The sequence below is a fragment of the Maricaulis sp. genome (genome assembly GCF_017643475.1).
GTDB lineage: Bacteria > Pseudomonadota > Alphaproteobacteria > Caulobacterales > Maricaulaceae > Maricaulis.
This window is the reverse complement of record NZ_JAEPNI010000002.1, coordinates 502,726-727,644: the sequence shown is the minus strand read 5'-3', so window position 1 is coordinate 727,644 and position 224,919 is coordinate 502,726. Positions and strand designations below refer to the sequence as shown.

At 61.1% G+C, this 224,919-nt stretch carries 226 protein-coding genes, 2 pseudogenes and 2 riboswitches (2 of these 230 cut by a window edge); of the genes and pseudogenes, 116 read left to right on the top strand and 112 right to left on the bottom strand.

Features of this window, described 5'->3' with window-relative positions:
* Positions 1-683: the 3' end of an ATP-binding protein gene (locus tag JJ889_RS10865; RefSeq protein ID WP_291894963.1), read on the top strand. Its footprint begins 976 nt before the window's first position; only the last 683 of its 1,659 coding nucleotides appear in the window; its start codon lies off the left edge, out of view; the stop codon is at positions 681-683.
* A 30-nt stretch (positions 684-713) separates the two neighbouring features.
* Complete coding sequence (locus tag JJ889_RS10860; protein WP_291894961.1) at positions 714-1,808, top strand: PQQ-dependent sugar dehydrogenase; 1,095 nt, start codon at positions 714-716, stop codon at positions 1,806-1,808.
* On the opposite strand, the gene JJ889_RS10855 is transcribed toward JJ889_RS10860, so the two are convergent.
* The 5 genes from JJ889_RS10855 to JJ889_RS10835 form a co-directional block, all read right to left on the bottom strand.
* Positions 1,805-2,221: a DUF1330 domain-containing protein gene (locus tag JJ889_RS10855; RefSeq protein WP_291894959.1), complete on the bottom strand. Its 417-nt coding sequence runs from the start codon at positions 2,219-2,221 to the stop codon at positions 1,805-1,807. The genes JJ889_RS10860 and JJ889_RS10855 overlap by 4 nt on opposite strands.
* Positions 2,222-2,230: 9 nt before the next feature.
* Positions 2,231-5,473, bottom strand: a complete 3,243-nt coding sequence (locus tag JJ889_RS10850; protein WP_291894957.1) for an efflux RND transporter permease subunit — start codon at positions 5,471-5,473, stop codon at positions 2,231-2,233.
* Positions 5,474-5,485: 12 nt separating this feature from the next.
* On the bottom strand, positions 5,486-6,544 hold the full coding sequence (locus tag JJ889_RS10845) for an efflux RND transporter periplasmic adaptor subunit (RefSeq protein ID WP_291894955.1): 1,059 nt from the start codon (positions 6,542-6,544) through the stop codon (positions 5,486-5,488).
* Positions 6,545-6,679: 135 nt separating this feature from the next.
* Positions 6,680-7,861 carry an NAD(P)/FAD-dependent oxidoreductase gene (locus JJ889_RS10840; protein ID WP_291894953.1) on the bottom strand — a complete coding sequence of 394 codons (1,182 nt, stop codon included), beginning with the start codon at positions 7,859-7,861 and terminating at the stop codon, positions 6,680-6,682.
* Between the two features lie 3 nt (positions 7,862-7,864).
* A complete protein-coding gene (locus JJ889_RS10835; protein ID WP_291894951.1) occupies positions 7,865-8,812 on the bottom strand; it encodes an alpha/beta hydrolase in 948 nt (315 codons plus the stop codon).
* 93 nt (positions 8,813-8,905) lie between these two features.
* Here JJ889_RS10835 and glpK point away from each other — a divergent pair, with 93 nt between their 5' ends.
* The gene (glpK, locus tag JJ889_RS10830) at positions 8,906-10,399 is read left to right on the top strand and encodes a glycerol kinase GlpK (protein WP_291894949.1); all 1,494 of its coding nucleotides are present in this window, start codon (positions 8,906-8,908) and stop codon (positions 10,397-10,399) included.
* 41 nt (positions 10,400-10,440) lie between these two features.
* Here the strand turns inward: glpK and rfaD are convergent, their stop codons facing one another.
* From rfaD to JJ889_RS10805, 5 genes are all read right to left on the bottom strand, one after another.
* A complete protein-coding gene (rfaD, locus tag JJ889_RS10825; protein ID WP_291894948.1) occupies positions 10,441-11,424 on the bottom strand; it encodes an ADP-glyceromanno-heptose 6-epimerase in 984 nt (327 codons plus the stop codon).
* Positions 11,425-11,426: 2 nt separating this feature from the next.
* Positions 11,427-11,957, bottom strand: coding sequence for an HAD family hydrolase (locus JJ889_RS10820; protein WP_291894946.1), 531 nt, complete (start codon positions 11,955-11,957; stop codon positions 11,427-11,429).
* Positions 11,950-13,410, bottom strand: a complete 1,461-nt coding sequence (gene rfaE1 / locus JJ889_RS10815) for a D-glycero-beta-D-manno-heptose-7-phosphate kinase (protein WP_291894945.1) — start codon at positions 13,408-13,410, stop codon at positions 11,950-11,952. The genes JJ889_RS10820 and rfaE1 overlap by 8 nt, the downstream gene beginning before the upstream one ends.
* Positions 13,411-13,479: 69 nt before the next feature.
* Complete coding sequence (locus JJ889_RS10810) at positions 13,480-14,616, bottom strand: aminotransferase class I/II-fold pyridoxal phosphate-dependent enzyme (RefSeq protein WP_291894943.1); 1,137 nt, start codon at positions 14,614-14,616, stop codon at positions 13,480-13,482.
* Positions 14,613-15,575, bottom strand: coding sequence for a homoserine O-succinyltransferase (locus tag JJ889_RS10805; RefSeq protein WP_291894941.1), 963 nt, complete (start codon positions 15,573-15,575; stop codon positions 14,613-14,615). The genes JJ889_RS10810 and JJ889_RS10805 overlap by 4 nt, the downstream gene beginning before the upstream one ends.
* A gap of 357 nt (positions 15,576-15,932) precedes the next feature.
* Here JJ889_RS10805 and JJ889_RS10800 point away from each other — a divergent pair, with 357 nt between their 5' ends.
* Together JJ889_RS10800 and JJ889_RS10795 are read left to right on the top strand one after the other, a co-directional pair.
* On the top strand, positions 15,933-16,370 hold the full coding sequence (locus tag JJ889_RS10800) for a hypothetical protein (protein ID WP_291894940.1): 438 nt from the start codon (positions 15,933-15,935) through the stop codon (positions 16,368-16,370).
* Positions 16,371-16,539: 169 nt separating this feature from the next.
* Entirely contained in the window at positions 16,540-17,232 is a 693-nt protein-coding gene (locus tag JJ889_RS10795) for an SOS response-associated peptidase (RefSeq protein ID WP_291894939.1), read from the top strand.
* On the opposite strand, the gene JJ889_RS10790 is transcribed toward JJ889_RS10795, so the two are convergent.
* The 4 genes from JJ889_RS10790 to hppD all read right to left on the bottom strand — a co-directional run bounded on the left by JJ889_RS10790 (position 17,229) and on the right by hppD (position 20,464).
* Positions 17,229-17,936: a hypothetical protein gene (locus JJ889_RS10790; RefSeq protein ID WP_291894938.1), complete on the bottom strand. Its 708-nt coding sequence runs from the start codon at positions 17,934-17,936 to the stop codon at positions 17,229-17,231. The two genes, JJ889_RS10795 and JJ889_RS10790, sit on opposite strands and share 4 nt — an antisense overlap.
* On the bottom strand, positions 17,933-18,658 hold the full coding sequence (locus JJ889_RS10785; protein ID WP_291894937.1) for a hypothetical protein: 726 nt from the start codon (positions 18,656-18,658) through the stop codon (positions 17,933-17,935). Before JJ889_RS10785 ends, JJ889_RS10790 begins: the two co-directional genes overlap by 4 nt.
* Before the next feature lie 178 nt (positions 18,659-18,836).
* On the bottom strand, positions 18,837-19,370 hold the full coding sequence (locus tag JJ889_RS10780) for a VOC family protein (RefSeq protein WP_291894936.1): 534 nt from the start codon (positions 19,368-19,370) through the stop codon (positions 18,837-18,839).
* An 11-nt stretch (positions 19,371-19,381) separates the two neighbouring features.
* On the bottom strand, positions 19,382-20,464 hold the full coding sequence (hppD, locus tag JJ889_RS10775) for a 4-hydroxyphenylpyruvate dioxygenase (protein ID WP_291894934.1): 1,083 nt from the start codon (positions 20,462-20,464) through the stop codon (positions 19,382-19,384).
* A gap of 112 nt (positions 20,465-20,576) precedes the next feature.
* Here hppD and JJ889_RS10770 point away from each other — a divergent pair, with 112 nt between their 5' ends.
* The 3 genes and pseudogenes from JJ889_RS10770 (at position 20,577) to JJ889_RS10760 (ending at position 24,530) form a co-directional block, all read left to right on the top strand.
* Entirely contained in the window at positions 20,577-21,041 is a 465-nt protein-coding gene (locus JJ889_RS10770) for a MarR family winged helix-turn-helix transcriptional regulator (protein WP_291894932.1), read from the top strand.
* Between the two features lie 81 nt (positions 21,042-21,122).
* Positions 21,123-22,949 carry a translational GTPase TypA gene (typA, locus tag JJ889_RS10765; RefSeq protein ID WP_291894930.1) on the top strand — a complete coding sequence of 609 codons (1,827 nt, stop codon included), beginning with the start codon at positions 21,123-21,125 and terminating at the stop codon, positions 22,947-22,949.
* A 660-nt stretch (positions 22,950-23,609) separates the two neighbouring features.
* Positions 23,610-24,530, top strand: a pseudogene (locus JJ889_RS10760) (Rho family protein).
* Here the strand turns inward: JJ889_RS10760 and JJ889_RS10755 are convergent.
* Complete coding sequence (locus JJ889_RS10755; protein ID WP_291894928.1) at positions 24,527-25,231, bottom strand: glutathione binding-like protein; 705 nt, start codon at positions 25,229-25,231, stop codon at positions 24,527-24,529. The pseudogene JJ889_RS10760 and the gene JJ889_RS10755 sit on opposite strands and share 4 nt — an antisense overlap.
* Entirely contained in the window at positions 25,218-25,835 is a 618-nt protein-coding gene (locus tag JJ889_RS10750; RefSeq protein ID WP_291894926.1) for an NAD(P)H-dependent oxidoreductase, read from the bottom strand. Before JJ889_RS10750 ends, JJ889_RS10755 begins: the two co-directional genes overlap by 14 nt.
* A gap of 108 nt (positions 25,836-25,943) precedes the next feature.
* Here JJ889_RS10750 and JJ889_RS10745 point away from each other — a divergent pair, with 108 nt between their 5' ends.
* Together JJ889_RS10745 and JJ889_RS10740 are read left to right on the top strand one after the other, a co-directional pair.
* On the top strand, positions 25,944-26,342 hold the full coding sequence (locus tag JJ889_RS10745) for a helix-turn-helix domain-containing protein (RefSeq protein WP_291894925.1): 399 nt from the start codon (positions 25,944-25,946) through the stop codon (positions 26,340-26,342).
* The gene (locus tag JJ889_RS10740; protein ID WP_291894923.1) at positions 26,339-26,704 is read left to right on the top strand and encodes a hypothetical protein; all 366 of its coding nucleotides are present in this window, start codon (positions 26,339-26,341) and stop codon (positions 26,702-26,704) included. The genes JJ889_RS10745 and JJ889_RS10740 overlap by 4 nt, the downstream gene beginning before the upstream one ends.
* Here JJ889_RS10740 and JJ889_RS10735 read toward each other — a convergent pair.
* The 4 genes from JJ889_RS10735 to JJ889_RS10720 all read right to left on the bottom strand — a co-directional run bounded on the left by JJ889_RS10735 (position 26,696) and on the right by JJ889_RS10720 (position 30,761).
* Positions 26,696-28,663: a cation:proton antiporter gene (locus JJ889_RS10735; protein WP_291894922.1), complete on the bottom strand. Its 1,968-nt coding sequence runs from the start codon at positions 28,661-28,663 to the stop codon at positions 26,696-26,698. The genes JJ889_RS10740 and JJ889_RS10735 overlap by 9 nt on opposite strands.
* Positions 28,664-28,758: 95 nt before the next feature.
* A complete protein-coding gene (locus JJ889_RS10730) occupies positions 28,759-29,250 on the bottom strand; it encodes a hypothetical protein (protein ID WP_291894920.1) in 492 nt (163 codons plus the stop codon).
* A gap of 106 nt (positions 29,251-29,356) precedes the next feature.
* Positions 29,357-30,388 (bottom strand): helix-turn-helix transcriptional regulator, encoded by a 1,032-nt coding sequence (locus tag JJ889_RS10725; protein WP_291894918.1) that lies wholly within the window; start codon positions 30,386-30,388, stop codon positions 29,357-29,359.
* 67 nt (positions 30,389-30,455) lie between these two features.
* Positions 30,456-30,761 (bottom strand): hypothetical protein, encoded by a 306-nt coding sequence (locus JJ889_RS10720; protein ID WP_291894917.1) that lies wholly within the window; start codon positions 30,759-30,761, stop codon positions 30,456-30,458.
* A gap of 155 nt (positions 30,762-30,916) precedes the next feature.
* Here JJ889_RS10720 and JJ889_RS10715 point away from each other — a divergent pair, with 155 nt between their 5' ends.
* The 3 genes from JJ889_RS10715 to JJ889_RS10705 are packed head-to-tail and all read left to right on the top strand — an operon-like array spanning position 30,917 to position 34,292.
* Positions 30,917-32,383, top strand: coding sequence for an efflux RND transporter periplasmic adaptor subunit (locus JJ889_RS10715; protein WP_291895195.1), 1,467 nt, complete (start codon positions 30,917-30,919; stop codon positions 32,381-32,383).
* Entirely contained in the window at positions 32,380-33,060 is a 681-nt protein-coding gene (locus tag JJ889_RS10710) for an ABC transporter ATP-binding protein (protein WP_291894915.1), read from the top strand. The genes JJ889_RS10715 and JJ889_RS10710 overlap by 4 nt, the downstream gene beginning before the upstream one ends.
* Entirely contained in the window at positions 33,057-34,292 is a 1,236-nt protein-coding gene (locus JJ889_RS10705; RefSeq protein WP_291894914.1) for an ABC transporter permease, read from the top strand. The genes JJ889_RS10710 and JJ889_RS10705 overlap by 4 nt, the downstream gene beginning before the upstream one ends.
* A gap of 131 nt (positions 34,293-34,423) precedes the next feature.
* On the opposite strand, the gene JJ889_RS10700 is transcribed toward JJ889_RS10705, so the two are convergent.
* Positions 34,424-37,852 carry a PAS domain-containing protein gene (locus JJ889_RS10700; RefSeq protein WP_291894912.1) on the bottom strand — a complete coding sequence of 1,143 codons (3,429 nt, stop codon included), beginning with the start codon at positions 37,850-37,852 and terminating at the stop codon, positions 34,424-34,426.
* 196 nt (positions 37,853-38,048) lie between these two features.
* Between JJ889_RS10700 and JJ889_RS10695 the strand changes: the two genes are divergently transcribed.
* From JJ889_RS10695 to JJ889_RS10685, 3 genes are all read left to right on the top strand, one after another.
* Positions 38,049-39,908, top strand: a complete 1,860-nt coding sequence (locus JJ889_RS10695; protein WP_291894910.1) for a dipeptide ABC transporter ATP-binding protein — start codon at positions 38,049-38,051, stop codon at positions 39,906-39,908.
* Positions 39,909-39,989: 81 nt separating this feature from the next.
* Entirely contained in the window at positions 39,990-42,839 is a 2,850-nt protein-coding gene (locus JJ889_RS10690; RefSeq protein WP_291894907.1) for a pitrilysin family protein, read from the top strand.
* 11 nt (positions 42,840-42,850) lie between these two features.
* Complete coding sequence (locus JJ889_RS10685; protein ID WP_291894906.1) at positions 42,851-43,444, top strand: FKBP-type peptidyl-prolyl cis-trans isomerase; 594 nt, start codon at positions 42,851-42,853, stop codon at positions 43,442-43,444.
* Here JJ889_RS10685 and JJ889_RS10680 read toward each other — a convergent pair.
* Positions 43,441-44,925, bottom strand: coding sequence for a pilus assembly protein (locus tag JJ889_RS10680; protein WP_291894904.1), 1,485 nt, complete (start codon positions 44,923-44,925; stop codon positions 43,441-43,443). The genes JJ889_RS10685 and JJ889_RS10680 overlap by 4 nt on opposite strands.
* 103 nt (positions 44,926-45,028) lie before the next feature.
* Here JJ889_RS10680 and argE point away from each other — a divergent pair, with 103 nt between their 5' ends.
* Together argE and JJ889_RS10670 are read left to right on the top strand one after the other, a co-directional pair.
* Positions 45,029-46,195: an acetylornithine deacetylase gene (argE, locus tag JJ889_RS10675; RefSeq protein WP_291894902.1), complete on the top strand. Its 1,167-nt coding sequence runs from the start codon at positions 45,029-45,031 to the stop codon at positions 46,193-46,195.
* A complete protein-coding gene (locus JJ889_RS10670) occupies positions 46,192-46,689 on the top strand; it encodes a GrpB family protein (RefSeq protein ID WP_291894900.1) in 498 nt (165 codons plus the stop codon). The genes argE and JJ889_RS10670 overlap by 4 nt, the downstream gene beginning before the upstream one ends.
* 46 nt (positions 46,690-46,735) lie before the next feature.
* On the opposite strand, the gene JJ889_RS10665 is transcribed toward JJ889_RS10670, so the two are convergent.
* Positions 46,736-47,947, bottom strand: coding sequence for an NAD-dependent epimerase/dehydratase family protein (locus tag JJ889_RS10665; protein ID WP_291894898.1), 1,212 nt, complete (start codon positions 47,945-47,947; stop codon positions 46,736-46,738).
* Between the two features lie 416 nt (positions 47,948-48,363).
* On the opposite strand from JJ889_RS10665, the gene gap reads away from it, so the two are divergent.
* From gap to JJ889_RS10645, 4 genes are all read left to right on the top strand, one after another.
* Positions 48,364-49,377: a type I glyceraldehyde-3-phosphate dehydrogenase gene (gene gap / locus JJ889_RS10660; protein ID WP_291894896.1), complete on the top strand. Its 1,014-nt coding sequence runs from the start codon at positions 48,364-48,366 to the stop codon at positions 49,375-49,377.
* Between the two features lie 23 nt (positions 49,378-49,400).
* Positions 49,401-50,612 carry a phosphoglycerate kinase gene (locus JJ889_RS10655; protein WP_291894895.1) on the top strand — a complete coding sequence of 404 codons (1,212 nt, stop codon included), beginning with the start codon at positions 49,401-49,403 and terminating at the stop codon, positions 50,610-50,612.
* Positions 50,613-50,742: 130 nt separating this feature from the next.
* On the top strand, positions 50,743-51,780 hold the full coding sequence (locus JJ889_RS10650; protein WP_291894894.1) for a class I fructose-bisphosphate aldolase: 1,038 nt from the start codon (positions 50,743-50,745) through the stop codon (positions 51,778-51,780).
* A gap of 122 nt (positions 51,781-51,902) precedes the next feature.
* Positions 51,903-52,601 carry a peptidoglycan-binding domain-containing protein gene (locus JJ889_RS10645; protein ID WP_291894893.1) on the top strand — a complete coding sequence of 233 codons (699 nt, stop codon included), beginning with the start codon at positions 51,903-51,905 and terminating at the stop codon, positions 52,599-52,601.
* A gap of 73 nt (positions 52,602-52,674) precedes the next feature.
* Here JJ889_RS10645 and JJ889_RS10640 read toward each other — a convergent pair whose 3' ends face one another.
* Complete coding sequence (locus tag JJ889_RS10640) at positions 52,675-53,142, bottom strand: peptidase S1 (protein ID WP_291894891.1); 468 nt, start codon at positions 53,140-53,142, stop codon at positions 52,675-52,677.
* 139 nt (positions 53,143-53,281) lie between these two features.
* Here JJ889_RS10640 and thiE point away from each other — a divergent pair, with 139 nt between their 5' ends.
* The 4 genes from thiE to JJ889_RS10620 all read left to right on the top strand — a co-directional run bounded on the left by thiE (position 53,282) and on the right by JJ889_RS10620 (position 56,595).
* Entirely contained in the window at positions 53,282-53,908 is a 627-nt protein-coding gene (gene thiE, locus JJ889_RS10635) for a thiamine phosphate synthase (RefSeq protein ID WP_291894889.1), read from the top strand.
* A gap of 63 nt (positions 53,909-53,971) precedes the next feature.
* Positions 53,972-55,126 carry a tetratricopeptide repeat protein gene (locus JJ889_RS10630; protein WP_291894888.1) on the top strand — a complete coding sequence of 385 codons (1,155 nt, stop codon included), beginning with the start codon at positions 53,972-53,974 and terminating at the stop codon, positions 55,124-55,126.
* Between the two features lie 104 nt (positions 55,127-55,230).
* Positions 55,231-55,797, top strand: coding sequence for an elongation factor P (gene efp / locus JJ889_RS10625; RefSeq protein WP_291894886.1), 567 nt, complete (start codon positions 55,231-55,233; stop codon positions 55,795-55,797).
* A 3-nt stretch (positions 55,798-55,800) separates the two neighbouring features.
* On the top strand, positions 55,801-56,595 hold the full coding sequence (locus JJ889_RS10620; protein ID WP_291894885.1) for an inositol monophosphatase family protein: 795 nt from the start codon (positions 55,801-55,803) through the stop codon (positions 56,593-56,595).
* Positions 56,596-56,771: 176 nt separating this feature from the next.
* Here the strand turns inward: JJ889_RS10620 and JJ889_RS10615 are convergent, their stop codons facing one another.
* On the bottom strand, positions 56,772-57,392 hold the full coding sequence (locus tag JJ889_RS10615) for a class GN sortase (protein WP_291894884.1): 621 nt from the start codon (positions 57,390-57,392) through the stop codon (positions 56,772-56,774).
* Positions 57,386-59,608, bottom strand: a complete 2,223-nt coding sequence (locus tag JJ889_RS10610; RefSeq protein ID WP_291894882.1) for a marine proteobacterial sortase target protein — start codon at positions 59,606-59,608, stop codon at positions 57,386-57,388. Before JJ889_RS10610 ends, JJ889_RS10615 begins: the two co-directional genes overlap by 7 nt.
* Positions 59,609-59,823: 215 nt before the next feature.
* On the opposite strand from JJ889_RS10610, the gene JJ889_RS10605 reads away from it, so the two are divergent.
* From JJ889_RS10605 to JJ889_RS10595, 3 genes are read left to right on the top strand one after another with little or no spacing between them, the layout of a single operon-like run.
* Positions 59,824-60,213: a BlaI/MecI/CopY family transcriptional regulator gene (locus JJ889_RS10605; RefSeq protein WP_291894879.1), complete on the top strand. Its 390-nt coding sequence runs from the start codon at positions 59,824-59,826 to the stop codon at positions 60,211-60,213.
* Positions 60,210-61,847, top strand: a complete 1,638-nt coding sequence (locus JJ889_RS10600) for an ankyrin repeat domain-containing protein (protein ID WP_291894877.1) — start codon at positions 60,210-60,212, stop codon at positions 61,845-61,847. The genes JJ889_RS10605 and JJ889_RS10600 overlap by 4 nt, the downstream gene beginning before the upstream one ends.
* 26 nt (positions 61,848-61,873) lie before the next feature.
* Positions 61,874-63,388 carry a serine hydrolase gene (locus JJ889_RS10595; RefSeq protein WP_291894875.1) on the top strand — a complete coding sequence of 505 codons (1,515 nt, stop codon included), beginning with the start codon at positions 61,874-61,876 and terminating at the stop codon, positions 63,386-63,388.
* A gap of 35 nt (positions 63,389-63,423) precedes the next feature.
* Here the strand turns inward: JJ889_RS10595 and JJ889_RS10590 are convergent, their stop codons facing one another.
* Positions 63,424-63,993 carry a carboxymuconolactone decarboxylase family protein gene (locus JJ889_RS10590; protein ID WP_291894873.1) on the bottom strand — a complete coding sequence of 190 codons (570 nt, stop codon included), beginning with the start codon at positions 63,991-63,993 and terminating at the stop codon, positions 63,424-63,426.
* A gap of 183 nt (positions 63,994-64,176) precedes the next feature.
* On the opposite strand from JJ889_RS10590, the gene JJ889_RS10585 reads away from it, so the two are divergent.
* The 3 genes from JJ889_RS10585 to JJ889_RS10575 all read left to right on the top strand — a co-directional run bounded on the left by JJ889_RS10585 (position 64,177) and on the right by JJ889_RS10575 (position 67,740).
* The gene (locus JJ889_RS10585) at positions 64,177-65,382 is read left to right on the top strand and encodes a pyridoxal phosphate-dependent aminotransferase (RefSeq protein ID WP_291894871.1); all 1,206 of its coding nucleotides are present in this window, start codon (positions 64,177-64,179) and stop codon (positions 65,380-65,382) included.
* A 112-nt stretch (positions 65,383-65,494) separates the two neighbouring features.
* On the top strand, positions 65,495-65,962 hold the full coding sequence (locus JJ889_RS10580) for a DNA starvation/stationary phase protection protein (protein ID WP_291894869.1): 468 nt from the start codon (positions 65,495-65,497) through the stop codon (positions 65,960-65,962).
* Positions 65,963-66,354: 392 nt separating this feature from the next.
* Positions 66,355-67,740: a methyl-accepting chemotaxis protein gene (locus JJ889_RS10575; protein WP_291894867.1), complete on the top strand. Its 1,386-nt coding sequence runs from the start codon at positions 66,355-66,357 to the stop codon at positions 67,738-67,740.
* On the opposite strand, the gene JJ889_RS10570 is transcribed toward JJ889_RS10575, so the two are convergent.
* The 3 genes from JJ889_RS10570 to JJ889_RS10560 all read right to left on the bottom strand — a co-directional run bounded on the left by JJ889_RS10570 (position 67,737) and on the right by JJ889_RS10560 (position 71,893).
* The gene (locus tag JJ889_RS10570; RefSeq protein WP_291894865.1) at positions 67,737-68,630 is read right to left on the bottom strand and encodes a LysR family transcriptional regulator; all 894 of its coding nucleotides are present in this window, start codon (positions 68,628-68,630) and stop codon (positions 67,737-67,739) included. The genes JJ889_RS10575 and JJ889_RS10570 overlap by 4 nt on opposite strands.
* A 120-nt stretch (positions 68,631-68,750) precedes the next feature.
* Positions 68,751-69,737 carry an aldo/keto reductase gene (locus JJ889_RS10565; RefSeq protein WP_291894862.1) on the bottom strand — a complete coding sequence of 329 codons (987 nt, stop codon included), beginning with the start codon at positions 69,735-69,737 and terminating at the stop codon, positions 68,751-68,753.
* A gap of 641 nt (positions 69,738-70,378) precedes the next feature.
* Positions 70,379-71,893: a UbiD family decarboxylase gene (locus tag JJ889_RS10560; protein WP_291894859.1), complete on the bottom strand. Its 1,515-nt coding sequence runs from the start codon at positions 71,891-71,893 to the stop codon at positions 70,379-70,381.
* 401 nt (positions 71,894-72,294) lie between these two features.
* Here JJ889_RS10560 and JJ889_RS10555 point away from each other — a divergent pair, with 401 nt between their 5' ends.
* Positions 72,295-72,735: a BLUF domain-containing protein gene (locus JJ889_RS10555; protein WP_291894858.1), complete on the top strand. Its 441-nt coding sequence runs from the start codon at positions 72,295-72,297 to the stop codon at positions 72,733-72,735.
* On the opposite strand, the gene JJ889_RS10550 is transcribed toward JJ889_RS10555, so the two are convergent.
* From JJ889_RS10550 to ubiA, 7 genes are all read right to left on the bottom strand, one after another.
* Positions 72,736-74,100: a serine hydrolase gene (locus tag JJ889_RS10550; RefSeq protein ID WP_291894855.1), complete on the bottom strand. Its 1,365-nt coding sequence runs from the start codon at positions 74,098-74,100 to the stop codon at positions 72,736-72,738.
* A gap of 20 nt (positions 74,101-74,120) precedes the next feature.
* On the bottom strand, positions 74,121-74,897 hold the full coding sequence (locus JJ889_RS10545; protein WP_291894851.1) for an enoyl-CoA hydratase-related protein: 777 nt from the start codon (positions 74,895-74,897) through the stop codon (positions 74,121-74,123).
* A gap of 40 nt (positions 74,898-74,937) precedes the next feature.
* A complete protein-coding gene (locus tag JJ889_RS10540; RefSeq protein ID WP_291894847.1) occupies positions 74,938-75,369 on the bottom strand; it encodes a MarR family winged helix-turn-helix transcriptional regulator in 432 nt (143 codons plus the stop codon).
* Between the two features lie 115 nt (positions 75,370-75,484).
* Positions 75,485-76,147 carry a methyltransferase gene (locus JJ889_RS10535; protein ID WP_291894844.1) on the bottom strand — a complete coding sequence of 221 codons (663 nt, stop codon included), beginning with the start codon at positions 76,145-76,147 and terminating at the stop codon, positions 75,485-75,487.
* Between the two features lie 123 nt (positions 76,148-76,270).
* Positions 76,271-77,695, bottom strand: coding sequence for a pitrilysin family protein (locus JJ889_RS10530; RefSeq protein ID WP_291894841.1), 1,425 nt, complete (start codon positions 77,693-77,695; stop codon positions 76,271-76,273).
* Positions 77,696-77,714: 19 nt separating this feature from the next.
* Positions 77,715-79,133 carry a pitrilysin family protein gene (locus JJ889_RS10525; RefSeq protein WP_291894838.1) on the bottom strand — a complete coding sequence of 473 codons (1,419 nt, stop codon included), beginning with the start codon at positions 79,131-79,133 and terminating at the stop codon, positions 77,715-77,717.
* Between the two features lie 87 nt (positions 79,134-79,220).
* Positions 79,221-80,147, bottom strand: coding sequence for a 4-hydroxybenzoate octaprenyltransferase (gene ubiA / locus JJ889_RS10520; RefSeq protein WP_291894834.1), 927 nt, complete (start codon positions 80,145-80,147; stop codon positions 79,221-79,223).
* Positions 80,148-80,224: 77 nt separating this feature from the next.
* On the opposite strand from ubiA, the gene JJ889_RS10515 reads away from it, so the two are divergent.
* From JJ889_RS10515 to JJ889_RS10505, 3 genes are all read left to right on the top strand, one after another.
* Positions 80,225-80,989: a 16S rRNA (uracil(1498)-N(3))-methyltransferase gene (locus tag JJ889_RS10515; protein WP_291894831.1), complete on the top strand. Its 765-nt coding sequence runs from the start codon at positions 80,225-80,227 to the stop codon at positions 80,987-80,989.
* Between the two features lie 160 nt (positions 80,990-81,149).
* A complete protein-coding gene (locus JJ889_RS10510; RefSeq protein ID WP_291894828.1) occupies positions 81,150-82,523 on the top strand; it encodes a glutamate--cysteine ligase in 1,374 nt (457 codons plus the stop codon).
* A 228-nt stretch (positions 82,524-82,751) separates the two neighbouring features.
* Positions 82,752-84,461, top strand: a complete 1,710-nt coding sequence (locus JJ889_RS10505; RefSeq protein ID WP_366940095.1) for a peptide MFS transporter — start codon at positions 82,752-82,754, stop codon at positions 84,459-84,461.
* Between the two features lie 77 nt (positions 84,462-84,538).
* Here JJ889_RS10505 and JJ889_RS10500 read toward each other — a convergent pair whose 3' ends face one another.
* The 7 genes from JJ889_RS10500 to tldD all read right to left on the bottom strand — a co-directional run bounded on the left by JJ889_RS10500 (position 84,539) and on the right by tldD (position 92,447).
* Entirely contained in the window at positions 84,539-85,477 is a 939-nt protein-coding gene (locus tag JJ889_RS10500; protein WP_291894822.1) for a retropepsin-like aspartic protease, read from the bottom strand.
* A 17-nt stretch (positions 85,478-85,494) separates the two neighbouring features.
* Positions 85,495-86,454, bottom strand: coding sequence for an aspartyl protease family protein (locus JJ889_RS10495; RefSeq protein ID WP_291894819.1), 960 nt, complete (start codon positions 86,452-86,454; stop codon positions 85,495-85,497).
* Positions 86,455-86,604: 150 nt separating this feature from the next.
* A complete protein-coding gene (locus JJ889_RS10490; RefSeq protein WP_291894818.1) occupies positions 86,605-88,710 on the bottom strand; it encodes a TonB-dependent receptor in 2,106 nt (701 codons plus the stop codon).
* Between the two features lie 231 nt (positions 88,711-88,941).
* Positions 88,942-89,421 (bottom strand): hypothetical protein, encoded by a 480-nt coding sequence (locus tag JJ889_RS10485; protein ID WP_291894814.1) that lies wholly within the window; start codon positions 89,419-89,421, stop codon positions 88,942-88,944.
* Complete coding sequence (locus JJ889_RS10480; protein WP_291894812.1) at positions 89,399-89,545, bottom strand: hypothetical protein; 147 nt, start codon at positions 89,543-89,545, stop codon at positions 89,399-89,401. The genes JJ889_RS10485 and JJ889_RS10480 overlap by 23 nt, the downstream gene beginning before the upstream one ends.
* 282 nt (positions 89,546-89,827) lie before the next feature.
* Entirely contained in the window at positions 89,828-90,910 is a 1,083-nt protein-coding gene (locus tag JJ889_RS10475; RefSeq protein ID WP_291894810.1) for a hypothetical protein, read from the bottom strand.
* A 124-nt stretch (positions 90,911-91,034) separates the two neighbouring features.
* A complete protein-coding gene (tldD, locus tag JJ889_RS10470) occupies positions 91,035-92,447 on the bottom strand; it encodes a metalloprotease TldD (protein ID WP_291894807.1) in 1,413 nt (470 codons plus the stop codon).
* Between the two features lie 402 nt (positions 92,448-92,849).
* On the opposite strand from tldD, the gene coxB reads away from it, so the two are divergent.
* The 11 genes from coxB to JJ889_RS10415 all read left to right on the top strand — a co-directional run bounded on the left by coxB (position 92,850) and on the right by JJ889_RS10415 (position 102,119).
* Positions 92,850-93,725, top strand: a complete 876-nt coding sequence (gene coxB / locus JJ889_RS10465; RefSeq protein WP_291894804.1) for a cytochrome c oxidase subunit II — start codon at positions 92,850-92,852, stop codon at positions 93,723-93,725.
* Between the two features lie 11 nt (positions 93,726-93,736).
* Positions 93,737-95,371 carry a cytochrome c oxidase subunit I gene (gene ctaD / locus JJ889_RS10460; RefSeq protein WP_291894801.1) on the top strand — a complete coding sequence of 545 codons (1,635 nt, stop codon included), beginning with the start codon at positions 93,737-93,739 and terminating at the stop codon, positions 95,369-95,371.
* A gap of 7 nt (positions 95,372-95,378) precedes the next feature.
* On the top strand, positions 95,379-96,371 hold the full coding sequence (locus JJ889_RS10455; protein ID WP_291894798.1) for a heme o synthase: 993 nt from the start codon (positions 95,379-95,381) through the stop codon (positions 96,369-96,371).
* A complete protein-coding gene (locus JJ889_RS10450) occupies positions 96,371-96,643 on the top strand; it encodes a hypothetical protein (RefSeq protein ID WP_291894793.1) in 273 nt (90 codons plus the stop codon). The genes JJ889_RS10455 and JJ889_RS10450 overlap by 1 nt, the downstream gene beginning before the upstream one ends.
* A gap of 39 nt (positions 96,644-96,682) precedes the next feature.
* Positions 96,683-97,756 carry a hypothetical protein gene (locus JJ889_RS10445; RefSeq protein ID WP_291894790.1) on the top strand — a complete coding sequence of 358 codons (1,074 nt, stop codon included), beginning with the start codon at positions 96,683-96,685 and terminating at the stop codon, positions 97,754-97,756.
* Entirely contained in the window at positions 97,753-98,319 is a 567-nt protein-coding gene (locus JJ889_RS10440; RefSeq protein ID WP_291894787.1) for a cytochrome c oxidase assembly protein, read from the top strand. Before JJ889_RS10445 ends, JJ889_RS10440 begins: the two co-directional genes overlap by 4 nt.
* Before the next feature lie 70 nt (positions 98,320-98,389).
* Positions 98,390-99,241 (top strand): cytochrome c oxidase subunit 3, encoded by an 852-nt coding sequence (locus JJ889_RS10435; RefSeq protein ID WP_291894783.1) that lies wholly within the window; start codon positions 98,390-98,392, stop codon positions 99,239-99,241.
* A gap of 77 nt (positions 99,242-99,318) precedes the next feature.
* Complete coding sequence (locus tag JJ889_RS10430; RefSeq protein WP_291894780.1) at positions 99,319-99,615, top strand: DUF983 domain-containing protein; 297 nt, start codon at positions 99,319-99,321, stop codon at positions 99,613-99,615.
* 74 nt (positions 99,616-99,689) lie between these two features.
* The gene (locus tag JJ889_RS10425; protein WP_291894778.1) at positions 99,690-100,349 is read left to right on the top strand and encodes an SURF1 family protein; all 660 of its coding nucleotides are present in this window, start codon (positions 99,690-99,692) and stop codon (positions 100,347-100,349) included.
* 61 nt (positions 100,350-100,410) lie between these two features.
* Positions 100,411-100,989 carry a GNAT family protein gene (locus JJ889_RS10420; protein WP_291894775.1) on the top strand — a complete coding sequence of 193 codons (579 nt, stop codon included), beginning with the start codon at positions 100,411-100,413 and terminating at the stop codon, positions 100,987-100,989.
* Positions 100,986-102,119 carry an EAL domain-containing protein gene (locus tag JJ889_RS10415; protein WP_291894772.1) on the top strand — a complete coding sequence of 378 codons (1,134 nt, stop codon included), beginning with the start codon at positions 100,986-100,988 and terminating at the stop codon, positions 102,117-102,119. The genes JJ889_RS10420 and JJ889_RS10415 overlap by 4 nt, the downstream gene beginning before the upstream one ends.
* On the opposite strand, the gene JJ889_RS10410 is transcribed toward JJ889_RS10415, so the two are convergent.
* Positions 102,116-102,703, bottom strand: a complete 588-nt coding sequence (locus JJ889_RS10410) for a YqgE/AlgH family protein (protein ID WP_291894770.1) — start codon at positions 102,701-102,703, stop codon at positions 102,116-102,118. The two genes, JJ889_RS10415 and JJ889_RS10410, sit on opposite strands and share 4 nt — an antisense overlap.
* 98 nt (positions 102,704-102,801) lie before the next feature.
* Here JJ889_RS10410 and JJ889_RS10405 point away from each other — a divergent pair, with 98 nt between their 5' ends.
* From JJ889_RS10405 to JJ889_RS10385, 5 genes are all read left to right on the top strand, one after another.
* The gene (locus tag JJ889_RS10405) at positions 102,802-103,299 is read left to right on the top strand and encodes a peroxiredoxin (protein ID WP_291894767.1); all 498 of its coding nucleotides are present in this window, start codon (positions 102,802-102,804) and stop codon (positions 103,297-103,299) included.
* Between the two features lie 29 nt (positions 103,300-103,328).
* Complete coding sequence (locus JJ889_RS10400) at positions 103,329-104,267, top strand: SPFH domain-containing protein (protein WP_291894763.1); 939 nt, start codon at positions 103,329-103,331, stop codon at positions 104,265-104,267.
* Between the two features lie 25 nt (positions 104,268-104,292).
* Complete coding sequence (locus tag JJ889_RS10395; RefSeq protein WP_291894760.1) at positions 104,293-104,766, top strand: NfeD family protein; 474 nt, start codon at positions 104,293-104,295, stop codon at positions 104,764-104,766.
* A gap of 111 nt (positions 104,767-104,877) precedes the next feature.
* Entirely contained in the window at positions 104,878-105,219 is a 342-nt protein-coding gene (locus JJ889_RS10390) for an energy transducer TonB (protein WP_291894757.1), read from the top strand.
* Between the two features lie 143 nt (positions 105,220-105,362).
* Positions 105,363-108,749 carry a PAS domain-containing protein gene (locus JJ889_RS10385; RefSeq protein WP_291894754.1) on the top strand — a complete coding sequence of 1,129 codons (3,387 nt, stop codon included), beginning with the start codon at positions 105,363-105,365 and terminating at the stop codon, positions 108,747-108,749.
* Here the strand turns inward: JJ889_RS10385 and rnhA are convergent.
* Genes rnhA through ispH form a run of 3 tightly spaced genes read right to left on the bottom strand, consistent with a single transcriptional unit; the run spans position 108,746 to position 110,557 of the window.
* Positions 108,746-109,192, bottom strand: coding sequence for a ribonuclease HI (gene rnhA / locus JJ889_RS10380; RefSeq protein ID WP_366940094.1), 447 nt, complete (start codon positions 109,190-109,192; stop codon positions 108,746-108,748). The genes JJ889_RS10385 and rnhA overlap by 4 nt on opposite strands.
* Positions 109,180-109,599: a DUF1801 domain-containing protein gene (locus JJ889_RS10375; protein WP_291894748.1), complete on the bottom strand. Its 420-nt coding sequence runs from the start codon at positions 109,597-109,599 to the stop codon at positions 109,180-109,182. Before JJ889_RS10375 ends, rnhA begins: the two co-directional genes overlap by 13 nt.
* Positions 109,592-110,557 carry a 4-hydroxy-3-methylbut-2-enyl diphosphate reductase gene (gene ispH, locus JJ889_RS10370; protein WP_291894746.1) on the bottom strand — a complete coding sequence of 322 codons (966 nt, stop codon included), beginning with the start codon at positions 110,555-110,557 and terminating at the stop codon, positions 109,592-109,594. Before ispH ends, JJ889_RS10375 begins: the two co-directional genes overlap by 8 nt.
* A gap of 122 nt (positions 110,558-110,679) precedes the next feature.
* Here ispH and JJ889_RS10365 point away from each other — a divergent pair, with 122 nt between their 5' ends.
* Together JJ889_RS10365 and argS are read left to right on the top strand one after the other, a co-directional pair.
* Positions 110,680-111,240, top strand: a complete 561-nt coding sequence (locus tag JJ889_RS10365) for a hypothetical protein (RefSeq protein WP_291894743.1) — start codon at positions 110,680-110,682, stop codon at positions 111,238-111,240.
* 5 nt (positions 111,241-111,245) lie between these two features.
* Positions 111,246-113,012: an arginine--tRNA ligase gene (argS, locus tag JJ889_RS10360; RefSeq protein WP_291894740.1), complete on the top strand. Its 1,767-nt coding sequence runs from the start codon at positions 111,246-111,248 to the stop codon at positions 113,010-113,012.
* Between the two features lie 9 nt (positions 113,013-113,021).
* Here the strand turns inward: argS and JJ889_RS10355 are convergent, their stop codons facing one another.
* A complete protein-coding gene (locus JJ889_RS10355; protein ID WP_291894737.1) occupies positions 113,022-114,536 on the bottom strand; it encodes a serine hydrolase in 1,515 nt (504 codons plus the stop codon).
* A 154-nt stretch (positions 114,537-114,690) separates the two neighbouring features.
* On the opposite strand from JJ889_RS10355, the gene JJ889_RS10350 reads away from it, so the two are divergent.
* The 9 genes from JJ889_RS10350 to JJ889_RS10310 all read left to right on the top strand — a co-directional run bounded on the left by JJ889_RS10350 (position 114,691) and on the right by JJ889_RS10310 (position 123,083).
* Positions 114,691-115,059 (top strand): hypothetical protein, encoded by a 369-nt coding sequence (locus JJ889_RS10350; RefSeq protein WP_291894735.1) that lies wholly within the window; start codon positions 114,691-114,693, stop codon positions 115,057-115,059.
* A gap of 104 nt (positions 115,060-115,163) precedes the next feature.
* A riboswitch (glycine riboswitch) is annotated at positions 115,164-115,253 on the top strand.
* 3 nt (positions 115,254-115,256) lie between these two features.
* A riboswitch (glycine riboswitch) is annotated at positions 115,257-115,362 on the top strand.
* Positions 115,363-115,417: 55 nt separating this feature from the next.
* Entirely contained in the window at positions 115,418-116,518 is a 1,101-nt protein-coding gene (gcvT, locus tag JJ889_RS10345) for a glycine cleavage system aminomethyltransferase GcvT (protein ID WP_366524289.1), read from the top strand.
* 24 nt (positions 116,519-116,542) lie between these two features.
* Entirely contained in the window at positions 116,543-116,908 is a 366-nt protein-coding gene (gene gcvH / locus JJ889_RS10340) for a glycine cleavage system protein GcvH (protein WP_291894730.1), read from the top strand.
* 7 nt (positions 116,909-116,915) lie between these two features.
* Complete coding sequence (locus JJ889_RS10335; protein ID WP_291894729.1) at positions 116,916-117,326, top strand: hypothetical protein; 411 nt, start codon at positions 116,916-116,918, stop codon at positions 117,324-117,326.
* Positions 117,326-118,669: an aminomethyl-transferring glycine dehydrogenase subunit GcvPA gene (gcvPA, locus tag JJ889_RS10330; protein WP_291894728.1), complete on the top strand. Its 1,344-nt coding sequence runs from the start codon at positions 117,326-117,328 to the stop codon at positions 118,667-118,669. The genes JJ889_RS10335 and gcvPA overlap by 1 nt, the downstream gene beginning before the upstream one ends.
* Complete coding sequence (gene gcvPB / locus JJ889_RS10325; protein ID WP_291894726.1) at positions 118,669-120,243, top strand: aminomethyl-transferring glycine dehydrogenase subunit GcvPB; 1,575 nt, start codon at positions 118,669-118,671, stop codon at positions 120,241-120,243. The genes gcvPA and gcvPB overlap by 1 nt, the downstream gene beginning before the upstream one ends.
* Before the next feature lie 121 nt (positions 120,244-120,364).
* Complete coding sequence (locus tag JJ889_RS10320; protein WP_291894723.1) at positions 120,365-121,285, top strand: alpha/beta hydrolase; 921 nt, start codon at positions 120,365-120,367, stop codon at positions 121,283-121,285.
* A gap of 269 nt (positions 121,286-121,554) precedes the next feature.
* Positions 121,555-121,860 carry a hypothetical protein gene (locus tag JJ889_RS10315; RefSeq protein ID WP_291894720.1) on the top strand — a complete coding sequence of 102 codons (306 nt, stop codon included), beginning with the start codon at positions 121,555-121,557 and terminating at the stop codon, positions 121,858-121,860.
* A gap of 134 nt (positions 121,861-121,994) precedes the next feature.
* The gene (locus JJ889_RS10310) at positions 121,995-123,083 is read left to right on the top strand and encodes a serine hydrolase (RefSeq protein ID WP_291894718.1); all 1,089 of its coding nucleotides are present in this window, start codon (positions 121,995-121,997) and stop codon (positions 123,081-123,083) included.
* Between the two features lie 85 nt (positions 123,084-123,168).
* On the opposite strand, the gene JJ889_RS10305 is transcribed toward JJ889_RS10310, so the two are convergent.
* From JJ889_RS10305 to JJ889_RS10265, 9 genes are all read right to left on the bottom strand, one after another.
* Complete coding sequence (locus JJ889_RS10305; RefSeq protein WP_291894715.1) at positions 123,169-123,705, bottom strand: F0F1 ATP synthase subunit B; 537 nt, start codon at positions 123,703-123,705, stop codon at positions 123,169-123,171.
* A 2-nt stretch (positions 123,706-123,707) separates the two neighbouring features.
* Positions 123,708-124,262, bottom strand: coding sequence for a F0F1 ATP synthase subunit B' (locus tag JJ889_RS10300; protein ID WP_291894713.1), 555 nt, complete (start codon positions 124,260-124,262; stop codon positions 123,708-123,710).
* A gap of 84 nt (positions 124,263-124,346) precedes the next feature.
* Entirely contained in the window at positions 124,347-124,571 is a 225-nt protein-coding gene (locus tag JJ889_RS10295; protein ID WP_291894710.1) for a F0F1 ATP synthase subunit C, read from the bottom strand.
* Positions 124,572-124,622: 51 nt separating this feature from the next.
* Positions 124,623-125,417: a F0F1 ATP synthase subunit A gene (locus JJ889_RS10290; RefSeq protein WP_291894707.1), complete on the bottom strand. Its 795-nt coding sequence runs from the start codon at positions 125,415-125,417 to the stop codon at positions 124,623-124,625.
* Positions 125,418-125,470: 53 nt separating this feature from the next.
* On the bottom strand, positions 125,471-125,806 hold the full coding sequence (locus JJ889_RS10285; protein ID WP_291894704.1) for an AtpZ/AtpI family protein: 336 nt from the start codon (positions 125,804-125,806) through the stop codon (positions 125,471-125,473).
* A 109-nt stretch (positions 125,807-125,915) separates the two neighbouring features.
* Entirely contained in the window at positions 125,916-129,362 is a 3,447-nt protein-coding gene (gene smc / locus JJ889_RS10280; RefSeq protein ID WP_291894701.1) for a chromosome segregation protein SMC, read from the bottom strand.
* A 66-nt stretch (positions 129,363-129,428) separates the two neighbouring features.
* Complete coding sequence (locus JJ889_RS10275) at positions 129,429-130,142, bottom strand: thioredoxin domain-containing protein (protein WP_291894698.1); 714 nt, start codon at positions 130,140-130,142, stop codon at positions 129,429-129,431.
* 5 nt (positions 130,143-130,147) lie between these two features.
* Positions 130,148-130,870, bottom strand: a complete 723-nt coding sequence (locus tag JJ889_RS10270) for a thioredoxin domain-containing protein (RefSeq protein WP_291894696.1) — start codon at positions 130,868-130,870, stop codon at positions 130,148-130,150.
* 18 nt (positions 130,871-130,888) lie between these two features.
* A complete protein-coding gene (locus JJ889_RS10265) occupies positions 130,889-131,416 on the bottom strand; it encodes a DUF721 domain-containing protein (RefSeq protein ID WP_291894693.1) in 528 nt (175 codons plus the stop codon).
* Positions 131,417-131,463: 47 nt separating this feature from the next.
* Here JJ889_RS10265 and mutY point away from each other — a divergent pair, with 47 nt between their 5' ends.
* Positions 131,464-132,525, top strand: coding sequence for an A/G-specific adenine glycosylase (gene mutY / locus JJ889_RS10260; RefSeq protein WP_291894690.1), 1,062 nt, complete (start codon positions 131,464-131,466; stop codon positions 132,523-132,525).
* Here the strand turns inward: mutY and JJ889_RS10255 are convergent.
* The 3 genes from JJ889_RS10255 to rnhB all read right to left on the bottom strand — a co-directional run bounded on the left by JJ889_RS10255 (position 132,522) and on the right by rnhB (position 136,910).
* On the bottom strand, positions 132,522-135,032 hold the full coding sequence (locus tag JJ889_RS10255) for an ATP-binding protein (protein WP_291894687.1): 2,511 nt from the start codon (positions 135,030-135,032) through the stop codon (positions 132,522-132,524). The two genes, mutY and JJ889_RS10255, sit on opposite strands and share 4 nt — an antisense overlap.
* A gap of 109 nt (positions 135,033-135,141) precedes the next feature.
* The gene (locus tag JJ889_RS10250; RefSeq protein ID WP_291894683.1) at positions 135,142-136,221 is read right to left on the bottom strand and encodes a site-specific DNA-methyltransferase; all 1,080 of its coding nucleotides are present in this window, start codon (positions 136,219-136,221) and stop codon (positions 135,142-135,144) included.
* Between the two features lie 77 nt (positions 136,222-136,298).
* A complete protein-coding gene (gene rnhB, locus JJ889_RS10245) occupies positions 136,299-136,910 on the bottom strand; it encodes a ribonuclease HII (protein WP_291894679.1) in 612 nt (203 codons plus the stop codon).
* Between the two features lie 70 nt (positions 136,911-136,980).
* Between rnhB and JJ889_RS10240 the strand changes: the two genes are divergently transcribed.
* Complete coding sequence (locus JJ889_RS10240) at positions 136,981-139,416, top strand: EAL domain-containing protein (protein WP_291894676.1); 2,436 nt, start codon at positions 136,981-136,983, stop codon at positions 139,414-139,416.
* On the opposite strand, the gene JJ889_RS10235 is transcribed toward JJ889_RS10240, so the two are convergent.
* Together JJ889_RS10235 and JJ889_RS10230 are read right to left on the bottom strand one after the other, a co-directional pair.
* Positions 139,413-140,270 (bottom strand): hypothetical protein, encoded by an 858-nt coding sequence (locus JJ889_RS10235; RefSeq protein ID WP_291894673.1) that lies wholly within the window; start codon positions 140,268-140,270, stop codon positions 139,413-139,415. The genes JJ889_RS10240 and JJ889_RS10235 overlap by 4 nt on opposite strands.
* Positions 140,271-140,338: 68 nt before the next feature.
* Positions 140,339-141,472: a PA0069 family radical SAM protein gene (locus JJ889_RS10230; protein WP_291894670.1), complete on the bottom strand. Its 1,134-nt coding sequence runs from the start codon at positions 141,470-141,472 to the stop codon at positions 140,339-140,341.
* 159 nt (positions 141,473-141,631) lie between these two features.
* Here JJ889_RS10230 and JJ889_RS10225 point away from each other — a divergent pair, with 159 nt between their 5' ends.
* Positions 141,632-142,096 (top strand): MarR family transcriptional regulator, encoded by a 465-nt coding sequence (locus JJ889_RS10225; protein WP_291894669.1) that lies wholly within the window; start codon positions 141,632-141,634, stop codon positions 142,094-142,096.
* Positions 142,097-142,135: 39 nt separating this feature from the next.
* Complete coding sequence (locus JJ889_RS10220) at positions 142,136-143,062, top strand: S41 family peptidase (RefSeq protein WP_291894667.1); 927 nt, start codon at positions 142,136-142,138, stop codon at positions 143,060-143,062.
* Between the two features lie 13 nt (positions 143,063-143,075).
* Here the strand turns inward: JJ889_RS10220 and JJ889_RS10215 are convergent, their stop codons facing one another.
* Positions 143,076-143,915, bottom strand: a complete 840-nt coding sequence (locus tag JJ889_RS10215; protein WP_291894666.1) for a uracil-DNA glycosylase — start codon at positions 143,913-143,915, stop codon at positions 143,076-143,078.
* A gap of 134 nt (positions 143,916-144,049) precedes the next feature.
* On the opposite strand from JJ889_RS10215, the gene JJ889_RS10210 reads away from it, so the two are divergent.
* From JJ889_RS10210 to JJ889_RS10195, 4 genes are read left to right on the top strand one after another with little or no spacing between them, the layout of a single operon-like run.
* Positions 144,050-145,723 (top strand): electron transfer flavoprotein-ubiquinone oxidoreductase, encoded by a 1,674-nt coding sequence (locus tag JJ889_RS10210; protein WP_291894663.1) that lies wholly within the window; start codon positions 144,050-144,052, stop codon positions 145,721-145,723.
* Positions 145,724-145,777: 54 nt separating this feature from the next.
* Entirely contained in the window at positions 145,778-147,508 is a 1,731-nt protein-coding gene (locus tag JJ889_RS10205) for a tetratricopeptide repeat protein (RefSeq protein WP_291894661.1), read from the top strand.
* Positions 147,505-148,374: a 4-(cytidine 5'-diphospho)-2-C-methyl-D-erythritol kinase gene (locus JJ889_RS10200; RefSeq protein WP_291894659.1), complete on the top strand. Its 870-nt coding sequence runs from the start codon at positions 147,505-147,507 to the stop codon at positions 148,372-148,374. Before JJ889_RS10205 ends, JJ889_RS10200 begins: the two co-directional genes overlap by 4 nt.
* Complete coding sequence (locus JJ889_RS10195) at positions 148,368-149,390, top strand: hypothetical protein (protein ID WP_291894657.1); 1,023 nt, start codon at positions 148,368-148,370, stop codon at positions 149,388-149,390. The genes JJ889_RS10200 and JJ889_RS10195 overlap by 7 nt, the downstream gene beginning before the upstream one ends.
* A gap of 6 nt (positions 149,391-149,396) precedes the next feature.
* Here JJ889_RS10195 and JJ889_RS10190 read toward each other — a convergent pair whose 3' ends face one another.
* Positions 149,397-150,530, bottom strand: coding sequence for a S41 family peptidase (locus JJ889_RS10190; protein WP_291894655.1), 1,134 nt, complete (start codon positions 150,528-150,530; stop codon positions 149,397-149,399).
* Positions 150,531-150,558: 28 nt separating this feature from the next.
* Complete coding sequence (locus JJ889_RS10185; RefSeq protein ID WP_291895193.1) at positions 150,559-151,578, bottom strand: polyprenyl synthetase family protein; 1,020 nt, start codon at positions 151,576-151,578, stop codon at positions 150,559-150,561.
* A gap of 118 nt (positions 151,579-151,696) precedes the next feature.
* Between JJ889_RS10185 and JJ889_RS10180 the strand changes: the two genes are divergently transcribed.
* The 9 genes from JJ889_RS10180 to JJ889_RS10140 all read left to right on the top strand — a co-directional run bounded on the left by JJ889_RS10180 (position 151,697) and on the right by JJ889_RS10140 (position 161,968).
* Positions 151,697-151,927 carry a DUF2007 domain-containing protein gene (locus JJ889_RS10180; RefSeq protein WP_291894653.1) on the top strand — a complete coding sequence of 77 codons (231 nt, stop codon included), beginning with the start codon at positions 151,697-151,699 and terminating at the stop codon, positions 151,925-151,927.
* Positions 151,928-151,934: 7 nt separating this feature from the next.
* Entirely contained in the window at positions 151,935-152,666 is a 732-nt protein-coding gene (locus tag JJ889_RS10175; RefSeq protein WP_291894651.1) for a methyltransferase, read from the top strand.
* Between the two features lie 289 nt (positions 152,667-152,955).
* Complete coding sequence (locus tag JJ889_RS10170) at positions 152,956-153,846, top strand: glycine--tRNA ligase subunit alpha (RefSeq protein ID WP_291894649.1); 891 nt, start codon at positions 152,956-152,958, stop codon at positions 153,844-153,846.
* Complete coding sequence (locus JJ889_RS10165; protein WP_291894646.1) at positions 153,843-154,307, top strand: GFA family protein; 465 nt, start codon at positions 153,843-153,845, stop codon at positions 154,305-154,307. Before JJ889_RS10170 ends, JJ889_RS10165 begins: the two co-directional genes overlap by 4 nt.
* Positions 154,307-154,798, top strand: coding sequence for a GFA family protein (locus JJ889_RS10160; RefSeq protein ID WP_291894641.1), 492 nt, complete (start codon positions 154,307-154,309; stop codon positions 154,796-154,798). The genes JJ889_RS10165 and JJ889_RS10160 overlap by 1 nt, the downstream gene beginning before the upstream one ends.
* A 2-nt stretch (positions 154,799-154,800) precedes the next feature.
* Positions 154,801-156,942 carry a glycine--tRNA ligase subunit beta gene (gene glyS, locus JJ889_RS10155; RefSeq protein ID WP_291894638.1) on the top strand — a complete coding sequence of 714 codons (2,142 nt, stop codon included), beginning with the start codon at positions 154,801-154,803 and terminating at the stop codon, positions 156,940-156,942.
* 16 nt (positions 156,943-156,958) lie between these two features.
* Complete coding sequence (ppdK, locus tag JJ889_RS10150; protein WP_291894635.1) at positions 156,959-159,634, top strand: pyruvate, phosphate dikinase; 2,676 nt, start codon at positions 156,959-156,961, stop codon at positions 159,632-159,634.
* Between the two features lie 186 nt (positions 159,635-159,820).
* Positions 159,821-160,603: a cell wall hydrolase gene (locus JJ889_RS10145; protein WP_291894632.1), complete on the top strand. Its 783-nt coding sequence runs from the start codon at positions 159,821-159,823 to the stop codon at positions 160,601-160,603.
* 54 nt (positions 160,604-160,657) lie between these two features.
* Positions 160,658-161,968 (top strand): aminotransferase class I/II-fold pyridoxal phosphate-dependent enzyme, encoded by a 1,311-nt coding sequence (locus tag JJ889_RS10140; protein ID WP_291894629.1) that lies wholly within the window; start codon positions 160,658-160,660, stop codon positions 161,966-161,968.
* On the opposite strand, the gene JJ889_RS10135 is transcribed toward JJ889_RS10140, so the two are convergent.
* Positions 161,959-162,582, bottom strand: coding sequence for a glutathione S-transferase family protein (locus JJ889_RS10135; RefSeq protein WP_291894626.1), 624 nt, complete (start codon positions 162,580-162,582; stop codon positions 161,959-161,961). The genes JJ889_RS10140 and JJ889_RS10135 overlap by 10 nt on opposite strands.
* A gap of 151 nt (positions 162,583-162,733) precedes the next feature.
* Here JJ889_RS10135 and JJ889_RS10130 point away from each other — a divergent pair, with 151 nt between their 5' ends.
* The 4 genes from JJ889_RS10130 (at position 162,734) to JJ889_RS10115 (ending at position 165,652) form a co-directional block, all read left to right on the top strand.
* Positions 162,734-163,630 (top strand): hypothetical protein, encoded by an 897-nt coding sequence (locus tag JJ889_RS10130; RefSeq protein WP_291894624.1) that lies wholly within the window; start codon positions 162,734-162,736, stop codon positions 163,628-163,630.
* 88 nt (positions 163,631-163,718) lie between these two features.
* A complete protein-coding gene (locus JJ889_RS10125) occupies positions 163,719-164,234 on the top strand; it encodes a DUF1993 family protein (protein WP_291894622.1) in 516 nt (171 codons plus the stop codon).
* Between the two features lie 121 nt (positions 164,235-164,355).
* On the top strand, positions 164,356-164,823 hold the full coding sequence (locus tag JJ889_RS10120; RefSeq protein ID WP_291894620.1) for a hypothetical protein: 468 nt from the start codon (positions 164,356-164,358) through the stop codon (positions 164,821-164,823).
* A gap of 193 nt (positions 164,824-165,016) precedes the next feature.
* Positions 165,017-165,652: an LON peptidase substrate-binding domain-containing protein gene (locus JJ889_RS10115; protein WP_291894618.1), complete on the top strand. Its 636-nt coding sequence runs from the start codon at positions 165,017-165,019 to the stop codon at positions 165,650-165,652.
* Between the two features lie 69 nt (positions 165,653-165,721).
* On the opposite strand, the gene JJ889_RS10110 is transcribed toward JJ889_RS10115, so the two are convergent.
* The 3 genes and pseudogenes from JJ889_RS10110 to JJ889_RS10100 form a co-directional block, all read right to left on the bottom strand.
* A complete protein-coding gene (locus JJ889_RS10110; protein ID WP_291894616.1) occupies positions 165,722-166,582 on the bottom strand; it encodes a TraB/GumN family protein in 861 nt (286 codons plus the stop codon).
* A 106-nt stretch (positions 166,583-166,688) separates the two neighbouring features.
* Positions 166,689-167,075: a hypothetical protein gene (locus JJ889_RS10105; protein ID WP_291894615.1), complete on the bottom strand. Its 387-nt coding sequence runs from the start codon at positions 167,073-167,075 to the stop codon at positions 166,689-166,691.
* A gap of 335 nt (positions 167,076-167,410) precedes the next feature.
* Positions 167,411-168,049, bottom strand: a pseudogene (locus tag JJ889_RS10100) (ParA family protein); the annotation flags it as partial.
* A gap of 227 nt (positions 168,050-168,276) precedes the next feature.
* Here JJ889_RS10100 and JJ889_RS10095 point away from each other — a divergent pair.
* A complete protein-coding gene (locus tag JJ889_RS10095) occupies positions 168,277-169,530 on the top strand; it encodes a hypothetical protein (protein WP_291894611.1) in 1,254 nt (417 codons plus the stop codon).
* Between the two features lie 22 nt (positions 169,531-169,552).
* On the opposite strand, the gene JJ889_RS10090 is transcribed toward JJ889_RS10095, so the two are convergent.
* The 3 genes from JJ889_RS10090 to JJ889_RS10080 all read right to left on the bottom strand — a co-directional run bounded on the left by JJ889_RS10090 (position 169,553) and on the right by JJ889_RS10080 (position 171,460).
* On the bottom strand, positions 169,553-169,981 hold the full coding sequence (locus JJ889_RS10090) for a DUF6691 family protein (RefSeq protein WP_291894609.1): 429 nt from the start codon (positions 169,979-169,981) through the stop codon (positions 169,553-169,555).
* 1 nt (position 169,982) lies between these two features.
* Positions 169,983-170,408: a YeeE/YedE family protein gene (locus JJ889_RS10085; protein ID WP_291894607.1), complete on the bottom strand. Its 426-nt coding sequence runs from the start codon at positions 170,406-170,408 to the stop codon at positions 169,983-169,985.
* Positions 170,409-170,476: 68 nt separating this feature from the next.
* Positions 170,477-171,460, bottom strand: coding sequence for a DUF2268 domain-containing putative Zn-dependent protease (locus JJ889_RS10080; protein ID WP_291894605.1), 984 nt, complete (start codon positions 171,458-171,460; stop codon positions 170,477-170,479).
* Between the two features lie 185 nt (positions 171,461-171,645).
* On the opposite strand from JJ889_RS10080, the gene JJ889_RS10075 reads away from it, so the two are divergent.
* Positions 171,646-172,299, top strand: a complete 654-nt coding sequence (locus JJ889_RS10075) for a hypothetical protein (RefSeq protein ID WP_291894603.1) — start codon at positions 171,646-171,648, stop codon at positions 172,297-172,299.
* Here JJ889_RS10075 and JJ889_RS10070 read toward each other — a convergent pair.
* The gene (locus JJ889_RS10070) at positions 172,296-172,613 is read right to left on the bottom strand and encodes a DUF1330 domain-containing protein (protein WP_291894602.1); all 318 of its coding nucleotides are present in this window, start codon (positions 172,611-172,613) and stop codon (positions 172,296-172,298) included. The genes JJ889_RS10075 and JJ889_RS10070 overlap by 4 nt on opposite strands.
* A gap of 288 nt (positions 172,614-172,901) precedes the next feature.
* Here JJ889_RS10070 and JJ889_RS10065 point away from each other — a divergent pair, with 288 nt between their 5' ends.
* Positions 172,902-173,468, top strand: coding sequence for a hypothetical protein (locus JJ889_RS10065; protein WP_291894600.1), 567 nt, complete (start codon positions 172,902-172,904; stop codon positions 173,466-173,468).
* Between the two features lie 20 nt (positions 173,469-173,488).
* On the opposite strand, the gene JJ889_RS10060 is transcribed toward JJ889_RS10065, so the two are convergent.
* The 3 genes from JJ889_RS10060 to JJ889_RS10050 all read right to left on the bottom strand — a co-directional run bounded on the left by JJ889_RS10060 (position 173,489) and on the right by JJ889_RS10050 (position 176,096).
* On the bottom strand, positions 173,489-174,433 hold the full coding sequence (locus JJ889_RS10060; protein WP_291894598.1) for a hypothetical protein: 945 nt from the start codon (positions 174,431-174,433) through the stop codon (positions 173,489-173,491).
* Positions 174,434-174,530: 97 nt separating this feature from the next.
* Complete coding sequence (locus JJ889_RS10055) at positions 174,531-174,962, bottom strand: hypothetical protein (protein ID WP_291894595.1); 432 nt, start codon at positions 174,960-174,962, stop codon at positions 174,531-174,533.
* A 171-nt stretch (positions 174,963-175,133) separates the two neighbouring features.
* Positions 175,134-176,096 (bottom strand): DUF3578 domain-containing protein, encoded by a 963-nt coding sequence (locus JJ889_RS10050; protein ID WP_291894593.1) that lies wholly within the window; start codon positions 176,094-176,096, stop codon positions 175,134-175,136.
* Between the two features lie 320 nt (positions 176,097-176,416).
* Between JJ889_RS10050 and JJ889_RS10045 the strand changes: the two genes are divergently transcribed.
* Positions 176,417-177,418 (top strand): hypothetical protein, encoded by a 1,002-nt coding sequence (locus JJ889_RS10045; protein WP_291894591.1) that lies wholly within the window; start codon positions 176,417-176,419, stop codon positions 177,416-177,418.
* 250 nt (positions 177,419-177,668) lie between these two features.
* Here the strand turns inward: JJ889_RS10045 and uvrB are convergent, their stop codons facing one another.
* Positions 177,669-179,831 (bottom strand): excinuclease ABC subunit UvrB, encoded by a 2,163-nt coding sequence (gene uvrB, locus JJ889_RS10040; protein WP_291894589.1) that lies wholly within the window; start codon positions 179,829-179,831, stop codon positions 177,669-177,671.
* A 186-nt stretch (positions 179,832-180,017) separates the two neighbouring features.
* Here uvrB and JJ889_RS10035 point away from each other — a divergent pair, with 186 nt between their 5' ends.
* Complete coding sequence (locus JJ889_RS10035; RefSeq protein WP_366940093.1) at positions 180,018-180,437, top strand: response regulator; 420 nt, start codon at positions 180,018-180,020, stop codon at positions 180,435-180,437.
* Positions 180,438-180,496: 59 nt separating this feature from the next.
* A complete protein-coding gene (locus tag JJ889_RS10030) occupies positions 180,497-180,949 on the top strand; it encodes a response regulator (protein ID WP_291894587.1) in 453 nt (150 codons plus the stop codon).
* On the opposite strand, the gene JJ889_RS10025 is transcribed toward JJ889_RS10030, so the two are convergent.
* Together JJ889_RS10025 and JJ889_RS10020 are read right to left on the bottom strand one after the other, a co-directional pair.
* Complete coding sequence (locus JJ889_RS10025; protein WP_291894585.1) at positions 180,946-181,524, bottom strand: lipocalin family protein; 579 nt, start codon at positions 181,522-181,524, stop codon at positions 180,946-180,948. The genes JJ889_RS10030 and JJ889_RS10025 overlap by 4 nt on opposite strands.
* A gap of 53 nt (positions 181,525-181,577) precedes the next feature.
* Positions 181,578-182,363, bottom strand: a complete 786-nt coding sequence (locus JJ889_RS10020) for a helix-turn-helix transcriptional regulator (RefSeq protein WP_291894582.1) — start codon at positions 182,361-182,363, stop codon at positions 181,578-181,580.
* 104 nt (positions 182,364-182,467) lie between these two features.
* On the opposite strand from JJ889_RS10020, the gene JJ889_RS10015 reads away from it, so the two are divergent.
* Entirely contained in the window at positions 182,468-182,866 is a 399-nt protein-coding gene (locus JJ889_RS10015; RefSeq protein WP_291894579.1) for a hypothetical protein, read from the top strand.
* Positions 182,867-182,922: 56 nt separating this feature from the next.
* Here JJ889_RS10015 and JJ889_RS10010 read toward each other — a convergent pair whose 3' ends face one another.
* On the bottom strand, positions 182,923-183,294 hold the full coding sequence (locus JJ889_RS10010; RefSeq protein WP_291894576.1) for a DUF3775 domain-containing protein: 372 nt from the start codon (positions 183,292-183,294) through the stop codon (positions 182,923-182,925).
* 476 nt (positions 183,295-183,770) lie between these two features.
* On the opposite strand from JJ889_RS10010, the gene JJ889_RS10005 reads away from it, so the two are divergent.
* The gene (locus JJ889_RS10005; RefSeq protein WP_291894572.1) at positions 183,771-184,280 is read left to right on the top strand and encodes a response regulator; all 510 of its coding nucleotides are present in this window, start codon (positions 183,771-183,773) and stop codon (positions 184,278-184,280) included.
* On the opposite strand, the gene JJ889_RS10000 is transcribed toward JJ889_RS10005, so the two are convergent.
* The 4 genes from JJ889_RS10000 to JJ889_RS09985 all read right to left on the bottom strand — a co-directional run bounded on the left by JJ889_RS10000 (position 184,277) and on the right by JJ889_RS09985 (position 187,180).
* Positions 184,277-184,600: a hypothetical protein gene (locus tag JJ889_RS10000; protein WP_291894569.1), complete on the bottom strand. Its 324-nt coding sequence runs from the start codon at positions 184,598-184,600 to the stop codon at positions 184,277-184,279. The genes JJ889_RS10005 and JJ889_RS10000 overlap by 4 nt on opposite strands.
* A 55-nt stretch (positions 184,601-184,655) precedes the next feature.
* Positions 184,656-185,675, bottom strand: coding sequence for a low specificity L-threonine aldolase (locus JJ889_RS09995; protein ID WP_291894567.1), 1,020 nt, complete (start codon positions 185,673-185,675; stop codon positions 184,656-184,658).
* A 31-nt stretch (positions 185,676-185,706) separates the two neighbouring features.
* Positions 185,707-186,453, bottom strand: coding sequence for a hypothetical protein (locus tag JJ889_RS09990; RefSeq protein WP_291894564.1), 747 nt, complete (start codon positions 186,451-186,453; stop codon positions 185,707-185,709).
* 124 nt (positions 186,454-186,577) lie between these two features.
* On the bottom strand, positions 186,578-187,180 hold the full coding sequence (locus tag JJ889_RS09985) for an NAD(P)H-dependent oxidoreductase (RefSeq protein ID WP_291894561.1): 603 nt from the start codon (positions 187,178-187,180) through the stop codon (positions 186,578-186,580).
* A 217-nt stretch (positions 187,181-187,397) separates the two neighbouring features.
* On the opposite strand from JJ889_RS09985, the gene JJ889_RS09980 reads away from it, so the two are divergent.
* The 4 genes from JJ889_RS09980 (at position 187,398) to JJ889_RS09965 (ending at position 190,425) form a co-directional block, all read left to right on the top strand.
* A complete protein-coding gene (locus JJ889_RS09980; protein ID WP_291894558.1) occupies positions 187,398-188,387 on the top strand; it encodes a hypothetical protein in 990 nt (329 codons plus the stop codon).
* A gap of 3 nt (positions 188,388-188,390) precedes the next feature.
* Positions 188,391-189,401: a peptidoglycan -binding protein gene (locus JJ889_RS09975; RefSeq protein WP_291894555.1), complete on the top strand. Its 1,011-nt coding sequence runs from the start codon at positions 188,391-188,393 to the stop codon at positions 189,399-189,401.
* A gap of 30 nt (positions 189,402-189,431) precedes the next feature.
* Entirely contained in the window at positions 189,432-189,734 is a 303-nt protein-coding gene (locus tag JJ889_RS09970) for a hypothetical protein (RefSeq protein ID WP_291894551.1), read from the top strand.
* Between the two features lie 238 nt (positions 189,735-189,972).
* Positions 189,973-190,425: a hypothetical protein gene (locus tag JJ889_RS09965; RefSeq protein ID WP_291894548.1), complete on the top strand. Its 453-nt coding sequence runs from the start codon at positions 189,973-189,975 to the stop codon at positions 190,423-190,425.
* A 544-nt stretch (positions 190,426-190,969) separates the two neighbouring features.
* Here JJ889_RS09965 and JJ889_RS09960 read toward each other — a convergent pair.
* The 3 genes from JJ889_RS09960 to JJ889_RS09950 all read right to left on the bottom strand — a co-directional run bounded on the left by JJ889_RS09960 (position 190,970) and on the right by JJ889_RS09950 (position 192,980).
* Positions 190,970-192,334 (bottom strand): MFS transporter, encoded by a 1,365-nt coding sequence (locus tag JJ889_RS09960; protein ID WP_291894544.1) that lies wholly within the window; start codon positions 192,332-192,334, stop codon positions 190,970-190,972.
* Between the two features lie 83 nt (positions 192,335-192,417).
* Complete coding sequence (locus JJ889_RS09955) at positions 192,418-192,726, bottom strand: CcdB family protein (protein ID WP_291894541.1); 309 nt, start codon at positions 192,724-192,726, stop codon at positions 192,418-192,420.
* On the bottom strand, positions 192,726-192,980 hold the full coding sequence (locus tag JJ889_RS09950; protein ID WP_291894538.1) for a type II toxin-antitoxin system CcdA family antitoxin: 255 nt from the start codon (positions 192,978-192,980) through the stop codon (positions 192,726-192,728). The genes JJ889_RS09955 and JJ889_RS09950 overlap by 1 nt, the downstream gene beginning before the upstream one ends.
* A 195-nt stretch (positions 192,981-193,175) precedes the next feature.
* Here JJ889_RS09950 and rpmE point away from each other — a divergent pair, with 195 nt between their 5' ends.
* From rpmE to JJ889_RS09935, 3 genes are all read left to right on the top strand, one after another.
* Complete coding sequence (gene rpmE, locus JJ889_RS09945) at positions 193,176-193,394, top strand: 50S ribosomal protein L31 (protein ID WP_291894535.1); 219 nt, start codon at positions 193,176-193,178, stop codon at positions 193,392-193,394.
* Positions 193,395-193,576: 182 nt separating this feature from the next.
* Entirely contained in the window at positions 193,577-194,122 is a 546-nt protein-coding gene (locus JJ889_RS09940) for a hypothetical protein (RefSeq protein WP_291894532.1), read from the top strand.
* Between the two features lie 29 nt (positions 194,123-194,151).
* On the top strand, positions 194,152-195,603 hold the full coding sequence (locus tag JJ889_RS09935; RefSeq protein WP_291894529.1) for a methyl-accepting chemotaxis protein: 1,452 nt from the start codon (positions 194,152-194,154) through the stop codon (positions 195,601-195,603).
* Here JJ889_RS09935 and JJ889_RS09930 read toward each other — a convergent pair.
* Together JJ889_RS09930 and JJ889_RS09925 are read right to left on the bottom strand one after the other, a co-directional pair.
* The gene (locus JJ889_RS09930; RefSeq protein ID WP_291894526.1) at positions 195,600-196,121 is read right to left on the bottom strand and encodes a DUF1465 family protein; all 522 of its coding nucleotides are present in this window, start codon (positions 196,119-196,121) and stop codon (positions 195,600-195,602) included. The genes JJ889_RS09935 and JJ889_RS09930 overlap by 4 nt on opposite strands.
* 73 nt (positions 196,122-196,194) lie before the next feature.
* Positions 196,195-196,392, bottom strand: coding sequence for a DUF1192 domain-containing protein (locus tag JJ889_RS09925; RefSeq protein ID WP_291894523.1), 198 nt, complete (start codon positions 196,390-196,392; stop codon positions 196,195-196,197).
* Between the two features lie 56 nt (positions 196,393-196,448).
* Here JJ889_RS09925 and JJ889_RS09920 point away from each other — a divergent pair, with 56 nt between their 5' ends.
* Both JJ889_RS09920 and JJ889_RS09915 read left to right on the top strand, forming a co-directional pair.
* Positions 196,449-197,435, top strand: coding sequence for an NAD(P)H-quinone oxidoreductase (locus tag JJ889_RS09920; protein WP_291894521.1), 987 nt, complete (start codon positions 196,449-196,451; stop codon positions 197,433-197,435).
* Between the two features lie 152 nt (positions 197,436-197,587).
* On the top strand, positions 197,588-198,262 hold the full coding sequence (locus tag JJ889_RS09915) for a cell cycle transcriptional regulator TrcR (protein WP_291894518.1): 675 nt from the start codon (positions 197,588-197,590) through the stop codon (positions 198,260-198,262).
* Between the two features lie 82 nt (positions 198,263-198,344).
* Here the strand turns inward: JJ889_RS09915 and JJ889_RS09910 are convergent, their stop codons facing one another.
* The 3 genes from JJ889_RS09910 to JJ889_RS09900 form a co-directional block, all read right to left on the bottom strand.
* Positions 198,345-199,151, bottom strand: coding sequence for a glucose 1-dehydrogenase (locus JJ889_RS09910; protein WP_291894515.1), 807 nt, complete (start codon positions 199,149-199,151; stop codon positions 198,345-198,347).
* Positions 199,152-199,239: 88 nt separating this feature from the next.
* Positions 199,240-200,091, bottom strand: coding sequence for a tetratricopeptide repeat protein (locus JJ889_RS09905; RefSeq protein ID WP_291894512.1), 852 nt, complete (start codon positions 200,089-200,091; stop codon positions 199,240-199,242).
* Positions 200,092-200,158: 67 nt separating this feature from the next.
* The gene (locus JJ889_RS09900) at positions 200,159-200,347 is read right to left on the bottom strand and encodes a DUF465 domain-containing protein (protein WP_291894509.1); all 189 of its coding nucleotides are present in this window, start codon (positions 200,345-200,347) and stop codon (positions 200,159-200,161) included.
* Between the two features lie 93 nt (positions 200,348-200,440).
* On the opposite strand from JJ889_RS09900, the gene JJ889_RS09895 reads away from it, so the two are divergent.
* Positions 200,441-201,028, top strand: coding sequence for a UbiX family flavin prenyltransferase (locus JJ889_RS09895; protein ID WP_291894506.1), 588 nt, complete (start codon positions 200,441-200,443; stop codon positions 201,026-201,028).
* Positions 201,029-201,184: 156 nt separating this feature from the next.
* A complete protein-coding gene (locus tag JJ889_RS09890) occupies positions 201,185-201,397 on the top strand; it encodes a DUF465 domain-containing protein (RefSeq protein WP_291894503.1) in 213 nt (70 codons plus the stop codon).
* On the opposite strand, the gene JJ889_RS09885 is transcribed toward JJ889_RS09890, so the two are convergent.
* Entirely contained in the window at positions 201,398-202,141 is a 744-nt protein-coding gene (locus JJ889_RS09885; RefSeq protein ID WP_291894500.1) for a GGDEF domain-containing protein, read from the bottom strand.
* Between the two features lie 166 nt (positions 202,142-202,307).
* Here JJ889_RS09885 and purE point away from each other — a divergent pair, with 166 nt between their 5' ends.
* A complete protein-coding gene (purE, locus tag JJ889_RS09880; protein WP_291894497.1) occupies positions 202,308-202,817 on the top strand; it encodes a 5-(carboxyamino)imidazole ribonucleotide mutase in 510 nt (169 codons plus the stop codon).
* Between the two features lie 6 nt (positions 202,818-202,823).
* The gene (locus tag JJ889_RS09875) at positions 202,824-203,903 is read left to right on the top strand and encodes a 5-(carboxyamino)imidazole ribonucleotide synthase (RefSeq protein ID WP_291894494.1); all 1,080 of its coding nucleotides are present in this window, start codon (positions 202,824-202,826) and stop codon (positions 203,901-203,903) included.
* Positions 203,904-203,906: 3 nt separating this feature from the next.
* Here JJ889_RS09875 and JJ889_RS09870 read toward each other — a convergent pair whose 3' ends face one another.
* A complete protein-coding gene (locus JJ889_RS09870; protein WP_291894491.1) occupies positions 203,907-204,470 on the bottom strand; it encodes a PilZ domain-containing protein in 564 nt (187 codons plus the stop codon).
* A 177-nt stretch (positions 204,471-204,647) separates the two neighbouring features.
* On the opposite strand from JJ889_RS09870, the gene JJ889_RS09865 reads away from it, so the two are divergent.
* Positions 204,648-205,436: a metallophosphoesterase gene (locus JJ889_RS09865; protein WP_291894487.1), complete on the top strand. Its 789-nt coding sequence runs from the start codon at positions 204,648-204,650 to the stop codon at positions 205,434-205,436.
* Here the strand turns inward: JJ889_RS09865 and JJ889_RS09860 are convergent.
* The 3 genes from JJ889_RS09860 to JJ889_RS09850 all read right to left on the bottom strand — a co-directional run bounded on the left by JJ889_RS09860 (position 205,427) and on the right by JJ889_RS09850 (position 207,546).
* On the bottom strand, positions 205,427-206,029 hold the full coding sequence (locus JJ889_RS09860) for a glutathione S-transferase family protein (RefSeq protein ID WP_291894484.1): 603 nt from the start codon (positions 206,027-206,029) through the stop codon (positions 205,427-205,429). The genes JJ889_RS09865 and JJ889_RS09860 overlap by 10 nt on opposite strands.
* Positions 206,030-206,096: 67 nt before the next feature.
* On the bottom strand, positions 206,097-206,750 hold the full coding sequence (locus JJ889_RS09855; protein WP_366940092.1) for an alternative oxidase: 654 nt from the start codon (positions 206,748-206,750) through the stop codon (positions 206,097-206,099).
* A gap of 118 nt (positions 206,751-206,868) precedes the next feature.
* Positions 206,869-207,546 (bottom strand): COQ9 family protein, encoded by a 678-nt coding sequence (locus JJ889_RS09850; protein WP_291894478.1) that lies wholly within the window; start codon positions 207,544-207,546, stop codon positions 206,869-206,871.
* Positions 207,547-207,641: 95 nt separating this feature from the next.
* Here JJ889_RS09850 and rpsU point away from each other — a divergent pair, with 95 nt between their 5' ends.
* Positions 207,642-207,929 carry a 30S ribosomal protein S21 gene (rpsU, locus tag JJ889_RS09845; RefSeq protein ID WP_366524368.1) on the top strand — a complete coding sequence of 96 codons (288 nt, stop codon included), beginning with the start codon at positions 207,642-207,644 and terminating at the stop codon, positions 207,927-207,929.
* Between the two features lie 107 nt (positions 207,930-208,036).
* Positions 208,037-208,600, top strand: a complete 564-nt coding sequence (locus JJ889_RS09840; RefSeq protein WP_291894475.1) for a DUF6368 family protein — start codon at positions 208,037-208,039, stop codon at positions 208,598-208,600.
* A gap of 572 nt (positions 208,601-209,172) precedes the next feature.
* Here the strand turns inward: JJ889_RS09840 and JJ889_RS09835 are convergent.
* Both JJ889_RS09835 and JJ889_RS09830 read right to left on the bottom strand, forming a co-directional pair.
* Positions 209,173-209,769 carry a 2-hydroxychromene-2-carboxylate isomerase gene (locus tag JJ889_RS09835; protein WP_291894472.1) on the bottom strand — a complete coding sequence of 199 codons (597 nt, stop codon included), beginning with the start codon at positions 209,767-209,769 and terminating at the stop codon, positions 209,173-209,175.
* On the bottom strand, positions 209,769-210,512 hold the full coding sequence (locus JJ889_RS09830; protein ID WP_291894469.1) for an SDR family NAD(P)-dependent oxidoreductase: 744 nt from the start codon (positions 210,510-210,512) through the stop codon (positions 209,769-209,771). The genes JJ889_RS09835 and JJ889_RS09830 overlap by 1 nt, the downstream gene beginning before the upstream one ends.
* A 70-nt stretch (positions 210,513-210,582) precedes the next feature.
* On the opposite strand from JJ889_RS09830, the gene JJ889_RS09825 reads away from it, so the two are divergent.
* A complete protein-coding gene (locus JJ889_RS09825) occupies positions 210,583-211,032 on the top strand; it encodes a helix-turn-helix domain-containing protein (protein ID WP_291894467.1) in 450 nt (149 codons plus the stop codon).
* 170 nt (positions 211,033-211,202) lie between these two features.
* On the opposite strand, the gene JJ889_RS09820 is transcribed toward JJ889_RS09825, so the two are convergent.
* From JJ889_RS09820 to JJ889_RS09810, 3 genes are all read right to left on the bottom strand, one after another.
* Positions 211,203-212,594 carry an ABC transporter permease gene (locus JJ889_RS09820; RefSeq protein ID WP_291894464.1) on the bottom strand — a complete coding sequence of 464 codons (1,392 nt, stop codon included), beginning with the start codon at positions 212,592-212,594 and terminating at the stop codon, positions 211,203-211,205.
* A complete protein-coding gene (locus JJ889_RS09815; RefSeq protein WP_291894461.1) occupies positions 212,587-213,537 on the bottom strand; it encodes an ATP-binding cassette domain-containing protein in 951 nt (316 codons plus the stop codon). The genes JJ889_RS09820 and JJ889_RS09815 overlap by 8 nt, the downstream gene beginning before the upstream one ends.
* 94 nt (positions 213,538-213,631) lie before the next feature.
* Complete coding sequence (locus JJ889_RS09810) at positions 213,632-214,123, bottom strand: DinB family protein (protein WP_291894458.1); 492 nt, start codon at positions 214,121-214,123, stop codon at positions 213,632-213,634.
* A gap of 96 nt (positions 214,124-214,219) precedes the next feature.
* Between JJ889_RS09810 and speB the strand changes: the two genes are divergently transcribed.
* From speB to JJ889_RS09790, 4 genes are all read left to right on the top strand, one after another.
* The gene (speB, locus tag JJ889_RS09805; RefSeq protein WP_291894455.1) at positions 214,220-215,161 is read left to right on the top strand and encodes an agmatinase; all 942 of its coding nucleotides are present in this window, start codon (positions 214,220-214,222) and stop codon (positions 215,159-215,161) included.
* A 64-nt stretch (positions 215,162-215,225) separates the two neighbouring features.
* Positions 215,226-216,212, top strand: a complete 987-nt coding sequence (locus JJ889_RS09800) for a DUF1028 domain-containing protein (protein WP_291894452.1) — start codon at positions 215,226-215,228, stop codon at positions 216,210-216,212.
* A complete protein-coding gene (locus JJ889_RS09795) occupies positions 216,209-216,532 on the top strand; it encodes a TraR/DksA C4-type zinc finger protein (protein ID WP_291894448.1) in 324 nt (107 codons plus the stop codon). Before JJ889_RS09800 ends, JJ889_RS09795 begins: the two co-directional genes overlap by 4 nt.
* Before the next feature lie 9 nt (positions 216,533-216,541).
* Entirely contained in the window at positions 216,542-216,919 is a 378-nt protein-coding gene (locus JJ889_RS09790; RefSeq protein ID WP_291894445.1) for a hypothetical protein, read from the top strand.
* Position 216,920: 1 nt separating this feature from the next.
* Here JJ889_RS09790 and JJ889_RS09785 read toward each other — a convergent pair whose 3' ends face one another.
* Entirely contained in the window at positions 216,921-217,502 is a 582-nt protein-coding gene (locus JJ889_RS09785) for a TetR/AcrR family transcriptional regulator (protein ID WP_291894442.1), read from the bottom strand.
* 103 nt (positions 217,503-217,605) lie between these two features.
* Here JJ889_RS09785 and JJ889_RS09780 point away from each other — a divergent pair, with 103 nt between their 5' ends.
* Entirely contained in the window at positions 217,606-218,196 is a 591-nt protein-coding gene (locus JJ889_RS09780) for an NAD(P)H-dependent oxidoreductase (protein WP_291894438.1), read from the top strand.
* Here the strand turns inward: JJ889_RS09780 and JJ889_RS09775 are convergent.
* From JJ889_RS09775 to JJ889_RS09740, 8 genes are all read right to left on the bottom strand, one after another.
* The gene (locus JJ889_RS09775; RefSeq protein ID WP_291894435.1) at positions 218,193-218,747 is read right to left on the bottom strand and encodes a DUF4269 domain-containing protein; all 555 of its coding nucleotides are present in this window, start codon (positions 218,745-218,747) and stop codon (positions 218,193-218,195) included. The two genes, JJ889_RS09780 and JJ889_RS09775, sit on opposite strands and share 4 nt — an antisense overlap.
* 41 nt (positions 218,748-218,788) lie before the next feature.
* A complete protein-coding gene (locus JJ889_RS09770; protein ID WP_291894432.1) occupies positions 218,789-219,070 on the bottom strand; it encodes a hypothetical protein in 282 nt (93 codons plus the stop codon).
* Between the two features lie 130 nt (positions 219,071-219,200).
* Entirely contained in the window at positions 219,201-220,604 is a 1,404-nt protein-coding gene (locus tag JJ889_RS09765) for an NAD(P)(+) transhydrogenase (Re/Si-specific) subunit beta (protein WP_291894429.1), read from the bottom strand.
* 3 nt (positions 220,605-220,607) lie between these two features.
* Positions 220,608-220,934 carry an NAD(P) transhydrogenase subunit alpha gene (locus tag JJ889_RS09760; RefSeq protein WP_291894426.1) on the bottom strand — a complete coding sequence of 109 codons (327 nt, stop codon included), beginning with the start codon at positions 220,932-220,934 and terminating at the stop codon, positions 220,608-220,610.
* A complete protein-coding gene (locus JJ889_RS09755; protein ID WP_291894423.1) occupies positions 220,921-221,175 on the bottom strand; it encodes a hypothetical protein in 255 nt (84 codons plus the stop codon). Before JJ889_RS09755 ends, JJ889_RS09760 begins: the two co-directional genes overlap by 14 nt.
* On the bottom strand, positions 221,175-221,405 hold the full coding sequence (locus JJ889_RS09750; protein ID WP_291894420.1) for a hypothetical protein: 231 nt from the start codon (positions 221,403-221,405) through the stop codon (positions 221,175-221,177). Before JJ889_RS09750 ends, JJ889_RS09755 begins: the two co-directional genes overlap by 1 nt.
* 225 nt (positions 221,406-221,630) lie before the next feature.
* Positions 221,631-222,758 carry a Re/Si-specific NAD(P)(+) transhydrogenase subunit alpha gene (locus tag JJ889_RS09745; RefSeq protein WP_291894417.1) on the bottom strand — a complete coding sequence of 376 codons (1,128 nt, stop codon included), beginning with the start codon at positions 222,756-222,758 and terminating at the stop codon, positions 221,631-221,633.
* Between the two features lie 128 nt (positions 222,759-222,886).
* Positions 222,887-223,192, bottom strand: coding sequence for an aa3-type cytochrome c oxidase subunit IV (locus tag JJ889_RS09740; RefSeq protein WP_291894414.1), 306 nt, complete (start codon positions 223,190-223,192; stop codon positions 222,887-222,889).
* A 179-nt stretch (positions 223,193-223,371) separates the two neighbouring features.
* On the opposite strand from JJ889_RS09740, the gene JJ889_RS09735 reads away from it, so the two are divergent.
* Both JJ889_RS09735 and JJ889_RS09730 read left to right on the top strand, forming a co-directional pair.
* A complete protein-coding gene (locus JJ889_RS09735; protein ID WP_291894411.1) occupies positions 223,372-223,950 on the top strand; it encodes a hypothetical protein in 579 nt (192 codons plus the stop codon).
* A 16-nt stretch (positions 223,951-223,966) separates the two neighbouring features.
* Positions 223,967-224,919: the 5' portion of a sensor histidine kinase gene (locus JJ889_RS09730; protein ID WP_291894408.1), read on the top strand. 118 nt of this gene lie beyond the right edge of the window; the window shows 953 of its 1,071 coding nt (coding positions 1-953); its start codon is at positions 223,967-223,969; the stop codon falls past the right edge of the window.

The window sequence follows — 224,919 nt, the reverse complement described above, 5'->3', positions numbered from 1 at the left end:
GCGATACCGGGATCGGCATGTCCGAGGAGATAGAGGCACGCCTGTTCACACCGTTTGAACAGGGCGAGGCCGATACCACACGGCGGTTTGGCGGCACTGGGTTGGGCCTGACCATCTCGCGCACTCTGGCCAATATGATGGGCGGTGATATCCGCGTTGAGAGCCGGGAGGGCGAAGGCTCAAAGTTCTACCTCACCTTCGAGGTGGGATTGGAGGCGAGTGCCGTTGAAGAGGCTCCCACATCCGGCCGGCCGGATGTAGTGGATCAGCACGCGGAAGATTTGCGTATCCTTCTGGTCGATGATGTCGCTACCAATCGCATTGTTGCGCGCCATCTGCTGGCGACGGTCGGCATGGAGATTGTCGAGGCGGAAAATGGTGCCGAGGCGGTCGAGATCCTGGAATCCGGTGATCGTTTCGACCTGGTACTGATGGACATGCACATGCCGGTTCTGGATGGCGAACAGGCGACGGCGCGCATTCGCGCGAGCTCGGGCCGGCATGTCGATATCCCGATCCTGGCCATGACGGCAGATGTGATGTCGCTCAATGATCTTCGCCTGGCCCAGATCCAGATGGACGGGCTGATTGCCAAGCCGGTGGAGCGCGAACAAATGATCGCGACCATCTTTGAAGTTCTGGAATTGCGAGAGACCACTTCCCAGCTCCGCAAATCCGGCTAGTCTCTTGCCTGAGATTTGGGGTGAGGGACGATGATCTTCACAAGTGTTTTTCTGGCCGCGACCCTGCAGGCCACCAGCCCGGCCGAGCCGGATTTCCAGACCGAAGTGCTGGCCGAGGGGCTGGACTATCCCTGGGCGGTCGCTGAGTTGCCTGATGGCGATATCCTGATCACCGAGAAGACTGGCCAGTTGCGCTGGTATCGAGACGGCAGCCTGCAGGCCGAGCCAGTCGGTGGTGTGCCGGATGTGCTTTATGGTGGACAAGGTGGATTGCTGGACATCGTGGCACATCCCGGATTTGCCGAGAACCGGCTGGTCTATCTGACCTGGTCCGACGGACAGCCGCGCCAGAATGTGCTGGCGCTCGGGCGGGCGCGGTTCGAGGGCGGGCAATTGCTTGACCTGGAAACCCTCTTCACATCCACGCCCCGGACCACTGATGTGCATTATGGCGCGCGCCTCGTCTTCCTCAATGACGGTTCGATCCTGCTTGGCTTGGGGGATGGGTTCGACCTGCGCGAACAGGCGCAGGTGGTCGGAAATCACTACGGATCATTTGTACACCTTGACGCGGATGGTCAGGCCTTGGCCTCACCGTTTGATGAAGCAGCTCCCGGCATATTCACCATCGGCCATCGTAACCCCCAGGCCGTTGTCGTCGATCCGGTTAGCGGTGCGGTCTATGCACATGAACACGGACCGCAAGGCGGCGACGAGATCAATCTCCTGGTCGAGGGCAGCAATTACGGCTGGCCGATTACCTCCTATGGCATCGACTATACGGGTGCGCTGGTCACGCCGTTCGAGACCTATCCCGGCATGACCGAGCCGCTGGTGCACTGGACGCCGTCCATCGCTCCGGCAGGCATGGCGTTCTATAGCGGAGACATGTTCCCGGAATGGCAGGGGGATCTGTTTGTTGCCGCGCTTATCCCAGGCGAGGCACCGATCGCGAGCGGCCATATCCGCTGGGTTGACCTCGAAGACGGGCAGGTGGTCGACCAGGCGGTCCTGCTCAGCGAGTTCGAGGCGCGTTTCCGTGATGTGCGTCTGGCCGCTGACGGCAGCCTTTTGGCCATCACCGACAGCGATAACGGCCAGTTGATCCGCGTTTATCGCGACTAGCCGAAAACGTTGGAGCCATCCAGCACGTGGTGACGAACAAGGCGGCTGTCGAGGACTGCGGCCTGGCGGTGAGGCACGGCGTTGCTCTGATAGACCGGGTCGGTGACCATCTCCAGGAAGGCACCTGCCGTTGGATAGGCCGCGATGAAGGAAATATCCCAGGCCTCGTCGGCCGGGCCAATCAGCGTCACCTGAGGCTCGCCGCGCCACAGGATCGTGCCGCCGACACGCTGGAAGATCGGCCCCGAGAACTTTCCGTAGTTTGCATAGGCCTCTTTGCCCGTCGCCTCGCGGCCGTCGGGGTAGATAGCCCTGTCGCGCAGGCGGATCAGATTGAGCATCTGGATCGGAGAGGACCGGTCCAGATCCTTGAAGATCTGGAAGGCCTCGCGGGTGGGGTCGACATGGCTCATCAGATTTTCCTATTCGGCAGATTGCTGTTTGGGCTGGATCAAGCCGGGAAAATGGCGGCGAAGCCTGGCCATCAAAGTGCTGATGAGCTTGCGTCGGAAGTTACCCAGGCGAGAGGGAACACCCAGCATCACCGGCGTCAGCACCAGGGTCAGCAGGGTCGAGAAACCCAGGCCCCAGACAACGGCCGAGGACAGCTGGACCCACCATTCACTGGCCGGCCCACCCACGAGCAGGCGGGCGTGGGCGAAGTCGGCATTGATCTGGAACACCATTGGCAGCAGGCCGAAAATCGTCGTGATCGTCGTCAGCATGACCGGGCGCAAACGCTGGGCTGCCGTGCGGACGATGGCTTCGTCGACACTCATGCCCAGACCGCGCAGGCGCTGGAACGTGTCGATCAGGACGATATTATTGTTCACGACAATTCCGGCCAGCGTCACGATGCCCGTGCCCAGGAAAAGGACGGAGATGTAGGGGAAGGTCAGGAAGACCCCCAGGAAGACGCCGACCACGGAGAGCACGACTGCCTGGAGTGTCAGTACGACATGCCAGAAATTGTTGAACTGCCAGAGCAGGATCACAGCCATCATGAACAGTGAGGCCATCATGGCGCCGGCAAAGAAGGCACGGGCTTCGGCGTTTTCCTCATCCGCACCGAGATAGCTGACTTCGACCTGGGACGGGATGGTGCCGTCGGCGACACGGGCATTCACCCAGTCCTGGACATCGGCGAGCAGCAGGTTGCCTGCATAGCCCTCGGCGGCGTTGGCGCGCACGACGAAATAACGCTGGCCATCGCGGCGGCTGATGCTGTCGACCCGCGGCCTCGCTTCGCGAGTGACGAAGTTTGATATTGGAACCGCGCCGGCGACCGTATTCACACGCAGATCGTCCAGACGGCTGATATCTCGGTCATCAGCCGGGAAACGCACGCGGATATCGACTTCCTCGTCCGCATCATCAGGACGATAACGACCAACCAGCGTGCCCGAGGTGACCAGCTGGACGGCCGCACCGACCTGGGCCACGTCCGCACCGAAGCGACCGGCTTCCTCGCGGTCCACATCCAGGCGCCATTCAACACCCGGCAAGGGCAAGGTGTCCTCGATATCAGTGAGACCTTCGAACTGGTCGATATAGCCGCGTACCAGACGGGTCGCGGCGACCAGGGCTGCAGCATCGTCTGAGCGCAATTGAACCTGGACGTCCTTGCCCACGGGAGGGCCTTGCTGGAAGCGTCGGACCTCGACGATCACGCCGGGCAGGCCGACAAGGGCCTCGCGGATATTGGCTTCGATCAGGCGGCCATTCGGACGTTGGCCGAAGGGATGGAATTCGACAAATATGCGCGCGATCGTATCGGCGGGCGCGCCTCCCGTGCCATCGAAGGGCGAAGCGCCCGGAGGGGCGCCGGCGACGGTGTAATAACCCTTGATGCCTTCAATGCCATCAATGCGTCGCTCTGCCTGGAGCGCCAGCTGGTATTGCTCTTCCGGTGAGAGATTGCCGCGGGCGCGAACAAATACATAGACCTGTTCCGGCTCGGCATCGATAAAGAATTCGGTGCGCTTGGGGCCGCCGAAGGCCCCGCCGGATTGTGCGATGAACGCGAACATTACACTGAAGACCACCACCACTGTGCCAAGGGCAACCATGCCCGGGCGCCGTGCCAGCGCAGAGATCATGCGGGCATAGAGGCCGGTGAAGCCGGGCAGTTCGGTTGGCTGTCCACCCTCCTGGGCATTGAGGTGCGCCAGCGCGCTGTCCTTGTCAGCTTCGCCACCCTTCTTGCCCAGCACAGAGCCGAGCGTAGGCAGGAATATCAGTGCCATCACCAGTGCGGCAGACAGGACGAATATCAGGGTCAGAGGCAGGAAGGCCATGAACTGGCCCGGGATGGAATCCCAGAACAGGAAGGGCAGGAAAGCCGCCAGTGTGGTCGCTGTGGAGGAGATGATCGGCCAGAACATGCGCTTGCCGGCCTGGCGATAGGCTTCGATCCGGGTCTCGCCCTCGGCCAGTTTCCGGTCGGCATACTCCACCACGACAATGGCGCCATCGACCAGCAGGCCCACGGCCAGGACCATGGCGAACATCACCATCATGTTGATGGTCAGCCCGTAGATATCCAGCAGCAGGAAAGAGAAAAGGAAGCTGGAGGGGATGGCGAGACCGACCAGCAGGGCGGAGCGCAGGCCCAGCGCGGCGACGACCACGATGAGAACCAGGAGAATGGCCAGCATGATCGAGCTGGTCAGAGAGTTCAGGCTGTCACGAACATAGGTCGACAGGTCCAGGCTGAAATCATACCGCACGGTCGACGGCCAGATCTCGGCGATCTGGGCGGTCAGTTCGCGCACACGCGTGGACGTATCCATGATGTTTTCGCCGGAACGGCGCACGACCTGGAGTGTGAAGGCGGTCTGGCCGTTGTAACGGGAGAAACTGTCGGCATCCTTGAAGGTCCGCCGCACGGTGGCGACGTCCTGCAGTGTGACCACTGCATCGCCAGAGCTGGTCAGCGGCAGATTGAGCGCATCCTCGGCCGTCTCGAACAGGCCGGGAACCTTGACCTGGAAACGCGCATCACCACTGTCCAGGGACCCCGCAGCAATGAGCTGGTTGTTGGACTGAACGGCATTGAATAACTGCCCATAGGTGACGCCATAGGTTTCCAGCAGGGCCGGATCCACCACGATCTCCAGCAATTCATCGCGAATGCCCTGGATGTCGACCTGCAGGATTTCCGGCAGGGTTTCCAGCTCTTCCTCGAGATCGCGGGCGATACGATAGATCGTGCGTTCCGGCGCTTCGCCATAGACCTGGACCGCGATGGTCGGGGCAAGGGCGGAGTTGAACTCCTGGATGACCGGTTCACGCGCTTCTTCCGGATATTCCCGGCGCGCCATGTCGACGGCTTCGCGCACATCGAGCACGGCCTGGTCGGAATCAAATGGTACAGAGAATTCGGCGACCAGCACGCCGGCGCCGAGGGTGCCGACACTGTCGAGTTCTTCCATGTCATCGAGCGCGCGCAGTTCCGTCTCGGTCGGGCGCACGATGAGGCGTTCGGCGTCCTCCGGAGAGATTCCGGCCAGCGGCACGGTGATGATCACAAACGGAAAGGGAATGTCCGGGTCCGCTTCGCGGGGCAGGGTCAGGAAAGACAGGAGGCCGGCGAGCAGGGCGCACACGAAAATGGCCAGGATCATCCTGGACCGGTTGATGGCAAAATCGACTATGCCTGTCATGGTCAACTTCCCCTAGTTTTCGCGACGCGAGCGCACGCGGGTGCCTTCGGCGACAAATTCCTGTCCGAGAACAATGACATTGGCTGGCTCGGGCAATCCGGCAACCCAGACTTCCTCGCCGTCATCGCTGAGCAGGGCGACGGGGACGAAACGCACCACATCATCACCCTCGACGATACGGACACCCAGCTCGCCCTCGGAATTGAGCGCGAGGATGGTGGTTGGAACACGATGCGCGGGCTGGGCCTGCAGCGGTATGTTGATGTCGGCGGTCACGCCCGAGCGCAGCAGGCCGTCCGGGTTCGGTGCCTCGACCTCGACACGGAAGGTGCGGGTGGCGGGGTCGGCGCGGCGCTCGACAAACCGGACCTGCGCCTCGATCGTCTCGCCGGTAACCAGTTCAGCCCGGGCCGGCATGCCGATGCTCAGACCGGCGACGTCACGTTCGGCGACTTCGGCGACGACAAGGATCGGGTCCAGCTGGACCACGGCGCCGCAGGCATCACCCGGGCGCAGATAGTCACCGATCTCTGCGGTGCGACCATCGAAAAAGCCGTCAAACGGTGCGCGCAGCAGGATGTTGTCCATCTCCTGGCGGGCGGCTTCCAGCTGGGCGAGGGCGGCATCCCGGGCGGCGGCCATGGCTGCGACCTGGTTGGCCGAGCGGTGACCGCGATTGGAGAGTTCGACCGCGGCATCATATTCCAGCTGGCGTGACCGCAGATCTGCCCGGGCCTGGTCCAGCGCGGCTTCACGCGCATCGACGTCCAGGCGACACATGATATCGCCCTCGGCGATCAGCTCGCCCTCGATCGCCGGCGTCTCGACAACGCGGCCACCGGTTTCGGCGCGGACAAGTACCTCGCGGAAAGCCTCGGTGCGTCCCCGAAGGCCAAGCACAGCCGGGCGCGGCTGGGCGGTGACGCGGCGGACGACGACTTCGAACAGCTCGGGCTCGGAACTGGAGCTGGCTTCAGGTGCTGTCTCGTCACTCGAGGCGAGCGTGCCGATCGTGAAGACGAGAACGACGAAGACAAGGATGCTGATTGCGGTCAGGTGAGAGCGATTCATGGGTGTGCGGCCTGTACTGAAACACGGCCCCTGAGGGGGGATTTGTCTGGAGTTAACAGTGTTCATACTCTCGCCAGACAGGCTTGGCGACGATTATTTGTGCATTCCGGTATCAGAATATGCGAAGTGCGCGGATCAGACGCACTGGCCGGCCACCCAGCCGGATGACCAGGCCCACTGGAAGTTATATCCGCCCAGCCAGCCGGTGACGTCCACTGCCTCACCGATGAAATAGAGATTGCCGTGCGATCGCGCTTGCATCGTCTTGCTGTCGAGGTCGTGGGTGTCGACGCCGCCGAGGGTGACTTCCGCGGTACGATAGCCCTCCGAGCCCGTTGGAGTAAGCGTCCAGGCCGAAAGCGTGTCAGCGATTTCGTGCAGGCGTTTGCTGGAAGTTTCTGCCATCTTGCCGGGCGCGTTGATCTCTTCGCTCATGGCTTGGGCGAGGCGGTCTGGCAAATGCTGGGCAAGGGCCTTGCCAAGTCCCTGGGCACCGTGCGCGGCCTTGAACGTGTCCAGCTCGGTGAACCAGTCGAGCTCCGGTCGCAGGTGGACACGGATGTCCTCGCCTTCGCGCCAATATGACGAGATCTGCAGGATGGCCGGACCGCTTAGACCACGATGGGTAAACAGCATGGCCTCGTCGAAACCCTTGCGCGCGTTGACGATGCGTGTGTCGCAGGCGACGCCGGCAAGGGATTTGAACTGATCGAGACGGTCACCAGAGAAGGTCAGGGGCACAAGTGCCGGGCGGGTCTCGGTGACATTCAGGCCATACTGCCGGGCGATATCATAGGCAAAGCCGGTCGCACCCATCTTCGGGATGGACTTGCCGCCGCTGGCGATTACCAGGGATTGGCAACTCAGACCTGTTCCGTCGTTCAGGGTCAGGCGAAACCCGTCGCCCTCGCGCTCCACCGTGCTCACTGCCGTGTTCAGGTGCAGCTGGCCGCCGGCCGCGTTGAGCTCGCCCACCAGGGCTTCGATGATCAGCTTGGCAGAGACATCACAGAACAACTGGCCCAGAGTTTTTTCATGCCAGGCGATGCCATGGCCATCGACCCAGTCGATGAAGTCGTACTGGGTGTAGCGCTTGAGCGCAGACTTCACGAAGTGCGGGTTGTCCGACAGGTAGTTGCCGGGCTCGGCGTGCAGGTTGGTGAAATTGCACCGCCCGCCGCCGGAGATGCGGATTTTCTCGGCAGGCGCCTTGCTGTGCTCGATGACAGCGACGGAGCGACCGCGCTTGCCCGCCTCGATCGCGCAGAAAAGTCCGGCAGCGCCGGCTCCGATGATGGCAACGTCGACGGGTTGCATGGATTAGCCGGTGACCTTGTCCAGCCAGTCGGCAAAGGCTTCCATCTGATGCTCGCGCCCGATCTCGTTCAGCGTCTCGTGGCGGAAGCCCTTGAGGATCTGGAACTCGACATCCTTGAAACCGGCCTTTTTCAGGCGCTTGTAGAGATGCCGGACGGTCTTGCCGTTATTGGTCGCCGGGTCCTTGGATCCGCCGATCAGGTGGAAGGGCTTGTCCTTGGCGATGTTCGCGAAATTGGCATTGTCCTCGGCGAAGGCCACGCCAGACAGGAAGTCGCGCCAGAGCGAGACCGAGGACGGCCAGCCACAGATCGGATTCTCGTCATACAGGCGTACCTGTTCGAGATCGCGTGACAGCCAGACCGACGTCGAGTCTGGCATCTGTTTGTGGTCCGGGAAGCGTTTGCTCCAGCCGTTGAACGTCATCTTGTCGATGGTCAGGCTGGGCGTGTTGGGCCCGCCCACCAGGGCTTCGAAGAAGAGGATCAGGCGCATCACAGACTTCATGCCGCCAATGGCCATATTACCATTCCAGATCGCGGCAGCGGCGACCGAGTCCGGTTCCCGCATGACATGATTGGTGGTGATGACTGCGCCCATCGAATGGCCGAAAACAACCAGGGGCAGATCCGGCCACATTGACTTGGCATGGTCCTCGACGGCCTTTACGTCGGCCATCAGCTTGTCCCAGCCATCCTTGTCAGCGAACCGGCGCGCGCCGCCATCTTCCGCCGTCGTGTGCCCGTGGCCGCGATGATCCTGTGCGATGGTGTGATATCCGCGACTGGCGAGATAGTCGGCAAAGGGCGCATAGCGGCTCGCACACTCGGCGAGACCGTGATTGACATGCACGATGCCGCGCGCCGGAATGTCGGCGCTGCGGGTATAGATCGCCAGCTTCGCCCCGCTCGGGCTGTCCAGGACTGCTTGGGTGAAACCGGTCTCGGCCATGATCGCTCCTTGATTGGTGAAATGAACTTAGCGCGTTTTTTCTTTGCCCGTCATGGCTATAGTCGCAGTTGAGTGAATTTCGGGGGAGAGAGCATGTTCAATCGCAAACGCAAGGCGATCCTGGCCATTGACCAGGGCACGACGAGTTCCCGCGCCATCGTGTTCTCACCCGATGGTGAAGTCATCGCCCTGGCTCAGGCCGAGTTCGCCCAGATCTACCCGCATCCCGGTTGGGTCGAGCACGATCCTGAAGTGATCTGGGCGACGGTTCTCTCTACGTCCCGTGATGCCATGCGCGCGGCCGAGAAGAAGGGCTGGAAGGTCGAGACAGTTGGCATCACCAACCAGCGTGAGACAACTGTTGTCTGGGACCGGGCCAGCGGAGCGCCCATCCACAATGCCATCGTCTGGCAGGATCGCCGGACCGCTGAGACTTGTGCAGCCCTGCGCGCTGGGGGCGAGGAAGACCGGGTGCGCGAACGCACGGGCCTCGTCCTCGACCCGTATTTCTCGGCCAGCAAGATCGCCTGGATCCTGGACCATGTTGACGGTGCCCGGGCCCGGGCCGAGGCGGGCGAGCTGGCCTTTGGTACCATTGATACCTGGCTGATCTGGAAGCTGACCGGCGGTGTGGCGCACAAGACCGATGCGACCAATGCCAGCCGCACCTCGCTGTACAATATCGTGTTCGGTGCGTGGGATGCCGACCTGCTTGAGCTGTTCAAGGTCCCTGCGGCCCTGTTGCCGGACGTCTGTGATTGTGCCGCCGAGTTCGGTGAGGTCGATGAGAGCCATTTCGGCCGGTCCCTGCCGATCCAGGGCGTGGCGGGCGACCAGCAATCGGCCACGGTCGGCCAGGCCTGTTTCCGTCAAGGCGAGATGAAATCAACCTATGGCACCGGCGCCTTCATGTTGGTCAATACCGGCGACAAGCCGGTCTATTCTTCCAACATGCTGTTGACGACCATCGCCTATTCGCTCGGCGGCAAGCCCGTCTATGCGCTTGAGGGTTCGGTCCTGTCCGCGGGGTCGACAATCCAGTGGCTGCGCGACGGGCTGGGCATTATTTCGCGCGCGTCCGAGGTCGAGGCGCTGGCGCGCGAGGCAGATCCGCAAAGCGGCGTCTATCTGGTGCCGGCCTTTACCGGGCTGGGCGCGCCCTACTGGGATCCTGATGCGCGGGCTGCGATTACCGGCCTGACGCGGGGTGCCGGCCGTGCCGAGATAGCGGCCGCGGCGCTCGATTCAACCGTGCACCAGACCTGTGATCTGCTGGACGCGATGCGCGCAGACGGGGTCGAGGTGACCGAGCTGCGGGTGGATGGCGGCATGGTCCGCAATGACGGCCTGTTGCAGCGCATGTCGGATTTGACCGGCGTTGATGTCGTGCGGCCCAGCAATACCGAAACCACCGCCTGGGGCGCGGCCTTCCTCGCCGGACTGCAGTCCGGCCTGATCGCCAGCCTGGAGGCCGGACGTGATGGCTGGTCCGTGGATGCGGCTTTCAAACCTGGCGCGGACGCTGGCCTGCGGGATACCGCACGCGCGGGCTGGACGGATGCGGTTGGACGTGTCCGGACGAGGTAAGGCCGCGTTCGGGATACTTCGCCTCAAGTGGAAGAGAGGTTCTACCGATACGGATCATCCGTCGCCAGGAAGTCCTGGACATAGCGCCGGACGCCTTCCTCCAGCGGGGTGGCGTTGACCGGGCAGCCGGCGGCCACGAGACGGCTCATGCGGGCCTCGGTGAAATACTGGTACTGGCCTTTGAGCTTTTCGGGCATGTCGAAATAGTCGAGCTCCGGCTGACGGCCCATGGCGTCGAAGACGGCAATGGCCAGATCCTTGAAACTGCGCGCCTTGCCGGAGCCGACATTGTAGATGCCACTCTCTTCCATCTCGGTAGCGCACCAGATGGCGGTGCGGGCGCAATCCTCGACCCAGACAAAATCGCGCAGCTGACCGCCGTCCTCGTAATCGGGATGGTCGGAGGCAAACAGGCGCATCTTGCCGGTCTCCATGACCTGTTCGAACACCTGGATGGCGACCGAGCGCATGGAGCCCTTGTGCATCTCGTTGGGGCCATAGACGTTGAAGAACTTCAAGCCGGCCCAGCGCGGCGGGGCGGCCCGGCCCTTGTCGACCTGGTTGCGCGCCCAGCAATCAAACTGCCACTTGCTCCAGCCATAGGCGTTGAGCGGGCGCAGCTTTGCCATCGACGCCGCGTCGTCATCATCATTGAAGCCCTCATCGCCATCGCCATAGGTCGCAGCGGACGAGGCATAGACGAAGGGCACGCCATTCTCGCAGCACCAGTCCCACAGGTCGCGGGACAGGGTGAAATTGGTGCGGGCGATCAGATCGGCATCGCGTTCGGTCGTCGCCGAGATGGCGCCCATGTGGATGATCGCCTCGACGCGGTCACGATGCCGTTCCAGCGCCTCGAAGGTCTGGTCGGGATGGATGACGTCTTCCAGCACGTGTTTGGCAATATTCTTCCACTTCGCCTCATCACCCAGCTCGTCGATGATAGCGACGTCCTTGCCCTGTTCACACAGGTGAGCAACGATATTGGAGCCGATAAATCCGGCGCCGCCGGTGACGATGAACATGGCTAGCTTGCCCTTGCTTGAAGAATATAGTCCGCAGCCTCGCTGAGCGATGGTGCAGTGAAGACCTGTCCGGCCTGTATATCGGTTTCACCGGAAATGAGAATGCCGCGACCGCCGGTATTGTTCGCCAGTCCGACATCGCTGGCCTTGTCACCGATGACCCAGCTGTCCGCCAGTGCCAGGCCTGTCGCCTGTGCGCACTCCAGCGCCATGCCGGGCGCGGGTTTGCGGCATTCGCACACTTCATCCGGCGCATGCGGGCAAAGTGCGATATGCGCGAAGGTAATCCCATGCGGCTTGAGCATCTCTACCAGGGCATCATTGATGCTGTCCGCCGTCGCGCGATCAAAATAACCGCGGCCGATGCCCGATTGATTGGTGACGATGCACAGGACGGCGCCCGCATCACGCAGCTTGACCAGGCCGTCCACGGCACCGGGCAGGAGTTCCAGCCCTGCCGGATCTGCCAGGTAATGCTTGTCCACATTGATCGTGCCGTCACGATCCAGCATCACCAGGAATGGCTCAGACATTCTCGGGTCCATTGGCGCGGGCGATGGCGGCCGTCGTGCTGTGGCCGTCAACCAGCGGGGCAAGCGCGATACGTCCGCCACGGCCGGTCACAACGTCACCGCCGACCACTTCGCCGGGCTTGTAGTCAGCGCCCTTGACCAGCACGTCCGGCTGGATGGCGGTGATCGCTTCCAGCGGCGTGTCCTCGTCGAAGATCACCACCAGGTCGACAAAGCGCAGGGCTTCCATGACCAAGGCGCGACTGTCTTCGTCCTGGACGGGGCGAGAGGGGCCCTTGAGGCGTTTGACCGAAGCGTCTGAATTGATGGCAACGATCAGCTTGTCACCCTGTTCCCGCGCGAAGCTGAGCAGGCTGACATGGCCGGGGTGCAGCAGGTCGAAACAGCCATTGGTGAACACGACCGACTGGCCCTGGGCCTGCCAGGCGCGGGTCGCGGCCACAGCGCCGTCCAGTGACACCGTGAGGCGACCGTCGGGTGCCGTGCCATGCATGGCGATATGCAGCTCGGCGGCGGAAACAGTCGCGGTGCCAACCTTGGCGACCACCACGCCGGCAGCGCGATTGGCCAGTTCTGCGGCGTCCTCGACGGCGAGCCCTGAACCCAGTCCCAGCGCCAGCGCCGCAACCACCGTGTCGCCCGCACCGGAGACATCGAACACTTCCTGGGCCGCTGTGGGCAGGTGGGTGATGCCGTCATCGGCATTGCGGACGGTCATGCCCTGCGGCCCGCGGGTGACAACAACCATCGGACAGCCCACCTGTTGGGCGATGGCACGCGCTGCGGCCTCGGCGCCGGCATCGCTGACACAGGATAGGCCGGTGGCTTCCTCGGTTTCCTTGGCGTTTGGCGTAACGACTGTGGCGCCGCGATAGCGCGACAGGTCACGCGCCTTGGGGTCGACAACGACCGGAAGGTTGCGGTCGTTCGCGAGCGCACAGGCCCGGGCAATCGCATCCTCGGTCAGCACGCCCTTGGCATAGTCGGAGATGACCAGGGCGCTGGCACCGTCCAGGGCGGTGGCCAGGCTGGACATCATGTCTGCGACGACGCTGTCCGGCTGGTCGCCGACATCTTCCTCGTCGACGCGCAGCATTTGCTGGTTCTTGGCGACATAGCGATTTTTCACCGCCGTGCGCATGTCGGGATTGATGGCCAGGGCTGCGCTCAGCCCGTCCTCGGCCTCGATTGCCGCCTGCAATTCCCGGCCGGCCGCGTCCGCACCGATGGCACCGATCAGCACGGCCTTCCCGCCGAGCGAGACGATATTGCGCGCGACATTGCCCGCGCCGCCAATCATGGCGTCGACACGTTCGGCCTTGAAGACAGGCGCCGGGGCTTCCGGCGAGATGCGCGTTGAGTCGCCAAAGGTATAGCGATCCAGCATGACATCGCCGAAGACGACGAGCTTGCGTCCCCGAAACGCTTCAATCCATTCGCTGCTGCGCGACATGACGCCCCCTGATGGCTGTATGGCCAAGGTATAAGCGTCTGGGCGATTAAGCGAAAGTGTCCTGTGAAGTCAGCGTCCGAGCGCCTGGTCGAGGTCAGCGATCAGATCATCCGCGTCTTCCAGCCCGATGGACAGGCGGATCAGGTGATCCGGTACATCGGCTTCAAGACGTGCCTCGGGGGACATGGAAGCGTGGGTCATCTTTGCGGGGATATTCACCAGGCTTTCCACGCCCCCGAGACTTTGCGCCAGGGAAAACAGGGCGAGACGGTTGACAGTCTCGTCTGCATCACCCCCGACGAGTTCGATTGAGATCAGCTGGCCGAGGCCGGATTGCTGGGTTTTCGCCAGCGCGTGGCCGGGATGGCTTTCCAGGCCGGGATAGTCGACGCGCGCGACCCGGCTGTCCTCTTGCAGCCATTGCGCAATGCGCGCGGCGCTCTTGCCCTGTTCGCGCGCGCGTACCGGCAGAGTGCGCAGGCCGCGCAGGGCCAGATAGGCGTCGAAGGCGCCACCGCCGACACCGACACAATTGGCCCACCAGGCCAGCTGCTCGGCACGTGTCGTAGAACGGCAGGACACAGCACCGCCGACCATATCGGAATGGCCATTGATGATCTTGGTGATGGATTGCACGGAATAGTCCGCACCCAGCTCGATGGGGCGCTGCAGGATGGGCGACAAGACCGTGTTGTCGACAGCGGTCTCGGCGCCGGCCTTGCGGGCCAGGGCGCTGATCGCCCGGATATCGGAAATGCGCAGGCGCGGATTGGACGGGGTCTCTACCAGAACCAGCGCTGTCTGTTCGGTCAGGGCGGCTTCGACCGCGTCCAGATCTGCGGTGTCGACATAGACCGGCAACAGTCGCCCACCTCTGGCGCGGGCATCGAGCAGGCGCCGGGTGCCGCCATAGGCGTCATGGGAACAGATGACGCGGGCGCCAAAGGGCAGGTCATGCAAGAGGAGATCGATCGCGGCCATGCCGGATGCGGTGACGACCGTGCCCTGCGCGCCTTCCAGCTCGCTGATGGCGTGGGCCAGCGTATCGCGGCCCGGATTGCCGGTGCGGGCATAGTCATAGGCCGGTTTGACCCCGGCCTCCTCGCGGCGATAGGCGGTCGACAGGGAGACCGGCGGGATGACCGCATTCCAGGTCTTGTCGCTGTTCAGACCGGCGCGGATGGCACGCGTACGTTCCCCGCTCATCGACCCGCTCCGGTGAAAGCGGCGAGAATACTGGAGATGGCGTCGACCTCTTTCAGGAACGCGTCATGGCCGTAATAGCTGGAGAGCTCGAGGAATCGGGCCTTGGGCGTCTGATCGGCAGCAGATTTGACCTGCTCGATCGGGACAAGGCGATCCTCGCGCACGGCGACATAGGTCACCTCGCATTCGATGGCCGAGAGATCGACCTGATGGCCATCCATGGAGTGTGAAAGCGCCAGGAAGCGTTCCGGGCTCATGCGTGTGGTGAAATCCGCACCGCGGCATTCCAGATAGGCCTCGATACCGTTGGCATCGCGGCTGTCCGGATCCGGCTCGAAGAAGCGGTCCTCGATCTCCTCCGGCGTGCGATAGGTCGTCATGGCCAGGCGGCGCGCCAGGTCCAGACCGGCCTTGCCATCACCATGCCGGATCGCCAGTTCAACCGTCTCGCGCTGGATCGACCGCCAGGCGCGGGCCATGGCCGAAGGTTTGTGGGCGGCCGAGATGACCAGCGCTTTTTCGATGCGCTCGGGGGCGATGGACGCGAGAGCCAGGGCGACCATGCCTCCATACGACGATCCGATCACGCTGAGCCGATCCACGCCCGCCGCATCGGCGAGGGCGAGGATGGCTGCAGCCTGGTCACGGGTGCTCGGGAAATGAGCCGAGGCGTCCGCAACAAAATCGATCGACAGGATACGGCATCCGCTCGGATCCAGCGGGCCATTGCCGCCGGTGAAATCCCTCCACCACCCGGCTCCGCACGCACTGTCAGCAACATGGCGATCAGCGGAAATTCCGCCCAGCACCACGACAACCGGCGTATCTGCTGCGCCCATGATGCGGCCACCTACACAGAGTTCCTCTCCGGTGTCGGCCATGAAGCCGGCTTCCAGATCGATACAGTCGATGTCCAGTTCGGTTTCGAGATTTGGATCGAGTGTGGCGGTGGCAGTCATCTTACTTCCCCGCAAGCGGGAAGAAGTGTGCGCCGACCGATACGGATCATGGCGCGCTTCGGGGGGATGACTGCACCATATCCGTTCCGCTTTAGCCGTACTTCTTCCGCGCCCGCAAGCTGAACATCAAATCGGCGCGTGATTACGTATAAAGATATGTTTATGTGTGTCAAGCGTTGAATCTGGCAGTGGGAGGGACAAATGCAGCCACAAACACCGTCACCCCGATCTTCGTCAGGATGACGGGGGTGTCGGTCCCAACTGTCGATAGTCGCGCTAGCCGCATAAGTGTAGACGTGGTTAGTGGAACCAATGAGAATGTTGATGCCATACTTAGCGCCAGACGGAGGAGAGACTGTGATTAGTCGGCTTGTTTTGTGTAGCTGCACGTTTGTGATTCTTTCCGCATGCGACTGGATTTCGCCTAGCGAGATTCAGCCCGGGGGGATCGGGACAACCGTACTGGATGACGCCGAAAAATATGATGCGATGGTCGGCGCGCCGTTCTTCTTCGAGGGACGATTAAGTGTTACGTCCAGTGGAAACGTGGAAATCACCAGCGAGCGTGGTCTTGGAGCCTTTCACGTCCTAGACATTGATCGATTGTCTTTCATTTGCGTCCAGGCGTTGGATGGCGAAGTTGTGACTGTTTTGGGTTATCTTGGCAACGATCGCCAAATCCTACGTCCTGTGTTTATTCAGACGCAGAGGAACGGGGGCACAGATGTGTATGAATGTATCCACGAAATTGACTACAACGATTGGAACAACGATGGCCGCCTTAGCCGACTGTGAGGCAGAGGTGAGAGCGGCCAGGCCATAACGTGGCAGGTTTCCTCCGAAGCAATTGGGACAGAGACATTTTCCATGTCCGGGCATGGCCCCAAAAGCCGAACACGCTTCCTCCAGCCCCACCCTGAACTCAACAATCCCCCTACCCCCGAAAACCCGCTAACCTGCCCCCATGTGTGGTCGTTATGCGCTTGGCAAGCTGGAATGGTGGATCCTGCAGGAGATGTTCAAGCTCCAGCAGGCGGCTTTGAACATGCAGCCGCGCTGGAATGTGGCCCCGACCCAGTCTGCGCCGATCATCCGTTATGCCGAGGATCATACCGAGGCCGTCATGGCGCGCTGGGGGCTGGTGCCGTTTTTCTGGCAGAAACCCCTGGGCGAGATGAAGTTCTCGACCTTCAATGCCAAGTCGGAAACCGCGGCGACAACGGCGAGTTTCCGGGAGCCTTTCAAAAAGCGTCGATGCATTGTGCCGGCCATCGGCTTTTACGAATGGACAGGCAAGAAGGGCGCGAAACAGCCCTGGTGGATCACGGTGAAGGACCAGGACTGGTTCGGTTTCGCGGGTCTGTGGGACGAGGCTGAGATCGAGGGTGAAACGCTGCAGAGCTTCACCATCCTGACCACGGCACCCAACACGGAAATGTCGGACATCCATACGCGCATGCCGGTCATCCTGCGTCCGGACCAGTATGATCTGTGGATGAGCCCTGACGCCGCCAATGACGAGATCGAACCCATGCTCAAGGGCCTGCCCGATGGCAGTATGCAGATGCACGAGGCCAACAAGTCGGTCGGCAATGTGCGCACCGAGGGCGAGTGGCTGATCGAGCCCGGCGACGGGCCGCAGGCGCGGCTGGTCTAGTCGAGCTCTCCCTGCAGCGCAGCCAGGACCGCCTGGGTCGTTGTCTGGCGTCCCCGGTGCCAGGCGAGGTTCACCTGACTGACATTCTGCATCATCTGGGCGCTGGTGATCAGTTCCGGTGAGCGCCGTGTGGCCTCGATCGCCTCGGCATAGATGCCTGGCTCCGATCCGACGGCACGCAACAGCGACTGGTAGTCCAGGAGCACGCCGGTATTGTCGATCACCAGAGTGGCCAGGGTTTCATAGGCCATCTCGTGGCGGCGCACCTGTTCGTCGAATTCGATCAGGGCGCGGCGAAGCTCCTCGGACCGGATCAGGCGCATGTCACCGCTCTCGAGAAGATCGACATAGGTGGCCGAGCGGCCTGCGGGCACCGGCGTGCCGATTGTATTGGCCAGGCCGAGCTGGAATGCTTCGCTGTTCGCGTCTACCGCGTCATCGCGGATGAGGGTCAGAAAACCGCCCGCCGCCTCGGACCGGCGGTTCAGGTCAGCGATCACGGTCGCGACATCGCTCTCGATCGCAATGAAATCGGCATGAAGCCGGGCAATGATCAGGGCTTCCCGGTCGGCGTCCTGGCGCGTTTCATTCCAGGCCGTGATCTGAAAACCGATCACCACACCGGAGAGTACGATCACGAACTCGATGATGACCGCAGTCCAGTTCTGTTCGCGGACGGCAGTCGTCAGACGTTTGAGGATCATGGGGTCTCTCCACCAGCTACGGGATTGAGTTCTGCATCAATCAGATCCTGAACTTCGCGCACATTCGACTGCAAGACCGCAATGTACAGCCTGGCCGCATTGCTCACATAGACCGAATAGGACAGCGTGTTTGCCAGCGCTTCACTGTCCGTCATCGCGCGATTAAGAAGAATGACATCAGAGAGACTGTATCCTTCAGTTTCGACACGGACATAGGGGCGCAGCTCGGATACCAGATCGACCTGCTGGGCCTTGAGTTGATCAAAGACGCCATGAGCATCAGCCTCCAGCAGCGGAATTCGAGCGAGAGCCGCGCGCAGTTCTTCATTGCGAACCAGGCCCAGCCGGCCGCTGGAAATCAGTTCAACAAGGGCGGCAGACTGGATCTGGACTTCAGAGACCCGGGTAATCACGATCAAGGCAGAGGCATTGGCCTGCATTGTCTCCGTGTCCTGTCGGTCGACGGCGTCAATGAAGCGCAAGGAGTGTTCGCGGGCATCATCGAGATCGCCATGCTGATCGCTCAACTCGACCTGGATGGCTTCGAATTCACTGGCAAGCCGCTCGAGATAGGCCTGCTCCAAAGCCCGGTCCTGGCGCGCGGCGTTCCAGGCGGTGACCTGGAAACCGACCACGACACCCAGGATGACGATGACAAACTCGATGCCGACCGCGAGCCAGTTCTGTTCGCGCAGGGCCTTGGTGATGTTGGTGAGGATCATGTGCGCCCCCGAATATCCCCTGTTGGTTGAGTGGCATGATAGGCAACTTCAACGACAAGGCGACAGGGAAAGGGGGCGCAGGGGTCTCGAGGCCTGACGGTTCAATCGCCAAAGAAAAACGCCCCGGGTGTGGACCGGGGCGTTTCATGGTGGGGAGGACACCAACAGGAGAGGGGGATCAATCCTGTTCGTGCAGCCAGGCGGCGTGCCGTGGGGCGCGCTTAGTCTGGCTCCATTCTTCAATCATCAGCGGCGCAACCTCGTTGAGCTGCTTCATCTGGTCCGGCGTGCCGGTATTGGCGGCCAGTTCCAGGCGGTGACCGTTCGGGTCGAAGAAGTAGATCGACTTGAAGACGCCGTGATTGACCGGACCGAGCACGTCCAGGCCTTCCGCCTCTACATGCGTCTTGGCTTCGTTGAGCTTGTCCAGGTTCTCGACCTCGAAGGCGATGTGCTGGACCCACTGCGGCGTTTGTTCGTCGCGGCCCATCTCCGGCGAGTTGGGCAGTTCGAAAAAGGCCAGGACATTGCCCATGCCGGCATCCAGGAAGATGTGCATGTAGGGATCCGGAGCCTTCGTGGACGGCACCTCGTCCTCGGCAATCGCCAGGACCAGATCCATGTTCATCACCCGCTTGTAGAACTCGACGGTTTCCTTCGCGTCCTTGCAGCGATAGGCGACGTGGTGAATGCGCTTCAGCTCGACGGTCATCGACCTCTCCCTTAAGCGTTTTCGGTGTTCAGTATGCCGCGATTGATCTGGTCGCGCTCGATGCTTTCGAACAGGGCCTTGAAATTGCCTTCGCCGAAACCTTCGTCTTCCTTGCGCTGGATGAACTCGAAGAAGATCGGGCCGATGGCCTTCTCAGAGAAGATCTGCAGCAGGAGGCGCGGGCTGCCGCCTTCGGTGGTGCCATCGAGCAGGATGCCGCGCTTGCGGAATTCCTCGGTCGGCTCGCCATGGCCCGGCAGGCGCTCTTCCAGCATGTCGTAATAGGTTTCCGGCGGCGCAGTCATGAATTTGGTGCCGGCCTTTTCCAGGCGGTCCCAGCATTCAATCAGGTTGTCACAGGAGAAGGCGATGTGCTGGATGCCTTCACCCTTGTACTCGCGAAGATACTCCTCGATCTGGCCGACTTTTTCCGACTTTTCCTCGTTCAGCGGAATACGGATCAGCCCGTCCGGAGCGGTCATCGCGCGGGACAGGAGGGCGGTGTACTCACCCTTGATGTCAAAATAGCGGATCTCACGGAAGTTGAAGAGGTTCTCGTAATACTCCGCCCAATAGTCCATGCGACCCTTGTAGACGTTGTGCGTCAGATGATCGATGACATTGAAACCACAGCCCTTGGGATTGCGGTCGACACCTTCGAGGTATTCGAAATCGATGTCGTAGATGGAGTTTTCCGGACCGAAACGGTCGACCAGGTAGATGGACGCACCACCGATACCCTTGATGGCCGGGATGACCAATTCGGAAATGCCTGCTTCGGTCAGGACCGGCTCGGCACCACGATCAAGGCATTCTTCATAGGCTTCAGCTGCGTTCTTCACGCGGAACGCCATGCCACAGGCCGACGGTCCGTGTTCCTTGGCGAAGAAGGCGGCCTGGGTTTCCGGCTCGTAATTGATGATGAAGTTGATATCGCCCTGGCGCCACAGCTCAACATCCTTGGAGCGGTGATTGGCGATGTGGGTGAAGCCCATGGCTTCGAAGATCGGCTCGATGATGCCACGCTCTTCAGCAGCGAATTCAACGAATTCAAAACCACAAAGCCCAATCGGGTTTTCGAACAGATCGGCCATGCCAAACCTCATTTATCTTGTATGGATCCCGGGCGCTCTAGCCCTCATTGGAACCTAACATATATTTTTTGTTGTTATTGCGTCAAGTTGTAAAAACAACTAAATTGATTTCATGACTGACACGCAAATCACTCCGCCCGCCATTCTTTCGCTGGAAGACTACTGGCCCTATCAGATGGTCGTGCTTGCTGATCGCATCTCGCGCTCGACCGCCGCTGTCGTGAAGGAGCATGCCGATCTCAACCTGTCACAATGGCGGGTGCTGGCAGCGATTGCAGAGAAGCCGGGGCGTACCGCAGTGGAAGTCGTGCAGATGACGCCGATGGACAAGGGCATCGTCTCCCGCGCCACCAAGGCCCTGCTCGATCTTGGCCTGGTCAAGCGACAGGCCTCGCAGGCCGATGGCCGGGTCAGCCATCTCTACATGACCCGCAAGGGTGAGCGCCTGTACCAGGACGTGTTGCCGCGCGTGGAAAGCGTGCCCGCTGAGGCCCAGGCCGAGCTGAGTCCAGAGGACCGCGCAAACCTGCTGGCCATGTTGCGCAAACTCAAGGCCGTGCTGCCGGATCCGCAATAAATCATGCACGACGGAATAAGTACTGGCCAGCGCACCTGTGGCGGCGTAAGAGGGCGCGCCTTCTAACGCAGGAACACGTCCATGAGCGCTTCTCTCGATAAGCTCCGTAACATCGCCATCGTAGCCCACGTCGACCACGGCAAGACCACGCTGGTTGACCAGCTGCTCAAACAATCGGGCACGCTCGACGAGCGCGCGGCGACGCCGGATCGTGTCATGGACTCCAATGATCTGGAAAAAGAGCGCGGCATCACCATCCTGGCCAAGAACACGGCGGTGACCTGGGGTGACTGGTCGATCAATATCGTGGACACGCCCGGACACGCCGATTTCGGCGGCGAGGTCGAGCGCGTCTTGTCGATGGTCGATGGCGTTCTGTTGCTGGTCGATGCGGTCGATGGCCCGATGCCGCAGACCTCCTTCGTCACCAAGAAGGCCCTGGCTCGTGGTCTCAAGCCGATCGTCGTCATCAACAAGGCTGACCGCCCGTCCGCACGCCCGGACTGGGTCGTGGACCAGACCTTTGATCTGTTTGATCGTCTCGGCGCCAATGAAGAACAGCTCGACTTTCCGGTCGTCTATGCCTCTGCCCTGCAGGGCTGGGCCGCGAACGAGGCCGGCGAGATCGGCACCGACATGGAGCCGCTGTTCGAGATGATCACCAAACACACGCCCAAGCCGGATCTGGATCTGGACGGCCCGCTGCAGCTGCAGGTCTCCGCTCTGGACTATTCTTCCTTCACCGGCGTGATCGGTATTGGCCGCGTGCACCGTGGCAAGGTCACCAAGAACCAGCCGGTTGTTGTCGCCAAGCCGGATGGCCGCGAAGTGAAGGGCCGTGTCCTGCAGGTTTTCGGTTTCCACGGACTGGAGCGGGTCGAGCGTGACAGCGCCCAGGCTGGCGATATCATCACCTTTACCGGCATCGAGGATCTCAAGATCTCGGACACGGTGTGTGATCCGGAGCATGTCGAGGCCCTGCCGCCGCTCTCCGTCGACGAGCCGACCCTGTCCATGACCTTCCAGGTCAATGACAGCCCGTTTGCCGGTCGCGAGGGCAAATACGTCACCAGCCGCAATATCAAGGACCGACTCGAGCGCGAGCTGATCCACAATGTGGCGCTGAAGGTCGAGCAGCAGGACGATCCGGACAAGTTCACGGTTTCCGGTCGCGGCGAGTTGCACCTGTCCATCCTCATCGAGACCATGCGTCGCGAGGGATACGAGCTGGCGGTCGGTCGCCCGCGCGTGGTCCTGAAAGAGATCGATGGCGAGATCTGCGAGCCCTATGAAAGCCTCACCATCGACATGGAAGAGGAACACCAGGGCGGCGTCATGGAAAAACTCGGCACCCGCAAGGCCGAGCTGAAGAACATGGTTCCGGACGGGCACGGACGTGTGCGCATCGACTATGTCATCCCGACGCGCGGCTTGATCGGTTTCCGCTCCGAATTCCTGACCCTGACCTCGGGCACGGGCCTGATGTTCCACACTTTCGACCACTACGCGCCGAAAACCGACGGCGTCATCGGACAGCGCCATAACGGTGCCATGGTCTCCATGGTCGACGGCAAGGTTCTGGGTTTTGCCCTCTTCAACCTGCAAGAACGCGGCAAGCTCTTCCTGGGCCATGGCGTGGATATCTATGAAGGCATGTTGATCGGCGTGAATGCGCGCGAGGAAGACATGATCGTCAACCCGACCAAGGGCAAGAAGCTGACCAATATGCGTGCGTCCGGCACTGACGAGAACATCGTCCTGACCCCGCCGATCAAGGTCACGCTGGAATACGCGCTGGAATTCATCGACGATGATGAACTGGTCGAGGTGACACCCGAGAGCATCCGTATCCGCAAGATCTTCCTCAAGGAACACGAGCGCAAAAAGGAAAAGCGCCAGGCGGGGTAAGTCTTTTATCTCACGCCAACTCGCTGCGCTCGCGGCTCCGATGGGGCGGGCTGACCGCCCGACGCGCGGTCGCGCTTGCGACGTGGTTATTTGATCTCACGGCAATTCGCTTCGCTCACGCCTCCGAAGGGGCGGCGCATGGGCGCCGACGCGCAGTCGCGCTTGCGACGCCTTTGGCGTCGGGGGAGCCTCACTCTTTTTCCTCCCCCTCCAGGGGGAGGTGCCCCGAAGGGGCGTAGGGGGAAGCACCAAAATCTCCACGATCTCGCGATCTGGAGTGAGAGGCATGCGGAAGGCCGGTGAAACCGGGATTTATTCTTGAGCAGGGGTTAGGGACCTCCCGCACACGGGTCTGCTGTCTGCCATGCCCTTATGACCCCGAAGGGTCGGCAGCCGCGTCCCGCACATCCACGCCCGAAAAGACTGAGCTCTCGCCTCCCACGACATGGATCACGGGAGAGTATGCCTGAGGTTTGAGCACTAGGGATATCTTCCCCGCACGCGGGGAAGTGGGCTCGCCGTAGCCATCGGCGAAGGCGAGGTCGAAGGGGGTGCGAACGCCAGTGAGCCCTAGACCTCCGCGCTACGCGCTCCGGCCCCTCCGTCCCTTCGGGACACCTCCCCGAGGAAGAGGATAGGCACCGACACACCGTCACCCTGATGACGATCAGGGCCCAGTTCGAAGGGTTAGGTGCTTTTCGAGGAAGCGTTTTCTGGAGCGGAACCCAGCCTTGTAAACTGGGTCCCTGCCGTCGCAGGGATGACGGGGATAAAGGGCGAGGAGCGAAGGAGGCGAAAGGACTTCGCCAAGCATCTCGCTACTGCTCAATGGCCACACATGTTACTCTTCCCCGACACATGATCGGGGAGGCGGGTATGAAACGTCGTGAGTTCCTGAGTGGTGCCCTTGGAGCCGGGGTTGCGGTCAGCCTGTCTGCGCCGGCCCGCGCCGGCATGCAGAACATCAAGTGCGTGATTGTGGGCGATGGTGCTGTTGGCAAGACCTGTGCGGCGATTTCCTACACGACCAACGCTTTTCCGGGGGAGTATATTCCCACGGTGTTCGACAATTATTCGGCGAATGTGATGCGCAAGGGCGGGCCGGTAAATTTCGGGCCCTGGGATACGGCGGGAGATGAGGACTATGACCGGCTTCGCCCGCTGAACTATCCTTAGACCGATGTCTTCATCGTGGCCTATTCGATCATATCCGAATCCAGCCTCGCCGATGTCGAGACGCGCTGGTACCCGGAAATCCAGCACCATGCGCCCAATGTCCCGCGCCTTCTGGTGGGTATGAAGTCCGACCTGCGCGCGTCCAGCAGCCCGCATGTGAACCCGATCAGCCGCCAGATCGGCCAGGAAATGGCCATACGCACGGGCTGCGCAGGGTATCGGGAATGCTCGGCCATGACCCAGGACAATCTGGCGGAAACCTTCGGAACCGCGATGGACCTGGCCATGGGTTTGCCGCCGGAGGAGGACGCGCCGCTGTTCGAGCGACGCCCCATCCCGATCGACCGTGATCGTTTGCGCAATCCTCCGCGCTCCATGACCCGACCGCGCGGAGGCGGTGGCTAGGATCTGAAGCGAGCCGCATTCTCGGCCGCAAATTCAGTGTCGTCGATGTCGCCCCAGAACGCCGGGACCGGTTTGGGAATGGTCAGGGCTTTTTGCACAGCCGGGCGGTCGTCTATGCGCTTCAACCAGGCCTTGAGATGGTCCAGCCCGTCAATATCGACCTGTGCCCACGGCCAGGCGCGCGCCCAGGGGTAGGTGGCGATATCGGCGATGGAATAGGTATCGCCAACCAAAAACTCCCGGCCTTCCAGGCGATTGTCGAGGACTTCCAGCAAACGACGGCTTTCATCGACATAGCGCTGGATTGAGTAGGGCTCCTCATGCCCGTTGGGCGCCGCGATGCGCTGGAAGAACATGGCCTGGCCCATCATCGGTCCGACGCCGGCCATCTGGAACATCAGCCATTGCAGCGTCTCGGATCTTTCCTTCGGGTCCTGCGCGAGGAATTGACCGTATTTCTCTGCCAGATACCACAGGATGGCACCGGATTCGAAGACCGCGAAATCATCATTGGACCGATCGATGAGCGCCGGTATACGCCCATTGGGATTGATCTTGAGATAGTCCGGCGCCTTCTGCTCCTTCCTGGCGAAATCAATCGCCGTCAGCTTGTAGTCCAGGCCGGCTTCTTCGAGGAAGATGACCGGTTTCCAGCCATTCATCGTGGAGGCTGTGAACAGGTGAAGATCAGGCTGCGTCATTGTCCGTCTCCCGCGCAGGAGTGAAGAACTGTTCCAGGTGTGCGTCGAAGCGTTGGAAATCGCGTTCGATGTCCGGGTTTTTCATGACATCGTGTGCGGCAAAACTGGCCAGCGGGCGCATGTCGAAAAAGCGGAAATTCTGGTGGATCGGGTACATCAGATCGTCGACGGACTTGCCCTGGAAGAAGAACTCGCCGGGGTCATCAAACGCTTCTTTCGGGGCATTGAATGTCATCGACAGCATATAGGTCTTGCCGCCAAGGGTGCCGCCCGTGCCGTAGTTGCGCGTGGGTGCGTCGGCCGTGCGGCCATCGCCAGCGCACAGGCGTCCGTCCATGCCTGCAGAATAAACCTCGTCCTGGTATTGCTTGGCGCGCCAGGGCAGGCCCATCCAGTTGACCGGGTATTGCAGGATGATTGTGTCCGCCCAGAGGTGTTTCTCGATCTCTTCGTCGACGTCATAACCCTGGGAAATTGTGGTTGCTCGTATGGTGTGACCTTGTGCGGCCAGTTTATTTTCTGCCTTCTCGACAAAACTGGTATTCAGCCGCCCGGGGGCAAACGGGTAGGGCTCGTGGGCATTGATAATCAGGATATTGCTCATGATGTTTCCTGTCCTGGAACGTGTCTTGCGGAACAGGTGGTCGACGTGGAAACAAAATGCAACTAGTATACTTTTTGTAACCACTAACTTTGTTGCAGCGAGGGTTTCATGGGCGGGCGTGTCGAAACAGCCAGTGACGGGCGCAAGGTCACAGTATCGGAGTGCACCGAACCCTGTGCCATCGAACGCGGAATGCGGGTTCTGGGCGGCAAGTGGACGGGCTCTGTGCTCTGGCATCTCAAGGACGAGCCCGTGCGGTTCAATGATCTTTGCCGGATGATCGGCGGGGCCAGCAAGAAAATGATCTCCGATCGCCTGCGTCATCTCGAGGCTCACGGCCTGGTTTCGCGGACCGTTCTCGAGACCTCTCCGGTAGCGGTGGAATACTTCATCACGGCGCACGGGCGCACCGCACTGGACTTCCTGGGAGCCCTGAAGGACTGGAGTGAAGCGGAGGTGGTTGGGCCGGAGTCGAGCGTGGTTTCATCCCGGGCGCGCGGTTCATGACGGTCGAACCCGGTATACGTCTCGAAGATCGGGTCAGGGAGGTCCTGACCCCTCTACCGGCGGCTGTGAAAGCCGCCGACACTTTCCCGGTCATGAGCATCGGTGAAGCCCTGACGGAATTGGTTACCTGGAAAAACCTTTCCGTACTCTGCGGTCATGTCCTGCATCAATGCGCGCGGGACTATTCCCGGGATGGCGACCTGTTGGTCGGTCTGGTTCTGGAAAATCTGATTATGGATAAGGCCTGCCGATGGCGCGAGATTGAGGCTGAACTCCTCCGTTTCGCGACCAGAAACGCCAACGACGGCGACGAGATGGCGTTCGTCACGGAGATGCTGGAGCATCTTGGTCGGCTACCCTGACGTTTCTTTGTCCTCTCCCCCGTCTTCGCAGTCCACGCCTTCACAGGCTGCACGGATCGCATCCATCTTCGCGCGGAGCTCCTCTTCGCGGGGACCGGAGATTTCCTTGACCGCGTTGATATAGGCCTCGTTCTGGGTGGCCGGGATGGAGCTGTCGTAGAATTCGGCCAGCGTGATCATCGAGGCGCGATCGCTTTCATCAAACGCCTGGGCCATCGCAACTGCGTGTTCGTGATCAATACCCAGTGCCTCAAAGGCTGATCGGCCCATGCGGATCGAACTGTCATAGTAGCTGCGGATAATGTCGCGGCAGCCCGCTTCGTAGAGCTCGTAGACATGGTGGCGATTTTTTGCGCGCGCCATGATGTGGACGTTGGGATGATGCCGTTTCACATAGCGAACGAGATTGGTGATCTTGTCCTGATCATCGATGGCGATGACAAAGAGTTTCGCCTCGGCGATTCCGGCCGCGGCCAACAGGTCCGGCCGGGTCGCATCACCATAATAAACCTTGATCCCGAACATGCGCAGCATGTCCAGCTGGGCCGCGGAATAGTCTACAACCGTGGCGTTGAAACCGGCGGCGCTGAGCATGCGGCTGATGAGGCCGCCCACGCGGCCATGGCCGGCGATGATGATCTTGTTGTCCTCGTCGATCTCGTCACTTTCAGCAGCCTGGTCAGCGGAGAATTTCGGTGAGATCAGGCGCTCGTGGATGATGAAGAGCAGCGGCGTCAGCAACATGGAGATGGCGACGACCAGGGACAGGCGGTCGGTGATCGCCGCCGGAAGGACGTCCGCGCTGGCCGTGAAGGAGAGCAGGACAAAACCGAACTCGCCGGCCTGGGCTAGGCCGAGGGTGAGCAGCCAGAGATTGGAGCCCTTCAGGCCGAAAATCTTGCCCAGGATATAGAGTACGGCCGCCTTGAGCAGGATCAGGCCAAGCACGGCGCCGATGATCATCTGCCATTCTGCCGAGAGCAGGGCGAAATTGATGCTGGCACCGACGGTCATAAAGAACAGGCCCAGCAGGAGGCCGCGGAAGGGATCGATGTCCGATTCCAGCTCGTGGCGGTATTCGCTGTTGGCGAGGACGACACCGGCGATGAAGGTGCCCAGGGCCGGTGAAAGCCCGACCAGGCTCATCAGCAGCGCGATGCCGATCACCATCATCAGGGCGGCGGCGGTGAACAGTTCGCGCATTTGCGAGCGGGCGATGAACCGGAAGAGCGGCCGGGTCAGGAAGCCACCGGCGAACACCACGAACGCCACGGCGCCCAGCGTGACAAGCGCGGCTTGCCATCCGGGCAGGTGCGCGACCAGGCTGAGGGAGGAACCGTGATCCCCGTCATCATGATGGGCATCATCGCCGTGGCCCGCGTCACCATAATGGCCGACCTCGGTGGCGGCATGGGCGGCATCGGCGGCGAACTGCGCCATCAGGTCCGGCACCGCCAGCAACGGGATGAAGGCGAGCATCGGGATAACGGCGATGTCCTGGAACAGGAGGACGGAGAAGCCGGACTGGCCGCCATCAGATTTCATCAGTCCCTTTTCATTCAGGGTCTGCAGGACGATTGCGGTCGAGGAGAGGGCAAGGATGAGACCGATGGCCAGGGCAAATTGCCAGGGTTGGCCGAAGGCCATGGCGATACCGGTGATGGCGGCGGTTGTGCCCGCGACCTGCAGACCGCCCAGGCCTAGCAGCCGGGCGCGCATCTCCCACAGCAGTTTCGGCTCCAGCTCCAGACCGACAAGGAAGAGCATCATGACCACGCCGAATTCGGCAAAGTGCTGGATCGAGACCACATCGACGCCCAGCAAGCCCAGAAGCGGCGATATCGCGATACCCGCGATCAGATAACCGAGGACGGAACCCAGTCCCAGACGGGTGGCAATAGGCACCGCGATGACGCCGGCGATCAGAAATGTAAATGCCAGCAGAAGGAAGTCGGTCATTGAGAGGAGCCCCCGCCCAGGTCTTGTCGGCCAATATGATCCAAGATGCGGACCAGCTGGCGAACGTCAATAGCCGGGCGGGAACTCCACCGGGGTTATTGCGCGGCCATCTGGTCGAACCAGCCGCGATACATAGGTGCGATGGTTTCGGAATAGAAGAGGAACTCCGGAATGTCCCGGCGCAGGGCCGCATTGTCGGCGGCAAAGGCGGTGAACATGGCGGTGTCATGGGTCGGCTCGCCGTAGATGCCGCGCAGGTCGGCAGCAAAGCCGTCCAGCTCGTCCTGTTCGATGAGAACCCAGACGAAGGCCATGCTGTCATCGGCAAAAACGAACTCGGCGAGGCGTGAACCGCCTGCATGCTCGAAACCCTGGCAATTGACCTGGACGTGGGAGGTCTGCGCGATTGGCAGCTCTGCCGGGTCGAGCGTGACCGCCTCCCAGGAAGCGCAGCGCGTGTCGAACACCGGGCGCAATTCGTCCAGGCTGGCGTCGAACCGGATGCTGTTATCGAGTGTCAGATCGCTGGCCGTCGCCGTGGAGCAGGCAGAGGTGGCAATGAGGGCGGCGGCAAGAAGGGTACGCATTGGGCAATCTCCGTTGTTGAAGCGTTGCCCGGTTTGAAGCGCGTTCTTGCCATGGCGTCGTCCCGGATCCTGTTTCAGGGCGTCCCGAAACCTGTTTCAGGACAGATTAGCCGGATTTATGGCCCTGGAAGGCTTGGGTCGGGGTCTGTCCGGTCTCCTCGCGATAGATGCGATTGAAGGCGGACTTGGAGTTGAAACCCGCCTCGTAGGCGAGCTCGATGACTGTTCGGCGATCATTGTCCGGATCCGCCATCAGGCGGTCGACTTCCGCGACCCGGAAGCGATTGACGTAACGCGAGAAGCTCTGGCCGCCGTGCAGGTTTATGGCGCGTGAAGCGTCCCGCTGACTGATGCGTAGCTTGCTGGCGATCTCGGCGAGGCTGAGGCGGGGTTCGCGCCAGAGTTCCTCCCCGACGAGGAGGGTGTTGATGCGCTGGAAAACCGGTCCGAAATCCGTGCTCTCGGGCTCTTCCGCACGGGGCTCGATGTCGAGCACGGGCAGGGCGCCGCTGAGATCGTCATGTGCCCGCGCCCGAACGAACATGGCGGTCATCAAGGTGGTGACCGAGGTGATGACGAGGCTGAGTGCGAGATCATCGGAAAGACCCAGATCGGCCAGGCGTGCGACTTCACGCAGAATGTCCAGCGCGGCGAGAGCGGCGAAGGCAATGAGCGCCTGCAGCACCCAGCCAAGGCTGATCGCAGCGCTGTCGGAGCGGAATTGCGGACTTTGTCGACCATGGCGCAGCAGGAGGCGGCAGGCGAGGGCGATGTAGATTGCCAGGCTGGGCAGGCCAAAAACATAGGGAACAGGCAGTGCAGGCTGCCAGGCGGCGATGATCAGGGCTGGCACCAGGTGGACCAGGTCACGCAGATCGAAGCGCCGGTCCTGTTCCACAATGCCCAGCACGAAGAAATAGAAGGCCGGGCCATAGACCAGCCCGAAGGCGCTGGTGATGTCGAGTTCGGGCCCGAGAAACCCTTCGCTGACACCCAGATTGGTCAGCATGTGAAGGCCGAATGTGCCTGCCAGCACCATCAGCCCGCGCAGGCGTCTGCGCATGGCCAGGGCCAGGCAGAGCAGCAAGCTGTGATAACCTGCCAGAAGCTGGATGATGTCGAGCTGGGAAAGGGTCATATCCATCCTTTGAGCAATGGATCATGACCATAATTCGGACCGATACGACAAGACACGACGTTCGTGACTAGCCGAAAATTTGCGTCCACAGCGTGATGAGAACTGCGAAGTTGAAGCCCAGCCCGACTGTTGTAGCCAGTGATGCGAGCCCGGCAGCAAAGATCAACATCAGTGCCCTCAAAGGGATCATGGCCATGGCACGGGCCCGGTCGGCACCCGTCCAACGAGGCCGGGTCATCTGTTCCCACAGATCGTTGAAACCGCCACGCCATAGGATCAGCGTCAGCAAGAGCCACATGCCTCCGCCGAAAATCGGTGCAAGATCGATCAACACCCCCATGCCGGGTGCGGAAAGCAGGTCTTCGAACTCCACAGGTATAGCCTTTCCCCTCTTCCCGCCTATGTACCGTGGCGACGGGTTGTCGGCCAGAGAAACCTGACTGCAAATAAAACGACAGGATTGCCGGTGGCCGTCGTACAACACTCGAGCTCATCTTGGGGCTGGCTTAGGGGATGTGAGTGACACAGATGAAGTGGATTATCGGAATCGCGGTTGTGGCCGCGCTGGCTGTTGGTGGCTGGTTCTTCACCCGTGGTGGGGAAAGCGCTGGCGAAATTCGCATTGAAACAACAGCTTCGCAGACCGGCAATGTACGCCGTTCCGTGGCGGCGTCCGGCGCTGTTCGTGCGCTCGTGACTGTCGAGGTCGGCTCCCAGCTCTCCGGTCAGCTGGCTGAACTTCATGTCGATTTCAACGACACGGTCGAGGAAGGCCAGGTGATCGCCCAGCTCGATCCGCAAACTTATGAGACGCGCGTGCGTGAGGCAGAAGCGTCGCGCGCCACCGCGGCGGCCTCGCTGGAATTGCAGCGCGCGAGCTATCAACGCGTGCAGGCGAATACACGATCTTCGCGTCTGGATTTCCAGCGCATCGAAACCCTCGCCCAGCGCGGCAATGCTTCCCGGGCCGCCCTCGACAATGCCCAGGCTTCACTGGACGCAGCCGAGGCGGAACTGTCCGTGGCCCGAGCCCAGATCGCCAACGCCGAGGCCGTTCTGCAGCAGCGTGACGCCACGCTGGCAGGCGCCCGGATCGATCTGGATCGCACCACCATTCGCGCGCCGATCAACGGGATTGTTGTCGACCGCGCTGTGGATGAGGGGCAGACCGTCGCGGCGAGCCTTTCCGCACCAACGCTGTTCACCATCGCCCAGGATCTGAGCCAGGTTCAGGTCGACGCCCAGATCGACGAGGCCGATATCGGTCAGATCCGTGAGGGCCAGTCCGTCAGCTTCACGGTAGACGCTTATCCAGGTGTACAGATGAGTGGCGAGGTTGAGCAGATCCGCCTTGCGCCGACGGCCTTGCAGAATGTCGTGACCTACACTGTGGTGGTCTCCGCCGCCAATCCGGGCCAGCGCCTTCTGCCAGGCATGACGGCCAATATGGATATCGTCACCGGTGAACGCCAAGATGTCCTGGTTGTTTCCAACGCGGCCTTGCGTTTTCGGCCATCTCCAGCGCTTGCAGATCGCTCCGACCCGCTGCCGGAAGCCGGTGCGGGTGGCCCTCGTCGTGGCGGCCAGGGTGGCGGTCGTGGCGGTCCGGGTGGTCAGATGGCCCGGATGGCCGAGCAGCTCGGCTTGAGCCAGGACCAGCAGGATCGCGCTCAACAGGCGTTCCGGTCAGCTTTCGGCCGTGCCGCGGCACAAGCGCAATCGGGTGGGGAATTTGACCGGGCTGCGGTTCAGCAGGAAATCGATCGCGAGCTGCAGTCGATTTTCACGCCTGAACAAATGGCGCAGTACCGGGAGCTTGCGCGGCAGGCGCGGGAAACCCGTCCGGGCACGATCTGGGTCGAGACCGCCGAAGGCCGCCTCGAAGAGCGCCGCGTGCGTCTGGGTATCAATGACAGCCAGCAGACGGAAGTCGTGGGCGGTAATCTGGAGCCGGGCGAGGCGGTTATCGTGCGCGCCCGCGAGGTGCGCGAATGAGCACGCTGATTGACTGCCGCAATCTCACCAAGACGTATGAGATGGGCGACACGACGATCAATGCCTTGGCGGGGGTCTCGATCTCGATCGAACAAGGTGAGTATGTTGCTGTGATGGGGGCGTCCGGTTCCGGCAAGTCGACCTTCATGAACTTGCTGGGCGCGCTGGACACGCCAACCTCGGGGCATTTACGGGTCGCGGGCAATGCGTTGTCCGAATTGAATGCAGACCAGCTTGCCGATTTTCGCTCAGGCTCGATTGGCTTTGTCTTCCAGCAATTCAACTTGCTTCCCCGCACCCCGGCGGTGGAAAATGTCGCTTTGCCACTGGTCTATGCGGGCGTGCCCGCAGCTGAGCGCAATCGTCGCGCCCTGGCGCGTCTCGATCAGGTTGGGCTGGCGGATCGAAGCCACCACCACCCCAAGCAATTGTCCGGTGGTCAGCAGCAGCGTGTTGCGATCGCGCGGGCGCTGGTCAATGACCCCGCCATCATCCTGGCTGATGAACCAACCGGGGCGCTGGACAGTCGGACTTCGGAAGAGGTGATGGGAATTTTCGATCAGCTCAATCGTGACGGTATCACCATCATTCTGGTCACTCACGAGCAGGATGTCGCGGACCATGCCAAACGCCAGCTCGTCTTCCGTGACGGACTTGTTGTGGAGGATCGATCATGAACCTGCTCTCATCCATCGGCGTGGCGCTCATCGCGTTGCGGGTTAACTTCCTGCGCAGTGCCCTGGCCATGCTGGGCATAATTATCGGAGTCGCTTCGGTAATTGTTCTTGTGTCGATCAGTGAAGGAACAAAACGCGCTGTTGAGGCGCAGATTGACAGTTTCGGCGCCAATCTCCTGATCATCCGACCCGGTTCCAGCATCTTTGGTGGGCGACGTGGCGGGGCAGGTTCGGCTTCGCCCCTGACCGACCTTGATGTGCAGGCCGTGCGCGATGAGATCGCCGGGCTGTCCGGCGTTTCCGGTGAAGTGCGAACAAGTGTCACCGCTGTTTTCGGTGGTGTGAACTGGACGACCAGCGTGACCGGCGTCAACGCAGACTATTTTGACGCCCGGGGATGGGTGATTGACGAGGGGCGTGCGTTTTCGGCATCGGAGGACGAATCCGGCCGCCGCTATGCGGTTATTGGCCAAACACTGGTCAACGAGCTCTTCGATGGCGCCAGTCCGATCGGACAGTCCCTGCGTGTCAGTGGTCAGCCCGTTGAAGTGATCGGCACTGTTGAGGCCAAGGGCGAGACCAGCTGGGGACAAGATCAGGATGACGTGATCTTCATGCCTCTGGAAACAGCGCGCAGTCGCCTGGGTGCCGGTGTCCGGGGCCCAACCCGCGATCCTGTTCAAACCATGTATGCGGACGTTTCTGCGGGTGAGGATACCGATCGGGTCATTGCCGATATCCAGGACCTGCTTCGGATCCGGCGCGACATTGCCCCCGGTGCCGCGGACGACTTCACAGTTGCGTCGCTCGCCGAGTTCATCCGTGCCCGTAACGAGACCGAAAACCAGCTCGGCCTTCTGCTGGCCGTGGGTGCCGGCATCGTGCTTCTGGTGGGGGGGATCGGCATCATGAATATCATGCTGGTCTCAGTGACCGAACGAACACGGGAGATCGGCCTGCGTCTCGCAGTCGGGGCCAAGCGCCGCGATATCCGCAATCAGTTCCTGATCGAGAGCATCGTGCTCTGCCTGATCGGAGGTGGTCTGGGCCTGGTCGCTGGCATTGGCGGCACCTCGGTTTATGCGAATGTCGGCCAGCTGGATATCGCCGTCAGTCCGCTGATTGTTGGCGTTGCTGTCGGAGCTTCACTGTTTGTGGGCGTTTTCTTTGGTCTCTACCCAGCTCAGAGGGCGTCCCGGCTGAACCCGATCGACGCGCTCCGCTTCGAATAGGCATTCCGGGACCTTCCTCGCGCCTTGCTGCGCGCACCGACGCCATCACTGCTGTCCAATGGTCTCCGTCCTTTTAAAGGGCGGGGATCGGGGGTGGCATTGATGGCGTTCCGGAGCGGTGCCTTGGACCGCTATTCCTCATCAACGCCCTGGAAGCCGATCGGGCGGGGAATTTCGATGTAGAAGGTGGAGCCTTTGTCCGGTTCTGACTCGACCCAGACTTCGCCGCCATGTCGCTGGATCGCCTGGCGGACGATGGCGAGGCCGATGCCGGTCCCCTTGTATTCGGAGCGGGTGTGCAGGCGCTGGAACGGGGCAAAAATCTTGTCGGTAAACTTCGGGTCTAGCCCGATGCCGTTATCCTTGACAGAAATCCGCACCCGATCTTCGAAACGGGCGAACCGGATTTCGATTTTCGGCGTCTCTTCACGGCGGTATTTGATGGCATTGCCGACGAGATTGTAGAGCGCCTGTTTGATCAGGGTCGGGTCGCCGCGCACCACCGGCAAGTCCTCTATGTCCAGCTCTGCGGAATTCTCCTCGATGGCGCCAGCGAGCAGTTCACGCACCTCGCTGACGATCGCGTTGAGCTCGATCCGTTCCAGGCGCAGCGGCTGGCTGGCCATGCGGGAATAGCTCAACAGGTCATCAATCAGCGTTTGCATGCGCTGAGCGGCGTCGACCAGGAAATCCAGGGAACGCACACCTTCCTCGTCCAGTCGGTCGGTGTAGCGACGGCGGATGAGCGAGGCGAAGGCGCTGATCTTGCGCAGGGGTTCCTGCAAGTCGTGGGAGGCGACGGTGGCAAACCGGTCGAGTTCCTTGTTGGAGCGTTCCAACTGTTCATAGGCCGTCCGCAAGGGTGTGACGTCGGTCATCACGGCGAAGCTGCGAAGCGGCGTGCCATCGTCTCCGCGCTCAAGGAAAGAGGACAGCAACACATCTACGGTCCGGCCGTCCTTGCGCTTGAACCGGTAGGGTGTGTTGGCTTGGTGACCGGTTCGGAAAAGCTCCGGCAGCATGTGCTCGATAGCGCGTTCCCGCGATTCATCATCCAGGAAATCGATGGACTTCTTGCCGATGACCTCCTCGCGCTCATAGCCGAAATAGGAGAGCCAGTAGTCAGAGACCTGGATCATGTCTCCATCGGCGTTGATGGTGTGCATCATTGCCGGCGTCGAGCGATAGACCTGTTCGAAACGCAGACGTTCGGTCGAGGCGAGGTCGCGTGCCTTGTGGATCTCGTCGACATCAACGACCACGCCACTCGTGACCCTCGCACTTCCATCTGGATATCGCTCCACCACGCGACCGGACGTGCGGACCCACATCCACTCGCCATCATCGGCGTGTACGCGATAGCTCAGCGCTGCCAGGTCATTTCCCGGTTCGTTCAGTCGTTCGCGGGACGCCTCAAGCTGGGGAATATCATCCGGGTGAACGCGATCCATCCAATCTTCGATCGGTATGACGATCTCCGGATTGTCGTCGAAGAACATCCGCGAGAATGTGCCGCGCATCCACATCTGGTTGGTGCTGCGGTCAAAGCGCCACAGGCTGATTGCGCCGGTCTGGATGGCATCCTCGACCTGGCTTTCCCGTTCCGCCAGCAATTCAGAGGTTTCGAACTGGGCGGTAATGTCAGTCATGGCACCGACAGCGATGGTAGGCCGGCCCTGATCGTCCCATTCGGTTACCCGGCCACGATTGTGCAGGCGGACCCATCCATCGGCGGCCGAATTGTAGCGGACGATGTAGTCGACGGTTTCACGTTCGCCCTTCATGAAGGCGAGGGATGCTGTGTCCGCGGTGCTGCGGTCTTCCGGGTGCACACCCTCGGCCCATTCCTGATAGGTCGTCAGCGCATCACTGTCGCCCAGCCCGATCATGCGGCTGAGAACGCCGGTCACCTCGGTGACCTGGGTTTTCAGATCCAGCCTCCACGCACCTTCATTGGCGGCATCCATGGCGTTCCGCAGCAGGCGTTGTGAGGATTCGACCTGGTGCTCCAGGGATTTTCGCTCGGTGACATCGGTAACCAGGCCAACGGCATGGGTGGGGCGGCCGCTCTCGTCGACCGAGGAGACGGCGCCGCTGACATCTACCCAGACGATTTCGCCATCATCGGTAAGCATTCGGAAAGTCGAGAAATAGCGCGCGTCCTCGCCTTGCATGGAAACGTCGTCAATCTCCCTGCGCACGCGGTCCCGGTCATGTTCGGAGACGTTCCGCAACCATTTCTCGACCGGGTGGGTGTTCGTCGCTCTGGACAGGCCGAAGACAGAGTTGATGCGGCCAGTGATCTCCAGCTCATCGCGGCCGAAATCGATCTCCCAGACGCCGTGAAGGCCGGCATCCACAGCCCGGGAGATGCGCCTCTCACTCTCGGCCAGCTTCTGTTTCAGCTCGATTTCGGAGGTGATGTCGATCAAGACACCGGAGGCCAGCCGACGGTTGCCAGGGGCGTCGATGAGGCCGCCGCGGGAGTGCATCCAGCGCCATTCATCTGTTCGGCTGTCCAGCAGGCGATAGACTGCGTCGAGCTGATCGGTGCGACCATCAGCGAGTTCGCGCAGCTGGTCGGCAACATTCTGGCGTTCGTCTTCATGCGTTGCCTGCAGCCAGATCCGGCCATCAATCGTCTCGGGTTCGTCCGGGATGCCGAGCATTTCGCGGATCTCGCCGATCGGCGTGACCTGTAGCGTCCTGGCGTCAACCTCCCAGGCGCCGCATGAACCGGCATTGATGGCACTGTCGAGTTGTTTTTCGCGCCGGGCCAGTTCGAGTTCCAGGTTTTGCCGGTCGGTGACATCGGAGATGACGCCCGTGATCCGGTGAGCGGATCCGTCCGAGGCGTATTCGCTGACCTTGCCGCGTGTGTGAAGCCAGCGTTCCTGACCGTCGGCCCGCGCTGCCCGATAGGTCAGGTCCAGCGGCAGGCCGGGTGAGGAACGGATCTTGTCTATGGCCGTTCGGAATGAGCCGCGATCATCTTCGTGAATGACCTGGGCCCAGCGGTCCAGGCTGATCGTGGCATCGGCTGATGCAATGCCCAGAAACTCGTTGATGAAGCCGCGGGTCGAGCCCAGCCCGGTGGCCAGGTTGAGGGAAAAGGCGCCTTCATTGGCTGAAGCGAGGGCGGCACGCAGCTGGATGTCGCTGGCCTCGAGCTTGGCCTGCATGGCCAGGCGGCTGGTGACATCCGTGATGATACACAGGAGGCCGATGCGATTGCCGTTGTCATCCTCGATGGGGCAGCCGACGGTCTCGCCATCAAAAATACGGCCATTACGCGTGCGATAACGCACCAGATAGGGTTTCGAGCTTTCCAGGCGATCAGCGTTAGAGCCGTAATGCGAAAGTCCCAGGCGACCATAATCGCGAGGATCAGCGTAGAGCACCTCGCTTTTCTTGCCGAGGATGTCTGCTTCCGCATAGCCGAACATGCGCTCTGCTGCGGCGTTCAGGGCGGTCAGCTCCCGGTCGAGATTGGCCGCGATCACAGCAGACGTCGTGTGGCGGTAAAGCGCACGCATCAGATCAGCATTGGCAGCCGACATACGAGCCTTTCTGTTCGCATCGTCCGGAAGTGGAGATTTGCGAGTCTCCCTATCTTGCAACTCGATAAGCAAAAGTGAAGGGCGCTGGGGCGCTTGCATCATTTATGTGCGTGCAGCTGCTCAATGAAATGTGTGCTGGCCAAACGGTCCTGCGCGGATAGACTGCGCGCCACCTTCATTACTGCGGAGTTGAGTTGTGACGTTATCCCGTGCCGAGGCCTCGAGCGAAGGACCTGTTCTCAAGGTCAGCGATCTCAATGTGACGTTCGATACACCGGACGGTGCAGTCGATGCCGTGCGGGGCGTGTCGCTGGAAATCAACTCCGGTGAATGCCTTGCGGTCGTAGGTGAGTCCGGCTCCGGCAAGAGCCAGACCTTCCTGTCGGCGATGGGGCTTCTGGCCTCCAACGGCAGGGCCAGTGGATCGATCCAGTATCGCGGCAAGGAAATCCTGGGCCTGCCCCCGGGCAAGCTCAACGCGGTGCGCGGCAAGAAGATGACGATGATCTTCCAGGATCCGCTAACCTCGCTGACGCCTCACATGCGTGTGGGCAGCCAGTTGCAGGAAGTCCTCGGCATCCATCTCAATCTCAAGGGCGAGGCGGCCGAGAAACATGCGCTGAACTGGCTGGAGCGTGTTCGTATTCCCGAAGCCAAGCGCCGTCTGCGCCAGTATCCGCACGAATTGTCCGGTGGCATGCGCCAGCGTGTGATGATCGCCATGGCCATGCTCTGTGAACCTGATCTCCTGATCTGCGATGAGCCGACAACAGCGCTGGACGTGACGGTCCAGGCCGAGGTGCTGGACATCATGGACGAGCTGAAGCGTGAAACCGGGGCGGCCCTGGCGCTCATCACCCACGATATGGGTGTTGTGGCGCGCATGGCCGACCGTGTGCAGGTCATGAAGAACGGCGTTTATGTTGAAGGCGGTGACGTCAACCAGATCTTCAAGGCGCCGACCGACGACTATACCAAGATGTTGCTGGACGCGATGCCGCGCATTGACCAGGCCGACCGCCCGGGACACACGCCGCTGGGCCCGCCGCCGGCCAATGATGTCGAGCCGATGCTCGAGGCCGAGGATGTGCGTGTCCAGTTCCCGATCCGCGTGTCAGGCGGTTTCTTCCCGGAACACAAGACGCTGCGTGCCGTGGACGGGATCAGCTTTGACCTCAGACAGGGCGAGACGCTGGGCGTTGTGGGCGAGTCTGGTTGTGGCAAGTCCACCCTGGCGCGCGCAGTCCTGCGCCTCGTACCATCGCACACCGGTACAGTGAGCTGGCTTGGTAAGGATCTGCTGAACATGGGCTCCAGGAAGCTGCGTGAAGCCCGCCAGGGCCTGCAGATCGTCTTCCAGGACCCGCTGGCCTCGCTGGATCCGCGCATGACGATCGGCGCCTCCATCGCCGAGCCGCTGCAGACGCACCGCCCGAACATGAAACGCTCGGAGCGCCAGAAACAGGTGCGCGAGATGATGGAAAAGGTCGGTCTCGACCCGAACATGATCAACCGCTATCCGCACGAGCTTTCCGGTGGCCAGAACCAGCGTGTCGGCATCGCCCGTGCGATGATCCTGAAACCGAAACTGGTTATCTGTGACGAGGCCGTTTCGGCACTGGATGTTTCGATCCAGGCCCAGATCGTCGAGCTTCTTATCAAGCTGCAGCAGGAGATGGGGCTGGCAATGATCTTTATCTCCCACGACCTGTCTGTCGTGCGCGAGATTTCCCACCGTGTGATGGTTCTGTATCTGGGCCGTGTCGTGGAACTGGCCGATCGCGACCAGATCTATACGGACGCCCGTCACCCTTATACCAAGGCTTTGATCTCCGCCGTGCCTGTGCCGGACCCGGAGGTCGAGAAGTCGCGTAAACGTCTGAAGCTGGATGGTGAATTGCCATCGCCAATGGATACGCGTGCGCAATTGCGTTTCATGAAGTCCAAGATCGTCGACGATCCGGATGTGGAGCAGTACCGCCCGCAGCTGATCGAAGTCTCTCCGGGGCACTGGGTTGCCGAACATGACCCGGTCGACGAGGATAATGCAGCCTGAGGCGTCTTGCCTCGAATTCATTCGACACCGGGCAGGGGGACGCCTAGTTGTGACGAAATACTTCCCGGGAGAGGGTGTCTAATGCTCCGTACAATGCAAACCGGCCTCCTGGCCTCGCTGAGCGCTGTTGCGCTCGCGGCATGCCAGCCGGCAGCTGGTCCTGTCGAACCGGTTGCCGAGTTCATTTTCGCGCATGAAACCAGCGACCTTCCGGTCGATCCGGCCGTGCGTTACGGACAGCTCGACAATGGTTTGCGTTTTGCGATCATGCAAAACTCCACGCCAGAGAATGTCGCTGCTGTTCGTCTTGTCTTCAATGTCGGCTCGCTGGCCGAGAGCGAGGACCAGCGCGGCCTGGCGCACTTCATCGAGCACATGGCCTTTAACGGCTCCACCAATGTGGAAGAAGGCGACATGGTTCCACTGCTGGAGCGTTTCGGGCTCCAGTTCGGCCCTGATACCAATGCCTTCACCGGCTTTGAAACTGTCGGGTACCAGCTCGACCTGCCGGAAGCCGATGCCGAGACGCTCGAAACCGCGCTCTTCCTGATGCGGGAAACCGCGAGCGAGCTGACGATGGACATCGAGGCCATCGATCGTGAGCGCGGTGTCATCCTTTCCGAGGAACGTTTCCGCGACACGCCGATCCGTCGCTGGAACAATGCGCTGAACCGTTTCCGCTTCCCAGGCACGTTGGTGGCTGATCGCGATGCTATTGGCACGACGGAAGTGATCGAGACGGCCGGGCGCGAGCAGTTCCTGGATTATTACGAGAATTTCTACATTCCCGGACGGGCCATGCTGGTGGTCACCGGGGATATTGATGTCGGGGATGTCGAGTCGCGCATCCGCGAGCGTTTCTCTGACTGGGAACAACCGGAAAACCCGCGTCCTGATCCGGAGATCGGTGAAGTCGAGGACGGTCGTCCCTTCTCCGTCGGCTACTTTTACGATCCGGAAGTTTTCACCATCCTGACCATCGATGCGATCCGCCCGCATGTGCACCGGCCGGATACGCGCGAGGAGCGTTTCAACAATAACCTGGCAGGCTTGGGTGATGCCATTCTCAGCCGCCGTTTCGATACTATCGTCAGTTCCGGTGTGTCCCCGCTACTGCAGGCGCAGGTTTCGCACGGAACCAGCTATGAGATTGCAGACCGAGCGTCGGTTCTCGCCGTATCCGCTCCGGATCGCTGGGAAGAAGGACTGGCCCTCGTCGAGCAGGAATTGCGCCGCGCTCTGGAACACGGTTTCACCCAGGCCGAGCTGGACGAGCAACTCGCAAACCAGATCACAAGCCTGGAGTCGGCCGCGGATCAGTCCGCCACGCGAGACAGTTCATCGCTGGCAGATAGCATCTGGTCGATGTGGCGAAACGAGATGGTGTTCACGACACCGCAATCAGGCCTGGAGCGTTATCGTGAGAGCCTGCCTGGCATTACGCTGGACGCCGTGAACGAGGCATTCAGTGCCCAGTGGGACGGCGTCGAGCCGCTCGTCTTCATGGCCAGCTCGACCGAAATGCCCGACGCGGATCGCCGTATCCGTGATGCCTGGAAACAGAGCAATGAAATTCCGGTCGAGCCGCCGGTGGAGACTGGCACAGCCGAATTCGCCTACACTGATTTCGGTGCGGCCGGCTCGGTTTCCGAGCGCAGTGAGATCGAGGATCTTGGTGTTGTACGCGCACGTTTCGAGAACGGCGTGTCGGTGACCTACAAATACTCTGAGTTTGAGGATGAGCGGGTCAATGTCCGCATCGATTTCGGTGCCGGATCGCTGGAGCCGCGCGCGCTTCCGGCTGTTGACGTCGTTGCAGGCGCGATCTTCACCCAGTCCGGTCTTGGCGCCCATTCGTTTGACGAGCTGGGACGCGTTCTGGCCGGTCGTGATCTCGGGGTCAATTTTGGCGTCGGCGACCAGTCATTCATCTTTTCCTCGAGCACCACGCCGGGTGATTTCCTGGCCCAGCTGCAGCTGTTTGCGGCCTATATGACGGATCCGGGCTGGCGTCCGGAGGGGCTGGCGCGTTTTCGTGCCGTGGCGCCGGAAGTGCGGCGCAACTTCTACTCCTCGCCGACGGGTGTTCTTCAGGCTGACGTCGCGCGTCTCCTGCGTAGCGGTGACACGCGATACGGCAATCCGACGGAAGCGGAGCTGGCCGATATCGACATGCCGGCGATCCAGGCTTTCCTGAGCGAGGCACTGGCAACTGCACCCATAGATATCACCATTGTGGGCGACCTGCCGGAAGCAGCAGCCATGGACGCCCTGGCTCAGACATTCGGAGCCTTGCCGGCCCGTGCCGACAGCTGGCCGCGTTATGACGAGTCTCGTCAGGTCAGCTTCCCGGCACCCAATGCAGAACCGCTGGTGTTGCGCCACAATGGTCAACCGGACCAGGTGATGGCCAATACCTATTGGGCCACGACGGACAGCAATGATACGCGCCACGACCGCACGATCAGCCTGCTGCGGGCCGTTTTTGACCTGAAGCTGACCGAACGCCTGCGCGAGCAGGACGGCTTGACCTATTCTGCCTTTAATTCGGATGTCTCCTCCGACGTTTATCCCGGTTATGGATATCTGTGGGTCGGTGTTGATGTCAGCGCCGAAAACCTCGCAGCGACCTATGATGCCGTGGATGAGCTGGCGGCCGCCCTGGCCAATGGCGATATCAGCGAGGACGAGATGTTGCGGGCTCGTCGTCCGCTGTTGGAGCAGATCGAGGACGCGTTCCAGAGCAATGGCGCATGGACGTCCTGGCTGTCAGGTTCCTGGCGTGACCCGAACCGTCTTGAGCGTATCCGTTCGCTCGAAAGCGATTATGCAACTGTCACGATCGAGGAAGTGACCGCCGCCGCGCAAACCTATCTGCAGGCCGAGAATGGCTGGCGTGTCTCGATTATTGCCCGCGAGGCAGAGGAATAGGGGAGAGACCCATGAACACTCGTTTCATTTCCGTATCCGCACTGGCGCTGACTCTGGCCGCCTGTTCCGGTGGCACCCGCTTTGAAGGTGACCTGGCCGAGCAACGCAATTGTGAAATCCCCGATGGTGAGGGTTTCATCACCCTGGCCGGTTTTGACCACACCGAGCGCAATCCGCAGACGGCACGTGAGCAATCGACCGCTTATCTGGATGTCGTGCGTGAAGGGACGTGTGTCTTCGAGACCGAGAGCGGGTTGCTGTATCGCATTCGCCGGGCCAGCCAGGACGGGGCTTCCCCGATCTCCGGTGATATGGTCACCGTCCACTATCGCGGCCTGCACCCTAATGGCGAGGCGTTCAATGACAGCTATGCCCTGGGTGACCCGGCGACGTTTGATTCCAGCCGCCTGATCGGTGCGTGGGTGGAGGCCCTGCCGATGATGCGTGTCGGCGAGGAGTGGGAACTCTATGTCGATCCTGCTCTGGGTTATCGCGAGCGTGGCACGCCGGGCGGTCCGATTGGTCCGAACGAGGCGCTGATCTTCACGCTCGAACTGCTGGCGATCCCGAGCCAGGAAGAAGAGACCGAGGAAGAGGCCGGCTAGCGCGACAGGCGCAGATTGGTCAGATCGCCCGCGATCATCTCGAACGCGTCGCGCAGGGCTGAACTGGACGGCGAGTCGAAATAGAGGCTCGGATTGGATGCGCAGTCCTGCATGAGATTGCGCGTGGATGACGAGTTCACCTGGAAAGTGATCGTGTAAACACGAATGCCCAGTCGCTTGGCTTCGTCGCACGCCGCTGTGAGCCGGCTGTTTAGACGGCTTGCCAGCGTCGAGAAGCTGCTCGAGGTCGTGCCGAGTCGCCCGAAGCGAGAAAAACCGTAAGCACCGTAATCGGAGCGGAGATCAGTCGATCGGCCGTACATCACGTTTTCGCCGTCGGTCAGGATCACCATAGCCTTGATGACCTCGCGATCATCCCAGGTCGTGCCTTCCGTAAAAGGTTCTTCCGGAGAGATCACACGGATGCCCCAGCCGACACCCTGGGGGATGTTGGTCGTGCCACTCGCACCCATGCGGTCAATCGCGTTTTCAATAGTATTTTGCGAGGTCGTCAGAGGCGTGATCGGCGTCGTCGTGCAGCGCATATTCGGGCCGTAGTCACGCAGGATCTGGGCATCGTTGTATTTGCCCATCTGACGCAGGCGCTGACGGTAGTTACCGGTACGGCCATCGTTGAGATAATCGTTCCTGTAATCACTGTCATTGTCAGGTTCGTCTGGTGCGAAATACGGGAAGAACAATGTTGACGGATCGCCGGGCGAAGGGGGCGTGTTGTCGATGTCCATCGGAATGGCGCGCGCTTCAACGCAGCCGTCCCAGTCCTCGTAACGCATGCGATCAAACAGATCCCAGTGATTGGCGTCGCGGCCCCCTGACCAATCGCCATGATCGGGGTTGTCGCCATTGGGATCCATCCACCAGACTCGCTCGTAATTGGTGCCCACATTCACCGTCGCCGCAAACGGCACCAGGCCAATGCGTACATCACCGGGTTCCTCGGCGGCTTCGTGCAGGATTTCGGTCAGCAGTTCCGCGCTGTCCCGCAGATCACGAATCTTGGAGCCACCCATCGAACCCGTATTGTCGAGCACCATGACGAGTTCCAGGCGCGAGCGGGCGCGCTGGACCTCTGTCTGCCAGTTCACGGTGAGATAATCGATCCCGATCAGGCCCAGGATAATCGTTTGAACCTTGGCTTGCCCTGTTACAGTGACGGTGTCGGACTGATTGTTCATCGACACCTGGACATTTACGACATCGCCCAGTTCGCGCCCCGGATAGTTCGCTGAAATGAAATCACGCGCGATATCCAGCGCATCCGCGTCGGAAATGCTTGGGTTCACGCCCACGGCCAGAGCCGCAGCGTCGAGGGCTTGGGACAGGCGGGTGCGCGCATTCATGGCCTGGGAGAAGTCGACGGCGCCGCCGGACAATACCGTCACGGGCAACAAGGACAGGGCGAAAATCATCGCGACATTACCGCGACGATCTCTCCAGAAATCGCGTAGCCAGTTCAGCATTTTCACCATCACCCGGGCGCATTTGCGCCTTTTCTACCTGACAGCATAGGGCGGGCGTCTTAAGGATGGGTTCCCGAACACGACTAATTTTAGCGAAAATGCCATGCCGAACAGCGTCTTCCTTGACACCGCCATCGACGAGCTGCGCACGCTCGTCGCCTTTGATACGACCTCCCGAAACTCCAATCTCGAGCTGATCGATTATGTCGAGGGCAAGCTCACAGCGCTGGGGGCCTGGTGTGAACGCATTCCCAGTCCGGACGGGCGCAAGGCCAATCTGCACGCGGTATTTGGCCCCAAGGTGGATGGCGGTATCGTGCTGTCCGGCCATACCGATGTGGTGCCGGTGGATGGTCAGCCCTGGACGACTGACCCTTGGGATCTGACCGAGAAGGACGGCCTGCTCTACGGGCGCGGGACCTGTGACATGAAGGGCTTTTCGGCCTGCATCCTGGCGCTGGCGCCGAAAATCGCCGCTGCTGACCTGAAGCGGCCGGTCCATATCGCCCTGTCCTATGACGAGGAGGTCGGCTGTCTCGGGGCTCCGTCGATGATTGACCAGATCATGAAAGGCGCTTTCAAGCCCGAAACTGTCGTGGTGGGCGAGCCGACGGACATGAGGGTTGTCACCGCCCATAAGGGCCTCTTCTCGATCATCGTCAAACTGCGCGGCAAGGAAGCCCACAGCTCGCTGGTCAATGATGGCGCCTGCGCCGTGACCCATGCCGTGCCGCTGATGAATTACCTGGTTGAACAGGCCGGGGTTATGCGGGAGGCCGCACCGGATGACAGCCCGTTCGACCCGCGGCACGGCACGCTGACCATTGGCGAGGTAAAGGGCGGAACCGCGCTGAACATTCTCGCGCTGGATGCCGAGTTCGGTTCACTGATGCGACCCTGCCCGTGGGATGATGTGCACGCCATCGCAGAGGGGCTGAAAGCACGCGCAGCTCAAGTCGAGGCGCGCATGCGCGAGCATGCGCCCGATGCGTCCGTGACGGTTGAAGTCCGCTCGGACGTCCCGGCCTTCGCCCCAGAGGATGACGGCGCTGCCGAACGCCTGGCGCGCCAGATCACCGGCGACAACTCCACGCGCGTGGTCAGCTATGGCACCGAGGCCGGCCAGTTCCAGGCCGCCGGCCTGTCGGTCGTCGTTTGCGGCCCCGGCTCCATCGAACAGGCCCACCAGCCGGATGAGTTCGTGACGATCAGCCAGCTCGACCAGTGCTGCGTGTTCCTGGACAAGATGACGGGGATGATGGGGGCGTGATCACGCCCTACAACCCGGATTGGCCGAGATCTTTCGCGCTGGAGCGGCAGCGCCTGCAGGGGTTGATCGAGGCTGTTTCCATCGATCACATCGGCAGCACATCCGTCCCCGGTCTCGCTGCCAAGCCGATCATCGACATTCTGGTTGCCGTTGAGGCAGTGGAGCGTCTCGACGAAAAAGCAGGCGTGTTACAGGCAGCGGGTTATGACGTCCTGGGTGAATACGGACTGGTCGGGCGTCGCTATTTGCGTCGGCATGCGCCGGACGGGTCACGTTCCCACCATATCCATGTCTATCAGCAGGGCGATGAGAGCCATCGCCGCCATCTGGTGTTTCGCGATTATCTCAGGATCCACGCCCATGAGCGTGATGCCTATACAGCTGCCAAGCTCGCGCTGGTCGAGGCGGGCGCCGATCGCAAGGCCTACCAGTCCGGGAAAGGCGCATTTGTCGCCGCCTTGGAACACCGAGCCCTCGCCTGGGCCGCGCAATAAAAAGGGCGCCACGACGGGCGCCCTTTCAATTCCTATCCAGCGGATCCTACTCCGCTGCCGTGGTCTCGGCTGGCGCTTCGGCAGCCGCTTCTTCACGGCCCTTGCCCCAGTAGGAGATGCACGGGATCTTCGAGCGGTCGCAGCGATCGGAGAATTTGCGGGCGATCTCGGTGACTTCTTCCATCAGGCCGGCGGCCAGCGTGATGGGCTTGAGGCCCATCTGCAGGAAGGTGTCATTTTCAACGTGCAGGTCGTTCTCGTCCGCTTCGTTGCGGGGGTTCGGAACCAGCTGGATCTCGGCGTTCGTCATGTCAGCGATCATTTTGGCCAGATCGCGCACACGGTGCGTCTCAGTCATCTGGTTCATGATCTGGACCTTGGCGCCTGCCGCTGGCGGGTTCTCGACAGCCAGCTGGATGCAACGAACCGTGTCCTGGATGTGGATGAAGGCGCGGGTCTGGCCGCCGGTGCCGTGCACGGTCAGCGGATAACCGACAGCGGCCTGCATCAGGAAGCGGTTGAGGACCGTGCCATAGTCACCGTCATAGTCGAAACGGTTGATCAGGCGCGCATCGCGCTTGGTGTCTTCCGTCTGGGTGCCCCAGACAATGCCCTGGTGAAGATCGGTGATCTTCACCTTGTCATTCTTGTTGTAGAAGTGGAAGAAGAGCTGATCCTGGGTCTTGGTCATATGGTAGATCGAACCCGGATTGGCCGGATAGAGAATCTCCTGATCCTTCAGGCCTTCGGACGTCTCAACCTTCACCTTGAGATAGCCCTCGGGGATCTTCATTCCCGCCGTGCCGTAGCCGTAAACGCCCATCGTGCCGAGGTGGACGAGGTGGATGTCTTTGCCGCTATCGACAATCGCGGCCAGCACGTCATTGGTGGCGTTGAGGTTATTGTCGACCGTATAGCGCTTGTGGCGCGCGGATTTCATCGAGTAGGGCGCGGCACGCTGTTCGGCGAAGTGGACGATCGTGTCCGGGTTCTCGTCCGCGATCAGATCCAGCAATTCCTGGTAGTCCTTGCCGATATTCATGTCGACAAATTTGATGTCGCGACCGGAAACCTCTTTCCAGGCGGCGAGACGTTCGCTCATCGGCCGGATCGGCGTCAGCGATTCAACCTCGAGCTCGATATCGATCTTGCGACGCGACAGATTGTCGACGATCACAATGTCATGGCCCAGATTGGAAAGGTGCAGGGCGGTCGGCCATCCACAGAAGCCGTCACCACCAAGAATCAGTACTTTCATAAGTCTCACGCCAGCCGAGGCGTCCTTTTGATGTCCCAGCGCATGTTTTTGCAGGCAGGGCTTGGCATTTCAAGCCCTGCATATGCGCAGCGCAGGTGGTGTTGCAGATTGTCGTTCGTGTCTTTGGCGAACCAAGTGCTTCTCGCTGTTCTGTTCTTTAGAACGGCCGCTTTGCAGACGGTCGAAGGCGTGATAGCGCGAACATAAGTTAAATATTGCGCGGTTGGGCGAAGTTTAGATTTCTTGTTCTGCGAATAAACTCATGCGCGGGCGTTCGCCCCGTTATCCCTGTTTCTGCAAAAAAATACTTCCATATAAAGAATCAGGGCCGCCAAAGGTGGACCTGAACCGTAAACGGAGCTAAATGCGCGCCAAAATTCATGCGCAATATTGCGCCTGTCTGAAGGAGAGTGGGTATGGCCCTTCGTGTTGCGATCACCGGTTTTGGACGTATTGGCCGCCTGGCCCTGCGCGCAGTTCTCGAAGAGAAGCGTTGGGGGGAGGTCGAGGTTGTTGCCATCAATGACAGCTCCACGCCGGAAACGAATGCGCACCTTTTGACCTATGACAGCGTGCATGGCCGCTATCCGGGCGAGATCAAGGTCGGTGATGACTGGATTGATGCCGGTTTCGGCAAGATCCAGAAAGTCTCCAACCGTGACCCGTCCAAACTGCCCTGGGACGATCTGGGCATCGACATCGTTCTGGAATGCACCGGCAAGTTCAACTCCAAGGAAGCCTCGATGGCCCACATCGAAGGTTCCGGCGCCAAGCGTGTCCTGTGTTCCGCACCGGCCAAGAACGCCGACAAGACCATCGTCTATGGCGTGAACCACGACCAGCTGACGGCCGACGATATCATCGTCTCCAACGCGTCGTGCACCACCAACGGCCTGGCGCCGGTCGCCAAGGTCCTCAACGACGCCGTTGGCATCGAGCGCGGTCACATGACCACGATCCACGCCTACACCGGTGACCAGCCGACCCTGGACCGCAACCACAAGGACCTGCACCGCGCCCGCGCTGCGGCCATGTCCATGGTTCCGACCTCCACGGGTGCGGCCAAGGCCGTTGGTCTGGTTCTGCCGGAACTGGTGGGCAAGCTGGACGGTGCTGCCGTCCGCGTGCCGACGCCGAACGTCTCCCTGATTGACCTGGTCTTCACGCCGGGCAAGGCCACCACCGCCGAGGAACTGGCGGAAGCGGTCAAGGCCGCAGCGGACGGCCCGATGAAGGGCGTTCTGGGTTATGACAATATCCCGCTCGTCTCCATCGACTACAATCATGACAGCCGCTCGTCTGTTGTTGCCCTGGACAAGATCAAGGTGATCGATGAACGCCTCGCCCGCGTCATGACCTGGTACGATAATGAGTGGGGCTTTGCCTGCCGCATGATCGACACCACGGTCGCGATGGGCAAATACCTCTAAGGCTTGGAAAAGGACGCGCTTTGATGACCCAGATCCGTCGCATTCAGGATGCAGAGGTCGCCGGCAAGCGCGTCCTCGTCCGTGTCGATTTCAATGTGCCGATGAAAGACGGCGCTGTCAGTGATGACACGCGCCTCAAGGCGGCGCTTCCGACGATTGAATACCTGCAGGAGCAGGGTGCCAAGACCATCCTGCTCGCGCATTTCGGTCGCCCAAAGGGGCAGCGTGTTGCCGAGATGAGCCTGGAGCCGGTCGGTCAGCCGCTGGCGGACCTGCTGGGCAGCGAGGTTTGTTTCGTCGATGACACGGTTGGCGATGATGCGCTGTCCGCGATCGCCGACCTCAATGACGGTGATGTCCTGTTGCTGCAGAACACCCGTTACGAGCCCGGCGAAGAGAAGAATGATCCGGACTTCGCACAGGCGCTGGCCGATCTCGGCGATATCTACGTCAATGATGCCTTCTCTGCCGCGCATCGCGCCCACGGCACGACGGACGGTGTCGCGCGCATCCTGCCGGCTTATGCCGGCCTGGCCATGCAGCGCGAGATCGACCACCTGGTCGCCGCCCTGGAAAAGCCGGAGCGTCCGGTTATCGCCCTCGTCGGCGGCGCTAAGGTCTCGACCAAGATCGACTTGCTGCAGAACCTGGTGAAGAAGGTCGACATCCTCTTTGTCGGTGGTGGCATGGCCAATACGCTGTTGTTCGCGCAGGGCGTGGAGATCGGCAAGAGCCTGTGCGAGAAAGACCTGATCGACACCGCGCGCATGATCCTGGCCAATGCCGAGGAAAGTGGCTGCAAGATCATGCTGCCGAGCGATGTGGTCCTGGCCCGGGAATTCGCCCCGAACCCGGAGACCCGCCTGGCGGCTGTTTCCGATGTCCATGACGACGAGATGATCCTGGATTGTGGCCCGGCCACTGTGACGGCGCTGTCGCTGGCCATGGATAGTGCCAAGACACTGATCTGGAACGGCCCACTGGGCGCGTTCGAGACACCGCCTTTCCATGCGGCCACTGTCGCTGCAGCGAACCAGGCTGCTAAACTGGCCAAGGATGATGGGTTGGTTGCGGTTGCCGGTGGCGGTGATACCGTTGCCGCGCTCAACCAGGCCGGGGTCGCAGACGACTTCACCTTCATTTCCACCGCCGGTGGCGCTTTTCTGGAATGGATGGAAGGCAAGGAATTGCCGGGTGTAGGTGTTCTGGTCGAAACCGCCGAAGAGGTGGCTTGACCAATAAGCAGATAGCCTGTCATAGAAGGCATGTTATCGTTAACGCATCGGGTCTCGTTCAGGGACGGTACCTGATGTGTCGAAAGACAGACAAACGCGGTTCGCCGCATAACCACTGCTGGGGATTACAATGGATCTCGACCTTCTCAACGAAACCGCCTGCGCCATGGTCGCACCGGGCAAGGGCATTCTCGCGGCGGACGAGTCCACCGGCACGATCGGCAAGCGTTTCGCTTCCATCGGCCTGGACAACACCCCGGACAATCGCCGTGACTGGCGCGAAATGCTCTTCCGCACCGAAGAAGCGATGAGCGAGCGTATCTCCGGTGTCATCCTGTATGATGAAACCATCCGCCAGAAAGCCGCTGACGGCACGCCGCTGGTCAAGCTGATCCAGGACGCCGGCTCCATCCCGGGCATCAAGGTTGATACGGGCGCGAAAGCGCTGGCCGGTGCCGAAGGCGAGATGATCACCGAGGGTCTCGACGGCCTGCGTGACCGCCTGGCCGACTATTTCGAGCTGGGTGCGCGTTTCGCCAAGTGGCGCGCCGTGATCAATATCGGCCAGGGTGGTGATGATGCCGTGCCGAGCCAGTATTGCATCGCGACCAACATGCATGCCCTGGCGCGCTATGCTGCGCTTTGCCAGGAAGCGTCCATCGTTCCGATCGTCGAGCCGGAAGTCATCATGGATGGCGACCACTCCATCGAGCGTTGTTACGAAGTGACCGAGTTCGCCCTCAAGACGCTCTATCGCGAGCTGTTCGACCAGGGTGTTGTTCTGGAAGGCTCCATCCTCAAGCCGAACATGGTCATCTCCGGCACCACCGGTCCGGACCGTGCGGGCATCGAGGAGGTCGCTGACATGACCGTCCAGTGCCTGGCCAATTGTGTGCCGGCCGCCGTTCCGGGCATCGCCTTCCTGTCCGGTGGCCAGACGGACGAGGAAGCCACTGCACACCTCAACGCCATGAACGCCTCTTACGAACTGCCGTGGCCGCTGACCTTCTCCTATGGTCGCGCCCTGCAGGCTGCTCCGCTGAAAGCCTGGGGCGGCAAGCCGGAGAACATCGCAGCAGGCCAGGCGGCCTTCAACCACCGCGCCAAGATGAACTGCCTCGCCGCTCTGGGTGAGTGGGAAGCCGACATGGAAAAAGAGCTGGCGTAAGGCCGGGGTTTCTTTGCCGATTTCCGAGGGCTCGCCGATTGGCGGGCCCTTTTTTTGTTGGGCTATCTTGAAAATCACCTGTTGCGGGATCATTCTTGGGTCAGCAACCGGAGGGTGTTTTCATGTTCAGGGGCGAAGACGTACTTGAGGTCGCGCGGAAGTATATCGGCGCGAAATATGTGCTGGGCGCGCGGGCGGTGTTGGCCAACAAGGACCACAAGGGGCCCTGGGATTGTGCCGAGCTGGCCTCCTGGTGCTGTTACCAGGCCTACGGCATCGTGTTTGGCACCTATGGACGCGATCCGCGCACAGCGGACGCCTATTCCGGGAAATGGTGGGAGGATGCGCAGAAGGCCGGCACCCTGATCTCGCTGGAGGAGGCGTTTGTGACGCCGGGCGCGGTCCTGTTGCGCAAGCCGGGAGCGAATGCCATCGGGCATGTCGGATTTTCGCGTGGCGATGGCGGCACCGTTGAGGCGCGTGGCCGCGCCTATGGTGTTGTCGAGACCGAGGATGCGCGGGGGCGTGCCTGGGATGGCGGTGCGCTGGTGCCCGGCGTCGAGTACAGCCAGGGCGCGCCGCTTGCGCCGCCGCCAAGGGTCAGCATGCTCTATCGGGTTCGCCACCCCTTCATGCGCGGCGAGGTCGTCGAACGCATCCAGAAAGCCTTGCGCAAGCGCGGTTTCCATCCGGGCCGGGCGGACGGTGTCTACGGCCCGCTGACGGAAGCTTCGGTGTTCAATTTCCAGGCTTTCAAGGGCCTGGCGGCGGACGGCATGGTCGGGCCGGAGACTGCCAGGGCGCTGGGCATCGACCTGTGAAGCCTGCCAAAGGTGCGCGCAAATAAAAACGGGGCCCGTCGGGGCCCCGTTTCGCGTTCAAAGCATGGCGTGATTAGCGGCCGAGCTCGGAGATCGTCAGCGTGGAGTTCGCGAGATCGGAGCCGGATCCGTAGGTGCCGATCCAGATATCATACTGGCCTTGCTGCGGATTGTTGAAAGTGACGCTCGGATTGAGGCCGTCGCCACTGTCATCATCGCAATACCACTGGCCGTCCGGCGCGTTGATCACGATCGTTGTGTCGGTGTTCGACTGTGCGCCAATCGTCAGCGGCAGGCTGCCCGGGTTGAAGTTCAGGCGGAAGTCCGGCGCGTTGGCGATCATGCCGCGGCAACGGTCAAAAACCTGGGTAGCATCGATCGTGCCGCCAGCCGTGATGGCCACGGTGTACGGATCCGGTGTGAAACCGCCGTTCAGCGATACAGAGCCGAAGGTCGGGTTGAGCGACCAGTCCTGGGCAACGGCGATACCGGCGGTAGAAGCAGCAACAAGAGCTGCAGCAGCAATAGTTTTAAACGACATGTCTGTCCCCTTGGGTTGTGAAATGGCGCCAGGCTGCGCCCCTCTCATTCATGACTATGAACGTGCTTGCATGACCTCAATATGAACGCCTGGCGCAAATAGGCTGGAAACCCTCGGCAAAATCGGTCAAAAGCCGCTCATGACGTGCCAACTTTACCTCATTACGCCCCCCCGCCTATCCCCTGAATTGGTGAGTGCGCTGAAAGATGCGCTCGCGGGCGGTGAAGTCGCTGCTGTGCAGATCCGGCTCAAGGAGCATAGCCGCGAGGAGATCCGCGCGGGTGCGCCCGAATTGATCAGGATCATCCAGGACGCCGGCGCGGCCGCCATCCTCAATGATGACCCCGAGCTTGCGCACGAGCTGGGCTGCGATGGTGTGCATATCGGCCAGGATGACGGCCGGGTGAAGGATGCACGCGCGATCATGGGCAAGGAGCGTTCGGTCGGTGTTACCTGTCATGACAGCAAACACCTGGCGATGATCGCGGGTGAGGCGGGAGCCGACTATGTCGCCTTTGGTGCCTTTTATCCGACGACAACGAAACAGGCGCCTACCCAGGCCGAGCCGGACGTGTTGCGCTGGTGGGTGGAGTTGTTCGAGCTTCCCTGTGTCGCCATTGGCGGCATCACAGTCGATAATGCGGCGCCGCTGATCGAGGCCGGGGCGGATTTCCTCGCCGTGTCGTCTGGTGTCTGGGATCATCCGGACGGACCGGGTGCGGCAGTGACGGCTTTCAACTCTGTGATCAACGGCGAGGCTGACTAACTTTTCCGTCACGCCACAGCTGTGGCCTTGACGTTGCCGCATTGCGGCGGCTGAGTGCCCGGCATGAAGATTTTGCTGACCCCGCTTGTTCTCGGTCTTTGTGTTTCCGGCCTCGCTATCGCGCAGGACCCGCCGGAAAACGGGCCGGCTTTCGTTTTCCCGGAAGAGCTCTCCCTGGTTCCCGAGGATGTGCAGCGAGCGGCTGAGGAGGCGTCCAGCGCTGAAGACGCGGCCATCCCGATGGGTATGACGGCGGCGGAAGAGGCGCTTTATCGCGCGCAGATTGCCTGGATTGACGAAGACTGGGTGTCTGCCCGCCAATACGCGGAAACAGCGGCGGCTGGCGGTGATGTGACGGCGGCGGTCATGTCGGGTCTTATCGCCCGAGACGGTCGTGCAACGGGCGAACCGGATTATGCGCTGGCGGCCAGCTGGTTCTCACGCGCGGCCGAACAGGATCATCCACTGGCGCTTTACGAGATGGGCCGTCTGGCCCGCCGGGAAGTGCCGGGGGTTACCGATCCGCGCAGCTGGTTTGAACGTGCCGCCCGCGTGGGCCACGTTCCGGGCATGGTGGCCTATGCGCTGGAGCTGCGGGAATCGCCCATCCCACAGGAGCGGGTCCGGTCGCGCGAATGGGCCGAACGAGCAGCCCAGCAGGGGTTTGCAGAGGCCATGTACCAGTTTGCGCAATTGCTCGATCTGGGGATTGGCGGTGAACAGGACCTGGCCAGCGCACGAACCTGGTATGAAAGCGCGGCCGCGGAGCGTCATGCCGAGGCTGCATTGCAGGCCGGAGTAATGTGGGTTGAAGGTGTTGGCGGTCCGGCCGACGCCGAGCGAGGCTGGGCGTATATTCGTCAGGCGGCTGAGTCCGGTTACGCCCCGGCCCAGGGCCAGTTTGGCCTGTTGATGTTGCAGGGCCGCGGCGGCGAGGCCGATCCCGACATGGCCCGCTACTGGTTCGAACAGGGCGCCATGGGTGGAGATGGCGAAAGCCGTTTCCTGCTGGCGTATGTATTGGCGCGCGAGGCGGTGGATAATCGCGATGTGAACCTGCTGGGCCAGGCCTATCGCTGGTCCTTGCTGGCGCATGAGGATTTCACCGGCCAGCCGGTGGACGAGACCCGCCGGGCGGGGCTTCAGGGCGCGATCGAAGGCGATCTGCCGCCGGACCTGCGCGAACAGATCCGTTACGAGATCAATTCGCTTCGCTAACCCAACCGACCTGCAAACTTGCTGTTTTGCGTGCTCGCTGATAGGAGAGCGCGACTTTCGCGGCTGTTTGCGCCGCATGTATGCATTCCCCGATAGGTGACGCGATGAAGATCAACGGCAATGAGATCAAACCCGGCAACGTGATCATGCACCAGGATACGCTGTGGGTGGCCGTCAAGGCCGAAGCCGTAAAGCCGGGCAAGGGCGGTGCCTTTGCCCAGGTGGAGCTGAAGAACCTGCTCGATGGCCGCAAGCTCAACGAACGTTTCCGCGCCGCGGACAAGGTCGAGCGCGTTCGCCTTGAGCAGAAGGATCACACCTTCCTGTTCGACAGTGGCGAAACCCTGACCTTCATGGATGCCGAGACCTATGAGCAGATCGAGCTCAACAAGGATTTTGTCGGTGAGGATCGCGCGCGCTACCTGCAGGATGGCATGACCATCGTCGTGGAATTCCACGAAGAACGTCCGATCGGTCTGTCCCTGCCGCAGCACGTCACCCTCGAAATCACCGAGACCGAGCCGGTCATCAAGGGCCAGACGGCAGCCAACTCCTTCAAGCCGGCTATTCTGGAAAACGGTGTCCGCACCGCGGTTCCGCCGTTTATCGGCCAGGGCGAGCGCATTGTCGTCGCCACCGAAGACGGTTCATACGTAAAGCGGGCGGACTAGGTCTTGGGCACACTTTCACCACTTCTCACCCTGATGACGGACGTTGCCGGTCGTGCCGGGCGTGCGCTGAACCGCGATTTTCGTGATGTCGAGCATCTGCAGGTCTCCAAGAAGGGACCCTCGGACTTTGTCTCCATTGCGGACAAGAAGGCCGAGTCCATCATTTATGACCGTCTCAACGAGGCGCGTCCGGGATATGGCTTCCTCATGGAAGAAGGCGGTGTTGTTGAAGGCACTGACAAGTCCCACCGCTGGATCGTTGATCCGCTGGACGGCACGCTGAACTTCCTGCACGGCATGCCGCACTTTGCCGTTTCCATCGCGCTGGAGCGTGAGGGCGAGCTGGTTGCGGGTGTTGTCTACAACCCGGCCACCGACGAGATGTTCCACGCCGAGAAGGGCCGTGGTGCCTGGCTGGCGGACCGTCGCCTGCGTGTTGCCAATCGCAAGCATTTCGACGAGAGCGTCGTAGCGACCGGGATGCCGTTCGCCGGCAAGAAGGGCCATGCGCAATTCCTCAAGGAACTGCACCAGGTCATGCCGCACGCCGCCGGTGTTCGTCGCATGGGCTCTGCCGCACTGGATCTCGCCTGGGTCGCAGCAGGTCGTTACGACAGTTTCTGGGAACGCAATCTAAATTCCTGGGACATCGCTGCCGGTATCGTGCTGGTGAAAGAGGCGGGTGGTTTTGTCGCCGAGATCGACGACAAGCCTGACCTGCTCGAAACCGGTTCGATCGTGGCCGGCAATGAAGTCATGCTGGCAGCGCTGAAGGGCAAGCTGGACGCGGCGCGTTAAGCATCCTCCCCGCTTGAACTTGTCATCCCCGCCCCGTGCCTTCGCAGGGACAAACGACTGCCCCGCGAAAGCGGGCGCAGAGTGGGGACCCATGATTGTGACCTGTGGGTCCCGGATCTTCGCCTGGCTCAGGGCTCGGCATGCGTCCGGGATGACAACGCCTGCGCAGGAAGAGGTCAAACCTCCAGCGTCTCCACCATTTTCGCCCACACCACGTACCGTTCCGGCCCGGGTGTGACTGCGCCGAAGGGCCAGCAGGTGACCAGTGCCAGCCTGGCCGGGCCGCCTTCCGGCTGAATGCCCGAGCGGTCCGCGTGCACCACTTCCGTGTGAGTGATGCGGAAGAGAACCCGCTCACCGTCCACCCGTTCCAGCACCACTTCATCCCCGATCTCCACATCCCGCAGGAAAGCGAAATGCGTGTCGCGATGTGCAGCGATTACACTCGTGCCGGCAGCGCCCGGGGGCGGCGTCGCGGCGAGATGTGAGGGGCCGAAGGCCAGGGCTTCACCGCCGGCTTCAGCCAGTACGATGGCGTGTTGTCCCAGTGACGGGACGGAGAGCCGCGCCACGGGCCAGGTATCGGCCCAGGGCCATGGTGTCGGCGCGGTCTCTCCTTCCTGGGCACGGGTCCAGGCTCTTGCGAGCAGGACCTGTGCGATTTCTGCCTTGGCCGAGATCCAGACTCCCTGACCAACAAGGGTGGCGCCGCTGAGGACGAGCGCGATGGCCGCGAGTGGAACCAGCGCTCGCCTCAGACCTGGGCGCGCCCCATTCTGTTTCGAGCGCGTTACCACAGCCGGCGCTCCTGGTGCGTCAGCAGCCAGATCAGACCCAGCAACATCATCAGGGCGCCCAGCCAGGTCAGCAGCTCACGCGGCGTCGCGGTAGCGGGCAGCGGCAGGCCGTTTTCATCCAGCCGGGTCTGGCTGGGGTCGAGACCTGGTCGCAGCTGGTCGATTAGCGCGGTGTCCAGGCTGGCGTGTTGGACGGGCAGGGCCTGGTCATCCATCACGGCCTCGAAATCCCAGCCGTCCGGGATCATGTTTGGTGTCTGACGCGCGACAAGCGTCTCGTCGCTGGGTCGCGCTGGCGTGGCGTCGATCGCCACCAGGCTGGTCAGGCGGGAGACAAGATGGAAGTCGAGCGCGGTCTGCAGAACACCGGCATCGACCTGCTCCATGTTCGCGCCCTGGAAACGGGTTTCCTCGATACCGCGAATGCGGTTGCGACCAAACAGGGTGGCGATGCCGCTGGACTGGGTGGCGTCCGACAGGGAGAGCTGTTCGCGCCAGGTTTCACCTGCCGTCTGGCCTTCCAGGATCATCACGCCCTGCGGATTGTTCAGCCGGGCCGTCATCACCACAGGCTCGCCGTAATAGAGGTCCGGCAGCGGGGCAGGCCAGATCTCGCTGATGGCGTCCTGCGGGAAGATGGCGTCCAGATTGGTCATCACCGGGCGTTCCAGAGCCGTGAACAGGTTTTCCATCTCCTCGGCCACGTCAGACACCTGACCGATATGGGTGAAGGTGCCGCGGCCCAGGCGCGCGGCGCGGCTCATGAAGTAGGTGTTGGGGGCAGAACCGATCCCAACCGGGAAGAGGCGGGACCGTCCCATGCCGCGATGGATAGCTTCAAACAACTGGGCCTCATTACCGATGGCGCCATCGGTCAGGAAGACGATCTGGCGTACCCGGGAGGTGTCGTCAGCATTGCCGTCACGCAGCGCTGCGACCAGTGCCGGCAACATTTCCGTGCCGCCCTCGGCATCCAGGCCACGGGCAAATTCCAGTGCGGTCCCGACATTCTCCCAATTGGCAGGCACGGCCTGCGGGAAGACCTGTTCCATCGTGTTGTCAAAACGGATGACATTGAAATTGTCGGTGGGATGCAGGCGTTCCAGGGCAAAGATCAGCGCTTCCCGGGCCTGCTGCATCGAGGTGCCGGCCATGGAACCGGAATTGTCGATGACGAAGATTGTTTCGCGCGGGCGACGTGGGATGTCCGCACTCAGCTCGGCCGGCGGCAGGATCTGGGCGAGCATATAGGTCTGGCCGTTCCACTCCTCGGTGAAGAGCGCAGCGCTGGGACGCGTGCGGTCTGCGGGCTGCCAGGTCAGCACGAAATCCCGGTCGGCCGGAATGGGTCCATTGGCCAACTCGATGGAGGCCTCGCCCGGGGCGGTGTGACGAACCAGGGTGGCGTGGAAGCGGCCGGCGATCTGGCCCAGTTCGAAACCGGCATCCAGATGAGCGCGGATGGTTACCGGCAGACGCAGACCTTCTTCCGGTTCGCCCTCAGGCAGCATCAGAGGCGGGGTAATCCGGTCTGCGTCAGGTACGGTCGAGTTCTGCATCGAGCCTGTGGACGCGAGCAGGTATCCGACATCCTGCGGGATGTAGCGTGGGGTGATCGCCAGCGGCACTCGGACTTCGAACTGACCGTCGTCCAGGCGGGCAATGTCCTGGTATTCGATCTGCACGATGATGGTCTCGCCCGGCCCGATATTGGCCACGGACGTGGTGAACATGTTGGGGCGTTCCTGTTCGACCAGGCTGGCGCGCTGCCCGGCCTCGCGAGCGCGCTCATAGATCTGGCGGGCCTGCTGGCGCTCATGGATCTCGCCTTCGATGAAACGGTCGCCGATCTGCATGCGCAGCCGGTCCACACCACTGTCTTCCGGCATGGGGAAAACATAGGTGCCCTCAACCCAGGCCTCGGAGGGATTTTCGAAACGCTGCGTGACAATGGCGCGAACGACCGGTCCGGAAATGTCCAGTTCGATATCGGTGGCGATCATGGGGGCGGGGACATAGACGCCGTGATCCATGGTTTTCAGGAGGAGGGCGCCCTCATTGATCTCGCTCAGGCGAACCATGCCATCTGGCGTTTGCGGCCCCTCGTCGGCCCAGGCATCAGACCAGAGCAGCAGGCTGGCGGCAAAGGTGGCTATGGCGATGACGAGGCCGAACCAGGCCTGGCCGCCGGCGGCGTTGCGTGCGTGTGAAGTCATCGACTTCCTCCCCAATCTCAGCGAGCCAAGATGACAACCCGCTTCCCTTCCGCTACGGAAAATGCTCCGGGATCAAGGATGGGAGAGGGCACGTTTGCGGCGATTGCAGGAAGAATTGGGGCAAATCGGGGGCGTTCGGGATTCCCTACTAAAAATTTAGTTGAATGGATTTTACGCTCGTTTATCCCTAGGCTCAGTTACTAAGGAATTCGTAGATGGCGCGTCCGACATCCCCCCAACTGACCGAGGCCGAGCAGCGCATCATGGACCAGCTCTGGACCATGAAGGAGGCGAGTGTTCGCCAGCTTACCGAAGCGCTCGAGCCGACATACGGCCTCGCCTACACCACGGTGCTGACCACAGTCCGGATCATGGCGGACAAGGGATATGTCGATTTCCGCAAGGATGGCCGCGCCCACATCTTCCGCCCGAAACTCTCCCGCGAAGGCGCCCAGCGCAAGGCGATCGGAACAGTGATGCAATCCCTGTTTGGTGGTTCGCCGCGGGAGCTGGCCCAGCATCTTGTCGCCGAGGAACAGCTGACCCTGGATGATATCGAGGCGCTGCGGGCCGAGCTGATCGCCAAACACGGAGACAAGTCATGAACCCGGCTTTGTTCGATGCGGGCCTTGTGGCGCTGATTGCTTCCTGCCTCCTGTTGGTCGCATTGTGGGCATTTGACCGGTTTGCGCCAAGCGGCATGATGCGGGAACGTCATGATCTGACGCTGGCTGCGCTTCTGGTGGTGCCGCTGGTCTTTGCCCTGGCCCTGCAACCAAGGCCCGCCGTGCAGGAAGTGGACTTCCTGCCGACCGGAGTGAACGAAGCCATCACGGTGGCCGACGCCGCGCCCGGACCAAAACCTGAGGCCGGTTCGACCCCGAATCCGCTGACCCGGACTGTCGGTGACCTGATCCCCGTGCAATTGCCCTGGGCCTCGCTGTCCTTTGTGGCGTGGATGACCGGCAGCGCCTTGATGTTGCTGCGCCTGTGCCTGGACCTGGGGGCGCTGTCGCTGCTGCGTCATCGCAGTAAACGCACGGCCCTGCCGTGCGGTTTGTACCTGTCTCGCCCGGTCGAGATCCGTCGGTCCGACCGCGTGCCGTCGCCATTGATGGCGGGCTATCTGCGCCCGGCGATATATCTGCCTGCAGACTTCAAACTGGACGGGTCTGCGCGCCCGATCCTGGAACATGAGATCGCCCATCTAACGCGGGGTGATGCCTGGACCGTGCTGGGTCTGCGCTTCATCACCGCTGTGTTCTGCTGGGTGGTGCCGCTTTATGCACTCCAGCGGATGTTGAGCCGAAGCCGTGAAGCGCTGTGCGATGAGGTCGCCGCCCGTGTCACCGGTGAACCGATCCAGCTTGCCCATGCCCTTCTGGACACCGCCCAGCGTCAGCTGGCGCACCCCTCGCTTGCCCTCGCTGCCGGCTCCAGCCGCACCGCGCTGGCCAGTCGTGTTCATCACCTTTCCTCCATTGATCTGAAAACCCAAAGGACCCCCGTCATGCGTATCGCCCTTATCCTGCCTGCCGTCGCCGCTGTCGCTTTCATTGCCACGCCCAAGGTTGGCGCTGCTGTCGGAAGCGAGCGCTGGGAAGTGTCCTATGATGTTGAAGACGTTTCGCCGCTTTTCCACGCCGCAGCCCGTGGCCGGATCAGCGAGGTCCGTGCCATGCTCGAGGCTGGCGCTGATCCGAACGAGGTGTCCATTGGTGATGGCGCGCCGCTGTTTGCTGCCATCCGAGCCGGACGTCGCGATGTTTTCGACCTGTTGATGCAGTACGGAGCCGATCCGAACCTGCCCGTCAGCGGTGATGGTTCGCCGATGATTGCGGCAGCCCGCAATGGCCAGCTGGAAATGCTGCAGCTGATGCTTTCCAGCGGTGCCTCCCTGGATGCGGGTGTCGAGGGGGACGGCAATCCGCTGATCGCCGCCGTCCAGGCGGGTGACCGCAACATGGTTGAATTCCTGCTGGAGGCGGGCGCCGAGGTTGATGCCTATGTCTGGGGTGACGAGACGCCGATGGTTGCCGCTGCCCAGAAAGGCGATGTGCGCATGGCGGAACTGCTGGTCGAGGCCGGTGCCGACATCTCCCTGACTGTGCGCTCGCCCAACCGTCAAGGACAGGAAGAATACCGCTCGCCGGTGAGCGAAGCGCGCCGCATGGGACATGGCGACATGGAAGACTGGTTGACGCGCCGGGGGGCGCAACATCAGCCGCCTGCTGAGTAGGCTGATAGACTAGAGGGACTTCTACAATGAACACGATCACTGCGCGGGCATGCCTGTCCGCGCTGGCGGGAGCGGCTTGCCTGCTCTCACCGGCAACCTGGGCCCAGAGCCCGTCCGACTTCACCTCGCAATTGCGCCCCCGTTTCCATGTGGGCGAGGGTGGAACCCGCTACAGCCTGGCCGAGCGTATGCAGCACTACAATGTGCCCGGCGTCGCGGTGGCCGTCCTGGCAGATGGCGAGGTCGTTTATGCGCAGGGTTTCGGTGTGCTGCAGACGGGCGGCAGCGAGCCCGTGGACGAACACACGGTCTTCTCGGCCGGCTCTGTCAGCAAGATCGCGACCTCGGCCCTGACCCTGCGCCTGCATGATGCCGGTCTTCTGGACATCAATGCGCCCGTGTCGGGCCAGCTGAGGAGCTGGGAACTGCCACAGAGCGCGTTCGACAACCAGGCAGTGACCCTGCGTACCATTCTCTCGCACACGGCGGGTTTCAATATCCACGGTTTCCCGGATTTCCAGCCGGGCGAGGAGTTGCCGAGCGTCTATCAGACGCTGAACGGGGAGCCACCAGCGCGCCACGGAGCCCTGGAACTGACCTTTGAGCCGGGCTCGACCTATCGCTATTCCGGGGGTGGTTTTACCCTGGCCCAGCTGATTATTACGGATCAGACGGGCACTGCGTTTGAAAGTGCGGCCGAGACACACCTGTTTGAACCGCTTGGCATGAGCCGGTCCAGCTTTGCCAATCCGCTTCCTGCCTCGCATGGCAATATCGCCCGTGCGCATGACCGTGACGGCCAGCCGGCAGCACTACCGCGCGGCTATGAGACCATGCCGGAAATGGCGGCGTCAGGCCTGTGGGTCAGCGCCAGCGATATGGGGCTCCTGGTCGAGGCCCTGATCGATGCGTATCGCGGCGACGGTGAGTATCTGGAACACGCCACGGCGGTCGACATGATGTCGCGCGTCGCGCGGACCCAGCATGGGCTCGGGCCCCGGATCGAACATGCAGGCGACCAGTACTTCTTCCACCATGCCGGCGCGAACAACTCCTATCAGAGCTGGGTGGAGGGGCATCTGGCGACGGGTGACGGGCTGGTCGTGCTGACCAATGGGGCCCGGGGCAATGGCCTGCACATGGAGATCCGCAATGCGGTCGCTGATACGATGGGCTGGCAGATCAATTCAGCCATCCGATATCCGCAGATCGATGTGCCTGTTGAGATGCTGGAGGCGATGACCGGTCGTTATGTCGTCGATGACCGCGTGCCGCTGGATCACCGCCAGCAGATGGTCAGCGGGATTTTCGCCATGGAGCTGGAAGTGGCGCTGGTTGATGGTCAACTCTTTGCCGGTGCGGCCGGCGGAGACATCAATATTCCGCTTGTGCCGGTATCCCCAACTCGCTTTGTGATCGATGGGCTGGGCATGCGTGAGGGTGTTGCGGAGCTGGAATTCCACCGCGATGCGACACGCGAGGTGAATTCGATGAGTTTTCACATCGCCAATGCGAGCTCGCATTATTGGCGAAACGAGTAAGGAAAAGGGGGAGGGTGCTGCCTCCCCCGATTATCCTATTCGGCCGCGACGGGTTCGCGCGGTGTCCAGTCGAATTGCTGGAAACGTTCATCCACCGGCGTGTCCGCGAAATGGTTCACATAGTTCGACAAAACCTTGTGCGAGAGACCCAGAACGACATCGAGAAGATTGGCCCGGGTATAACCCGCTGCCAGAAAGACCTCGACCTCGGCCTTCTCGACAACACCCCGATTGCGCAGGCTTGACAGGGTGAACTGGCGCAAGGCTTCGAGTTTGGCGTCGGGTAGTTCGCGGTTTTCGCGCAGCGCGCTGATCACGTCTTCCGGAACATTTTGCATATGGGCGATGCCGGTATGGGCCGGTACGCAGTAGTGGCAATTGTGCTCCACATTGATGGTCAGCCATACCACATTCTGCTCGACAGCGTTCAGGCTGGATCGAGAAAACAGTCCTCCGATTGTTTGGTAAGCCTCCAGCGTCGCCGGTGATTCAGCCATCACAGCATGAAGGTTGGGGATGAAGCCAAATCCGTTGAGAGAGTTCTCAAGAAAGGGCTGCGACCCTTCCGGGGCGCTTTCGGGTGTGTGCAGCGTGAAGTCAGTCATCGGGAGGATGTCCTGTTTTTGTGCGGCGCCCCGTGGGGCGTTGGCGGACAGGTCGGGATGGTCTTGCAATTTTGCAAGGGTGGTTCGTTCCAGTGATTGTGAAACATCGCCCGTGCAGGGATTGCCTTCATGCCGACACGGAGTACGGTCGCAATCCCAGTCTTCCAGTTCAGGAACACCATCATGACTTTCAAACCGTCCGAAGCGCTTTCGCGTGTGAAACCCTCTGCGACCCTGGCTGTCACGCAGAAGGCGCGTGATCTCCGTGCCAAGGGCGTTGATGTCATCGGTCTGGGTGCCGGTGAGCCGGATTTCGATACGCCGGAGCACATCAAGGATGCGGCGATCGAGGCGATCCGTCGGGGCGAAACGAAATACACGGCTGTTGATGGCATTCCGGAACTGAAAGATGCCATCATCAAGAAGTTCCGACGCGATAATGAGCTGGATTATACCGCAGCACAGATCCATGTCGCGCCGGGCGGTAAGCCGGTCATCTATAATGCCTTTGCTGCGACGCTGAACGAGGGTGACGAGGTCATCATCCCGGCGCCCTACTGGGTCACCTATCCCGAGGTCGTGCGCCTGCAGGCCGGCACGCCAGTCGAGGTGAAGACGAAAATCGAGAATGGCTACAAGATCACGCCGGCCGAACTCGATGCCGCGATCACGCCGCGCACCAAATGGCTGATCCTCAACTCGCCCTCCAATCCGACCGGCATGGGCTATACCGCGGGCGAGCTCAAAGCACTTGCCGAGGTTCTGCTCAAACATCCGCATGTCTGGATCATGACCGACGATATGTATGAGCACATCATCTATGAGGGATATGAATTCGCCACCATCGCCGAGGTCGAGCCGCGTCTTTACGACCGTACGCTGACGATGAACGGGGTCTCCAAGGCCTATTCCATGACCGGCTGGCGCATCGGTTACGCGGCCGGTCCGGAGGCGCTGATCGCCGGCATGCGCAAGGTGATCTCCCAGACCACGTCCAATCCGTGTTCCATCAGCCAGTGGGCGGCCGTTGCTGCGCTGAACGGCGATCACAGCTTCCTCAAACCGCGCAATGACGCCTTCCTGCGTCGCCGCAATCTGGTGCTCGCGGCGGTGGAAGAGGCGGACGGGCTTGTCGCGCCGACACCGGAAGGCGCGTTTTATGTCTTCGCTGATTGTGCCGGCACGATCGGCAAGACCACGCCTGCAGGTCAGGAGATTCGCAATGACACGGATTTCTGCGCGGCTCTGCTGGACGCCGAGGCGGTTGCGGTTGTTCCCGGCATTGCCTTTGGGCTGGAGCCGGGTTTCCGTATCTCTTACGCCACGGACGATGAAAGCCTGGTCGAAGCCGGCAAGCGGATCCAGCGCTTCTGTGCTTCGCTGAGCTGATATTGGAATATTTGATTGCTCGATTAGTTATTACTAATTGGATCTATTGAACGCGTTCCGCCATAACTCTCTTCAACGCAGCAAGCGCTGCATTTGAAACAGGGAGAGCGAAATGAGCTTCAATATGGGTCTGAGCGAGAACCAGCGTCAGGAAATGGCGAAGGCTGTCACCGCAGTGCTGGCGGACACCTATGCGCTCTATTTCAAGACGCATGTCTATCACTGGAATGTCACCGGACCGCGGTTTCACGACCTGCATGCGCTGTTCGAACTGCAGTATAACGAGATGTGGACTGCGACGGACGAAATCGCCGAGCGGATCCGAGCGCTGGGCGTTGCGGCACCCAACTCCTATGGCGCCATGAATGAGGCTGCCAGTCTCGACGCTGACGCCGGTGCCAGCAGTGCCGATGAAATGGTCGCCGACCTGCTCAAGGGCCATGAAGTTGTCGTCGCCACCATCCGCAAGGCGCTGGAACTGGCGGGCGAGCACGGCGATGAAGCCACGGCGGACGTGCTCACCCCGCGCCTGACCGCTCACGAAAAAACCGCCTGGATGTTGCGCTCGACGCTGGGTTAGTTTTCCACATCTAATTCAGAGCAAAAAAGAACCCGGCCAGAGCGGCCGGGTTTTGTTCGTGAGTTAGGCAAAGAAAAAGGCGCCGGTCCAAAAAGGGGAGGAGAAAGGACCGGCGCCAGAAACAGCATACCGATTAAGGGGAGGAGTTCGGTATGCGTCAACTTGGTGAGGCTGCGGGCTCGCCGCTGCGTCTGTGAGGAGATATATGCCCCATGCTGCGTCGCGGCAGAAGACATGATGTCGCAGACTTGCTATGCATAAATGCGGCATCAAGTTCTAAATCCCATGCGCGTGTAGCTGGTTTGATTATATCCCAAAACGGGAACTCTTACCCTTTCTTAACCGTCAGATTGCGATGAGAACGCCTGGGGTAGAGGAATACGGATATTCAGATGATGCTGCTCAAACGCGCGTCCCGGCCAGCGATGACCGAATCCGCCGAGGTGGTCACCGTTCAGCCGGACTGGATTGACGAGCTGGCGATTGTACTTGACCGGATTGCCCAGGGGGAAAAGCCGGCACTTCCTGATTTGCCGGACGCGCTCGCGGGGGCTTTGGCGCGTCTCTATGGATCAATGGAATCGCGTGACCAGGTAACGCTGGAGCGCTCGGTTGGTTTCTCCATGCATGCCAGTGACGCCATGGCCTCTGTGTCGCGTGCCACGGGGGATATTCGAGATGTGGACCAGCAGGCCCAGTCAATGTCCTCCGCTATCGAGGAGCTGAATGCGTCGATCCAGCAGATCTCCAGCTTCACCGGTACCGCTGCTGACAATCTGTCTGATTGTGTGCAAGCGACGTCCCATGGCCTGGAACAGGTCTCCAATTCCGCCGAACAGATGGAATCCATCGAGACGGCCTATGGCAGCATTGTCGGCCGGGTCGAACAGCTCGAAGCGGCGTCTGCCCAGATCACCAATATTGTCGATACGATCTCCGCGATTGCTGGCCAGACGAATCTGCTGGCGCTGAACGCCACCATCGAGGCGGCCCGAGCCGGCGAGGCGGGGCGTGGCTTCTCGGTTGTTGCCGAGGAGGTGAAAGCGCTGTCTGGCCAGACGGAGAAGGCGACCGGGGATATCCGGGAACGCATCGACAATCTGCAAAGCGAGGTCACCGGCATTATTGATGCTGTTCATGGTTCCATGACCGCGATCCAGGATGGCAAGTCTGCCAGTGATGATGCGGCTGCGAGCGTTCGTTCCGGCGTTGATTTGGTGCAAAGCTCGTCCAATCTGGTTTCCGAGATCGCCCGTCTTATGAGTGAGCAGACCGGAGCGGCCCAGGAGCTGTCGCGTGGTGTCTCAGGCGTCGCGACCGCCTCCCGCAGGGCAACCGAACGTGCCGAAGCCGTGATCGAGGCCGTGGCTGCGTCCGAGAAAATCGTCAATGAGAGTTTCGCTGATCTGGAACAGCGTGATGTGCGGGACTATGTCCTCCATCGCGCCAAGTCGGATCACTTCCTGTGGAAGAAGAACCTCTCGGAGAAGTTTGTCGGCCGCAATACGATCCGGGCCTGCGACCTGGCCGATCATCATGAATGTCGTCTCGGCAAATGGTATGACGCTGTCCAGGATCCGGCCTTTGTCGGCGACCCGCTTTTCCAGCGACTGATCGAGCCGCACGCCGAATTCCACCGCCAGGGCAAGCTGGCGGCCGAGTTGCATGAACAGGGTGATCGCGAGGCTGCCGAAGAGGCTGCCGAAGCGATGGAAGCCGCATCAGCCGATGTGATCGGCCTGCTTGAGGCGTTGATCGAGAAACGCCGCCTGGTCTAGGCGTCCCAGCGACGGGCTTGTTCGATCAGGAAGTCGCGGAAGGACGCGATGCGGCGGGAGCCGCGTAGCTCGCTCGGATAGACAAAGAAGATCTCGAAATCGGGTCCGTCGATCTGCGGCAGGACGCGTTTGAGATTCGGATTTTCCCGCGCCACATAGTCCGGCAGAGCAGCAATGCCCATGCCGGATTGCACCGTCTTGGCCACGCCATAGATCGTATTGACCTCGATCACGGCGGGACGCGGATTTTCGTTTTCGTCCCGGCCCAGGCGTGCCGCCCAGTCCAGTCCCGGGATCGGTGCCATCTGCGGCGGGCCGTACTGGATGATGGAATGTTCGTCCAGATCGTCCGGCGTTTTCGGCTCGCCACGCTGGGCGAGGTATTCCGGACTGGCATAGAGGTGTTGGCTGGCGCTCATCAGCTTGCGCTGGACCAGGTCATTCTGGGTCGAGGGCCAGGGGCGGATGCCGACTTCGGCCTCAAGCCCGGCCAGATCCAGCTCATGGTCATCCAGCATCAGGCGGATGTGGATATTGGGAAACTCGTCGTGAAACTCGCTCAGGCGCGGGGCCAGCCACATGGCGCCCAGAGCCGTCGGAGCGGTGACCTTGAGCTCACCGGAGGGTTCGTCGCGTGTGTCGTGAACCTTCGCTTCCGCAATCGCCACCTGGGCAGCAATGTCGTGAGCCGCTTCGTAAAGCACATTTCCCGGCTCTGTCGGGATCAGCCCGCGGGCATGGCGGTGAAACAGGGTCACGCCCAGATCGTCTTCCAGTGCCGCGATCTGGCGGCTGACAGCGGACTGGGACAGACCCAGCATCTCCGCCGCCTTGGTCAGCGAACCCGCCTGTGCGGCGGCGTGAAAGGTTTTCAGCTTGTCCCAATCCATGGGCGCGGTCTCCAGCCACGACTCAAGATGAGACCGCACCATAAACTATTCAGTACAAAGCGCGAGCTGGGCGGCCGCCCCGGACTGTAAAAGTCCGAAGCGGCCATCCGTGACTACGGGTTACCCGTCGATCGAGGCCATGCCCTGTTCGTTGTATCGCGCTCCCTGGACCTTGTCGGCGAGCGCATTGAGGGACGCCATCCGGTCCTCGTTCAACTCGACATCTGCTGCGCCCAGATTGACCTGGAGATTGGCCAGCTTGGTCGTGCCCGGAATCGTGAGGATGTTCTCACCGCGATTGAGCACCCAGCGCAGGGCGATCTGGGCGGCCTCCACCTTGAGACTTTCGGCGATTGCCTTGATCTCTTCCACCAGGGCGAGATTGGCTTCAAACGCCCCGTCGGCAAAACGCGGCTGGTAGGCTGCAGAGCGGAAATCAGCCGGTCGGTTCTCGGCGGTGAAACGACCGGTCAGCATGCCACGGCCCAGCGGGGAATAGGCGACCAGTGACCCGCCGGTCTCTTCCAGCACGGGAAACTGCTCGGCTTCAATGTCGCGCGAGAAGATGGAGTATTCCGACTGCAGGGCTGCAATCGGGTGGACGGCATTGGCGCGTTTGAGTGTCTCGGCAGAGGCTTCCGACAGGCCGATCGCGCGGACCTTGCCTTCCTCGACCAGCTTGGCCATCGCCCCGACCGTTTCCTCGATCGGGCGGCTCTGATCCATGCGGTGCATGTAATACAGGTCGATATAGTCCGTCTTGAGCAGGCTCAGCGACTCTTCAACGGCGCGGCGGGCATTGGCCTCCGAGCCGTCAATGCCAACAAACTCGCCTGTCGACTTGTCGCGCAAGGGTCCGAACTTGGTGGCGATCACCACCTTGTCGCGCCGTCCCGCAAAGGCTTCGCCCAAGAGGGCTTCATTGGCGCCCATGCCGTACATTTCCGCGGTGTCGAAATGGTTCACGCCCAGATCGATCGCCTTGTGCAACAGGCCGATGGCCTCACTCTTCTCCGTGGCCGGCCCATAGAACTCCGACAGGCCCATACAGCCCAGTCCGATGGAGTTCACAAAAATTCCCGTATGTCCGATTTCGCGTGTGATCATGTTCAAATCCCCTGCGTCAGGATGGTTTCCAATGCGCTGCTGTGAGCGCTCACTCGCATATTGTGAGTATGTGCTCACATTGCAAGAGGGTGGGTGAATTTTTTTACGCGGAACCGGGGGAGGGTAGCAGAGATAGGGGGTGGGGCGGGGGAAATTGGGAGAGGTGTCCCGAAGCGGGGGAGGGGCAAGCACCAAAACCCCCACGATCTCGCGATCTGGAGTGAGAGGCATGCGGGAGACCGGTGAAACCGGAATTTAGTCTAGAGCAGGGGTTAAAGGCCTCCCGCACACGGGTTTGCTGTCTGCCATGCCAGAATTAACCCTTAAGGGTCGGCAGACGCTTCCCGTACATCCACGCCCGAAAAGACTGAGCTCTCGCCTCCCACGACATGGATCACCGGAGAGTATGCCCGAGGTTTGAGCGCTGTGGATATCTTCCCCGCTCGCGGGGAAGTGGGCTCGCCGAAGCCTACGGCGAAGGCGAGGTCGAAGGGGGCGCGAACGCGAGTGAGCCCTAATCCTCCGCGCTGCGCCCTCCGGCCCCTCCGTCCTTCTTCGCCAAGGCTACGAAGGACACCTCTCCGAGGGGGAGGATAAGGCCCGTTGTTGCACGACCTGCGCGAGGCCCGCCTTCGGTGCACTTATGGAAGCGTGATCCCCAACGCCCCCCAGATCTCATCAACTCGCGCCTTGGTCGTGTCATCCATGTCCAGCTTCTCACCCCATTCGCGCTGGGTCTCGTTGCCGATCTTGTTGGTGGCGTCCAGGCCGATCTTGGAGCCGAGGCCGGAGACCGGGGAGGCGAAGTCGAGATAGTCGATGGGGGTGTTTTCGACCGTGACGATGTCGCGGGCGGGGTCCATGCGGGTCGAGACGGCCCACATCACGTCTTTCCAGTCGCGCGCATTGATGTCCTCGTCCACGACGATGATCCACTTGGTGTACATGAACTGGCGCAGGAAGGACCAGGCACCCATCATCACGCGCTTGGCGTGACCGGCATAGGCCTTCTTCATCGAGATGACGGCGATGCGGTAGGAACAGCCTTCCGGCGGCAGCCAGAAATCCAGGATCTCCGGGAATTGCTGTTGCAGGAGCGGGATGAAGACCTCGTTCAGAGCCTCGCCGAGTATGGCCGGCTCGTCCGGCGGCCGGCCGGTATAGGTGGTCAGATAGATGGGGTCCTTGCGCATGGTAATGGCACTGACCTTGAAGACCGGGAAATGCTCCACCGAATTGTAATAGCCGGTGTGATCGCCATAGGGGCCTTCCGGGCCATACTCGTCGAGCATGACATGGCCTTCCAGCACGATCTCCGCCTCGGCAGGGACTTTCAGCGGCACCGTCTTGCAATCGACCAGCTCGGCCTTCTTGCCGCGAAGAATGCCGGCGAACTGGTATTCCGACAGTGTGTCCGGGACCGGCGTGACCGCCGCCAGGATCGTACCCGGGTCAGCACCCAGCACGACGGCTGCCGGGAGCGGGTCAGGCTTCTTGTCTTTCCAGCGCTGATAGTGCTGGGCACCACCGCGGTGTTTCAGCCAGCGCATCAGCGTCTTGTCCTTGCCCAGCTTCTGCATGCGGTAGATGCCGAGATTATAGTCGTCCTGGCGATCGCCCTTCACATTGGGTCCCTGGGTGACCACCAGCGGCCAGGTGATCAGCGGGGCAGGCTCACCCGGCCAGCAGGTCTGGATGGGCAGGCGGTCGAGATCAATCTCATCGCCGGTCAGCACCACGTCCTGGCAGGGCGCCCGCGACACATTTTTCGGGCGCATGGACATGACCGTCTTGGCCAGTGGCAGCATCTCCATCGCGTCCTTCACACCGCGCGGCGGTTCCGGCTGCCGCAGGAAGGCCAGCAGTTCGCCCACTTCGCGCAATTCCTCGCCCGTGGTCCGGCTTTCACCGCCCAGCGTGACGGCCTGGGCGACGCGTTTGACCGTACCGAACAGGTTGACGAGACAGGGCATCTCGCTCTTTTCGCCCTTCTCGTTGATGACGTTCTCAAACAGCAGCGCCGGACCGCCTGCATGCAGGGTGCGCTTGTGGATCTCGGTCATCTCCTTGTCGGTGGAGACCGGGTGGGAGATGCGCAAGAGGTCGCCTTCGGCTTCCAGCATGTCGATGAATTCGCGCAGGGATTTATACGCCATGGGGGCTCCGCTTTCGTATGGGCGGAACCTAGGATGATCGGCCTGCTGCGCCAAGTCCGGTGCGGCAAGGTGTGGCAGTCCGGGATGAGGCGTGCGGCGCCGTAAATCTGTCCGGGCGTCTCGGCGAGAACCTCTCGATGAATGGCTGCGCGGCCTGTTCCACCCCGTGTTGTTCTGACGCGTCCGCAGTCTCATATCATATGAGCCGGGATAGCATGGTCATGCCTGCCCGGGCGGGTGCCCTGTGCTGGCAGGTAATCGCCGCTTTTGAATTCAATTTGAGATAAATTTTCCAGGTATTTAAGGCAAATTCATCGCGAATTGTTGAGCCGCTGTTCAATCCTGGCGCCTAGTAGTTTGCCCATCGACACGAACACTCGATCAGGAAACGGGACGGCAGCATGATTTTTCGCGCAGTGATGATGTCACGCGCCAAGGTCGCCTTGGGTTTTGGGGCCCTCAATGGCGAGCTGGGGCGTATCATTTCATGTAGCTTGATGTCATGCGTGGATCTGCGGCTAACAGGCGCGCTGATCTGGGATTCTGGCTACTTCATGCAAGTGCTCGAGGGGGATCCCGATCACCTTCGCGACTTCATGGAGACGGTGGCCCGGGACGGCCGCCATCAGGACTACCGTCAGCTGGAATTCGTGCAGGCCATGCGGCGCGAATACCAGACGTGGGGCGTGGGGGGGGCGCGAACCGGATCCAAGCCCGCTGCCCTGATCAAGAAGGCAAAGACCATCGTCCCGACTGCAGATGAGGTGCGGACCCATGTCCGTCACCTCATCTCATCCGGGGTGGTTGCCGAAACCCCGCCGCTGGTGACAGCGGCGGCGTGACTACTCGGCAGGCGCCCGTTCTGCGGGGCGCAGGGCCGCAGCGATGCTGCGGGCCAGATCATATGACCCCGAGCTGACGTAATTGGTGGCGCCGAAACGCACAACGATCAGCTCTTGCTCCGGCATGATGAAGGCCAGCTGGGACTGGAAACCGTGCATCGTATAGGTGCCGGAAGGCAGATTATTGCTTGCTGGCGGGTTCCAGAAGCCCAGACCATAAGGGTCGGCTGAACCCGGCGTGGCGTCGGTTGCCAGGTCCGGCCAGTTGGCCGGGATCAGGCGCTCGCCATCCACCAGACCGCCGTCCAGATAAAGTTGTGCCAGCCGTGCCCAGTCATGCGCAGTCGCATACATGTAGGAGGAGCCGATCAGCGTGCCAGACGCATCCGGTTCCATCACGGCCGTGTGCATGCCCAGCGGTTCAAACAGACGTTCGCGCATGGCAATGACCTGGTCTTCCAGCGTTCCGCCCATCTGGTCTTGCAGGGCGCGGGTGGCCAGAACGGTATTGCCGCTCATGTACTCCCAGTGCTCGCCCGGCGCGTGCAGGCGTTCACGTGTCGCTGCAAAAGCGGCCATGTCACGCTGGGTGAACAGCATTTGCGAGTTCGGATCCGTACCGTCATTGCCTTCGCGAATGGCCAGACCGGCATTCATCCGCAACAGGTTTTCCAGTGTGATGTCCTGGCGATCTTCCAGTCCTTCAAAACTGGCGGGGACATGATCCAGCGTGATGTCACCATCCTGGACCAGCACGCCGGCCAGGGTAGCGGTGGCGCTTTTGGTCATCGACCAGCCCAGGAAACGCGTGTTGCGGTTGGCTTGCGGAGCATAACGCTCGGCGACCAGGCGTCCCTGGTGCAGGACTGCGACACCGAGCGTGTGCCGCATCGCCGGTGCGCTGTCGGCAAAGGCCTGGTCCAGCGCGGCATTGATGGCCTCGACGTCGAAATTCGCGTCGCGATGGGCTGAATCGAGCTCCAGTGGTGTGAAGTCCTGGTCGAAGGGAATAGCGAGGTCCCGGTCGAACTGGCGCCCACCCCGATCCAGCGTACAGCCCAGGCCTTCGCGATAAATCGCGTGCTGGCGCCAGAACAGGCCGAACACGCTGGCCTTCACGCTCTGGCGATCATGGTTCACCGAGACGCTGAGCAGGTCGGCCGCATCGCCCAGCAGCGGGTCGATATAGGCCTGGCGGGCGAAGTCCTCGTCGAGACGGGAGACAAAGACCATCGAGCAGAGCTGTTTGGCCGTGATGCCGGTACCCGAGGGCAGGTATATACGCCCGACCGTGGACAGGTTCAGATAGGCAATGGCGCCCAGGAACACAGCGGCGACAACGCAGCCGACAATACGCAGGATCATGATTTTCCCCTCAACCCGGTTCAGCCGAAACGCGAAAAGTCCGGCAGGCGTCTTTCCATGAAGGCCGCAGCTGCTTCGGCGAACTCGTCAGAGCGTAACAATTCCGCGAACAGGCCGCCCTCACGCGAGATGCGGTCGGACAGGTCTTCGGGCGGGGTACGCATGAGGGCCTTGGCGGCACGCATGGAGCCGGGTGCCTTGGCCGCCATGACGCTGGCCGCGAAATGGGCGGCGCCGGCAAGATCATCGGCACTGTGCACGCCGGTCACCAGGCCAGCCTGCAGTGCGCGATTGGCATCCCAGGTGGCGCCGAGCATCAGCAGGTCTGCCGCAACGGCATGGCCGAACATCTGTGGCATGACCTGGCTCGATCCGAACTCCGGCGCCAGCGCAAGGTCCACGAACGGGGTCTTGAAGGTCGCCCGATCAGAGCAATAGACGATGTCACAATGCATCAACAGGGTAACGCCGATACCGATGGCCAGGCCGTCCACGGCGGCCACGACCGGTTTCTTGACCTCGAGCAGGGCACGCATGAAGCGCTCCACCGGTGGCATGTCGCCACCGCCGACATGCGGCGGGCGTTCCATGAAATCACCGATATCATTGCCAGCGGTAAAGACACCATCGGTGCCAGTGATGATGAAGACCTTGACGGATTGTTCCGTGTCGCCGCTTTCCAGCGCCTCGGCAGCAGCGGCGTACATCTCGCGTGTCAGCGCGTTTTTCTTGTCCGGGCGATTAAACCGGATTGTGCGGATCCCCTCCGCATCATCGACCAAAACCAGTGAGCTCACTTGGGCCCTCCTTTATTTTATGGAGGGCAAACTAGAGCGTTCAGGCGCTGACCGCCAGACTTGTCAGAACCCGGTGCAGCATATCGCTGTCATCATCGCCCAGCTGGGTTTCCAGCTCCTGGTTCATGTCCTTGAAAACATGATCAGCTGCATCGCCCATGGCGCGGCCTTTTTCGGTCAGGGAGACGATCGCGGAGCGCTTGTCATCGGCTGAAGCGGTCTTGGTAACCAGGTTGAGCGCTGTCATGCGATTGACCAGCCCGGTTACAGCAGGCGGGTTCAAAGACAGCATCTCGCCGATCTCGCCCATGCGGCGCTCGCCGCGGCGAGCCAGCAGGAAGAGTACGGCCGCCTGTGCTGAGGTCACGCCGGCCTCCGCCTTGAGACGGGCATCAGCCTCGCGATTGAGCTTGCGCGCTGCGATTTCGAGCAACAAGAACAGCCGGCGATCCACCGCACGTACGCGGGCCATGACAAGTCTCCACTGGTAGAGGCGCAGCGAGCTCGCGCCGGAAGCGAATTTACCGGCGGGACATTGCCCTAAACGGCTGTGACTGTAAACGAAATTGCGACCGCAAAGGGCGAATTCACGGGGTGTTGAAGGACCAGACCTTGGCGTAGCGAACCTCGCGGTCCTCGAGGTCGCGGGTGACGGGTACTGTATACTCTGCGAGCCGGTCGAGTTTTTCGCGCGGCAGGAAGGATCGGCCCGGGTCTCCGATCAGGACGCGTGTGCCGCGGCGGGCGCTTTCCTCGAGCCAGGCACCGATATGACGGGCGCCTTCATCCTCGTAGAAGACATCTCCGGCGATGATCACGTCCCAGGCGTCGAAACGCCCGACCACATCACCCAGTTCGGTATCCAGCTCGACTGCGTTGAGTGTGGCATTGGCCCGGCAGGCCTCGATCGCAAAGGCGTCGAGCTCGCTGGCGGTCACCTGTTCGGCGCCGGACATTTTCGCGGCGATGCCGGAGACAGCGCCACCAGCCGCAAAATCAAGCACGCGTTTGCCTTTGACGATGTCAGGATTGTCCAGGCAATAGCGCGCCAGCGCTTGCCCGCCCGCCCAGGCAAAGGCCCAGAAGGGGGGCGGCAGGCCCATCTCGCCCAGCGCTTCCTCGGTCTGTTCCCAGATGTCCACGGTCTCGGTGGCCAGGTGCAGCTTGATTTCCGGCACCAGTGGCGGTGTCAGCACGTCGGTGTGCTCACGGATAAAGGCCTGGGGGTCGTCGAGCGATAGCGGCTTCACGGGCGTTCCTGCGGTTTGCCTCTTCGACATAACGCATGCCCGGTGCGGTGCAAGTTCAGCCGGCACAGGACAAAACGGCCGGGCGCTGGGCCCGGCCGTCTCGTTTCGCATCAAGGATACGGCTTACTCTTCAGCGTCTGCCGGGGCCGGCAGGATGAAGCGTGCATTGGCCAGTTCCGGCAGGGCACGCACCTGTTCCTCGATGACGGACAGGTCACCCACGACAACCAGGACAACATTGTCCAGGTCGAGATAGGTCGAGGCCACGCGGGAAATGTCGTCATTGGTGACGGCATTGAGGCTGGGCACGTAGTTTTCCAGATAGTCTTCCGGCAGGTCATAGAGATCGCGGAGGCTGAGCTGACCGATAATCCCGCCCGTGGACGCGTTCTGCAGGATGAAGATGCCGGACATCCAGGTGCGGATACCGTCCGCTTCAACAGCGTCAGGCGCGTTTTCGGACAGGCGCGTGATCTCGCCGAAGGTTTCCATCAGGGCTGCGCCTGTCACCTCGGTGTTCACATCGGCATTGAAGGTCCAGTAACCGCCGCCCATGCCCCAGGTGACACCACTGCCCGGGGAGTAGGTATACCCCTTGTCCTCACGCAGATTGCGGGTCAGACGGGAGGTGAAGCTGCCGCCCAGCAGGGCGTTCATGACGGCCAGGTCTGGCGCATCCGGATGATCGATCCCGACAGCCGGGAAACCGACCCGCAGCGTGGATTGCGGGGCGCCCGGGCGATCGATGAACTGGACAACCGGACCACCGCTCGGAGCGGCCGGGGTCAAGGCATCAGCAGAACCGCTCGCCCAGTCGGCAAACGCTTCACGGATGGCCGCTTCCATGGCGGCTTCGTCGAAACGACCGGCAACATAGATGCGGGTGCGGCCTGCGCCGTAATTGGCGTCATAGAAAGCCTGGACATCGCTCAGCTCGAAAGCGCGGACCTGGTCCTCGGTCGGCAGGGAATTGCCGTAGGGGTGGTCACCGCCGAACAGCAGGCGACGATAGGCTTCCGTGGCAATCGGACCCGGCTGGGCGCGAGAGACGGAGACATCGCGAACCAGGTTCTGGCGGACACGATCAAACTCGCTATCAGCAAAGTCCGGACGCATGACGACATCAGCGATGATGCCCATTGCATCGGTCGCATACTGGGACAGGACATTCACGCCGATATTGGTGGAATGCCAGCCGACACCGACACCCAGCTCGCCACCCATGGCGGCGATCTCGGTGGCGATCTCCTCGGCCGTGCGGCCGTTGGAGCCTTCTTCCATCATGCTGGCGGTCAGGTCGGCGATATAGGTATCGCTGCCATCATCGATATTGCCGGCACGAACGCGCAGGGAAATCTGCGTGGTCGGGGCCAGGCCGTACTGGATAAAGGTGACTTCCAGGCCGTTATCCAGCGTGAAGCTGCGATTGTCCGGCACGTTGAAGGAGACCGGTTCACCCAGAGCCGGTTGCTCGTTGATCTGCGCGATCGCCGGAGCGGCGATCAGGCTGGCGGCCGCGAGGGCGGCACTGAACAGTTTGACTGTCATGGCTTTTTCTCCCCGGGGCTTACTGGCTGTCATCGCCGGCAAGGCGAACTTCCAGCACGGTGCGGTTGGTCGGACGCAGATATTCCTGCGCCGTGCTCATCACCAGTTCCGGCGTGACCTGTTCAAAGCCTTCCGTGATCCGGTTGATGCGGCTGGGATCGTCATCGAACATGGCAAAGGAGGCCAGCAGGTCGACGAGACCGAAACGCGTGGATGTGTCCACGGTGCCGTAGAAATCGGACAAGAGCTTGGTGCGCGCACGCTCCAGCTCTGCCTCGGTCACTGGCGAGGTGCGGATGCCCTCGATCGTGGTGTCCATCGTGCCCATGACTTCAGACACGGTGAACTCGCTGTCGTGGATCAGGCCGACAGTCCACAGCATCGGACCGGAATAGTTGAAGGCATTGCCCAGGAGGTTGATGCCGCCAAACACGCCGGACGCATAACCTTCCTCCGACACCAGGGACTGGGTCAGGCGGCTGTCATCACCCTGGACCAGCAGCTGGTCGATCAGGATCATGGCGTAATATTCCGGCGTGCCACGTTCAGGCATGTGATAGCCGACGGCGAGGGCTGGCTGGTTGGCCAGGTTGTCCTCGATATAGTCGAACTTCTCTTCTTCCTGGCGCGGTTCGGAGGTGTCGATCTCCGGCAGGGGATCGCCCGCCTCGATGTAGGAGAAATACTGCTCGATCCAGCCCAGCGTCTCGTCCTTGTCAATATCGCCGGCGACAACGATGACCGCATTGTTCGGCGCATAGAACTGGTCGAAGAAAGCCTGCGCATCTTCCAGTGATGCCGCGTCGAGATCGGTCAGATCGCCGTAGAAATTGTGCGCATTGTGCCAGTTTTCATTGGCGACCATCGGCAGGTCGATCCAGATCCAGCCGCCATAGGGCTGGTTGATGACATTGACGAAGACCTCGTTGCGAACGACTTCGCGCTGATTGTCCAGCTGGCTTTCGTCCAGGTTCGGCTGACCCATGCGGTCGGCCTCGGCCCAGATGATCGCTTCCAGCGCGTTGGACGGGACGACCTCGAAATAGTTGGTGAAGTCATACCGGGTGGAGCCATTGTTCACGCCGCCCGATCCATAGATCAGCGTATCAAAGGCGCCGTGCGGCAAATTGCGCGAACCCTGGAACATCAGGTGTTCGAACAGGTGCGCAAAACCGGTCCGGCCGCGCGGCTCGTTGCGGAAGCCGACACCGTAATAGACGGCGACAGTCGCGGTCGGCACGGTGTGGTCCTCGGACAGGACAACGCGCAGGCCGTTGTCGAGCGTGTGATAGCTGACATCGACGGTGAAATTGGTGGAAACAGTGGATTGTGTCGCACTGTCCGTGGTGGCGCCTTGATCCCCGCTATCCGTAGCAGGCTGACAGGCCGCCAGCGCGAGGGCTCCAAGGCCCAGCGCCAAGCTCTGTTTGATCGTCATGCTCTCCCCATATCGCTCAAACTCAGGACGGGGCGCATGTGAGCCCAGCACGCGGGCCGGGTCAAACGATCAAATCGCCTTCTGGTATTACAGGATTGTAACAAGCGCGAAGGTCGCACTCAGCAGGAGCCCGGTTTCGCGGTTGGACTTGAAGACTTTCAGGCAAGCGGCATCGTCTTCGATATCGGTCAGGCGGATCTGGTTGAACAGGTGGGCGGAATAAAGCGCGAAGGGGAGAGCGGCAAAGGGCGAGGCGTTGACCAGGTAAAGCGCCACGCCGGCCAGTCCGGCTGTCAGCCCGTAGAAGGCGCCGACCCAGATGGGGGAGTGCTGGCCGAACAGGCGGGCCGTCGAGCGCACCCCGACCAGGGCATCGTCCTCGCTGTCCTGGTGCGCATAGATGGTGTCATATCCCAGCGTCCAGAATATGCAGGAAGCGTAAAGTGCGAGCACGGCGAAATCGAACTGGCCGCTTGCGGTGACATAGGCAACAGGCACACCCCAGTTGAACGTCAGGCCCAGCCAGGCCTGTGGCCACCAGGTGATGCGCTTCATGAAGGGATAGGCCGCGACCAGCACCAGCGAACCGAGGCCGGTGAAAATGGCGATCAGCGGCAATTGCACCAGCACGATCAGTCCGACCAGACTTTGTGCGCCCAGGAAGGCCCAGGCCTGTTTCAGCGATACGGTTCCTGCCGCCAGCGGCCGATCCGCGGTGCGGGCGACCTGGGCATCCAGATCACGATCGATGATGTCATTATAGGTACAGCCGGCACCGCGCATGGCGATCGCACCAATCGCGAACAGGGCCGCGTAATAGAGATCGATCCAGCCAAGGCCGGTATTGGCGCGCGCCAGCAACAGTCCCATCCAGCAGGGCAGGGCGAGCAGCCAGAAGCCGATCGGTCGATCATAACGCGCCAGGCGCAGATAGGGTCTCAGAGCGGTCGGCGCTCGATCCACCCAGGTCTGGGGGATGCTGTCAGCGACTCGTCGGTCGAAATTCAGTTGCATGGCGGTGGTTTCGCAAAGCTCGAAGGCGAGATCAAGGCAGGTTGACGGACAAGGGCAGCACGGGGCAAAGCGAAGGCATGAGCACGGATCCACGCCTTTTCATCGATGCACCCCTGGGCGAGGGGCAGGCTGTGCCGCTCTCGCGGGAGGACAGCCACTATCTGATCAATGTCATGCGCCGGGAAGAGGGTGACCATGTTCGCCTGTTCAACGGCCGCGATGGCGAATGGCAGGCATCGGTGGCCAAGGCACACAAGAAAAACGCGGTGCTGGCCTGTGATACACAGAACCGGCCACAGGCCGCTGTGCCCGATCTCTGGCTGATGTTCGCCCCGGTCAAACGCCAGAAAAACGAGCTGATCGTGGAAAAGGCGACCGAGTTGGGCGTGGCGGATATCCGCCCGGTCATCACCACACGCACCCAGTCTGAACGTATGCGTCTTGATCGTTTCGAGATCATCGCCAAGGAGGCAGCCGAACAGACCGAACGCCTCGACCTGCCGGTGATCCACGAGGCTGTGAAGCTCGACCAGATGCTCGAGGACTGGGATGAGAGCCGGGTGATCATCTATTGCGATGAAGCCGGCGATGACGGCGCCCGTCCCTGGGGCGGCGATAGCGGTCGGGCCAGTCAGGCGCTGGGTCCATTGACCGAGCTGCGCGGCAAACCCGCAGCCCTGTTGATCGGTCCGGAAGGCGGTTTCACCCCGGAAGAACGCGAGCGCCTGCGCAGTCTGGATTTTGTCCACGCCGTCAGTCTGGGCCCGCGCATCCTGCGCGCCGAGACGGCGGTGATCTCGGCGCTGACGCTGTGGCAGAGCGTTTGCGGGGATTGGGAGTAGGTCGGCCTTGCCGGCGCGAGCGTGCCACAGGTGACGGTGAGGACAGGGTGTGAAGCCGCCATTGCTCGCTCACTTCACCGTGAATCTCAGCGGTCGCCTCTTGTTTCACCCCGAACACCCACATATCTGTTGCGGACATTCTACAGGCGGGGGCGCTTTGATGAGCGGCACTTATAATCCCGGTGGCGAAGGCGCTCCGATTGAATCCATCGACCAGCTGGGTGAATACCTCGCGGCAGGCTGCAAGCCGGCGGAGAATTTCCGCATTGGCACCGAGCACGAAAAATTCGGTTTCGCGCTCGAGACGCATGACCCGCTTCCCTATGACACGGAAGGGCCCTCGGTGCTTAAAATGCTTGAGGGTCTCAAGTGTTTCGACTGGGAACCGGTGGAAGAGGGCGGGTATCTGATTGCGCTCAAGCGCAATGGTGCCTCGATCACGCTGGAGCCGGGTGGCCAGTTTGAACTGTCCGGTGCCCCGCTGGAAAATGTCCACCAGACCTGCGCCGAAGTGAACCGTCACCTCAAGGAAGTCCGTGAAGTCGCCGACGAGATCGGTGCCGGTTTCCTGGGGCTGGGCTTCTCGCCGAAATGGTCGCTGGAAGACACGCCGATGATGCCCAAGGCCCGTTATGGCCTGATGAAGGCCTACATGCCCAAGGTCGGCACGCTGGGCCATCAGATGATGTTCCGCTCCTGTACGGTCCAGACCAATCTGGATTTTTCCAGCGAGGCGGACATGGTCAAGAAATTCCGCGTCTCCCTGGCCCTGCAGCCGGTGGCGACGGCGCTGTTTGCCAATTCCCCCTTTGGCGATGGCGGGCTCAACGGTTTCCAGTCCTATCGCTCGCACGTCTGGACCGACACCGACAATAACCGCACCGGCATGCTGCCCTTTGTCTTCGACGACGGGATGAGCTTCCAGCGTTACGCAGATTATGCCCTTGATGTGCCGATGTATTTCGTCAAACGCAATGGCGAGTATCTCGACGCGACGGGGCAGAGTTTCCGCGACTTCCTGGACGGACGTCTGCCGGCCCTGCCAGGCGAGAAGCCGGTGATGAGCGACTGGGAAGATCATCTCTCGACCCTTTTCCCGGAAGTGCGTCTGAAGACTTTCCTGGAAATGCGTGGCGCGGACAGCGGTGCGTGGGACAGCCTGTGTGCCCTGCCGGCCTTCTGGGTTGGGCTCCTGTATGACGATACTGCGCTGGATGCGGCCTGGGACCTGGTCAAGGACTGGACCGCGGATGAACGCGAGGGTCTGCGTCTCGCCGCGGGGCGCCACGGTCTGCGGGCCGGCTGGCGCGATCATTCCATGACGGAACTTGCCCGCGAAGTGCTGGCGATCTCCCGTGAAGGGCTCAACAAGCGACGCATGTTGAACGGTTATGGCGAGAATGAAGGCCATTTCCTCGACGAGCTCGACGAGATCGTGGCCAGCGGCCGTACGCGGGCCGACGCGCTGATCGAACGTTTCAACGGCGAATGGGACGGTTCCATCGAACCGGTCTTCACTGAAGCCGCCTATTAGGTGTCAGCGCTAACAGGCGAAATTGTGAGGCTGGGCCTCAGTTCCAGCCGTCACTAAAGCTTGTCGGTCGCGCTCTCACATGGTCAATTGACGCCCGAGTAACGCCTCGCGGGGAGCGGGGACGGGGAGATTACATTGACTGACAATACCGAGGCGGTCGTGCGTTCCAAGCACGATACGTCGTTCTTTGGTCATCCACGCGGGCTGGCCATCCTGTTTCTGACTGAGATGTGGGAGCGTTTTTCCTATTACGGAATGCGTGGCCTGCTGATCATCTACCTGACCCAGCATTTCCTGTTCTCTGACGAGAGCTCCACGATCATGTACGGCGCCTATACGGCGCTGGTTTACATCATGACAATCATTGGTGGCTCACTCGCTGACCGCTATCTCGGTCAGAGGAAAGCAGTGACCTACGGCGCCATTCTTTTGGTTGCTGGTCACGGTCTCATGGCCTTTGAAGGCAGCGGTTCTCGCGAGATCTTTACGTATGAGGGTGCGGAGTACCAGATTACTCTGGATGGCCGCGGCGGCGACGCCAACCAGATCATCGTGTCGGACTCCGGTCAGTCGCAGATATCCTTCGAGGACGCGGGCACGCGGCTTGTGGTGGCAGAGCCGGACGTTGTCGGTTTGCCGGCCAGTCTCGAGTTCTCTTCCGACATGACGCGCATTGAGCGCGAAGAGCTCTACGTCAATATCCTCTATCTCGCGTTGGCGCTGATCATCGCCGGTGTTGGTTTCCTCAAAGCCAATATCTCAACGATTGTAGGGGAGCTCTACGATGTCGGGGATGTGCGTCGGGATTCCGGTTTCTCGCTCTTCTATATGGGCATCAATCTGGGGTCTTTCATCTCGTCCCTGACGGTCGGTATTATCGGCATTGCATGGGGTTGGAATTGGGGTTTTGGCCTAGCGGGCGTCGGCATGCTGTTTGGCCTTCTCACATTCCTCTTCTTCCAGCCCTGGCTGGAAGGTAAGGCCGAGCCTCCAAATCCCGAAAAGCTGAAGCAGAAAGTGCTCGGACCGATCAATGTCGAGTGGGCTTGCTATCTGACCGGTATCGCGATCGTCGCGGTTTCCATGATGATCGTAAAATTCCCTGACCTGTTTGCGGACGTTGCCGGATATATTGGTATCGCCATGTTCGTGCTTCTGGTGGGATATGCCCTCGTGAAGACACAGGGTGACGAACGCAAGAAGATGTTTGCGGCCATCTATTTTGTTCTCGCTCAGATCCCGTTCTGGGCTCTGTTCGAGCAAGCTGGGTCTTCGCTGAATCTCTTCACAGACCGTCTGGTAGATCGCAGCATGTTCGGCGTATCCGTACCTGCGCCGGTGTTCCAGTTCCTCAATGCAGGCTACATCATCGTCTTCGCTCCGATGCTGGCCTGGCTGTGGCTGTGGTTGGAAAAGCGCAAGATGAACCCGTCCACGCCGGTGAAGTTCGCGTTTGGTGTCTTCCTGGCGGGCCTGGGTTTCTACGCTCTTGTGGGTGGCATGGGGCTTTCCGGTGAGACGGGGCTCACTGCAGTTTATTTCATTTTCCTGATCTACTGGATCCACACCATGGGTGAGCTGATGGTCTCGCCGGTCGGCTTGTCATCTGTGACCAAGCTGGCGCCGGCGCGTGTCGTTGGCATGACCATGGGCGCCTGGTTCCTGTATTCCGGTCTGTCCAACTTCCTGGCTTCAGTTATCGCAGCACAGACAGGTGCGGAGACCATTGGTGGTCAAATCACCGATGTCGCTGCGGCCAAGTCAGGTTATGCGGAGGTGTATTCGAACGTAGGCCTGGTCGCGATGGCCATCGCTGTAGGCATGCTGTTGATCTCCCCGGTGATCAAATGGCTTATGGTTGATGCCGACAAGGCGACAACGCCGACCCTTGCCCAGGAAGAGGCAGCGGGCGCAGGACCTGACCGTCCGGCCAGCTAATCCCTCTCCACACAGACAGGAAAAGCCGCGGCGTTCGCTCCGCGGCTTTTTCTTTGGCCCTTATCCGGTTGTGCTGATCAGTGACTGAGTTCTTCCAGGTCACTCAGCTGGATGCGGTCATCATTGCGGCACTGGTTCTCTCGGCCGGTGGGCTGGATGTCCCAGACCCCGGTGCGCTGGTCGATGGTTACGCGGGCCTGGGAGAGGATGTCCATGCCGATGACCAGGGCTGGCGCATTCTCCCATCCCAGCGCGTAGAAGATGTCGAGATTGGCGCGCATTATGTACTGGCGGCTGATACACAGATCGCCAATCTGGAACTGGCGGATCGGAAAGGCATTGGCGTTGTCGCCCATGCGACCGTCAACGCCGGACAGCTCGTAGCTCAGCACATTACGAGGGACAAAACGCGAATGAAGGGCATGGTTGGCGATGGACACGGCGGAGCCGCTGTCGATGACCACGCGGAAAATCCGCTCACCCGTACCCAGTCGCGCCGCGCCGTAGAGAAGACCGTTCTCGGGGTCCAGGATGCCATCATCGAAAAAGACGTGTTCCGGTTCCAGCTGGATATGGCCGTCGGTGAAGTCGATCCCGTAGCGGCGCCCGGCAAAGGCATCCATGCCAAGAAGCCCGGCGATCATGGTGTTGCGTGTGGTGGAATCCGGGATGACGACGCTCTGCAGCGTCTGCGGGGGTATGTGTGGCAGGCGGACATCTGCCAGTTCAAACCGCTCGGCCTCGAACATCCGTGTCAGGGACTGGACGTCATCGGAGACGACCCAGCTGGACTGGAAGCCCATCTGTTCGGCGACAGCCTGGGCTATGGCAGTTCGGTTGGCACCGGTGTCGACAACAAAGACATGCTCCCCGTGTTCGCCGACTTCGACATCCATGATGACATGTCCGGACACGGTCCGGCCGAGTTCAATGGTCTGTGGCAGGGCAGGGGCGGGAAGCCAGGCGAGGCCCAGGCCAAGGGCCAGGGCGCGGGTCAGTCGATCGGATGGCTTCATGTTTCCTCCCGCCCGTGTCAGGGCATGCTGGGTGTGAGCACTCCACTGAACTGAACTCGCGGCCGCCGGCAGAAGTTTTCTTCTGAAGAGGGGCTGAGTTCGACAATTCCGTTTTCCCGGTCGACGACGAGGTTGAGGTACTGCATGGCATCCATCCCCAGGATGATTGCAGGCTCGTCCAGCCAGCCGAGAGAGCGAAAGATATCAAGATTGGCGAACAGGGCGGGTACCGTATCGAAACAGGCGCCGCCGACCCGCAGGCTGCGCAATGTGACCGCCCGTGTCGCTGTCGGGCGAACCTGCTCGACGCCGCGGGTGTTGAAGGTGATGCGGGTGCCGCGATCTGGCAGCATGTTGCGCATTCTCGCATTGACGAAAGTGCGCGGCGATCCGGTATCGATCATGACGCGAATTCGGGCGCGGCGGTTGCCGATCCTTGCTTCGGCATAGATCAGGCCTCGTTCCGTCGAAAACACGCCGTCCTGATGTTCCGGCGCGGCAGAATTGAGGATGAGCTGATCCGCCCCGAAATCCAGCCGGTAGCGGTCAACTCCCAGCGCATTGGTAGCGAGGAAGCCCATATAGTTCAGAGGCTCTTCGCCTTCGGCAGGCAGAACAATGCTGTGAACCTCGCCAATGGGATGGCCGTTTACGGCCACCGTTGGCATCTGGAACTCTTCTGCGACAAAAACCGTGTCGAGCGCCTGCACATCACTCATCGAGGTCTCACTCGGCGTAAAGCCGACCTCCATTGCCATTGGAAGCGCAATTGCCGTGTGACTGGCACCGGTATCGAGAATTAAATTGTAGGGGCCAAACTCACCGACATTGATGACGACAGTCGGGTGGCCTGCTGGCGTGGATCCCAGGTGAAGGGTGGTGGTTTCAGTCTCCTGGGCAGTCGCGGTGCTGGAACCGATGCTGGCGAACAGGCAGAGGGCAGTCAGAGCGAAGGAAACAGCGCTTCTTGTGGTCAATGAAACTCTCCTCTTGCCGGTGCCAGCTTCAACGCCGCGTGTTCCTTATTTCCCTATTCTCTGAAAGGATTTGTCCCGCTTCAAGACAGGCCTGAACACATCGGCGTGAAAAGGGACGGGTTTCCCCGTCCCTGTGATGAAGCATTTCGGTCAGAATGTGCCGCGTGCGCGGATGTAGAACGTCTTGCCCATGGATTCATTCTGGTACTCGATACGGTCGATAATGCCGTCAGCCCGGGAGCCGTCGTAGAAGACGCGCTCGCGGTCATCGCCATTATTGATGACGCCATCGACACCGGCTCGCAGGGTCAGGCCAAGCCAGCGTGTGGTTTCGACGTAGAGGTCGAGATCACCATCGGTGAAGCCCTGGACACGGTATTCCTGGGCGCGGAAAATCTCGCCATCCGACAGCCAGAAATAATCCCAACCCCAGGCGAACTGACGCTCCGGGAATGTCTGGCGGTAATCGAGGCGTAGCTCCCACATGCGATAGCCTGACCAGTGGCGGTCGACCATTGTCAGAGGGTCTTCGACATTGGTGTCATAGTATTCCAGGAACACGTCGAGGACGGCATTCGAGAGACCCAGATTGTCCAGTGGTGATGTGATGTTCGTCGTCACCCGGAAGTTTGAGCCGTCTCCGATATTGCCGGGTGCGTCGAAGACAGTGCCGTTGGATTCGATCGGCACCCAGCCATCGAGATCCTGGATCGAGTCATAGCCGATCACCAGAGAGAAGGATCCGTCACCAAACCGGCGTTCCCATTCGCCCTCAAGCGTCCACGTGCGCTGGGGCACGTAATCCGGATTGCCGAGCGTGGAGTTGTTGTCGGTCAGGTCCACCTGGCTGGCGAAACGGCCGAAATTCAGCTGGGCCACATCGCGGCGCAGGGTGACGCGGTAGCGGTTCTGATCGTCCTGGCGATAATTCAGCGTAAAGGACGGCTTGGCGTAGGTGAAGGAGCGCGATTGCTCGGCATCACCGGTCTGCTCGATCTCGGAGAATTCGTAACGCAGGCCGCTTTCCAGGCTGATGCGATCGGTGACCGTCCAGGTGTGGTTGGCGAAAAGCTCGGAACGGGTTTCCTCGACCATCGTGTCAGAGACCGGCAGGTCCAGCATGGTCACGGTCGTGCCGTCATCAACTGAAATGGTGAAGTCGGTATCGCGGGAGTTAACCGCCGTCTCGCCACCGAATTCGACGGCATGTCGATCATTGGGGTTGTACGAGAACGTCTGGCGAATAGCCGTTTCCTTGTACTCGCCTTCACCCTCATAGATCGAGGCGCGGTCAAAACCGGTGGTCGGCAGGTAGATGCTGAAGAATTCCGGATTGTTGGTCCATTCCTCGCGGGTCACCAACGCGATCGTCTCGGACGAGAAATTGTCAGAGAAGTCCCGGGAATAGGTCGATGACAGAGACCAGTTGGTGTTCTCATCATCCGCCGAGCTTTCCTCGAAACGCAGATCCGCACCCGTGCCGTCGACAACGTTGGAGCGGTGGTTCCGGCGCCACTCCCAGGTCTGGTAACGCAGGTCCGTCCGCAAGGAAGACGTGTCATTGATGCGCCAGTTCAGCGAGAAGGTCGGGATGAATTCCTGGAAGTGCCGCTGGTCATTGTCCCAGCGTAGCTCGGCCAGGTCCTGTCCACCATTGTCATAGAGGGATTCACGGCGACGGAAGAGATTGCCTTGCCAGCCGCCCTCGAAGCCGAATGTCATCTCTGCCGATCCGACCTGGGTCTTGTAGGAAATCTCGCCACCCGGCCCGATCCGGTGCGATTCAGACAGGCGGGCAACTGCGGCCCAGGAACCGGAATTGCCGGCGCCTTCGCGCAGGATCACATTGACCAGCCGCGGGTTGCCACGCATGTCGTATTGCGGCAGGGCTTCCTGGATCAGTTCGATGCGTTCGACATCGCCGGCATTGATCCGCTGCAGGACGGTCTGCAGGGACAGAGACTTGTTCGAAGGCCGTGCGCCGTTGATCAGCAGATTGCCAAAACTGTCGGCCAGACCGCGGCGCTGCTCATCCCCCCCGGAGAGCGAGAAGCCGGGTACACGCTGGACCATGTCCAGGGCGGTCGACGGTGAAAAGGCTGTGAAAAATGATGGTGCATAGCTCAACACGCCAGCCTGGACCTCGACGACCGTGGCGGCTTCTGTTGCTATGACTTCCTGTTGTGCCCAAGCCATCGGCTGGAAAGCCGAAAGCAGCGCGACCAGTGCTGTCGCGCGCAGATATTTCCCTCGCATGTGTTCCCCGGGTTTGTGCCTGCCCAACTTCCCCGCGTTTCGGGATAGTCGAGGTGGTTGGCCGGAACCATGTAATAATCTGTAAGGTCCATCACCGGGGCGTGAGGAGGGGCTTGTGCGCCCCTCGCTAGCGGACGGCTATCTGATGTAATTCAGCCGCTTAGAATGCTCCGGAGAACGTGATGTAGAACACACCGAAAGATTTGCGCTGTTCATGTTCTACGGCATTGATTATGCCATCGCGCGCGATCCCGTGAAAAATACACGCTCTCGATTGTGGATATTGCCGAACATATGCCGCACGCCCAGACGCGAGGTTACGCCGGCAAGACGTGTCGTTTCCACGAAGGCGTTCAGGCTACGCTCGCCGGAATCAACGGCGCGATATTCGCGGGCCCGGAAGGCTTCGCTGTCCGCATAGGCGCTGAAATCCCAACCCCAGGCCACTTGCCTGACCGGCAAATCCTGACGGAAGTCCATTTGTCCACCCCACTCCCGTGGTCCGCTCCAGCGGCGGGTTTCGCCGGTCAGTGGATCGGTGACTTCGGTATCATTCCAGCTCAGATCGATATCGAGCACGGCATTGCTGAGGCCCATGGCATCCAGTGGCGTTGTCGCGGAGAGCAGCAGGTCGAGCCGGCTGGCATCACCGATATTGCCTGGTGTGTCGAAGACAGATCCATTGCGCTCAGCCGCCAGCCAGCCAGCCATCAAGATCCTGGACATCGCTGTAGCGGGCCGTGAGCGAGATCGAGGCGTCATCTCCGAACCGTCTTTCCCATTCCGCTTCGGCGATCCAGTAGCGCTGGGGCACATTGTCCGGATTGCCCACCACGCTGGTATCATCATTGAGGTCGACGGAACTGGCGAATTTCCCGAACTGCAGCTGGGCGACGTCTCGCAGGACCGAAAAGCGCCAACGCGTGCGGGTATCCTGGCGCCAGGTCAGAATGGCTCCGGGCTTGAGATATTCAAACGAGCGGCTCTGCTCCGCATCGCCGCTCTGGGTGATCTCGGAAAACTCGACGCGCAGCCCGGATTCCAGCTGCAGTGTGTCAGACAGTGTCCAGGTGTGGGTGGTGAAGATTTCCTGGCGATCTTCCTCGACGCGTGTTGCCTAGACGGGAAGGTCGACCTCGGTGACGGTGTTGCCGTCATCGGTGAAGAGGCGCAGATCGCTATCGCGCGAATTCAGGGCCGTCTCGGCGCCAAATTCCAGGCTGTGACGTTCATTCGGATTCCAGGAGACAGTCTGACGCAGTGCCGTTTCCTCGATGTCGTAATCGCCCTCGATCACCGATGCGCCGACAAAGCCGACACCGGCCTGCCATTGATTGAAATGATGTGGACCCTGGCGCTCCCGGTCGCGGCGCACCAGCAGCGTCGTGTTGCTGGACCAGCGGTCGTTGAAACCGCGTTCCAGCGCGATCGGCTCCGAGCCCGGGTCTGCCGGGTCGAAGTCCTGGCGCCAGCGATCCAGATGCCAGACCCAGGCCTCCGCAAAGGCATCGAGGCGCAGGCTGGTGTCAGAGCCCAGCGGCGTGTTCATCGAAAAGGAGGAGCGCAGCGGCGCCCAGACATATTGTTCATTGATGCGGCGCGTTTCCGTCAGCTCACTGCCGCCATTGGAATAGACCTGCTGATCGATCCGGCCGCGATTGCCATACAGTTCGCCATTCAGGCTCATGGTGATTTCTGCCGAGCCGAGCCGGGTGCTCCAGGAGATGTTGCCGCGCGGACCGATCCGGTTGGAGTCGGACCTTTCGAGTGTGAAAGACCAGGCGCCGGAGCTTCCATTGTCTTCCACGACCACATTCGCCAGACGGGCGTGTCCGCGCATATCGAACTGGGGCAGGGCTTCCTGGATGAGCTCGATGCGAGCAACCGAGTCTGCCGGGATCCGCCCCAGCACCGTTTCCAGCGTCAGCGACTTGTTGGACGGGCGTTCGCCATTGATCAGCAGATTGCCGAAACTGTCACCCAGGCCGCGGCGGTCATCATCGCCCGAAGACAGCGCAAAGCCGGGCAGTTGCTGGATCATGTCCAGCGCTGTGACCGGATTAAAACGATCGAAAAAGCCGGTCTCATAGCGGACCACGGCGTCGGTGTTGGAGGGTGCGTCCTGACGGCCCTCGCTGGCTGTTGTCAGGGCGAGGGCGAGAGCGACGGCACTGGTCGCCTGCAAGATGAGATTACGCATGCAGAGTCCAATTCTCCTGAACCCGGGTTACTCCTGTCCCCGGCCTAGAGAGGCGGGGAGTGGGAGCAAAGGGTCAGAAGGGACTTCCTCGGACGAGCCGTGGTTTTCACGCGATGAATGGTGCTTAGCCGGCACCACCAACCGTAAGGCCGGCGATTTTCAACGAGGGTTGGCCGACACCGACCGGGACACCTTGTCCTGCCTTGCCGCAGACGCCGACGCCCGGATCCATTTCGAAATCATCGCCGATCATGGTGATCTGGGTGAGTGCGGTGGGGCCGTCGCCGATCAGGGTTGCGCCCTTGACCGGGGTGTCGATCTTGCCGTCGATGACGCGATAGGCCTCGGTACACTGGAAGACGAACTTGCCGGAGGTGATGTCGACCTGGCCGCCACCGAAATTCACGGCATAGATGCCGTCCTTCAGGCTTTCGACCATTTCGTCACGCTTGTGCTGGCCGGCCAGCATGTAGGTATTGGTCATGCGCGGCAGGGGCGGGTGGGCATAAGACTGGCGGCGACCATTGCCGGTGGGCTTCTGGCCCATAAGGTGGGCATTCATGCGGTCCTGCATATAGCCTGTCAGGATGCCATCCTCGATCAGCACCGTGCGTTCGGTTGGCGTGCCTTCATCATCAATCGTCAGCGAGCCGCGGCGTTCCGCCATGGTGCCGTCATCGATAACGGTGACGCCTGCAGCGGCGACCCGCTCGCCCATGCGGCCAGCAAAGGCGGAAGAACCCTTGCGGTTGAAATCGCCTTCCAGACCGTGACCGACAGCCTCGTGCAGCAGGACGGCAGGCCAGCCTGCGCCCAGAACCACGTCCATGACACCGGCGGGCGCGTCGACGGCGTCCAGGTTGACCCGGGCGATGCGCATGGCTTCGTCGGCGAGGGCCTTCCAGCTGTCCGGCTTGATCCATTCGTCAAACATGGCGCGGCCGCCGGCGCCGGCCGAACCGCTCTCGCGGCGACCATCACGTTCCACGGTCACCGAGACATTGAGGCGGACCAGCGGGCGAATGTCGGACTTGATGTCACCATCCGCGCGAATGACGGAGATCGCCTGGCGCGAGCCGGCGATCGAGGCGCTGACCTGCACCACACTGCCATCCTTGGCCCGGCAATAGGCATCGATTTCCTGCAGCAGGGCCGATTTTACCTCGAAGGTGGGCGATGAGACCGGGTCGACGGCGTCATAGAGCCTGGTGTTCGTTCCCACAGGCGGGGCAGCGAGCGAACCAGCAGCACCGCGCTTGACGGCTGCAGCGGTCTCGGCGGCGCGTTTTACAGCATCCAGCGTGGAGTCAGAAGAGTGCGCAAAGCCGAAGGCCTCTCCCTGGACGCAGCGCAGTCCGAAGCCGCGACTGGAATCGAAGCTGGAGGATTTCAGCCGCCCGTCGTCAAAGACGAGTGCCTCCGAGGTGGCTGTCTCCAGGAAGAGCTCGCCATCATCTGCCCCGGCCATCGTGTTCTCTAGAACAGGCAGGACATCGTCCGCGGTAAAGTCGAATTGTTCGATCGGATCGTTGGACATGGCGGGGCTCGCTTCGCAAATCGGATGTACCAGACATAATGGAGTGCGCCGGGAGTGCAAACAGATCAGCCACATCAGCGGGCCGAGCCGGAACTCGAATCGGAAACTGCGAGCCTCTCGCAAGACGCAGAAAGTGAGACGATTTGGCACAGCACATAGCTCTGGCTGACGGTATAAAGAGTGTCAGTTCTGACTTACGACGGATTGATGTGCAGTCGTGGTTTCGATTCTGCATGGTCAAGGTGTTGATTTTGATGGATTTCATAGCGTCAGCGGGCTGCGGGTGCTAATGATCATCAAAAAATGCCGTTGATGGCCTGACAGCGCTTGCGACCGGCACTATATTCCGCCGCCATCGGCAGGGGCTACCCTGCCTTCACGCCTGACTTGTATGGGGAAGCCATGCGTTTTCTGACCGCATTAGCGCTCACCGCGATCACCTCGGCCAGCGCCTTCGCAACGCCGATCGTCGGACAACCGACCGATGGAGGCCTCGGCTTCCAGCCCGGTGTCACGCCGATCATGGAGCAAGTGAACGATTTCCATAACATCTTGTTGTGGATCATTGTTCCGATCACACTTTTCGTCATGGGCCTGCTCGGCTGGATCATCATTCGCTACAACAAGAAAGCGAATCCGGTGCCGGCGAAGTTCAGCCACAATACGACGCTCGAGGTGATCTGGACGGGTATTCCGGTCCTGATCCTGGTGGTGATTTCCTTCTTCTCCTTCCCGCTGCTCTACCTGCAGGACACGATCCCGAGTGATCCGGATGGCGATATCCCGCCGGCGGAGTTCACCATCAAGGCCGTGGGTTACCAGTGGTACTGGGGTTATGAATATCCTGACCACGGTATCGAGGAATTCACCTCCAACATGGTTGCTGATGAGGATCTGCGTCCGGACCAGCCGCGCAATCTGGCTGTTGACCAGCCGATCGTGATCCCGGTCGACACGACGATCCGCCTGCAAGTCGTCGCTGCCGACGTTATTCACAACTGGGCGATGCCCGCCTTTGGCACCAAGATGGATGCCATTCCGGGCCGCATCAACGAAGCCTGGTTCCACGTCACCCAGGAAGGCACTTACTACGGTCAGTGTTCCGAGCTGTGTGGTGTGCGTCACGCCTTCATGCCGATCGAAGTGCATGCCGTGAGCCGTGATGTTTTCGACCGCTGGGTCGCCATGGTTGCCGAGGACCCGTACTCCGCGGAAGCCTATCAACTGATCGCTGACAATGTCGCAGAGCGCGAAACGCGCCTGGCGCAACTGGACTAAGGGGCTGTACGATGTCTGCAAACGCTGCAACACACGACGATCACACGCCCAGCATGTGGAGCTGGAAGCGCTGGGTCTATTCCACCAACCACAAGGACATCGGTACGATGTACCTGCTCTTCGCGATCTTCGCGGGGGTCATCGGTGGTGCGATGTCCGGCCTGATCCGCTGGGAGCTGGCGGAGCCGGGTCTCCAGGTCTTCACCGGTGAAGACACTGGCTGGGGTGCGCTGTTCGGTAACGAGCACAATTATAACGTTGTCACGACCATGCACGGTCTGATCATGATCTTCTTCATGGTCATGCCCGCAATGGTCGGCGGTTTTGGTAACTGGTTCGTGCCGCTGATGATCGGCGCGCCGGACATGGCCTTCCCGCGCATGAACAATATTTCCTTCTGGCTCCTGCCTGCGGCCTTTTTCCTGGCCTTCATTTCCCTTTTCGTACCGGGCTCCGGTGCGGGTGACGGATTTGGCGGTGGCTGGGTGATCTATCCGCCGCTCTCGACAACAGGCCACCCCGGGCCAGCCATGGATCTCCTGATCCTGTCGCTGCACGTTGCCGGTGTGTCCTCGATCCTGGGTGCCATCAACTTCATCACCACGATCTTCAATATGCGTGCGCCGGGCATGACCCTGCACAAGATGCCGCTGTTCGTCTGGTCGATGCTGGTGACGGTCTTCCTGCTGCTTCTCTCCCTGCCGGTTCTCGCTGGCGCGCTGACCATGCTGCTGACCGACCGTAATTTCGGCACGGCCTTCTTCGATCCGGCCGGTGGTGGTGATCCGGTGATGTTCCAGCACCTGTTCTGGTTCTTCGGTCACCCGGAAGTCTACATCCTGATCCTGCCCGGTTTCGGCATCGTCTCGCACATCGTCTCGACCTTCTCCAAGAAGCCGGTCTTCGGTTATCTGGGCATGGCCTACGCGATGGTTGCGATCGGTTTCATCGGCTTCATCGTGTGGGCGCACCACATGTACACCGTTGGCATGCCGGTTGATCTGAAGGCCTATTTCGTGGCGGCCACCATGGTCATTGCGGTTCCGACAGGCATCAAGATCTTCTCCTGGATTGCGACGATGTGGGGCGGTTCCATCGAGTTCCGCACACCGATGCTGTGGGCGATCGGCTTCATCTTCCTGTTCACCGTTGGTGGTGTGACGGGCGTGGTGCTGGCCAATGCCGGTATCGACCAGTCGCTGCACGACACCTATTACGTGGTCGCGCACTTCCACTACGTGCTGTCCCTGGGTGCGGTCTTCGCGATCTTCGCGGGCTGGTACTACTGGTACGAGAAGATCTTTGGCGTGAAGTACAATTCCTTCCTGGCTCGCGCCCAGTTCTGGTTCTTCTTCATCGGTGCGAACGTGATCTTCTTCCCGCAGCACTTCCTGGGTCTGCAGGGCATGCCGCGTCGCTATGTCGATTATCCGGATGCCTTCGAGCAGTGGAACTGGGTATCGTCCATGGGTTACGTCATCATGGCCATCGGCATGCTGCTCTTCTTCGTGGTTCTGATCGAGTCGATCATTTCCCGTCGCAAGGCGGACGCCAATCCGTGGGGCGAAGGTGCGACGACGCTCGAGTGGACGCTGTCCTCTCCGCCGCCTTTCCACCAGTTCAACGAGCTGCCGAAAATCAAGTAGGTAGATCTTGGACCACTCGACGAACTCAAGCGTTCATCGCGCAGAGGGCGAGGCTGTTTCAACAGCCTCGCCCCGCGACTATTTTGACCTGATGAAACCCAGGGTGATGACGCTTGTCGTCTTCACAGCCTTTGCGGGTCTCATCGCAGCGCCGACGGATGTCGATCCTTTCCTGGCGCTGATCTCGATTGTGTCCCTGGCCATCGGGGCGGGCGCGGCTGGCGCGCTCAACATGGCTTATGACGCCGATATCGATGCCACCATGAAGCGCACGCAGAAGCGCCCGGTGCCGCGCGGTGCGGTGTCCATCTCCAATGCCTATGGCATGGGCCTGGTGGCTTCCATCCTGTCTGTGCTGATGATGGCCCTGGCGGCCAATTATCTGGCGGCCGGCCTGCTGGCCTTCTCGATCTTCTTCTACGCCGTCATCTACACGATGATCCTCAAGCGCTCGACGCCGCAGAATATCGTCATTGGTGGTGCGGCCGGTGCCTTCCCGCCGATGATCGGCTGGGTGATTGCGACCGGTGAGATCTCGCTGGATGCGGTGATCCTGTTCATGATCATCTTCCTGTGGACGCCGCCGCATTCCTGGGCCCTGGCCCTGTACAAGTCCGGCGACTATGCCGAGGCCAATGTACCGATGATGCCGGTCGCCAAGGGCGCCAAGTCCACCCGCCTGCAGATCCTGCTCTATTCGATTGTTCTGGTCGTTTTTGCCGGAGCGCCGGTGCTGACGGGCCTGGGCGGGCTGGTCTATGCAGCGACATCGCTTGGCGGTGGCGCGCTTTTCCTGCTTCTGGCCTGGCGTATCTATAATTCCCGGGCCGGCGAGGCCGGTTCCGCTGAAGACGGCGCGCTCTATGCCGTTCGCGCCGGCGACAAGGCCGCCCGCGACCTGTTCGCTTTCTCGATCGGCTATCTGACGGTCCTTTTTGCCGCATTGATTGTTGAGCACGCATTTGATGCTTATTGGGCAGTTCCCGGAGTAAACTTGTAATGGCCCCCGAAAACGGTTCCGACACGACTGGTGACAACGCGAATGACGAGACTGCCCCGGAGCGTCTCGACAGTTCCGGTGCGCCAGCCAGCGAGAATTTCGGGTTCCATCACCGCGAAGGCCAGCCTTCCGGCGAGAGTGTCAGCCTGACCGAGGAACAACTCGCCGCGCGCAAGAAGCGCAATATCGCCATCGCCTGGAGCCTGATTGGCTTCATGGTTGTGGTTTTCCTTGTCACCGTCACCCGGTTGAGCCAAAACGTAGCCAGCTGACGCTGGACGTTGTGAGTTCCCCGTCGGCGCGGGGGCAAGGTGAGCATTCAAGACATCAACAATCAGATTGCCGACCGGTTTGAACCGCTGGATCGCAAGTATTGGGTGATCGGCCTGTGCTTGCTGGTGGGGCTCAATTGGGCCGGCGCGCAGCTTTGGTATGGCCTGACCCTGCTGGCTCAGTCGCGTTCAATCAGCGTTGACGTCGTCGCGCTTTTCGCAGGATTGCGACGACTGGTCGATCATCAGGCTTTTGAGCCGCTTCTGATCCTGTTTTTGCAGGGTATTGCGTCTTTCTGGCTGACAGAGGCCGGGCCGACCATACGCCGAGGCCTGGTAGTGAGCGCAGCGGCGATTTTGCTCGTCATACTTACTCGTTGGCTGGGAGATGTTGCTCTCTATAGCGGGACCGGCTTCTCCGGCCATGCCTACCTTCTTTGTGATCTGTTGGCGTTGTTCGCGGTCTGCTGGCCGACGGTCCTTAAGTTCCGCGTTCTGTCGCGTATGAAGGCGGTGCGCCCCAGTCTCGCTGCCTGGTGGGAAATCTGTTTCATCGCAATTCTGGTCCTGCCGGGCCTGATTCAGGCTGTAAAAAATCTGACTGCTATACTGCTGAGCGAGCAGGGCTTCTCGGTCGTACACGGGGGCGAATCTCATGCCGTGCTGGGCACCGCAGTCATGGTCAGCTGGTATTTCTGGTTTGATCGGATGTGGCGGGTTCGTTTCAATCGCGTGCTGGTGACCCTGCATCTGGGCGCTGCACTCGTCGGACCGCTGACGCTGGCCTTCTTTGGGATGGGTAGGGATGTAACCTCGATCTGGCGTTACATGCAGGGCGACGACTTGCGGGCCCAGCCGACCAGTCAGTTGGACCTGGATTATTCCGCCTTGCAGGCGATGAACGAGCACGTCGCGCTCTTCCAGATGATCGCCATCGCCCTATTTGGAGTGGTATTACTCGAAGCGATGGTCAGGAAAATGATGGGCGGAACGGTTCAGACCTATGATGCGGCAACAGCACGCAGGCTGCGCCGCTATGCCGCTCTTGTATTGTTGGCCGGACTCCTGTTTATGGGCGAGAATTTTCTCGTTTATTTCGTGCTGAGCTTATGATCCGCCTTCCGCAAGACAAGAACACCCGTGTTGCCGTGATGGCTGCCTTTGGCGCCCTGACCATGGTGGGCGCTGCCTTTGCAGCGGTGCCGCTGTATGACCTGTTCTGCCGCGTGACGGGTTATGGCGGCACGACGCAGGTGGCCGTGGGCGAGGCCGGCGAAATCCTCGAGCGTGAAGTCACGGTCTATTTCGACGCCAATACCGAGCGTGACATGCCGTGGACGTTCGAGCCGCTGCAGCGTTCGCTGACCGTGCGTGTGGGCGAGAGCGGGCTGGCCTATTACCGCGCGACGAATACGTCGGACCAGCCGGTCACCGGTATCGCTTCCTATAATGTTTCGCCCTACAAGGCCGCGCTGTATTTTTCCAAGATCCAGTGTTTCTGTTTCACCGAGCAGACGCTGGAGCCGGGCGAGAGCATGGATATGCCGGTATTGTTCTTTGTCGATCCGCTGATCGATGACGAGCGCCGCATGGACGATGTGAGCGCCTTCACCCTCTCTTACACCTTCTTTGAAACCGATGGTGCTGCTTCCGCTTCCAGCGACGCCGCGCCTTAGCATTGAACCTTTCGCCGTGTCCGGGTATCACCGGGCCAAGTGGCTGATTTGATATCGCAGGAGATTCGCGATGGCTGGGCAGGCTGTTAAGCACGACTACCACCTTGTGGACCCGTCCCCGTGGCCGTTCTTCGGCTCGTTGGGCGCCTTTTTGCTGGCCGTTGGTGCGGTCGCCTGGATGAAGGGACTTGTCGGTGCCGAGCACCCGCTGGCCTTCTTCTACGGTCCGAACGCCTCTGCAGGCTTCTTCATTGGCCTGCTCATCGTGCTGATCACGATGTTCGGCTGGTGGGCAGATGTCATCAAGGAATCGCGTGCGGGTGACCACACGCCGGTTGTCGATATCCACCTGCGCTACGGCATGATCATGTTCATCGCTTCCGAAGTGATGTTCTTCGTTGCGTGGTTCTGGGCCTTTTTCGAATACGCGATCTTCCACGAGGTGCGTCTTGATCCGGGCCTCGCGACCTGGCCGCCGGCCGGTGTCGAGACTTTCGATCCGTGGCACATCCCGCTGATGAACACGCTCATCCTGCTGCTCTCCGGCACCACCGTGACCTGGGCGCACCACGCGCTGCAGCACGATGACCGCAAAGGCGCCAAGCTGGGTCTGTTGTTCACGGTAATCCTGGGCCTCTGCTTCACCGCACTGCAGGTCTACGAGTACCAGGAAGCCCACTTCGCCTTCTCCATGGCGGATGGCGGCAACCTCTATGGTTCCACCTTCTACATGGCGACCGGTTTCCACGGTGCACACGTCATCATCGGTACCATCTTCCTCGCCGTCTGCCTGTTGCGCCTGATGGCCGGGCATTTCACGCCGGAGAAGCATTTCGGTCTCGAGGCCGCTGCCTGGTACTGGCACTTCGTCGACGTGGTCTGGCTCTTCCTGTTCGCCTTTGTCTACGTCGTCTACCAGTAAGGCGAGACTGCATGGACAATCCCTCTCCGTTTGCGACCGGCTTTCACTGCCGTTGTCCAAAATGCGGAGAGGGTTCCATGTTCAACGGACTGCTCAAGATAGCGCCGCGGTGTGATGCCTGCGGCGTTTCTTTTGAGGATGCCGATGTCGGTGATGGCGCATCGGTTTTTGCCCTCTTCATTGTCGGCTTTCTTGCGATGGTGGTTTTCCTGCTCGTCGCCGTCGCCTTCAACCATCCACCCATCTGGGTGCATTTGCTGATCCAGCTCCCGATGATCCCGATCGCCACGATCGCCTGCATCCGCCCGCTCAAGGGGGTGCTCTTTGCATTGCAGTTCAAGCACGATGCCCAGGAAGCACGCCTGGACGACTGACGGCTGTTGGTGGGACATTCCCGCGACATCCTAGCGACTGGTGTTTCCTGCCAAGGCGGATTAGACCGGCACTCATGACACCGACCCGTTTTCCCATCTGGCTGACTGTTTTCACGATCGCCTCTCTCGCAATCCTGCTGAGCCTCGGCACCTGGCAGTTGCAACGCATGGCCTGGAAGAGCGCGCTGATCGACCAGTATGAGGCGCGAGGCGAGGCGGACAGTTTCCAGGCGGCGGTCTGCGCGCTGGGTGACAGCCAGTTCAGCCCGCGCGTATCGGGGCCGGCGCCGCTTTCCGGACAGGAATTGCGCCTCTATGCCCTGCGCGGCCAGCCCGGCTGGGTGCGCCTGGGCAGTTTGCGGGTTGCTGACTGCGAGACCGGCGAACAGCGTTCTGTCCTCATCGAGAGCGCTTTCGAAACCCTGGAGGGCGAGCGTGTCTCCCGTCCCCGCGTCTGGCGGGCAGAGCCTGCGGTCACTGCAGGACTGTTCACACCTGGCAACGAAGCAGATACCAATCAGTGGTATAGCTTTGACCGGATCGAAATGGCGCGTGCCCTGGATATCGATCCGGACCAGCTCCTGCCGGTCTGGATCCGTGAGGACAGTGGCATGCCGGCGAGCCTCAGTCAGACGCCTCCCTCCAAACATTTTGGATATGCGCTGACCTGGTTCGGACTGGCCCTCGCGCTGATGGCGGTCTACGCCGCGATGCTGTTCAAGCGTCGCCAATAAGCCCGCTTCGGCGGAACATGTTATAAGAGCGGGTAACAGCCCGCCGTATTGGGAGAGATGCGTGGCACTTTGGCGCGATGATCCGGAAGAAGACATCCTGTTCGGTCAGGGCATCAAGCTGCGGGCACCCGTGCTCGAGGACTATGATGCCTGGGCAAAGCTGCGCGGCGCCTCGCGCGCCCACACCGAACCCTGGGAGCCGGCCTGGACGGTTGATGAATTGTCCAAGGGTGCGTTCCGCCGCCGTATTGCGCGGTACCAGGCCGACCGCCAGTCCGGTCTGGGCTATCCGTTTTTCATCGTGCGGCGGGAGGATGATGTCCTGCTTGGCGCGTGCAATCTGAACAATGTCCGGCGCGGCGTGCTGCAGGCGGCGGATATCGGCTACTGGGTCGGCAGCCCCTATGTCCGCAAGGGCTATACCCGCGCCGCGGTGAAACGTGTCTTGTGCTTCGCTTTCGATTCCCTGGGCCTGCATCGTGTCGAGGCGGCCTGTCGTCCGGAAAACCATGCCTCCCGCAAATTGCTGGAGGGCGTCGGCTTCCAGTTCGAGGGGCGCTCGCGTTCCTTCCTCAATATTGCTGGCGAGTGGCGTGATCATGATCGTTTTGCCCTGCTCAGCACTGACGAGCGCAAATGAGTTCCGATCCGTTTGAAGCCGGTGCCGCAGCCGCGGGCGCGGTGGCGTTCAGCATCCATCCTGGGACCGGCGCCGTGACCCTGTCCGGCGAGCGAGCTCGCTTTGGCCTCAATGGTGATACCCTGACGCTGGAGGTCTTCCTCGCGCGCATGGGCCCGACGGACCAGGATGCGGTGCGCCGGGACCTGGCGGCGGGCCGGATCGATGTGCGTTTGCGCCTGACCGGTCTGGACCAGCAGCTGAGTTATGTGCGTCTGATCGGTGCCCGGCGTGAGGGTGAGCGGGTCGACGGTCTGATGATCCCGGCCGGGAACACGGTCCACAAGGCCAACCGGATTGCCGACGAGCACGCCCTGGCGCGGGCTGTGGAGGCGGGCGAGGTGCTGGCCTTTTACCAACCGATCATCTGTCTGAAGACGCAGAGCCTTGTGGGTTTCGAAGCGCTGGCCCGCTGGCGTCGCCCGGGTGTTGGTGTGCTCGCTCCGCCGGATTTCCTGGCCATGGCGGATGATATCGATCAGCTGGGCAAGCTGAGCTCGAATATTCGTTCCAACGCGGTGGATGATCTCTCGGCCTGGCGCCGGAGTTCGCCTCAGGCACAGGATCTGTTCGTAGCGGCCAATGTCTCGGTCAGCGAGCTGGTCGATCCCGGCTTCCAGGATCGCATCATTGCCTATGTCGAACGCGCCGGCCTGCCCGCCGGTGTCTTCAAGCTGGAGATCGCCGAAACCGAGATCATGCACGATCCGGACGCTGCGGCCGACGCCATGGCGCGTCTGTCCGAAGCAGGCATTGCCCTGGCGCTGGATGATTTCGGAACCGGCTATTCCTCGCTCGCGCGGCTGGAAATGCTGCCCTTTGATGTGGTCAAGGTCGACCAGTATTTCGTGCGCGCCATGATCGGGAATGAAAGTGCGACAACTGTGGTGCAGTCCGTGGTGCAGTTGGCCAAACACTTCAAGATGAAGGTCGTCGCAGAAGGCGTGGAGACGGCCGAAACCGCCAGCCTGCTGGCCGAGATCGGCTGTGACTTTGCGCAGGGCTATCGCTATTCCGGCGCGCTGGCACCGCAGGATGCGTATGAACTGATCGGGGCTGGACTGGAAGGCCGGTTCAGGGCCGCCAGCTAGGCATTGCCGCTGAGGCTGGACAGGCGTTCCAGGTTGATGCCCAGTAGCTCCAGGGCGCGTTCCCACTTGTCGTCAGCGCTTTCGGCAAAGATCAGGTCCTCGTCTGGATCTGCGACAAACCAGGCATTGCTGGCCAGTTCCTCTTCCAATTGTCCAGCTCCCCAGCCGGAGTAACCCAGCGCGAGCAGGCTGCGGCGAGGTGGTCTGGGCGAGGCGATGGCCTCCAGCGCGTCCTTGGTCGCCGTCAGCCCGATCGTGTCGCTTACGGGCAGGGTCGAATCATTCGATTCGAAATCAGCGCTATGCAGAACAAAACCGCGATCTCGTTCGACCGGTCCGCCCACCAGTACGGCGCGGTCCGGGGCATGGGGCTCGCCCTCGATGCCTAATTGTTCCAGCAGGGATGGAAGTCTGAGGCCTTCAACAGGCTTGTTCAGTACGATTCCCATTGCATGATCCTCGGAATGATCGCACATGAGGATGACGGTGCGATCGAAACGCGGGTCGCCGATAGAAGGGGAGGCGATCAACAACTTGCCTCCCAGATATCTGTCGGCTGTCAGCGTATCATCTTTCCGAGTCATACCGGCATGATCGCCTCAAATAGGGGATGCGTCTAGCCGGGTTCCCGCTATCTTAAAGTGCGCAAGCACGCATAAATAAACCTTCAGGAGAATAGACCATGACGATCAAGGTCGGTGACCGCCTCCCCGAGGCCACTTTCATGACGATGACGGCCGATGGCCCAGCCCCGGTGTCCACGTCCGATGTTTTTGCCGGCAAGACTGTTGCCCTGTTCTCTGTACCAGGCGCGTTCACGCCGACCTGTTCGGCCAAGCACCTGCCGGGCTTTGTCGAGAACGCCGCAGCCATCAAAGGCAAGGGTGTCGACACCATCGCCTGCATGTCCGTCAACGACGTCTTCGTCATGGGCGCCTGGGGCGCTGACCAAAAGGCGGGTGAAGATGTGATGATGCTGGCCGACGGCAATGCCGAGTTCGCCAAGGCCGTTGGCCTCGAGTTCGACGGCAGCGGTTTTGGCATGGGTGTGCGCGCGCAGCGTTTCTCCATGCTGGTCAAGGACGGCGTAGTGTCCGAGCTGAATGTCGAGGCTCCGGGCGAATTCAAGGTCTCGTCCGCCGACCACATTCTCGGACAGCTCGACAGCGTGTCCGCATAAACAACTCGTGACTTAATGGGAGGGTCCGCATGGATTTCGGTTTGATTGGCATAGCCGTACTGTTTTTCCTCGCACTGGCGATCATCATGTCGGTGATCAAGACAGTACCGCAGGGACAGGAATTTACGGTGGAGCGTTTCGGACGTTTCACGCGGACCCTTACGCCCGGTCTTCACTTCATCGTCCCGTTCGTGGACGGCATTGGTTACAAGATGAACATGCGTGAGCGTGTTCTCGATGTTCCCAACCAGGATGTGATCACCAAGGACAATGCGACCGTCTCGGTCGACGCCGTGGTCTTCATCCAGGTGATGGATGCGCCGCGCGCGGCCTATGAAGTCGACAATCTCGACTTTGCCATCATCAACCTGGCGCTGACGAATGTACGGACTGTGGTCGGTTCCATGGATCTCGACGAAACCCTGTCCAAGCGGGACGAGATCAATGCGCGCCTGCTGTCCGTGATCGATGCGGCGACCAACCCCTGGGGTGTAAAGGTGACCCGGATCGAGATCCGCGACCTGTCGCCGCCCATGGATATCACCGAGGCCATGGCCCGCCAGATGAAGGCCGAGCGTCTCAAGCGTGCAGAGATCCTGGAAGCCGAGGGCGCCAAACAGTCCCAGATCCTGCGGGCTGAAGGTGAGAAGGAAGCGGCGATCCGCGAGGCCGAGGGTCGCAAGGCCTCTGCCTTCCTCGATGCCGAGGCGCGCGAGCGTGAAGCTGAAGCCGAAGCCAAGGCGACCGAAATGGTCTCTGACGCGATCGGCAAGGGTGACGTCTCCGCGATCAACTACTTCCTGGGTCAGAAATATGTCGATGCGTTCGCCAATCTCGCAATCAGCGATCAGCAGAAGACAGTGATCATCCCGGCAGAGTTCTCCAATATCATCGGGACCATCACCGGTGTGGGTGAGCTGGGCAAGGCGGCGCACAAGGCCGTAAGCGAAGCCACGCACAAAGAATAAGTGTAACGGGTAGAGGAGGTCAGATATGGATTCGATTGTTTCACTGCTTGAGAAGCTGAACCTGTGGGCATGGTGGGCAATTGCCGGCGTGCTCCTGATCGCGGAGTTGCTGACAGGCACAACCTACCTCCTCTGGCCTGCTGCGGCAGCGTTCCTGACCGGTTTCATCGCGCTGGAGTTTATCGGCGCGAGCTGGACCCTCCAGCTGACTTTCTTTGCCTTCTCCTCGATCGCGCTGATCTGGGCAGGCGACCGCTGGGTGCGTCCGCGTCTCAAGGCCGGAGCCAGCACCGGTCTCAATGACCGCTCCCAGCGCATGATCGGCCAGCGGGTTGTCGCTGTGAGTGATTTTGCTGCGGCAAGAGGTCGGGTGAAATTCGGTGATACCGAGTGGGCGGCGGAGATGATCGATGCCAGTGACCCGGCGTCCGGAACCACGCTGTATGTGCACGAGGTCAATGGTGTGATCCTGCGGGTTTCCGACCACCAGGCGCAGTGAGTCATACCATATATCCGGATCCGCTAAAATTTTAGCTTTCCCGGAGAGTAACCGGAAGGATTTCGCCCGTATATCCGCGCTCAGTTGAGTTTAATTCCTTGGGTGAGCGAAATGAAAGCAAAAACCTTCTCCGTAATCATCGCTTCTGGCATGGCTGTTTCTCTTGTTGGTGCTCCGGCGCTTGCAATCACGACGACCGATCGCGCTGCTATTGAGCGCTCGGCTCCGGACTACCCGCGTGGCGCCGAGCGTCGCGGTATCGAGGGTTCTGTCACGGTTTCCTATGCGATTGACGCTGATGGCAGCGTTGTTGATGCCCAGATCGTGGAATCCACGCCGGCCGGTGTATTCGACCGTGCCGCGTTGGCTGCAATCGAGACCTGGCGCTACGAAGCCAGTGAGGCCCGCACCGAGGGTCACACCTATTCCCTGGACTTCCGTCTCGGCCAGTAAGCCTGGACAATTCCTCCCGGAAAAGCCGGTCCCTCGCGGGGCCGGCTTTTTTATGCCTTAGGGGCGGGTGTGGCTGCATTTAGTTTTGGTAAACCGACGCGACTGAGACTGCGTCTTTCATCTGTCCGGACTCGGGGACTTTCTTGTCTGATAAGCAAACCGACTTTGAAGAAGCACGTCTAGCTGCCCTGTATGCGTTAGGCCTGCTGGATACCGAAGCTGAGGACGGTTTCGACACACTCACCGACCTTGCGGTTGGGCTGACCGGCACGCGTATGTGTGCCGTCTCGCTGGTAGATCGGGACAGGCAGTGGTTCAAGTCGAACATCAATATTCCGGCCGACGAGACGCCGCGCGATGTCGCTTTCTGTCATCATGCGATTCAGGGTGATGAAATTTTCTACGTCCCCAACGCGCTGGAGGATGACAGGTTCCGCGACAATCCGCTGGTGACCGGCGAGCCGCATATTCGCGGTTATGCGGGTGTTCCGATCCGCGAGTCCGGTGGACACAAGATCGGAACCCTGTGCGTTATTCATGACGAGCCAATCGATCTTTCGGTAAATGATTTTGAACGCCTGACGGCCCTGGCACGCCTCGTTGAGGAGCGTATTGCCGAGCGCGCGCGGACTCGAGCTGCCGACGCGTCGACCCGGCAATTGGCAGCTATCGCCCAGGTGCAGACCCAGTACATCGCCAATCTGGCAGATGCCAACATCGCTTTCGGTCAATTGCTCAGCGCCGCTCTGGAGCTTACCGGTAGCGAGTATGGTTTCATCGGTGAAATCCTCACCGACGAGAGCGGTCGTTTCCTCAAGACGCATGCGATTACCGATATTTCCTGGGACGAGGAAACGCGTCAGATCTATGAGACCCACTCCAAGACGGGTTTTGAGTTCCGAAATCTCGACACTCCGTTTGGCTATACGATCAGGACCGGCGATGCGCTGATCACCAATAACCCATCAGAGCACGGAGAATCGGGAGGGCTACCGGAAGGATACCCGCCCCTAAAGGCCTATATGGGCATCCCGCTTTTCAGTCGGGGCGAGTTTGTGGCCATGATCGGGATTGCCAATCGCCCCGGTGGGTTTGACCCGGCGATCAGACAGGCGATCGAACCCCTGCTGGTGACAATTTCCAATCTCGTCAGTGCCCACCGCATGGAGCGCGCACGCGAGCAGGCGATTGCTGATCTCAACGACAGCCAGCGTCGTTACGATCTCGCTGTACAGGGCAGTGCATCGGGTGTCTGGGAGCTCGATGTGCGTCAGAATACGGCATTTCTGTCGGAACGCTTGCTGGACATTGTCGGTCGGCCCGAAACAATGCCGCAGATGGGAAGCGGTCAGATCGACAACAGCGCCGAAGTGCTCCTCGGATTTGTTCACCCGGAAGATCGAGAGCGCGTCGAGACTGCCCTGAACGCACACTTGTTCAAGAAACAACCCTATCAACAGGAATACCGGCTGCGTAAGCCTGATGGCAGCTTCATAATTGTCCGTTCGCGCGGGCAGGCCGAATGGGATTTCGAGGGCAAGCCGGTCCGCATGGCCGGCTCCATCGAGGACATTACAGCCAGTGTCGAGCTTGAGAAGGAGAAACGACGGGCCACAGAACGTCTCCTGGTGGTGACTGAACTTGGCGGAATTGGAAGCTGGGAGGTCGATATGGCCACCGGCCAACCGATCTGGGACGAGATTACCTGCAGGATCCATGAAGTGCCGGCCGATTTCGAGCCTGCAATGGACGAGGCCATCAATTTTTACGCCCCGGAAGCGCGGCCGGTTATGACAGACGCGGTTCAGCGCGGAATCCAGGAGGGTGAACCCTGGGATCTGGAGCTGCCGTTTATTACGGCCAAGGGAAACAGAATTTGGGTGCGTGCCGTTGGGCGGGCCCTGTTTGAGAATGGCAAGGTCAGTAAGTTGATCGGCTCCTTCCAGGACGTAACTGAACGTCGAGCCCGCGAAGAAGAGGTGCGTACGCTTTCCGGGCGCCTGGGCTTGGCTTTGCAAGTGGGCAAGATCGGCGTGTTCGAGATGAATCTCGATGATGGGTCTACCTGGTGGGACAAGGGATCCCACACCATGTTCGGCGTCGATCCCGAAGCAGCAGAAGATCCGTTCAAGATTTGGGAAAACCGCATCCACCCGGACGATGAACCGGAGTTGCGCGAAAAGCTGGAAGCGGCTCTGCGCGAGGGGGCGGAGTATGATGCGGAGTACCGCATTGTGTTGGATGATGGCCGCGTGCGCCATATCCGCTCACAGGCACTGCTGCGCGAAGGCCTCTACGGTGAAAAAGTGTTCAGCGGGATCAATTTCGACCTGACGTCTGAGGTGCGTGCCCGCGAGGAAATCGAGCGTCGCCGCAAGGAGGCTGAAGAAGCCAACCTGGCAAAGTCCCAATTCCTTGCGAATATGAGTCACGAGATCAGAACGCCGCTGAATGGCGTGCTCGGCATGACGCAGCTATTGCGCCTGACTGATCTCACCGACAAACAGGCGGGTTTCGTCAATACGCTTGAGAATTCAGGTCGGGCCCTGCTCGACCTGATCGAGGATATCCTCGATATCTCCAAGATCGAGGCGGGCGCGGTCGATCTGTCGAATGAGCCGTTCGACGTTGCGCAAACATCGCGTTCGGTCATTGACATGGTGGCGGGCATGGCCGCCGAAAAATCTCTCGACTTGTCGATCGAAATCGACCCGAAGATCCCGCGGAAGGTCCTCGGCGACCAGAAGCGCATCCGCCAGGTTCTCATCAATCTTCTGGGCAATGCGGTGAAATTCACACCGAGCGGCTCTGTCAGTCTTGAAGTCAGCCAGCTCAAGCCGGATTGGGTTCGCTTCGTCGTTCGGGATACGGGCCCGGGAATACCCGCCGACCAGTGCAGTCATATCTTCGGTCGCTTCGCGCAGGTCGACGGCAGCGCAACTCGCGAGCATGGCGGAACGGGTCTCGGTCTGGCCATTTGCAGCGAAATCGTCGAGCTGGCAGGAGGCGATATCGGTGTGGAGAGCGAGCTCGGCCAAGGTGCGTGTTTCTGGTTCGAAATACCCCTGGAAAGCGCTGATAGCTGGAGTTCCGGCGCTGAAACGAGGGATCTGGCTGCCGCCAGCCAGACGGCCCGGATGTCGGCATCGGGTCGAATCCTTGTGGCGGATGACGTGGCCACGAACCTAATTGTTGCGACAGCGCTTCTGAAAGGTGCGGGTTACGAGGTGGAAACCGCCAGTAACGGCCAGGAGGCAATCGACATTCTGGCCAACGGACGCTTTGACGCTGTTCTGATGGATATTCAGATGCCTGTTCTTTCTGGCGACGAAGCCATTCGCCAGATCCGTGAGTCCGGGGCCGAGTATGCGAACATTCCAATTTTCGCTGTGACGGCGGATGCGACCCGCGGTGCGCGCGAGAAATATCTCGCTTCCGGGGCCAATGGTTATCTCGCCAAGCCGCTCGATCTGGCCGAAGTCCTGGCTGTGCTGCAGCCCAGCGGCGAAGAGCGTCAGGCCAACGGCTAGCCTAGTCCCGCAATACCTTCGCGCGCCAGTTCGTCAGCGCGTTCATTGCCCGGATCGCCCGCATGGCCCTTCACCCAGCGCCATTCGATGGTGTGTTCGCGGGTCAGGGCGTCCAGCTCCTGCCAGAGATCGACATTCTTGACCGGCTTCTTGTCGGCGGTTTTCCAGCCGCGCTTCTTCCAGCCATGGATCCATTTGGTGATGCCATCGCGCAGATAGACACTGTCCGTGATCAGAACGACGGTGCGACCCGGCTTCTTCAGCGCCTTCAACGCCTCGATCGCGGCCTGCATCTCCATGCGGTTATTGGTGGTGTCGCGCTCGCCGCCCTTGAGTTCCTTGCGGTGGCCATTCCATTCCAGGATAGCGCCCCAACCACCCGGGCCGGGGTTTCCGGAACAGGCGCCGTCAGTGTGGATCGTAATCGTGCTCACAGCGGATATTTCTTTTCCATATCATCCAGGCCGGCACGGATGAGTTCTTCCAGAACGCCCATGTCCACATCGGCCAGCTTGTTGATGTAAAGGCAGGATTTGCCAAGCTTGTGTTTGCCCAACCGGCCCAGTATCTCGCTGAAATCGGTGTAGCCGGGCATGATGTAGACCACCATATTGGCCTTGCGAGGCGAGAAGCCGGTGCGCATGAAATCGCCTTCCCGGCCGCTTTCATACTTGTAGTGATACTCACCGAAACCGATGATCGCCGGCCCCCACATGCGGGCATCCCAGCCGGTGATTTTCCGCATCAGATCAAGCAGCGTCTGGGCATCGGCGCGGCGCGTGGCGTGTTCCACGCTGGCGATGAAATCTTCGGGTGATTGTTCGGTCGGCTTGGTCTTGTTCTCAGACATTGTCTGTTTCCTCGGCGAGCACACGCGGGAGTTTGAACTCGACATCCTCGCGTGTCACGGCAAGCTCCTCAAGAGAGACCTCGAAACGCTCGCGGAAGGCAGCGATCAGTCCCTGGACCAGGTCTTCCGGCGCGGACGCGCCCGCAGTGATGCCCACGGTGCGCACCGGGCCCAGCTTGTCCCAGTCGACATCGCTGGCCGAGGCAACCAGCTCCGCGCTTTTCGCGCCGGCCCGCTCTGCGACCTCGACCAGGCGGACTGAATTGGAGGAGTTCGGTGCGCCGATAACGAAGACCTTGTCGCAACGATCCGCCATTGTCTTGACCGCGCTCTGACGATTGGTCGTCGCATAGCAAATGTCTTCCTTGTGCGGCGAGGCGACAGCCGGGAAGCGGGCTTGCAATCGTTCGACAATGGCAGAGGTGTCATCAACGGACAGGGTGGTCTGGGTGACAAAGGCAAGCTTGTTCTCGTCACGTGGGATGAGCGTGTCCACATCCTCGACTGTTTCCACCAGCGTAATGGCGCCTTCCGGCAGCTGCCCCATCGTGCCGATCACCTCGGGATGGCCGGAATGGCCAATGAGGATGATGTCCAGCCCGTTGTTGAAATGGCGCTGCGCTTCGACATGGACCTTGGAAACCAGCGGGCAGGTCGCGTCGACATAGATCATCTCCCTGCGGGAGGCCTCGGCCGGGACGCTCTTGGGCACGCCGTGGGCAGAAAAGACAACCGGTCGATCATCCGGGCACTGGTCAAGCTCTTCGACAAAAATCGCGCCCATTTTCTCCAGCCGTTCCACGACATGGCGGTTGTGCACGATCTCGTGGCGCACATAGACAGGTGCACCGAATTTTTCCAGGGCGCGCTCAACGATCTGGATCGCGCGGTCTACACCCGCACAGAAACCGCGTGGAGCGGCCAGAAGGACGGTGAGGGGGGGAGGCGCTGCGCTCATGAAATCGAAATCTCCTTCAGCGATGCCGTTGCGGACTTGCGCTGTGCATCGTATGACCGTCCTAACAATTCGGCTGCGTGCTATCCAGTGCCAGTCACTCTAGTGAAGTCAGGTGTCGCACAATGCGTTCTATTGCCCTTGTTGCCGCGGTCGGATCCGTTCTTGCCGGTTGTTCCAGTGTTATCGACGCTCTTGAATCACCGGAACCGAATATCGGCCCGTGTCCGACAGCCTTCGCGCTGCATGATGCGCACCGCTATGTCGAGATTGACGGCGAAGTCACCTATGAAAATGTGGGCTTCACCGGTGAGATCCTCGCGGTACGGTCCCTCTGCAGTTATTATGACGACCGACCGATCCTGGCCAATCTGGAAATTGACCTGGGTTTCGGCCGTGGTCCAGCCGCGATGGGCAGCGAGAATACCTATGAGTATTTTGTTGTCGTCACCCGCCGTGACCGCGCTGTCATCGAGAAAGAGACCTTCCCGATTCGTGTGCGTTTTCGCGCGGATGAAGATCGTCTGTTCATGACCGAGCGTGTGGATGCCATCTCCATCCCGCGTGCGACGCCGACCACGTCGGGCACCAATTTCGAGATTCTCGTCGGCTTTGAACTGACTGACGAGCAGATTGCCTTCAATCGCAGTGGACGGCGTTTCCGCGTCGCTGCTGGCCAGGAATAAAATTCATGCCTTCAATTGCTGATCAGCTCGGCGCAGTGCTGGGCGACGCGTTCGCTTCCCTTGAGCTTCCGCGGGAACTGGGCCGTGTGAGCCCGTCCAAGCAGAACCCGGAAGTCTTTCCGTATCAGTGCAATGGCGCCATGCCGGCGGCCAAACAAGCCAAGAAAAATCCGCGCGAGATCGCCAAGGCTGTTGTTGATGCGGTTGCGGACAACCCGCTGATCGAGAAGGTCGAGATTGCCGGGCCAGGTTTCCTGAACCTGCGCCCCTCCGCGGAGGCCATCACACTACGCGCTGCTGAAATCGCCGCCGACGAGCGCGCGGGCGCTGCGAAAACCGAAACGCCCCGCAAGGTGATGATCGATTTTGGCGGCCCCAACGTCGCCAAGCCGATGCATGTCGGCCATCTGCGGTCTTCCGTTCTGGGTGATAGCCTGCAACGCCTGCTGCGTTTCCGCGGCGATGACGTGGTCTCCGACATCCATCTGGGCGATTGGGGCCTGCAGATGGGGCATCTGATTACGGAGTTGGCCGACGAACAACCGGATCTGGTCTATTTCGACGCGGATGTGACGGAGGGTTATCCGTCCGAGCCGCCGGTGACTATCGAGGATCTTGCGCGGCTCTATCCGCAGGCCTCCAACAAGGCGAAGTCCGATGCGGACCGTCTTGAGGTGTCCCGAACCGCAACGGCTGAGCTGCAGGCCGGACGCCCGGGCTATCGCGCGCTGCTGCGTCATTTCATCGATGTATCCGTCGCGGCTCTGAAAAGGGATTTCGGCGCGCTGGGTGTGCATTTCGACCTGTGGAAGGGTGAAAGCGATGTCGATCCGCTGATCCCGGACCTGGTCCAGGATTTCAAGGATCGCGGCGTTGCCGAGGAGAGTGATGGCGCCTGGGTCGTGCGTGTTGCGCGTGACGGCGACAAGAAGGAACTCGCACCGCTGATCCTTGTGACCTCCGGCGGTGCTTCGCTTTACGGAACCACTGACCTGGCGACCATTCTCGATCGCAAGAACGAGGTTGGCCCTGACCTGACACTCTATGTCGTCGATCTGGCCCAGTCGGATCATTTCGAACAGGTCTTCCGCGCGGCAAGCAAGGCCGGTCTGGCTGCAGAGGGCGCGCTTGAGCACGTGAAATTCGGCACCGTCAACGGCACTGACGGAAAGCGTTTGCGCACGCGCGATGGTGGAACCTTCCGCCTTGCCGACCTGATCTCTTCCGCCATCGAACGCGCAGGTGAGCGCCTCAAGGAGGCGGGGCTCGCCTCTGACGCCTCCGAGGAAGAGCGGGCGAATGTTGCGCGCATGGTTGGTCTGGCTGCGATCAAGTTCGCCGATCTGCAGAATTACCGCACCACCAATTACGTGTTCGATCTGGACCGTTTCACCAGTTTCGAAGGTAAGACCGGTCCGTACCTGCTCTATGCTGCAGTCCGCGTGAAATCGCTGATGCGCAAGGCAGATCGTGAGGGTGTGGCACCGGGCGCGATTGTTGTCGGCACCCAGGAGGAGACCGATCTCGTCCTCGCACTGGACGCGTTTGGCGCTGCACTGGAGCAGGCGTGCGAGAACCGGGCGCCGAACGCGATCTGTGATCACGCTTTCACCCTGGCCCAGGCCTTCTCGAAATTCTATGCCGCCTGCCCGATCCTCGGCGCAGACGACGATGCCACCAAGGCCTCGCGCCTGGCCCTGGCCCAGGCAACGCTCAAACAGCTTGAGCTCTGCCTGCATCTGGTCGGTCTGGAAGCCCCGGAGCGGATGTAGAATCCGGCGCTATTGTGCGCCGGTTTCCAGTTCAGCGATACGGTTGAGAGCGTTCTCGCACCAGCTACAGCCGCCGTCTTCCGGCGCAAGCTCCAGTGATGTGCGGAAGGCTGCGAGGGCGGCCTCGGTATTGCCCAGCGCGACATGTCCTTCCCCGAGGCTGTCAAACAGATTGCCATCGGCCGAGAAAAGCTCGGTGTTCAGCTCAAAGAGGGCGACGGCCCAGTCACCGCGCTCCTCACCCAACAGGTGAAACCCGACGCGATTCAGGATTCGACGGTCGCTGAGTTCACGGCCGGTAATCCCTTCCAGATGCGCGGGCAGGTCGGCGACCCGCTCAACCGGCTGGCTCTGGCTGTACTGATTGATCAGCGTATAGGGCGAGGCGTGCACCGGGCTGACCTCGTAGGTCGGATCGACCAGCATGCGCCGGACAACCGGTCCCATGCGGTCCGCCGAGGGACGGCTTTCATTGGTCCAGTGCATGATCAGGATGTCGTCGGCCGGATAGCGGCGGATGGTGGCATTGAACAGCCCGTTCGAGCCCGCGTGATTGACAGGGGTGCCTTCGGCAGCCGTTTCCACGACCCAGCCATAACCGTAATGATCCGGATCGCCTTCCTCCCAGGGGACGTGCGGCGCCTGCATCTGCGTCGTGGATTGTGCTGACAGAACCGTACCGTCCTGCAGTGCGCGGTGCCATTTGCCCATATCGACGAGCGTCGTGTAGAGGCCGCCATTGCCCAGCATGTGCCAGGAGACCTCCTCTTCGCGCCAGCGCTGGATGAAGGTGCCGATATCCGCGCGCTCCGGGTCCAGAAAGCCGTGGAAATACATGTGCGCGAGGTTTTCATCGTCCCAGTCACGCAGGCGATAACCCGTCTGGTCCATGCCCGCCGGGTCCAGCACGGCCTCGATCAGGAAACTCTCATAGTCCGTCCCGCTGACATCCTCGATGATTGCGGCGAGAACCGTATAGCCGGCATTGGAGTATTCCAGCGACGTGCCTGGCTCCCGGCTGAGCGGGCTGGCGAACAGCGCGGAAAAGAAGTCCTCGCGTGACTTGTAGGGGCTGTGATCGCTGCCCTCATACCCGCCAGTGTGGTCCGACAGGCCCGAGCTGTGCGTCAGCAGCTGGTGGATGGTGATGCCGGTCTTGTCCGCCGGCAGGTCGGTGAAATACCGATCCAGCGTGTCGGCAACGCTCAACTCACCGCGCTCCTGCAGCACCAGGATGGCTGCCGCTGTAAACTGTTTGGTCAGCGAGCCCATGTCGAACACGCTCTCAGGCGTTGCCGCATACTGGGCGGCGCGGTTGGCCAGCCCATAGCCCGTGGAGATCAGGGTTTCATCGCCGATGGTGACCAGCAGGCCGCCAGCTGAACCAACCGCCTCTGCCGTTGCGATATAATCCGCGATGCGTTGCTGCGTATCCGCCTCGACCGTAACGATCTGGGCGAAGGCCGAGGACGACATAAGCGAGGTGGCTGCCAGAAGACCGGCGGCAAGAGTTTTGAATGACATGGAGTTATCCCGAGCTAGTATGCCGGTGAGATGCAGCCAGGTCGGCATTTGGATGCAACCGGGTGTCAGCAGGCTGCAATCCTGGTCCCCCGTTTGGGGGAGAGGTGTTTGCAAAAACAGGTGTATGCTTGGGCCAGATAACGAGGAGCCAGCCATGATCGTTTCACTCATCGCCAGCCTGTTCGTCCAGTCCGCGGACCTGCCGACCGATCCGGCGCGCCTGTCGGTTCTGATGCAGCAATCCTGTCGCATCCAGCAAGTGGATCGCCAGGGCGGTGCGGAGCCGGATCATTTTGCTTTTTGCCAATGCCTTGACAGTGAGCTGGCCCAGAGCCTGACCCCTGGGGCCTATCGTGCGGCCGCACTGGGCGGACAGGGCGCGATCCAGGGGCGCGGCGAGATCGCGGACTGGGAAGCGGCGCGCCTGGAATCCCAGCAGGTCTTCGCCTCTCTTCCTGAGGCAGAGCAGGCGGGGCTGGGCGGTCATATCCAGAGTGCGCTCGGCGTGTGTCTGGGCGGCTAGAACGAAGCCGGAAATCCACCGTCAAATCGCATTGACTCACCGGCATCCCGGCCTAGAGTCCTGCAAATCTGTTTGACCGGACGCGAGGTCCGTTTTACAGGCCACTTCTCCCCGCGGGAGAGACCGGCGAATAAGCCGGCGCCGAAGGCGCAACCGCCCCGGAAACGCTCAGGCCAAGGGACCGCGGACGAGAAAAACGCTGGAAAGTGGATGCGCGCGTTTGGCAAGCATCCCACCGACGGAGCAAGCGTCGTCCCGGGCAAGCGGGGCTGGCGCGGAATCTCTCAGGTTATCGGGACAGCGGGGGCAATGGCTGCAGGCGGCGACGCTTGCGGATCACTGTTGCGCAAGGACCCGATTGATGACCGACACTCTTCTCAAGACACCGCTTCACGCCCTGCACGTCGAGCTGGGCGGCAAGATGGTGCCGTTCGCCGGCTACGACATGCCGGTCCAGTACCCGCTCGGCATCATGGGCGAGCACAATCATTGCCGCGCCAAGGCGGGCCTGTTTGACGTCTCCCACATGGGCCAGGCGCGGTATGTCGGTGACGAGGCCGCGCTGGAAGCGCTGATCACGGCGGACCTTTCGGCCCTGGGTGCCGGCGAACAGAAATATACCCTGCTGCTGAACGACAAGGGCGGTATCCGCGACGATCTCATGGTCTCGCGTCCGGCCGGTGACGGCCTGTTCCTGGTCGTCAATGCAGCCACCAAGAATGAGGATTTCGCGCTGATCGAGGCGGCGACGGCGGGCAAGGGCACGCTGACCCGTATCAACGACCGCGCCCTTCTGGCCCTGCAAGGACCGGAAGCCAAAGATGTCATGGCACGTCTTTGCCCGGCAGCCTGCGAAATGGTCTTCATGCAGTGCGGCGCGTTTGAGCTGGACGGTGTCGAGGTGCTGATCTCGCGCTCCGGCTATACGGGCGAGGACGGTTTCGAGATTTCCATCCCGGAGGCGGATGGCGCTCGGATCGCAAAACTGCTGCTGGCCCAGGATGAGGTCGAGGCGATTGGTCTCGGCGCGCGTGACAGCCTGCGCCTGGAAGCCGGTCTTTGCCTTTACGGCCATGACATGGACGAGAACCGCACGCCGGTTGAAGCCTCGCTGATCTGGGCCATGGCCAAGACTCGTCGCGAGCGCGGTGATTTCCCGGGCGCGGCCATCATCGCCCAGCAGATCCAGGACAAGACCTGTCAGAAACGCATCGGCCTGCGCCTCGAGGGCGCGCCGGCGCGCGAGGGTGCGGAAATCGCAGACAAGGACGGAAACATCATCGGTATCGTGACCTCTGGCGGCTTCGGCCCGACCATCGAGGGTCCGGTTGCCATGGGCTATATCGACCGCGCCTTCATGGCTGAGGGCACCGAGGTCGATCTGATTGTGCGCGGTCGGGCGCGCGCAGCGACGGTGACCAAGATGCCGTTCGTTCCGAACAATTTCTATCGCGGATAACTCTTTACAGGGGAAGGGAAAATCATGAGCACGAAATTTACTGAAGACCATGAGTGGATCACCATAGACGGCGATGTCGCCACGGTTGGCATTACGGCCTATGCCGCTGAGCAGCTGGGCGATGTGGTCTTTGTCGAGCTGCCGGATGTCGGCAAGACCGTGTCCAAGGGCGATGAGTTCGCGGTTGTCGAATCCGTCAAGGCGGCCTCCGAAGTCTACGCACCGGTCGATGGCGAGATCGTTGAGGTCAATGGCGAGCTGGAAGGTGAGCCGGCCAAGGTCAATGAAGAGCCGACCGCAGGCGGCTGGTTCGTGAAGTTCAAACTGTCCGACGCTTCCCAGCTGGAAGGCCTGATGGACGAAGCCGCTTACAACGAGCACATCGCGTAGTGCGTTGATGGTACGTCAGGCGCTCATAAGCTTGGTGCTAGCTGTTCTGGCTGGCGGCTTCATCAGCTACCGCTTGGTCGGTAACGAACTGACGCCATTCGGCTTAGTTCTACTCGGCGGATATGCCCTGCTGGTGTTGTACAGGGTAATCGTCCTGATCTTCGCCTTGAGAGGAAAGAGCGATCCTAGTGTCGCTGGTTACACGCTAGCCCGACTGATCAGCTACTTAATGTGGGGGGCTTTCGCTCTTCTGGTAATCGCGGGTGTTCCCGCCTTTGTTAGCGAAACTCTGAAAGCTGGGTGGGTGGGGATCGTGCTTCCGATCGCCGTTCTCATTCCTGTCGTCACCATCACTGTCACTATGGGCTGGCATCGGCCGGCCTTTCTTTGGATCAAAAAACTTCGTGGGAAATCCTAATGCGTTATCTCCCTCACACAGAGACTGACCGGAAGGACATGCTCGATGCGATCGGCGTGGCTTCCATTGATGATCTGTTCGTCGACGTGCCCGAGGTGGGCCGGCTGGACGGGTTGATCGATCTGCCGAAGAAACAGGGCGAGCTCCAGGTCGAGCGGGCCATGTCGGCGATGTCGTCGAAGAACGTCTCGGCGTCTTCCGTGCCGTTCTTTGTGGGGGCGGGCGCTTACAAGCACCACATCCCGTCCACCGTGGATCACCTGATCCAGCGTTCGGAATTCCTGACGGCCTATACGCCGTACCAGCCGGAAATCTCGCAGGGCACGCTGCAGACTCTGTTTGAATTCCAGACCCAGGTCGCCCAGCTGACCGGCATGGATGTGGCCAATGCCTCCATGTATGACGGCTCCACGGCCTGCGCCGAGGCGGTCATGATGGCGGCACGCGTCACGCGCCGCATGAAGGCGGTCATGGCGGGCAATGTGCATCCGCACTATGTCGAGGCCTCCAAGACGCTGGCGAAATATTCCGATGTCGAGATCGAGGTCACCGAGCCGCGCCTGGGTGGTCTGGAAACGCTGATCAACGCCATCGACGACGAGACCGCCTGTGTCGTCGTGCAGACGCCGGATGTGTTCGGCCAGCTGCATGATCTGCGGGCCATCTCCGAGGCAGCCCACGCCAAGGGCGCGCTGGTGATTGCCGCCTTCACCGAAGTCGTGTCCCTCGGCCTCATCGAGGCGCCGGGTGCCATGGGTGCGGATATCGCAGTCGGCGAGGGCCAGTCGATCGGTGTTGGTCTCAATTTCGGCGGTCCTTATGTGGGCCTGTTTGCCTGTAAGGATGATCGTCGCTTCATTCGCCAGATGCCGGGCCGCCTGGCCGGTGAGACGGTGGATGCCGATGGCCGCCGCGGCTTCGTGCTGACGCTGTCGACGCGCGAACAGCATATCCGCCGTGACAAGGCGACGTCGAACATCTGTACCAATGCCGGTTTGTGTGCGTTGGCCTTCACCATCCACATGACGCTGCTGGGCGAGAAGGGCCTCAAGCAGATGGCCGTGATCAATCACGAGACCGCCTGCAGCCTGGCCGATGCGCTCGACGCCATTGACGGCGTCGAGGTGCTCAATGATGCCTTCTTCAACGAGTTCGCGGTTCGCCTGCCGAAAAATGCCAATGAAGTCGTCGACGCGCTGGCCAAGGTGGGTGTGCTCGCCGGCGTGCCGGCCAGCCGCCTCTTCCCGAGCCAGTTCGAGGACGTGCTCCTCGTGGCCGCGACCGAGATCAACACGGACGAAGATATCGCCATCTTCGATAAAGCCCTGCGGAGTGTTCTCTGATGCCCATGAATACCCAAGGACGTCCGACCCGCATGGCGGACAATATCGCAACCGGCGGATACGCCGAGACCACCTCCGGCTCCAAGGGCCTGGAACAGGCGGAACCGCTGATCTATGAGCGCGGCTCTGCCGTGCAGACCGGTGTTGACCTGCCCGAGCCGAAAGGCACGCCGAGCCGCCTGGGCGGTCTTGCGCGCCAGTCCGAGCTGGGCCTGCCGGGCCTCTCCGAGCCGGAGACCATGCGCCATTATGTGCGCCTGTCGCGCAAGAATTACGCGATCGATCTGGGTCTCTACCCGCTCGGTTCGTGCACGATGAAACACAATCCGCGTCTCAACGAGAAAATGGCGCGACTGCCGGGTTTTGCCGATGTGCACCCGATGCAGCCGGCCTCGACCGTACAGGGCGCTTACCAGGTGATCGGTGAGCTGGCGCACTGGCTGATGACGCTGACCGGCATGCCGGGTGTGGCGATGTCGCCGAAAGCCGGTGCTCATGGCGAGTTCTGCGGCATGATGGCGATCCGCGCCAAGCTGGACGCCGACGGCCAGACCCATCGTCGCCGTGTCCTGGTTCCGGAAAGTGCCCACGGCACCAATCCGGCTACCGCGGTCCAGTGTGGTTTCACCTGTGACGAAATCCCGGCTGACGAAACCGGCCGTGTCGACATGGAGGCCTTCAAGGCCAAGCTGGGCGATGATGTCGCCGGCATCATGCTGACCAACCCCAACACGTGTGGCCTGTTCGAGCGTGACATTCGCGAGATCGCTGACCTGATCCACGAGGCGGGCGGCTATTTCTACTGCGATGGTGCGAACTTCAACGCCATCGTCGGTCGTGTGCGTCCGGGTGATCTCGGCGTCGACGCCATGCACATCAACCTGCACAAGACCTTCTCTACCCCGCACGGCGGTGGTGGCCCCGGTTCCGGCCCGACGGTCCTGTCCGAGGCGCTCGCGCCGCACGCGCCGGTGCCCTACGTGGTCCAGAACGGCAATGACTGGGAGCTGGTCGAGCACGAGGCCGATGCCGCAGGCGAGCCCTTTGGTCGCATGGCGGCCTTCCATGGCCAGATGGGCATGTTCACCCGCGCCCTGACCTATATGATGAGCCACGGTTCGGATGGTCTGAAACAAGTGGCCGAGGACGCTGTCCTCAACGCCAACTACATCCAGGCGCGTCTTAAACACGTCATGACCCCGGCCTTTGACGGTGTGTGCATGCACGAAGCCCTGTTCGATGACCGTTTCCTGGAAGGCACGGGTGTCACCACGCTCGACTTTGCCAAGGCGATGATCGACGAGGGCTATCACCCGATGACCATGTATTTCCCGCTGGTCGTTCACGGTGCCATGCTGATCGAGCCAACCGAGACGGAGTCGAAGTCCGGTCTCGACCGTTTCATCAACGTGCTGGAAGCTCTGTCCCTTGCTGCCAAGGCTGGCGAGACGGACCGCTTCCAGGCGGCCCCGATCCACGCACCGACCAAGCGTCTCGACGAGACCCGCGCGGCGCGCCAGCCGGTCCTGCGCTGGCATCCGTCGGAATCGAATGAAATGGAAGCGGCTGAGTAAGCCGGGCATTTACCCCACTTCCGGGTGAAAATTGAGGGGATACACCAGGCCGGTGTATCCCCGTCTCTTATTGGCCGCGACCTTGCCGCAAGACTGCCAAGAAGGGAGGTTAGGGGGAGGCATGCCTGCCCGTAACACATCCACCCGCCTGAGTTTCCGCCGCACCGGCTGGACGACGCGCCTGCGCGATGTCGTGCTGTTTGCTGTCGGGATTTATGTGCTTCTCGGCGGTCTCCTGTGGCTCAGCGAGTCGGACTTCCTCTACCACCCGTCGACCGAACGTGTGGCGCCCAGCCAGGACTGGATCCATCCAGTTCGCCTGAACACCGCGGACGGGGAAGCTCTGACCGCCTGGTATGCGGAAGCGGAGCAGGGCTGTCCGACATTCCTGTTTTTCGACGGCAATGCAGGGCGGCCGGAAATCCAGTCCGGACGCTGGCGTCGCCTGCACGAACAGGGCGCCGGTTTCCTGGCTGTCTATTATCGCGGCTATTCCGGATCGACCGGCGCGCCCAGTGAAGAGGGGCTGCAGATCGATGCCCAGGCCGGCCTGTCCTGGCTGCTGCGCCGGGACATCAATCCCGATGACATCATTGTTCACGGCTTCTCTCTCGGCTCCGGCCCGGCCGTGCGGCTGGCGGCGACGAATGCGGTTGGCGGCCTGATACTGGAAGCACCCTATATGTCGATGAGCCAGCTGGCGGGAGAGAAATTCCCGCTCTACCCGTTTTCCATGTTCATGCGGAACACCTATCGCTCGGACCAGTGGATCGGGGCGCTCGATGAGCCGGTCCTGATCGTGCACGGCTCTGAAGACCGTCTCATTCCTTCCCGCCACGGAGCGAACCTCGCTGCGATGGCGCCTGAGCCCAGCCAGTTTGTCGAAATCGAGGGCGCTGATCACGCGACCCTTGTGCGTGACGGTCTTTATGACGAGGTCTGGCCCTTCCTCGCCCGTCACTGGACACCATCGACCCCGCCAGGCCGGTCATGTGGCGTGCAACCGGTGTCGATTGCAGGCGAAAATAGCGCTCTCGATTAATTTATGAGGCAGGAACAGCGAGAACTGGCCGCGGGACTTTCCTCGGCGCCTGACAGCCCCCATATTCGTCTTGCTAGCCGAGCCTTTCGACGATTCCCGGTCGATTTGATGCTGATATGCAACAGGCGTGAAACGAAGCGCAGATCGTGCCCGAATTTGGGCGCTTTTGTCTCGCATTGGGGTCACGTTTACGAATTAAGTGTTTCCTGTCTGGCCGCGCGGACAAAGAAGTCGCGCACCGGCAGACGGGGTTGGAGATGGTCACAGCCATGAACGAGCAACTGAACGGATGGGCACGCTCAAATGCCTTCGGCGCCGTCGTGGTGCTGGTGATCCGTGCTGTTGCTGTGGCACTGGGGCTAGCCCTTATGGCCATCGCTGTACCGGTGGGCCTGCTGACCCCCATTCTCCCGATCGGCGCAATGATCGGTTTCCTCGGTCTGGTTCTTGTGGCGGCAGCGTCCAAGACGCTGCATGGCTGGATCACCCAGATGCTCAAGCGTTTCCCCTGGCTTTGGAAGCGCGTGAAATGGGCATTCGGTGAGAAGGACAAGGCTGCCGACCCGGCGGAATAGTCGTCTCATTTCTGCAAAATCGACAAACGGTATCGTCCGGTCATCTAGTGGTCGGGACGGCTCTCCTGTGTCCGCGTTAGCTTGCAGCCATGCCAACGCAAATCGGCGTTGATGAGCAAGATCGAGAGAAGTGAATGTTAGTAAGACAAGCCCTGCTGGCCGGTATTGCGGCTCTGGTTTCCGGTTCTGTCCAGGCAGAGGACCAGGCCGCCGGATTGCAGGCCGAGATTGAAAACTGGGCGCAGTCGCGCGCGTTCAACGGTGTGATCCTGTTCGACGGTGATCAGGATGTTCGTTATGTGCACGGGACGGCTGACCCTGAAACGGACCGGCCCCTGACCATGGACACCCGTTTCCAGACGGGGTCGGTGGAAAAATACTTCGCGGCCATCACCGTCTTTGCACTCGTGGAACAGGGCGTGCTGGATCTCGATGCCCCGATTTCGGACTACCTGCCTGACTACCGGGCCGATACGGGCAGTGCGGTCACCCTGCGTGACCTGCTCACAAACCGGTCCGGCTTGCCCAACGACATGGTCAATGCCTTCAGAAGGATCGCGTCCGGCGAGGCCGAACGTGTCGATGCCATGAGCAGCACACAGGCCGTGACCGAATTCGCCAGTGGCGATCTCAACCAGGTTCCGGGCGAGGTGTTCGACTATGTTCTCGTCAACTGGTTGCTCGTTCAGCATGTTGTCGAGCGGGCTTCAGGCATGAGCTATCCGGAGGCCCGGCAGGATTTTGTCTTCACCCGGGCAGGCATGAGCCAGAGTGGCGGATATATCCATGATCTGGGCAGCACGGAGCCGCATGTTCTCGATGTCGCCATCGGGTTTGATCCGGCGGATGCCAACGGGCAGGGCGATTACTGGACCCCGCAATGGTTCAAGGGCAGCTATACGACGGCCCGGGACCTGCAGCGGCTGGAGCGCGCGCTTGATGATGGCGATGTGCTGAACCCGGACAGCCTGGGCGAGTTTCGTTCGGTCCAGGTGCCTGACAGCCGATATGCCTATGGTGGACGCTTCTCTACGTGGGAGCTATGTGGCGAACAGTTCACTGTTTCAACGCAGGCAGGGTCCAATGGCGCGTCGAACATGATCTCTGCCTACCTGCCTGCCCGCAGGATTGGTGCCGCCATGACGACCAATGTCGACACCAGTCAGGGACAGATGTTCGAATTTGCGCACCGGCTCTTCGAGATCGAGCTCGGGTGTGGCTGACAAGGCGCTGCCCCCGTTTTGACCAGGCAAAAGAAAAGGCCCGGAGATGCTCCGGGCCTTGTTCGTTCCGACAGTGCTGCGAGCCTTAGTTCAGGCGGTCCGCAACGGCCTTGATGTCTGCATCGACAATCTTATTCAGATCCGTCTTCTTCAGCTTGGACTGAAGGATTTCCTCGGCGGCGGCAGCAGCCAGCTCGGCAGCAGCGGCCTTGACCTCTGCAGCAGCCTGGGCTTCGGCCTGGGCGATACGCTGTTCGGCCATGGCCGTGCGACGCTCGAGGCGCTCGGTGAGTTCCTTGCGGGACTCTTCCTTCAGCATCTTCGCCTCGGACTTGGCTTGGGCGATGATCGCTTCGGCTTCCGCCTCGGCTTCACGCTGTTTGCGCTGGTAGGAGGCGAGCATTTCAGCCGCTTCCTCGCGCAGGCGCTTGGCGTCCTCGAGTTCGTTCTTGATGCCTTCGGCACGCTCGTCGAGCGTCTTGGCGATCGTCTTGAACACGCCCATGTACATGAGCAGGCCAAAGAACACGACCAGGGCCAGGGAGGCGTAGAAAGACGGGTCTGCGAGCAGATACTCGACCAGGCTCTGTTCGCCGTAAGCTTCTTCAGCAGCAATCCGCATGATCAAGCTCCCTTCATGGCGCCATCGACAGCCTTCTCGGCGTCTTTGTCGCTGACTTCAACGCCGGCCAGGGCTTCAACGGCAGCAGCCGTTGCGCTGGCGGCGATACCGCGAACCTCGGCGAAAGCCTTGTCCTTGGCAGCGCGAATGGACGCTTCAGCAGCTTCCTGCTTCTCGGCCAGTTCCGCTTCTACCTTGGCAGCTTCCTGCGCCAGTTCCTTGTCCAGGGCGTCACGCGTGTCAGCAGCAATGCCGTGAGCCTTGGAACGAGCTTCCGCGAGGGACTTCTCGTAAGCCTCACCGGCTGCTTCTGCATCAGCTTTCGCCTGGGCAGCGGCATCCAGATCGTCCGCGATACGGTCGCGGCGGTCTTCGATCGTCGTCTTGATCTTCGGCAGGATAAAGCGATCCAGCGCGATGTAGAGAACTACAAAGCTGATCGCCAGCCAGAAGAGCTGGGACGGGAAATATGTCGGGTCGAAGGGCGGGAAGACGTCCGATGCCGCGTGAGCTGCATCTGCGCCGTGAGCCGCTTCTTGTTCCGGTGCGAGCGTCATGGAACGCCTGCTCCTATGTCAAAGGTGCTCCCGAAAGGGAGCAAGAGCGCGCGGCAATCCGGTGATTACCGCGCGAACCTGATATTAGCCGAACAGGGCCAGCAGGGCGATGAGCAGGGAGAAGATGCCCAGTGCCTCGGTAACGGCGAAGCCGAAGATCAGGTTGCCGAACTGCTGCTGAGCAGCAGACGGGTTGCGCATAGCGCCCTGAAGGAAGGAACCGAAGATGTTGCCAACGCCAATGGCTGCACCGAGCATACCAAGGCAAGCCAGACCGGCGCCGATGTAACGAGCTGCTTCCGCTTCCATTTTGAAACTCCTTTAGAAGATCGTGTAGCTGTGAGTGAAACGACGTCCTGCTTAGTGTCCTGGGTGCAGGGCGTCGGAAAGGTAGATGCAGGTCAGGATCGCGAAGACATATGCCTGCAGGAAAGCGACCAGGAATTCGAGAGCCGTCAGCGCCAGCGTCATGGCGAACGGAAGGATACCGACGAGGTAACCGGCCGCGCCCAGAGCGCCTGCAAGCATGACGATGAAGCCGGCGAACACTTTGAGCAGGATGTGACCTGCCAGCATGTTCGCGAACAGACGTACCGAGTGCGAAATCGGACGGCTGACGAAAGAGATGATCTCGATCACCGTCACGAAAGGCAGGATGTACATCGGTACACCGGAAGGTACGAAGAGCTTGAAGAATTTCGGGCCGTTCTTGAAAAGGCCGTAAACCAGCACCGTCAGCCAGACCATCATAGCGAGGGCCGCCGTGACGATGATGTGCGAGGTGATGGTGAAGGAGTGCCAGCCCGGCGCCGGGAAATACGGGAACATGCCGAGCATGTTGGCGACCAGGATGAAGATGAAGAGCGTAAAGACAAACGGGAAGAAGCGCAGCGCGTCGGAACCCGCCGTCGAGCGCAACATGTCTGCCACAAAACCGTAGATGATCTCGGCCACCGACTGCGAACGGCTCGGGATCGTCGCACGACGCCCCATAGCGGTGGAAAACAGCACGATGGTCAAAACCGAGGTCAGGACCATGAAGAAGCTGGAGTTGGTAAAGGACAGATCGTAGCCGAAGAGCTCAAAATGAAGCTCGCGACCGAAGAACTCCACCGTGTGGACTTCGAACTGCTTGATCGGGTTGGTGTCTGCCACGCCCGGCCTCTTTCATGTCTTGCGGAACAAGCCGCTGTCTACCCAAGGAAACGTCAGCTTTCGCTGTTTGTTTCCGAATTAATCTCTTTGGCGGCCCTGACCACATTCAATGTGCCCGAGGCGAAGCCGAACATTGTTCCGATGACCAGTCCCCACGGTCCCGAACCAGCGACCAGGTCTACAATGAAACCCAGCGCGGATCCGACGAACACGCCTGCGAAGAACTCGGATCCGTATCGCATCCCGAGGGACCATGCGGATCGCGGCTCATCCTGCGTCTTTGCTCTGCGGGCTTCGCGCTGCGCGTCAATACGCTGCTGCAAGGCTTCGAGGTCGGATTTGGATGGGTCGCTCAGAGTGTTGTCTTCACAAGACTGATTAATCGGCACACCTATGAAAGAGGACCCCCCATAGGCGCGCGCAAACTATCCTCGGGGCTTGGACAAGTCAAGCAATGGTGCGGGTGCGGTAAGTGTAAGTAATTAAAGCAATAAATTGCTATTCGGCCGCGATCAACTGTTCCGCGGCTACCAGGTCCACCGAGACAAGTTGCGAAACGCCGCGTTCGGCCATGGTCACGCCGAACAGGCGATCGACCCGTGACATGGTCAGCGGATTGTGGGTGATGACCAGGAAACGGGTCTCGGTCAGGCGGCGCATTTCCGCCAGCATGCGGCAATAGCGGTCGACATTGGCGTCATCGAGCGGGGCGTCGACCTCATCCATCACACAGACCGGGGCCGGATTAGAGAGGAAGACCGCAAAGATCAGTGCGGACGCGGTCAGCGCCTGTTCGCCACCGGACATCAGTGACATTGAGTCGAGTTTCTTGCCCGGCGGGCAGGCGAAGATCTCCAGCCCGGCTTCCAGCGGATCATCATCCTCGGTCAGGCGCAGCTCGGCATGGCCACCCTCGAACAGGGTGGCAAACAGATTGCGGAAATGTCCGTCGACGATTTCAAAAGCCTCAAGCAGGCGCGCCCGGCCTTCGCGGGAGAGTTCATCCACCGCCTTGCGCAGGCGGCTGATGGCTTCCAGCAGGTCATCGCGCTCCTTGGCCATTTCCTCGACGGTCTTGGCCAGTTCCTCAGCCTCTTCGTCAGCCCGCAGATTGACCGCGCCCAGGCGATCACGTGAAGCGCGGGCCTCGTTGAGGCGGCGCTCCAGCTCGTCCGGGGACAGGCTGGTGATGTCCTCGTCCTCGATTCGTGCGGCCAGTGCACCTGGTGCAGACCCGGTCGCGTCCTGAAGACGTTCCGTGGTTTCGTTGAGGCGTTCGCGTGCGCCAGACAGGCGGGCTTCGGCTGCGGCGCGGCTTTCCCGGGCAGCAGAGGCGGCGGCCTCGGCCTTGCGGGCGGCGCTGTCAGCATCCTTGACCTGGTCCTCGGTGGCGCTGGCTTTTTCTCGAGCTTCGCGTGCGACGTCTTCCGCCTTGTCGATCTTGTCACCGAGCGCGTGGAGCTGTTCCTCCAGCTTGGCCGGCAGTTCGCGGGTTTCGGTCAGCCGCGTCTCGGTCTCGCTGATCTGTTTGGCAATATCGCCCAGCTGGTTGCGCGCGCTTTCACAGCGCTTGGCCCAGGCATCATGTTCGCGTTGCAGGGCGACCTTGCGCTGTTTGCGCATTTCCGATTCGCGGCGGACGCTCTCAAAGGCAGCGCGGGCGTCGGCGGCGGCCATGCGGGCACGTTCAGCTTCCTCGCGCGCCAGTTCCAGCGCCTCGATATCCGCTTCTGCCTGGGCATCGGCTTCACACGCCAGGGCGGCGGTCTCGTGAGCGGCGCGGGTTTCAGCGAGTTCCGCGGCCAGGCGTTCCAGGCGTTCCTTGAGGGCCGTGGCGCGGGCACCGTCCTTGGCGGCCTTCTCGCGCAGATCACCAACACGATTGATGGCGCTGCGGGCAGACCGGTCTGCTTCCGGCAGGGCTTCGCGGGCGGCGATGGCGTCCTGGCGTGCCTTGCTGACAGCGGAGTGGGCCGCGTCCTTCTCTTCAAGCGCCGTTTCCAGCGGCCCCGTTTGAGCTTTCAGCTCGCTCTCGATTTCCTCGAGGCGATTTCGCTGTTCAAGGCGGGCGACGGCAGCTGTTGGAGCGTCGGCCCGGGCGACCAGACCGTCCCAGCGCCAGAGATCACCCTCCTGGGTGACGATGATCTGGCCCGGCTTGAGCTTTTTCGAAGCTTCTTCCGCGCGCTCCGGCTTGACCACGCCGATGGAGTCGAGGCGCGCCTTGAGGGCGGCAGGTGCCTTGACGTGGTCGGACAGCGGCACCGAGCCACCGGGCAGCTGGTCCAGCTTGATGGCGATTTCCTGCCAGTGGCGCGGGGCGTCATCATCCAGCGAGGCATCGAGGTCATCGCCGAGCGCTGCGGCCAGGGCCTGCTCGAAACCCGGGCGGGCGCGAACGGCGTCAACGGCAGGGTTGGGCGTGTCCTGGGTGGAGGATGCCAGCAGGCGTTCCAGCGCCTGCGCCTCGCGCTGCAGGGCTTCATGGTCGGACTGGCGTTGGCGATAAATGTCCATCGCCTGTTCAAACGCGCCCTCGGCCTCGGAGCGGATGGCGTCAGCGGTTTCCGAACGAGTCTTGGCGAGGGTCAGCGCCTGTTCCGCAGTTTCCACGGCGGTCTCGGCATCAGCCAGATCGGCCAGGGCGGTGGAGGCCTGGACACGTTCCAGCTCTTCGGTCGCCGAGGTCATCTCGCGCTCGATCTGGTTGAGGCGTGCGGCCAGGCGTTCGGCATCACGGCGAGCCGCTTCCAGGGCAGCACGGTTCTCGGCAGCCTCGCGGGCCTTCGCGTCCAGAACGGCTTCCTTCTGGGTGCGGCGCTCCTCGGCATCCCTCGACGCGGCCTCGGCAAAGGACAGCGCGTCCTTCTCCTTGTTGGTTTCCTCGTCCAGACGCTCGATCTGGGCGGCGGTTTCACCGCGCGAGCTCTCGGCATCCTCGGCGATCTGTTCCTCGCGGCGGGTGGAGGCCGCGAGCTCGTTCAGCCGGGTTTCAAAACCGGTAATGCGGTTCTGCACGTCGCTCGCATCGCGTTCCAGTCGATCGCGTTCGCGCTCCAGCGCCCGCAGGGCTGCGGCGGCCTCGGCCTCTGCCAGGCGTGCGGGCTCTCGGGCCGCGGCCTCGACCTCGGCCTTTGTCCGGGCATCAGCGGCGGAGCGGGTCGCCGTCTCGGCGGCTTCCAGGCATTCGGCCAGTGCACCTTCGGCTTCCTCGACCTGGCTGGCGGCATGGCGCCAGCGGTTCAGCCAGACGGCCGCTTCCAGCGTGCGGATGCTGGTGGAAAGCTTGCGGTAGCGAGAGGCCTGGCGCGCCTGTTTCTGCAGGGCCGAGTGACGACTGTCCGTCTCGTCGATGACCTCCTGCAGGCGCTCTAGATTGGTCTCGGCACCCTTTAGGCGCAGCTCCGCCTCGTGCCGGCGCGCGCGCAGACCGGAGACGCCAGCGGCTTCTTCGAGAACACGGCGGCGGTTCTGCGGCTTGGCAGCGATGAGTTCGGAGATCTGGCCCTGGCGGACGAGAGCGGGCGAGTTGGCGCCCGTGCCGGCGTCGGCGAACAGCAGCTGGACGTCCTTGGCGCGGACTTCCTCTCCATTGATCTTGTAGGCAGAGCCGGCACCACGGGTGATCCGACGGGTGACTTCCAACGTCGGCGCGTCATTGAAGGCCGGCGGAGCACGACGCTCCGCATTGTCGATGGTCAGGACAACTTCAGCATGGTTGCGAGCCGGGCGCATGTCGGTGCCGGCGAAGATGACGTCTTCCATACCGCCGCCGCGCAGCGACTTGGCAGAGGTGGCACCCATGACCCAGCGCAGGGCTTCGAGCAGGTTGGACTTGCCGCACCCGTTCGGCCCAATAATTCCGGTCAAACCCGGATCGATCCGCAATTCGGTCGGATCGACGAAGGATTTAAATCCGGTCAGCCTGAGCTGAGTGAACTTCACCTGACCTCCGCAACGCCACTTTCACCAAGCATGCAAGGCAAATGCGGCGCTTTCCTGACAAAATGTCTAGTCCGAATCGGACTCTGTCAGAAAGTGAAGAATGATTCTCCTGAAGGAGTCTTCATCGAAGTCGCCGGAAACCCTTTCCCCATTGATGAGAAGTGGTTCGCCACGCCAGATGAGAACGAGCTCTCCATCGATGCGCTGGCCGGAGAGCAGCTCGCCATTGAAGAGGAAGGTCGGCGTGCCGCCGACCTGGTCCAGGCTGGCCTGGTAGAGATTTGATGTGAGACGCAGGTGATTGGCCTCGTCATTGAAACAGGCGAGCATCTCGTCCTGCGTCTTGCCAAGGGCGCCGGCAACCCGCGCATAGATCGACAAGACGTCGCTCTGGTTGCGCAGTCCGTCCAGGATATTGGCCTGTTCGGTGAACAACAGGTCGACGGCGTCGTAATAACGCTCTTCATCGACGCAATAGCTGAGGAAGGCACCGGCCGCGGCCATTTGCTCCGGCTGGGTGATGATCGGGCGGAAGATGAAACGGACCTGGCCCGTTTCAACAAATTCCGAGTTGATCATGTGCCAGTTCTCTTCGTGGAAATGGCCACAGTGCGGGCAGGCATAGGAGCCGTATTCGATGATTTCCAGCGGCGCATCGCTCGCGCCGAGGATTACGTCCTGCGGCGGAGGTGGCGGCGTGGATGACTGCTGTGCGTATGCGCTCCCCAGCGCAAACACGGAGATCATGAGGACGACAAGGGAACGCATCACAACAGTCATTGTCTCTAGCCTTCAGAAGACGCTTGTTGGACGAGATGGTTGATCAGGCGGCTGAAGGTCTCGGCGTCGACGATTGCGTCAACCGGCTCGCCATCAATCAGAACCACATTGCCGCCCAGCGTGAAGACGGAACGATTGCCATCGCGTTCGCTGTCGAGCAACTGGCCGTTGAAGACAAAACGCGGCGTACCAGTGATGCCCGCCTCGCCAGCGCGCTCATGGCTGTCGAGGATGGACTGGTAGATGCTCTCATCATTCAGGCAGGTGTCCATCTCGCTTTCAGACAGGCCCATGGAACGGGCGATCGCTACGTATTGCCGGCGGGCACCGCCCGGCTGGCTCGCGGCCTGGAAGATTGCGCGCTGTTGCTGCATCAACAGGCTGATCATGTCGAAATAACGATCGTCGGAGACACAGTGTGCCAGCGCAAAGCCGGCTGCAGCCAGGCGCGGCTCGCCGCTGAGCATTTCGCGCATCACAAAGCGGATCTGGCCGGTTGAGATGAAATCAGTCTCCAGCGTGTCCCAGACTTCCTCGTGGAAGGTGGCGCAGTGACCGCAGGATACAGACGCGTATTCGATCATGGTGACCGGGGCGTCGGCCGAGCCGAGGCTGCGTTCATTTGCACCGGCGCTGTCGATCGAGCCGTTGGACCCTCCGCCGCAAGCGGCCAGAGCTAGTGAGGCCGTCATGGTCACGGCAGTGAAGAATCGACGAGTAACGCTCATTCCTATCCCCTCAGATAATCAGTTTCCGCCACGGGCTTTGACGGATTTGTCAAAACGTTTCAAGGCGGACAATAACCGCGCCTCCGCAGAAGTCTCTACCTTCTCGCTGTTTTGTGAACTGGCTTGCGCTGAATTCATGCTGTTTTCGCCTGTCGGCGCAGGCCGCATACGGCCCTGTACGACACGCAGGCGAGTGGGTGAGCGAGCGCCGGCATAAGTGCTTACGCGCTCCAGGATGCGACGGCTCTCGGCCTGCAGGACAGCTGCGGCCGGGCCGCGTGCTTCCACAATCAGGGTCGAAATTCCGCCGGTGCGCTGAATGGATTTGGGTGAGCTCCACTGGGCCAGACGCTGACCGACTATCTCTGGCCAGTATTGCGTGAGCTGGTCAACGCCGACACCGAACTTTTTGGCCAGCGGACGCAGGATGCGCTCGGCGGCCCGTCCGGCGCGCGGGGCAGGGCGGATCGCTGCACGACCGCGATGGTCCTGCAGATAGCGTCCGGCTTCCTGTTCCAGGCTTGACTGTGAGGGGCGTTGTTTCATGTCACGCAGCATTGCGCCTTTGCCCAAATCCCGCAAGCTGACGCCTCATGCAAAACCGTGCCGACACCACCACGCTCAAAGACCGCCTGCTGGACTGGTATGACCGCGAAGGCCGAAGTCTGCCCTGGCGCATCCGCCCGGAGGACCGGGTCGCGGGAGTGGTTGCCGACCCGTATGCGATCTGGCTGTCGGAGATCATGCTGCAGCAGACGACCGTGCCGCACGCCACGCCCTATTGGCATCGTTTCCTTGAGCTGTGGCCGGGGGTTGAGAACCTGGCAGCTGCGCCACGTGAGGATGTCATGCGCGAGTGGGCCGGACTGGGGTATTACGCGCGGGCCCGCAATCTGCACGCCTGTGCGCAGATGGTGGCGGGCGAGCTGAACGGGGTTTTTCCGGACACGCTGAAGGGCCTGCTGGCTTTGCCAGGTGTCGGGGAATACACAGCCAACGCCATTCTGGCGGCCGCCTTCAACAAGCCGGCGAGCGTGGTGGATGGCAATGTCGAGCGGGTGATCACGCGTTTCTATCGTGTGCAAACTGCTCTGCCCAAGGCCAAGCCGGAGATCAAGAGGCTGGCAGCCGGGATCGCGTGCGAGGCGCGGTCCGGCGATTACGCCCAGGCGATCATGGATCTGGGAGCAACCGTGTGCACGCCCCGGGCGCCGGACTGTGAGCGCTGTCCCTGGTCGACGGATTGCCAGGCGCGGGCTGAGGGCGATGCGCTTCGGTATCCGCTCAAGGAAAAGAAAAAGCCCAAGCCTGTGAGGCGGGGTTTTGCCTGGCTGGTGCGCCGTGACAGGCAGGTCTGGCTGCGTACGCGAGCCGACAAGGGTCTGCTGGGCGGGATGCGAGAAATCCCGTCTACAGACTGGAAAACGGAACTGCCGGACTGGTTGCCGCCCTTTGCCGATGGGTGGACTGAGCGGGGCGAGGTGAAACACGTTTTCACGCATTTCGAGCTGAGACTGGATGTCCGTGAAGCGGCGGCGCCTGCCGACTGGACACCCTGCAGCGGTGACTGGGTGAGTGAAGAGACGCTGGACATGGAGGCCCTGCCCAGCGTTATGCGCAAGGTGCTGGCGGTGCGCAGCCGAAGCGGCGGTTAGACCGTATCCAGCGCCTCGAGCATGGCATTGAAGAAGTCCGATGCGTTGAGCGGTTTGGCGGCAAAGGCATTCATGCCGGCCTTGCGACAGGCCCGTGCGTCTTCCTCGGTGGCGTTGGCTGTGAGGGCAATGATCGGCAGTTTCGCCTTGTCGTCTTCGAAGGCGCGGATCTGGCGTGTTGCTTCCAGGCCGTCCATGATCGGCATGCGCATATCCATCAAAATCAGGTCGATGTCTTCCTTTCGCGCCGCTTCAACACCCTGTTTGCCGTCAAACGCCTCGACGACTTTCGCGCCAAGAGGTTTGAGGAAGGCCTTGGCGACCTCGCGATTGATCAGATTGTCTTCCACCAGCAGGATCGAGCGGTCGTGCAGGCTTGCATAGTGCGGGTCCCTTGCCAGTTCGACCGGTGTTTTCGCCACCGTATCGGGGCCGGCGCTCGCCTCCTCGGCTGTCAGCAGGAATTCGAAGGTGAAGGTCGAGCCACGGCCTGCAGCGGAGCGCACGCGGATGTCGCCGTCCAGCAGCCTGGCGAGATTGCGCGATATGACCAGGCCCAGCCCGGTGCCGCCAAAACGTGTGGAAATGGATGCGTCGGCTTGCTGGAAGGGCGCGAACAGCTTGTCCATCACCTCGTCGCTCATGCCGATGCCGCTGTCCTCGACCCGCACCGAGATGAGATGTCCTGCCTCGACCGGTCGGGCGCTGGCGCGGGTGGTGATGCTGCCGGTATCGGTGAACTTGATCGCGTTGGAGAGCAGGTTGGACAGGCACTGGCGCACGCGATGTGCATCGACAACACCGGACTCGGGTAGCGTGTCATCCAGCTCCAGCGTGAAACTCAACCCCTTGCCCTCGGCCTGCGCGGCAAACAGAGCGTGAATGTCCCTCAGCAATTGTGGCAGTCGTGCCTGGGTTGGGGACATCTCCAGCTTGCCCGCCTCGATCTTGGACAGGTCAAGAATATCGCTGAGCATCAGGGTCAGTGTCTCGCCTGACGCCTGGATCATCCGCGCCTGTTCCTTCTGTTCCGGCTCCTTGAGCTCAGTTTCCAGCGCCTGCGCGAGCCCGTGGATACCATTCAGCGGCGTGCGCAATTCATGGCTCATGTTGGCGATGAATTCGCCTTTGGCCTGGTTGGCCTTTTCCAGCTGGCGTGTGCGTGCCTCGACCCGGTCTTCAAGCTCGTTGAGCAGTTCGCGATTGCGTAAATCCTGGTCGGCGAGGGTACGTGCCAATGTGCCGATTTCGTCGGACCGGACAGCGAGTTTGTGTGTGTTCACCTCAGTCGCGGGGGCCTGGTCGAGTGCGGGGGAGAAACGCCGGGTCAGCTGCAACAGAGGATCAACAATGTGCTGGCGGAAATACCAGAGCAGGAAGAGCGCCTGAAGGGCTACGCCGACGACGGCGAGCATGACGATTCGTGCGGTTTCGCGAATGGCATCGGCGCGCAGGGCCTGGCGGTCGAGCAATGTCACGAAGAACCAGTTCGGTCCCTCCATGCGCGAAAAGCCCACTAGCCAGCGGCCATCCGGTGTCACCAGGGCGCCATTATCCTCTGCCGTGGCCAGAATGGCCTGGTGCAGCATTTCGATACCGAGGCTTGTTCCAAGCGCATCGACCACATCCTGGGTAATCTCTCCATCAAGCAGGCTGCGATGGGCGATCAACTGGCCGGCCTGGTTGATAAACAGGTTCTGACCATCGGGAAGCGTGTCCGTCATCGCCTCAAAAAAATGCGCGCGCAGTTGAACGGTGGTGCCGAAGGCCGCGACGTGTTCGCCATCGCGGCGCAAGGGTGTGAAACAGCCTGTCGTCAGGGCTTCCCGGTTCTGGATGAAGGCGAGCTGGGAGAGCTCGTCGCAGACAAAATGACCATCCGGATTGTTCTCAGCCGTCACCAAGTCGGTGAAGCTGAACGCGGTGAGGTCAAAGTCCGGCGTGGCATCGCGGCGATAAAACATCATCCGGTCCTCGCGCTCTGCCGCTGAAATGACCAGCTCGTTCTGGGGCGTGAACAGGTAGAGATTGTCGATATGCCCGGACAGCATCTCGCCACCTTGATCAACAACATTATAGGCCGCGAGCAACAGGCGCTTTCTCGTCGTATCGAGAGGTTCGTGGGAGCTCATGAAGGCCGCGACGCCGCGATGATAATTGCCATGGTCATCGGTATAGCCGTCAAACAGCGCGTCGATGGAGCGCCGTGTCCCGTCGGGCTGAAGCGGGAAAAGCCGGTCGAATTCCTCGTCGATCCGCTCGGCCGGCAAGCCGTCCAGCCGGCGTTCGACAGCGCGTAGTGCGGATGCGTGGGCCTGGCTGATCTCATCGAACATGTGATTGGCCCGGTGCGCCCGTTCCGCAATGTACATGTCCAGGGACTGGGTCTGTTGCCGCTCGATGTCACGCCAGAAACTGACGGCGACCAGAATGGTGGCCAATACCGAGAGAGTCAGGGTCGACAGCAGGATCGCCGCCACAATTCTCAGTGTCAGTGAACGTTTCAAAACCAGCCCCTTAGCCGCACGTCACCTAGATTCAGGTGATTTGCGGTCTGCACCAAGTGCAGATGCCCGAAGCGACCAAGGTTTCAGGGGGCGCCGAGGCGGACGATAGCTAGTTCTCCAGCGTGGCGCGGACTTCGGACCGAAGCACATCGATCGGAGCCAGCCCCTGCTTCGTGCGGACGTGCCAGTAGGTCCAGCCATTGCAGCTCGGTGCGGCCTGAAGCTGGGCGCCGACCTGGTGAATGGAACCGGCGCGATCACCGGCGATCAGAGTGCCATCGGCACGCACGCGGGCGGTGTTGCGGCCTTTCGGGCAGTAGAGCGTGTCACCCGGCTTGACCAGGCCGCGCTCGACCAGCGCTCCGAAGGGAATGCGAGGTTGGGCGCGTTTGGACTGTGTAACATTCAGGGCTTCGCGGGCAGCAGGTTCGATCGCCAGCAGGCGTTCACGGGCCACAGCGATATAATTCTCGTCCCGCTCGACACCGATGAAATGACGGCCGAGACGCTTGGCAGCAGCACCGGTTGTGCCGGTGCCGAAAAACGGATCAAGCACCACATCGCCCGGATTAGTCGTCGACAGCAGGACACGGTGCAGCAGGGCTTCCGGTTTTTGTGTCGGGTGCGCCTTCTTGCCGTCAGCATCCTTCAGGCGTTCGCCCCCGGAACAGATCGGCAGCGTCCAGTCAGACCGCATCTGCACGCCATCATTGAGCGCTTTCATGGCTGCATAGTTGAAGGTCGGGCGAGCGTCCTTGGTCTTGGCGGCCCAGAGCAGGGTCTCGTGCGCATTGGTAAAACGCGTGCCCTTGAAATTCGGCATCGGATTGGACTTGCGCCAGATGATGTCGTTGAGCACCCAGAAGCCGGCATCCTGCAGGATGGAGCCGACGCGGTAGATGTTGTGATAGCTGCCGATGACCCAGAAACCGCCATTGGGTTTGAGCACGCGGCGGGCCTGTTCCAGCCATTGCCATGTGAACAGGTCATACTCGTCAAATCCACCGATCTGATCCCAGTCATTATCGACGGCATCGACCTTGGAATTGTCCGGGCGGTGCAGGTCGCCCCCGAGCTGGAGATTGTAGGGCGGGTCAGCAAAGACGAGATCAACGCTTTCGTCGGGAAGCGTTTTCATCACTTCCACGCATTCGCCTTCGAGGATCTGATCGATCGGCAGCTGATCCATAACGCAAAACTCCACCCGCTTGTATCACGGTCCGTTTTCCGCTTTTAGGGCTAACGGGGCGTTAACCCTGAATCAAGTTATCCACAATGATTCGCATCCCGGGGCTGGCGCGATTCGAGGGCTTTGCGGACCGGCGCGTAGCTCATCCGGTGGATCGGGCAGGGCCCGAGGCGCTCAAGCGCTTCGCGGTGAACAGGGCTGGGGTAACCCTTGTGCTTGGCTAGGCCATAGCCTGGAAAGCGCGCATCCGCGAGCACCATGAGATCATCGCGCACGGTCTTGGCGATGATCGAGGCAGCACCGATTGCGGCCACCTTGGCATCGCCCTTCACGATTGCACTGGCAGGCCAGGGCAGGTTTTCGGGCACACGGTTTCCGTCGATCTGGATCTCTCCCACCACGACACTCAGGCCAAGCACAGCGCGGCGCATGGCTGCCATGGTCGCATGCAGGATGTTAAGCCTGTCGATCTCGGCAGGTTCGGCGATGCCGATGCCGACATGAGCGTTTTTCATGATATCGAAAAACAGGGCCCGGCGTTTCTTTTCCGAGAGTGCCTTTGAATCCCCCAGTCCCTCGATGGGGCGAGCGGGATCGAGCGCCACGGCAGCAGCAACCACCGGCCCTGCGAGGGGGCCGCGACCGGCTTCATCTACGCCGGCGAGTGGCAAAGTCGAACCAAAATCCATCGCGTTAAGCTTAAATCCAAGATTTCGTGTCAGCATGCAAATCAAAGGTGGATGGACCGAGACAAAAGACGTGAAAGAAGTAATGGTCAATTCGGCCGCAGTACACGATGTGTGGCTGCTGGGGGTTGCTGCTCTGTTGAGCCTGGTGTGCGCGGTCGCTGCGATCGCCGCCGTTCGGCGTATTCTCATCCTCGAGGATGAGCGTCGCCTGGTCTGGCTCACGGTCGCGGGGTTCCTGACAGGCATTGGTAGCTGGGGCGCCGGTTTTGTCGCGACGATGGGCTTTAATGCTGGCGTCACGATTGCTTTTGACCCCTTCCTTGTTTTGTCGTCCTTCCTGGTCGTCGTGGGCATGGCCTGCGCGGGCTGGACGGTGATGGCCTTCCTCAAGCACAAGCTGGGTTCGCTTGTCGGTGGTGCGACGGTCGGAGCGGGGGCAGCGGCGATGATCTATTTTGGTCTCAACGCCATAAGCGCGCCCGTCCCTGTCGGCTGGAGCGAGCCTGTGGCGTGCCTTGGCATGGCTGCCGTTGTCGGGGTGACCATGCTGAGTGCCCTGCTGGCGTCGCGGGTGACCGGTGCTGTCGGGCTGGCCCTCGCGGCTAGCGTTCTGGCGAGTGTGCCGCTGATCGCCTATTTCACCCTGACCCAGGCGCTTGAAGTCAGCCAGGTCGAGCTGATGCAGGTCGCCAAGCTGGAGACGGCACCCAAACTGATGGGCCTGACCATTGCGCTGGGGATTCTACCGATCGCCGGTCTGGGGCTGAGTTTTGCCCTGTTCGATCTGCATATCGGGAAGCGGCGCGAAGCCGAGGGGCAGCGTATCAACGCCCTGGCAAATTCGACTTTTGAAGGTCTGGTCCTGGTCCAGGATGGTCGCATTGTTGAAGTCAATGAGCGTATTTGCGAGATCACCGGCCTGGAAAAGGAAGACCTGATCAACATGCCCTTGTGCAAGGTTGGCTTGGATGAGGCTTCTGTCGCGGTCTTGCAGGGGTTGGAGTGTGGTGACAAGTCGACCTGTCGCCTGCGTTCCCGCAGCGAACAGATCATCACTGCCCAGGTCAGCTGCCGCGGCATCGAGTTCCGCAATGAAGACAGCCTGATCATTGCCTTCCGCGATATCTCCAGCGAGGAGCGATCACGTCAGCGCATCATGCACATGGCGCATCACGATGCGCTGACCGGCCTGCCCAATCGCCTGCGCTTCCGGGAAGCCCTCGAGAACGAGCTGACCATGGCCTGGGGCAATCATACCGAAGTCGCGTTGATGTTCTTCGATCTCGACCGCTTCAAGGAAGTCAATGACGTGCATGGCCACGCCGCGGGCGATGAATTGCTTAAGACCGTTGCCGAGCGCATGCAGGACGCTCTGCCCAAGGGTGCCATCGCGGCCCGCCTGAGCGGCGATGAGTTCGCGGTCATCCTGCCGGATTGTGAGTCCCGCATGGCGGCCAATGCGGTGGCCGAGCGTGTCGTTGCCTCGGTCGGCTCTCCGGTCACGATTGGCTCGGTACATCTCAATGTCAGTGCCTCGGGCGGTGTCACCATGTTCCCGCTGGATGGCGAGGATCCGGACCGGCTGATGAACCAGGCCGACCTGGCGCTCTACAAGGCCAAACATCTCGGCCGAAACTGTGTCTGTGACTTCGACCCGAAAATGGGACGCGAGCTGCAGGAAAAACGCATGCTGGAATCTGACCTGGCCATGGCCATCGAGGACGAGTTGCTGGATCTGCACTTCCAGCCACAATCTCACCTCGGCACCGGAGAGATCCGCGGCTTCGAGGCGCTGGTGCGCTGGGAGGACGAGGTGCGTGGCTTTGTCTCGCCGGCCGAATTCATCCAGCTGGCCGAGGAAAGCGGACAAATTCTCAAGCTCGGCCAATGGGTTCTGGAAACGGCCTGCCGTGAGGCTGTGTACTGGCCCGAGGGGCAGCGGGTTGCGGTCAATGTTTCGCCCGCCCAGTTCAAACAGGGCAATTTCATTCTCTCGGTCGAGCGTGCGCTGGCCAAGTCAGGCCTGGAACCGCACCGTCTCGAGATCGAGATCACCGAAGGTGTCGTCATCGATGACGAGGCGCGTGCGCTGACGCTGATGCGTCGTCTCAAGGAGCTGGGCGTTGGCTTGTCGATGGATGATTTCGGTACGGGTTATGCCTCGCTGAACTATCTGCGTGCCTTCCCCTTCGACAAGATCAAGATCGACCGGTCATTCATTTCCGGCCTCCAGAACGAGCCGGAAGCCCAGATCATCGTCGCCTCGACCATCGAGCTGGCACACCAGCTGGGCATGGGCGTCGTGGTCGAGGGGATCGAGGACCTTGACGAGATGTCGGCTCTGGGCGACCAGCCGGAAGTCCTGATCCAAGGTTATCTGTTGTCGCGTCCGCTCACACGCGGTCAATTGCCGGAATTCCTCAAAAACCCGCCGGACCTGGCTGCGCGTGCCGCCGATCACCTGTGTGAACAGCTCCAGCAAAACTGGAGTGGTGGCGCGGCCTAGCCGCGAACACGTTCCTGTTCGTCAGGCTTGCGTGTGGGGCCACCGCGCATCACCCGGTACCAGAAGAAAAGCGCGCCGAGCGGGAAGCCGGCGGTGATCCGAGCGGCTTCCAGCGGGGCGAAATCCTCAAAGCCCGCTCCGAGCAGGGTGAGCGAAATGAGGTTGAAATGAGCGCCATTCTCAGTTGACGTCATCGCCGGCGCGACCATTGTCCAGACTTCCTGTGTCCAGTTGAACTCGAACACCGGATAGCTGGAGAGGATGAACAGGGTCCACAGAATGCGCCTTTTGATCCGCTTGAAGCGGAAGCTGGCGATGAGGGTGATCAGGACAAATCCGAGGCTGGATATTGGCACCAGCAGTGCCAGGTTTCTGGCGGAGGAATTAGCCTCCCGGTCCAGGCTGATGGACGGGTGGTTCGGAGCCTCAAACGCGTTCATCCAGGTCAGGTGCCAGGCGTTTTCGCCAACCTTTTGCAAGACCAGCTCCAACCGTCGGTCTCCGTCATCCGAAGGCACTACATAAACAAGTTCGAGCCGGTCGAGCGTGCCGGAGCTCAGTCGTGTCTCGACGGTGCGGTTGGCTCCGACCAGTCGGGCGTCGCCATAGCTGGCAGGCGGGAAGAATGTGGGGAGTGATGCTTCTAGATTGGACAATTGCTCGTCGGAGGCACCGGCCGGAATGACTTCGCGCAGCGTTGCCATGTCTCGGTTGACCAGGCCTTGGACGGATTGTTCGACAATGGGCCGTGCGTCTTCAGGAATGAATGACTCTACCAAGCTCTCAGACTGGCACGCTGCCAGCAGGCCCCCGGCGAGCGCGACCAAGCACAACACATACAGACGCTTAAACATTAAATCCCCTGTCTGATGTGGTCGTATCAGTCGCTACCGGAGGACTCAATCAAAAATTGAGCGTAGACCTAGAACAGCCCGGGCTGTTCCGGGCTCCCCAGCGGGCGTTCGAAACGGGAGAAATCCAGGTCCTTCTGGCGCACATCCAGCTGATAGCGGCGCATGGCCGCGCGAAAGCGTTTGGAGATCATTTCGGCAAAGGGGCCCTGGCCGCGGCCGCGTCGCATCCAGGTCGGGTCGTAGTCGCGGCCGCCGCGCATCTGCCGCATCAGTGAGATAACCCGGCTTGCGGCATCGGGGCGTTTCTCGGCCAGCCATTCGCGGAACAGGTCGCGGATTTCCATGGGCAGACGCAACAGGACATAACCTGCACTGCTGGCGCCGGCGCAGGCTGCCTGTTCCAGCAGGGGCTCGATCTCGCGATCGGTGAGGGCAGGAATGATCGGGGCCATCATCACCGTAACGGGCAGGCCCGCACTGGCCAGGCCCTCGATCGCCTTCAGTCGGCGATGCGGGGCAGCGGCTCGCGGTTCCATGTCGCGCGCCAGCTTGCGGTCCAGCGTAGTCAGTGAGATCGCCCCCTTGACCAGGCCCTGTTCCGCCATCGGCCCCAGAATGTCGAGATCGCGCAGTACGAGAGCGGATTTGGTGATGAAGCTGACCGGGTGTTTGTAGCGGGCGAAAATCTTGAGGATGTCACGGGTGATTTCCAGACGTCGTTCGACCGGCTGCCAGGCATCGGTGTTGGCGCCGATGACGATGGGCTTGGGGCGATAGCTGGGCCGGTTGAAAAACTGCTCGAGCAGTTTGGCGCCATCCGGCTTGGTGAAGATCACGCTCTCGAAGTCCAGCCCCGGTGAATATCCCCAATAGGCGTGGCTGGGCCTGGCGTAACAATAGATACAGCCGTGTTCACAGCCCCGGTAGGGATTGATTGACTGGTCAAAGGAAATGTCCGGCGACTGGTTGGTCGCGATTATGGAACGCGAGGCATCCTTCAGCACCGTTGTGCGAAGCGCGCTGACCTCTTCACCATCAACGCCCCAGCCGTCGTCGAAAGCCTCCCGCTGGAAGGCTTCATACCGGCCGGAAATGTTAGACCGAGCGCCCCGACCCCTGATGCTGGTTCCCGGGGCGACGGGGGCGTCATCCGGGGTCGTGGTGTGGGCGTTAAGGGCGTAGCCGCTGGGGCGCTCGGTCATGAGCTGGACTATGACTCAGAATTAGAACAAAGCAAGAACAAAATTTCAGTCGTCGTCACTTTTTCCGGCTTGGCCATTCCGCGGTGCTTGCGCTCGCTTCATGAAGAGGATTTAAGATGCAAAATCGGATAGGGCATATATTACGTAATAGGTGACATATTGGGCAAGGAAGAGGAAAGAGACTTCATCGAGGAGCTCGGGCACGCAGTGCTTCCGCACCATGTGCGGCGCCTGCTCGACACAGTTCTGAAGTGGGAGGGGGAGCGTGCTGCGCAATTGCAGATCTCCGTTCCTCTGAAGACACATTCGATGCTGGTTCTGCTCTCCAGGCGAGGGCCGATGAAGCTGGGTGAAGTGGTCGCGCAATTGCGCCTCTCGCGCCCCTTGATCGTCAAGTTCGCCGACACGCTGGTCGGGATGGAAATGGTCACCGAGCAACGGCCAAGCTCCGACCGGCGTGTTCGACTGCTTGGCCTGACTGAGGCCGGGCAGGTCGAGGTCTCACGCATCGAGGCGTTCCTGGAAGAAGCGCAGGCCCGATACCGGGTGCTTGGCCAGACACTCGGCAACGACCTGCTCGATCTTGTCACACAGGCGCGGAAACGCGTGGAAACATGGGATTAGGCCGGAGACTTCCGGCCAAGGCAGGAAGGGTCCTTCGGGATGATTAGCAAGTTCTTCGCAAGTGCCGCCATGGCGGCGGTGATGGTGTCCACTACAGCGTTTGCCCAGCCGGTGCCGGGCTGGCAGGCGGAGGTTTTCGACCAGCTCCCGCAAATGCTGGAAGAAGGCTATATCTACGAGGATGTCGGCCTGTCCCTGGCGCAGAGAGTGCGCGAAATGTCCGATGATTTCGCGCATCTCCAAACCCGCCGGGAGTTCATCTCCGCGGTCAATCAGGAACTCTATGCGCTGTCCAATGATGCCCATCTGACCCTGCGCTATCGCCCGACTGCGGAGGTCGAGAATGCGGAGCCGCGCCGCCGTCCGTCCGGCTGTGCCAGCGGTGACATCACCTGGCGGATGGAAGCCGGAAATATCGGATATATCTCGGTGCCGCGCATTTATGGCGATGACGCCTATCGTGCCGGTTTTGACGCGGCGATGGTCGAGCTGGGTGATGCAGACGGCATCATCCTGGATGTACGCAATAATTGCGGCGGTGAACCCCGCACGCTCGTCCATTTTGCGTCCTGGTTCTTTGCGGAGCCGACCCATCTGACCTCGACCGAGGGGCGCGACATGCCGACGCGCGAGCGCTGGACCAGCGATAACGTGGCCGGCGAGCCCTTTGTCGATCGCCCGCTGGTGATCCTGACCAATCAGCGCAGCTTCTCGGCGGCTGAGTCCTTTACCTTCGGCATGAAGATTACCGGCCGTGCCACGGTGATCGGCGAGCCCACCGGCGGTGGCGGCCACTGGGGCGAGGAAATGCGCCTGAGCGATGACCTGGCCGTGTTCATGCCGCAAGGTCGGACGTTTGATCCGCGCACGGGCCGTGGCTGGGAAGCGGAAGGTGTTCAGCCGGACATTGTTTCATCGTCCGATGATGCGCTGGCCGCAGCGCTGACGCATCTTCGCGCTCAATAGCGCGGAAACGGTCTCATCGGAGCCTGGCATCCAGCGCGAGCAGGTCATGCCAGGCTTTTTTCTTGGATGCCGGCTGACGCAGCAGGAAAGATGGGTGAAAGAGTGGCAGGCAGGGGATGCTTGTGCCGCTGTCCGATCCATCGGGATTCTTGAGCGAGTAGTCACGCCATTGTCCACGCAGGCGAGAGATGCTGGCATCTTCCCGTAGCAGGGACTGCGCCGCAACACCGCCGGCTACGACAAGGATCTCCGGTGCCTTCAACGCGATGTGACGTTCGATTAGCGGCAGGCAGGTCGCGATCTCGTCCTTGGTGGAGTTCCGGTTCCCCGGCGGTCGCCAGTTGACGATATTGGAGATGTAAAGCGCGTCCTCGCCCAGGCCGATGGAGGCGAACATCTTGTCGAGGAGGTGTCCGGCGGGCCCCATGAAGGGCTTGGCCTGTTCGTCCTCATCCCGGCCCGGCGCTTCCCCGATGATCATGATCTTTGCGTCGCGATTGCCGCGCGCAAACACCGTGTTTCGGGCCGTACGCTTTAGCGGGCAGCCCTCGAATTCGCGGATCGCGCTTTCCAAAGCGTCAAGCGTGTCGGCCTTGGCTGCGACTTCCTGGGCAGAAGGGCCCTGGACCTCGGGTTCGCCAAACCCGGCTGCGATGGCCGCCGCCGGTGTTGCTGTGCGCTGGGGCGGTGGTGGTTGGCGCGTCGGGGCGCTCCGCGGAGCAGGTGCCGGCGAAGTCTGTTTTTTCAGACGCGTAACCGGGGCATCCAGCTCGATACCAGCCTCGTCCCACCAGTCGATCAGCGCCTGGAGAGCTTTTTCGTCGTGAGGGGTGAGAGTAGCAGGTTCAAGCATTGGTTACGTGGACGTCAACGTAAATGTTTTGATCTTAGGCGCAGCTCGCGCTAGATGAAGGGCTGATCCTAAGCTAAGACCGAGCGCCCGCAAGCCGGGTTTATGATGATTCTTGATGAGGGGGTTGCCGACCCATGACCGACGCTGCCGTTGAACGCGAGTCCATGGAGTATGACGTTGTTATCGTTGGAGGCGGCCCCGCTGGTCTGTCTGCTGCGATCCGTCTGAAACAACTGGCGGCCGAAGCTGGCCAGGAAATTTCCATCGCGCTTCTGGAAAAGGGTGCCGAGGTTGGCGCGCACATTCTCTCCGGCGCCGTGGTCGATCCGAAAGCCCTCAACGAGCTGTTGCCGAACTGGAAGGAGGATGGCTGCCCGCTCGAGGACGAGGTCACCACCGATATCTTCGAAGTGCTTGGCGCTGCCGGTTCGATCAGCCTGCCAACCCTCTTCTTCCCTCCGCTGATGAATAACCACGGCTGTTACATCGCCTCGCTGGGCAATGTCTGTCGCTGGCTGGGCGAGCAGGCCGAGGCCATGGGCGTCGAGATCTACCCGGGCTTTCCGGCTGCGGATGTCGTCGAGGAAGACGGTGTCATCAAGGGTGTGGTCACCGGCGATTTCGGTGTCGCGCGTGATGGTGGCCAGAAGGATGGCTATCAGCCGGGCATGGAGCTGCGTGGCAAGTACACGCTGATCGCCGAGGGCGCACGTGGCTCGCTCGCCAAGCAACTCATCGATCGCTATGACCTGTCTGCTGGCAAGGAGCCGCAGAAATTCGGCATCGGTCTGAAAGAGCTGTGGCGTGTGAAGCCCGAGCACCACAAGCCGGGCCTGGTCAAACACACGATGGGCTGGCCGCTAGACGGACAGACCGGTGGTGGTTCCTTCATGTACCATTTCGGTGATGGTCTCGTGTCCATCGGTTTTGTGGTTCACCTGAACTACAAGAACCCGTTCATCTCGCCGTTCGAGGAATTCCAGCGCCTGAAGACACACCCGGCAATTGCCGAGACGTTTGAAGGCGCCGAGCGCCTGTCCTATGGCGCCCGGGCGATCACCGAAGGTGGTCTGCAGTCAGTGCCCTCGCTGGCCTTCCCGGGCGGCGCACTGATGGGCTGTTCGGCCGGTTTCGTGAACGTGCCGCGCATCAAGGGCAGCCACAACGCCATGAAAACCGGCATGCTGGCCGCCGAGAGCGTCTTCGCTGCGCTGGGCGAAGGGCGTGAGGGCGATACGCTGAGCGAATACCAGGCGGCCTATGAGAGCTCCTGGGTGGTCGACGACCTCAAGAAAGTCCGCAATGCCAAGCCGCTCTGGTCCAAGTTCGGTACGGTTCTGGGTATCGCCCTGGGCGGTCTGGACATGTGGATGACGACGCTGTTCGGCGGTTGGTCACCCTTCGGCACCCTCAAGCACGGCAAGTCCGACGCCGAGAGCCTGGAGCCGGCCTCCAAGTTCAAGCCGATTGATTATCCCAAGCCGGATGGTGTCCTGACTTTTGATCGTCTGTCGTCTGTTTTCATCTCGAACACGAACCACGAGGAAGACCAGCCGATCCACCTGCAGCTGGCTGACGAGGCCCTTCAGAAGGGCTCCGAGTTGGAGAAATTCGCGGGTCCGTCCACGCGCTACTGCCCGGCGGGCGTTTACGAGTGGATCGAGGATGAAAATACCGGCGAGCAGCGCTTCCAAATCAATGCGCAGAACTGCGTGCACTGCAAGACCTGCGACATCAAGGATCCCAACCAGAACATCAACTGGACCACGCCGGAAGGCGGTGGTGGGCCGATGTACTCCAATATGTAAACCAAGCGGACCTTCCCGCTTGCACTTCCGGGCCCGGGAGGCGAACCTGTGCGCATGAAAAACGCGTTTCTTCGCCTCCTGCCGGTTCTCGCCGGATCCCTGATCCTCAATTCCTGCGCGACTATCCTGCCGCCTGAAGACGAGCCGTCTGCCTATGGCGCCTTTCTGGCAGCGCGTTACGCGGGCGTGAACCGCGATGCGGAGGGCGCTGCATCCTATTATGCAGAAGCGCTGAACCGGGCGCCGGGTGATGCCACTCTGGCGGATCGTGCCTATATCACCGCGCTTCTGTCCGGGCGCATGGACGAAGCCTCGCGTTATGCGGAGCAGTCTGTGGCTGCTGGCGATCCCAGCCGTCTGGCCAGTCTTTATGTCGCTGCTGACGAGATTGCTTCGCGCAATTACTCCCAGGCCCGCCGCATCATTTCCGCAGCGCCGGACTACGGACCGTTCAACGATTTTGTTGCGCAGCTGATGCATCACTGGGCGCTGGTGGGCGTTGGCGACGAGGCCGAGGCGCTGGACAGCGCGCGGGCAATGGCGGCGCCGGGGTATCTGGGTCCGTTTATCTCGCTTCACCGGGCCATGCTGCTGGAGGCGGCCGGCCGGTATGACCAGGCCCGTGAGCTGTATGCAGCAACTGTTTTCGTGACGCCGTTCCGGCGCATGGCAGTCGAGGTTTATGGCGGCTTCCTGGAGCGGCAGCGTCGCTCCGATGAAGCGGTTCAGCTGTACCAGACATATCTCAACGGTGCGCCTTACGAGACAAGCATTATCGAGGCGCTGGAGCGCGCGCAATCGGGTGGTCGAGCGCCTTCACGCCCGACCATCTCCGAATTTGCGGGGCTCAGCCTTTTCGGTCCGGCAGCGTCGCTGGCGGCCCAGGCGGATATGGATCTGACTGTGCTCTACTTGCGCATGATCCAGCGGCTTGATCCGGACTACGCGCCCAATCGCATCCTGCTGGGCGAGACCCTGCAGCGGATCAACCTGCCGGAGGTGGCCCTGGCAGAATATGCATCGGTGCGAAGCGGTCCGTTTCGCCTTTCTGCCCAGATCGACCTGATCTGGCTGACGGCGCGGCTGGACCAGCTGGACCGGGCCGCCGCCATGTCCCAGCGTCTGCTGGAGGAGACCGGTGATAATGAGGCACGCCTGATCCTCGCGGACATCTATCGCGTAACGGATCGCTGCGGTGAGGCCATCGGTCTTTACCAGGAGGTGATTGCCAACCGCGAAGCCGCCGGTGAATTGCCGGACTGGCGCTATCACTATTTCGCGGCGTCCTGTCACTATCTGCTGGACGAGCTGGATGCGGCTGAAGCGCAGTATCTGGTCGCTCTGGATATCGATCCGAACCAGGCCCAGGTGCTCAATGATCTGGGTTATCTCTGGCTGGACAATGGCCGCCATCTCGACCGTGCCTTCGACATGGTCCAGCAGGCCGCTTACCTGGAACCCTCGCTGGGGCATATCATCGACAGTCTCGGCTGGGCGCATTACCGGCTGGGCAATTACGAAGCAGCCGTGCTGGAACTGGAACGCGCCACGGCGCTGGATCCGGGGAATGCGACGGCGAACTATCATCTCGGCGATGCCTATTGGCGTGTCGGGCGGGAGCTGGAGGCGCGTTTCCAGTGGCGCCGCACGCTTGACCTCGAGGCCGACCCGGCTGAAATCGAGGGCGCGCGGGAGCGGTTGGAAAACGGCCTTCCCGAAGCTGAAACCATCACTGCGGAGAACAATGCCGCGGAAGACCTGGCGACGGAGAATTCCAACCCGTGAGTGGGGTAATAACCGAATTTGCGCCGGCGAAGATCAATCTGTCTCTTCGTGTCGGACGTGCGCGTGAGGATGGCTACCATCCGCTGGACAGCCTGGTAACGTTTGCCGACTGGGGCGACACCATCACCGTGCGCGACGAGATCGCGCTGATGATGTCGATGTCCGGCGAAGCGTCCGAGGACCTGATCGAGGAAGAGAATAATCTCGTCCTCCAGGCCGCCCGTGCCCTGCAGGATCATGCCGGTATCGACAAGGGCGCGATTATCCACCTGCACAAGGAAATTCCGGTCGAGGCCGGACTGGGCGGCGGGTCTGCAGACGCGGCGGCGACCCTGCGCGCGCTGAACCAGCTCTGGGAGCTGGATCTTGATCTCGACGAGCTGGCCCGCATTGGTCTTTCCATCGGAGCTGACGTGCCGGCCTGTGTCTACTCCCGCCCGCTGCGCATGCGTGGGATTGGCGAGTGGATCGAGCTGATCGACAATTTCCCGGCCTTTAATGCCGTCCTGGTCAACCCGGGCGTTAAAGTGTCGACGGGCAAGGTTTTCGAGGCCTTTGACGAGACCGAACCGGCAGTATTGAAAGAGGCCAAGGGGCGCGGACCCAATGTGCTGGACTGGCTGTCGCGCGAGCCCAATTCGCTGGAACGCCCGGCCATGAAAGTCCAGCCCAAGATCAAGAAAGCCCTGGGCTGGCTGGACAGGCAGGACGGAGTTGAACTGGTCCGGATGTCTGGTTCCGGCGCCAGCTGTTTCGCCATTTTCGAGGATGATGCCGACGCGGAAAAGGCTGCAGACGCCTACGAGAAATTCTCGGTGGAGGTCGGTCTGGCCGGGTTCAGGGATGGCGAGCTGATCTGGTGCTAGACCTGTTGCAGCCCTGGCTGCCCATGGGGTTTGCCTTCGTCCTCAGCGCGCTGTTCTCGCTGGTCGTGCGGGAGGCGGGCGTACTAGATCATCCCAATGCACGCTCCAGCCATTCTAATCCGACACCGCGCGGCGGAGGGGTGGGTGTGCTGACCGGTTTTGCTGCCGCGCTGGCGGTGCAGCCTGTCGACCTGCCTCACCTGTCGGCGGTTCTTGTTGCGGTCCTTGTTCTGTCCACGCTTGCTGGCGCGATTGGCTTGCTGGATGACCTTTTCACCCTGTCGGAGAAGCTCAAATTCCTGGCGCTGGTCTCGATTTCGCTGGCTGTGGCCTTTAGTGCAGGGCCGGTCACCGAACTGGGCTGGCAATTGCCCTGGATCATCGGTCTTCTGGGCTCGGCGCTGTTCGTTTTTACGACCGTCAATGCCATCAACTTCATGGACGGTTCTGACGGGGTGATGGTCGCCGCCCTGGTGCCCGCAACGCTGGCCCTGGCCGGGATGGGCGATGGTGACTTTGCTGCGATCTGCATCCTTCTCGCGTTGGCCCAGCTGGGTTTTGCGTTGCTCAACGCACCGATCTTTGACAGTCGGGGCTCCCTGTTCAGTGGCGATGCGGGTTCTCTGGGTGTGGCCGTGCTGGTGTGCGGACTGGCGCTGTGGTGGGCATCAACCGGTTCTGCAGGTTCGGTCTGGCTGGTGCCCTTGATCCTTCTGCCGCTGCTCGGGGATGTATTGCTGACCATGGCATCGCGGGCCAGGGCTGGTCGCCGCCTGTTCTCGCCACACCGCGCGCATGCCTATCAGTTGTTGATCCGGCTGGGCTGGAGCCACGGCCGTGTCGCGCTGATCTGGATGGCCCTGTCGACGATTGCCGCGTTGCTGGCCTGGCTGGTGCACGAGCAGTCAGCGCTGGTGAAATTCGTGACTTTCGCCGGCGGCGTGATCGCGTTCACGACCTTCCACCAGGCCGTGCGTCGTCATGTCCGGGCCCGCGGTCTGGATACGACGCAGTAGTTCCGATCAATCCCCGAGTGCTGGCGGAACCCATTCATGGCGCGGGGTTCCATCCAAATGCGCGAGATTATAGGTCGGCATCCACAGCATCAGATCCCCGCCGGGAAGGTGAAAGCCTTCAGTGCCCCCGGCCAGCCCCGCCATTGGCGGGCCGACGACCTCGGCGCGTCCCATCGCATCCAGCCCGATCGCCATACCTTCTCCCATGGACCCCGTCCAGCCGCCCACCCGCACGGTCAGCGCGACGTCCGAATAGGGCGCGGCGGGATCGACATGACGGATCCAGGCGGGGGCGTCAGTGGGCTCGATCCGCTGGTAAGCGGTTCGCGTCTGCACGAAGCGACCGAGGATCGGCTCGGCCACCGAGGTATTGCCGCCGCCAGGCGTATCGCGCAGATCCAGGATCAGGGAGTTGATATCGCCAAGTTCAGCGAGTGCGGCGTTGAAGGCGGCGACGGTTTCATCCCGGCCGAGGCTGTTATTGATGCGGATCAGACCCACGCCCGGCGCGTGCATGCGGTAGCTGACCGGCGTTCCGGTCCGGCGCGCGGGAAAACCGCTCAGCGTGGCCTCGAAAACCTCGCCATCGCGTTCGAGCTGCAAGCGGCGCTCTTCATGACGAAAGCCGGTCACGGCTGCGTTGAGGGCCCAGTCCCGCCGGGCCGGCAGATCGGTGTCTCCGGTGCGCATCCGACGCAGCGCCGCGTCGACAGGTGCCTGGCCATTGATCGTGAGCACGAGATCGCCTGGCCGGATGTCCAGGCCTTCGGCCCGGCTTCCGGTTCTGACGTCCGTGACAACAACCTGGCCATCGGCTTGTTCGGCAACCCGGATCTGTGATCCGGACGGTATCAGCCAGGGCGAGGTCTGGTTGTTGGTATTGAGGTTGATATGCGTGTCGTAGAGCGCGTCGATCAGCCCCTCGAGCACGGCCAGCACATAAGCCCCTTCGCTCTGCGCGGCTTCGGCGCGGGCCAGGTCGCAGGCCGCGTCCCAATGCGCCGCGCGGCTCTCGAAATAGGCATAGTGTTCCGGCACCAGCGCACAGACCTGTTCGACATCCTGCTGGAGGGCGCTCAACGGCGCATCGCCCTCGAGCGCCTGGGTGATTGCGAACGCAGAGGCGAGAGCGAGAAACATCAACACATCCTTTTATCGGGCTGAAAAATCAGTAGGCGCGTTCGACCACGAAATCGGCCAGGTCTTCCAGGGCGGTGCGCCATTCATTGGCCGGGAAGCGCTGCAGTGCGACACGCGCGGCCCTGGCGTGGTCCTTGGCCTGTTTGACGGTGGCGTCGATCGACCCGTGTTTTTTCATATAGTCGAGCGCCTGCTCGAAATCGCCATCGCGCTGGTCCGTCTCGGCAATCACACGCTGCCAGAAGCTGGCTTCCTCGCCTTCGGCCTTGGCGATGCACAGCGCGACCGGAAGCGTCACCTTGCCTTCGCGGAAATCATCGCCGACCGATTTGCCCAGCTTGGAGGCGCGGCCGCCATAGTCCAGCGCGTCATCGACCAGCTGGAAGGCCAGGCCGAGCTCGCGGCCATAGGTTTCCAGCGCCTCTTCATCCGCCGCATTGCGACCGGCGACAATGCCGGAGACCTGGGCGGCCGCGGCGAAGAGCGCGGCCGTCTTGGCGTCGATGATCTGCATGTAGGTGTCGACGGAGACCGAGGTGTCCTTGACGGCAGAGAGCTGGCGGACCTCACCCTCGGCGATGGTGGAGGCGGCGGCAGACAGAACACCCAGGGCCTTCATCGAACCGGCTTCGACCATCAGGGAGAAGGAGCGGGCAAACAGGAAATCGCCGACCAGCACGCTGGAGGCATTGCCCCAGATCAGGTTGGCGGCCGTCTTGCCGCGGCGCATGCCGCTTTCGTCGACCACATCGTCATGCAGCAGGGTCGCCGTGTGGATGAACTCCACCGCGGCCGCCAGCTTCATCACGCAGTCTTCGGTGTAGCCCAGCAGATTGCCGGCCGCGACGGTGATCATCGGGCGAACCCGCTTGCCACCGGCTTCGATCAGGTATTTGGCCAGTTCGGGAATGAGGTCGACATGGCTGTCCAGGCGCTCGAGGATAAGCGCATCGACACGACGCATGTCATCATAGGCCAGCTTGGCCAGGCGTTCCGCGGCATTGAGAGTGGGCACAGATTCCGGCACCGAAGTTTTTACGCTGACCATGCTGTCCACGCCGGTGCACCCCTTGCGACTGGAAGAAACACGGTGACAATAGAAATCCCGGGCAATCGCCGCAAGTAATGAAGGCGGTGGCAATTCAGCGCAGGAGCACAACTCTCTCGTGAAACAGGTGTTTAAAACCAATGATCCGGTGAAACTCTCCTTTGCGGAGTCGGTTTTGCGCGATGCCGGGATCGAGCCCGCGGTGCTCGATGAGAATACATCCAGCCTCTATGGCGGCGGACTTCCCTTTATCCAGCGTCGGATCATGGTGGTGGACGAGGATGAGCGCGCGGCCCTGGCGGCCCTGCAGGCCGCGTTCGAGGATGCCGGTCAGTCCATGAAGGACTGAGATCTCTATGCGAGAGACCAACACCAACACGCTGCTGGGCGGGCAGGTGCTGATGCACCAGCCGGTCAGGGGCTATCGCGCCGGCATGGACGCGGTGATGCTGGCCGCCAGCCTGTCGGCCAGGCCGGGCGAGCATGTGGTGGAGTTCGGATGTGGTCCCGGCGCGGCTTTGCTGTGTGCGGCGACGCGGCTGGAGGGTGTGCAGTTTTCGGCCTGGGAGGTCGAGGAATGGGCGGCGGAGCTGGCGCGCCGGAACATCGCCGAAAACGGGCTGGCTGACCGAGCCGAGGTTCATTGCGGTGACATCGCTGACCTGCCGGCCGAGCCCTTTGCCGGCCAGGTCTTTTTCAACCCGCCCTTTTTCGATGACCCGGATGCCCTTCGCCATCCCGAACCGGAAAAACAGCGCGCCTGGCTGTCCGGCGACACGCCCCTGCCGCTGTGGGTGAAGATGGCGGCACGCATCATCAAGGGACAGGGCTATCTGACCATCATCCATCGCGCCGATGCCTTGCCCGCGATCCTGTCGGCGACCGAGCGGGCCTTTGGCTCGGTGCTGATCAAGCCGATCCAGCCGCGACCGGACCGCCCGGCCAAACGGGTGATCGTACGCGTACGCCGCGGAGGTCGTGGTCCGGCCACGCTGCTGCCGCCACTGGTCCTGCACGACGCGACCGACCGTCAATACAGCGAAGAGGCACAGGCTATCATGGCCGGTGCCCCGCTCGTTCTGGATTAGCCCCTTTATCGCCCTGAGCCGATATCTTCCCCTCTGGGGAAGTGCCGGAACGCTGTGGAGGCGAAGGGGGCGAGCGCAGCGAGCCTGCCTCAGCGCTGGCGCGCTTCGGCCCCTCCACCGCTTCGCGGTCCCCCTCCCCGGTGGGGAGGATTTCAAACGGGGTGAGGGGGCAAGGCCACACATCTTCCGCAGTGCAGCGAAACAAGGTCTGAGTGCTTGATTACAAAGGCGGGCACGCCTAGTGTCGCGACGAATTCGAGTAACGCCTTTCCCGCCGGGATATCCTTACATGGCTGACCAATCCGCACCCTCCTTCCAGGACCTGATCCTCCGTCTACAGGCTTATTGGGCCTCGCATGGCTGCGCCATCCTGCAGCCTTATGATGTCGAGGTGGGCGCGGGCACGCTGCATCCGGCCACGACCCTGCGCTCGCTGGGGCCGCGCCCGTGGAAAGCGGCGTATGTGCAGCCCTCGCGCCGTCCGGCAGATGGCCGTTTCGGCGAGAACCCGAACCGCCTGCAGCACTATTACCAGTTCCAGGTGCTGCTGAAGCCGTGCCCGGCCAATATCCAGGATCTCTATCTCGGTTCGCTCGACGCCATCGGTATTGACCGCAAGCTGCATGATGTGCGCTTTGTCGAGGATGACTGGGAAAACCCGACCGTGGGGGCCTGGGGCCTGGGCTGGGAAGTCTGGTGTGACGGTATGGAAGTCAGCCAGTTCACCTATTTCCAGCAGGTTGGCGGGCTGGATGTCGATCTCGTCTCCGGCGAGCTGACCTATGGCCTGGAACGCCTGGCGATGTATGTGCAGGGCGTCGAGAATGTCTACGACCTCGATTTCAACGGCGCCGGCATGAAATACGGCGACGTCTTCCAGGAAGCCGAGCGCCAGTATTCCGATTTCAATTTCAACCACGCCGATGTCGAGATCCTGACCCGCTGGTTCGAGGAGGCAGCCGATCAGTGCAAGGCGCTGCTGGCGCTGGACAAGCCTTTGCCGCTGCCGGCCTATGACTTTGCACTCAAGGCCTCGCACCTGTTCAACCTGGTCGATGCGCGCGGCGCTATTTCCGTGGCTGAACGTGCCAGCTGGATCGCCCGTGTGCGCGAACTCGCCAAGGGCTGTGCCGAAGCCTGGGTCGCCAGCGAACGCGCGGCGCTGGAGAAATCCTCATGAAACTCCCCATGCGCGGCGGTTGTCAGTGTGGTGCGATCCGGTTCGAGATTACCGAGCGGCCGCTGACGCTGTATTGCAATCACAGCGAGGCCAGCCAGCAGGAGACGTCGTCGGCGTTTTCCATGTCGCTGCTGGTGCCGCGTGAAGGCTTCAAGTTTCTCAAGGGCGGACCGACCGCGTTTGAGATCAAGAAGGAAAGCACGGCGAAAAAGCCCAAGATGGGCCTGTTCTGCGACAAATGCGGAACGCGCATCGCCAATGATACCCAGGGCAATCCATCCCTGTCCGTGCGCGCCAGCTGTCTGGATGATCGTGCCCAGCTGCGTCCGGTCGGGCATATCTGGGTGAAGTCGGCCCAGGACTGGGTGGTCCTGCACGAAGATGACCTGATTTACGAAGAAGCCCCCGATGACGGCTATTACGCGCTCATGGAGCGCTGGGCCGCACAGGAGCACGCCTGATGCCGGAGCAGGCCATGCCAGCGATGAGCTTTCCCCGGGAGGGCGGGTGCCAGTGCGGCGGCGTGCGTTACGCCGTGACGTGCGAGCCGACGGCGCTGTATTGCTGTCACTGCACCAATTGCCAGGCCCAGGGCGGTAGCGCCTTTGCCATGTCCATGCTGGTCCCGCGCGACGGGTTTGCCTTCATCAAGGGCGAGCCGAAACGCTTTGATTTTGTCGCTGACAGCGGCAATGGAAAAATCGGCTGGTGCTGTCCCGATTGCGGGGGCCGCCTGATGCACGATACCGAAGGCCGTGACAGCATCACCGTGCGTGCGGGCACGCTGGATGGTGCAGGCGAGCTGCGGCCGGTCGGGCATATCTGGACGCGCAGCGCCCAGGCCTGGATGAAATTCGACGAGACCGATCTGATCTATGAAAAGGCGCCGGAAGACGGTTATACGGCGCTGAAAGAAAAATGGGCGCACCAGCAAGCGTCTCTGGCAGGGTAACAATGTCCGACCTCCTTTTCGAAATTTTCTGCGAGGAAATTCCCGCTGGCATGCAGGCCAAGGCCGCCAATGACCTGGAAGCTGCCATGGTCAAGGCGCTGGGCGAGGCCGGTCTCAAGGCTGCTGAAACCGCATCCTATGTCGGTGCGCGCCGCCTGGTCGTGACCATGTCCGGCCTGCCGGCGAAGGCCGAGGATGTGCGCGAGGAGCGCAAGGGCCCGCGTGTGGGCGCGCCGGACAAGGCGGTTGAAGGTTTCCTGCGCGGCGCAGGTCTGGACAGCCTGGACGCCTGCGAACAGCGTGAAGACAAGAAGGGCGCGTTCTGGGTCGCCCTGATCGACAAGCCGGGCCGCCAGACGACGGACGTCCTGACCGATGCGATCCCGGCCATCCTGTCGAACTTCCACTGGCCGAAATCCATGAAGATCGGTGAGGGCGAAAAGGCCCAGCGCTGGGTGCGCCCGATCCAGCGGATCCTGTGCGTGTTTGATGGCGCCGTCGTGCCGGTCAAGGTGTTCGGCCTGGAGGCCGGCAATGAAACCGAGGGCCACCGTGTCGCCGGTCGTGGTCCGTTCACGGTCACGGGCTGGGATGACTACAAGGCGCAGCTGGAAGGCGCGGGCCATGTCACCATTGATGCAGACGAGCGCAAGCGCCTGATCATGGATGGCGCGACGAAGGCTTGCGGCGATGCCGGTCTGGAACTGGTCGAGGACCAGGGCCTCCTCAACGAGGTGTGCGGTCTGGTCGAATGGCCGGTGCCGGTGCTGGGCGAGATGGATCCGGATTTCCTGGACCTGCCGCCGGAAGTCATCACCCTGACCATGAAGACGCACCAGAAGTATTTCGCGGTGCGCGATCCGAAGACAAACAAGCTGTCGGCGCATTTCGTGACGGTGGCCAACCAGCAGGCCCCCGATGGTGGTAAGGCCATCGCCGCGGGCAATTCCCGCGTGCTGTCCGCGCGCCTGTCCGATGCCCGTCACTTCTGGGACAATGACCGCAAGACGCCGCTCTCCGAGATGGCGGACCAGCTCTCCAAGATCACCTTCCATGAAAAACTGGGCACGGTGGCGGACAAGGTCCGCCGAGTTGCCGCCGTGGCGAGGAACTTGGCTCCGCTGGTTGAGGCCAATCCGTCGAAGGCTGCGAAGGCGGCTGAACTCGCCAAGGCGGATCTCGTCTCCGAGATGGTCTATGAATTCCCCGAACTCCAGGGCGCGATGGGACGTTATTACGCCCTGGAACAGGGCGAGGATGCCGCTGTCGCCGACGCCATCAAGGCCCACTACAAGCCGCAAGGCCCGTCTGACGAAGTCCCGGTCGAGCCGGTTTCCGCGGCCGTCGCACTCGCCGACAAGCTCGACACGCTGGTCGGCTTCTGGGCTATCGACGAAAAACCGACCGGTTCAAAAGACCCATTCGCGTTGCGTCGTGCCGCACTGGGTGTGATCCGGATTGTACTGGATGGGAACTTCCGTCTTTCGCTCCGGAAGGAAATTGGGTTTGTTGCCTGCCAGAGCGGCTATTTCTGGTTGTGTGAAGATGGCACGGTGTTGAAGAACCTGACAGGTCACGACACCTTTGAGTATGGATCCGGCGAACAGAATCGGATGGTCGCGACGGAGATCCTACCCAGTATTCTCGCCTTCTTCGCACACCGCCTGAAAGTCCACCTGCGCGATGAGGGCATCCGCCATGATGTCATCGACGCTGTGTTCGCACTTGGTGATGACGACCTCGTCCGTGTGACCGCGCGCTCGCGGGCGCTGCAGGCTTTCCTCGATACCGAGGATGGCACCGCGCTGCTGGCCGGGTTCAAGCGGGCGTCGAATATTCTCAACAAGACCGACGACATGCCGGAAGGTCATCATGACGCCGCTGCCGCTGTCGAGGATGCAGAAAAGGCGTTGATGGCAGCGCTGGCCGATGCCGGCCCGAAAGCCAAGGCCGCGCTCGAGGCGGAAGACTTCACTGCCGCGATGGCGGCACTGGCCATGTTGCGGGCGCCGATTGACGCTTTCTTTGACACGGTCACTGTAAATGCCGATGACGCAGGCCTGCGTCGCAACCGACTTCTACTTCTTTCCGATATCCGCGAGGCGATCTCTTCCGTCGCCGATTTCAGCCGGATTGAGGGTTAGCTGGGGACAAAAGCAAATGAACGCTGACACGAAATGGGTCTACGCCTTTGGCGGTGGCAATTCCGAAGGTGAAGCCGGCATGCGTGAGCTGCTTGGCGGCAAGGGTGCCAACCTCGCCGAGATGGCCAAGCTGGGCCTGCCGGTTCCGCCGGGTTTCACCATCACCACTGGTGTGTGTACCGCGTTCTATGAAAATGACCGCCAGTATCCCGGCGAACTGAACGGCCAGGTCGAGGCTGCGCTGGCGCAGCTGGAAGCCGCCGTCGACAAGAAGTTCGGTGATCCGTCCAATCCACTGCTGGTCTCGGTCCGCTCCGGTGCCCGCGCCTCCATGCCGGGCATGATGGATACGGTGCTCAATCTGGGCCTCAATGACGAAACCGCGGAAGGCCTGGCCCAGCTCTCCGGCGATCGTCGGTTCGCCTATGACAGCTATCGCCGTTTCATCCAGATGTATTCCGACGTCGTCATGGGCGTGGATCACGGCATTTTCGAAGACATCCTGGAGAGCTTCAAGGAAGAGAATGACTACTCCCTGGATACCGAGCTGACGGCGGAAGACTGGGAAACCATTGTTCGCGAATACAAGCAGGCTGCGGCCAGCGAGCTGGGCCGCGACTTCCCGTCCGACCCGCGCGAACAGCTGTGGGGCGCCATTGGCGCTGTCTTCGGCTCGTGGATGACCGATCGCGCCAAGACCTATCGCAAGCTGCACGATATCCCGGCCAGCTGGGGCACCGCCGTCAATGTCCAGGCTATGGTGTTTGGCAATATGGGCGAGACGTCTGCGACCGGCGTGGCCTTCACGCGTGACCCGTCTACCGGCGACACCGGCTATTACGGCGAATTCCTGATCAACGCCCAGGGCGAGGACGTCGTTGCCGGCATCCGTACGCCGCAATGCCTGACCGAGGCGATGCGCGAGAAGATGGGGGATCCGTCACCGTCCATGGAACAGGCCCTGCCGGACAGCTATGCCGAGCTGGCCGCGGTGTTCGACAAGCTCGAGCGCCACTATCGCGACATGCAGGATATCGAATTCACGGTCGAGCGTGGTCGCCTGTGGATGCTGCAGACCCGCAACGGCAAGCGCACGGCCAAGGCCGCGCTGAAAATCGCTGTCGACATGGCCAGCGAAGGCCTGATCTCCGAGACTGACGCGGTGATGCGTGTGGACCCGGCGCAGCTGGACCAGCTGCTGCACCCGACACTCGATCCGGAAGCCACGCGTGACGTGCTGACCGCCGGTCTGCCCGCCTCGCCGGGCGCGGCTTGCGGCGCCGTCGTGTTCGACAGTGACGAGGCAGAAGCGCGTGCCAAGGACGGTGAGAAGGTCATTCTCGTGCGCATCGAGACCTCGCCGGAAGACATTCACGGCATGCATGCCGCTGAAGGCATTGTCACCGCGCGTGGCGGCATGACCTCACACGCCGCTGTGGTGGCGCGCGGCATGGGCCGCCCGTGTGTCTCCGGCGCCGGCCAAATCAAGATCGATTATGCCAGCAAGCAGTTCACGGTTGGGCGCCGCACCATCACCGATGGCGAGATCATCACCATTGATGGCGCCTCCGGCCAGGTCCTGTTTGGCGAAGCCAAGATGATCAAGCCGGAATTGACCGGTGATTTTGCCAAGCTGATGAGCTGGGCAGACGCGTCGCGCCGCATGAAGGTCCGTACCAATGCGGAAACCCCGGCTGATTGTCAGACGGCGGTCGAGTTCGGTGCCGAGGGCATCGGCCTTTGCCGGACTGAGCACATGTTCTTTGATGCCGACCGCATCGCGGCGGTGCGCGAGATGATCCTGTCCGATGGCCAGGACGGCCGCGTGACGGCGCTGGACAAGATCCTGCCGATGCAGCGCGATGACTTCAAAGCCATCTTCCGCATCATGGAAACCCGTCCGGCCACGATCCGCCTGCTGGATCCGCCGCTGCACGAATTCCTGCCGCACACCGAAGAGGACGTAGCCGATGTTGCTGCCGCGACCGGCCTGTCCGCAGATCAGCTGATGCAGCGGGCACGCGACCTGGCGGAAAGCAATCCGATGCTGGGACATCGCGGCTGTCGTCTGGGTATCACCTATCCGGAAATCTACGAGATGCAGGCCCGCGCCATTTTCGAAGCCCAGGTGGCTGTCGAAAAGGAAACCGGTGTGAAACCGGTGGCCGAGGTGATGATCCCGCTGGTCGCGACCTCTGCCGAGCTGGCCATCCTCAAGGCGCGTGTCGCGGGCGTGGCCCAGGCCGTGGCCGAGGAAACCGGCGGTCAGCCGCAATACCTGATCGGCACCATGATCGAGCTTCCGCGTGCGGCCCTGCGTGCGGGGGATATCGCCCATGATGCGGAATTCTTCTCCTTCGGCACGAATGATCTGACCCAGACGACCTTCGGCCTGTCGCGCGATGATGCCGGCAAGTTCCTGGGCGATTATCTGGAAGCGGGTATTTTCGAGAAGGACCCGTTTGTCTCGCTCGACAAGGACGGGGTCGGAGACCTCGTGCGAATCGCTGCGGAACGGGGTCGGGCCACCCGTGAAGGCCTCAAGCTGGGTATCTGCGGCGAACACGGTGGCGACCCGTCCTCCATTGATTTCTGTGAGGAAACGGGCCTGGATTATGTGTCCTGTTCGCCATACCGCGTGCCAATTGCGCGTCTGGCGGCCGCTCAGGCACGCCTTCGCCGCCAGTCTTAAGTGGTTGATAAAAAGTAAAGAAACGGATCGCTTCTTTCGGGAAGCGATTCATTTCATATTTGTAAGCCTACGTGGTGCTTGACCATTATGGTCCGGCCCAATAGGAAGGCGCGCTAAATTCATGGAAGATTCATTGCAATTTTTCATGATAGGCGCGTCGAGACACGATGCGGCTAAGTTAACGAGATGAGTTCGATAGAGCGCATGGATATGGACACGGCACGCAGCCAGCAAAAGCAGGTCGCGACAGCAATTCACTTGCTGGCGATGCTGCTGTTGTGCGCCGCCATGGTCCTGGCCATGAATGTCGCCTCGACCCGCGCTCGCGTGCAGGACGAGAACCTGGCCGTCATGGCGCTGGCCTCTCGTTACCTCGAGGCCACAGAAGTCAACGATACCGAGCAAGCTGGCCGGATCGCCATGGGCGCCCTGCAGCTGGTTGCCGACCGCGACAATGGTGTGCGCATCGATTCGCGTTCACTCGCCGCGCTGCGGACCTTCGATTTTGCGCATTTCGATGATGCCCGCCTGCAGGCCAATGAGCTGAACTGCCTGTCCGAAGCGATCTATTACGAGGCGCGCAGCGAGCCGCGTGATGGCCAGGTGGCTGTGGCCCAGGTTGTGATGAACCGCCAGGCGAGCCGCTATTATCCCGGTTCGATCTGCGGTGTTGTCTACCAGGGTTCCGAGCGCCGCACCGGTTGCCAGTTCTCCTTCACCTGTGACGGTTCCATGGATCGCGCGCCGCGCGGTCGTGCCTGGACGCGCTCCCAGGAAGTGGCCCTGCATGTCTATATGGGCTTCCGCCCGGACAATACGCGTCGCGCGACGCACTATCACACGGTCGCCGTTGACCCGATCTGGAATGACACGCTGATCCGCACCCGCACGATCGGGACGCACATCTTCTACCGCAACCCGACCACGCGTGAGCGTCTGGCCGGTGCGGTCCAGGATCGCGACGCCTAAGTCACCGTTCGAATTCATCTGGTCGGACCCGTGATTCCCGGTAAATATGCTGGAATGACCCAGACACCTCCCGAACCGCTAGAGCTCTCACCCGCTGTCCAGCTGAACATCAATCTGCGCGGGCTTCCCTTGTCTGCAACGCTGGAGATCAATGAACGATCTGCAGCGCTCCAGGCCGAGGGGCGGGAGGTCTTTCGGCTGGGGCTGGGGCAATCGCCCTTTCCGGTGCCGGAACGCCTGCGCCAGGCGCTGGCAGACAATGCCCACCAGAAGGACTATCTGCCGGTCCAGGGCCTGCACAAGCTGCGGGCCTCGATCTGCGGCTATCTCAAACGCACCCAGGACCTCAATTTCGACCCCGAGGACATTCTTGTCGGGCCGGGCACCAAGGAGCTGATGTTCCTGGTCCAGATGGCCTATTACGGTGATCTGGTCATCCCGACGCCCAGCTGGGTGTCCTACGCCCCGCAGGCGCATATCCTCGGCCGTCCGATTACCTGGCTCCCGACCGAGATCGAGAACGGGCTGGGTGTAACAGGTGGGGCCTTGCGTGAGCTCTGCAGTGATGATCCCGCACGCCCGCGCCTGATGATCATCAACTCGCCGGGAAATCCGACTGGCTCCGCCTACGCCCCCGAAGCGCTCAACGAGATCGCCGGCGTGGCCCGGGATCATCGTGTCCTGGTGCTGTCTGACGAGATTTATGGTGGCGTCCAGTTTGACGGACAACACGCCTCGATGGCGCGACATTATCGCGGTGGCACGATCATTTCCGACGGCCTGTCCAAATGGGCCGGGGCAGGGGGATGGCGGCTCGGCTTTTTTGCCTTTCCGAAATCACTGGCCTGGTTGCGGCAGGCGATGGCGAGCGCCGCGAGCGAGACCTATACTTCCGTCTCCGCACCCATCCAGCACGCGGCCTGTGTTGCGTTTGACGGTGGCGAGGATATCGAGGCCTATCTGGCGGGCTCGCGAACCGTGCTGGCGGCGCTGGCCGATTATGTCAGCACGCGCCTGACCGGTGCCGGGGCCGAGCTCAATGCCATTCGCGGCGGGTTTTACGCCTTCCCCAATTTCGAACGCCTGCGCGACAAGCTTGCCGCACGCGGTATCACCGACAGCCGCACCCTGTGCGCCCGCATGCTCGATGATACCGGCGTGGCGACACTGCCCGGCATTGCCTTCGGGCGTCCGGAAAGCGAGCTCTCCCTGCGCCTCGCCTTTGTCGATTTTGATGGCGGCCCGGCCCTGGAGGCGGCGGCCAGCGGATTGGCGCTGGACCGGGACGGCCTGCGAAAAATCGCCCCGAATGTCATCGAGGCGATCGATCGCATGGCCGACTGGGTTGCTGGCGATCAGGCGTGAGCCATTTGCGGCGGCAGGCATTTGCGGAAACCGTCAAACCCGCATAGCCGGGCATGCCAGCCGCGGATGGAGGATTGTTCCGGCTCGGCATCGGCCAGCGCCAGGTGAGCGATATTCGTGCCCGCAGCCAGATCGGCAATGCTCGGGTGTGAACCACCGGACAGCCAGTCATTGTCCTCCAGGCGTTCGGCCAGGATGGGCAGAAATTCCCTGAGCGATTTTCTGCCGCCCGCCAGCGCCGTCTCGTCTTTCATGTCACCGGCAAAAACCGTGTTGAACACGACCGACGACACTGCCGGTCCGAAAAGCGCAGTGGTCCAGTCGAGCCACTGGTCGGTGGCGGCGCGCTGAACGAAATCGGTCGGATAGAAATTGTCCAGCCGGTGCCGGAAACACAGCCAGCGCAGGATCGCGCCGCTTTCCCACATCATCATGTCACCGTCCCTGAGTACCGGCACCTGGTGGTTCGGGTTCAGCTTGAGGAATTGCGGGGAGAGGTGTTCGGCCTCATCCAGCGCGACAATTCGCTGTTCATACGGGATATCGGCCATGTCCATCAGCGCCACGACGCGTCGGCCGTGTTGGGAAAACGGATGGGTGTAAAGCGTGTACATGCTGTCAAACTCCAGAAGGTCGCCCGGGAAACGCAGCTTGAATACGACAGCCCCCCTGACAGCATGACGACAGGATAGTTATTGTTAATGTGTTCCGTGGATATTCGCGTACCGGTATCGGACGTTCCGATAGCTCGCCTGTGGAGATAACATGGCAGTCGCCCCGATCGGTAAGGTTCCAGAACGTCTCTGGCTTTGCACGGCTGACAGTAATCGTACGCGCATCCTGTCCCGCGCCCTCGCCAAGGGCCTGGACATGACGGTGTATATGGGCCCGACCATGGACCAGGATGGTCCGGTTGCAATCATCGTCGCCGATGACGCCCACTCCGCCTATATTTCCCAGGCCAAGTCCAATGCGGCGCCCGGCCAGCGATCGATCCTGGTCACTGCCGGTGGCAAGCAGACGGCCCGTGCGGATATCTATCTGCCCGCTGATATTGATGCCGGCTCGCTGTCCAATGCCATTGCCGGGCTCAGCGCGTTCCGCGACCAGCAGCTCGCCATGGCGCGGGCCAAGATCGAGACCACAGGCGCTGCGCGTGTGATCGGTGATGCGGAGTTCCAGATCCAGACCCTGGCTGAAGCCCAGGAACTGGCTGTGTTTCTCTCCAGCGTAACACCGAAACCCTGCCAGACGGCGGTTGGCCTGTATTGTATTTTTGCGGCCGCGATCGAGCACGGGAACCTGGAATTCACCGCCGAGGAAAAGGCCCAGGGCCTGGCCGAGGGCAAGTGGAACCAGAAACTCGCCAAGCGCATGAGTGAACGTCTTTACGAGGGCCGCATGGTGAAGATCCGCTATCAGCGCGGCCGCCGCCTGATGTCCCTGCTGATCCAGGATGATGGCGAGGGCATTGACGCGGATACCGCGGAAATGGCCAATCCGACCCGCGGCGGTATCCGTGGCAAGCTGATCAAACTGTCCAAGGCGCTCGGGTTCGCCAATGTGAACTATGTCGGCATCGGCAATACCGTTGAAGCCACCATGGTCCTCCCGGATGCGGCCGCTGCCGCCAAACAGGCCGCGGTCGCCGGCGCACGCTGACAGTTTTCAGATCCTTGATGCAGTGAGATGAGTTGCGCTTCGAGCGCGGCGTGACCACTTGTGGGTGACATTCCCGGAGGAGACCCGAATGTCCATCACGCTTTCAGCCATCGCCCGCACCCAGCTCGACCAGGTTTACCGGGCGCTGGATATCATCCTTGAAAAGGCCACAACACATGCCGAGACGGCGGGTGTGGATGAGGCTGTGCTGGTCAATTGGCGATTGTCGCCGGACATGCTGCCCTTGATCCGTCAGGTGCAGCTGGTCAGTGATTTCACCGTCCGCGGCCTGTCGCGCCTGGCCGGTGTGGACCCGGTATCCCTGCCGGATGAGGAGACGAGCCTGTCCGATTTGCGGGCGCGCATCGACAAGGCGCGCGCTGCCGTTTGGGCGCTGGATGAGGGTGCCATCTCGGCTGATCCGTCCGCGGACATCACCTTTCCCGCCGGCAAGGATCGGACAATGACCCTGTCGCGTCAGGCCTATCTTCAGAACTTCATCCTGACCAATGCGCTTTTCCACGCCTCGACCGCCTATGCGATCTTGCGCAGCGTGGGTATCGAACTGGGCAAGGCGGACATTATGGGATTGCGGCAAAACTAGTGGTGCTAATAGTATGCCATTTCTAAATAGTTGAAAATAATATAATAATTGGAATATTTAGCGTGTTTTTAACCGCGTCCTGCGACCCAATGTGATGATCTTGTGACACTGGGAACGCGGGGTGGCGGAACCGCCCAGGCATGTCCAGGATGAGCTCCGGGAGCGCTCGCACCGCGCACCCAGCTTCCAGATCAACCGCGCGCTGACGTTTAGTGTCCGCAACAGTCCCTTTCCGTGCGGATTGCTGGAGCTGGTCAACGACACGCTTGTGTTGCGAGCCATGAGTTCAGCGGCGACGATGACCTATCCCCTGCTGGGTCTGGTCGACCTCGATCAAGCTGTTGATGGCAAGCTCGGCCGGGACGCCGACCTGAATTTCCAGGAAATGAAACGAAGGGGTGTTTTTGCCGGCGAGGCTGTCGGTGCGATCACGCGTGCCACAGTCAGTCGCAACGGTGTCACTGTCGTGGCTCAGACCTCCTACACACCCTTCCGGCTGGACTATGATCGATGGTTGGCTCGGGCCGAGGTCAGCATTGTCGACGGGGGTCCGAACGCTGGCTACCAGTCGCGCGATGTCCGGGTGTAGCACGGGTGATTCGCCTGTTGTGGCTGAGTGGCACTGCGATTTCGTAACGCCGGCCTGCGCCGATATCCGCCAAGACACGCATGCCGCGTGATGCGGATCTGCGAATGCAACCATTCCGGGCAACATACTTTATAATACATTGAATTTGATGGGTGTGCTTGGCGGGTCGAAATCAGATCCCTATGGTTCCGCCGTGACTGAAACGCGCCTGATACCTGCGGATCTGCCGCTCTTCCCTCTGGCCGGGGTTGTTCTCCTTCCGGGAGAAACGCTGCATCTGAACGTGTTTGAGCCGCGCTATCTCAACATGATTGATGATGTGCGCCGTTCGGGAGGTTTCCTGGGCATTATCCAGACACGTCCCGGCGGGAGTTTCGAACGTCCAGGCCTGGCGCCGATTGGCTGTGTCGGCGAGATTACCGCCTTCGAGGAGACGGCCGACGGGCGTTACCTGATTGCACTGCACGGTCTGACCCGGTTCGCGCTCGGTGCAGAGCTGGGCGCGATCAAGCCTTATCGCGTGGCCAGCGCAGACTATGCCGGTTTCAAGGAAGATTTGCGTGATCATCATGAACCGCATGTCGATCGGGAGGCCTTCCTGCACCTTCTGCTGACCTGGTTACAGACCGAGGGCCTGTCCATCGATCGGACCAGCCTGGAGGCTGCGCCCATCTCGACCCTGGTCAATCAGCTGACAATGAAAGGGCCGTTCTCTGGCGGGGAACGCCAGGTCCTGTTGACGGCCCAGACAATCGAGTCCCGTCTGGAACTGATCGAGGACATTATCGCGGCGAGGCTTGCGGCTTCGGCATCCGGTCCCCTGCACTGATCCCGGGATTTCAGACACAAAAAAGCCCGGACGCTTTAGCACCCGGGCTCTTTTTCATTCAGCTGTGTACTACTGGACGCGTTCGACCGAATAGCCGCGCTGGGTCAGCATGTTCGGCACGCCATTCTCACCGACCAGGTGACCGGCGCCCACGACGATGACCGCACTGCCGGAGCCGGCCATCAGGGTCTCGATCTGGTCTGCCCAGTTCACATTGCGGTTGAGGATGAGGACGTCATAGACCTCCTGGTCCGTCTCGCGCATGCCGTCATGGAAGATCTGGTCCAGGGCACTGACATCACCGGCTTCCCAGGCATCAACCAGCTCGTCCAGGGCGGTGGGGTTTTCTTCCATCTGTTCCATCGTGACGCGCAGGAAGTCGACCTGGATGTCCTGGGACAGACCTGCAAAGAAGCCAAACTGATCGGCATAGGTCTCGAAATAGCGCTCGCGGCTGTCATCGGTCTCGCCGGCCAGCGTCGGCTCAACACCGGACATCGGGTCATATCCCTGGCCCTGTAGCGCCATCATCGACAGCGAGATGCTGACCAGCCAGGGCTGGAGCGGATCCAGCTGCGCCGGCGGCAGGCCGTATTGAGTGGCGATGCGGGCGAGTTGCTCGTTTTCCTCGGTGCTCAGCATGCCACGAAGCGGCTGACCCGGCTGGTTGAGGCCATATTGCGGGATCAGCGCCTGACTGGCGGCCTGGGCCTCGGTGGTCATCGGAAGTTCGAAATAAATCTCGTCGGCACTGGAGAGCGCGCTGTCCAGCGCGTCGGTACGCCACTGGGTGGTCGGTTTGAGCACATGGACCGAGCCGAACAGGTAGATCTCGCTGTCCGCATCGCTGACGCGCCACATGGCCGGATCCGCAAGCGCGGCACTCGACAGGGCAAGCGAAGCCGCCAGCCCGAGCACAAGTTTTTTCATTCTTGATGTCTCCCAATAAACCTCGCACCCCGCGAGGCATTCGAGGTTGAACTAACACAAGGGCAGTATAAAGGCCGAGGGGGAATGTCCGGTTGAGTGTTCCCGGTCACCGCCGTCGCAGGCAGGCGCAATTGGGCAGCTCACGGGCACACAGCTGGTCGAGGAAATCGTCGATGGCCTCGCTGACAAGACTTTGCTGCGATCGTTCCAGCTGCACCGAGGCCAGGCGGACCCGGCGTCGCTGTTCATCGGTCAGGCGAACCGTCGTCTTGTGGCGCGCCTGTCGCGGATGGGATTTCAGTTCGCTCACCTGCGGGGCCGCCTGCCGTTCTGGCGGGGGAGGCGACTGAACGGTGGAGGCAGGCTCGCACTGCGGCGGCCTGGGCACTTCGGCATGTTCGGGGAAGACGGCGCCGATCTGGGTGACCGGGGCAGGTTGGGCTTCTCCTTTGCGGGCAAGCAATCCCGCATGCAGGCTGGCGTATTTCGGCATGTATCCTATCCCGATGCGTTCAGACGGCGACCAAAGGGTTGGCGGGCAACCAGGCGGCGTTCGGGCCGGCCCGGCGGTGGGCCACGGTCCTCGGTCCGGCGTTCATCACCATCCCAATCCCCGCTGACATCGCCGAAACGGTGACTGGTTGGAGGCGGCGCGGTGTCTTCGCTTGCGCTCGGGGGCTCGGCACTCTGCGCCAGCGCCGCCTCTGCAGCTTCCTGCCCGGCACGTTGCAGGTTGGACAACGCCTTGGGCACAGGGGAAAGAATGCTGTCCTCGAAAGTCTTGCTCGGGTGATCGATCAACTCGCTTGGATCGCCCCGCATGCGGGTCAGGCGTTCGTCCAGATAGGCCCACAGCTGGGCAACTTCGCTGGCCGAGCGACCGGACGGGTTGGCTTCACCCACGGTGCGCCCATCAATCATGGAGGCTGCGAAATCAACACGATGATGAAGCGTGACGGGCGCTACGGTTCCGTGCTGGGAAAGCGCTATGGCAGTCTCGCCGGTGATCCGCGCCCGTGCCGTGGCCGAATTGACGACAAAGATCAGTGGTTTGTTCTGGTGCTGGACAATGTCCACGGTCGGACCAACCGCGCGCAGGTCATGCGGGCTTGGGCGCGTGGGCAGGATGACCAGGTCAGCATGGGTCACGACTTCGGAAATCATGGAGGTCACGGCCGGCGGTGTGTCGATGATGATCAGCCTGTAGCCGGCATCCGACAGCGCCTGGATGTCGCGCGACAGGTCCGGCACCGAGACATGGGCAAAGGCCGGTTCATGCGCCTCTCGCGCATTCCACCACTTGGCCATCGAGCCCTGGGGGTCTGTATCGATGATTGCGACGGGTCCGGCGCCGGACAATTCGGCTTCGACTGCGACGTGGGCAGAAACAGTCGTCTTGCCGGACCCGCCTTTCTGGGATGCAAACACAACCACCTGGGCCTGGGGGAGGAGTGCCTTTGGGTTCATGTTGTTTCCCTCTGCAAGCCGGAGCGTGAATTCGCCCCGTGTCGACAATGAAAGCCGACATGTCTTGCCCAGCCGCTAAATCCCTCCCGGTAAATTAACGAAATTAATAAGGAAAATTTGACGCTAAACGTTCGCGTCCCTCGGGGCAGGCGCTAAGTCATTCCCCGGTGACGGATATTTCTGACTCTCCCAAGCTCGTTATTGCTTGGGTGGAGCTGGAGAAAATCGTGAGAACCCTGACATCAATCATCGCCATTGCGGCTGCGACAGGATTGACGGCAAGTGTGGCTGCACAGGACCGCGAAGCCGAATTTCATGCCCTGATTGAGGCCAATACCCACCGTATCGCCTGGGATGGCGAACAACTCACCGGGGCGGGGGCCGAATGGCTCGCCTCGGAAATCGAGGCGGCGCATTACTTCATGATCGGTGAGCGCCATGCGACCGCCGACGTGCCGGAGATAGCCGCACATCTGTTCGAGCTCGCCGCCGCGGACGGTTATAGTCACGCCGTGCTGGAAATGGGCCCGATCATGGGTGCGGAGCTCAACAGTTTTCTTGAGGCAAACGGGGCGGATGCCCTGGCGGGCGCGCTGCAGGATCCTGTCTTCCGTGACGCGATGGCCTTTCTCAGCATGGAGGAAGAGCAGGAATTCGTTGCAGATGCCTATCGGGCCGGATTGCAGATTGCCGGTCTGGACCAGGAATTCATCTTATCCGGGGAATACCATCTGAGACGCCTTGAGGCCGGGGTGCAGACAGATGCCCAGCTTGACGCGGTCAATGCGCTGCGAACGGTGGCCGAGGGCGAACAGTATTTCGTGGGCGCCGCCGATCCCGCGCTCTACGAGGCACTCGAGGCGGCTTTTGCCGGTCACGCAGATTCAGGACTGGCAGATACGGCCGAGGCGCTGCGCATCACCAATGCGATCTATCGCCCCTTCCTGGTCGGCGGACCGACAAGCTGGTCAAATGTCGAGCGAGAGAACTACGTCAAGACGAACTGGTACTGGATGAACCAGGAGTTGGCGGCGCCGGGCGAGCCAGGGCCGCGCATGACGTTCAAGTGGGGTGGTTTGCATTCTGGTCCCAGTATCGACAGTCACGCGCGCATCTCGCTGGGCACCTTCATCGAGGACTGGGCGACCGTGCATGGTGTCACCTCGTTCAATCTCGGGATGGATTGCAATGCCGGGGAAAGCCTGTCCACCGGTGGCATGGAGCACGTTCCGCAGGCCTGTGTGAGCTGGTTCCTGTCCGCAGGCGGTGGTCAGAACGCCACGGCGGGTGCAGATGATCAGACCTTCTCGCGCCATCTGCAGGGGGTTGAGGAAATCGTCCTCATTGACTTCCGTCCCGTGCGCGAGCGCTTGCGCGAGTGGCGGTTCCTGAGCCAGGGCGAGCGCAACATGATTGCCGGATATGATGTCTATATGGCGATCCCGGGTACCCGGACCGCGACCATGGCGGGCTCGGAGTAGAGGCTTGTGGAGGCCTGAAAGCTCAGGCCTCCACCCATTTCCCGATCGGGGTTTTCAGGTGGATCAGCATCCCGCCCAGCATGGCGAGGAAGAAGACCCAGATCTTGGGGCCGCCGAGCGTCAGGGCGGCGATGGCCGGTCCCGGACACAGTCCGACAAGCCCCCATCCCATGCCGAACATGACCGCCCCGACTGCCAGCTTGCGGTCGATACTGTTGTCACACGGGATCTGGTAGTTCTGTTCGAACAGTGGTGCGGGCCGCATCCAGGCCAGACGATAGCCGCCGGCGGTGACCAGCAGGGCGCCGCCCATCACGAACACCAGGCTGGGATCCCAGTTTCCGAGAATGTCGAGAAAGGCCAGCACCTTGGCCGGGTTGACCATTTGTGAGACCGTCAGGCCGAGACCAAAGACGAGACCGGCGAGGCCGGCTGCAATATTGCGTTCCATTTCAGCCTCCCATCGCCAGCCGCAACACGGTGACGGTCACCATGCCCGCCCCCATGAACATGGCCACGGCTGCGAGGGAACGCAGGGACAGGCGCGACAGTCCGCACACGCCGTGCCCGGAGGTGCAGCCGGAGCCAAGCCGCGTGCCGACCCCGACGAGCAGGCCGCCCAGGATGACCGCCCACCAGTCGGCCTGCATCAGGAAGGGCGGTGCATTGCCGGTGGACAGGGTGACCAGTAGGGGGGCGATGACCATGCCGCCGACAAACCACAGCCGCCAGGCCGTATCGCCCTGGCTGCGTGTCAGCAGCCCGCCGACAATGCCGCTGATCCCCGCGATGCGGCCATTGGCGCCCATCAGGATCACCGCCGCCAGGCCAATCAGCGCACCGCCTGCCAGTGCACTCCAGGGAGTGAAGTTTTCCATGCCCGCCTCCAGATTCGCTTGAGACGAATCTAGAGCGGGGCGCGCAGCAAGGCCAATCCGGTTCCGGCCTACTCCGGCGACTGGCTGGCCAGTTCGGCAAGACCGCTCTGTTCCAGGATCTCCAGCGGGTCTTCAAAGGTGAGCAGGGTTGCGATGGCCTCGGCCTCGTCTTCCGCGTTGTCCATGTAAGCTGTGACGATCTGGCGCCCCATCCAATAGCCCATTTCATAGGGCCAGCCTTCGGGCGCAGCGCGATAGTTGGCGTACCAGTTGCGCATCGTTATCTGCATCTCGTCTGACGCCTGGGCGTAGGGAGTGCCATTGGCGATTGCGGCGTTGAGCGTGGCACGGTCCTCGCTGAAGCGGCGCCACAGCATGTCCGCGTTCTCCTGGGCCCAGCTGTCCCGCTCGGCATCGGGGGCGACGCCGGTCACCCGCCAGGCGATATAGTCCGGGAAACCCTCGCGGATGGAGTAGGCGATCAGCGGGTCGATTTCGGTGGCGGCTGGACTGTGGACCTGGAAGGCATGCACGGTCTCGTGCGCAAACATGTGGCGATAGCGGGCGCGGATGTCAGCCTCGTTGTCCTCGATCGCACAGATCACTTCCAGTCCGAGCACCTGGGCATCCGCATCGGCCGTGCCGCCGGAATTGCCGGCGCCAAAGACCACATGAATGTCCGGCAGCGTTTCTTCCGGGAAGATCTCCTTTAGGCCTGCATAGATGCGGTTCAGCTCGTCATTGGAATCATCGGCCAGCGGCAGGCAGACATCGATGCCGCGCCGGTAGAGTTCCGGCCGGGCCGCGATCACGCTGGCCAGGTGCTGGGCATCGCGAATGCGATGAGGCGTGAAAATTTCCACCCCGCGTCCCGCACCATCAAGATATCCCGCGCGCAAGTCATCAGCGGTCGGCGTGCCTTCGGTGGCTTCGAAAATCGCGGCAAAACGATGCGCGTCCACGGACTGGATCTCGTATTCCACTGTTGGCTCACTCTGGCAGGCGGCCAGCACTGCGACGGCAGCCAATGATGTCAAAATCCGGAGTTTCATGTCGTTCTCGAAAGTCGTCCCTGCCCGAACCTGTACCGGGCTAGGCTGACCCTAGCGGTCCTCAACTTGCGGAAAATCAGGGAATGACAGGGCATGCGTCCCGCCCTTGCGCCGCGTCGTTTCGAAACTTGCGTGACAGGCGAGTGGATCCGTGGTGATCTAACCACAGGTCGAAGGGGGACGTGATGATCCGGTCCGTATTGCTGTCAGTATCCGCGCTCGCGCTCATGGCTTGTACGCCCCAGACGGCGGAAGAGGCCGAGCCGACGCCTGAGCCCGTTGCCGAGCCGGCGGCCGAACCCGTCGAGACAGCCGCTGCAGAGCCCGAAGCCGAGTCTGAGGAAGCGGCCGAACCGGCCCCGGCGGAGGATGTGGACTTTTGCGCCCTGGATATCACGACCAGCTGGGAACCGGACGGGGTCGAGCCGCTGATCCAGCGTGGCACCACGCGCTGTGCCCAGCAGGGCGAGATCCTGATCACGCGCACCATCTATGATGCCGGCGGGCATGAGCTCTATCGTGCGGATTATGTGACCGACCACATCATGACGCTCTCCTTCGACAGCGGCTTTGTCACCGAACCGGCCGAGTTGCCGGCCGCCATCGAGGACTGGCTCACCGCCGGACCGGGCCGCAGCCGCACCAGCGAGCTGCCGCCCTACCAGGACACGGCAGAATTCCCCTTCATGTCCGGCGCGGATGGCCCCAACCAGCACGAGGCCTGGCGCAGCGGGGACTATCCGATGCAGTGTTATGTCCAGGGCATGGAAAGCATGAATTGTGTTGCCCTGGTCGAGGGCGAGATTGTCGAGCTGGGCTATCAGCTCTTCCCGGGCTAGCCCAGCCCCCGCACCAGGGTCAGGAATTCCAGCCGCGTCGCCGCCCGGCGATGTTCGGAAATGGCCTGGTAGTCCGCATCCGCATACCAGGCCCGCGCAGCCGCTTCGGAGGGAAACCGTGCCACGATCATCCGCCCCTCGCGCGGCGCCGCCCCCTCAAAGGTGAAAGGCGCATCGTCAAAGGTCAGGAATTCCCCGCCATGTTTCCTGAAAATGGCGAAAAATCCCTTCTCGTACTCGCGATACCGCTCGCGATCCTCGACGACGAGATTGGCAACAATATAGGCGCAGGGTGGTGTTGTGGTGTCGGTCATGTACTCTCCCCTTGGTGACCGGGGGAGCTTAATCAGGTCAGTGCGCGGCGGCTAGATGGCGCGCCTATCTTCCCCGCCGGGGAAGTGCCGTAACGCAGTGAAGGCGAAGGGGGCGAGCGCAGCGAGCGATCCTCCGCGCTGACGCGCTCCGGCCCCTCCGTCTCCGCCTTCGCCAAGGCTACGGCGGATCCACCTCCCCGGTGGGGAGGATGGGCACCCCGCGCATTTTCCAAATCCACAGATTGCGCCCGACCGCTTCCACCTGCTAAAGGTTAATGCAAGCAACCCTTGGGGGAGGGTATGGGGGAGTTAGAACGCGCGTTACAGGTCCTGATGGCGACCGATTGGGTGGGCGTCACGCGTGCACCGGCCGTTGCCGTGCCATTTGGAATTTTCCTCGCTCTTTATGCGTTGAAGAAGCTGCGCCTGATGATTGTTCGTAGAAGCAAGGTCGGTGGCGTAAGGCTGGCGATGAACCAGGCCATTAACTGCGGATATTTTGGCGCGCTCAACGCGGCGGTTTTTATCTTGATCGCGGTGCTGTTTTTTGAAGCCTTTACGGAAATGGGTTTTGCGCTGGCACCCTGGTCTGACCGGGCTCAGCATTATGCAGAAGTCACGCTTGTCGTGGGCACGGTGATGGCCTTGATCGTTGCGGGTCTTGTCGGCTGGGTGTTGATCGGGATCGCTTCTCGCAACGATCTGGCCAACAAGTCTGGCAATCTCAAATATATTCACGGTGTCCTGGAAGCCCGCGGTGTTGGGTATACGGAAGTGTTCGGCTTTCCGCTTCTCCTGTTGGTGTTCAATGTAGGTCCCTGGGGAATCAGACTGTTTCAGTCCGCAGCGGGCTAGTCGCCAACAGGCCATTCGGTTCACGCCTTGTCCTTACCGGCGCGGCTCAACACCATCTCGCGACTGGGTGGGTGATAGACGTCCGGATAGGCGTCCGCGTCCTCGCGTCCGATCTCTGCCGGATCGTAGACGATGCCATGGACCCGCGCCTCGTATTGCTCCGGGCTCTCTGCCCGGGCGAAGACCCGGTTGAAGATGCGGTCGATATTCTTGTCCTCGCCATTGTAATATTCCGTCAGAACGCGGTCCGCGAGCATGAGGGTCCAGTTGGGTGGGTAGAGCTGCCAGGCGGTAAACGCGGTGATCGGGTCCCGGCGTTTCATGCCCTGCATCAGATAGAGCCTTTGAAGGCGGACCCGTTTGAGCGCCATGGGCAATTTCTCGAACGACAGCGTCTCCAGCGCTTCCTCGGCCCCCATGTCGGGCGGTAGCACCGGATCTGCCAGCGGATAGTCGTCATCCTTGGGATCAGCGCCCAGTCCTTCCGGCGCCTGTTCGGCAATACGCATCAGCCGCTGTGCCAGCCGGGCGGCGCGTTCCGCCTCGGCCAGATTATTGGCAGCCAGGGCATTCGCGGTCATCTGCATGGCCTGGCGTGCAGAGGCGACGGCATCGCGCGAGGGTGGATCACCAGTCGGGAAACCAGCGGGTGGCGCAGTCGGAGATGTGTCCGTGCCGGAAGGCGGGTCGGTTACAGATGGCAGGGGCGCCGCGCCGGGCTGCTGGGCCATGTCATTGGGCTGTGTCGGGCCGGTCGGCGTGTCCGTCAGCGGTCCGCCGCCATTGCGCGCATGCGGCATGTCCTCGGCCCGCCAGCGATGCTCCCGCGCCCAGCGATAGAGCGTCGCAATCGACACCCCCGTCGCCTCGACCACGGACTGCATGTCCTCACCCCGCTTGCGCATCTCGATCGCAATCGCCTCAAGCCGCGCCCGCTCTTCCGCTGAATGTTTCAAACCAGGCATGCGGGGAGTTTATGCGCGGTGGTGGGGTGGGGGATAAGTTTGGGGCGCTGGTAGGTCGCGTGGGTTTACCGCGTAGGCACCGGTGCAGCTTCACAGACTAGCTGGCAGGCAGAAACCGAGAGAGCCGCTTTTTTATGATTTCGCAATCCGCGCTTCGGTCGCGCGTTAGCCGTCGCCGACGCGTGTGAGCGAACTCGCCGACATCAAGAATCAGACAGGTGATGCCGTGCATGGGCAGAACCTTTTGGCGGCGCTGGTCATAGATTTTTCGCTGTTCGCCGCGGCTTACTCCACTGATCGTCTGACGGCGGTCGAAGATGGGCACCGCCTCCGTGTGTTGGCGTTCATGGTATTCGATAACAAGTTCCAGCTGCTGATAATACGCGTCGACCGGCAGTCTCGTGCGCCTGCCGGACTTTCCCGGATCGCCCAACAAAAAATCAAACCGGTGCTGTCTTGACGCTGTATGACCCAAGATCTCGTCGCATAGATCGATGATGTAGTTTTCGTCGTTGTTGGTGTTCGGCATCGGTTCTCTTCCGGGCGTTTAATCGTTGCACGTCCGTACCGCGCATGCAGACCGCAATAGCATTGACCACTAATCCTGCCCGTTATTCCGCAGATTCTTTCAAATTAGGTATGAGAGAGTTTGTGCGCTTTGGATGAGGATAAGTTGGGGGGGAGATCGCGCGTGCGGGCGTTAGTCCTTGCCCAGCAAACGGCGAAGCGCGCGGAGATCGCCAGAATCGATAAGGCGGTGAATGATGCGATGGCAATTGGGGCAGAGCACCGCGAAGTCCTCCACCGTAAAGCGCGCTTTTTCGTCTTCTGCGAGGTTTGCAATGGCGGTCAGGTGATGCGCATCCAGCATGCTTTTGCCGGCGTCGCCATAAATACTGGAATAGTCCGTATCACAGCCCATGCAGACATCAGGGTAATGTGCCTTCACGCGCTTTGAATGTGTATTATTGCGCTCGGCCACGCGGTGCAGATTGTATCGCTTCACATAGGGTAGGGCTTCATTCTCCAGCCCCTCCGACTTCGCCGTCGACACGATATTCTCAATCGGTGTCGTGCCCCCATTGGCGGCAATTGTGACATGGGCCTGAACAATCGTGCGGAAGTCGTCGATCAACTCGTTATCTTCTGGCAGGTCGGCAGCGTCATAAGTTCGACCCAGGACATGACCCGCCTCGAATAGCGGGGCATGCCGATGTGAAGGTTTTGCCCCCAGATTGATAGCTTGGGTATTCAAGCGGCCGACTGATTTTGGCGCGCGCTCGAGCATCATCGCTGCACGGCGTTTCAGTTCGGCCATGGCCGGGCGTTTGCCCAACTCCTGCCCAAGCAAGTTAGAGCCTTGCTGGATGGACAGGACGAGCCGCTTGCCATCAGCACTTAGCAAATAGGTGGGATAGAACCCTTCCTGCGTGGACGTACTGATCGCGCTGTCGACGACCGCAACCCAGGAAATCTCCGCCCAGTTTCCAGAGCCATTGCTGCCCTGGACCGTAAACCGGTCGCCGTATACGAGCTGTTCGCGCAACGCTTCGGGCACCGTTTCCATTATGGCTGTATTAGACGCCGAGCCCCGCTTGGTGGGCAAGTTCGCGGCGCGGTCTGCTGGGTAGGTGGTAACCCAGGTTTGGAGTGCGGATTTCATCCGATGCAATTTCAACGGAATGCAGTCCTATTTCCAGATGGGGAGCTGAATAAGCGCGATTTTTGATAGGAATTAGGTCGGATTTGCGCGGACAGGCGCGGCTTCACGCGTGGGAAAAACAGACGCTTGTCGTGGTTCGGTCGGTGCTGGATCAGGGGAGCAGATCTGGTGCGTGTCCCTCGTTTTGTCAGCACCGACCATGAGCATCGAGCTGTTACTCGAAGAACTGGTACGCCTTTGTCAGGGGTTGAGTTATTGTCAAAATAGGTAGCAAATACCCAATGTTGCCCTCAGGGGTGGTAAGTTGAAGCGGGGCGATTATGGAATCAGATGTGCGGTTTCGGTTTGAAGGAGCTTTAGCTTCGGAAAACGAATTGGATTTCTATGAAGCCTCTCGGTTTCAGTATGGTGCTGCTCGCTTCATTTATACACTGCACCATTTTCGGAGAACGGGCCGAATTGTTCAGCGAATAACTCCTAGTCAGGTGGATTCCACCTTCCGAATATCAACCCCACAAAAGGGAAGTTGGGAAATTCTTGTGTTCGAGGCAGCCAAAACAGCGGCGGCTACCGTTATACAGGTCCCAATTCAGGCGATGGTACAATTCGGTCTACAATCGGTGTTTCCACCTAAACTTCTCGCTTCGAACACCAACAACGAATTCGATACTGCGCAAAATGACGCACTGATGAAGGCGCTTCAGATTATTGAATCGAACCAGCAGCAAAACGCGAAGCAAACTGACGAATTACTGAAGTTGCTTGCGGAAGCCAAAAGCACTGCGAACGATAATCTTGAAGAGAGACTATGTGAGCGAATTTCAGCTATCGAGGATTCACTGAAGCGCGATATCTACCTTAAAAACTATCCGGTACTTGCTGAAGTAACTTCAGACAGGAAGATCGATCTAATCCAAAAGACTCGACCACAAATCCGAGAGATGGGTTATCCACTTCGCAAGTCGGCGGAGACACTGGACATTCAAGTTGCAGAAGATCAGACGCCTTACTCAAGCACTATTAGGCTTTCGGACGTCGAAACTCTAGATGACGCAAAAATCCTGGACGAGACGGTTATTGTGGTCGGGTCGCTTAAGAAATTCGATAAAGAGACCGGTTGGGGCGAAATGCGGCAGCATGAAACCGGGAAGATCGTGCGTTTTGTCGTGAAGCGGGCTGAGAAGAGGAAGAAATTATCTGAAGTTCTCGATGCAATGAGCAGCGATGTCGTGATGATTTCTGGTAACCCAGTCGTAGATGCTACTAACTCTCTTAAGTATTACATATTCGAAGAATACGTTGGCGATCATGAAGGGGAATAGACTTTGGATCTGATTATCAGGATTCCAAATTTAATATAACTGAAGTAATCCCGCCGAGCTCGGACTTAGTGTGTATTGTGACAAGATCGTGTGCCAGACACGCGAATTAATGTAGTTTCCCACGCCTGCTTTGTCGTGTGCGGCGGATAAGCCCATGTTCCTACAAACTCGGTAAAACTCCAGGGAGGCTCTAATCTCCGGTCAGCTTTTTGATCGACCTCCTTCGCAAATGCTCCGGAGGGCGAGCATCCTACTCCCCCGTTAGCGTCTTGATCTCATCCCTCAGCCGCGCAGCTTCTTCAAACTCCAGATCCGCAGCAGCCTCCCGCATCCGCTTTTCCAAATCCGCCACCACAGCTGCCAGGTTTTCACCCACCAGCTCTGTCTGACCTCCATCCGACATGCCGCCCGGCTTGCCCGTTGAGCGCTTCCCACGCCCCTTCGCGGCAACATTCCGGCCCTTGGCCTGGCTCTCCATAACTTCTTCGAGGATGTCGCTGATGCCGCGGGTGATGGTTTTCGGCGTGATGCCGTGTTCCGCGTTATAGGCGATCTGCTTGGTGCGGCGGCGGCTGGTTTCGTCCATGGCGCGTTGCATGGAGCCGGTGATGGTGTCGGCGTAGAGGATGACCTTGCTGTCCGCATTTCGGGCGGCGCGGCCGATGGTCTGCACCAGTGAGGTTTCGGAACGCAGGAAACCTTCCTTGTCGGCGTCGAGAATGGCGACGAGGCCGCATTCGGGGATGTCGAGACCCTCGCGCAGGAGGTTGATGCCGATCAGCACGTCATAGGCACCCAGGCGCAGGTCGCGGATCAGCTCGATACGCTCCACCGTGTCGACATCGGAGTGCATGTAGCGGACTTTCAGGCCCTGCTCGTGCATGTATTCGGTGAGGTCCTCGGCCATGCGCTTGGTCAGCGTGGTGATCAGGGTGCGATAACCCTGTTCGGTGGTCTTGCGGACCTCGTCGATGACGTCATCGACCTGGCTGGCGCCATCCCTGGCCACCGGGCGGACTTCCACCGGCGGGTCGATGAGGCCGGTCGGGCGGATGACCTGTTCGGTGAACACGCCGCCGGTCTGGTTGAGCTCCCACGGGCCGGGCGTGGCCGAGACCTCGACGGTCTGCGGGCGCATGGCTTCCCACTCCTCGAATTTGAGCGGGCGATTGTCCAGGCAGGAGGGCAGGCGGAAGCCGTGATCGGCCAGGGTTTTCTTGCGGTTATAGTCGCCGCGATACATCGCCCCGAGCTGGGGGATGGAGACATGGCTCTCATCGGCAAAGACGAGGGCGTTTTCCGGCAGGTATTCGAACATGGTGGGCGGCGGCTCGCCCGGCTTGCGGCCGGTGAGATAGCGGGAATAATTCTCGATGCCGGCGCAGGAGCCGGTGGCCTCGAGCATTTCCAGGTCGAACTCGGTGCGTTGTTGCAGGCGCTGGGCCTCGAGCAGCTGGCCTTCCTTTTCCATCCAGGCGAGGCGTTCCTTCAGCTCGGCCTTGATCTGGACGATGGCCTGGTTGAGCGTCGGGCGCGGCGTGACGTAGTGGGAATTGGCGTAGAAACGCACGCTTTTCAGCTGGGTGTGGGTCTTGCCGGTGAGCGGGTCGAACTCGGTGATGTCCTCGACCTCGTCGCCGAAGAAATTGATGCGCCAGGCGCGGTCGTCATAGTGGGCGGGGAAGACTTCCAGATTATCGCCCTTGAGACGGAAGGTGCCGCGGATGAAGGCGGCGTCATTGCGCGTGTATTGCAGGTCGACGAGCTGGCGCATGACGGCGCGCGGGTCCACCGTGTCGCCCGGCTTCACGTCGAACGTCATCGCCGTATAGGTCTCCACCGAACCGATGCCGTAGATGCAGGAGACCGAAGCGACGATGATCACATCATCACGCTCCAGGATGGAGCGGGTGGCGGCGTGGCGCATCCGGTCGATGGCCTCGTTGATGCTGGATTCCTTCTCGATATAGGTATCTGTCCGCGGCACATAGGCCTCGGGCATATAGTAGTCATAGTACGAAACGAAATATTCGACAGCATTGTTCGGGAAGAAGGATTTGAACTCGCCATACAGCTGGGCGGCGAGGGTCTTGTTGGGGGCGAGGATGAGGGCCGGGCGCTGCACGGCCTCGATGATCTTGGCCATGGTGAAGGTCTTGCCGGTGCCGGTGGCGCCCAGGAGGACCTGGTCACGCTCGCCATCCTTGAGGCCTTCCACGAGTTCCTTGATGGCGGCGGGCTGGTCGCCCATCGGCTCGAACTCGGAGACACACTGGAAACGCAGGCCGCCTTCGGCCTTTTCCGGGCGTTCCGGACGATGCGGGCTCCAGGTGTCCGGCGTCTCGGTCGGCAGCGTGTCGAGCACGAAGTCTTCCGGCGCGGTCAGGGTGTCATCAACGGTAAGCTTGGCCATGTCACGAGATATACGCACGCGCGCCGGGAGCGGCTAGGGGGCTGCTGCCAAGGCTGTGTCAGGAGAGCGCGTTTGGAGAGTTGTATCGGCCGAGGCTCATAATCGATGAGCCGACAGTAGGCCGGTGTTAATTCGCCCGCTTAACCATGTGGGAGCGTATCTGGAGATTGCCCGCATGCCCGCCCCCTGGAAGGTCTGAGTGTCCTGCTGATCGATGATAGTCGCGCTGTACGGAGTGTGATCAAGACCTTGTTGCACGGGCTTGGCGTGGCGGATGTATTCGACAGCGGCGATGGCGAAGAAGCCGTGGTCCTTGCCAATACCTGCCGTCCATATGTGGCGTTGATCGACTATGATCTCGGGCACGCTTCGGGGCTGGATGTGGTGCGCGGATTGCGGGACCACAGCCTTACGCACGCGCCCGATCTGCCGGTATTGCTGCTTGCACCCGTGGATTTGCCCTATCTGGTGGATGGCGCGGCGGAGGCCGGGGCCAATGCGATCCTGCCCAAGCCCATCAACGCCTCTAAGTTGGGCGCCAGCCTGGAAACCGTGATTAACGCCAGACGCGTTAGCGAGGTTCGTGCAATTCTAGCGTTTCATTAAGCGATTGTTCAATGCCCTTTGGTAAACAGGCCGGGTAGCAAACGCCTGTGAGCAAAGCCATGCCGACGCAAATGCTTCAAGGATTGAACATTTTGGTGGTTGAGGATGTCGATTCAATCCGCAGCCTGATCGTCCGTCTTGTCGAGGGACTGGGCGCCGACAATGTCTGTTCTGCCATGGATGTCGACACCGCATTGACGGCCTTGAAGTCCCAGGTGTTTGACGCGGTTCTGCTGGATTACGAGCTGGGTGGTCGTGATGGGATCGAGATCCTTACAGCCATTCGTAATAACCGTGCGCACCCCAATCACAAGACTCCTGTCGTCCTGCTGACCGGCCATGCGGAGAGCCATGTGGTCAAGGAAGCCGTAATGGCGGGCGCCAACGGCTATCTGGTCAAACCGGTCATGCCTGAAGTGCTCGGCCAGCGTTTGCGCAAGGTCATCGCAGCACATGAAGAGACGCTGGGGGGTAACCCGGCCACTGAAGTAGTCTGGCGCCGCTCGATCTAGCCCGGCAGCCCCGTGCGGGGCATGTCTTCAACCGAACTCCATTGTTCCGGCCGAATGAGCCCATCCGTATTGAAACCGCGTGCGCGCAGTTCGGCGAGCCGGGCCTCGATGAAGGCATCACTCGGTTGCGGGTCACGGGTCAGGATCCAGAGATAGCGACCTTCCGGCTCAGACACGACAGCCCAGGAATAATCCTCCGCCAGGTCGATGATCCAGTAATCACCGAAAAACGGGCCGAAAAAACTGACTTCCAGTTCCGCATTGCTGTTCGTGTTGACGATACGCGCCCGGCCTTCCGCCAGGTCGAATTCACCTTCAAGACCGTTTTTCCAGCAGCGATTGATGACGCGGATATCGCCGTCTTCGCGCCGTTCGTAATAGGCGGTGACACCATCACAATCGCGCTCGAACCCATGGTCGGCCCGTACGACCTCGAACCACAGGCCGAGATAGCGGTCCGCATCAACGGCAGGGACGGTCTCCAGCGGGGTGCCGGCCGCCAGCCGCGCCGTCGGGGGGGGTGTACAGCCTGCCAGGCTGAGGGCGACAAGGATAAGGCCGAGGGTTCGCAGCATTTCAGGTCTCCGTTTGGTCACTGAGATTGCGCAAACTGGCACGGGATCAAGTCCTACTGACTGAGAAGGGCGCGGCTCTGGTCATCGGCGGGAAAAAAGAGTTCCAGCCGCAGATCACTGATCGTCACGTCAAAGGCCGAGCTGACTTCCATTACGGTCGAGAACAGGGTCAGTTCCACGCCTTCACCCAGCCCGTAACGTACGGTCAGGCAGGGCGTGTTGGGGACGTGATGGCGCGCGCCCGGTTCGATCAGCGCTGCCAGGCGTTCGGCAAATTCGTCCAGCACGGGATCTCCCCCTGCATGCCGGGACTCGGCCTGCAGCCGGGTTAGCATGGCCGGAGCCATCTCGTCCCAGTTGAGGATGGGCGCGCGCGCCGCCGGATCGGACAGCATGATGTCGATCAGATTGGTCTCGGCGCCCGGTTCGCGGCCCTGCAGGAACAGCGCTCCCGTTGCATTGGCATCAAGCACGTTGAAATGCTTGTCCAGCAAGAGGGCCGGGAAGGGGGCGTGCGCATCCATCAGGCGGGTGAGACTGGTCCGAAGCGGCGCGAGCTCGGCACTCTCCCAGCCGGAAGCGCGAAAGGCCGGGCTGAAACCGGCGCTGCCCAAAAAGCTGTTGCGGATCTCCAGCGGCAATTCCAGCCCTTCCGCGAGACGGTGGATCATGTCGCGGCTGGGCGCGGACCGGCCGGTTTCCAGAAAGCTGATATGGCGGGCCGAGACCTCGGCCTCCAGGGCCAGCGAGAGCTGGCTCATGCGGCGGCGCTGGCGCCAGTCCTTGAGGAGTTTGCCGAAGGTTGAATTGGTGGCGAGCGCCGTGCTGGTCTGGGTCATGACGCCAGTAGAGCGCAGGAGGTGAGGGAGATCCATTACCTCGCGGGTAATTGATGCCGTGATGCGGAGCGGGCTTCTATCCGGCCATCGTGATGGAGAGCAATATGCAAGCGAAACAACTCACCCTGCCGGCCTTGACGCTGATCATTTCCGGTCTTCTGACTGCGCTGGCCGTGCTGCCGCCGCTGCGGCCTGTCCTTGTAACGTTTGGCGATCTGGCCTTCTGGCCGCTGGATGGGTCACCAGGGGCGCTGGACAGTATTCACCTGCTGGTTGCTGCCGTGGCCGGTGGCCTGATGACGGGCTGGGGTGTGTTCATGCTGGCCCTGTCAAAGGACTGCGACCTGTCCAAGGCCCTGCTTCTGGGCGCGCTGACCTGGTTTGTCGTTGATTCAACCGGTTCCGCGATCGCGGGCGCGCCGATGAATGGCGTCTTCAATCTGGGTTTCCTGGCCCTGATGTTGTGGCCCGTCCTGGCCAGCCGCAAGGCGCAGCCGGCGTAAACGACACCCGCGCCTCCCGGCCTGTGTCGGGAGGCGTTGGTCTGTGGCGGGAGAGATCAGGCGTCGTCGTAGACTTCCGCCTCGATCACTGCGTCCAGCCCGATCTCGATATAATCACCCATCAGCGGCGCACCGAGCAGATAGTCTGCTGTCGGCGTTGTCCGTCGCTCGCGAGCGGCATTGACGACACGCGGAAAGTCCCGGCCCTCAAAATCGCCCCGACCGATCCAGTACAGCGCCACGAGTTCGGCCTGGGCCTCCTCGTCCAGTCCATCAATCCAGGCTTCGATTTCATCGCGCCCTTCATCGGTCTGGCCTGTCTGCAGGGTTTCCACCGCATCGGTTTCTGCGGTGTCCTGATCGCGTTCGAGATCGTCGATCTGTTCCTTGCCGTCATATCCGCGAGCCCGGACAATCAGGTCCCGCACGGCTTTCTCCGCAATATTCATGGCTTCGCCTTCCGTTTACACGCGTCAAACTCAGGCACGATTGGAATACTAACACGATTTCGATGCGCTGTGACCCGCCGCTGCGCGACGGCGCGTCGCGGGGGAAAATGCGTCGGCGAGACTGAGACGTGACAAACGCCCCTCAACACCGTCACCCCGATGAAGATCAGGGCCCAGTTCGAAGGGCGCAGATGTTTGAGGTGATGGTGCTTTCTGGAGCCAGAACGAGCCTTGTGAACTGGGTCCCGGCCTTCGCCGGGATGACGTTGGAGGGGGTGGACAAGCGTGGACCAATTCAACCAAGCGTCTTCACCCGGACGTGCCGGGGAATTGCGCGGGGGAGCATCAAGCTTCACCTCCTGCGCAGCCAATCTCCTATGGTCAAGACTTGGTTAAGACCGCTGGGGCAGTATTCGGGGAAGCGTTCTGATTCTTTCATCGCGTCAGCGGGATCCATGTCTGGAAGTTTTGACCGAATTCGAGTTCTGATCGTCGAGGACAATGCGCACATGTCCACGATCCTGCGGACTATTCTTCAGGGTTTTGGTGTACGCACGATCGTCGAGGTGCGTGACGCGGCCGACGCTTTCGAGACGATGCGGGATGTGAACCCGGATTTTGCCCTGGTCGATTATATGCTGGGCGATCTGAACGGGCTGGAGTTCACCCGCCTGGTCCGAACGGCTTCGGACAGTGCCAACAAGTATCTGCCGATCATTATGGTCACGGGTCACACCGACAAATCCAAGGTGCTTGAAGCGATCAATGCGGGCGTCAATGAATACCTGGCCAAGCCGGTACGTCCGGTCGACCTGTTTCACCGCATCTCGGCCCTGATCGAGCGTCCGCGTCGGTTTGTGAAAGCCACGACCTATTTCGGCCCCGATCGCCGTCGCCGTCAGGACCCGCGTTACAATGGCCCCTGGCGCCGTTCCACCGACGAAGAGCACGCCGAAGCGAGCTAGGCGGGCTCGATGCGTCGATAGGCGTCGAACGCAATCACCACAGTCCTGGCATCCACGGCCTTTCGCTTGCGGATAATCGCCGCGAAATCCGCATTGTTGATCAGAAGTTCCGTGCCGATCTGCGTCAGCTCGTGTCGCTGGATCAGCGCACTGTCGCATGCGAGCGGCAATCCGCAACCGGACTGGCAGGCGATGGCATCTGCTTCGCCGAGCATGCCATGCAGGGCTTCGGCTGTTTTTCTGTCGAGGATGAGTGTGCGCCCGTAATCGTCAAACCGGACCAGGGCTAAATCAAAACGAATTCCACGCGCTGAAGTCATTGCCTTCTCCATTGCACGCAGAAAGTGTACCCCTTTTGTTCCGCAGCCACAAGTGCTATCGCGCCGCCGCGAGCGCTCCGGCGATCTCCGCATCCGTGGTGCACCAGCTGGTGACCAGGCGCGCGGAGCCATCGGGCCATTGATAGAATTGCACGCCGGCCGTCCGCATCTTTTCCGCCGTCGCCGTGGGCAGGGTGGCGAATACCTCATTGCCGTCGACATCATGCAGGATCTCTACGCCCTCGACCCCGGCCAGGCCAACGGCGAGCCGGCGGGCCTGGCGATTGGCGCTAGCGGCCAGATCAAGCCAGAGATCATCCGCCAGCCAGGCCTCGAACTGGGCAGCGAGATAGCGCATTTTCGGCGCCATGTGCCCGCCGCGCTTCTGGCGCATTTGCAGCTCTTCAAACCGGTCCATCACGGACGGGAAGAGAATGATCGCCTCCGATCCCATGGCCGCATTCTTGGTCGCACCGAAACACAGCGCGTCGACACCGGCCTTCCAGGTCAGCTCCGCCGGCGAGCAGCCGAGCGAAACGAGGGCGTTGGTAAAACGCGCGCCGTCCATGTGAACGAAGGCCGGGCGTTCCTTGAGCCGCCCCGCGCGTTCCGTTACCTCGGAGACGGTGTATGCGGTTCCGCTCTCCGTCAGGTTGGAGAGGGAGAGGGTGCGGACCGGGCTGGTATGGACAAAGCCTTCCGGGATCTCGCCAAGGGCGCGATCCAGCTCGTCCAGCGAGATCTTGGCATGCGCCCCGCGCAGCGGGATCAGTTTGGCGCCGCCGGTATAGAATTCCGGAGCCCCGCGTTCATCCCGGTGGATATGCGCCTCGTCATGGCAGAGGATCGCAGCGTGGCCGGGGCACAGCGTCGCCAGGGTCAGCGCATTGGCGGCGGTGCCAGACACGGTGAACAACACTTTGAGGTCCGTCTCGAAAATTTCCCGTAGCCGTGTTTCCACACGGGCGCTGGTCTCATCCGCGCCATAACTCATGGCAAAGCCGGCATTGGCCGCGGTCAGGGCTTCAAGCAGTTTCGGGTGGGCGGGGGCAGTGGTGTCCGAAAGGAAATTCATGGGTCCTTTGGACCGTGAACCACTCGTGTGGTCAATCCCCAAAGGCGGGGTCCGGCACCTGTGCCGGCAGGCTGTCGCGCATGGAATCCGCCGAGCTGGTGTGCTGGGAATGTTGATTGCTCATCGCTGGCTGGCCCGTGAGGTCGCGCGTGAGCCGGGAATTGAAGAGTGCGTGAATTTCGGCGGGGGACAGGTCGAGCCCCATGGCGGCGCGGATCCGGGCGAGTTCTTCCTCGGAGCCGAACCGGGCGAACTGAAACGTGTTTTCATCGGGGCGGTCAGGACAGGCCCCGGCTTCGCGATTGGCCTGCGAAGTGGATGAACAGAACACGTTGCGGACAAACATCTGGGTTGAGCCGGGACCGGCGGGCAGGGCGAGCGGCGCGCCGTTGAAACTTTGCAGTCCTGTACCGGCGCTGGCCGCGGCGGCGGGTTCGTCCTCATCATCTTCGGCAAGGGCTGGTTCGGCCGGCGCGGCGATTACGACCGGAGCATCAGGCTCGCTGGCGTCGCGGGGCTCCGGTTCAGCCTGTTGTTCGATCGGGATGTCCGGTTCGGCGACATCCGTGGTGATTTCCTCTGCAGGCACCTCCGGCGGTGCTTCGGGCAGGGTCAGAAGTGTTACTTCGAAGGGCGGACGGTCCGGGGCCGGGAAGTCCTGGCGCGGCAGGGCAAAGATCAGGGCAAACAGCAGGAGATTGGCCAGCAGCGCCGTCGCAGCCGCGATGATGCGGCGCGGAACAGGCTCGACCAGGGGCGGTGACAACACCTCGCCCATACTTCCTCCCAATCGGCCCCCGCCGGTGGATAGGGGTAACGCGATCAGAAGTAGAGCACCAGACAGAAAACCACCCTGCCGGGGATGGCAGGGTGGTCGGGTCTGCGGGGAGGGGGCAGAGGTGTCAGGCCGCGTTGAGCGCAGCGATGCTTTCATTGGCGGCCGCGAGTTTTTCCTCGGCAGCGAAATTCAGCTGTCCGGCCTCGATCACCGTCACGTCGGTGATGCCGATAAAGCCCATCACGTGGCGCATGTATCCGGTTGCGAAATCCATCTCGCTGTCTACCGGAACACCGCCGGAGGTAACCACCAGATAGGCTTTCTTGCCTTCCAGCAGGCCAACCGGACCATTTTCGGTATAGCGGAAGGTCTCGCGGGCGCGGGCGATCATGTCGATCCAGGTCTTCAGTGCACCGGGGATCGAAAAATTGTAGAGCGGCACACCGATCACCAGCGTATCGGCGGCGCGGACCTCAGCGATCAGGGCATCGGAGGCCGCCAGGGCTTGCGCTTGAGCGTCCGTGCGTTCGGCGGGGTCGGTGAAGTTGGCGCCAATCCAGCTCTCGTCGATGAAGGCCGGCGGATTGGCGAGCAGGTCGCGTGTGATGACGTGCGTCTCGCCCTCGGAAATCCTTTCGATAACCTTGTCGGCGAGTTCGCGGCTGACAGAGCCTTCGCGGCGCATGCTGGCATCAATGCGCAGGATGGTTTTGGCGGTAACGGACATGGTTCTACTCCGGTCGGTGCGCATCAGGCGTGGTGTTGTGAGGCCATAGATGGCTCATTTTCCGGTGGAGATAATCCGCTCTGCATGAAACTCATTCATTCCAAATTAGCAACAATCAGGATTTGATAGCCAAAATTCGCAGGCAAGTTTTGACCTCGCCTCCAAATTGTCCCAATGCGTGGCAATCAAAGAGGCTCGCGAGCGACGAGGGGACTCAATGCCGGTACTGCACGACGATCAGGTGGACGCGGAAACACCGCAGGTCAAATTCACGGGCCCGTGGCGCTATATCATCTGGATGGCCCTGTTCACGGCCGCCGTTCTGGCGATCGCCGTCTCCCTGCTGGAGCCGCTGACCGAAGCCTTTCGCGCCAACATGGCTATCAATGGCCTGATCCTAGCCGTGCTGGTGATCGGCGTACTTTATACATTCGCGCAGGCGCTTGGCATTGGCCCTGCCGCGCGCTGGCTGGTGCGTTTCCGCTCCTCCGAACATCCCGGCAGCCTGCCGTCGCCGCCCGCCATGATCGCGCCGATGGCCTCGATGATTGGTTCGGCCGATGGACGGGTCCGGATTTCCGCCGGTTCGGTCCGCACAGTGCTGGACTCGGTTGGCGCGCGCATGTCGGAAGCCGGTGCCTTCACCCGCTATTTTGGACGTCTGCTGATCTTCCTGGGCCTGCTCGGCACCTTCTGGGGTTTGCTGGAAGTGGTGCAGGATGTTGGCGATGCCGTTGCCACCGTCTCGGCCAACACCACCGGTGATGTCGACGCGGCCGCGCTGATCGGTGCCATCCAGGGGCCGATCCAGGGCATGGGCACGGCGTTTGCCTCCTCGCTCTTTGGTCTGGCGGGATCGCTGATCATCGGCTTCCTGGACCTCCAGGCCAGCCGCGCCCAGAACCGTTTCTACAACGAGATCGAGGAATGGCTGTCCTCCATGTCGCGTGTCGCGGCCGCGGGTCCGGCCTCGGCGGGCGAGGGCGAGATGTCCTCGGCCTATGTCGGTGCACTGCTGGAACAGACCGCAGAGACGCTCGACCGTCTGGCCCACACCATGGAACGCCATACCCGCCAGATGGACACAACGCTGCAGCGTTTCGCCGAGGACGCCCGTGTCGGCCAGGAAGAAACCGCCCGCGCGATCCGCGACGAGATCCGGGTTCTCATCCGCGCGCTCGATGCGCGTGACCGGGGGGGCGAATAAGCCATGTCCGCTCCGCGTTTCGGACGCTTCCAGGAGGCCGATAACGGCGATCACTGGCCGGGATTTGTCGATGCCCTGGCAACCCTGTTGCTGGTCATCGTCTTCCTCCTGGCCGTGTTTGTCGTCAGCCAGGTCTCGCTGAGCCAGGCCCTGACCGGGCGTGACGAACAGCTCGCTGCGCTCAATGCGCAGCTGGCCGTGCTGGCCGACGAACTGGCCCTGGCGCGTGACGAGAATGCCGATCTCAACCTGCGCATCACCGGACTGGAAACCGAGATTGCCGGCCTTGAGGACGAGCGCGATGCCCTGACCGGTGCGCTGGGCCTCGCCCAGACTCAGAGCCAGATCCTGCAGGACGAGCTGGATGCGGAACGTGAGCTGTCGGAAGAAAGCATGCGGGCGCTGGCGCTTTTGAACCAGCAGATCTCTGTCCTGCGTGACCAGATCGCGACCCTGAACGCGGCGCTGGATGCTGCCGAGCAGCGCGCCGAGGATGCCGAGGCCCAGGTGATCAATCTGGGTGAACGTCTCAACGCGGCCCTGGCGGAACGCGCGGCCGAACTGGCGGTTTATCGCTCCGACTTCTTTGGCCGCCTGCGCGCCATTCTGGGCAATCGCACCGGTGTGCGCATTGTCGGCGACCGCTTTGTCTTCGAGACCGATGTCCTGTTCGCTTCAGGCTCCGCCGCACTGTCGACTGAAGGCCGGGAAAGCCTGCGTCCGATCGCCGATGCCATCCTGCAGCTGACCGACGAGATCCCGGATGATCTGGAATGGGTGATCCGCATTGACGGCCACACCGACCCGGTCCCGATCCGCACGACCTATCAATCCAACTGGCACCTCTCCGCCGCCCGCGCCATCTCGGTGGTCAACTGGATGGAAGATCTGGGTGTACCCTCAGAGCGCCTGGTCGCGGCAGGTTTCGGCGAACACCACCCGCTGGTGGAAGGCCGCTCTGCCGCCGCCAACGCCCAGAACCGCCGGATCGAGCTGAAGCTGACGTCTCGGTAGGGCCTTATGCACGTCTCACCCGATCAGGTTATGTCGACGTTGGAGATCGAGGACGGGCGACAGCTTGCGATTCTCGATCCGCTTTGTTTCGGGCCGTTTGAAATCGGACAGGTGAGTGGGCTGATGCAAAATGTGGCCGTTCTCGAAAAGGGTGAGGTGGTCGCTTGGGTTGCGATAAAGCCGCCTGGGAAAACGAGTTCACATATCACCCAGTTTGTGGATGGAACGCCGCGGCTGCTGCACGACTTTAACGGTTGCATATATGAGCTGAGCTGCGATTTGATGAGCGCGAAACCTTGTAAGAAGAAAAGGTTGCGACGCGGGTCGGTGTAGCGGCCGCCTTTGGCGCGCACCCACTTCACCATTGCTCTGCAACGGTCCCGTTCGCCCATCAAGGGTAAGGGCAAAGTCAGATTCACCACCAAACTCCGTCATCACCCGGCTTGTCCGGGTGACCTCAGCTCGCCTGATGACAGGATGCGCAAAAAAACGAGGACACGTACTAATCTTTCTGTACTGATTTCTCACTCGTTCTGCCGGCGCGCGCCAATAAAGGGGACGTGTCCCCGTTTTGAAGAAGACGATACCCCTGTTCAAGATGAGAGCTGATTTAATGAAACCAATCATAATTATGGGAATTTCATCAACACTCTTGTTGGGGTGCGCTGGGGCCGTCAGCAGTCAACCTAATGGGTACAACTATGAGGAGGAAAACCGCGATCTGGCGCAGATTGAACATTTTGCTCGCGTTGTGCGTGAGCACGAAAACGCAAGTTTTGATTTTTGTTGCGCAGTTTCGGGAAGAGCACTCGGGTTGATGGCGGCTGCAGCGGAATTTATCGAAGAGCAGGGTGACGAAATGTTCCGAGCGGAGCGATACGCGTTTTCGATCGCTTACCTGGATGGAAAGGCTTACGTCTCCGCAATTCCGTTTTCCTCGGGAGATGTACTCTCCAGGGTAGCGGAGGCTGAGTACAACGTCGTGATCGATGTTTCGACCAACGAGGTCCAAGACTTTTACTAGCGAGCAGAATGATGGAGGACAGGCACACTATCCATGCCTGCGACTACTGCGCTGAAGTTATGATAGCCTGACCGGCAGACCACGACTGCTCCTATGCTAGGGTCCGCTATGCCCATATCGGAGAGAATTCGCCTTGAGCGGGTGTGACGACCGGTCAGATTCGTTTTCGTTACATCCACAAACACCGTCACCCCGATGAAGATCGGGGCCCAGTTCCAAGAGTGCGGTGTTTCACGGAATGGCGCTTTCTGGAGCGGAACCCAACCTTATGAACTGGGTCCTGACCTTCGTCAGGATGACGACGGTAGAAGGCGCAGTTGTCTTTATCCTTTCCCTTGATGGGAAAGGTGGCCGCGAAGCGGGCGGATAGGGTGCGGCCCGACAGGGCCGACTTTAAGTCGCGCCTCGCGGCGCGCACCCACCCCACCATTGCTTTGCAATGGTCCCCCTCGCCCATCAAGGGCGAGGATGAGCTACCCCGCCGCCCGATAAGTCTCCGTCATCACCCGGCTTGTCCGGGTGATGACGGGAAATGTTGAGAGAACTACCCCTCGATATCGTCAGCAAGCGTCCGCGAGGCGAGCCAGAAGCAGGGCAGGGCCAGGAGGCCGATGGCGCCGACGGTAATGAGGGAATAGCGCACCCCCAAGGCTTCACCATATTGGGTCGCAAAACCATCACTGATCGCGCCTGCAATCAATGGTCCGATACCAAGGCCGATCAGATTGATCACAAACAGGATGACCGCAGATGCCGTGGCTCGAGTGCGAGAGGAGACAAGGCTCTGTGCGCAAGCGAATATCGGCCCATACCACACGGAGCCAAGCAAGGTTGCGATTGCAAGAGCCGCAAACGAGAGCGCTGTTGAGTTGGTGATCATCGCGACCAGGAAGGGCAGGATACCCACCAGACCTACAATCGCTGGCAGAAATGCATAGGCGCGTTTGTCCTTGGCGACCCAGCGATCTGCGATTTGTCCTCCGGAAAAAGTCCCGATAGCGCCGAAGATGCCGATGAGTAGGCCGAGTGCCAGCCCCAGGAAACCCAAGGCGCCCAACTGCGTACCGAAAAGGTTGTTGAAGCCTGCTGCCAGCTCAGACAAACCTTCAGCATGGTTCCGCCCATAGAATGACCCGTAAAATGAGATGTGGCCGTAAGAAACCCAAGCATTGATCGCGGCAGCGAGGGACATCCAGATGAAGGCCGGTTTTTTCGACAGTTCGCGGACCGCGTCCATAAACGACGGCCCATCATGGGATTTGGCGACAGCAACGTCGCGACGGGGCTCTGGCAGGGTGAACCAGGCAGCGAGGGCGAGCAGGATGCCGGGTGCCCCGGCAACAAAGAAGGCGATACGCCAGCCATAACTGTCGGCGATGATTCCACCCAATGCCATGCCGGCCAGGGATCCCAGCGGGATACCCATGGAGTAGAAGGCGATGGCCGAGGTGCGTTTTTCGGCCGGTGTGTAATCGGAGATCAGCGAATGGGCCGGCGGCGTACAACCGGCTTCACCTACGCCGACACCGATGCGGGCCAGCAACAACTGAATGTAGCCGCCTGCCAAGCCACAAGCCATTGTGCACATGCTCCAGACGCCGACTGCGACCGAGATGATTTTTACGCGATTAGCTCGCTCCGCCAGCCGAGCAATTGGTAGTCCCAGGAATGTGTAGAACAGAGCAAACGCGGTGCCGGTAAGGGCGCCAATCTGCCAGTCGGCGATGCCGAGGTCTTGTTTGATCGGTTCCGCCAGAATGTTCACGACTTGCCGATCAAGGAAATTGAATACGTAGATGACCATGAGAAGGCCCAGCGCATATTTGCGCGGACCTTCCGCCAGCGGTTCGATCCCCGCCGGTGCGTCAGACTGTGCGGCCTGTTCATTCGCATTATCGACCTTGGCCATGCGTCTCCCCTCGCTGTCCAAATTATTGTGTTGATAGGGATATAGACCGCAGGCCTAGGAGGCAAACAGAACCGATCCTGAGGTCAAAAACCCTGGAACAGGAAGTCGATCGCGGCGGTGATCTGGTCGCGGTGTTCAGCTTCGACGTTGGTGAGGCGTTTGCGCAGTTTTTCGGCCGGGACGGTAGCCATGTTCTGGGTCATTACTATGCAGGGCTGTTGCGCAATCATGATGGTCGGGTTCAGTCGCGGGATGACAGCGCCCTGGATCGTGTTCCTTGGCAACACGGGCAGGACGACGCGGGTCGTAAGACTGTCCAGAAGGCCAGATTGCACATCAAGCAGGTAGGGCGTACGGCTGGACCGGGTTTCATAGAGATCGAAACGTGCCATCAGATCTCGTCGAGCCACGGCGGCGGCAGATAGACGCCTTCGCGCTCCACCCGCTCGTTGTGGGCCCGGATGGCGTCGCGGTTTTCTTCCTTCCAGCGTCGGCCCTTTTCCTCGCGGATGGCCGCCTCGATGCCGGCTTCGGCGGCGCGTGAGGTGTTGAGGCCGAGTGCGCGCGCCTCTTTCATGACGTCCTCGCGGACGGTCAGGTTGACGCGCTTGCGACGCTCTGCGGGCGGATAGGCAGGTCCGGTCATGGCGGGCTCCATCGATGTGTATAAACATACACACCCAGTCGGTTGCGAGCAATGAAAGACCGGACTTTTCCGCCGAACCGCCTTGCCTGCTTGCCCTGAACCGACTCTTCGGGTAATAGCCCCGCTCCTGAGTTTATTGAGCTGCGTGCACGGCAACGTAATCGTGTGGCGCGGCGAAGAAAGAAAGCCGGATCGATGAAAAGCGATATCCATCCCGAGTACCACATCATCAATGTCGTGATGACGGACGGCACCACCTTCCAGACCAAGTCCACCTGGGGCAAGGAAGGCGACACGCTGAACCTCGACATCGACCCGACCTCCCACCCGGCCTGGACCGGTGGCAACCAGCAGCTGATGGACCGCGGCGGCCGCGTGTCTCGCTTCAAGGACAAGTTCAAGGGCTTCGTCTAAGCGATATTCCTGCTGCTGGCAGAGAGAAAAGCGCTCCGGTTTCCGGGGCGCTTTTTCTTTGTCATATAATATTAGTCGTACACGAATTGCGGTTAAACAATCGCAAGGTGTCGAGGCGTAGTTTTTCAAGGCAACTACTCTTGGGCGGTCCTCGCGATGCTGAAATTCCCGCACTGCGATGGATGAAGCTGTCAGTCCATATCAGGCTGGCCATTCTTGTTACTGTTGCCGCTGTCGGCACGCTGGCCGGGCTCGGTCTTTTCCTGCAATCGCTCTCGACTGCCGAGCGATGGCGGGTGGAATTCGAAAGACAGGACGATGTGCTCCATGTCACCGAAACCCTCAGGGCAGAGTTCCTGGAAATTGGTCGATTGGCTGAGCGCTTCGTGCGCGACGATGATGCGAGTGTCTTCCAGCAGCTCGACGTTGTGGAAGCCTCAATCCTGGGCGGCGTCTCACGGCATGATGATCTCAGGGATACCATCCTGCAGGACATGCGACTGCTTCATTTCCTTCTGGAACGTCTCGCGCTGGCTCAGGAACTGGCCGGGGTAAACGAAAATGCCGGGTTGCGCGGCGAGATGCGCGCCGCAGCGCACGAACTGGAGGCGGGGTTCAGTTCGCAGAGCCCCGAGTTGGCCTCGGCGCTCCTGGTTGAGCTCTTGCAGATGCGACGTCGCGAGAAGGATTTCATGCTGCGGGGGATTCCCGGTACTTCGTTCAGGTGAACCAGCATGCATCAAATCTCGGTGCGATGATGGATGATTTGGATCTGGCGCCCGTCGAGCGAATGGAATGGGCGCAATTGCTTGCGGGATATCGTAACGCGTTCCGAGCCTGGTCTTCCCAGAACGCGATCCGGCAGGAAACCCTCATCGGCTTCAGAAATGAACTCGCGGATATCCAGCAGGTCATGGCGGAAAGGAGTGCCGCTCAGGCTGAGAGTGTCGAGGCCGGTCGTCTCGCGTATGACCTTGCACGAGAAGAACAGACCCGTTTTGTCATCCTGATGTCGTGCATGACCCTGCTGGGTGTCGTCTTGTCCGGAATTTACGTGTCGCGCTCCATTTCCAACCCGCTCAAGGAGATCTCGGTCGCGATCAAGGACATCAACAATGCCGAGGGCATTAAACGCCTGAAGGATATGGAAGTGAGCGAGGAGCTCGGCGAGATGGCCCGGGCGGCCATCGACTTCCATTTCGGAGAGAAACAGAAAGAGAGCTTCATAGAAAAGGAACGCGTGAAGCTGGATGCCCAGATCGAACGTCACCGTCAGCTGGAAAGCCGGATCGAACAGTTCCGCCATGATATTGCCAGCCAGCTGTCCGAAGTGACGTCGGTCGCCACCGCCATGCGCGATGCCTCGGTGGACCTCTCCGGTCAGACCGCCACGTCGAGTGAGCGCGCAGGCGAGGTCAATAACAGCTTTGTCTCAGCAGCTGAGGACATTCACACCCTGCAACAGGCGGTCGGAGACTTGGCCGCTGCGATCGAGCGGGTGCGTGGCCAGACACGGGAATCCGAACAGGCATCGGCATCAGTGACCGGACAGGTCCAGCAGGCGGGGTCCCAGGTCCAGGCTCTGCGTTCCGCGGCGACACAGATCAGCGAAAGCGCCCATCTGATTGCAGAGATTTCCGGACGGACGAACCTGCTGGCACTCAACGCGACCATCGAGGTGGCGCGCGCCGGTGAAAGCGGACGCGGTTTTGCCGTAGTCGCAGGTGAGGTCAAGGCCCTGTCAGAGCAGACCGCCCAGGCCACGACATCGATCCATGACCAGATCTCTCACCTCACAGATGCTGTCAGTCATGTCGCCGGCGCGATGGAGCGGATCGAGACGCTGAGTGCGACCTCCAGCGAGTTTGTTGCCGCTGTGTCGGAAGCCGTGGCGGACCAGGCGCGTGCGAGCGATTCCATCGAGAGCAATTCCAGCTCGGTGGCCTCGGGGGCCCGGGACGCACGCGAGCACATGTCCAACCTGTCCAGCGCCGTGGCCTCGTCCAGTGACGTGGCCGTGCAGACGGACAAGCTGTCAGACGAGCTGGGCAGTTTTGTCGAGGCGTTGCAGCTGGCGATCGATACCTTCCTGCAGGATGTCGCTCGCGACACGTCAAACACATCCGCCAAGACGGATGCGGATGAGGACGTGGATCTGTGGGAAGAGGGCGAGGCCGATGACGGCGGCCTCGATGTCGAACTTTTCTAGTTCTCGCTGAAGGCGCCGCGCAGCATGGCCATCTGGTCTGCGACCGGGTTGGCGTCTGCTTCCGGAGCTTCCTCGGAATAGAGATTGTCGTCCAGGCGCTTCAGGCGTGCGTAAAGCGCACGAGAGCGGGTGACGAGGGCCGCCAGGACCTGCGGCGGTGTTTCGCCTTCCGGCCAGAGGTCATCGGTCGGACGGTCAAAACCGAGGCGGTATTTATTGTCCAGGACATCGTCCGGGTTCATTTCACCCTCGGCGACGGCACGCTGGGCAAGCAGCCAGGAGGCGGCCTGCATCAGCCGGGTCGTCAGCTTCATGCTTTCGGTGGCGTAGGACAATGCACCTGCGCGGTCGAGCGTCTTGGAATCATCACGTCCAGGCCCGTCGAGATAGCTTGCAGTTTCCTCTACGAGGTCCATGCCCTCGGTGAAGAGTTTCTGGAACATCTCCGAAGCCGCAAAATCGCGGGTCCGGCTCGCTGCGCCCCCTCCAGCGGGGAAAAGTGTTGGTGCATCCGTCATTACGCGTCCATCTGTCCGTCGTGCCTTGAACGAATCGATGCAAGGCCAGGGCCAGATTCCCCCAAAACGTTGACTAAATCTTGAAAACCGCCTCTGCGGCGTTCATTCCGGCCTTCTTTTTGTCAGTGATTTCGTCGATCCGCTTGATTTCCTCTTCCAGCAATCGACGCCGTTCAGCCAGCCCGTCCAGTGAGAAACCGCTCAAGTCTTCGCCGGGCCGGATGGTGTCGTCATCCTTGGTGCTTGTACTGGCTTCATCATCGTGGAACATCTGATGCCTCCTTTTCAGTCTCGTATCAACCATAGCGCTTTCCGGAGAAAAGTCCCATGGCACAGAACCGCACACACCGTATTGTCCTGGCCCAACCTGCTGGCGGGCCTGAGGTTTTGCGGATTGAGGAACAGGCTTTGCCGGCGCCAAAAGCCGATGAAATCCTTATTCGTGCGGCGGCGTGTGGCGTCAATCGTCCGGACCAGATCGAACGTCTCGGTTTCTATCCTGCCCCAAAGGGCGCGCGACCCGGGCTGGGGCTGGAAGTCGCCGGGGAGGTCATCGAGACGGGGGCCGATGTGAGCGGGTTCGCCGTGGGCGACGAGGTCTGTGCCCTGGTGTCCGGCGGCGGCTATTCCGATTTCGTGATCGCCAAGGCCGGCGCGACTTTGCCCCGGCCGGATGGATTAACCCTGGAAGAGGCTGCCGGTTTGCCGGAGACGGTGTTCACAGTGTGGACGAATGTGTTCGAAAGCGGCGCACTTCAGCCCGGCGAGACTTTTCTGGTTCATGGCGGCACAAGCGGTATTGGGACAACGGCTATCCAGATGGCCAAGGCGCATGGCGCGCGGGTCATCGCCACGGCCGGTACGGCGGAGAAATGCGCCCTCTGTCGCGACCTTGGCGCGGATATCGCGATCAATTACCGCGAGGAAGACTATGAGGTGATCTGCCGCGAGGCGGGTGGTGTCGATGTCATCCTGGACATGGTCGGCGGGAGTTATGTTCAGAAGAATATCAACATCATGAACCCGGGTGGGCGATTGGTGTCGATTGCGTTTCTGCAAGGCAGCCGGTGCGAGCTGGATTTGATGCTGGTCATGCTCAAGCGGCTTACCCTGACGGGCTCCACCCTGCGCGCACGTCCTGACACCGAGAAAGCGCGCATTGCCGCCGCCGTGCGCGACCATGTCCTGCCGTGGATCGAGGCCGGCAAGGTTCGAACCGTGATCGATAGCCGGTTTGAACTTGATGATGTTCGTTCCGCACACGAACGGCTCGATGGCGGCCAGCATTCCGGCAAGATCCTGCTGATTCCGTGATAATGTATTCAGCGAAGTGCTTTGCAGCCTGTTCGAGCTGAGTTATATGGGGTGCAAATCGCTTTACTGGAGCTTGCTCCTGGTGAAGCGTCGGAAGCCCAAGCCCGGCCGCCGTGTCGGGCTTTTTTTATTTTCCAGGGAGCAAAACTGGCATGACTGAAATTCTGATGCCGAAAGCCACCGCGGTATGGCTCGTCGACAATACGTCCCTGACCTTTGATCAGATCGCCGACTTCTGCGGCCTGCACCCGCTGGAGGTCAAAGGTATTGCAGACGGCGACGTCGCGGCTGGTGTTCGTGGCGCTGACCCGATCTCCAATGGCCAGCTGACGCGCGAAGAGATTGCCAAGGCAGAAGAAAACTCTGATTACCGCATGTCGGTAGTGAAGCCGAAATATGCTGATTTGCACCAGCCGTCCAAGCGTCGCGGGCCGCGCTACACGCCGCTCTCGCGCCGTCAAAACCGTCCGGACGCCATTGCCTGGCTCGTGCGCAATCATCCGGAGCTGGCCGATGCCCAGATCTCCAAACTGATCGGCACGACCAAGACGACCATCCAGGCCGTGCGCGAGCGCACGCACTGGAATGCCGCCAATATCAAGCCGACCGACCCGGTTTCCCTCGGCCTGTGTACGCAGATCGATCTGGACGAGCAGGTGAAGAAAGCCTCCGGTCGCCGCAAGAAGATCGAAGAGGAAAATCCGGAGCTCCTGGCTGACACGCTCAAGCCGACCGAGGATCTGGAAACGCCGGAAAACGACGATCTGGCCACGGGCGAGATCAATCTGGAAACGCTGTTTGGCGGTTCCGGTTCGAGCGACGACTAGATCGTGCTTGATACAAACAAGAAGGCCGCCCGATGGGCGGCCTTTTTTGTGCCGGTGATGTTCAGTCGGTGGAGATGTCTGCCTAGTCCTTGGGCACGGTATAGTTCATCGCCATGCGGCCACCATCGGCATAGAGCGTGGTGCCGGTCATGTAGCTGGCATCCTTTGACGCCAGGAAAGAGGCGATCGAGGCGATCTCAACCGGATCCCCGATCCGGCCCAGCGGAGTGCGGGACATGATCTTGTCCATTGCTTCCGGATTGTCGTTCACCGCCTTGAGCACATCGGTATTGATGCTGCCCGGTCCGATTGCATTGACCCGGATGCCATATTTGGCGAGTGCCAGGGCCATCGACTTTGTCATCTGGGTCAGCGCGCCCTTGGTTGCGCAATAGGCTAGCTGGTCCGGGATCGCCATGACAGCATTGACCGACGTCATGTTGATGATCGCATACCGACGGCGCACATCGTCCGCACGTTCCTCGTCAGCCTCGATCTGGTCGACCATCTGGCGCGCCGCTTCGCGGGCTACCAGGAAGGCGCCCTTGAGGTTCACGCCCATTACCTTGTCGAAATCGGCCTCGGACAGGCTGAGGATATCGCCGCTGGCGACGACACCGGCATTGTTCACCAGGATGTCCAGGCGTTCGAAGCTGGAGCGCGTTTCCGAGAGGAGATTGTTCACCGCCAGGCGGTCGGAGACATCACACTGGACAAACAGGGCCTTGCCCTTGTCGGCGCCCAGTTCTTCCGCCAGGGCCTGGCCAGATGCGCTGTCCGTGTCGGCAATGACGACATTGCAGCCGTCCTCACTGAGGCGGCGGGCGCAGGCCTTGCCGATACCATTCGCTCCGCCGGTGATAATCGCGACGCGATCCGTGGCTGCCATGTCTGAAGTCCTCTTGAAGGGTCAAATTCGCCGAACGCGATGAACTGGCACACCGGGCCCGTGAGCGCAATCTCAATTGATTCCCTGCTCAGGGGCGATGGGTACGTTCGTAATCCGCGATGATTTCCGGATCTTCAGGTTCCATTTCATAGGCCTGCGCGAACAGGCGGCGGGCGCGACGGTTCGAGCCTGTGGCCTCCAGCGCGGTTGCCAGGGAGTGGATGACATGACCGCTTTCCGGTTCCAGCTCCGCAGCCTGTCGGCACAGGGGCAGGGCGGTTTCAGCGCGGCCGTCCTGGATCAGCGTCCAGCACAACATGTTCAGTGTGGAGCCGTCCTCCGGATCGATCTCGACTGCCCGGCGGGCATCGGATACGGCTTCGGAAACCATGCCCAGATCGAGGAAGGCGGCGGAGCGGTTCAGCCAGGCGCCGGACCATTCCGGTTCGGTCCGTACCAGCCGGTCATAGATGACAACCGCGTCCTCATGCCGTTCAAGCTGACCATAGGTCCAGCCCAGATTAACGAGGGTGAGCGGGTCATCGCCCAGCATGGAATAGGCCTGCAGCAGGTCGCCCAGGGCTCGTTCCAGCTCGCCGGTCTGACCCAGCGAGATGCCGCGATTGCGATAGATCATCGGATGGGAGATCTGTGCGCCCTGGGTCTCGGCGATGGCGAAGGTGAAGGCAAACGCCTGCAGTGCACCCGCATAGTCCTCCATCGCCATGCGGACCGAGCCCAGCTCGGCATAGATCATCACTTCCTGTTCGGGGGTGAGTTCGACACTGGCCAGGCAATTCTCCAGCCCCTCGGCCGCCTCGTTGAATTCACCGAGGTCGGATTGCTGGAGGGCCGTGACACAGATCTGGTCATCCTCCTGGGCAAGGGCCTGTGCGGCGAAAAGCAGGAAAAGGGTGGCAAGGGCGACGATTTGTTTCATGTATGGCTCCGGCTGATGCCACTATCTAACCAAGAAAAAGGGCGACCCGAAAGCCGCCCGATCCTCACTAATTCGCCATGCTGGTGTGTTCTGTTCGTCGAAGTGACTCTATCTGTTCCTTTATTCGGAGTTTTTCCTTCTTTAGATTGGCCACTTCAAGCGAGTCCGCGGACGGGTGTCGTTTCACCTCGTCGATCTGGGCATCAAGACGCGAATGTCGAGCGTCGAGCTCACGGATGCGGGCGTCGATTGGCATGGGTGTGTCTCCCTCTACTGAAGTGGAACTCGAATATTGAAAACACACTCTGACAATCTGTCTATTCACGAAACGTTTCGCGGTTGAAGAAGAATGAAAACTCAAAGGCTTATCGTAGGAGTTTCTGGCGCGTCCGGCATTGTTTACGGAATTCGCGCCCTTCAGATTCTCCGTGAACTGAATATCGAGACCCATCTCGTCGCCTCAAAAGCGGCAGAGATGACGCTGAATTACGAGACTGATTCCAGCATCGCAGCATTTCGGGGTGAAGCGGACCATGTCTATAAAATGCCCGATGTCGGCGCGCCGATCGCGTCCGGCTCCTTTCGCACTATGGGCATGCTGATCGCCCCGTGTTCGGTGCGGACCATGTCGGAAATCGCCACCGGGGTGACGTCCAGCCTGCTGACGCGGGCGGCAGATGTCGTGCTCAAGGAACGCCGCCCTCTGGTCCTGATGGTGCGCGAAACGCCCTATCATCTCGGCCATATCCGGACGATGGAGAAGCTGACAGAGATGGGCGCCATCATCTGTCCTCCCCTGCCAGCCTTCTATACCAACCCGAAGAGTATGGAGGATCTGATCGACCAGTCCGTGGGGAGAGCCCTGGACCTGTTCGGACTGGACTGGCAGGAGACCCGGCGCTGGGGTGAGGACCTGGAAAAGGGCCGCCGCAGCTGATCCGGAGCGCTGGATATAGAAATACTCGAAACTTGATTGCAAAGCATTTATTTGCGCCGGGAAACGGGTTAGATTAATAGCTTCCGCCGAGTGCATTAGGGTTTGAGTCTGCGCTCGCCATCATGGAACCAATTCAACTGAAGAGACCGGTCTCGAATGGACGGAGAATCCCTCGACCAGGCAGATTTGCTGGCCCAGCTGGAAACGCTGAAGGAAGAGCATGAAGCCCTGAATGCCGAGGTCGATGCCCTCGCCGAAAATGGCGTCATCGATCAGTTGAAGTTTGCGCGCATGAAAAAGGAAAAGCTGAGACTCAAGGACGAGATCAGCAAGGTCGTTGACCAGATTACTCCGGACATTATCGCCTGATCAGCCTGTCCGCTGTTGATCGTCGTCGGACTTTTGCGATTGTTTTCGGGCGTACATGGCCGCGTCTGCCTCGGCCAGCGCTTCGTCGGCATCCCGACCGGCGACGAGGGGTTGTGTACCCCAGGCTGCACCGACGCTCAGCTGGCGTCCGGCGTATTCGAAAGGCGTATTGTCGATCAGATCGACGAGTTCACAAGCCTTTGCTTCGGCTCCTTCCGGACCGGTGAGGGTCAGGACCACACCAAATTCATCACCGCCCAGACGACCGACAGCGTCGGTTTCGCGAACATGGGCGCTCAACAGGGCGGAGACATGGTGGAGTGCGGCATCGCCGGCGGCATGGCCATAGGTATCATTGATGGCCTTGAAGCCGTTGAGATCAATAAAGACGAGGGCAGACGGCGCATTGTGTCGCTCGGCCAGGGCCAGGGCCCGGCTAACCTCGCGCAGGAAAGCGCGGCGGTTGAGGACCGGCAGCATGACGTCGTGATCGGCCAGGCTCTCCAGTTCGCGCACACGACCACGTAGACGCTCGGTCTCCTTGCGCAGCTGGTCGACCTCGCCCATCAGCGAGAGCAGGGCGCGCTGGACATTCGGTGTCAGCTCGGCTTCCGGCACACCCATGATTGACGCAGCGTCCCGCGGAGCCGCCGCACCACCCGTCGAGGATGAGGTGGAAGAGGCGCTCTTCGTCTTGCTTGTTCGCGTCACCGACTGGGGCGTATTTACCGGTCCAATGCGCATCTCGCGCTCCTGGTGATTCTTTTCCACCCTCAGGCTCGACATTCGAGGTTAAGAAAACCTCAAGCAGGGCAGGAATCCCCAAGTCAAAGACGACTCAATCTCGACTCTTGACCTTGTCGCCCGTGCAGCTATGGTCGCGCGCTTCCTTTTCAAGGCAGGAAGCAAGATGAGCGATGTTTCGCCCGCCAACTCCCAGCAACCCGATGTAGCCATTGTCATGGGCTCGCGCTCTGACTGGCCGACCATGGAACATGCCGCTGCCGTGCTCGACACGCTGGGCGTGGCCTATGCGTCCAAGGTTGTCTCTGCACACCGCACGCCGGATCGCCTGGTGGAGTTTTCCAAGTCTGCCCGCGATGAAGGCATCAAGGTCATTATCGCCGGAGCCGGAGGCGCGGCTCACCTGCCCGGCATGGTCGCTTCGATGACCTCGCTGCCGGTGCTGGGCGTGCCGGTGAAGTCCCGTGCCCTGAGCGGCCAGGACAGCCTGCTGTCCATCGTACAGATGCCGGGCGGGATTCCCGTCGGTACGCTGGCCATCGGTGACGCCGGCGCCAAGAATGCCGGCCTGCTCGCCGCCTCTATTCTCTCCCTGTCGGATGCGGATCTCGCCGCACGCCTGGACGCCTGGCGCCAGGCCCAGACCGACAGTGTCGTTGAAAGCGTCAAGGACTAGACACGCATGAGCCACGCGCCTCTTGCACCCGGATCGGTCATTGGAATTCTTGGCGGGGGGCAGCTGGGCCGTATGCTCGCTGTCGCCGGCGCAGAGCTGGGATTCGACATCCATATTTTCGATCCCGAGCCGGAATGTCCCGCCTCGCGGGTTGCCGCCCGTGCCTGGGCCGCGCCGTGGTCGGATGAGGGCGCGGTTCAGGGGTTCGCTGATCGCTGCGATGCCATCACCTATGAATTCGAGAACGTTCCGGTCTCGGCCGTCGAGATCGCCGCGCGTGTATCGCAATTGCGCCCTCGCGCGCGGTCATTGGAGCTGACCCAGGACCGGGTGATCGAGAAGAGCTTCATCAATGAGGCCGGTGTCGCGACCGTGCCGTTTGCGCCGGTGGCTGATTTGACCGAGCTGATGGAAGCGGTTGCCCTGATCGGGACGCCGTCCGTGCTGAAGACGCGGCGCTTTGGCTATGACGGCAAGGGCCAGGCCTGGATCCGCTCTCACGATGATATCGAACACGCCTGGAAGGCGATCGGTGAGCAGCCAGCCATTCTGGAAGGCGCGGCCGCCTTTGTGCGCGAGCTATCCGTTGTGGCCGCCCGCAGCCTGGACGGTGAGGTCCGGGCTTATCCGCTGGGCGAGAACGTGCATGGCGATGGTATCCTGAAGACGACGACAGCACCGGCTCCGAACCTGCCCGCCACAACACTGGCCCGGGCCGGGGAAATCGCCAGTGCCATTGGCGGCGGTTTGGATCATGTCGGTGTGTTCGCGGTCGAGCTGTTCGAGCTGGAAAATGGCGAGCTGCTGGTCAATGAAATCGCGCCGCGCGTACACAATACCGGTCACTGGACCCAGGACGCCTGTGCCTGTTCGCAGTTCGAACAGCATATGCGCGCGGTGGCCGGCTGGCCCCTGGGCGATGCCCGGCCGCACTCCTCTGCCGTGATGACCAATCTCATCGGTCATGACGCGGATGCCTGGCAGGCCCTGTCCGCAGATCCTGAAGTCCGCCTGCATCTTTACGGCAAGCGCACCACCAAGCCGGGCCGCAAGATGGGCCACATCAATCGTCTGGGGCGGCTGTAGGGGCTAGTCCAGCGCGACGTCGCGGGGTGGGTGGAAACGAACTGCGAAACGATCATCCACGACCTTCATGACCGTGGCCGGCATGTCGCAAATGCTGACGGTCTCGTCCACTTCGGGAAGCGTGTCGGCGGTGAAGCTGGCACCTTCCACAGTAAGCTTTTGCAGGGTGACTTCCGAGCTTTCGCCATTTTCCCGGCTGAGTGTCAGCGTCGGTGCTTCACCATCCGCGCGCAGGGTGATGTTCATGCGTTCCAGGCTGCGGCGGGTGGACAGCTCGTTGGCGAGTGCCCGTGCACCTGCAGACGCGGTGAACTGGACACCGAATTCATTGCCATCAACCCAGACCACCTTGCCGACAAAACGGCCCAGTGCCGGGATGTTGAGGCCGATACGGTCATCCTGGGAAGGTTGACGTGTGGCCGAGAGACGAACCCCTCCTGGCGCCAGGTCACAGATCTCGCAGGCCGTTGCCCCGATCGTATCGGTCATGAAGCTGCCCAGGATTTGCATCTGGATGCGGGCTCTACCGCGACGTTCTGATGGCTGTGTCGATTCACTGATCGCCATGTTTTCTGGACCTTTCACGTTACGCGGGACAGATATGGCCCGAATTCGTGAATATTCACGTGATGCAACTCACGGTGTCTGGTAATTTAGTATGACTACTTCCGGCAAGGATTTGTTAAGCCGTCCGGGCCGCGGATGAACCGCGCATTCCCGCGTCACTCGGCGTATAAGAAAGTGATGGCAGACATATCTCCCAACCGGTTTCGAAATGATTGCGGCCCCTTCGACCTGATCGGGGATATTCACGGCTGTGCCGGGGAGACCGAGATCCTGCTGGAAAAACTGGGCTATCGCGTCGGGTTCCAGGGGCCGGAGGGTCGTCGGTTCTATGACATCTCGCACCCGCATGGGCGCAAGCCGGTCTTCCTGGGCGATATGGTCGACCGCGGGCCGCGTTCGCCGGATGTGATGCGTCTGGTCATGGGCATGGTCAAACGCGGCGATGCGCTGGCGGTGGTGGGCAACCACGATGACAAATTCCGCCGCTGGCTCGATGGCAAGACTGTGCGCATGACCCACGGCATCGAGGAGACAGCGGAGCAGTTCGAACAGGAAGACGCCGCCTTCAAGGCAGAGTGCAGCGACTTTATCAGGGGGCTGCCGACCCATCTCATCCTGGACAAGGGTGATCTGCTGGTGGCCCATGCCGGCCTGGCCGAGAAGTTCCACGGGCGCTTCAGCGGCGAGGAGCGGTCTTTTGCCATGTTCGGCGATGTTGCCAAACAGCGCGACCAGTACGGCCTGCCGGTGCGTCTGAACTGGGCAGCGAAGTATTCTGGCAAGCGGGCTGTCGTGCATGGCCATGTCGCCGAGCCCGGCGTGCGCGAGCTCAACAATGTCTATTGCATCGATACCGGCTGTTGTTTCGGGGGGCATCTGACGGCCATGCGCTGGCCGGAGCGAGATCTGGTCCAGGTCCGGGCGAAAGAGGCCTATTTCCACTCACCCCGCTGGGCTCAGGCATAGACGGCCGGTGCCGGCGGGTTTGAGGCCGCGATGCGCACATGGGCCCGCAGCCTGTCCCTAAGCGCCCTGAGCGCTGGCTGGTCCGGCATGGCGAGGCCATAACACTCCATGTGGTCAAAGGACGAGATCAGGTGGAAGTCGAGATAACGCGGCGTCTCGGCATTGAAGAGATCGATATTGGCGTCCAGCCAGTCGAAGCCCTTGGTGAAAACCGCCCGGGCCTTGTCGAAAAATGGCTGGTTCTCGGTGTTCAGCCCCGTCCGGGCGCCCAGTACCAGGCGCGTGTCCGCCGACATCATCCCGTTCAGGACCGTACGGGTATTCAGCTCCCGCACATCAGTGGTCAACACACCATAGCGGTCGGCCGGGTCATGTTTGCGCACCAGATAGGCGGCGATGTGGTCGCTGTCATAGACCGTCAGATCACCGTCATTGAGCACCGGCACCAGCATCAGCGGATTACCGGCAAACTTGTCCTCGCTGAACTCGGCAACATTGCCGGCATCCACCATGTCATAGGCCAGCCCGTAATGGTCGAGCAGGAGACGCACCTTGCGGGCGAAGTGTGAGGCGGGTGTGGCGACAAGATGCATGGATATCTCCCCTGGCTGACAGGGGAGATATCGGGATTGCCAGCTCCGGGTTCAAGCCGGGCCGGGATCAAGCCGCGGCGGTTCGCGCCTTGCGGCCCAGCGCGTCGGCAAAGCCGTGATTGACATCGCGGTGCTCGGCCTCGTCGGCGCGCACAGCGATGACGACATCGCGCAGGCGGGCATCCGCCGGCAGGTTCCAGTACTTGATGGCGATATCCGGTGCCGGAACATTGTCGTGGCGGCCTGCATCAATCTCGTTTAGATAGGCGGTGTAGCTGATCACGGCCTCTTCCTCGAAATAGCCGACCACGCGGTGGGCGGTGCGCGGGGCGAAGAGGTAGAGGAAGAAATAGGCGTTATAGAAAATCGCCTGCGTGATCATGATGACCAGTCGCTCGAACAGGGTCGGCTTGGCGATCTCGATGAAGGTCATCAGGTGCATGCGCTCATTCTCGGCCTCGTCCAGCAAGGTGCGGATCCAGCCCTCATCATCTCGGATCCGGCGCAGCGCCTTGAGATGCTGCAGCAGGCCACCCACCATGCCCGGTACGGCTGCGACCGTCTCCAGCACGACGGCCCGGTGCCCGTAGCGCTTGGCGAAAAACGTGTCGGCGAAAAAACGCAGCATCTTCACAAAACCCAGGGCGATATGGTCGCCCAGGCCCTGCGGATTGAGGTGATAGTCCAGGTCGTGGATCCGACCCTGGTTTCCGGTCTGCATCTGGCCCTCCTTGTCGGGCAATGTCATGCTGACAATCTAGGAAATCAGCGCGCCGGAATCGCTATGTCACGCCGTCGCGCGGCGGCTAAGCGCACACATTTTGTGGGGTTGTTTCCGGTCAGACCCGCGGGCCGAAACCGTAACGCATCTTGCCGAGGATGGAGCCGAGATCGGGCAGGTTGGCGGTGGCCTTGCGGAACTGCCACTTGGCCTTCTCGAACTGCATCACATTCTCGATGCGATGATCGAGGAATTCCCGCGCGCGCGGTTTTTCCGGGTCGCTCTCGCCCAGCCAGACGCTGAGCGTCGAGCCATAAACGCCGGAGAGGATGGCGCGTTTGGAATAGAAGTTGAAATCGGTCGACTGGTCGCCGATCGCCCGCCAGACCGTGTCACAACTGTTCCAGACCAGGCTGGCGCTCTCGGTGACAGCGTCGGGCAGCAACAGCCGCGCACGCGCGCGACGAGCGGCTTCCTCGTTCGGGCCGATGGCTTCCAGGCGGGCCAGCACGCAGAACGTCACCCGGTCGCGCACTTTCATGTCCGCGATGTCCTTGTCGAGAATCGCCTTTTCCGCCTGCGCATCCATCTGGTTGGACCAGTGAATGATCAGATCCAGCTCCTCGCGCGGGCAGGCCAGGTGTGCCAATCCTGCATCGACACCCGATTCTTTTACAGCGGCCGCAAAACTGTCGGCGGTCCAGCCGTCAAAAGCTGCAATCCCCAGTGCAGACTGCAAAATCGCGTCTCTTGTGATATGGTGAAGGTCTGAAGCGGTGTCGGAAGAACGTGTCATGCGCCCTGTCTACGTCATCTTTGCTGCAAGGTCATCCGTCCGAGATGTCACAGCACTGTGGACACAGCGTCGCAGCTCTGCTATCTGCCGCGCCTCTGGCGAACCAGCGATGTGGGGAGGGTCCTCGCATCCTAATTAATGGAGAGAGAGCCATCGTACAGATCGTTGTGCGCGACAATAATGTGGAGCAAGCGCTCCGCGCGCTGAAAAAGAAAATGCAGCGGGAGGGTACCTTCCGTGAGATGAAGCGCCGGAATCATTTCGAGAAGCCGTCGGAGAAAAAAGCTCGCCAGAAGGCTGAAGCTATTCGCCGTGCGCGCAAGCTCGCTCGCAAACGCGCCCAGCGCGAAGGCCTCGTAGGCCGCCGTGGCGGACGTCGCTAGGGTCGCCAGGACCTGTAGTAAGTCAAGAAAAGGCCGTTCCCGAAAGGGAGCGGCTTTTTCTTTTTCTCAGCGATAAATCGTATGATGACTGTCAAAGAAGGTGAGAAATGGGACCGGTTGCTTCGGCGCTTATAAGGCAGGCACTTTCGCGAGAGCAGAAAGCCCGTTTAGTGGCGCTTCTAAAATCCCGCGCCAGTCACTGGCGCGAGGATGACTTCTGGTTCTGTCCGTCTTCTAAAAAGGCAGAACAAGCTGATAGCCTTACGGCTGGGTTTTTCCTGGAGACTGAGTCTTTCTACTATCCGGCCGATGAACTCGACCAGATTGAAAGAGTGATCGGCTTTCGGCCACGCGCGATTGTTTCGCTCAGCGCACTCTCGAATCAACCCGCAGATCATCACATTCTCGCTGAGCTGATCGCCTGGATCGCTCAAGAGTTTGACAGATGGATCGATTTTGGTGGCAGTATTCTGCCAGTGAGTATCGAACCTCTGGGGCCGGGAGGAGAAATTGCCACCGACGCGGCTAATGCTTACCTCGACAAGATTGGGGGACGGGTGTTCAGTCTTCCGTATCTAACGGCGTCGGGAGAGCATTGGGTTTCGCACGTCTGTGATCCGGAGTTCGCGCGGAACTGGATGGAACATGATGATTTCCATATGGTGAAGTAGCAGACTCCGAGGATCATTGCCCTGTCCAGCTTCCACGACGCGAAGGCGGCGCATGGGCGCCGACGCGCGATCGCGCTTGCGAGGCCTTTGGCCCCGGGTGGAGCCTCGTTCTTATCCTTCTCCCTTGGGGGAGAAGTGTCCTTCGTAGCCTTGGCGAAGAAGGGCGATGAGGGGGGGAGCACCAAAATCCCCACGATCTCGCGATCTGGAGTGAGAGGCATGCGGGAGACCGGTTAAACCGGAATTTAGTCTAGAGCAGGGGTTAAAGGCCTCCCGCACACGGGTTTGCTGTCTGCCATGCCAGATGACCTTGATAGGTCGACAGACGCTTCCCGTACATCCACGCCCGAAAAGACTGAGCTCTCGCCTCCCACGACATGGACCACGGGAGAGTATGCCCGAGGTTTGAGCGGTAGGGATATCTTCCCCGTACGCGGGGAAGTGGGGTCGCCGAAGCCAGAGGCGAAGGCGAGGTCGAAGGGGGTGCGAACGCCAGTGAGCACTAAATCTCCGCGCTTCGCGCTCCGGCCCCTCCGTCCCTTCGGGACACCTCCCCGAGGGGGAGGATAAGGCTATCCCACCCGCTCGGCGATCTCCCACAGCGTGTCCTTGCCGAAATAGAGGTCATCGCCGACGAAGAAGCTGGGGATGCCGAAGACGTCGCGGTCGACGGCGGACTGGGTGGTGTCCATGAGGGCTTTCTTGATGGCGGGTTCCTGGGAGCGGGCGAGGATGTGATCGCCATCCAGGCCGGCTTCGGTGAAGGCCCGGGCGAAGACGGTCTTGTCGTCCATTTTCGAGCCGGCCTCCCACATGTAGTGGAATCCTGCAGCGAGATACTTGTCCAGATAACCTTCATCGATGGCCACGAAACACCCGCGCATCAGCATCAGCGTGTTGACCGGGAAATTCGGGTTGAACTGGAAGTCGGTGATACCGTGGCGCTTCTGGAAGCGCTCCATCTCGGTGCCCAGATACTTCATCTTTGCAGGTACACCGCCAAAGGCCAGCATGGGCGGCGTATTGCCCGTTGATTTGAAAATGCCCCCCAGCAGGACAGGCGTCGTCTTGATCTCGGCCGTCTTGAACGCCTCCATCGTCTGCATGGCCTTCCAGGCCAGATAGGCGTTGGGGCTGCCAAAATCGAACAGGAATTCCAAGTCAGACATTACCAGGTCTCTCCATAGGGGCGCAGGTCCATTTCAAAGGTCCAGGCGTCGCGGCTCTGCTGGTGCAGGGCCCAATAAGCGTTTGCGATGGACGTCGGGTCCATCAAGCGGTCGGCAGGCATGTTCTCCAGCGCCTCCTTGCCGACGGCTTCCTCGATGCGTTCGCGGACAAATGCCGTGTCGACCCCGGCATCGATGACCAGGTGGGCGACATGGATATTCTGGGGTCCCAGCTCGCGCGCCATGGCCTGGGCCATCAGGCGCAGCCCGCCCTTGGCACTGGCAAAGGCTGCATAGCCCTTGCCGCCGCGCATGCTGGCCGTGGCGCCCGTGAAGAAGATCGAGCCGCGCCCATGCTCCAGCATGATGCGCGCGGCCTCACGGCCCGTCAGGAAGCCGGATTTGCAGGCCATTTCCCAGACCTTGAAGAAAAGCCGTTCCGTCGTGTCCAGCAGCGGATAGTTCACATTGGCGCCGGGATTGGAGATGACGACCTCCAGCGGTGCAGCGTCATTGGCGGCGTTGAGGAAGTCGGTCACGCTTTTTTCCTCGCGCGCATCCATGGAGACGTGAACCAGCCTGCCGCCTGCCGCCTCGATCTCGGCCCGCAGCGGTTCCAGCTTGTCGCCATTGCGGCGGCCGGCAAAGACCGTATAGCCCTCGCTGGCGAACTTGCGGGCTATGGCGGAGCCGATGAAATCGCCGGCCCCGACGATGGCGCATGAGGCATTTCGTGAGCTCATCTCTCACTCCATCTTAATTTAAGACCAGCTAAGTCTTGAAATGGAACGGAGTCAATGCCAGAAGATTGACATGCGCTGGAATGAACTTCGATCCGAGAAATGCTCGCTCGCCCGGACCCTGTCCGTGATCGGGGATCGCTGGACCTTGCTGGTCCTGCGTGAAGCGTTCTTGCGGGTTCGCCGCTTCGAGGACTTCCAGAAAAACCTGGGCATTGCCCGCCGCGTCCTGACCGAGCGCCTGGCGCATCTGGTCGAGGAGGGGGTGCTGGAAAAACACGCCTATCAGGAACGTCCGGTGCGTCATGAGTATCGCCTGACGCAAAAAGGGCTGGATCTCTATCCAGCCCTCATGGCGATGGTGAACTGGGGCGACCGGCATTACGCCGATCCGGCCGGACCACCTGTCGTTCACACCCATACAAGCTGCGGGCATGATTTCCACACCGTCACGACCTGTTCGGAGTGTGGAGAGGTGGTGGACCCGCGTGCCGTGCGGGTCCGACCCAATATCGCCAGCTAGGCTCCCTTATCCTCCCCACCGGGGAGGTGTCCTTCGTAGCCTTGGCGAAGAAGGACGGAGGGGCCGGAGGGCGAAGCCCGGAGGTCAGCTCGCTGCGCTCGCCCCCTTCGACCTCGCCTTCGCCAAGGCTCCGGCGAGCCCACTTCCCCATGAATGGGGAAGATCGCCAGCTAGCTCTTCTTGCCGAAGCTGAACCAGCCCTTGATGGTCTCCTGATTGGCCTGGTTGAGCGAGCCAAGGCGGAAGACCGCACCGGCACCCCAGATCACGCCAATCGCCGTGACCAGCATCACCAGCGTCGTACCGACAAGCTCGATCATGGCCGGGTCGTGCGGCAGGCGGGCCAGCATGATGAAGGGCGTCCACACCGGAACCCAGCTGGCGATTGCCACGATCGGGCTGTCCGGTGAATCTGCCGAGATCATCACCAGGAAGAGGGGCACCATCATGATCAGCATGATCGGGCTCATCAGGGTCTGGGCATCCTGGATCGTGTCGCAGAGCGAACCGACGGCCAGGAAAACCGCGCCATACATCAGATAGCCGATGACGAAATAGCCCAGCGCCGGCAACAGAAGACCCGGGTCAAGCAAGGCCGAGAAGATTTCGGCAACCGGGATGTCGGCGCTTGCAGCGGCTTGCTGGACCAGGGTTGCCCCACCCAGCGCAAGGCCCATCCAGAAGACGAGCAGTGTAGCGGACACACAGGCCACGCCAAGCAGCTTGCCGGTCAGGATTTCGTAATGACGTGTCGCGGACATCATCATTTCGAGAACCTTGTTGCCCTTCTCCTCGATCATCGCTGTCAGCAGCATGTTCACCACTGAGAAGATGATGATCCACAAAGCGAAGGCGACGGCTACACCCATGATGAACGGAATGCGTTCGGCATCGGTGACAGTGGCATCTGCGCCGCTGCGTTCCGGGTTCAGTTCACGAACTTCCGGTTCAAGCGCCTCGGCCGCTTGCAGCAAACCAGGAGAGACCCCGCCGGACAGCAAGTGGGCCTCCTGCATGTAATCTTCCAGGGCCCGGCTGATCGACGATCGCAATCCGCTATCCGTGCGGTTCTTGCTCCAATAGTCGACTTCGATCCCGTTTTCGACACTGCCACGGAGAAAGACAGCCGCGAAAAGCGAGGCTTCTTCGCCGTCGATTTCAATGGCTTGTTCTTCCAGCAAATAGGGACGCAGTGCCTCCAGATCGGTCAATCCAAGGTCGATGCGCTGATATCGTCCATCGCCGATCTGTTGCATCATGCCGCTGGCCATAGCCTGCTGGACCTGGGGATTGTCGCCGACCATCTCTGTGACGGCTTCCTGTATTTCCGCGATCTGTTGTTCTTGGGCACGCGTAAAGCCGTCGACTAACGCCTGTTCCAACTGCCCCCCGCTTTCATCCACAATCACATAGTGGCGTGTCGGCTGGGAGTTCTCGATCAGCATGGGCAGGCCGAAACCCAGGCCCATGAACAGCGGGACGGATGCCAGCGAGAGCCAGAAGCCCCAGGTGGCGACGTAGGAGAGAAATTCGCGGCGGGCGATCAGATAGATATTACGCATCAGTCGTCTCCGTCAGTTTGCCGCCAGCGCTTTCGACGAGGTGGACAAAAGCATCATGCAGGTGCGCGCGCACCGGTTCGAAACGGGTGAGTTTCACGCCTGCATCCACACAGGCCTTGAGCACGTCCTGGGCATCAGCGCCGGCGGCCAGGTCCAGAGACCAGCAGCGCACGGCGTCATCACCACCTTCATCGCGGCGGACATCGCCATAGGCGTCCAGCAGGGCGAGAAGATCGTGTTCGGAAACGGTTTCCAGGAAGATCCGGCGCGGGACTTCGCCCAGTGCCTGTTTGACGGAACCGTCAAAGATCTTGGTGCCATTGGCAATCAGCAGGATCTTGTCGCACAGGCGCTCTGCATGCTCCATCACGTGGGTGGAGAACAGGATTGTGCGACCGGCATCGGCCTGGGCGCGGACGATGCGCTCGAGGGATTTCTGGTTGACCGGGTCGAGACCGGAAAACGGCTCGTCCAGGATGATGAATTCCGGCTGGTGCACCAGGGTCGAGATGATCTGGACCTTCTGGGCCATGCCCTTGGAGAGGGTTTTGACCGGCTGTTCCGCGGCGTGCAGAAGCTCGAACTCGTCGAGCATTTTCAGCCCGCGTTTCTTGGCCTCACCGGCTTCAACACCCTTGAGGCGGGCAAAGAAGACGATGACATCAATCACCTTCATGCGGCGATAGATGCCGCGCTCTTCCGGCAGGAAGCCGACACGATCCAGCGCCTTGGGTCCGGGCTTTTTGCCGAACAGCGTGACCTTGCCGCGATCCGGCGTGAGAATACCCAGCGACATGCGCAGGCTGGTTGTCTTGCCGGCACCGTTCGGGCCGAGGAAACCGGTAATCTGACCGCGTTCGACGGAAAAACTGACGTCGTTGACCGCGGTCTTGCCCTTGAACGTCTTGGTGACGTTGGCGAGCTCTAGAATTGTTTCGGGCATACATCCCCCATGGTTACAGCGGGTTTGCTAGTCGCATTGCGGGCTTTCGGCCAGTGGAATTGTGAGCATGTACAATCCCCCGTTACACCTGGCCTTACAAATCAAGCAGGTAGAACGGCATGTCCAGCACGGGCGCGTCGGCGCCCAGCTGGCTCAGCATGTGATGGCACTGGCCACGATGATGCGTGGCGTGATTGAACAGGTGCAGCAGGATCAGGCCTTTCTGCAGTTTCAGCGGCTCTCCGGCCATGTTGTGATAGCTGAGCTCTTGCGCCAGGGCAGCATCATCATGCCGGTCCACCATGGTGCTGAGAACGTGGTCCTGGGCGATCCGAGCCTTTTCCAGCGCCTCGAAATCGTCGTGCAGCGGGGTCGCAAGGTCATCGAAGGGCTGGGGTTCGCCATTCCAGCGGGCCAGCCAGATGCGTTCGGCCACGATGATATGATCCAGCGTTGCATGCAAGTTTCTGAAAAAGCCCTGACAGTCGCGGCGGCGGTCCGCTTCACTGAGCGACCAGGCCATGTCGAAAATGCGGGCATTGGCCCAGCGATTATATCCGGCGAGGTAGAGCAGGTGCTCGCGCATGGTCGTGTCTCCAATCGGGCTGGGCCTGCAAACATGCTGCAGCGTGGGAGCGTTATCGCAACTTGCCATGCCCGTTTTGCGTGATAGGACGGGGGAATGAGCGAGATAGATTTCACACCGATCCCGGGTCGCGAACAACCGCGTTTTGCGGCCATCAAGACCTTTTTCCGCCTGCCGCATGTCGGCATTGATGCCGGTTATGATGTTGCCCTGGCGGGCCTGCCTTATGACGGCGCGCTGAGCTATCGCCCGGGCGCGCGTTTTGCGCCGACAAAGGTGCGCGAGCTGTCCTCCATGGGGCGCGGCTATCACATGACGCGTGAAATCAACTTCGTGGAGAAGCTGAAATGCGCCGATATCGGTGATTGCCCGACTGTGCCGATCGACATGGCGCAGACCGGCGAGCGGGTCGAGACATTCTTCGGTGACATCCTGGCGCGCGACAAGAAGTTCATCGCGGTCGGGGGCGATCACTCCAACACCCTGCCGCTGCTGCGTGCTGTGGCGAAGAAATACGGCCCGGTGAACTTCATCCATTTCGATGCCCACCTGGACACCTATCCGGCCGCGTGGGGCTGTGAGTATCACCACGGAGCCTTCCTGCGACACGCACTGGAAGAAGGCCTGGTGAAGCCGCAGAACACCTGGCAGTTCGGCATTCGGGGTCCGCTGGCGGCCAATGATGATATGGGCGTGGTCGAGAAATTCGGCGTCAATGTCACCACGGTGGACGATGTGCGCATGAATGGCCTGGAAGCCTTCATCAAGCGTCTGCCGAAATTCGAGGGACCGACCTATATGTCCTTCGATATCGACGCGCTGGATCCGGCCTATGCACCGGGCACCGGCACGCCGGTCCCCGGTGGCCTGACCACCTATGAAGCCCAGCGCATCCTGCGCGCCTTCGAGATCGACAATCTGGTCGCGGCCGACATCATGGAAGTCTCGCCGCCCTATGACCCGACCGAAATCACGGCCTTGGCCGCCGTCGACGTGATGTTCGAACAGCTCTGCCTGATGGCGTCCAACGTCAAGTAAGCAAGCTGACAGCCCGTTCCAGCCGTCTATACTCCCCTCGAACACAGATTTGAGGGGAGAGACCATGTCTGTCACGAAGAGCCTGATCGGCGCCGGCGCCCTGCTGGCGGTCGGATCCGCAGCCCTGGCCGAGACGCCGGTGCCCATGCGCCCGGTCAACACCTATTCCATCGTCGCGCGTGATGCGGAAACAGGGCAGATGGGGGCGGCTGTGCAGTCGCACTGGTTCTCGGTCGGATCGATTGTGGTCTGGGCCGAGCCGGGTGTCGGCGCTGTGGCGACACAGTCCTTTGTCCTTCCCGATTATGGTCCCAACGGTCTCGCCTCCATGCGGGCGGGGATGAGTGCACGTGAAGCGCTGGATGCAGCGCTTGCGACCGATGACGCGACCGCCGTGCGCCAGGTCGGCATGGTCGACGCCCAGGGCAATGTTGCGGCGCATACGGGCGAGAATGCCATCGCTGCCGCCTGTCACATCGAGGGTGACGGTTTCAGCGTCCAGGCCAACATGATGCTCAATGATACGGTCTGCCAGGCCATGTATGACGCCTATCTGGGCGCCGAGGGTGATCTGGCCGAACGCCTGATGGTGGCGCTGGAAGCCGCCGAGGCCGAGGGCGGGGATATTCGCGGCAAGCAGTCCGCCGCCATGCTGGTCGTCTCCGGGGACGCCAGCCAGCCGGCCTGGGGCGGTCGTATCGTGGATCTGCGTGTGGAAGACGCGCCGGACCCGCTGGCCGAGATGCGCCGCCTTCTGACGATTTCCCGTGTCTACGCCCTGATGACCGAAGGCGATGACGCCATGGCCGAGGGCGATATGGAACATGCCGGTCGCGCCTACGCGCAGGCGGGCGAGCTGGCGCCGGACAATCACGAAGTCACCTTCTGGCATGCTTTCGGCCTGGCGACCGCCGGTGATATGGATGGTGCACGCCCGCTGTTCAGCCGCGCATTTGCCGCCTGGCCGCAATGGCGCGATATCATTCCGCGTCTTGTTGACAGCGAGCTGCTGTCTGCCGAGCTCGGTGAAGAGATCGCGACGATTGAATGAGTGATGCCCGGATCCGTGAGACCCTGACAGCGCTGAAGGCAGAGCTGGTGGCGCTGTCGGAGGGCGCGGATGATGATCGCAAACCCGTAGAGCTGGACCAGCAATCGGTCGGCCGCTTGTCGCGCATGGATTCCCTGCAGGTCCAGGCCATGGCCAAGGCGGCCGATGCCCGCCGCGCCCGGGAGATCCGCCGCATTGATGCGGCGCTCCAGCGGCTGGAGGAGGGGGATTACGGCTGGTGCGTGGAATGCGGTGAGGCGATCGAGGCGAAACGGTTGGAGATAGACCCGGCCGCGCCGCGGTGTTCGGGCTGTGCCTAGGGGAATTTGATGATTGGTTGGTTAGTGCGAGCGATATCTGGCAAGAAACGGCGTGAAGAGCCGGAGCTTAATGTCGAAGAGGGAGAGGACTATTCTGAACAGCGCGCTCGCCGCGCTGAAGACGCGCTGGCAGACTTTCGCTGTCGAGCCATCCGAGAGGTAGCGGAGTTCGAGGTCGAACACGGCAATCGGGTGGTCGATATCACCAAGTGGAGGTATGATCTGATTGTCCTCAGAGACCCGTTGGATGTTGCACGCGCTGAGACGATCCAAGAACGATGGCCTGAGCTTATTCAGGGGCATACTGATCGGGCAGCTCATGAGAGCGGTTTTGATGATTTCAGTTGCCCGAACTGCGGCCGTTGGATCTTTTTTCCACTAGATTAGGCTATTGGGCTGCCGGCATCAGCCAAGCCTGCAGATACTCCCCGAGACGTTCCTCGACGGGAACCACCTGGTTGATCGCACAGAAATTCAGGGCCATGGCCTGGATGTAGAAGGCCTGCACGCCCTCGGCCATCAGCTGGGGTGAGATGTCGGTGCGGAAGGGGCCCTGGGCCAGCCAGCCCGCCATCACGATGATCTGGCGCTCGAACGTCTGGGCGATGGGGCCGATCTCCTCGATCGCTGCCGCTCCGGACAGGCGCAGGATGACGTCGAACACGTATCGCTCGCAGCGCATCAGATTGACCAGCGGCATCAGCTCCTTGATCAGTTCGTCGATCGTACCGGGCGCCGGACGCGCCTCGATTTGGTCCAGACAGTCATTGATGCGGGCGCCGATGAGCTGGTCCATCAGCGCATCCTTGTCCTTGAAATGGGCAAAAAACGTACCCTTGGCGACGCCGGCGCGCTGGACCACTTCCTCGGTGCGTAGCTCGATGTAACTGCTTTCGGAAACAATGGCTTGTGCCGCCGCGACCAGTTTGGCGCGGGTTTCCAGCGTGCGCTTTTGAGGTGCTCTTCCCATACCCGTTCGTCTCACAAAAACTGACTTCGGTCAAATTTGTTATTGACCGCGGTCAATTATTTCGCCTATTAAATTGACCATGGTCAAAATAAAGGGACGCATCATGACATCGAAACGCATCACTCTGCTCAACGGACATCCGGCGGAAAGCTCGATCTCCAAACAGATCATCGAGACCTATGCACAGGCCGCGCGCGGTGAGGGGCATGAGGTTCGGGTGTTGAACATCTACGATATGGATTTCGACATGGACTATGGCTTTGGCGGTTACAAGAACCAGAAACCGCTTGAACCCGAGCTTGAAGACTTCCTCGAGGCGCTGGAATGGAGTGAGCATTTTGTTTTCGCCGCGCCGATGTGGTGGGGCGGACTGCCGGCGAAGCTGAAAGGGCTGATCGACCGCTCGTTTCTGCCTGGACGCGTGTTCGACACGCGTGTGAAGCCGGGTACGATGCCCTTGCCCATGCTGGATGGTCGGACCGCCCGGGTCTTCCTGACATCGGACACCCCGGGCTGGGTGTTCAGGCTTTTCTACAAGGATGCGCTGGCCTGGCAGATCAAGGGGCAGATCCTAAACTTCGTTGGCTTCAAGCCCGCGCGGATCACGCGCTTTGCAGGAGCGAGTCATCCCAAACCCAGGCAAATCGAAGGCTGGCTGAAAACGGTTGCACGGCTTGGCGCAAAGGCACGCTAGCGCGTCTGGTATCCGGCAGCACGAATGATCTGGCCCAGGGCTTCATCGCCGGGTGAGGCGAGCTTCAAGAGCTCGATATAGGGATCACTGCCCAGCTGCAGGCATTTGCCAAATGCCGGTTCCGTTTTCAGGCCCGTTGCCTTTGCCTCACGCACATCCAGGCGCAGGCGGTCTTCGGCCAGGCCCAGCAGACGATGTTCGGCCAGCCAGTGGATGTAGCTCTCATGGGTTTCCACGGGCCGTTTGCGCCCATAGACCTCAACCGGCAGACCATCGAGACTGAAATAGGCGATGATGGAGGCTTCGTCGGCGTGGGTATTGGGATGGACCCTGAAACCGGGCTGGTTACCAAAACAGGCCTCGAGGTGAGCGGCAAAACCGTCGAGATCATCGCCCGCCGAACAGCAGATATCCGCGTCGGCTTCGGGGCCGTGAATATCCAGGGGAATGGAACCGACCCAGCGCGGGTCGAAATCCGTCAGCCGTCCAAACACATCAGCGCGGTCCAGAATCTCCCGAACGTCTGCAACTGTGCGTATAGTTGTGTGCATGGCGCGGTTTTGCGCTGCACCAGCGGGGCTGTCAATGCGCCTCAGGGTAGGCCCGGGAAGCTTAAGACATATTCGATCTTGATGTCCGGGAAGCTGTCGACAAATTCGATGGTGAAGTCGGGAAAGCTTTCGACAAACTCCCACTTGCCGCAATCATCGGGAAAGCTGGTGACCTGTTTGACCTTCAGGTCCGGGAAGCTGGTAACGACCTGCACACGGATATCGGCAAAACTTTCAACGACCTCCACCTCGCCATAGAGAGGGATGGAATTGAAAGTGCAGTCATCGGTGACGGCGTCTGCCAGGGCGAGTTCGAATAACATCAGGTCAGGCTAGACCAGCCAAGATGAACCGGAGCTGGCAATCTTCCCCATTCATGGGGAAGTGGGCTCGCCGAAGCCAGAGGCGAAGGCGAGGCTTCGGCGGGACCAATTTCGCGGTGAGGTGGATAGCCTATCCCATCGCCTTGTTGATCTCTTCCGTCATCTTCTTGGCATCGCCCAGCAACATCATGGTGTTGTCGCGGAAGAAGAGCGGATTTTCGACGCCGGCATAACCGGAACCGAGCGAGCGCTTGACGAAGAAGACCGTTCCGGCTTTCCAGACCTGCAGGACCGGCATGCCATAGATCGGCGATCCCGGATCATCCTCGGCGGCCGGGTTGGTGACATCGTTGGCACCGATCACGAAGGCCACGTCCGCATTGGAGAAATCGGAATTGATATCCTCCAGCTCGAAGACCTCGTCATAGGGCACATTGGCTTCGGCCAGCAGGACATTCATGTGGCCGGGCATGCGGCCGGCGACCGGGTGGATGGCATAGGCGACATCGACGCCTTCGGCCTTCAGCAGATCACCCATTTCCTTCAGCGCGTGCTGGGCCTGGGCGACGGCCATCCCGTAACCCGGGACGATGATGACCTTGCCGGCGTTTTTCATCACGAAGGCGGCGTCTTCCGCCGAGCCCTGTTTGGCATTGCCTTGCGGGCCGGCAGACGCAGATGCAGCGCCATCCTCACCAAATCCGCCCAGGATGACCGAGATGAAGCTGCGGTTCATGCCCTTGCACATGATGTAGGAGAGGATTGCACCGGAAGAGCCCACCAGGGCGCCGGTGACCAGTAGGGCCGTGTTCTCCAGGGTGAAGCCCAGCGCCGCAGCAGCCCAGCCGGAATAGGAGTTCAGCATCGAGACCACGACCGGCATGTCCGCGCCGCCAATCGGGATGATCAGCGTTACACCCAGGATGAAGGCCGCAATGGTGATCAGCCAGAACGCCGTCTTGGCGTCACCGCCGGAGGCCATCAGGAAGGCGATCATCACCGCGATAAAGGCACCGATGGCGATATTGATCATGTGCCGGGCCGGCAGCAGGATCGGTGCGCCGGACATGTTTCCGTTCAGCTTGGCAAAGGCGATGACCGAACCCGAGAAGGTGATCGCGCCGATGGCCGTACCCAGCGAGAGCTCGAACAGGGAGAGGCCTTTCAGGTCGCCGACGGCATTGGCAATGCCAAAGGCTTCTGGCGCGTAGAGCGCGGCAGCCGCCACCAGTACGGCGGCCATGCCGACCAGGGAGTGGAACGCGGCGACGAGCTGCGGCATGGCCGTCATCGGGATACGGCGCGCGATGATCGCGCCGATACCGCCGCCAATCGCAACCCCGCCCACAATCAGTGCGATACCCGCACCGTCCAGATTGACGGCGAAGAGGGTCGTCACGATGGCGATTGCCATGCCGACCATGCCAAACAGATTGCCTTGGCGAGCCGTTTCCGGGCTGGACAGACCGCGCAGGGCGAGAATGAACAGGATGCCGGAGGCGAGGTAGAGAAGGGCGGCAAGATTGGCTGACATGATCTAGCGCTCCTTCTTCTTGTACATCGCCAGCATGCGCTGGGTGACAAGGAAGCCGCCGAATATGTTCACACTGGCCAGGATGATGGCGATTGTACCGACAATGCGCGAGAAGCCTTCCCCGCCTTCACCATCCACTGGCGGAGGAGCGCCGACACCGGCGGTCGCCGCGAGCAGGGCACCCACGATGATCACCGATGAAATGGCGTTTGTGACAGCCATCAGTGGCGTGTGCAGGGCCGGCGTTACCGACCAGACCACGTAGTAACCGACAAACACCGCCAGCACGAAAATCGCCAGGCGATAGATGGTTGGATCAACGGCTTCCATTTTGATCTCCGATTCTCACATAGGCGCTTGCAAAGCAGCCGCCGAGAAGGACCAGAACTGGTCCAAACAAATAGGTCAGCAGATAGCTGGACGCAGGTCGCCAACCGATGCGTCCGAAATTGTCTGGGGGCTCAGTACGTCCGAACACGTCCGTGACAACGCCGGACGTCACCAGTAAAACGCCGGCAAGGACCAGAACAAACCCGGTAGAGGCCAGAAGCGGGCGGGAGAGCGTTCGCATCACGCTTCCTCCGGTTCGAGGTGCCCGCCTCGCAGGAGGTAGGCGCCTGTGAGCAGGTGGAAGGCGCTCAGGGCGAGCAGGCCGGCCGTGTTCTCGCCGAAATCAGGACCAATCGGGCGGTACATCTCACTACCGCCGAACCAGCCGTCCAGATAGGCGAAGTGAAAGGCGATCCAGATCAATATCGCAGCGCCGATCGCGCAGTTGATGAAGGCCAGGCTAGTGCGCATGGGTCGACCTCCCGGCAAGCAGGTGGTCTCGTAACAGCACAGCACCGGACGCCAGTAGCAATAGAGCATATAGCCCTGGCAGAGCGAGATTCACGATAATTGCAGGCACAGGGATATAGAGCGGTCTCTCACCGAACAGGCCCAAAGCATTGGCGATCGGCCCGGCGTAGTTAGCGACGAGATAGCCTGCCAGAAGAGTGAGTATGATCGCCAGCGCCAGTCGCATCAGGCATCGGCCTTCGCAAAATTCGGGTGCACAACTGCGCCATCACGGCTCAGCGCCATGCCCTGGATGATCTCGTCATCCCAGTGCGGGGCGCGATTGCCGTCCTCGTCCACCAGCAGGGGCAGGAGGTTGGCCAGGTTTTTCGCGTAGAGCGCCGAGGCGTCGGCGGCGAGACGGCCGGGAAGATTGTTGTAACCGGCGATTTTCACGCCGTTATGATCGACGACCTCGTCGGCCTTGGTCAGCTCGCAATTGCCGCCCGTCGGGGCCGCCAGGTCGACGATGACCGAGCCGGGTTTCATGCTCTCCACCATGGCCTTGGTGATCAGTTTCGGTGCCGGCCGGCCCGGGATGAGGGCGGTGGTGACCACCACATCCTGTTTGGCGATATGGCTGGCGACCAGCTCGGCCTGTTTGGCCTGGTATTCCGCTGACATCTGCTTGGCGTAACCGCCCGCCGTCTCGGCCTGTTTGAATTCCTCGTCCTCGACAGCGATGAATTTTGCGCCGAGCGAGGCGACCTGTTCCTTCACGGCCGGACGTACATCTGTAGCCGTGACGACAGCGCCCAGGCGGCGCGCCGTGGCGATCGCCTGCAGGCCGGCAACGCCGACGCCCATGACAAAGGCCTTGGCCGGGGCCACGGTGCCCGCAGCGGTCATCATCATCGGAAAGGCACGGCCATAAAGCTGGCTGGCCTCGATGACGGCGCGATAGCCGGCGAGGTTGGACTGGGAGGACAGCGCATCCATGGCCTGGGCCCGGGTGATGCGCGGCACGAATTCCATCGACAGGGCGTCGAGACCGGAAGCGGCCATGGCATCGGCCACTTCTGCACTCGGATCGAGATGCGAGACCAGCAGCGTGCCCCTGGTGATTTTCTTGAGCGTGGCCTCGTCCGGCTTGCGCACGGCGAAGACCGCATCCGCGCCCTTCAGGGTCGCGGCCAGCGTGCCGATCTCGGCACCGGCCTCGGTGAAATCCTCGTCCTGGATCGAGGCGTCGATACCGGCGCCTTTCTCGACCGCAAGCACATGGCCTGCCTTTACGAATTTCTTGATGGTTTCGGGGGTGGCCGCGACGCGGGTTTCGCCCGCATCCCGTTCTTTAAGAATGGCTATTCGCATGTCGTCCCGCCGTTTGGCTCGTATGGCGGGCAGATTGCGCGATTTCGTGCGTCAGGGGAAGACCCGCCAGGAAGATTCCTTCCCGGCGCAGATGGTCATGATGTTTGAAAGTTCAATACTTTCCGCTGTTAGCCAGCAAGGAAGGCACCGAAGAGGCTGACGATGCCGCCGCCGATCAGGCCGGACACGAACAGGCCTGCAACCGTGACATACCAGGAGGTCTTCATCGACAGGGCCAGGCCGAGAACGACGCCGACAACACCCGTTGCGATCAATGCACCCATCCAGTTCATGCCGATGGCAAAAACCAGGATGAAGAAGAGCAGGATGACGATGGTCAGAAGACAGGACCAGACCGTCATCGTCATGAAGCCGTCAAAGGTGGACTTGTGCTCGGTGATGTCCATTTCGCCGCGTACGTGGTCAGACGCCATGTCGAATTCCCCAGGATCGAATTAGGATTTGGCCAGCGGATACCATGCGTTGCTCACCGCGCCAAGGTGTCTAACTGTCGCAAATGATGACAGCTGTCACTCTACTTCGGTGACAGGTGTGAATATTCCATCGTCCAGCGGGCGGTCATGTTGAGGCCAGACACAAGAAAAGGCCTGACATGACTGATACTCCTCTGATCACTTCCCAAGCCCTTCTGGCCGAGCGCCATCGCTATTTTGTCGCAGCAGGAGGTGGAATTTCGCTCCCGGTTGCCGGGGCGATCTACTGGATCGTGCTGGGGATTCTTGGCTCCCGCCTGCCGCTGGCGGACTGGGCGCTGTTTGCGGCTGCCGGGTCCGGCATGATCTTCCCGCTGGGCCTGTTGCTGCAAAAGCCGCTGCGGGCCAACTTCATGAAGGCCAAATCGCCGGTCGGCGGTGCCGCCATCTGGGCGGTGATGGGCATCAACTTCCTCTGGCCCATGCATTTCGCGGTGATCGGCGTGCAGCCGGAGTTGACCGTGCTGACGCTGGCCATCGGCATGACCATCCACTGGGTCGTGATCGGCTGGGGTTATGCTTCCAAAGCCTGTTTCATCCACGCCTTTGCCCGCATGATCGTGGTTACGGTGATGTTCTACGCCATGCCGGAGGCACGCCTGACCCTGCTGCCCTTTGCCATCGCCATTCTCTATTTGCTCGCCGCAGGCGGCATTGCTTTCGAGGTTTCCATGGTACGCAAGAGACAAGCGCAATAGGTGATTCTGAACGCGAATGATGGCTTCCCTGAAAACCCTTTTCACCACGAAGAAACCCTGGCTGGACCTGGTCTATCTGGGGTGTTTCTTCCTCGCCTGGTTTGTCGACCCGCCTAACACGACAGAGATCGCACTCTCGCTGGGCGCGCTGGTTGGGTTTGTCGCGCTTTACGTCTTCACCATGCGGCGCATGGACTGGACGGTGCTGGTGGCATCGGGACTGGCGGTGTGTCTGGGATTGGCGATGGCTGCCATGAATTTCGGTTCCGCCGTGTTCATCGTCTTTGCAGCTCCCATGATCGCGCGCCTGCCGGATACGCGGTTGCGTGTGCCCGCTCTAATCGTGCTGGGGCCGGCGGGGGTGCTGGGGTGTGTACTGATTGGTGCGCCCTGGTATTTCACCCTGGCCGTGGTGGTTCTCTCAGCGCTGTCGGGCCTGACAGCATCCTCTGCCGCCCGGAGGGCCGAGAGCGAGCTGGAAGCGGAGGATCGCCAGGCTCGCGCCGCTGCTGCTGCCGTGGAAGCGGAGCGTTCGCGCATTTCCAAGGATCTGCACGACCTGCTGGGGCACTCGCTGTCGGTGATTTCGCTCAAGGCGGATCTGGCCGCCCGCCTGTTCGAGCAAAAGCCGGACATGGCGCGCCAGGAAATCGAGGCCATCCAAACGATTTCCCGGGACGCGCTCAGCGAGGTCCGTGATGCGGTCAGCGGCCTGCGCGACCGTTCGCTCCAGTCCGAGCTGAAAAGCGTGATCGCGGCCCTGGAAAGCGCCGGGATCGAGGTGCTCGTGCAGGGGGAACTGCCAGCCTTGAGCGGGGAGCCGGAAGCGGCGCTGGTGATGGTTCTGCGCGAGGCATCGACCAATATCCTGCGCCATGCACAGGCCAGCCGTGTCGAGATTGCTTTTGTGAGGGAAGCCGGCCGTCACCTGATTTCCGTCCGGGACAATGGCCGTGGTGGCAGACCTGC

Coding starts and splice junctions, on each gene's coding strand:
- JJ889_RS10860 (WP_291894961.1), top strand. CDS start 714: ATGATCTTCACAAGTGTTTTTCTGGCCGCGACCCTGCAGGCCACCAGC.
- JJ889_RS10855 (WP_291894959.1), bottom strand. CDS start 2,221: ATGAGCCATGTCGACCCCACCCGCGAGGCCTTCCAGATCTTCAAGGAT.
- JJ889_RS10850 (WP_291894957.1), bottom strand. CDS start 5,473: ATGACAGGCATAGTCGATTTTGCCATCAACCGGTCCAGGATGATCCTG.
- JJ889_RS10845 (WP_291894955.1), bottom strand. CDS start 6,544: ATGAATCGCTCTCACCTGACCGCAATCAGCATCCTTGTCTTCGTCGTT.
- JJ889_RS10840 (WP_291894953.1), bottom strand. CDS start 7,861: ATGCAACCCGTCGACGTTGCCATCATCGGAGCCGGCGCTGCCGGACTT.
- JJ889_RS10835 (WP_291894951.1), bottom strand. CDS start 8,812: ATGGCCGAGACCGGTTTCACCCAAGCAGTCCTGGACAGCCCGAGCGGG.
- glpK (WP_291894949.1), top strand. CDS start 8,906: ATGTTCAATCGCAAACGCAAGGCGATCCTGGCCATTGACCAGGGCACG.
- rfaD (WP_291894948.1), bottom strand. CDS start 11,424: ATGTTCATCGTCACCGGCGGCGCCGGATTTATCGGCTCCAATATCGTT.
- JJ889_RS10820 (WP_291894946.1), bottom strand. CDS start 11,957: ATGTCTGAGCCATTCCTGGTGATGCTGGATCGTGACGGCACGATCAAT.
- rfaE1 (WP_291894945.1), bottom strand. CDS start 13,410: ATGTCGCGCAGCAGCGAATGGATTGAAGCGTTTCGGGGACGCAAGCTC.
- JJ889_RS10810 (WP_291894943.1), bottom strand. CDS start 14,616: ATGAGCGGGGAACGTACGCGTGCCATCCGCGCCGGTCTGAACAGCGAC.
- JJ889_RS10805 (WP_291894941.1), bottom strand. CDS start 15,575: ATGACTGCCACCGCCACACTCGATCCAAATCTCGAAACCGAACTGGAC.
- JJ889_RS10795 (WP_291894939.1), top strand. CDS start 16,540: ATGTGTGGTCGTTATGCGCTTGGCAAGCTGGAATGGTGGATCCTGCAG.
- JJ889_RS10790 (WP_291894938.1), bottom strand. CDS start 17,936: ATGATCCTCAAACGTCTGACGACTGCCGTCCGCGAACAGAACTGGACT.
- JJ889_RS10785 (WP_291894937.1), bottom strand. CDS start 18,658: ATGATCCTCACCAACATCACCAAGGCCCTGCGCGAACAGAACTGGCTC.
- JJ889_RS10780 (WP_291894936.1), bottom strand. CDS start 19,370: ATGACCGTCGAGCTGAAGCGCATTCACCACGTCGCCTATCGCTGCAAG.
- hppD (WP_291894934.1), bottom strand. CDS start 20,464: ATGGCCGATCTGTTCGAAAACCCGATTGGGCTTTGTGGTTTTGAATTC.
- JJ889_RS10770 (WP_291894932.1), top strand. CDS start 20,577: ATGACTGACACGCAAATCACTCCGCCCGCCATTCTTTCGCTGGAAGAC.
- typA (WP_291894930.1), top strand. CDS start 21,123: ATGAGCGCTTCTCTCGATAAGCTCCGTAACATCGCCATCGTAGCCCAC.
- JJ889_RS10755 (WP_291894928.1), bottom strand. CDS start 25,231: ATGACGCAGCCTGATCTTCACCTGTTCACAGCCTCCACGATGAATGGC.
- JJ889_RS10750 (WP_291894926.1), bottom strand. CDS start 25,835: ATGAGCAATATCCTGATTATCAATGCCCACGAGCCCTACCCGTTTGCC.
- JJ889_RS10745 (WP_291894925.1), top strand. CDS start 25,944: ATGGGCGGGCGTGTCGAAACAGCCAGTGACGGGCGCAAGGTCACAGTA.
- JJ889_RS10740 (WP_291894923.1), top strand. CDS start 26,339: ATGACGGTCGAACCCGGTATACGTCTCGAAGATCGGGTCAGGGAGGTC.
- JJ889_RS10735 (WP_291894922.1), bottom strand. CDS start 28,663: ATGACCGACTTCCTTCTGCTGGCATTTACATTTCTGATCGCCGGCGTC.
- JJ889_RS10730 (WP_291894920.1), bottom strand. CDS start 29,250: ATGCGTACCCTTCTTGCCGCCGCCCTCATTGCCACCTCTGCCTGCTCC.
- JJ889_RS10725 (WP_291894918.1), bottom strand. CDS start 30,388: ATGACCCTTTCCCAGCTCGACATCATCCAGCTTCTGGCAGGTTATCAC.
- JJ889_RS10715 (WP_291895195.1), top strand. CDS start 30,917: ATGAAGTGGATTATCGGAATCGCGGTTGTGGCCGCGCTGGCTGTTGGT.
- JJ889_RS10710 (WP_291894915.1), top strand. CDS start 32,380: ATGAGCACGCTGATTGACTGCCGCAATCTCACCAAGACGTATGAGATG.
- JJ889_RS10705 (WP_291894914.1), top strand. CDS start 33,057: ATGAACCTGCTCTCATCCATCGGCGTGGCGCTCATCGCGTTGCGGGTT.
- JJ889_RS10700 (WP_291894912.1), bottom strand. CDS start 37,852: ATGTCGGCTGCCAATGCTGATCTGATGCGTGCGCTTTACCGCCACACG.
- JJ889_RS10690 (WP_291894907.1), top strand. CDS start 39,990: ATGCTCCGTACAATGCAAACCGGCCTCCTGGCCTCGCTGAGCGCTGTT.
- JJ889_RS10685 (WP_291894906.1), top strand. CDS start 42,851: ATGAACACTCGTTTCATTTCCGTATCCGCACTGGCGCTGACTCTGGCC.
- JJ889_RS10680 (WP_291894904.1), bottom strand. CDS start 44,925: ATGCTGAACTGGCTACGCGATTTCTGGAGAGATCGTCGCGGTAATGTC.
- argE (WP_291894902.1), top strand. CDS start 45,029: ATGCCGAACAGCGTCTTCCTTGACACCGCCATCGACGAGCTGCGCACG.
- JJ889_RS10665 (WP_291894898.1), bottom strand. CDS start 47,947: ATGAAAGTACTGATTCTTGGTGGTGACGGCTTCTGTGGATGGCCGACC.
- gap (WP_291894896.1), top strand. CDS start 48,364: ATGGCCCTTCGTGTTGCGATCACCGGTTTTGGACGTATTGGCCGCCTG.
- JJ889_RS10655 (WP_291894895.1), top strand. CDS start 49,401: ATGACCCAGATCCGTCGCATTCAGGATGCAGAGGTCGCCGGCAAGCGC.
- JJ889_RS10650 (WP_291894894.1), top strand. CDS start 50,743: ATGGATCTCGACCTTCTCAACGAAACCGCCTGCGCCATGGTCGCACCG.
- JJ889_RS10645 (WP_291894893.1), top strand. CDS start 51,903: ATGTTCAGGGGCGAAGACGTACTTGAGGTCGCGCGGAAGTATATCGGC.
- JJ889_RS10640 (WP_291894891.1), bottom strand. CDS start 53,142: ATGTCGTTTAAAACTATTGCTGCTGCAGCTCTTGTTGCTGCTTCTACC.
- thiE (WP_291894889.1), top strand. CDS start 53,282: ATGACGTGCCAACTTTACCTCATTACGCCCCCCCGCCTATCCCCTGAA.
- JJ889_RS10630 (WP_291894888.1), top strand. CDS start 53,972: ATGAAGATTTTGCTGACCCCGCTTGTTCTCGGTCTTTGTGTTTCCGGC.
- efp (WP_291894886.1), top strand. CDS start 55,231: ATGAAGATCAACGGCAATGAGATCAAACCCGGCAACGTGATCATGCAC.
- JJ889_RS10610 (WP_291894882.1), bottom strand. CDS start 59,608: ATGACTTCACACGCACGCAACGCCGCCGGCGGCCAGGCCTGGTTCGGC.
- JJ889_RS10605 (WP_291894879.1), top strand. CDS start 59,824: ATGGCGCGTCCGACATCCCCCCAACTGACCGAGGCCGAGCAGCGCATC.
- JJ889_RS10600 (WP_291894877.1), top strand. CDS start 60,210: ATGAACCCGGCTTTGTTCGATGCGGGCCTTGTGGCGCTGATTGCTTCC.
- JJ889_RS10595 (WP_291894875.1), top strand. CDS start 61,874: ATGAACACGATCACTGCGCGGGCATGCCTGTCCGCGCTGGCGGGAGCG.
- JJ889_RS10590 (WP_291894873.1), bottom strand. CDS start 63,993: ATGACTGACTTCACGCTGCACACACCCGAAAGCGCCCCGGAAGGGTCG.
- JJ889_RS10585 (WP_291894871.1), top strand. CDS start 64,177: ATGACTTTCAAACCGTCCGAAGCGCTTTCGCGTGTGAAACCCTCTGCG.
- JJ889_RS10580 (WP_291894869.1), top strand. CDS start 65,495: ATGAGCTTCAATATGGGTCTGAGCGAGAACCAGCGTCAGGAAATGGCG.
- JJ889_RS10575 (WP_291894867.1), top strand. CDS start 66,355: ATGATGCTGCTCAAACGCGCGTCCCGGCCAGCGATGACCGAATCCGCC.
- JJ889_RS10570 (WP_291894865.1), bottom strand. CDS start 68,630: ATGGATTGGGACAAGCTGAAAACCTTTCACGCCGCCGCACAGGCGGGT.
- JJ889_RS10565 (WP_291894862.1), bottom strand. CDS start 69,737: ATGATCACACGCGAAATCGGACATACGGGAATTTTTGTGAACTCCATC.
- JJ889_RS10560 (WP_291894859.1), bottom strand. CDS start 71,893: ATGGCGTATAAATCCCTGCGCGAATTCATCGACATGCTGGAAGCCGAA.
- JJ889_RS10555 (WP_291894858.1), top strand. CDS start 72,295: ATGATTTTTCGCGCAGTGATGATGTCACGCGCCAAGGTCGCCTTGGGT.
- JJ889_RS10550 (WP_291894855.1), bottom strand. CDS start 74,100: ATGATCCTGCGTATTGTCGGCTGCGTTGTCGCCGCTGTGTTCCTGGGC.
- JJ889_RS10540 (WP_291894847.1), bottom strand. CDS start 75,369: ATGGCCCGCGTACGTGCGGTGGATCGCCGGCTGTTCTTGTTGCTCGAA.
- JJ889_RS10530 (WP_291894841.1), bottom strand. CDS start 77,695: ATGACAGTCAAACTGTTCAGTGCCGCCCTCGCGGCCGCCAGCCTGATC.
- JJ889_RS10525 (WP_291894838.1), bottom strand. CDS start 79,133: ATGACGATCAAACAGAGCTTGGCGCTGGGCCTTGGAGCCCTCGCGCTG.
- ubiA (WP_291894834.1), bottom strand. CDS start 80,147: ATGCAACTGAATTTCGACCGACGAGTCGCTGACAGCATCCCCCAGACC.
- JJ889_RS10515 (WP_291894831.1), top strand. CDS start 80,225: ATGAGCACGGATCCACGCCTTTTCATCGATGCACCCCTGGGCGAGGGG.
- JJ889_RS10510 (WP_291894828.1), top strand. CDS start 81,150: ATGAGCGGCACTTATAATCCCGGTGGCGAAGGCGCTCCGATTGAATCC.
- JJ889_RS10505 (WP_366940095.1), top strand. CDS start 82,752: ATGTGGGAGCGTTTTTCCTATTACGGAATGCGTGGCCTGCTGATCATC.
- JJ889_RS10500 (WP_291894822.1), bottom strand. CDS start 85,477: ATGAAGCCATCCGATCGACTGACCCGCGCCCTGGCCCTTGGCCTGGGC.
- JJ889_RS10490 (WP_291894818.1), bottom strand. CDS start 88,710: ATGCGAGGGAAATATCTGCGCGCGACAGCACTGGTCGCGCTGCTTTCG.
- JJ889_RS10485 (WP_291894814.1), bottom strand. CDS start 89,421: ATGGCTGGCTGGCTGGCGGCTGAGCGCAATGGATCTGTCTTCGACACA.
- JJ889_RS10475 (WP_291894810.1), bottom strand. CDS start 90,910: ATGCGTAATCTCATCTTGCAGGCGACCAGTGCCGTCGCTCTCGCCCTC.
- tldD (WP_291894807.1), bottom strand. CDS start 92,447: ATGTCCAACGATCCGATCGAACAATTCGACTTTACCGCGGACGATGTC.
- coxB (WP_291894804.1), top strand. CDS start 92,850: ATGCGTTTTCTGACCGCATTAGCGCTCACCGCGATCACCTCGGCCAGC.
- ctaD (WP_291894801.1), top strand. CDS start 93,737: ATGTCTGCAAACGCTGCAACACACGACGATCACACGCCCAGCATGTGG.
- JJ889_RS10450 (WP_291894793.1), top strand. CDS start 96,371: ATGGCCCCCGAAAACGGTTCCGACACGACTGGTGACAACGCGAATGAC.
- JJ889_RS10440 (WP_291894787.1), top strand. CDS start 97,753: ATGATCCGCCTTCCGCAAGACAAGAACACCCGTGTTGCCGTGATGGCT.
- JJ889_RS10435 (WP_291894783.1), top strand. CDS start 98,390: ATGGCTGGGCAGGCTGTTAAGCACGACTACCACCTTGTGGACCCGTCC.
- JJ889_RS10430 (WP_291894780.1), top strand. CDS start 99,319: ATGTTCAACGGACTGCTCAAGATAGCGCCGCGGTGTGATGCCTGCGGC.
- JJ889_RS10425 (WP_291894778.1), top strand. CDS start 99,690: ATGACACCGACCCGTTTTCCCATCTGGCTGACTGTTTTCACGATCGCC.
- JJ889_RS10415 (WP_291894772.1), top strand. CDS start 100,986: ATGAGTTCCGATCCGTTTGAAGCCGGTGCCGCAGCCGCGGGCGCGGTG.
- JJ889_RS10410 (WP_291894770.1), bottom strand. CDS start 102,703: ATGACTCGGAAAGATGATACGCTGACAGCCGACAGATATCTGGGAGGC.
- JJ889_RS10405 (WP_291894767.1), top strand. CDS start 102,802: ATGACGATCAAGGTCGGTGACCGCCTCCCCGAGGCCACTTTCATGACG.
- JJ889_RS10400 (WP_291894763.1), top strand. CDS start 103,329: ATGGATTTCGGTTTGATTGGCATAGCCGTACTGTTTTTCCTCGCACTG.
- JJ889_RS10395 (WP_291894760.1), top strand. CDS start 104,293: ATGGATTCGATTGTTTCACTGCTTGAGAAGCTGAACCTGTGGGCATGG.
- JJ889_RS10390 (WP_291894757.1), top strand. CDS start 104,878: ATGAAAGCAAAAACCTTCTCCGTAATCATCGCTTCTGGCATGGCTGTT.
- JJ889_RS10375 (WP_291894748.1), bottom strand. CDS start 109,599: ATGTCTGAGAACAAGACCAAGCCGACCGAACAATCACCCGAAGATTTC.
- ispH (WP_291894746.1), bottom strand. CDS start 110,557: ATGAGCGCAGCGCCTCCCCCCCTCACCGTCCTTCTGGCCGCTCCACGC.
- JJ889_RS10365 (WP_291894743.1), top strand. CDS start 110,680: ATGCGTTCTATTGCCCTTGTTGCCGCGGTCGGATCCGTTCTTGCCGGT.
- argS (WP_291894740.1), top strand. CDS start 111,246: ATGCCTTCAATTGCTGATCAGCTCGGCGCAGTGCTGGGCGACGCGTTC.
- JJ889_RS10355 (WP_291894737.1), bottom strand. CDS start 114,536: ATGTCATTCAAAACTCTTGCCGCCGGTCTTCTGGCAGCCACCTCGCTT.
- JJ889_RS10350 (WP_291894735.1), top strand. CDS start 114,691: ATGATCGTTTCACTCATCGCCAGCCTGTTCGTCCAGTCCGCGGACCTG.
- gcvH (WP_291894730.1), top strand. CDS start 116,543: ATGAGCACGAAATTTACTGAAGACCATGAGTGGATCACCATAGACGGC.
- JJ889_RS10335 (WP_291894729.1), top strand. CDS start 116,916: ATGGTACGTCAGGCGCTCATAAGCTTGGTGCTAGCTGTTCTGGCTGGC.
- gcvPA (WP_291894728.1), top strand. CDS start 117,326: ATGCGTTATCTCCCTCACACAGAGACTGACCGGAAGGACATGCTCGAT.
- gcvPB (WP_291894726.1), top strand. CDS start 118,669: ATGCCCATGAATACCCAAGGACGTCCGACCCGCATGGCGGACAATATC.
- JJ889_RS10320 (WP_291894723.1), top strand. CDS start 120,365: ATGCCTGCCCGTAACACATCCACCCGCCTGAGTTTCCGCCGCACCGGC.
- JJ889_RS10315 (WP_291894720.1), top strand. CDS start 121,555: ATGAACGAGCAACTGAACGGATGGGCACGCTCAAATGCCTTCGGCGCC.
- JJ889_RS10310 (WP_291894718.1), top strand. CDS start 121,995: ATGTTAGTAAGACAAGCCCTGCTGGCCGGTATTGCGGCTCTGGTTTCC.
- JJ889_RS10305 (WP_291894715.1), bottom strand. CDS start 123,705: ATGCGGATTGCTGCTGAAGAAGCTTACGGCGAACAGAGCCTGGTCGAG.
- JJ889_RS10300 (WP_291894713.1), bottom strand. CDS start 124,262: ATGACGCTCGCACCGGAACAAGAAGCGGCTCACGGCGCAGATGCAGCT.
- JJ889_RS10295 (WP_291894710.1), bottom strand. CDS start 124,571: ATGGAAGCGGAAGCAGCTCGTTACATCGGCGCCGGTCTGGCTTGCCTT.
- JJ889_RS10275 (WP_291894698.1), bottom strand. CDS start 130,142: ATGACTGTTGTGATGCGTTCCCTTGTCGTCCTCATGATCTCCGTGTTT.
- JJ889_RS10270 (WP_291894696.1), bottom strand. CDS start 130,870: ATGAGCGTTACTCGTCGATTCTTCACTGCCGTGACCATGACGGCCTCA.
- JJ889_RS10265 (WP_291894693.1), bottom strand. CDS start 131,416: ATGAAACAACGCCCCTCACAGTCAAGCCTGGAACAGGAAGCCGGACGC.
- mutY (WP_291894690.1), top strand. CDS start 131,464: ATGCAAAACCGTGCCGACACCACCACGCTCAAAGACCGCCTGCTGGAC.
- JJ889_RS10250 (WP_291894683.1), bottom strand. CDS start 136,221: ATGGATCAGCTGCCGATCGATCAGATCCTCGAAGGCGAATGCGTGGAA.
- rnhB (WP_291894679.1), bottom strand. CDS start 136,910: ATGGATTTTGGTTCGACTTTGCCACTCGCCGGCGTAGATGAAGCCGGT.
- JJ889_RS10235 (WP_291894673.1), bottom strand. CDS start 140,270: ATGTTTAAGCGTCTGTATGTGTTGTGCTTGGTCGCGCTCGCCGGGGGC.
- JJ889_RS10230 (WP_291894670.1), bottom strand. CDS start 141,472: ATGACCGAGCGCCCCAGCGGCTACGCCCTTAACGCCCACACCACGACC.
- JJ889_RS10220 (WP_291894667.1), top strand. CDS start 142,136: ATGATTAGCAAGTTCTTCGCAAGTGCCGCCATGGCGGCGGTGATGGTG.
- JJ889_RS10215 (WP_291894666.1), bottom strand. CDS start 143,915: ATGCTTGAACCTGCTACTCTCACCCCTCACGACGAAAAAGCTCTCCAG.
- JJ889_RS10210 (WP_291894663.1), top strand. CDS start 144,050: ATGACCGACGCTGCCGTTGAACGCGAGTCCATGGAGTATGACGTTGTT.
- JJ889_RS10205 (WP_291894661.1), top strand. CDS start 145,778: ATGAAAAACGCGTTTCTTCGCCTCCTGCCGGTTCTCGCCGGATCCCTG.
- JJ889_RS10190 (WP_291894655.1), bottom strand. CDS start 150,530: ATGTTTCTCGCTCTCGCCTCTGCGTTCGCAATCACCCAGGCGCTCGAG.
- JJ889_RS10185 (WP_291895193.1), bottom strand. CDS start 151,578: ATGGTCAGCGTAAAAACTTCGGTGCCGGAATCTGTGCCCACTCTCAAT.
- JJ889_RS10175 (WP_291894651.1), top strand. CDS start 151,935: ATGCGAGAGACCAACACCAACACGCTGCTGGGCGGGCAGGTGCTGATG.
- JJ889_RS10170 (WP_291894649.1), top strand. CDS start 152,956: ATGGCTGACCAATCCGCACCCTCCTTCCAGGACCTGATCCTCCGTCTA.
- JJ889_RS10165 (WP_291894646.1), top strand. CDS start 153,843: ATGAAACTCCCCATGCGCGGCGGTTGTCAGTGTGGTGCGATCCGGTTC.
- JJ889_RS10160 (WP_291894641.1), top strand. CDS start 154,307: ATGCCGGAGCAGGCCATGCCAGCGATGAGCTTTCCCCGGGAGGGCGGG.
- glyS (WP_291894638.1), top strand. CDS start 154,801: ATGTCCGACCTCCTTTTCGAAATTTTCTGCGAGGAAATTCCCGCTGGC.
- ppdK (WP_291894635.1), top strand. CDS start 156,959: ATGAACGCTGACACGAAATGGGTCTACGCCTTTGGCGGTGGCAATTCC.
- JJ889_RS10145 (WP_291894632.1), top strand. CDS start 159,821: ATGAGTTCGATAGAGCGCATGGATATGGACACGGCACGCAGCCAGCAA.
- JJ889_RS10140 (WP_291894629.1), top strand. CDS start 160,658: ATGACCCAGACACCTCCCGAACCGCTAGAGCTCTCACCCGCTGTCCAG.
- JJ889_RS10135 (WP_291894626.1), bottom strand. CDS start 162,582: ATGTACACGCTTTACACCCATCCGTTTTCCCAACACGGCCGACGCGTC.
- JJ889_RS10130 (WP_291894624.1), top strand. CDS start 162,734: ATGGCAGTCGCCCCGATCGGTAAGGTTCCAGAACGTCTCTGGCTTTGC.
- JJ889_RS10125 (WP_291894622.1), top strand. CDS start 163,719: ATGTCCATCACGCTTTCAGCCATCGCCCGCACCCAGCTCGACCAGGTT.
- JJ889_RS10110 (WP_291894616.1), bottom strand. CDS start 166,582: ATGAAAAAACTTGTGCTCGGGCTGGCGGCTTCGCTTGCCCTGTCGAGT.
- JJ889_RS10105 (WP_291894615.1), bottom strand. CDS start 167,075: ATGCCGAAATACGCCAGCCTGCATGCGGGATTGCTTGCCCGCAAAGGA.
- JJ889_RS10090 (WP_291894609.1), bottom strand. CDS start 169,981: ATGGAACGCAATATTGCAGCCGGCCTCGCCGGTCTCGTCTTTGGTCTC.
- JJ889_RS10085 (WP_291894607.1), bottom strand. CDS start 170,408: ATGGAAAACTTCACTCCCTGGAGTGCACTGGCAGGCGGTGCGCTGATT.
- JJ889_RS10080 (WP_291894605.1), bottom strand. CDS start 171,460: ATGAAACTCCGGATTTTGACATCATTGGCTGCCGTCGCAGTGCTGGCC.
- JJ889_RS10075 (WP_291894603.1), top strand. CDS start 171,646: ATGATCCGGTCCGTATTGCTGTCAGTATCCGCGCTCGCGCTCATGGCT.
- JJ889_RS10070 (WP_291894602.1), bottom strand. CDS start 172,613: ATGACCGACACCACAACACCACCCTGCGCCTATATTGTTGCCAATCTC.
- JJ889_RS10060 (WP_291894598.1), bottom strand. CDS start 174,433: ATGCCTGGTTTGAAACATTCAGCGGAAGAGCGGGCGCGGCTTGAGGCG.
- JJ889_RS10055 (WP_291894595.1), bottom strand. CDS start 174,962: ATGCCGAACACCAACAACGACGAAAACTACATCATCGATCTATGCGAC.
- JJ889_RS10050 (WP_291894593.1), bottom strand. CDS start 176,096: ATGAAATCCGCACTCCAAACCTGGGTTACCACCTACCCAGCAGACCGC.
- JJ889_RS10045 (WP_291894591.1), top strand. CDS start 176,417: ATGGAATCAGATGTGCGGTTTCGGTTTGAAGGAGCTTTAGCTTCGGAA.
- uvrB (WP_291894589.1), bottom strand. CDS start 179,831: ATGGCCAAGCTTACCGTTGATGACACCCTGACCGCGCCGGAAGACTTC.
- JJ889_RS10030 (WP_291894587.1), top strand. CDS start 180,497: ATGCCGACGCAAATGCTTCAAGGATTGAACATTTTGGTGGTTGAGGAT.
- JJ889_RS10025 (WP_291894585.1), bottom strand. CDS start 181,524: ATGCTGCGAACCCTCGGCCTTATCCTTGTCGCCCTCAGCCTGGCAGGC.
- JJ889_RS10020 (WP_291894582.1), bottom strand. CDS start 182,363: ATGACCCAGACCAGCACGGCGCTCGCCACCAATTCAACCTTCGGCAAA.
- JJ889_RS10015 (WP_291894579.1), top strand. CDS start 182,468: ATGCAAGCGAAACAACTCACCCTGCCGGCCTTGACGCTGATCATTTCC.
- JJ889_RS10005 (WP_291894572.1), top strand. CDS start 183,771: ATGTCTGGAAGTTTTGACCGAATTCGAGTTCTGATCGTCGAGGACAAT.
- JJ889_RS10000 (WP_291894569.1), bottom strand. CDS start 184,600: ATGACTTCAGCGCGTGGAATTCGTTTTGATTTAGCCCTGGTCCGGTTT.
- JJ889_RS09995 (WP_291894567.1), bottom strand. CDS start 185,675: ATGAATTTCCTTTCGGACACCACTGCCCCCGCCCACCCGAAACTGCTT.
- JJ889_RS09990 (WP_291894564.1), bottom strand. CDS start 186,453: ATGGGCGAGGTGTTGTCACCGCCCCTGGTCGAGCCTGTTCCGCGCCGC.
- JJ889_RS09985 (WP_291894561.1), bottom strand. CDS start 187,180: ATGTCCGTTACCGCCAAAACCATCCTGCGCATTGATGCCAGCATGCGC.
- JJ889_RS09980 (WP_291894558.1), top strand. CDS start 187,398: ATGCCGGTACTGCACGACGATCAGGTGGACGCGGAAACACCGCAGGTC.
- JJ889_RS09975 (WP_291894555.1), top strand. CDS start 188,391: ATGTCCGCTCCGCGTTTCGGACGCTTCCAGGAGGCCGATAACGGCGAT.
- JJ889_RS09970 (WP_291894551.1), top strand. CDS start 189,432: ATGTCGACGTTGGAGATCGAGGACGGGCGACAGCTTGCGATTCTCGAT.
- JJ889_RS09960 (WP_291894544.1), bottom strand. CDS start 192,334: ATGGCCAAGGTCGATAATGCGAATGAACAGGCCGCACAGTCTGACGCA.
- JJ889_RS09955 (WP_291894541.1), bottom strand. CDS start 192,726: ATGGCACGTTTCGATCTCTATGAAACCCGGTCCAGCCGTACGCCCTAC.
- JJ889_RS09950 (WP_291894538.1), bottom strand. CDS start 192,980: ATGACCGGACCTGCCTATCCGCCCGCAGAGCGTCGCAAGCGCGTCAAC.
- rpmE (WP_291894535.1), top strand. CDS start 193,176: ATGAAAAGCGATATCCATCCCGAGTACCACATCATCAATGTCGTGATG.
- JJ889_RS09940 (WP_291894532.1), top strand. CDS start 193,577: ATGAAGCTGTCAGTCCATATCAGGCTGGCCATTCTTGTTACTGTTGCC.
- JJ889_RS09935 (WP_291894529.1), top strand. CDS start 194,152: ATGGATGATTTGGATCTGGCGCCCGTCGAGCGAATGGAATGGGCGCAA.
- JJ889_RS09930 (WP_291894526.1), bottom strand. CDS start 196,121: ATGACGGATGCACCAACACTTTTCCCCGCTGGAGGGGGCGCAGCGAGC.
- JJ889_RS09925 (WP_291894523.1), bottom strand. CDS start 196,392: ATGTTCCACGATGATGAAGCCAGTACAAGCACCAAGGATGACGACACC.
- JJ889_RS09920 (WP_291894521.1), top strand. CDS start 196,449: ATGGCACAGAACCGCACACACCGTATTGTCCTGGCCCAACCTGCTGGC.
- JJ889_RS09915 (WP_291894518.1), top strand. CDS start 197,588: ATGACTGAAATTCTGATGCCGAAAGCCACCGCGGTATGGCTCGTCGAC.
- JJ889_RS09910 (WP_291894515.1), bottom strand. CDS start 199,151: ATGGCAGCCACGGATCGCGTCGCGATTATCACCGGCGGAGCGAATGGT.
- JJ889_RS09905 (WP_291894512.1), bottom strand. CDS start 200,091: ATGAAACAAATCGTCGCCCTTGCCACCCTTTTCCTGCTTTTCGCCGCA.
- JJ889_RS09900 (WP_291894509.1), bottom strand. CDS start 200,347: ATGCCAATCGACGCCCGCATCCGTGAGCTCGACGCTCGACATTCGCGT.
- JJ889_RS09895 (WP_291894506.1), top strand. CDS start 200,441: ATGAAAACTCAAAGGCTTATCGTAGGAGTTTCTGGCGCGTCCGGCATT.
- JJ889_RS09890 (WP_291894503.1), top strand. CDS start 201,185: ATGGACGGAGAATCCCTCGACCAGGCAGATTTGCTGGCCCAGCTGGAA.
- JJ889_RS09885 (WP_291894500.1), bottom strand. CDS start 202,141: ATGCGCATTGGACCGGTAAATACGCCCCAGTCGGTGACGCGAACAAGC.
- purE (WP_291894497.1), top strand. CDS start 202,308: ATGAGCGATGTTTCGCCCGCCAACTCCCAGCAACCCGATGTAGCCATT.
- JJ889_RS09875 (WP_291894494.1), top strand. CDS start 202,824: ATGAGCCACGCGCCTCTTGCACCCGGATCGGTCATTGGAATTCTTGGC.
- JJ889_RS09870 (WP_291894491.1), bottom strand. CDS start 204,470: ATGGCGATCAGTGAATCGACACAGCCATCAGAACGTCGCGGTAGAGCC.
- JJ889_RS09865 (WP_291894487.1), top strand. CDS start 204,648: ATGGCAGACATATCTCCCAACCGGTTTCGAAATGATTGCGGCCCCTTC.
- JJ889_RS09860 (WP_291894484.1), bottom strand. CDS start 206,029: ATGCATCTTGTCGCCACACCCGCCTCACACTTCGCCCGCAAGGTGCGT.
- JJ889_RS09855 (WP_366940092.1), bottom strand. CDS start 206,750: ATGCAGACCGGAAACCAGGGTCGGATCCACGACCTGGACTATCACCTC.
- JJ889_RS09850 (WP_291894478.1), bottom strand. CDS start 207,546: ATGACACGTTCTTCCGACACCGCTTCAGACCTTCACCATATCACAAGA.
- JJ889_RS09840 (WP_291894475.1), top strand. CDS start 208,037: ATGGGACCGGTTGCTTCGGCGCTTATAAGGCAGGCACTTTCGCGAGAG.
- JJ889_RS09835 (WP_291894472.1), bottom strand. CDS start 209,769: ATGTCTGACTTGGAATTCCTGTTCGATTTTGGCAGCCCCAACGCCTAT.
- JJ889_RS09830 (WP_291894469.1), bottom strand. CDS start 210,512: ATGAGCTCACGAAATGCCTCATGCGCCATCGTCGGGGCCGGCGATTTC.
- JJ889_RS09825 (WP_291894467.1), top strand. CDS start 210,583: ATGCGCTGGAATGAACTTCGATCCGAGAAATGCTCGCTCGCCCGGACC.
- JJ889_RS09820 (WP_291894464.1), bottom strand. CDS start 212,594: ATGCGTAATATCTATCTGATCGCCCGCCGCGAATTTCTCTCCTACGTC.
- JJ889_RS09815 (WP_291894461.1), bottom strand. CDS start 213,537: ATGCCCGAAACAATTCTAGAGCTCGCCAACGTCACCAAGACGTTCAAG.
- JJ889_RS09810 (WP_291894458.1), bottom strand. CDS start 214,123: ATGCGCGAGCACCTGCTCTACCTCGCCGGATATAATCGCTGGGCCAAT.
- speB (WP_291894455.1), top strand. CDS start 214,220: ATGAGCGAGATAGATTTCACACCGATCCCGGGTCGCGAACAACCGCGT.
- JJ889_RS09800 (WP_291894452.1), top strand. CDS start 215,226: ATGTCTGTCACGAAGAGCCTGATCGGCGCCGGCGCCCTGCTGGCGGTC.
- JJ889_RS09795 (WP_291894448.1), top strand. CDS start 216,209: ATGAGTGATGCCCGGATCCGTGAGACCCTGACAGCGCTGAAGGCAGAG.
- JJ889_RS09790 (WP_291894445.1), top strand. CDS start 216,542: ATGATTGGTTGGTTAGTGCGAGCGATATCTGGCAAGAAACGGCGTGAA.
- JJ889_RS09785 (WP_291894442.1), bottom strand. CDS start 217,502: ATGGGAAGAGCACCTCAAAAGCGCACGCTGGAAACCCGCGCCAAACTG.
- JJ889_RS09780 (WP_291894438.1), top strand. CDS start 217,606: ATGACATCGAAACGCATCACTCTGCTCAACGGACATCCGGCGGAAAGC.
- JJ889_RS09775 (WP_291894435.1), bottom strand. CDS start 218,747: ATGCACACAACTATACGCACAGTTGCAGACGTTCGGGAGATTCTGGAC.
- JJ889_RS09770 (WP_291894432.1), bottom strand. CDS start 219,070: ATGTTATTCGAACTCGCCCTGGCAGACGCCGTCACCGATGACTGCACT.
- JJ889_RS09765 (WP_291894429.1), bottom strand. CDS start 220,604: ATGTCAGCCAATCTTGCCGCCCTTCTCTACCTCGCCTCCGGCATCCTG.
- JJ889_RS09760 (WP_291894426.1), bottom strand. CDS start 220,934: ATGGAAGCCGTTGATCCAACCATCTATCGCCTGGCGATTTTCGTGCTG.
- JJ889_RS09755 (WP_291894423.1), bottom strand. CDS start 221,175: ATGCGAACGCTCTCCCGCCCGCTTCTGGCCTCTACCGGGTTTGTTCTG.
- JJ889_RS09750 (WP_291894420.1), bottom strand. CDS start 221,405: ATGCGCACTAGCCTGGCCTTCATCAACTGCGCGATCGGCGCTGCGATA.
- JJ889_RS09745 (WP_291894417.1), bottom strand. CDS start 222,758: ATGCGAATAGCCATTCTTAAAGAACGGGATGCGGGCGAAACCCGCGTC.
- JJ889_RS09740 (WP_291894414.1), bottom strand. CDS start 223,192: ATGGCGTCTGACCACGTACGCGGCGAAATGGACATCACCGAGCACAAG.
- JJ889_RS09735 (WP_291894411.1), top strand. CDS start 223,372: ATGACTGATACTCCTCTGATCACTTCCCAAGCCCTTCTGGCCGAGCGC.